The organism is Spirillospora sp. CA-128828, from assembly GCF_050945415.1.
In the GTDB taxonomy this organism is placed as follows: domain Bacteria; phylum Actinomycetota; class Actinomycetes; order Streptosporangiales; family Streptosporangiaceae; genus Spirillospora.
In genome coordinates this window covers 6,555,319-6,782,670 of the sequence record NZ_CP191986.1, presented here as the reverse complement: position 1 = coordinate 6,782,670, position 227,352 = coordinate 6,555,319, and the positions used below count along the sequence as shown (strand labels likewise).

Sequence of the window (227,352 nt, the reverse complement as noted above, 5' to 3'; positions counted from 1 at the left end):
CACCGGCAGGCGCGCGATGTGCCGGGCCGCCTTGCCGCAGACGACCGATCCGTAGCTGTGGCAGAGCAGGGCGAACCTGGCATGCCCGTTCACGCGGTGCACGCCGGTGAGGAGGCGCCCGAGGCCGTGTGCGCCGTCCTCCGCGCGCCCGCTCGTCACGGCCGCGACGCTCGGCATCGAGGGCGTGTCGTAGCCGAGCCAGGCGATCACGGCGATCCGCGCTCGGGGCACGTCGGCGGAGGCCTGCCGGTAGAGCGCACGGCTGCCCCCGCCGACGAACTTGGGCGAGTCGTAGTTGGCCAGCGTGTTGTCCGCGCCGGGCACGACGACCGCGATCCGGTCGGCGTGCTCCAGGTCGCCCAAGACCTCGACGGCCCGTCCGTTGCCTCGCGGGTCGAACGACAGGAACCGCCGGCCGGGCGCCAGGAAAGCGGACAGCGCCCGCGTCCGCGCCTCGTCGCGTACGCGCTCCGCCGTGACCAGGGCGCGCGTGATGTCCTGGCCGGTGGCCTGGTAGCGGGCGTCGAGGGTGGACGCCGACAGCGCGGGCGCCGTGGCCGGCGGCGCGTACACCTCGGCGTGTCCGGCCGCGGCGGTCGTGGAGCCGGTCGCGGCCAGGACCGCGGCGGCGACGGTCGTGCGAACGCTGGGCATCCGGTGCGTCCTTCCTGGTCAGTGGTTTTTGCGCACTGATCAGGAAGGTAGAAATCGGACGCCGTAGCGGAGATCAACCGGCGGTGTGGTCTTGCGCCGTGCGACCCCGGTGCGACGGATGCGACCGAGGTATCAGTCGCCGGGGCGCACCAGCCCCACTTCGTACGCGTAGACGATCGCCTGCGGGCGGTCGCGCAGCCCGAGCTTCATCAGGATCCGCCCGAAATGCGTCTTCACGGTCTGCTCGGCGACGACGAGCCGCCCGGCGATCTCGCCGTTGGACAGCCCGCGCGCCACCAGCGCGAGGACCTCGGTCTCCCGCTCGGTCAGCTCGTCCAGCCGCTTGCGGGACGGCGCCCGCGGCCCGCCGAGCCGGGAGAACTCCGCGATGAGCCGCCGGGTGATGGACGGGGACAGCAGCGCGTCGCCCGCCGCCACGACCCGCACCGCCTCGGCGAGCTCGGTCGCGGAGGCGTCCTTCAGCAGGAACCCGCTGGCCCCGGCCCGCAGCGCCGCGTAGACGTAGTCGTCCAGGTCGAACGTCGTCAGCATGAGGATCTTCGGGGCGCCGTCCATGGCGCCGTCGAGCAGCCGGCGGGTCGCCTCCAGGCCGTCCATCACCGGCATCCGGACGTCCATCAGCACCACGTCGGGACGCAGCTCGGCGACGCGGCGCACGCCCTCCTCGCCGTTGACGGCCTCGCCGACGACCTCGATGTCGGGCTGGGCGTTGAGCAGCACGCCGAATCCGGTGCGCACCATGCCCTGGTCGTCGACGATCACGACCCGGATGGTCACGTCGCGTCCCGCGTCTTCACCGGCAGGCTGGCGGTCACGGCGAATCCTCCCTGGGGGGTCGGGCGGGCGGTCAGCTCGCCGCCCAGCGCGGCGGCCCGCTCCCGCATCCCGACCAGCCCGTGGCCGCCGCCGGGGAGCGGCATGCCGCCGGCCTGGCCGTCGCGGGCCGGGCCGTTGACTACGCCGAGCCACACTATGCCGTCCTCGTGGGACACCTCGACCTCCACCCGCGAACCGGGTGCGTGCCGCATGGCGTTGCTCAGCGCCTCCTGCAGGATCCGGTACGCGGTGAGCCCCACGCCCGGCGGAAGGCCGGCGAGGTCGCCGCGCAGCCGGGTCTCGACGCGCAGGCCGGCGCCCCGCGCGTTGCCGACGAGTTCGTCCAGCCGCTCAAGGCTCGGCTGCGGCGCGGTCTCGGCGCCGTCCTCCGCGCGGAGCACACCGAGGATCCGGCGCAGCTCCGTCAGCGCGTCGAGGGCGGTCGCGCGGATCTCCGCCAGGTCCCGGCGCGTCTCGTCCGGGACGTCCTCGGCCTTGTACGGCGCCGCCTCCGCCTGGATCGCGATCATGGACATGTGGTGCGCGACGACGTCGTGCAGCTCCCGCGCGATCCGCTGCCGCTCGGTCAGCACCGCCTCGGCGTCCTGGTGCCGCCTCTCCTGCTCGGCCAGCTCGCGCCGCGACGTCTGCCGGACGCGGACGGCGTAGCCGACGGCCAGCGGCAGCAGGAGCAGCACCGACGCGCCGGGCCCGGTCTCCGGGTCCTTGAGCCACACCCCGGCGAAGGAGATGATCCCGACGCCCAGGGTGATGTCGCGCGAGCAGCGCACCGCGACCGTGTACACGCACACGATCGCCGCGAACGTGCCCGCCGGGACGTACGGGACGGTCAGCCACCCGTCGACGTCGATCAGCGCCATCGACACGAAGCTCAGCCGCCACGCGCCGAGCGGATGCCGGTCCCGCAGCGCGAGCGGCGCCGTCACCGCGACCGCGATGAACAGCTTCGTCCCGTCGGACACGTCGATGCCGCGCCGCGCGGTCTCGGTCGTCAGCAGCGACACCGTCCCAGCGACCAGCCCGGCCGTGAGCGCCAGCCCGAACAGGTTCGTCACGACCCCGTACGGCAGCCGCCCGACGCCGATGTACCGCGTCCACCGCAGCAGCAGCGGCCACGGCCGGTTCAGCGGGGCCGGGTCCGCCTTGCCGGTCACGGCGGCGGCCAGCAGCACGTCGCGCAGGACGCTCCGCAGTGTCAGATTCTCCCCGGCCATGAGCCCCAGGCTAGAGAGGCCCGGTCTCACTCGGATGACACCGCGGTGGGACGCGCCGGGTCATACCTGGGTACCGTGCGAGGCGTGGAGCCCGTCGAAGCGCTGCGCCGGATCGCGTTCCTCCTGGAGCGCGCCCATGAGCCGACCTACCGCGTCCGGGCGTTCCGCACGGCCGCCGACCTCGCCGGGCAGACGCCCTCCGGCGAGCTGGCCGACCGTGCCCGCGACGGGACATTGACCGCGCTGCCCGGCATCGGCAAGGTCACCGCCCTGGTGATCGAGGAGGCCCTGCGCGGCGAGACCCCCGTCTACCTGCGGCGGCTGGAGGCCACCGAGGGCGAGCCGCTGGACGAGACCACGGCCGCGCTCCGCTCCGCGCTGAAGGGCGACCTGCACACCCACAGCGACTGGTCGGACGGAGGGTCCCCGATCCTGGAGATGGCCGAGACCGCCCGGTCCCTCGGCCACGAGTACCTCGCGCTCACCGACCACTCGCCGCGCCTGAAGGTCGCCAACGGCCTGTCGGCCGACCGCCTGCGCCGCCAGCTCGATGTCGTCGCCGAACTCAACGCGGACCTCGCGCCCTTCCGCATACTCACCGGCATCGAGGTGGACATCCTGGAGGACGGCGCCCTCGACCAGGACGCCGATCTGCTCGACCGCCTCGACGTCGTCGTCGCCAGCGTCCACTCCAAGCTCCGCATGGACCGCGTCGCGATGACGAAGCGCATGGTCGCCGCGATCGCGAACCCGCGGGTGAACGTCCTCGGGCACTGCACCGGGCGGATCGTCAAAGCCGGCGGCAAGCGCGGCGGCCTGCGCCCGGAGTCGGAGTTCGACGCCGCCCTCGTCTTCGACGCCTGCGCCGCCTACGACGTCGCCGTCGAGATCAACTCCCGTCCGGAACGCCTCGACCCGCCCAAACGCCTGCTGCGTCTCGCGGTCGAGGCGGGCTGCCGGTTCTCCGTCGACTCCGACGCCCACGCGCCGGGGCAGCTCGACTGGCAGCCCTTCGGCTGCGAGCGAGCCGCCCGGTGCGCGGTGCCCGCGTCCCAGATCGTCAACACCCTTCCGGCCGGCGATCTGGTCGCGTGGACGCGGGCCAAGCTCTGACGGTCAGCCGCCCAGGGCGTGGACCATGCGCATGATGGTCTCGATCTGCTTGCCGCCCTTCATGTCGTAGGCGGTGTCGCCGCCGTAGCCCCACCAGTTCCAGCAGCCCTGCGGGTTGCCGCCCGTCCAGCTCGACGCGGTGGCCTGCGGGTACAGGACGATCATGTTGTTGGTGTCGGCGTACTCGTTGAGATACGCCTTCGTCGCGAACGTCGTCCCGACGACGCTCCGCCCCTGCTGGCAGCCGTGGAGCGCCACCATCAGCCGGCATGACGCCGACTCGCATGCCGGTGGGACGTACACGAAGCCTGTCGCATCCATGCTGATGGACGACGCGCTCCCGCCCGGCGCATAGGCGTTCTGGTCGAACTGCGTGAGCGTGCCGCCGGGAGCGGACGCGGGACCCGCCACCGAGCCGAGCAGGTGCCCCAGCATCGCGCTTTCGGGATCGTCACCGCACTTGTTGACGTACGGGGTGTAGGTGGCGGAGCACGGATTCGGCCCGATCGGGCTCACCCAGGCGTGCCCGGCCGGCGAGGTCTTCGTGTAGGAGACGGCGGCCCCGAAATTCCCGTAGAACCCGGCGAGGTCGTCGTTCACCGATTGCTTCACCGTGGAGTCGTTCGTCCCGTGGTAGATCCATACCGGATGCCCGGACAGATTGGCCACGGGGTCGATGCTTCCCTGTGACGCCCGGTCGCGGGCGGTCCGCTCCAATTCTGCGGGATTGTCGTCGTAGAGGTCGTTCATGCACGCGAGCTGCGCCGTCGTCACGTTGCCTCTCGCGCAGTGATAAGGCCCGGCGCTGAAGATGCCGGCGCCTTTGAACGTCCCGGAGTACGCGACATGGAGCTGGTCGGCCATGTACCCGCCGGAGGAGACGCCGCTGACGAACGAGGCGCTGATCGTGTGGCGGGGAAGCGCCGCGGGGGCGGACGCGGACGCGGGAGAGGCGGTGACGGTCGCCAAGGCGAGTGCGGCGGCCGCGAGGAAGGGGGTGCGTTTCATGGCGGGGCACCTCGTTCAAGAGTCGAGTGAGCAGGTGTTGACGATGTCGCCGGATGCGGGGCGGGAGAGCGTGGCGCTCGCCGGTGGGGGCGTGCCGCCCTGCGTCCAGGACTCCAGGGCCGTGAAAGCCGACCGCATGCAGGGCAGGAGCGGTCGCAGCCGATCCGGGTAGGAGTCGTACAGGCCGTCGACATGGTTGGCGGCTTCCACGCGGTAATAGCGGTAGGAAGCCTTTCCGCCGACGCGGACGAGTTTCGCGTAGAAGTCGGAGTCGGTTTTGATCGGCAGGAGCGAGTCGTAGGTTCCCTGAAGAGTGATCAGGGGTTTGCGGATTCGGCCGGTGAGGGCCACACGGGCGACGGCGCGGTGGACCTTCTTCGGGCGTGCGGCGTAGTTGTAGGCGGCCTCCTCTCCCGTGTAGGCGGGGTCGAACTCTTCGCGGTAGATGCGCTGGGTGAGTCCCCAATAGATCTGGTCGTGGAATGGCCAGAGGAATTCCGATCCGGGGGCCAGATCCGCCTTCAAAAGCGCCTTGTGGGCGGACGGGTCGCCGGTGGCCGCGTACGACGGGTAGGCGCGGAGGATGGGCGGCAGGTAGGTGAAGAGATTCGGGCCGCCGGCGCGCCAGAGCGTGCCTTCCGCGTCGATACCGCCGTCGTACAGTTCCGGGTGGTTCTCCAATTGCCAGCGGACGAGGTAGCCGCCGTTGGAGATGCCCGCGGCGTAGGTGCGGCGCGGGGAGCGGCCGTACCGTTCCGCGACGACCTTCCTGGCGGCTCGCGTGAGCTGGGTCAGCCGGTCGTTCCATTCGACGACGGCGTCGCCGGGGCGGCGGCCGTCCTTGTAGAACTCGGTGCCCGTGTTGCCCTTGTCCGTCGCGGCATAGGCGTAGCCCTTGGCGAGCGCCCAGTCGGAGATGGTGAAGTCGTTGGCGTACTGGCGCCGGGTGCCGGGAGAGCCCGCGACGACGAGGCCGCCGTTCCAGCGCTCGGGCAGGCGGACGACGAACTGGGCGTCGTGGTTCCAGCCGTTGTTGGCGTTGGTCGTGGAGGTGTCCGGGAAGTAGCCGTCCAGCTGGATGCCCGGAACACCGGCCGGGTTGCGCGTCCCGGCGGCGTGCAGGCCGGCCCAGTCTGCGGGGACGGTATGGCCCGAGCCGGTCGTTCCCGCCGTGGTGAGGTCGTCCAGGCAGGCGGCCACCTGCTTCTCCGCTCCCGGCACGGTGAGCCCCGACCCGCAACCGGGGCCGTCGTGCGCGTGTGCCGGCGAGGCCAGGGCGGCGGTGAGAGCGCCGGCGGTCAGGGCGGTGCGGACGATCGGCATTCCGGCTCCTCGGGGGACGGACGTCAGGTGCCGTCATGGTGAGCGCCGCTTGTGACCACGACCACGTGGCCCGGCCACATATCGGCCGGGGCCGCCATGTGCCCATGGTCGTGACCTGCACGTGATGTGGCTCACACCCGTATCGGAGTGTCCGAATGTGGGGCCCGCTCACATGGTCCGGCCTGCGGGTCCCACCTAGCGTTCCCGGTCACGGCGGCCCGGCGTGGTTCAGGCCGTCCATGACGAGCGTGAGGAGGGCGCATGGGCGACCCCGTTCCGGAGGCCCCGGTTCTGGCGGCGCGCGGCCTGGTCAGGGAGTTCCGCGGCTTCCGCGCCGTGGACGGCGTGGACCTCGACGTGGCCGAGGGGTCCGTCCACGCGCTGGTCGGCCCGAACGGCGCCGGCAAGACCACGCTGTTCAACCTGCTCACCGGGTTCCTGAAGCCGACCGCGGGCAGCGTCCGGCTCGGCGGGCACGAGCTGGCCGGACGGCGGCCCGAGCGGATCGCGAAGCTGGGGCTCGCCAGGTCGTTCCAGATCACGAGCCTGTTCGCCGAGCTCACGCCGCGGCAGCACGTGGAACTCGCGCTCGCCGGGCGCACCGGGCTCGGCTGGCGGTTCTGGCGGTCGGACAAGGCGCTCGGACGCTACTCCGCGCGCGCCGCGGAACTGCTCGGCCAGGTCGGCCTGGACGAGCACGCGGAGGTCCCGGCGGGCTCGCTGGCCTACGGGCGCAAACGCGCGCTGGAACTGGCGCTGGCCTTGGCGCTCGACCCCAAGGTGCTGCTCCTGGACGAGCCGACCGCCGGCATGGGCGTCGAGGACGTCGGCCGGACCGTCGAGCTCATCAAGAAGGTGCGCGCCGGGCGGACGGTCGTGCTGGTCGAGCACAACATGAGCGTCGTCTCCAGCCTGGCCGACCGCGTCACCGTGCTGCAGCACGGCCAGGTCCTGGTCGAGGGGCCCTACGCCGAGATCCGCCACGACCCCCGCGTCGTCACCGCCTACCTCGGAGACTCCAATGCTGCGCATTGACGGACTGTCCGCCTGGTACGGCGAGGCCCAGGCCCTGCGCGAGGTGTCGCTGCACGTCGACGAGGGCGAGATCGTCACCCTCGTCGGGCGCAACGGCGCCGGCAAGACAACGCTCCTGCGCAGCCTGATGGGCCTCCACCAGGGCGTGTCGGGGACGGTGCGTTTCCTGGACGAGGACATCTCCGCACTGAGCTCCCACAAGCGCGCGCGGCGCGGCCTCGGCTACGTCCCGGACGATCGCGGCATCTTCGCCACGCTCTCGGTGGAGGAGAACCTGACACTGCCTCCTGTCATGGGGCCGGACCCGTGGTCACTGGAGCGGGTGTACACGACGTTCCCGCGCCTCAAGGAGCGGCGCCGGTTCCCCGGGACGAAGCTGTCGGGCGGCGAGCAGCAGATGCTCGCGCTCGCCCGGGTGCTGCGGACCGGCGCCCGGCTGCTGCTGTGCGACGAGCCCACCGAGGGCCTGTCGCCGCTGATCGTCCAGCAGATCGGCGAGATCCTCCGCGAGGTCAAGGCGGCCGGGGTGACCGTCCTGCTGATCGAGCAGAACGTGCACTTCGCCGCGACCGTCGCCGACCGCCACCACCTGCTCGCCGAGGGCCGGATCGTCGAGTCCATGGACAACGACGAGGTCCGCGCCCGCGAGAGCGAACTCCTGCAGTACCTCGGAATCTAGGGAGCAACCCCATGAGAGTTTTGGGACGTTCGGCCGCGCTCGCGACCGCCGGAGCGCTGCTGGCCGGCTGCGCGGGCGGACCCGGCGGGGGCGGGGGCAAGATCAGCGATGACAAGATCGTCCTGGCGGTGCTGACCGACCAGTCCGGCGTGTACGCGGACCTGTCGGGCAAGAACGCGGTCGAGGCGGTGAAGATGGCCGTCGCCGACTTCAAGGCCAAGTACGGCGACAAGGCCGTGACCGACAAGATCGAGGTCGTCTCCGCCGACCACCAGAACAAGCCCGAGGTCGCCAACTCCAAGGCTCAGGAGCTCTACGACCGGCAGAAGGCCGACCTGATCGTGGACGTGCCGACCTCGTCCGCCGCGCTCGCCGTCGCCACCGTCGCCAAGAACAAGAAGAAGGTCTTCATCGACGTCGGCGCTGCGACCACCGAGCTGGAAGGCAAGCAGTGCAACAAGTACACCTTCCACTACGGCTACAACAGCTACATGCTGGCGCACGGCACCGGCACCGGGGTGACCAAGGACGGCGCCAAGAACTGGTACATCGTCTACCCGGACTACGCGTTCGGCCAGGACATGCAGAAGACGTTCACCACGGCCGTCAAGGGCGCCGGCGGCAACGTCGTGAAGAGCGATCCGACGCCGTTCCCCAACGACAACTTCTCCACGTTCTTGCTGAAGGCGCCCGGCCTGAACCCCAAGCCGCAGGTGCTCGGCGCCATGCAGGCGGGCGGTGACCTCGTCAACCTGGTGAAGCAGTACAACGAGTACAAGCTGCGCGACAAGGGTGTGGGCCTCGCCGTGGGCCTGATGTTCCTGACCGACATCCACTCGCTCGGCTCGGACGCCCTCGCCGGGACGCACTTCACCGACTTCTGGTACTGGAACGCCAACCAGGGCAACCGCGCCTGGGCCGACAAGTTCAAGGCCAAGACGGGCGCCCGCCCGACGGCCGTGCACGCGGCCGACTACTCGGCGGCGCTGCAGTACCTGGAGGCCGTGCAGCGCGGGGGCACCGACAAGTCCGACGGCGTGGTGAAGCAGCTCGAAGGCCACAAGGTCAACGACGTCTTCACCTCCACCGGAACGATCCGCCCCGAGGACCACCTGCTCACCCACGACGCCTACGCCGCCCAGGTGAAGCCCGCGAGCGAGGTCAAGGAGCCGTGGGACTACGAGAAGATCCTCAAGACGATCCCGGCGGCGGAGGCGTTCCAGCAGCCCGACCCGGCCTGCAAGCTCTAGGCGGGCGGCGACGTGCTGCAACAGGCGTTCAACGGGCTGGTGGGCGGGGCGTTCTACGCCCTGCTCGCCCTCGGCCTGGCCGTCATCTTCGGAATGCTGGGCGTGGTCAACTTCGCGCACGGCGCGTTCTACATGCTCGGCGCGTTCGGCTCGTACATCCTGCTCGACTCGTTCGGCGTGAACTTCTGGCTGGCGCTGCCGATCGTCCCCGTCGTGCTGGGCGTCGTGGGCGTGGTCCTGGAGCGGCTCTTCATCCGCCGTCTCGCGCCCCTGGATCCGCTCTACAACTTCCTGTTCACCTTCGGCCTGGCGCTGATCCTGCAAGACCTGGTGAAGCGGCAGTACGGCGTGCAGTCGCAGCCGTATCCGCGTCCGTCGGCGCTGGGCGGATCGATCGACCTCGGCCTGTTCACCTACCCGGCCTACCAGGTGTTCGTGCTGGGGGTGTCGGTGCTGGTGTGCGGGGTCGTGTGGGTGGTGCTCACCCGGACCCGCGTCGGCATGATCGTCCGGGCGGCGACGGAGCGTCCCGAACTGTCCCGCGCGCTCGGCATCGACGTCGCCCGCTGGGTGACGCCCGTCTTCGGGTTCGGCATCGCCCTCGCCGCGTTCGCCGGCGTCCTCGCCGCGCCGATGCGGGCGGTCAACCCGCTGATGGGCTCCGACCTGATCATCACGGTGTTCGCCGTGGTGGTGATCGGCGGGCTCGGGTCGGTGTTCGGCTCGGTCGCCGCCGGATTCGCGGTCGGGCTCGTCTCGGCCCTCGGCAACTACTACGTCCCGTCGCTCTCGCAGACGCTGGTGTTCATCCTCATGGCCGTCGTGCTGCTGTGGCGCCCCGCCGGCCTGTTCGGACGCGAGGAGGCCCTGTGATCCTCTCCAGGCTGGCCGGACGGCCGTTCCTGCTGACCGCCGGGATCGTGGTCGCGCTCGTCCTGCCGTGGTTCATCTATCCGCCGGTCGCGCTCGACATCGTCTGCTGGGCGCTGTTCGCCGCCGCCGTCGACCTGCTGCTCGGCTTCACCGGGCTCCTCTCGTTCGGGCACGCCGCCTTCTGGGGAGGCTCCGGGTACGCGACCGGGCTGATCGCGCTGCACTCCGGCCTGCCCTTCCCAGTGGCCGTGCTGGGCGGAGCGGCGTTCGCGGCCGCCCTCGCCGTCCCGATCGGTTTCCTGTCGGTCAGACTGCGCGGCATCTACTTCGCCATGGTCACCCTGGCCTTCGCGCAGATGGTCTACTTCGTGGCCAACCAGTGGAGGGACGCGACCGGGGGAGAGAACGGCCTGCAAAGCATCCCCAGAGAATTCTTCGGGGTCGACCTGTCAGACCCGTTCTACTTCTACTACGCGGCACTCCCGTTCGTGTTAATGGGACTGGCCATTGCATGGCGCATCGTCCGTTCCCCCTTCGGACGCGTCCTGATGTCCATCCGCGACAATCCGAACAGGGCGCGGGCACTCGGCTACAGCATCGACCGCTACAAGCTGGTGGCCTTCGTCTTGTCGGCTGCCCTGTCGGGCCTGGCCGGCGGACTGTTCACCATCGGCCACGGCTTCGCTTCCCTTCAGGGCGTCTATTGGACGACCTCGGGGCAAGCCGTGATGATGGTCGTCCTCGGCGGCATCGGCACGCTGTGGGGCGGGGCCATCGGCGCCGCGCTGGTCGTGGAGCTGAACGACTACCTGGCCACGGCCGGCTTCGAGGAGACCGGGATCATCACCGGCGCGATCTTCATCCTGGTCGTGCTGCTGTTCCGCCGCGGCGTCTGGGGTACCGCCCGCGACCTCGTCGCCGCCCGGACGGCCCGCCGGCGTCCCGCTCCCGAGACCAGCGAAAGCAAGGTCGGCGCCTCCGTCTGACATCGAACCGCGCACGCGGCGTGCCGCCCATGCGGGCGGCGCGCCGTGTTCAGCGTGAAAGGCGGTGCAGGCGGAGGGCGAGCTGGAGTTCCAGGCCGCGCTCGGGGGTCTGCCAGTCGTCGCCCAGGAGGCGGGCGATGCGGTCCAGGCGCTGGCTGACGGTGTTCACGTGGATGTGCAGGCGCTCCGCCGTCCGCGACAGGCTGCCGCCGGTGCCGAAGTAGGCCTCAAGGGTCTGGACGAGGGACGTGCCACGACGCTCGTCGTAATCGAGGACCGGCCCGAGCGCGCTTGCCAGGAAGCCCGTAACGTCGCGGTCGTCCCCGATGAGCAGGCCGACGAAGCCGAGCTCGGACGCGCCCGCGCCGTCGCCGAGGCGCCCGAGGGCCAGCAGCGCGTCGGCGCAGCGCTGCGCCTCGCGGTGCGCCGACGCGACCCCGCCCGGACCGCGCACCGGCCCGGCCGCGCCGACCGTGGCCGGACCGCCGAGGGAGGCGCCGAGCTCCTTGGCGACCCGGCGCGCGGTGTCGCCCGGCCGGTCGCCCGGCAGCAGCAGGACGATCTCATCCGCGCGCGAGGCGGCCAGCCCGTGTTCCACGGCCGCGAAGGACGACGCCCAGAACGCGGCTCGCTGCCGGTGCTCCCGGGAGTCGTACTTGGCGCACAGCACGACGTGCGGGGCGTCCAGATCGACGTTCACGCGCCGTGCCCGGGCCGTGAGCGCCTCCGCGCCCGCCCGCCGGCCGGAGAGCAGGTCGTCCAGCAGTTCGCCGCGGACCCGTCCCTCCGCCTCGGTGACGCTGCGCTGGAACAGCAGCAGCAGCGCGGTGACGAGCGCGGCGCGCTCCAGGATCCGCTGGTCGGCGTCGTCCACCTCGTCGGCGGTGCGCAGCACCAGCGTGCCGAGCATCTCGTCACCGGTGGACACCGAGGCGATCCACAGATCGCCGCGCCGGACCGTCCGGCCCTGCGCGCGCGCAGAGTGCGCCGATGCCGACACGCCGACCAGCTCGGTATCGCTGAGCGGCGCCGACGCCACGCCGGTCGTCGCGAGGTGGCGGCCGTCCGCGTCCAGCACGTGCAGGGTGCCGCCCAGCAACTCGGTCACCACCGCGCCGACGTCCTCGACGCCACCGCCCCTGACCACAACGGCGGTCATCCGGTCGTGCGCGCGCGCCGCCCGCTCTACGGCCGCGCTACGCGCCTTGACCTCTTCGTTGGCGCCGCTCAGTTCTTCCAGAGCGGTGCGGGTCTCCTCCAGAAGGCGGGCGTTGTCGATGGCGATCGCGGCATGTGCGGCCAGGGAACCGAGCAGCGCCACCTCTTCCTGGTCGAACGGACGCTCGCTCCGGTTCGCGGCCGTCAGGACGCCGATGACGCGGCTGCCCAGCCGCATCGGCACGCCGAGGATGGCGACCAGGCCCTCCTCGGAGACCGCGTCGTCGATGAAACCGCGGTGCTGGAACTGGGCGTCCCCGAGGTAGTGGGCGCTGTTGTAGGGCATCGCGGTCTGCGCGACCAGTCCGACGAGCCCGGTGCCCATCGGCAGCCGCAGCCGCCGGAACGCCGCCGACACCGACCCGTCCGTCACCCGCATGTAGGTGTCGCCGCGCTCGTCGTCGTTCAGCGTCAGATAGGCGATGTCGGCGTTCAGCAGCCGCCGGGCGCGGCGGGTGATCGCCTCCAGCACCGCGTCGAGGTCGCGCAGCCCGGCGAGGTCGCCCGCGGTGTCGAACAGCGCCGCCAGCTCCGTCTCCCGGCGGGCGTGCCGCCGCATGATCGTCCGGACCCGGAGCGCCGCCAGCTTGGCCGCCTCCAGCTCCTCCAGGACGGCCGGCGAGGCGCCCTCGGCCCGCGCCTGGACGAGGGGACCCTCGAACTCGACGGGGGAGGCCTCGCGGGCCAGCAGTTCGAGGAAGACGCCGCAGGTCATACGGCCCATTCTCAGTGCGCCGTCCAGCCGCCGTCGAGAGCCAGGGACGCGCCGGTCACCATCGACGCCTGCGTCGAGCACAGGTAGGCGACGAGTTCCGCCACCTCGTCCGGCTCGATCAGCCGTTTCACGGCCACGTGTTCCAGCATGACGCGTTCGACGACCTCGTCCGGGGGCATGCCGTGCGTGCGCGCCTGGTCGGCTATCTGGCTCTCCACCAGCGGCGTCCGGACGTAGGCGGGATTGACGCAGTTGGACGTCACGCCGTGCGCGGCCCCCTCCAACGCGATCACCTTGGACAGCCCCTCAAGGCCGTGCTTGGCCGTCACGTAGGCCGACTTGTAGGGCGACGCCCGCAACCCGTGGACGGACGAGATGTTGACGATGCGTCCCCATCCCCGCTCGTACATGCCGGGCAGCGCGTCCCGGACGAGCCGGAACGGCGCCTCCAGCATCAGCCGCAGGATCCGCGCGAACGTCTCGGGCGGGAAGTCATGGATGGGCGCCACATGCTGGATGCCCGCGTTGTTGACGAGAATGTCGACCCCGGACGCCAGCCCGCCGAGCGACTCGACGTCGGCCAGATCGGCGAGCAGCGGGACACCGCCGATCTCGGCCGCGGTCCGCTGCGCGGCGTCCCCGTCTATGTCGGCCACCACCACCTCGGCGCCCGCCGCCGCCAGCCGCCGGGCGCAGGCGCGGCCGATGCCGCCCGCACCGCCGGTGACCAGGGCGCGCCGGCCCGCCAGATCCAGCGTCCCCGAAGTCCCCGCGGCGGGCCGCGGTGTCACGCTCGTCATGCGCAGAACCTACGAAGCGGGACCCCGCCCTCCCATGTGCCCCGCACACACAATCCACCCGCGGACGGTATGGGCCCTCGGCATCCGCGTCGTTCCCCATCCCGCGTCCCGCCCGCGAACCCGCCGGGCTAGCGTTGGCCCCCACAGTCCGCCCACGCCGCAAGGGATATCGATGACCGAGATCACGCATCGCCTCGTCCGGTCGGACAGCGGACTGCGCATGCACGTCGCCGAGGCGGGCGAGGGGCCGCTCGTCCTGCTCCTGCACGGCTTCCCCGAATGCTGGTACTCCTGGCGCCACCAGCTCACCGCGCTCGCCGACGCCGGTTTCCACGCCGTCGCCCCCGACCAGCGCGGCTACGCCCGGACGGGCGGCCCCGCCGAAACCGATCAGTACACGATCCTGCACCTGGCCGGGGACGCGGTCGGGCTCATCGACGCGCTCGGCGCCGAACGCGCCGTCGTTGCAGGCCACGACTGGGGCGCGCCCGTCGCGTGGGCCGTCGCGCAGATGCGCCCGGACAAGGTCCGCGGGGTGATCGGGATGTCGGTCCCGCACCGTCCGCGCAGCAGCAGGCCGCCGGTCGAGGCCATGCGCGGCCTGTTCGGCGACGGCTTCTACATGGTGCGCTTCCAGCAGCCGGACCTCCCCGAGGCCGAACTCGACCGTGACCGGGCGGCCACCTTCCGCCGCATGCTGTACGCCACGTCGGGCGACGGCCCCGCCCCCGCGCTGATCGCCCCGCCGGACGGCGGCTTCCTCGACGTCCTGCCGGAGCCGGAGAAGCTGCCCGGCTGGCTCACCGAGGACGACATCGCGACCTACGTGGAGGAGTACGCGGAGAGCGGCTTCACCGGCCCGGTCAACTGGTACCGCAACCTCGACCGCAACTGGGAGCTGACCGCCGCCTGGCACCGCGCCCCGATCGGCCCGCCCGCCCTGTTCATCGCCGGCGACCGCGACCTCGTCGCCGTCGGCGCCCGCGACGCGATCGACTCCATGACCGACTTCGTGCCCAACCTCCGCGACACCGTCTGGCTGTCCGGATGCGGCCACTGGACGCAGCAGGAACGTCCCGCCGAGGTCACCGGCGCCATGCTCGCCTTCCTCCGCGATCTTTAGTCGTTCAAGCAGCGTCACACCCGCAGAGAAGACTGCGGGACGGCTGAATGGACACGGGAGCGCCCATATGGAAGCGCTGCGCGACGGTGACCCCCGCCGTGTCGGCCCCTACCGGTTGGAGGGGCGGCTCGGTGCCGGGGGTATGGGCGAGGTCTTCCTCGGCGTCTCGTCCGGCGGTCGCCGGGTCGCGGTGAAGGTCGTCCGTGCCGAGCATCTGGGGCGCCCGGAGTTCCGGGTGCGGTTCGCACGTGAGGTGGAGGCGGCGCGGAAGGTGGGCGGTTTCTACACCGCGCAGGTTGTGGACGCCGATCCGGACGCGGACGAGCCGTGGATGGCGACCGCCTTCGTCCCCGGCCCGTCGCTGCGCGAGGCCGCACCGTTGGACGCCGCCGGGGTGCGGGCGCTGGGAGCCGCGCTGGCGGAGGGGCTGGCGGCGATCCACGCGAGCGGGCTGGTGCACCGGGACCTCAAGCCCGGCAACGTGATCATGTCGCAGGACGGCCCGCGCATCATCGACTTCGGCATCGCCCGCGCCGTCGGCGCGGGATCACTGACCGCGGACGGTGCGGTCCTCGGCACATACGCCTACATGGCGCCCGAGCAGGTGCTGGGCGACACGTCCGGGCCGCCCGCCGACGTGTTCGCGCTGGGCTGCGTGCTGGTCTTCGCCGCGCGGGGGCGCAGCCCGTTCGACGCCGCGACGATCCCGGCCATCGTGCACCGCGTCCTCAACGAGGAGCCCGACCTGGACGGGGTGGCGGAGCCGCTGCGTCCGCTCGTGACGGCCTGCCTGGCCAAGGACCCGGCCGACCGCCCGGACACCGACCGGATCCTCGCTCACCTCGCCGACCCGGACACCGCGCCGCTCGCCGCGTCCTCCGCACGCCGGGACGACGACCCCACGGTGGAGCGCCGCACGATGCTGGTCACCCGGGTGACGGACGCTGTCCGGCCCGCCGGGATTCCGCGCCGGAGGATGCTCGCCGGAGCGGCGGCGGCAACGGCGGCCGCCTTGGGGGTGCCGGCATTCCTGCTCACTCGGGGCGGCGAACGGCCTCAGACGGCGCCGTCCGGCGACGCGATGCTGCCGCCCACCACGACTCTCACCAAGGACGGGCAACCGGTGGAGGCGGTGGCGTTCAGCCCGGACGGCCGGTTCCTCGTCTGCGGCGGGACGCAGGCGGAGACCGTGTACCTGTGGGACCACGCCGCCGGGAACGTCATCCACGAGTTGAGCGCACCCGCCGGTGTGGCGGCCTTGGCGTTCAGCCCGGACGGCAAGCTGCTGGCCACCGGCCACACGAACGCCATGGTCCTCCTGTGGGACGTCGAGTCGGCGGACACCCGGCCGCCCCGCCGGCTGCGGACGCTCCGCGGCAAGGGGGCCGGTGTCGGTGCCCTCGCGTTCAGTCCGGACGGCCGGACCCTCGCCGGGCCGGACCGGCTCTGGACCACCGCCACCGGGGGCGTCCTTGGCGACCTTTCCGGCGCCGACGGGGTGCGGGCCGTGGTGTTCAGCCGGGACGGCCGCCGCGTCATGGCCGGGTTGGAAGGCGACCCGGGTTCGGTGCGGGTGTGGGACGTCCGCACCCGCAACCCGATCATCCACGTCGCCGACCGGGGGCAGACGAGTTCACTGGCCCTCACCCCGGACGGCCGAACATGGGTTTCAGCAGGTGGCGGTGCCACGATCCGGCTGTGGGACGCCATTCGCGTCCGCATCACCGGTGTCCTCGACTCCGGCCAAGCCGCAGACGTCACCGAAGTGGCCGTCAGCGCGGACGGCAAGGTGCTGGCCGGCGCCGGCACCGATCTCACCGTCCGGTTGTGGGACCTGGCGGCGCACCGAGTGACCGCCACCTTGGCCGGGACCGGCGAACGGATCAGGGGGCTCGCGCTCGCCCCGGACGGACGGACGGTGGCGGGCGGCAGCGAACGCCGCGGACAGGCCGCCGTGAACCTGTGGAGGCTGCGCTGATGCATCCGCTGCGCGACGGTGATCCCCGCCGTGTGGGTCCGTACCGGCTGGAGGGGCGCCTCGGTGCCGGGGGTATGGGCGAGGTGTTCCTTGGTGTCTCGTCCGGTGGTCGGCGGGTCGCGGTGAAGGTCATTCGTGCCGAGCATCTGGGTCGTCCGGAGTTCCGGGTGCGGTTCGCGCGTGAGATCGAGGCGGCCCGTAAGGTGGGCGGCTTCTATACCGCGCAGGTGGTGGACGCCGATCCGGAGGCGGACGAGCCGTGGATGGCGACCGCCTACGTCGCCGGCCCGTCCCTGCGTGAGGCCGCGCCACTGGACGTCCCCGGCATTCGCGCGCTCGGTGCGGCGCTGGCCGAGGGGCTGGCGGCGATCCACGCGAGCGGGCTGGTGCACCGGGACCTCAAGCCGGGCAACGTGATCATGTCGGAGGACGGGCCGCGCATCATCGACTTCGGCATCGCCCGCGCCGCCGACGCCACCGCGCTGACGTCCACCGGCGCGGTCGTCGGCACGTACGCGTTCATGTCGCCCGAGCAGGTCCGCGCCGACACGGCGGGCCCGGCGTCGGACGTGTTCTCCCTCGGCTGCGTCCTGGCGTTCGCCGCGACCGGACGCGCGCCGTTCGACGCGGACAACGTGCCGGGAATCGTCCACCGGATCGTCAGCGCTCCACCCGACCTGACCGGCGTGCCCGCGGAACTGCGCCCGGCGATCGAGGCGTGCCTGGCCAAGGAACCGGAGCGGAGGCCGTCTCCCGCCGAGGCGGCCCGGCTGCTGGCGGCGCCGCCCACCCGGACGGGACGCCGCACCGTCCTGATCGGCGGCGCCGCAGCGGGCGCCGTCGCCGTCCTGGGCGTGCCGGCCCTTCTGTGGTGGTGGTCACGTGACGCCGAGGGCAGCACGCCGCTGAAGAAGCCCCAGCCGGTCGTCCTCGCCGGTGGACCGGTCGCGACGTTCCAGCTCGCGTTCACCCCGGACTCCGCGACGCTGGTCTGCGCGGGTACCGGGCAGATCTGGCGGTGGACCGTCGCCACCGGCCGGGGAACCGCGCACGAGCTGGGCGACGACGGCGCCGACCAGCTCACGGCGCTCAGCGGGGACGGCCGGCTGCTGGCGACCCTTCGCGGGCAGGGCCCGGTCCGGCTCTGGGACGCGGCCACCGGTGCCCGGCTCCGGACGATCATGCCTGAGGTCAGGGCGTACACCAAGGCGCTCAGCCCGGACGGACGGACCCTCGCCGCCGTCGGAGCCGGCATCGAGCTCTGGGACACCGCGACCGGCCGCCGCACCGGCGCGTTCGCCCCGAGGAACGGTGCGCCCCTGCGGCTGGTCTTCGACGCGGCCGGTGAGCGGATCGCCGTCGTCGGCAGCCGCGGCGACATCCAGATCCACGACCTGCGGGCGCGCCGGGACATCGCGAACGCCGTGCCCAGGCGCGTCAACGTGCTGTTCACGTTCGCCCCGGACGGGCGGACCGCCGCGTCCGACGTTCCGGACGAGCCGGGTTGGACGGTAAGGATCCTGGACCTGCAAGCCGGGAAGCTGCGGGAGCTGAAAGGACACGAGGGCCGCGTGCAGGGCCTGGCGTTCAGCCCCGACAGCCGTGTCCTGGCCAGCGCGGCCAATGACGGGACGATCCGGCTGTGGAACACGCGCACCGGCGACCACTTCGCGAAGCTGGACTGGGAGAGGTCGGACGGGACGACCCTGGCGTTCAGCCCGGACGGCCGTCTGCTGGCCGCCGGTGCGGGCAGCGGCAACGGAACGGTGCGCCTCTGGCGCTTCCCATAGCGACCCCGGAAAATGTCGGAGCCGGCGCGTACGGTCGCCGCGTGAACCGGACCGACCGCTTGTACGCCTTGGTGGAGGAACTGCGCGCCTGCGCGCCGCGTCGGCTCACCGCGCGGGAGCTGGCAGCGAGGTACGAGGTGAGCGTCCGCACGATCGAGCGCGACATCGGCGCGCTCCAGCAGGCCGGGGTGCCGATCTTCGCGGACGTCGGCAGAGGCGGCGGCTACACCCTCGACAAGAGCCGGACACTGCCGCCGCTGAACTTCACCCCCGCCGAGGCCGTCGCCGTCGCGATCACGCTGTCCCGGGCGGGCGGCTCGCCGTACTCCCGGTCGGCCCGCACGGCTCTGCAGAAGATCGTCACAGCGATGTCGGCGGCCGACAGCGCCTCGGCCCGCGAACTGGCCGACCGCATCCGCTTCCTCACCCCCGCCGGAAACGACGACCCGTCGTCCGTGCCCGCCGTGCTGGAGGAGGCCGTCACGACCCGCCGGGTGGTCCGCCTCACCTACGTCGACCGGACGGGCGTCGAAACCGAACGCGATGTCGAGCCCGTCACCTTCACCGGGTCCGGTAAGGGCTGGTACCTGACCGCCTGGTGCCGGATGCGGGGCGGCCGCCGCATTTTCCGCACCGACCGCGTCCGCCGCGCCGCCCTGCTGGAGGAGACCGCCCCCGACCGGGCCGCCGAGGCCTTGCACGACGACATCCCGAGCGGCTACGTCGTCCGCCCCCTGGAATTCGTCTAGGAACTCCGACACAAGGCTGTCGCGCCCTCCGCCCAGCATCGGTTCCACGGCGGCGTACACCGCCACGACACCGACACGGAGGACACGCATCATGAGCACCCCGTACAACACCGTCGCCTGGTTCCAGGTCGGCAGCGACGCGCCGGACGAGGCCCGCCGCTTCTACGGCGACATGTTCGGCTGGCGCTTCGCGGACGACACCGCCGACGAGGGCTATGAGCTGATCACCTACCCGGGCGCCGAGGCCCCGAGCGGCGGCCTGACCGCCCAGGGCGGCCCGCACGCCGTGTTCTTCATCCTGGTCGAGGACGTGGACGCCGTCTGCGCCGAGGCCGAGCGGCACGGCGGCAAGATCGCCGTCCCTCCGGTGACCGCCACGAGCGGCCTCCGCTTCGCCCACCTGGAAGACCCCTCAGGCAACCGCTTCGGCATCTTCAAAGAGCCCGCCGCCTGACCGTGCGGCAGGCCCGCATGACGGGAGACGTGCGGGCCTGCCGGTCACGGTCAGCCGGTGTAGTTCGGCGCCTTGGGGATGGGCTTGGCGATCGGCGGCACGCCGGGCTTCGCCGGGCTGCCGCCGGGGCGGCGGGTGGGGTTCGGCTCGCCAGGGCGGCGGGTCGGGTCCAGGTGCCCGGGGCGGCGGGTCGGGTCCTGGGCGCCGGGTGAGGCGGTCGGCTTGGGCGGGGTGGTGGTGGCCTCCGCGGTGGCCAGGCCGGTGCCGGCCAGGCCGACGCCCAGCGCGACGGCCGCGATGAGAGGCTTCAGGCGCATCGATGTTCCTTCCGTTGCTGTTTCATTTCTTGACGACGACAGGTGTGCCGATCGCCAGGTTCTTGGCCATCCAGGTGATGTCGTCGTTGCCGACCCGCACGCAGCCGTGGCTGGCCTTGCCGCCCAGCGCCGACGTCTTGTTCGTGCCGTGTACGGCGAGCTGGCCCCGGCCACCTGCGAAGGACTTCAGCGTCGGCGAGAAACCGCTCAGCCCGAAGGCGTAAGCGCCGTAGGCGCCATTGGGGTTCGGCGGTTCGACCAGCTCGGTGAAGTAGAAACGGCCGGCCGGGGTCGGGGTGCCGCCCTCGCCGGTGGCGACCTTGCCGGTGCGCAGCACCTTGCCGCCGTCGAAGACGGTGAACGTGAACGCCTTCGGGTCGATCTCGATGCGGTGGGGCGTCGACGACAGCGTGACGTCGGACGCCTTGACCCAGCCGGTGCTGCCGTTGGGCCGGACCGGCAGCAGCACCTTGAGCCAGTCGCCGTCCTTGGCGTCGACGAGGAAGACCCGGGTGGCGCCCATCTCGTTCGGGCTGGACAGCGTCTTCCAAACGGCGCCGTCGCCCTTCTCCTTGTGGACGGCGATCTGGCGGCCGCGCACGGTCGCTATCTCGGCACCGGCCTGCTGCCCTGCCCCCTGTTGCTCGGCGGCGGCCGCCGGGTGGGCCGCCTGGGGCGGACCGTCCCCTGATCCGCCGTCGCTCGACGAGCCGCAGCCGGCCAGTCCGGCGATCAGGCCGGCGGCGAGCAGGGCGCCGGTGTGAATCTTGACTTGGCGCATGCCGCGAGATGCTGGCCGAGGACTGTGAAGAACCTGTGAGGCCGATGTGATGATCTCGTGGTGCCGGTCACGGGTCGCCTACGCTCGGGGGCCATGTGCGCGAATGTCCTTGTCGCGGAGGATGACGCCAAACAGGCGGAGCTGCTGCGCCGCTATCTCCAGCGCGAGGGGCACTCCGTGGTCGTCGTCCACGACGGGCGGGCCGCGATCGACGAGGCTCGCGCGCGCCGCCCCGACCTCGTGCTGCTCGACGTGATGATGCCGGGCGTCGACGGCCTCGACGTGTGCCGGGGGCTGCGCGCCGAGTCCGACGTGCCGGTGCTGATGCTGACCGCCCGCTCGACCGAGGACGACCTCCTGCTCGGCCTCGACCTCGGCGCCGACGACTACGTCACCAAGCCGTACAGCCCACGCGAGCTGATGGCCCGGGTGCGCACGCTGCTGCGGCGGGCCGGAAACGGCGAGCGGGTGTACCGGGTCGGCGGCATCACGGTGGACCCCGAGCGGCACACGGTGCTCGTGGACGGGCGCGAGGTCGAGTGCACGCCCGCGGAGTTCCGCATCCTGGAGGCGCTGGCCACGCGGCCGGAGCGGGTCCTCACCCGGGCGCAGCTCCTGGAGCATCTGCACGGCTTCGACCGTTTCATCACCGAGCGCACGGTCGACGTGCACGTGAAGAACCTGCGCAAGAAGATCGAGCCGCAGCCGCGGCGGCCGGTCCGGCTGTGCACGGTGTACGGCGTCGGGTACAAGCTGGTCGGCGACCGTGCGCCATAGCCTGCTCGTGCGGCTGGTCGCCAGTTCGGTGCTGATCGCGGTGTGCTCGATCGTGGCGACCGCGTGGCTTGCGGCGCGCAGCACGTCCGGTGAGATCCGGAACCAGCAGGGCCGGACGCTCGCCCGTGACGCCCGCATCAACGACGCGCTGCTCGGCTACGCGGCGAGCCACCCGCGTTGGGACGGCGTCGAGGAGACCGTGCGCGGGCTGGCCCGGCAGAGCGGCCAGCGGGTCGCGCTGGCGACCGAGGGCGGCACCCGGATCGCGGACTCGGCGGCCGGCCGGCCGCCGCTGCCCGCGCGCCCCTCGGCCGTCGTCGACCCGCTCGCCGTCGACGTCTCGCTGCTGCCCGGCGCGGCCACCGACCGGATCGACGCGCGTGCGGCCGGGCCGTTCCGGCTGCCGGAGTCCGAGCGGCTACGGCTGCGCGAGGAGGTCGACGCGCAGGCGGCGTGCCTGCGCCGTGAGGGGCAGCGCGCCACGGTCGTCGTCGGGCCCGGCGGCCGCCCGTACCTCCGCCGCGAGGGCGGTCCGAGCAACCCGGCACCGCCCACGAACCGCCCTCGCCCGCCCGGCGGGGCGCCGTCCGGACTCGGCCCTTCCGCACCGCGATCGTCCGGTGGCGAAGCGGTGCGGCTCACCGGCGGCGCCGGGACGCGGCCGGTCGCGGTCGCGACGACGCCGGCACCCGGCTCGCCGACCGATCCGGGGGAGACTGCGCGGCGGCCGGGGACCAGGCCCGGCACGCCGACCGGCGCACCCGGCGAGAGGCCGGCGGACCGGCCCGCCGCGACGCCGATCCCCACGGTGGCGCCGGACCCCGCGGTGCCGCCCGCGCCGTGCTCGCCGGACGCTCCAGGGCCGACCACCACCGAGAAGCGCGCCCTGAACCAGCTTGCCGCCCTGGTCAGGCAGTGCCGCGGAAGCAAGGTCGACGTGTGGCTGGACGAGACCGGCACGCCGGCCGCCCCGGCGTCGGCCGCCGAGTGCCTGGCCACCGCGCGCCGCACCCAGTTGAAGTCGTACGTCGCGCCGGCCGCGCTGCTCTACATCGGTTCGCCGGAGGACCGTACGCCGGTCATCGACCCGTACGGCATCGCGGGGGTCACCGCGGTGATCCTCGTCCTGGCGGTCGGGGTCAGCGTGCTCGTCGCCACCCGGCTGGTGCGGCCGGTGCGGGCGGTGACCGCGGCGGCCCGGCTGATGCGGGCCGGCGACGGCTCGGCGCGGATCATGGTGCGCGCCAAGGGCGAGGTCGGCGAGCTGGGCGCCGCGTTCAACGAGATGTCCGAGCACCTGGACCGCATGGAGCGGCAGCGCAAGGCGATGGTCAGCGACGTGTCGCACGAGCTGCGCACGCCGCTGAGCAACATCCGCGGATGGCTGGAGGCCGCCCAGGACGGCGTGGCCGAGCTGGATCCGGCGCTGACCGCTTCGCTGGTCGAGGAGGCCACGTTGCTGCAGCACATCGTCGACGACCTGCAGCAACTCGCGCTCGCCGACGTCGGCAGGCTGCGGCTGCACCCGGAGCCGGTCGACGTGGCCGACCTGGTCGAGCAGCTCGCGACCGTCTACCGCGCCGCGGCCGAGGCCGCCGAGCTGGTGCTGACCGTCGAGGTGACCGGTCGCCCGCACCTGGACGCCGACCCGGTGCGGCTGCGGCAGGCGGTCGGCAACCTGCTCGCCAACGCGGTCCGCTACACGCCGGCCGGCGGGCGGGTGACGCTGCGCGCGCACGCCGACGGCGATGACGTGCTGATCGAGGTGGCCGACACCGGGCCGGGCATCGCGCCCGAGCACCTGCCGTACGTCTTCGACCGGTTCTGGCGGGCCGAGAAGTCGCGCAGCCGGCAGACCGGCGGCAGCGGCCTGGGCCTGGCCATCGTGCGGCACCTCGCCGAGGCGCACGGCGGATCCGCGGCGGTGCGCGGCGAGCCGGGCCGGGGCGCGACGTTCGTCCTGCGGCTGCCCCGCTCGCCGGACCACGGCTAGAGATCCAGTGCCCGTATCGCGGGCGTATCGAAAAACGCATACGCCACCGCAACAGGCTCCCATCTTCCATGGAGGCGCGGACCACGGCGGTCCGTGCCGAGGGCGGGGCGCCCCGGCTTCGGAGGGTGATCACGACAAGGGAGATGGCCGTGGCCGATGACAGAGCATGGGACCGGCGTTCGCTGCTGCGGGGTGCGGCCGTGGTGGCCGGTGCCGCTGCGGCGGCACCGCTGCTGGGCGGGACGGGTACGGCGCAGGCCGACGGCGGTGACGCGGACGCGTTGTTCAAGGCCGGGAAGTTCGAGCAGGCCGGCCGCGCGTATGAGGAGATTCTGAAAAAGGACCCCACGAATCTGCACGCGGCGCGCCAGCGCGGCTATGTCGGGCTACTGGGCAACAAGTTCCCCGACGCGGAGAAGTTCCTCACGATGGCCCTCAAGCTGGCGCCCGACGACAAGGAGACCAACCAGCTGCTGGGTGACTGCTACATGCGGCAGGACAAGTTCGCCCTCTCCGTACCACGCTGGCGAGCGGGCGGCGAGGAAGGTTACGCCAAATGGTTCGCGGCAGTCCGCGGTACGCCGTATGAGATCCACGGCGACATCGGCCGGGTGGAATGGAAGCAGCTGGACCCGGAACCGCTGGTAGAAGCCTCGGTCAACGGCGGCGCACCCAAGCTCTTCACGTTCTACACCGGCGCCCCGAATCTGAGCCTGTCCGCATCGGCGGCCAAACAAGCCGGGCTGAACCCCGTGTACAAGGAAAAGACCGACTTCGAAGGCATCTCCATTTGGGTGTACTACGGGGTGCTGGACTCCTTCAAGCTGGGCGGCCTCGAACTGCGCAACGTCCCCGTGGGCTGGTCGTCGACGGAGTCGGGCGGAGATGTCGGCACCGACGATAACGGCCTGATCGGCACGTGGGTCTTCTACCACCTGCTGACCACCTTCGACTACGCGGGCCAGTCGCTGATCCTGCGCCGCCCGACCCCCGCGGCGGCCAGGAAGGTACGCGCCGACGCCGCTCAGAGGGGCACCAGGCCCCTGCCGGTGTGGCTGTCCCGTGACCACGACGTCAGCAGCATCGGCAGCATCGCCGGCTCCGGCCCACGGGTGATGGGCGTGAACTTCGGCGGACGCAGCGGCGAGGCCGCCGCGGGCATGCCCGGGGAGGTGGCCAAGCAGCTGGGGGTCCGCACCGACTACGACCGCCCGATCGAGACCTTTGCCCACAGCCACCCGGCCACCACCTACCCCTGCTATCCGAAGGAGATCCGCCTCGGCGCCGCCGTCGCCAAGGAGGTCTACTGCGAAACGAAGCCAGGCGGGCAGGTCAACGTGCCCTGGCCCTACGGGCCAGGGATCGACATGACGGGCCACTTCGCCCACTGCTTCTTCAAGCCCTACAACATCACCCTCGACTTCACCCACATGAACCTCTACATCGCCCGGGGCAAGGCCACGTGATCATCGCGGGCAGTGAGCCGGGACGGTCGATGACGGAGGTGGACACGGCGGAGACCGAGCAGGGTGGCGCCGCCGCTCCCCGGGATGCCGGCGACGGGACCTGGCGCGTGCGGATCCGTCGGGTGCTCCGTGTCTGCTCGCGGCCGGGTCCCTGGAAGCGCGGCCTGGTCCTGGCAGTGGTGGCGGTGCTGCTGGGCCTGGTCATGCTGCTGCATGCGCAGATCCCGAACCGGGTCGGGAACCTCGGCAGCCTGGTGGAGACGTTCCTGCCGTGGTTCGGCCTGGTGATCCCGGTGCTGCTGGCCGGGGCACTGTGGCGCCGCTCGGCTTCCGCGGTGGTCGCGCTGGTGCTGCCGGTCGTGGTGTGGCTGAGCCTCTTCGGCGGGCTGCTCGGCGACAAGTCCGGCCCGGGCGGCGACCTCACCGTGGCCAGTCACAACGTCGGCGCCGACAACCCCGACCCGGTCGGCACCGCCCGTGATCTGGCCGCGTCCGGCGCGGACGTGCTGGCACTGGAGGAGCTGGCCCAGCAGGCCCGAGGCACGTACGAGAAGGAACTCGCCAAGGCATACCCGCACCACACGGTGCAGGGCACGGTCGGGCTGTGGAGCAAGCTGCCGCTGTCCGACACCCGGCCGGTCGACATCAAGATGGACTACGGGCCACTGGCGGATTCCAAGCCGGTCGACATCGAGATGGACGACGCCCGGGCGCTGCGCACCACGGTGGCCACGGACCAGGGGCCGTTGGTGGTGTACGTGGCCCACCTGGCGTCCGTACGGGTGAATCCCAGGGCGGGCTTTGGGGTGGCCCAGCGGGACAGAGGCGCGCAGGCGCTCGGCCAGGCCATCGCCGCCGAGCAGAACGAGCGGGTGGTGCTGCTCGGCGACCTCAACGGCACCATGGACGACCGCGCGTTCGCCGAGATCACCTCGCAGATGCGTTCGGCCCAGGTCGCGGCCGGGGACGGCTTCGGCTTCACCTGGCCGGCGAATTTCCCGGTGGCCCGCATCGACCAGATCCTGGTCCGCGGCGTGAAGCCGGAGAGTTCGCGGGTGCTGCCCGCCACCGGCAGCGACCACCTGCCAGTAGCGGCCGGAATCACCTGGTGAACTCCGCGCCGGACTGTGTCAGCGCTTCAGGTGGGTGAGGAGGGTGGCAAAGTCTTGGCGAGTGATGGTGAGCTGTGGGGCGGCGGGGTTCTTGCTGTCGCGGATGCCGACGTGGTCGTTCAGTTCGGCGATCTCGACGCACTCGCCTTCGTTGGCGCCGCTGTGGGTGCTTTTGCGCCAGTGGGCCTGGGACGGGTCGGGGATCTTCATGATTGTGACGCTACCTCGTTGATGAGTTCCAGCGAAGCAGTCCTGCTGAGTGCTGCCGCGAGCAATTGCTTGAAGGTGTCCTCGTGCGTCGCGACCTTGTCCTCGTCCTCCACGAAGATGCTCTCATTGAACTGGTCGCCCACGGACACCGTGAGCCGTCCGGGTGGGCGCAGGGAGAGCAGATGGTATGGGGTGATGAGCCCGAGGTACTCGCTTGCCGTCCGGGGAAGGACGTGGAGTTCCACGTGATCGAGCCGTGCGGCTTCGGCCAGTCGCCGAACCTGCGTGCGCAGGATTGCGGGATCACCGCCGACCTGGTTGTAGAGGACAGCTTCCGCGATGATCGGTATGTAGCGGGGTGGGTCAGGGCGATTCAGCACTTGCTGCCGCGACATCCGGAAATCGACCAGAGTTCTGACATCGTGGGGATGTTTGGCGCTGCCGACTCCGATGATCTCCCGGGCGTAGGCGGGGTTCTGGAGTAACCCTGGGACGATGCCGGATTGGAAGGTGCGGATCTCGGCGGCGTCCTCTTCCAGGCTTGCAAGGTCGAGGGCGGCGGCGGAGATTCGGTATTCGTACGTCCGTACCCAGGTGCCGGGGTTGTGGGTGGCGAGGTGGAGGAGGGACTCGCGGAGGGGGCCGTCGTCGATGCCGTAGAAGTCGAGGAGGTCGCCGAGTTCTTCGGGGGCGACGAACTGGAGGCCGTTCTCGACCATGCTCAGCCAGCCCTGGGAGCGGCCGAAACGGCGGGCCACGGTGGCGACGGTCAGGTGGTGATGGTCGCGGGCTTTGCGGAGCGCCGAGCCGATCCGGCGCTGGCGAACGGTGGGGGCGTTCCCGGAAGGCATCTCTCCAGCGTGTCACCGAGTGTGGTCGCGCGTACACGGAATCGCGGCGCATTGAACGTTCAGCCGGGAAACGTTCAGGGCGGGCGACACGAGGACATCGGGCGGCGAATGTGGCGGGCGACTCCGAATCGAAAGGAGGCGCCCGATGGGAGCGCCCGAGACGAGAAGGACCCGGCCGATCAAGAAGGGGACGACGGTCCGTCGTGGTGTGTCGTGGGTGGCGTCGTGATGAGCGGCGGGCTGGTCGTGGTCGGCACCATAACGCTTCCGGGCGTCCGGAGGTCCGTCGGGTACGCGCGGCGGTTCCTGCGGGACCTGCTGCCGCCCGGCCATCCTGTGCTGGACGATCTGGTGACGGTCGGAAGCGAGACCGTCTGCAACGCCATCACCCACACGGCCTCGGGTGACGGCGGCCGGGTGACGGTCAGCCTGCTGGCCGGAGGGGACGTCTACCGCCTGGAGGTCGCCGACGACGGTGCGGGCGGCGGGCGTCCGCGCCTCAAGGCGGAGACCGGTGCAGAGAGCGGACGCGGGCTGCGGGTCGTGGAAGCTCTCTCGGAGAGCTGGGGGTTCCGGGCGGACGGGGACCGCACCGTCGTGTGGTCGGAACTCCGATTCGAGAACTCGGCCGGAAACCCCGACAGGGGGCTGTCGCAAAGCTCCAGGACGCTGATGTCCGCAGCGTTCGAAGGAGGAAATCGATGAGTGTTCCCGCGTTCAACACCGTCACGTGGTTCCAGGTCGGCACGGACGCGCCGGAGGAGGCCCGCCGCTTCTACGGCGACATGTTCGGCTGGAAGTTCGCCGAGGACCCGGACACCGACGGCTACGACCTCGTCAGCTACCCGGGCGCCGACATGCCGAGCGGCGGCATCTCGCACCAGCCCGACGCGTCCGGCAACCACGCGATGTTCCTGGTCATGGTCGAGGACGTCGACGCCACCTGCGCGCAGACGGAGAAGAGCGGCGGCAAGATCGCGTTGCCCGCCGTGACCACGGGCAACGGTCTCAAGTTCGCCTACGTCGAGGACCCGGCGGGCAACCGCTTCGGCGTCTTCACACCCCCCGCGCCCTGACACGGGCGCGCAAAGGGCCCCGAGGCGAACCTCGGGGCCCTTTCCCGTCCCGGGAAGCGGCGATTGCGGCCTACACCTCCGCGATCACCGTCTCCGGCACGAACTACGCGTCGCCGCCGGTGTTGCTCTCCGGGCTGCCGACGCCGCCGGCGAAGACGTCGCTGACCTGCGCGTCCAGGCGGTAGCGGGCGATCGCCTGCGGCAGCGTCTCCGGCTTGACCTCGCCGTGCCGGGCGAGCCGGGTGAGCACCGCGAGGACGACGGACGCGGCGTCCACGTGGAAGAACCGGCGGGCGGCGGCCCGGGTGTCGGAGAAACCGAACCCGTCGGTGCCGAGCGAGGTGAAGTCCCCGTGCACCCAGGGGGCGATCTGGTCGGGTACGGCGCGCATGTAGTCCGATACCGCCACGATCGGCCCGGCGACGCTGTCGAGCGTCCGGGAGACGTAGGGGACGCGCTGCTCGGCGTCGGGGTTCAGCAGGTTCCACTCGTCGCAGTCGCGGGCCTCGCGGGCCAGCTCGTTCCACGACGTCGCCGACCAGACGTCCGCGGCGACGCCCCAGTCCTCGGCGAGGAGCCGCTGCGCCTCCAGCGCCCACCGGCCGCCGACGCCGGACGCGAGGATCTGCGCCCGGGGGGTCTCGCCGTTCCCGGACGCGACGTCCGGGGCGGCCTTGTACCTGTACAGGCCCTTGAGGAGGCCGTCGACGTCGACGCCGTCCGGCTCGGCGGGCTGCTGGTACGGCTCGTTGTAGACGGTGAGGTAGTAGAAGACGTCCTCGCCGTCGGGGTGCTCCTCGGACGTCCCGTACATGCGGCGCAGCGCGTCCTTGACGATGTGCGCCAGCTCGAACGCCCACGTCGGGTCGTAGTGGACGCAGGCCGGGTTGGACGCGGCGAGCAGCGGGGAGTGGCCGTCGGCGTGCTGCAGGCCCTCACCGGTGAGGGTGGTGCGTCCGGCGGTGGCGCCGAGCAGGAACCCGCGGCCCATCTGGTCGCCGAGCGCCCACATCTGGTCGCCGGTCCGCTGGAACCCGAACATCGAGTAGAAGATGTACACCGGGATCATGTGCTCGCCGTGCGTGGCGTACGAGGTGGCCGCGGCGATGGTGGACGCCATCGAGCCGGCCTCGCTGATGCCCTCGTGCAGCATCTGGCCGCTCTCGGACTCCTTGTACGACAGCAGCAGCTTGCGGTCCACCGCGTCGTAGGTCTGCCCGTGCGGGGAGTAGATCTTGGACGTGGGGAACAGCGAGTCCATGCCGAACGTGCGGTACTCGTCCGGCGCGATCGGCACGAACCGGGCGCCGATGTTCTCGTCCTTGATCAGGTCCTTGAGCAGCCGGACGAACGCCATGGTCGTGGCGACGTTCTGCTTGCCGGAGCCCTTCTTCAGCTCGCTGTAGACGGGCTCGCCGGGCAGCTTGAGCGGCTTGGCCCGCACCACGCGCTTCGGCAGGAACCCGCCGAGTGCGGCCCGCCGCTCGCGCATGTACTGGATCTCGTCGGAGTCCTCGCCCGGGTGGTAGTAGGGCGGGAGCGGCGCCTCCAGCGCCGAGTCGGGGATGTCCAGGTAGAGCCGGTCCCGGAACTCCTTGAGCTCGGCCTTGGTGAGCTTCTTCATCTGGTGGGTGGCGTTGCGGGCCTCGAAGTCGGAGCCGAGCGTCCAGCCCTTGATGGTGTGCGCGAGGATCACCGTCGGCTGCCCGACGTGCTCGCGGGCCGACTTGAACGCCGCGTACACCTTGCGGTAGTCGTGCCCGCCGCGGGACAGCTTGCGCAGGTCGTCGTCCGACAGATGCTGGACGATCTTGCGCAGCCGCGGGTCGGCGCCGAAGAACTTCTCCCGGATGTACTCGCCGGACTCGACGGTGAACGTCTGGAACTGGCCGTCCGGGGTGGTGTTCATCTGGTTGACCAGCACGCCGTCGACGTCCTGGGCGAGCAGCGGGTCCCAGTCGCGGCCCCAGATGACCTTGATGACGTTCCAGCCGGCGCCGCGGAAGAACGACTCCAGCTCCTGGATGATCTTGCCGTTGCCGCGGACCGGGCCGTCCAGCTGCTGCAGGTTGCAGTTGACGACGAAGGTGAGGTTGTCGAGCTCCTCGCGGGCGGCGAGGCCGATCGCGCCGAGCGACTCCGGCTCGCCCATCTCGCCGTCGCCGAGGAACGCCCACACGTGCGACCGGGACGTGTCCTTGATCTTGCGGTTGTACAGGTAGCGGTTGAACCGCGCCTGGTACACCGAGTCGATCGCGGTCAGGCCCATGGACACCGTGGGGAACTCCCAGAAGTCCGGCATGATCCGCGGGTGCGGGTAGGACGACAGGCCGCCGCCGGGGTGCGAGTGCTCCTGCCGGAACCCGTCGAGCTTGTCCTCGGGCAGCCGGCCCTCAAGGAACGCGCGGGCGTAGATGCCGGGGGCGGCGTGCCCCTGGATGAAGACCTGGTCGCCCGACTCGCCGTGGTCCTTGCCGCGGAAGAAGTGGTTGAAGCCCACCTCGTACAGCGAGGCCGCGGAGGCGTAGGTCGCGATGTGGCCGCCGACGCCGAGCTCCGGGCGGTTCGCCCGCGACACCATGATCGCGGCGTTCCACCGGATGTAGGCGCGGATGCGCCGTTCCACATGCTCGTCGCCGGGGAACCAGGGCTCGGACTCCGGCGGGATGGTGTTGATGAAGTCGGTGCTGCGCAGGCCGGGCACCCCGACCTGGAGTTCCCTGGCCCTTTCCAGGAGCCGCAGCATCACGTAGCGCGCCCTGCCGCGGCCTTCTGTCTTGATGACCGTGTCCAGCGACTCCAGCCACTCCCGGGTCTCGTCCGGGTTGATGTCGGGCAGCTGGCTCGGCAGGCCGTCGCTGATGATCGAAAAGCGTTGACGTCCGGAAGCCACGGGGTCCCCTCTGTCCTAGCCGTCTTTGCTGGTCAGACCTGGGCCGCCCGCGCGGGAGGCCGCCGGTCCCGGCAGACTGTTCGTCGCCTCGGTTCGTGATCCATCGTCGCCGTTTATGGCGGCTAACGCATCTCTACCAACCAGTAACCATTCTCCCCGGTCAAGCGGGGTACCGACCCTGGGAGAGCCGTTTTTCCGGCGAGCTTGGGGAGTAGTCATGTACGGAAAGATCGGAGACCGGCTGCACGTGCACGGCAACGTGGTGGGGCAGCCCGACCGGACGGGGAAGATCATCGAGGTACGGGGCGAGTCCGGCGGCCCGCCGTACCTGGTCAGGTTCGACGACGGCCACGAGACCCTGGTCTACCCGGGGCCGGACGCCGTCATCGAGCCCCGCGCGCACGTCTCGCACTAACCCGCGGCCGCGCGTGCCCGGCCGGGAGATCCGTCCGGACGGGGATGCGTCCTGCGCCGCGGACGGGGTACACACGGGATCATGGAGAGCACCGTGGTCCGGGTGGCCACCGGTACGGGCGAGGCCGTGCACGACATCACGGCCGAATGCGAGCGGTTCGCCGCGTCGGCGGGCGGCGACGGGCTGCTGCACGTCTTCGTCCCGCACGCCACCGCCGGCGTGGCGATCATCGAGCTCGGGTCCGGCAGCGATGACGACCTGCTCGCCGCGCTGGGGGACCTGCTCCCGGCGGACGACCGCTGGCGGCACGCGCACGGCTCCCGGGGGCACGGGCGGTCGCACGTGATGCCCGCGCTCGTACCGCCGTACGCGACGCTGCCGGTGGTGGGCGGGCGGCTCGCGCTCGGGACGTGGCAGTCGGTGGCCCTGGTAGACCTGAACATGGACAATCCCGATCGTCAAATCCGGTTGTCCTTCATAAAAGGATGAGCGGAGCGAACCCGGGGCACGTCACCCTGCGTGGAGGTCCTGTGACGGCGATCTCCGTAATCGGGCCAATGAGGCCACCAAAAGCCGGGAAGACACTTGCGCAAGGGGCCCTCACTTGTGTGGACTGTCCCGCAAACACCGCACAGGTGCGGACGGGTCACCCCGCTCCGGGGGGCCAAAGGACATGAGCACGGCACCGTGCGGACTGACGACAATGGGAGGACTTTCGTGAGCGCGACCGCGGGTCAGGCGCAGTCTGAGCGCAGCCTGGCCGAACGGCTCGGCCTTAAGGCGGGCCAGGTGGTGCAGGAGATCGGCTACGACGACGACGTCGACGAGGAGCTTCGGCGCTCCGTCGAGGAACTCACGGGGAACGAGCTGGTCGACGAGGACTACGAGGACGTGGTCGACATCGTGCTGCTGTGGTGGCGCGAGGATGACGGCGACCTGTTCGAGGGTCTGACCGACGCGATGATCCCGCTCACCGGCGGCGGCAACATCTGGCTGCTGACGCCGAAGGCGGGCCGTGACGGGCACGTGGAGCCCAGTGACATCGGCGAGGCCGCGCAGACCGCCGGGCTGTCGCAGACCAGCAGTGTCAGCGCCGCCAAGGAGTGGTCCGGCACGCGGCTGGTCGCGCCGAAGGGCCACAAGTAGGGCCGGGGCTGGAGAGACGTTGGAGGTCAACGTAGGCGACGCCGCGCCGGACTTCGAGCTGAAGGACCAGCACGGCGCCCCGGTGAGGCTGTCGGATTTCCGCGGCGAGAAGAACGTCGTCCTCGTGTTCTACCCGCTGGCGTTCAGCGGCGTGTGCACGGGCGAGCTGTGCACGATCCGGGACGAGTTGCCCACCCTGGGCGACGCGGACGACGTGCAGGTGCTCGCGGTCTCGGTCGACTCGATGTTCGCGCTGCGGGCCTGGTCCGATCAGGAGAAATATCGGTTCCCGCTGCTGGCCGACTTCTGGCCGCACGGCGGGACGGCACAGCGCTACGGCGTGTTCGACGAGGCCAAGGGGCTGGCATTGCGCGGCACCTTCATCATCGACACCGAGGGCGTGGTCCGCTGGAAGGTCGTGAACGCGATCCCGGACGCACGTGACATCGACGAGTACCGCAAGGCGCTCGCCGGGCTCTGAGCGAGACGGACCGGTTCCGGCCCGCCGCCACACCGGTGGCCGGAACCGGCCCCCGCACCCTTGGAGGTGTGATGCCCTGCTTCCGTTGCGGGGCGCGGCAGACCGACCCCGTGCGCGGCGCCAGCCCGTGGAAGCGCGGGGTCCAGGCGGACCACCAGGTCCTGGTCTGCCCCGGCTGCCAGGCCGCCGACGACTGGGCGGACGATCTGGACCGCTGCGCGATGTGCGGCTCGGCCGCCCTCGTGTGCCGGCTCGGCGAGGTGGAGTGCCGCGACTGCGGGCACACCCGCGACGCCGTCCGGGACGACCCGGGCGCCGCCGGCCTGGTGCGTTCGGGCGTGCAGGCCCCTGCCGACGGGGGCCTGTCCGCGGAGGTCGAGGCGGCCCTTTCGCGCGTCCTGAGACGGGGCCCGGCGGGCTGAGCCGCGCCGCCGCCGGGCTGCGATCGGCGCGACCTGGTGCGGAGCGGGCATTCCGGGCTTGACGCGGCATTTTGCCTGCTGCAACGCTTCGCGGATGCCGATCGTGCTGATGCGCCTGGTGCACAGGGTCACCGGGCGGACGTGGCGTGTCCCCGCGCTCGTGCTGCTGGCCGCGTTCCTGTTGGGCTGGCTGCTCATCGCGGTGTTCGAGGAGCCCGGCGCCGACATCAAGAAGCCGCACGAGTACCTCTGGTACTTCCTGGTCAGCGGCACCACCGTCGGATACGGCGATCTGTACCCGACCACGGTCGGCGGCCGGATCGGCGGCGCGATCGTCATCGTGTCCGGTCTCACCGCGGGGCTCGTGCTGTTCGCCGAGCTGACGCTCTGGATGGCGAAGGGCAGGACAATGAAGGCCAACGGGCAGGCGCGGCTGCACAGGCGGCGCCACATCGTGATGGTCGGATACGAGCGGGACGCCCTGCGGGCCATCATCGGCCAGCTGCGCGCGGACCCGGCGTACGCGAAGACGCCGGTCGTCACGATCTTCTGGCCGGGCGAGCTGACGGGGGAGAACCCCGATCCCGGCCTGTACGACGTGGTCGCGTTCGACGAGACCGCGTACGAGCGGGCGTGCCTGGAGCAGGCGCGCACGGTGGTGGTCGTCGGGCGCTCCGACGACGAGACCGTCCGGGTGATGCTCGGCGTGTCCGCCTACCTGCGGCGCAGCGGCGGGGCCGGTATCCATCTGCTGGCGGGGGTGCGCGACGGCGGCCGGCGCGCGGAGATCACCGAGGCGCTGAACCTGATCAGCACCGACATCGAGCCGGTCGACATCGACGACCCGGCCGTGGTCGCCGTGGCGATCCGCAACCCGGGCGTCGCCTCGATCTACCACAACCTCGCCAGCACGCTCGACAGCGACGGCACCCTCTACCGCGTGGACGTCCCCGAGGACGCCGGCGAATGGTCCCGCATCGACGTCGCGATCTTCCTGCTCCGGCGGGGCAGCACGCTTCTCGCGGTGGGCGAGTCGCACGGGCCCAACGCGCGCTTCCGGCTCACGTCCGCGCCCGAGGAGAAGATCAAGGGCGGCCAGTCGCTCGCGGTGGTGGCGCCCGACCGTCCGGAGATCCCCTGGCACGAGCTCTGAGAAGAGCCCCGGGAGGACGCCCCGCGCGCCCGCGATGGGCGTCCTCCCGGGGGGACCGCGTCGCGCGCGGCCCGGGGCACAGGTCCGAAGCCCCGGGGCCTCCCCGCGCGCACGCGGAGCTCATGCGTGTCTCTTGTGGGGGGCGCCCCCCCACACCCCCCGGTTCGCTTCGCTCATGCGGCTTGACGGTGGTCCGCGTCGAGCAGGTGGTAGAGCAGGAGCAGCTGGGTGATGGCCAGGGGGTCGCTGGTGCCGGTGTCGCCGAGGCGGCCGAGCGCCCCGGGGTCGGGGAGGGCGGTGCCGGCCCGCGGGCACAGGCGTTCCCAGATGGCCTTCTTGACGACCTGCGACTCGTCGGGCGAGACGTATCCGTGCACGTGCAGGGCGTCGACGGGACGCCCGTCGGTGTCGCGGTGCAGGCGCAGATGCATGGCGGTCTCGGCGTCGCCCGGGCCGCCGTCCAAGACGTCCGCCAGCTCGGGGTGATCGATGGTGGGGCGCAGCAGCAGCTCGGCGGACAGCGGGGTGCCGGGCGGGTCGAGGCGTCCGGCGACCGGCGCGAACCGGACGACGATGTCGGCGTGCTTGCGCTGCGGGCGGATGTAGGCGGCGCTCTCCGGCTCGCGCCGGGCCAGCTCCGCCATGACCTGCTCGGGGCTGTAACCCCGCTTGTCGCAGTCGCGGCGGACCTTCCAGGAGTGCCGCAGCGGCTCGGGCGGATCGAGGTAGACCGTGATGTCGAAGCAGGCCCGGGCGAGCCGGGTGTGCAGCGGGAGCAGCCCCTCGACGATCACGAAGTCGCGGGGTTCGACCAGCTCCGGCCGGACGAGCTCGCCGGTCGCGTGGTCGTAGACCGGCTTGAGGATCGGCTCGCCCATCGACAGCAGCTGCAGGTGCTGCTCCATGATGTCGATGTGGTTGCAGTCGGGGTGCAGCGCCGTGAACGGCTTCCCCGCCCGTTCGGCGCGGTCGTAGCGGTGGTAGTCGTCCACGCAGACCGCGGTCATCCGGCCGGCCCCCAGGCACCGCACAAGCCCCCTGGTCAAGGTGGTCTTGCCCGCCGCGCTGTCCCCCGCGATGGCGAGCATGACGGGGCGGCGGCCGGTCCCGCGCGCCCGGAGCATGTGCACGATCCGATGGGGCACCTGGATCCTCCGTCCTGCGGAATTCAGTTTTCGCTTGGCAGCGTAGGCCGGTCCGCCGTGCGATTCGTCCCCCATTCAGGGGAGAGCGGGGTTGACATCCTCCCCCTCGTGAACGTGAACGAGGGGGATTCCAACAGCGACCAACTGCCCCGTGAGGGGCAGGTCGTGTTGAGGTTCACGGTTCGCAGGCCCGCCCAACGGCGGGCCTCCCCGTGCAGCGACCGCATGCCCTGCGGCCGTATCACGAATGTTGCAGGCCGCGTTCACGTCGGCGTTGATCCCGAACCCGCAGGCCACGCACGAGAAGACCGCTTGGCTCTTGCGGCTCTCCCCAGCGACATGCCCGCAGGCGCTACAGGTTCGCGACGTGTACCGCGGATCGATCTTCACAACGCGCCCGGGCGCCTTGTCCTCGAGCCGCCGCACCAAACCGCCCCACCCGGCGGCCAGGATGCCCCGGTTCAACCCGGCCTTCTGCCGCACGTTGCGGCCCGGCGCCTCCGCCGTGCCGCACGCCGACCGTGTCATGCCCCGGATGCTGAGATCCTCGACGCCGATCACGTCGAACCGGCGGGCCAGGCCGGTGGAGGTCTTCTCCACCCACTCCTTACGCCGGTCGGTCTCCCGGGCTTTCAACCGGGCGATGGCGGCCTTGACCCGGGCCCGCCGCTTCGAGCCGCGCTGGGCGCGGGCGAGTCTGCGCAGCAACCGTCCCAGCCGGGCCCGCTCCGTCTCCCGCAGCCCGGGCGCGTGCAGCAGGTCACCGGTCGACAACGCCGCGGCCACGGCCACACCGCGGTCCACTCCCACCACCTCACCGCTGCCTGGTGCGGGGATGGGGGCGGGGATCGCGGCGAACGCGACATGCCAGCGCCCCGCCCGGTCCCGGGTGACGCGGTAGGACTTGGCTGCGTCGGGGACGGGCCGGGACCAGCGGAACCGCACCCACCCCACCTTGGGCACCTTCACCTGACCCACCCGGCGGGACACGCGCCGGACGTCACAGGGCTTGACCGCCACGATCCGGAACCCCTCGTGCCGTCCGGCCTTGCGCCAGGTCGGGCGGCGGTGGGTGCCGGCGAAGAAGTGGGCCATGGCTTGGTGGAAGTCCTTGAGCGCCTGCTGCTGCACCGTCACCGACCCCGCCCGCAGCCACCCGTACTCCGACCTGGCCTGCGTCAGCTGGCGGCACTGCTCGACGAATCCCGGCGCCGAACCGCGCCCCGGCCGCCACCACGCACGCTGCTCGACGCACAGGTTCCACACGAAACGTGCGTGCCCGCAATGCTCCAGCAGCGCTTGTTCCTGAGCGGGCGTCGGCTGCAGACGGTAGCGGGACATGCCCGGAAAGCTACCGGCCGCCGCCGACAAAACCCGCGGTCCACCGTGCAGACCATCATGCGGCACCGTGCCCCGTTCCCCCCCGCGCGGTGAAGGACGGGGCCTCCACGCTGAAGGCAACAGGTGAAGTTCGGGAGCCTGCCGGCGCCGCGGGCTACTGGTGAGTAGCTTCTGGTTGTTATCGTGCCGGAATGGGCGCCCCCGTACGCGTCGTCCTGGTGGACGACCACGAGATGATCCTCGCCGGGCTGACCGCGATGCTGGCCGGGTTCGCCGGCCGGGTGCGCGTCGTCGGGCAGGCGGGGACGGGGGACGAGGCGACCCGGCTGGTCACCGCGCTGCGCCCGGACGTCGTCCTGCTGGACGTGCGGCTCGGCCCGGAGAGCGGCCTCGACCTGTGCCGGCTGATCACCGGCCGGGTGCCGGAGGCGCGGGTGGTGTTCCTGTCGGTGTACGACGACGAGCAGTACGTCTTCGAGGCGCTGCGGGCGGGTGCGGGCGGCTACCTGCTCAAGCGGGTGGACGGCCCGGAGCTCGTCCGGCGGCTGGAGGAGGTGGCCCAGGGCGAGACCGTCGTCGACCCGACGCTCGCCGGCCGGATGGCGGTCACCGCGGCCCGGCTCACCCGCGGCGAGTTCTGGCCGGGCGCGAACCGGGGGCTCACCCAGCGCGAGAGCGAGGTGCTGTCGCTGCTCGTCGGCGGCCTGTCGAACAAGGCGATCGCGGCGCGGCTCGTGCTGAGCGAGGAGACGGTCAAGAGCCACCTGCGCGCCCTCTACCGCAAGCTGGAGGTGACCGACCGGTCGGCGGCGATCGCGGTCGCGCTGCGCGAGGGCCTGTTCCGGTGACGGCCCCGCTGGAACTGCTCGCCGGGCGCGGGAGCGACCTGCTCGTCCGCGTCGCGGGGGTCGCCTGCTCCGACCGTGAGCTGCCGCGGATGGCCGAGAAGCTCGCCGAACTGGTCGTCCGGTCCGCGCGGGCGCTGACGTTCTGCGACGTGTACGTCCTGGACGACGAGGAACGCGTCCTCGAATGGCGGGGCGCGCCCGTCCCGCTGGGGGACGGCGACGTCGGCTGGGTCGCCGCGCACGGCCGGGCCCGCCCGCACCCGGACGGACGGGGCGCCGCGGTCCCCGTGCACGGCGAGGGGGCCGTGATCGCGGTCGTGGACGTCCGGTCCGCCGGCCCCTGCCCGCCCGGCGACCTGGCGCTCGTCACCGCGCTCGCCGGGCTCTTCGCGCCGGTGCTGTCCTCGTGCCGCCGGCTGCGCGCGGCACGCGAGCGCGAGCACGCCGCCGAACGGTTCGCCGAGCGGGCCGTCGAGGCGCAGGAGGCCGAGTGGTCGCGGCTCAGCCGGGAGATCCACGACGGCATCGCGCAGCGGCTCGCCAGCCTCGGCTTCCACCTGTCGGCGGCCGAGCGGGCGCTGCCCGAGCACCATCCCGAGGGCCTGGCGCAGATCATGATGGCGCGCCGGCTGTGCGAGCTGGCCGCCGCCGAGACCCGCGCGGCGATCGGCGGGCTGCGCCCGCCCGTCCTGGACGATCTCGGCCTGCCGGCCGCGCTCGCCACCCTCGCCCGGGAGGCCGGGGACGGCCCCGGGCCCGCCGGCACGATCGACGTGACGGTGACCGTCGAGGGCGAGCTGGAGGACGAGCTGCCCGACCATGTGCAGACCGCGCTGTACCGGATCGCGCAGGAGGCGGTCGGCAACAGCCTGCGTCACGCGTCCGCGAACCGCGTCGACCTGCTGCTGGAGCATTCCCGCGACCGCGTCCGGCTGAGGGTCGCCGACGACGGGATCGGCTTCTCGATGCGGGACGTGCTCGCGCGGGGCGGCCGGGGCCGCCGTCCCGACTCCTACGGGCTGCGCGGCATGCGGGAGCGCGCCGAGCTGCTCGGCGGACGGGTCGCGGTGACGAGCCGGCCCGGCGGCGGGACCTCCGTCGAGGCCGTCATCCCCATCCCCGGCCGCCGCCGGATCACTCCGCGTCCAGCACCCGGAAGGTGATCCCGGCCTTGACGAGACGCTCGATCAGCGCGTCGCCCATCGCCACCGCCGTCGTGACCTGCCCGGACGTCGCGGGAAGATCGTCGTGGGCGAGGCACAGCGCCGACTCGGCGAGCATCTTCGCCGTCTCGGTGTAGCCGGGATCGCCGCCCGCGACCTCGGTGACGACGCGCGCGCCGCCGCCCTCGCCGGCGAACTTCACGCTGAACCAGCTGCGGGCGCGCCGCTCCTCGGACGGCCCCTCGCCCGGGGCACCGAGGCGCAGCAGCAGGTTGCGGGTGGGCGGGAGCGTGGAGAGCGCGAGCAGGGCCCCGGACCCCGCCGCCAGCCCGGCGGCGGTGGCGAGGCGCTTGACGGCGAGGTAGTGGCCGTAGGTGAAGTCGGGCCCGTAGCGGTCGAGGGCCGCGGCCGACCGGGCGACGATCCGCGGGTCGATGGTGGGGAGCGGCAGCGTCCAGCCGTCCCCGATGCGGGCCTTCGGCGAGGGGCGGCGCGAGAGGCGCACCCTACGGCCGGCGGGAGGCTCCTCCACCCGGCGGCGCTCCCGTTCGGCGCGCACCATGCCGGTGGTGTCCCCGAAGATGCCGACCGCGGAGTGCAGGGTGCCGCCCGACGCCTCCGCCCGCACCCGCAGGAACCCTTCGACGTGCAGCGGGACGCCCTCCGGCAGCTGCTTGACGGTGAAGTAGGCGCCGAGGTCGTGCGGGATCGAGTCGAACCCGCAGGCGTGCACGATCCGGGCGCCGCTGCGCACCGCCTCCTGGTGGTACTTCACGTACATGCGGTCCACGAACGTGGGCTCGCCGGTGAGGTCGACGTAGTCGGTGCCGCTGCGCGCGCACGCCGCCACCAACGGCTCGCCGTACTTGACGTAGGGGCCGACCGTGGTGATGACGACCCGCGCCGATTCCGCCATGTCCTCGATCGATACGGCGTCGGTCGTGTCGGCGTGCAGCAGCGGCAGGTCGGCGCACGCCGGGTTCAGCTTCGCCAGCCTGTCGCGGACGGCGGTCAGCTTCGCCCGGTTGCGTCCCGCCAGCGCCCATCGGGTGCCCGGGCCGGCGTGCTCGGCGAGGTATTCGGCGGTGAGGGCGCCGGTGAAGCCGGTGGCGCCGAACAGGACGATGTCGTACGGACGGTCGGCGGTCATGATGGCCCCTTTCACGGTTCCGAACCCGATTCTGTCGCGTCGCCGAGCCTCTGACTGCTTGGGACCGGCGATGTGAGCGACCGCACTCCTCTAAGGTTGCTCCGATGATGCGGATGGTGCTGACGTGACCGGGCTCGCCTTGGCGATGGACGTCGTGGCCGCGGGCTTCCTCGTGAGCTTCGTGGTCCTGCTGACGCGCAGGAGCACCGTGCCGGGGGACGAGGGCGGGCGATCCGTCGCGCTGGTCCTGATCGCCGTCAGCCTGGCGCTGCTGTCGGTGTCGCTGTGGAGCCTGCCCTGACGGGGCTCCAGCCGGGCGCGTCCAGCAGGTGCCGGACGAACAGCAGCGTCGTCGCGGTCGGCGCGGCCCCCGCGACCGCGTGCCACGGCCGGTCGAGCGGCATGCCCGGCGCGTCGACGACGACGAGGCGGCCGGCGTCCAGGTCCGTGCCGACGGCGTCCCGCGACACCAGCGCCACCCCGAGCCCGGCCGCCGCGCCCGCGATCACCGCGCCGTTGGAGCCGAGGACGAGCCGGGGCGGCGCCGCCTCCCGCTCGGCCAGATAGGCGTCCGCGGTCGCCCGCGTCCCCGACCCCGGCTCCCGCATCACCCAGGGCGTGCGCGCGAGGGCGAAACCGTCCGCCAGGCCGGGCGCGCCGACGACGACCAGCTCGTTCGGCCGCCTCGCCAGCACGGTCGCCGCGACCCCGGCGGGCGGCCGGCCGGCCAGCACGAGATCGGCCTCGTGCGCCGCCAGGCTGCTCCACACCTGGCGGCGCGGCCCCACCTCCAGCGTCAGCTCGACATCCGGCCAGCGCGCCCGGAACGAGGCCAGCAGCCCGGGGAGGATCTGGTCGGCGGCCGTCGTCACCGCCGCCAGCCGCAGCGGCCCCCGCCCCGGGTCGGCCGCGCCGCGCGCCGCCGCCCGGCCCTCCTCCAGCAGGCCGAGCACCTGCCGCGCGTACCCGGCGTAGACGGTGCCGGCGGCGGTCAGGACGATCCCGCGCCCCGCCTTCTGGACGAGCGGGACCCCGAGATCGCGGGTCAGCGCCGCCACCGCCGCGGACACCGCCGACTCGGTCACGTACAGCCGCCGCGCCGCCGCCCGCACGGACCCGGTGTCGGCGAGCGCGACGAACGTCCGCAGCCGCGCCTCCGTCACGTCCGGCCTCCTCATTCAAGTGAATGCTCAATGGTCACGGTAGAACACTTGATGGACATCGCAAGTGTCCGGAGGTGAAGCTCGACGCGGCAGGGTTCCAGGCTTCGGCTGAAGGAGAGCGGCGATGAGCTCGGGCAGATGGTCGGCGGGCGTGATCCCCTACGCGGAGATGGGCTATTGGCGTCCGGACTACGAGCCGAAGGACAGCGACATCCTCGCCGCCTTCCGGATCACACCCCAGGAGGGCGTGCCGCCGGAGGAGGCGGGCGCGGCCGTGGCGGGCGAGTCGTCCACCGCGACCTGGACGGTCGTATGGACGGACCGGCTCACGTCCTACGAGAACTACCAGGGCAAGTGCTACAAGGTGGAGCCCGTCCCGGGCCAGGAGAACCAGTTCATCGCCTACATCGCCTATGACCTCGACCTGTTCGAGGAGGGGTCGATCGCGAACCTGACGTCGTCCATCATCGGGAACGTCTTCGGGTTCAAGGCGCTCAAGGCGCTGCGCCTGGAGGACATGCGGATCCCGGTCCACTACGTGAAGACCTTCCAGGGCCCGGCGCACGGCATCGTCATGGAACGCGAGCACCTCGGCAAGTTCGGGCGTCCCCTGCTGGGCGCGACGGTCAAGCCCAAGCTCGGCCTGTCGGCACGCAACTACGGACGCGTCGTCTACGAGGCCCTCCGCGGCGGCCTGGACTTCACCAAGGACGACGAGAACATCAACTCCCAGCCGTTCATGCGATGGCGCGACCGTTTCCTCTACTGCATGGAGGGCGTCAACCGTGCGCAGGCCGCGACGGGCGAGGTCAAGGGCCACTACCTCAACGTCACCGCCGCGACGATGGAGGACATGTACGAGCGCGCCGAGTTCGCCAAGGACCTCGGCAGCGTCATCGTGATGATCGACCTCACCGTCGGCTACACGGCGATCCAGTCGATGGCCAAGTGGGCGCGCAGGAACGGCGTCCTCCTGCACCTGCACCGCGCCGGGCACTCCACCTACACGCGGCAGAAGACGCACGGCGTGAACTTCCGCGTCATCGCCAAGTGGATGCGGCTCGCGGGCGTCGACCACATCCACGCGGGGACGGTCGTCGGCAAGCTGGAGGGCGCCCCGAACAGCGTCCGCGGCTACTACGACACCCTCCGCCTGGACAAGATCGCCGCCGACCCGGTGAAGGGCATCTACTTCGACCAGGAATGGGCGTCGATGCCGGGGACGATGCCCGTCGCCTCCGGCGGCATCCATGCCGGGCAGATGCACCAGCTCCTGCACTACCTGGGCGAGGACTCGATCCTGCAGTTCGGCGGCGGGACGATCGGCCACCCGATGGGCATCGCCGCCGGCGCCACCGCCAACCGCGTCGCCCTCGAAGCGATGATCAAGGCGCGGAACGAGGGCCGCGACTACCTCGCCGAAGGCCCCGACATCCTGCGCGCCGCCGCCAAGCACAGCCGCGAACTGGACATCGCCCTGTCCACCTGGGGCGACATCACCTTCACCTATGAGTCCACCGACACACCTGATGTCGTCGAAACACCTGTGAGCGTCTGATGCGGATCACCCAAGGCACTTTCTCGTACCTGCCCGATCTCACCGACGAGGACATCACCGCGCAGATCGCCTACGCACTCGGCCGGGGCTGGCCGTGCTCGGTCGAGTTCACCGACGACCCGCACCCGCGCAACTCCTACTGGGAGATGTGGGGACTGCCGATGTTCGACCTCGCCGACCCGGCCGGCGTCCTGTACGAGATCAACGAGTGCCGCAAGGCGTACCCGGACCACTACATCCGGCTGAACGCCTACGACGCGAGTTACGGGCGGCAGACGACGGCGCTGCAGTTCATCGTCCAGCGTCCGGCCGAGGAGCCCGGCTTCCGGCTCGACCGCACGGAGACGTCCGACCGGCGCGTCCGCTACACCGTCCACCCCTACGCCCTGGACCGCCCCGAGGGCGACCGCTACGGGGCGGGACGTTGAGCGACCGCCCCGGCTTCGGGATGCGCCAGAACGGCTCCCCGGTGGACCCGCCCCAAGCTCCCGCCACCGGGGAGCCGCTCCCTCCCGGCGCCCGTGTCGACCTCGCCAAGGAACGCGCCGACTCGCTCGTCGACTCCGTCCTGGACGCTCTCGACGCCGAACTCGTCGGCCTGGCCCCGGTCAAGACCCGCATCCGCGAGATCGCCGCGCTGCTGCTCGTCGACCGTGTCCGGGCCCGGTTCGGCATCGATTCGGGGCGCCCCAACCTGCACATGTGCTTCACCGGCAGCCCGGGGACGGGCAAGACGTCCGTCGCCGTCCGGCTCGCCGAGCTTCTGCACCGCCTCGGCTACATCCGGCGCGGCCACCTGGTCTCCGTCACCCGGGACGACCTCGTCGGCCAGTACGTCGGCCACACCGCCCCCAAGACCAAGGAGGTCCTGAAACGGGCGATGGGCGGCGTGCTGTTCATCGACGAGGCGTACTACCTGTACCGGGCCGAGAACGAACGCGACTACGGGCAGGAGGCCATAGAGATCCTCCTCCAGGTCATGGAGAACCAGCGAGACGACCTCGTCGTCGTCCTCGCCGGCTATAAGGACCGCATGGACGCCTTCTTCGCGTCCAACCCCGGCATGAGCTCCCGCATCGCGCACCACATCGACTTCCCCGACTACGAGCCGGACGAGCTGGAGGCCATCGGCCACCTGATGATGGACCGCGAAGGCTACGGCCTCGCCCCGGAGACCGAACCGGTCTTCCGCGACTACCTCTCCCGGCGCCGCTCCCAGCCCCGTTTCGCCAATGCCCGATCCGTCCGCAACGCCATAGAACGCGCCCGCCTCCGGCACGCCAGCCGCCTCCTCGCCGCGGGCGGCGAAGTGGACCGCGAGGCCCTCACCACCCTTCACCCGGACGACTTCCTCGCCAGCAGGGTCTTCATGTGACCGGCGTCACGTCCGGACCGGGGATGCGCCTCCGCATGTCCTAATGTTGTGCGCAAGACATGTAGAGGTGGGGGAGAAGTTGCTTAACCCAGAGGATCTGTACGAGCTTGACGCCGACCTGCCGGAGATGACGGGTCCGGTGATGCTGCACAGCCTCGACGGCTTCGTGGACGCCGGGTCCACCGGGCAGCTCGTGCGGGAGCACCTCCTGGAGGCGTTTGAGCACCGTGTCATCGCCCGCTTCGACGTCGACTCGCTGATCGACTACCGGGCGCGCCGGCCGCCGATGACCTTCGACCGCGACCACTGGGCCTCCTACGAGGCGCCCGAACTGGTCGTCCGGCTGCTGCGCGACGACGTCGGCAGCCCGTTCCTGATGCTCTCCGGCCCCGAGCCCGACCGGCTGTGGGAGGGCTTCACCGCGTCCGTCGTGCACCTGGTGAAGCGGCTCGGCGTCGGCCTGGTCGTCGGTTTCCACGGCATCCCGATGGGCGTCCCGCACACCCGCCCCGTCGGCACCACCTCGCACGCCACCCGGCCCGAACTGGTCGCCCGCAACTCCTGGTTCGACAAGGTGCAGGTGCCGGGCAGCGCCGCCGGGCTGCTGGAACTGCGGCTCGGAGAGGCGGGCCACGACGCCGTCGGGTTCGCCGTGCACGTCCCGCACTACCTCGCCCAGTCCGCCTACCCGGCCGCCGCCGTCGCCGCGCTGGAGGCCGTCGTCTCCGCCACCGGCCTGGTGCTGCCCGTCGACCGGCTCCGCGAGGCGGCCGCCGCCACCGACGCCGACATCGCCGAGCAGGTCGACGGCAACGACGAGGTCGAGAAGGTCGTGCGGGCCCTGGAGCAGCAGTACGACGCGTTCGCGGGGGCCGCCGAGCGCGACAACCTGCTCGCCGAGTCGCAGGACATGCCCACCGCCGAGGAACTCGGCGCCCAGTTCGAGCGGTTCCTCGCCGAGCGGGAAGGGCCCGACGCGCCCGGGTAGACATATCCCGTCCGCCGCTGGGTAGGCGAGCCCCGAGAGGGGAGGTTTCGCATGGCCCAGAAGGTGAACGAGGTGATGACGCCGGTGCCCGTGGCGGTGTCCCCGGACACGAACCTCGTCGAGGTCGGGGACCTGATGCGGCAGCACGGCATCGGGGACGTCCTGGTCGTCCACGAGGGACGGCTCCGCGGCCTGGTCACCGACCGCGACATCGTCGTCCGCGCCGTCGCCGCCCACCGGGACATGTCCGGCACCACCGTCGCCGACATCTGCAGCACCAACATGATCACGGTCGCGCCCGGGGAGGACGCCGAGGAGGCCGTGCGGCTGATGCGCCGGCACGCCGTCCGCCGGGTCCCCGTCGTGGACGGAGACCGCCCGATCGGCATGGTGTCCATCGGCGACCTCGCCGTCCAGCGCGACGAGCACTCGGCCCTCGCCGACATAAGCGCGGAGCCGCCCAACACATGATCACGCTGAAGCTGCCGGACGCCGAACTGGCCGGCGACCTGGCCATACCGGACGGCTCCACGGGCGTCGTCCTCTTCGCGCACGGCAGCGGCAGCTCCCGGCACAGCCCGCGCAACCGCGCCGTCGCCGACGGTCTGAACGCCGCAGGCGTCGGCACGCTCCTCATCGACCTCCTCACCGAGCACGAGGACGAGATCGACCGCGTCACGGCCACCCTCCGCTTCGACATCGAGCTGCTCACCCTCCGGCTCATCGGCGCGATCGACAGGCTGACCGAGGGGCTCGAATCCGCCCCGCACACCGCCGGCCTCCCCATCGGCCTGTTCGGCGCGAGCACCGGCGCCGCCGCGGCCCTCGCCGCCGCGGCGGCCCGCCCGCGGATCGCCGCGGTCGTCTCCCGCGGCGGACGCCCCGACCTGGCGGGACCGTCCCTCGCCCGCGTCCGGGCGCCCGTCCTGCTGATCGTCGGCGGCCGGGACACCGAGGTGCTGCAGCTGAACGAGCGGGCCCACGAGCGGCTCGGCACGTCCGAGGTGCACGTCGTCTCCGGCGCGACCCACCTGTTCGAGGAGCCGGGCGCGCTCGAAGAGGTCACCATGCAGGCCGCCGACTGGTTCAACAGGCACCTGTGATGACGCCGCGCGCCGTCCGGGAACTGAAGGCTCTGGGCATCGCCATCACCGGCCCCGGCTGGTTCCGGAACAAGGGCATCCGCCTCATCGGCGCGGGCCGCCGCCTGGAACTCGGCCTCACCCGAACCCGTACCGACCTCGACGAGATCCTCGCCGGCCAGGCCGTCTCCGCCGGCGCGACCCTGCTGGAGAACACCAAGGTCACAGGTCCGCTGCTGGCCAACGGGCGGATGGCAGGCGTGCGCACGGCCAATGGAAATCACGAAGCGCTCCAACGGCGAAGGCATCGCCTAAGTGATCACCACCGCGTCCCGCTCCCCGAATACGTCCTCCGCACTTACCCGGCGGCCGTCCGGCACGCCAACGGCGGCCCCTTCACCCTGGGCCGCGCCTTCACCCGCCCCATCGACGACCCGCGCGTCATGCGCCTGGCCACCCGCCAGGGCCTCTCCCACCCGTCCCTGACGCGGTTCGCCCTCAAGATCCTCGGCGGACTGCCCACCACGTCCACCGACCGCCTGGCCACGGCCCTGACGAGAATGACCCCCGCCTCCTGACCGTTTCGCGAACCCCCTTCAGAACCAGGTACGCTTTCCCGGCAACGAACACCCGGGCGCGTAGCTCAGGGGTAGAGCACTCGCCTTACAAGCGAGGAGTCGGCGGTTCGAAACCGTCCGCGCCCACCAGGGAAAACCCCCTGTTCCCGATCAAGGGAACAGGGGGTTCGCGCCATCAGGTCGCTTGCCCCGGAGCTCTAGGTCACCACTTGCTGGACCAGTAGATGGCCTCCATGGCCACGCGGACGGGCGGCGCGCCGTTCCGGACGTGCTTCCAATTGGCGTCGTTGAGGCTGTAGTTCAGCCGGTAGTGGCCGGAGACCCTGGTGCGCAGGTCGCTGTGCCGGAGGCCGGCGGACGGGGCGTAGCGCACCCGGTGCTGGGCTCCGATGAGCGCGGGCGCGGCGCTGGAGGAGTTGACCGCCTCGTCCCTGTCGGTGGCGAGCAGCGTCCAGTCGGTGCCGCCGTCGGCCTGGGGCACCTGCGGGCCGAGCCAGCTCAGGAACGAGCTCGTCCCGCTCATCTCCCGGCACTGCCTGCCGGACGTGCAGAACGTCGGCAGGACGGCGCCCTTGTGAGGCGTGCCGAGCGTGACCACGTCCTGGATCAGCAGCTTGGGCGGCCAGCCCGGCTCGCGGCGCGCGTAGCCGGCGATCGCGGCGCGCGCGACCAGGCCGCCCATGGAGTGCGCGACGATGTCGACGGTCTGGCCCTTGGACGAGTAGTTCTTGTAGATGTTCTGGGCCAGCTTCCTGCCGAGGTCCTTGATGGAGGTGTCATTCGACCCCTTGGCGATTCGCACACAGTTCTTCGGATTGTCGGTCGAGTAGTAGCCGACCCGGTGGAATCTGCCCGTCCAGCCCCAGCCGCGCATCGCGCTCACCGCGCTGCTCCACTTGCTGGCGCATCCGGTGTCGGTGACCTTCTGCCGGTACCCCTTGATGAGGTAAACGGGCGTGTTCGCCGAGTCCCCGCCGACGCGGGTGGCACCGGCTGCGATCTGCGCGGTGGTCAGGCCGGTCGTCATCACGAGGCCTACGGCGGCGAAGGCGGCCTTTCTCCAAACGGTGATCACCATGATCCACTCCCCTTCGGTGACTTGTAGTGAAGTTACTGGGGTGAATCATGGGGCGAACCCCCTGTTCCCGGGTTGGGAACAGGGGGTTCGTGCCGTGGCGTGCCGTCAGTGGTGGCAGAGGCCGTCGGGCTTGGAGGTCGCGCAGTTGTTGCCGCGGAAGCGGTTGGTCCTGCTGCCGCTGTTGTCGACCAGGTCGAACGGCGCGTTGCCGCGGACGAGGTTGAACTTGATCAGGTTGAAGCGGGCGGGGTGTCCCTTCGGGCTCGGGAAGAGGACGATGCCGCCGGAGTAGGGCAGGTTGCCGCGGTTGCGGGTCACGACGTTCTTCTCGATGGTGTTGTGGTCGCCGCCGAAGACCAGGATGCCCGTACCGCCGAGCGGCGGGACCTCCTCGTGCTGCGCGCAGGACCGGTTGTTCCTTGAGACCTTGTTCTTCCAGACCGTGGTGTTGCCCTGGCCGCCCTTCTGGTCGTCGTCGACCAGGATGACGCCGGTGCAGTTGCCGACGAGCTCGTTGCCCCAGGCCTTGATGTGGCGGGCGTGCCGGACCAGCAGGCCGATGGCGTTGCCGGAGGCGTGGTTGTTCGCGACGACGGTGCCGCGCGCGTTCTCGATGTCCCCGACGTACAGGCCGGCATCGATCCGGTTGTCGATGGCCCAGTTGTGCACGAACCGGCCGCGGGTGGAGTGGAACTCGGTGATGCCGTACTCGCCGTTCCTCTTCGCGAGGACGCGCTCGACCGTCAGCCGGTCGGTGTAGATGCCGAAGATCCCGGTTTCCTTGAACCTCTCGACCGTCAGGTCCTTGATCGTCACGCCGCGGACCAGGTGCCTGGGCGACCCGACCACGCAGATCCCCATGCCCGGCACCCCGGCCTTCTTGCAGTTGTCCTTGCGGCCCGGGCTGAGGACGGTCCGGTTGCCCGCGCCACGGATCGTGAGGCGCTTGCGGACGAGGACGCCCCCGTCGTAGTGACCCGCCTTGAGCTTGATGACGTCGCCCGGTCTCGCATGGTCGACGGCCCGCTGGATCGAGTGACCCGGCCGTACGACATGGACCCGGTGGTGTTTCCCGCCGGCGGGCGCCGCCTGGCTGGACGGTGCGAAGGATGCCAGCCCTGCCAGCACGGTGACCGTGCTCAGCGAGGCCACAAAAGTCCGCCTCATCCTGTTCCCCCGTTTCTGGTCTGCTGAATGAGAATCCGTGGTCGGCGCGCCGTCGCGCCGTGACGTGATTCCCCCGATCATCTTGGATCGGCAAGGCCCTTCCGTCGATGCCAGAGAAGTAAACATTCGGGGGGCTTTGAACAACCGAAATTTTTAACCCTGACTTTGGTGGGTTCCGAGTTTCTCCGGGAGTCGGGGAATTGATGTCCTTTTGGCGGCGAAAAAGGGTGAGTGGTGGCTTTTGTCGGACGGGGGTGGCCGGGAAGGTTGCCGGCCCAGGCCGAGCAGGGCGTTCAACTGGCGGCGAGGCCGGGGAGCGCACCGGCGTCGCCGGTGCCGGTGGCAGTGCAGGAGGCGTCGCGAAGCGTTCTCGTCGGCGTGCCGTTCAGGGGCATTTGTCGGCCTTCCGAGGTGGAGGCCGTGGGCACCACCGTTCCGGTGAAGGTCGATTCCTCTCGACTATTGCGTCCCATTTCGGGAGGGTTTGTGCCTTACCTCCGCCCTATGGAGGGACACGCCGTGGCGTACGAGATGTATGATCCTTTTTGCTTGTCGCTGGTCAAAGGTGAGCGAATGGCTAATTCGCGCCAATTACCGTGATCGTGACAACCAATGACGGCCTCGCGCGTCGTGCCCGCCCGTCCAGGCCGGCCGCCGGGGGCCTTGTGAGCTAGGTCTCAGCAGGTCAGGGCGCGTGTTACATGGCGTTCACATATGGGCAACAGATGCGAAATGACCGGTTGGCACGTTCTGTAGGGCCGACCCACAAGGCCCGGTGGACACGAAGGGACCGACGTTGAGCTACAAGGCCGAGTACATCTGGATCGACGGCACCGAGCCGACCGCGCGGCTGCGGTCGAAGACGAGGATCCTCGCCGACGGCGCCGACCTGCCGGACTGGGGCTTCGACGGGTCCAGCACGAACCAGGCGCCCGGCGACCGTTCGGACTGCGTGCTGAAGCCGGTCTTCTCCTGTCCGGACCCGATCCGCGGCGGTGACAACAAGCTGGTGCTCTGCGAGGTGTACCTCGTGGACGGCACGCCGCACGAGACCAACACCCGGGCCACGCTGCGTCCGATCGCCGAGAAGTACGAGGCGCAGGACTCCTGGTACGGGATCGAGCAGGAGTACACGTTCTTCAAGGACGGCCGGCCGCTCGGCTTCCCCGAGCGCGGCTACCCGGCCCCGCAGGGCTTCTACTACTGCGGCGTGGGCGCCGACGAGGTGTTCGGCCGCGAGATCGTCGAGCGCCACCTGGACGCCTGCCTGGAGGCCGGCCTGAAGATCTCCGGCATCAACGCCGAGGTCATGCCGGGGCAGTGGGAGTTCCAGATCGGCCCGGCCGGGCCGCTCGAGGTCGGCGACCACATGTGGGTCGCCCGCTGGCTGCTGTACCGCATCGCCGAGGACCACGACGTGTCCGCGACCCTCGACCCGAAGCCGGTCGAGGGCGACTGGAACGGCGCCGGCGCGCACACCAACTTCTCCACCAAGGCCATGCGCGAGGGTTACGACGCGATCATCACGGCCTGCGAGGCGCTCGCCGAGAAGGCACAGGAGCACGTGGCCGGGTACGGCGCCGACATCGAGCGGCGGCTGACCGGCATGCACGAGACCGCGCCCTGGAGCGAGTTCAGCTACGGCGTGTCGAACCGGGGCGCCTCGGTGCGCATCCCGTGGCAGGTCGAGGTCGAGAAGAAGGGCTACATCGAGGACCGCCGTCCCAACGCCAACGTCGACCCGTACGTGGTGGCCCGCCTGATCACGGGCACCTGCTGCGCGGCGCTGGAGAAGGCCGGCCAGGTCTGACGAGCGACGGGAGATCCCCGGGGAGCGCCGCTCTCCCCGGGGATCTCCGCGTTCCGGCCGTCCCAGCCATACCGGTGAACGCGGCCAAACATCTGCAAAATGGTGAGCTTGGGCGAGTTCCTCCTATCGGTGCCGGGTAGCACCTCTACGTTCGCACCGGGGGAGGGAACATGCCCGATTCACCCTTCGGGCGGTACTCCGGAGGCCTGCCCGGCAGGCACGCCGGCCGCCCTGCGCCACGGCCCTGGGAACGTTCGTTCCGGTGTCCCTCCACGGCGCGGCAGCGCCCGATGGAGGCGCCGCCCAGGAGATACGAGGAATTCGTCGCGCTGCACCAGGAGATCTCCGCCGAGGGCGCCGGCCCGCCGCTGCGCCCGCTGTGGTGGACGGGGGTCTCCACGGCGCTGCTCGGCGGCGTCCTGACGTTCGCCGCGGTGATCGGGCTGCGGACGATGTTCGGCGTCGAGGCGCCAGTGTTCGCAGGCGGACATGCCGCCGCGACGCCCGCCGCGACCAGCTACGCGTTGTGCGTGGCGGCGGGGACGATCCAGGCGACCGCGCTGATGCACCTGCTCCTGTCCTCGGCCGCGCGGCCGGTGCGGGCGTTCGCGTGGATCGGCGGGGTCGCGGTCGCGCTGCTGACGATCCTGCCGCTGACGCTGCGCGGCCCGTTCGACGCGGCGCTCGCGACGGCCGGCATCAACCTGGCGGGCGGGACGGCCGTGGTCGTGCTGCTGTCCGCCGTGGTGGCGGCGTCCGGGCAGCCCCCGTGGGACGGCCCGTTCAGACGCACCCGATGATGATCGCCGCGGCGGTACTCAGGGCACCACGGTCACCGGCCACCGTCCCGTCCGGACCAGCCGGACGGCGACGGACCCGATGAACCGGTGCCCGGCCTGCGCCGACGCGCCGACGACCACGGCGTCCGCGCGGGACTCGTCGGCGACGCGGGCGAGGACGGTGTACGGATCGCCCTGCTCGGTGACGAACTCGTAGGCGACCCGATCGCGTCCGGCGGCGGCCGCGAGCTCCCGGCGGATCTCCGCGGCGATCTCGTCGGCGGTCTCCCGCATGACGGCGGCGCCGCCCGGGGTGAGAGTGGTCAGCGACGCGACCGGCGCCACGTGCACCACGACGAGCCGGGCGCCGCCGCGGCGGGCGAGGCCCCACGCGTACGCGCCGGCGCGCAGCGCCGTCTCGGACCCGTCCACGCCCACCACGATCACCTTCGGCCCGTCCATGCCGTACTCGAAAGGTCCCATGTGATCACCTCGCGATCACTGTAATCACCGGTTCAGGGGCGGGCGAACCGGGCCAGCAGCTCGTCGAGGCCGAGGGCGCCGGTGCTCAGCGCCGCGTACATCTCGTCGATCTCGGTGTAGCCGAGGTCGCGGGCGACGGCGAGGGAGTCGCCGTGCGCCTCCGCCGCGAGCAGGTCGACGTCCCGTCCCGCCAGGGCCCGGACGAGGCGGCGCCGCCCGGCGTCGGCGGCCTCTTCGGCGCGCCGCAGCGCGAGGCTCTGCTGGATGCGGACGCGGGCCGGCACCGACACCGCGATGCCGAGCCAGTCCTCGGACGGCGCGCCCGCCGGATCGGTGAGGATCTCGACGACGTTGCCGCTGCGGATCTGCACCGACATCGGCGCGAGCCGCCCGTTGACGACGGCCCCGATGCAGCGGTCGCCGGTGCCGGGGCCGAGCGCGTAGGCGAAGTCGAGCGCGGTCGCGCCCGCGGGCAGCGGCACGATGTCGCCGCGCGTGGTGAACGCGGCGACGTTGCCGGCGGCGAGGTCGGCGCGCAGCCGGTCCAGGAACTCGGCGGACGGCGCGTCGGACTGCCAGGCCAGCAGCCGGCTCAGCCACACCAGGTCGCGGCGGCCCGCGACCGCGGTGGCGGTGTCGCCGCCCGCGTCCCGGATGTGCGCGACGATCCCGTACTCGGCGACCGGATGCATCGCCTCGGAACGGATGATCACCTCGAACGGGTCGCCGTCCGGGCTGATCACCCGGGTGTGCAGCGACCGGTACATGTTGTCCTTCGGCGTCGCGATGAAGTCGCGGACCTGCCCGGCGACCGGATGCAGCGCGGCGTGGACGGCGCCGAGCGCGATGTAGCAGTCGCTTTCGGCGCCGTCCACGAGGAGCAGGAGCCGCGCCGTCTCGCAGGGCCGCAGCCCGGCGAGGTCGCCGCCGGACGACTGGTGCACCGCGTACAGGTGGGACGGCCTGATCTGGGTGCGGGCCCGCACGCCGTGCTCGGCCAGCGACGCGCGGAGCAGTTCGGTGGCGGGCCCGAACGTCCGTCCGGCCCCGGCGAGCGCCGCCCGGACGGCGGACCGGGTCGCCTCGTGCGCCTCCGGGTGGCGCGCGGCGAAGGCGAGGTCGTCCATCTCCCGCTTGAGGACGTGGATGCCGAGCCGGTCCGCGAACGGGACCAGCAGCTCGTGCGACGCCTCGGCGTAGCGGGCCCGCTTGTGCTCCGGCTGGTAGCGCAGCGTCCGCAGGTTGTGCAGCCGGTCCGCCAGCTTGATCACCAGCACCCGCAGGTCGGCGGCCGCGGACAGCACGATCTTGCGGAGCGTCTCGGCCTCGGCGCGGTCGCCCCAGCGCCTGCCGTCCAGCTTGGTCACGCCGTCCACCAGCACCGCGATCTCGTCCCCGAAGTCGGCGCGGACCTCCCCGAGCGTGTACGGGGTGTCCTCGACCGTGTCGTGCAGGAGCGCGGCGACGAGCGTCGTCGTGTCCAGGCCCATCCCGGCGAGGATCAGCGCCACGGCCAGCGGGTGGGTGATGTAAGGGGCGCCGGACTTGCGGAGCTGCCCGCGGTGCAGCCGTTCGGCGACCGCGTACCCGCGCAGCAGCTCGGCCTCGGCGGACCCGGGGCGGGCGGCGTCCGGGTGGGCGGCGCGGTGCGCGGCCAGCAGGGGCGCGAGGGCGGCCCGCACGGGGTCCGGGCCGCCGCCGGCCGCCTCCCGGCGCCGCGCCGGGAGGCGGAACCGTCCCGTCGCCGGATTGAGCGTCGCCATCACGCACCCGCCTGGCCGCCTGCCCGCGGCACCGCCGCCACGGACTGTGACCGCCATTATGCGCGCTGTCCGCCCAGGGGGCGACCCCTCGCATGTCAATGCGAATTAACGAAGGCTTCACAGGCGGATGATTTCTGCCGGGCCTTGACCAGGGTATTAATGCGTTGAGTGGATGCGGGCCGTGTTAGGTCATGGCGCCTCCAAGGTGTTCTTCTCATGCGGATGGATAATGGCGAAATGATCCTCTCCCCGCGGGGCCTGCGAGCCGCCACGTCGAATGTCCTCCAGCTCGCGCTGCACGGTCATGTCGCCGACCTGCGCCCGATGCCGGCGGAGACGATCGGGGAGGGCCGCGGGCGGCCGGTGTACCGCTACCGGCCCCCGGAGGGGGTGGTGCCGGCCGGGCCGCCGGTGCTGTTCGTCCCGCCGCCGGCCGCCCCGGCGCGCTGCTACGACCTGCGCCGCGGATGCAGCCTGGCCGAGCACGTCGTCCGGGCCGGGCGGCTCAGCTACCTCCTCGATCATGGGCCGATCCGGTCCGCGGACCGCGACCTCGGCGTCCGCGAGCAGGTCCGGGACGTGCTGCCGGGGGCGATCCGGGCGGTCAGCCGGGACGCGGGCGGGCAGCCGGTCCAGCTCGTGGGCTGGTGCCTCGGCGGGATCTTCGCGCTGCTCGCCGCCGCCGCCGATCCGGGGCTGCCGATCGCGTCCGTCGCCGCGATCGCCGTCCCGGTGGACGCCCGCGCGGTGCGCCTCGCCGTGCCGCCGGCGGCGGTGCCGAACCCGGCCCGGCGGGTCGCCGGCGTGGCCGGCGCCGTGCTGCGTTCCTACCGAATGCTGACCAACCTCGACAATGCCGATTTTCTGCAGCAGATCGAGGCCGTCGATCATTTCATGCACACGATGGCGGCCTATCCCGGACAGACCGCGCGGCAGATTTACCGGGCCCTTTTGCGGGACGACGCCCTGATGCGCGGCGGTATCGTGATCGGCGGCCGCCGGGTCGATCTCCGCGCGGTGCGTGTGCCGGTTCTGGCCATCGCGGGACGCGGCGACGCGCTCGCCCCGGTCCGGGCCGTCCGGCCGCTCGTCGGGCTGCTCGGCGGCGCGCCGCAGGTGCGCTTCGAGATCGTGTCCGGCGGCCACCTCGGCGTGCTGACCGGACGCTCGGCCAGGACGACCACGTGGCGGCACCTGGACCGGTGGCTCGACGAGGGCACCGTCAGGCACGGCATCCGCGCGCAGCGCGGCGCCGCCACCGTCTGACCGGGAGCGAGTCCTCCCGCACGTCAAGGGACGTTCCAATCTCCTTTGCCGTGCCGCCATCAACGCGTCCCCGGGTGTGTCGCCGCCGTGATCGGCCCGTCGCCGACCGTAGTGTGACGCACCGTTGTTACGAGCCGCACCGGCCGCGGGGCCGGGCCGCGGGACGTCGGGGGGCAGTGCATGACGGCGGACAGGGGCGAGTACGGCGGGGGGCCGGGGGACCGGCCCCGGACCGAGATCATCGGGGTCACCCCGTTCGGCCGCCCCGCACCTCATCTCGCCGTCGCCGTCGCGCGCGCGGGCGGCACCGGCGTCCTCGACCTCGGCACGGACCGGGAGACCGGGCTCGCCGCCCTCGCCGACGCCGGCCGCTGGTGGACGGGCCCGTTCGGCGTCCGCGTCCCGGCCTGCTGCCGGGTGCGGCCCGCCGAGATCCCCGCCGCCGTCCGCACCGTCCTGGTCGACGCCCCGGCGCTGTGCTCCGACGGCACGCTGGACGTCGCCGGGTTCGCCCGCGGGCGCCGGCTCCTGATCGAGGTCGTCGGCCCGGACGAGGCCGCCGCCGTGATCCCGGTGGCGCGGGGCCTCACCCGCGAGGTGGGGCTCGTCGCGCGGGGTGCCGAGGCCGGCGGGCGGGTCGGCGACCTGACAGCGTTCGTCCTGCTGCAGCGGCTCCTGGCCGACGTGGACGTCCCGGTGTACGCGGCGGGCGGGATCGGGCCGCACACGGCCGCGGCGGCGGTCGCGGGGGGCGCGGCCGGGGTCGTCCTCGACGTGCAGCTCGCGCTCGTCCGCGAGATGGACCTCCCGGACGACGTCGCCGCCGCGCTGGCGGCGATGGACGGCACCGAGACCACGATCGTCAACGGCCACCGCGTCTACACGCGCCCCGGCCTGCCGGAGATCGACCTCGCCGGGCTCGACCCGGCGCGGGTCGCCGCGCGGCTCGGCGCCACCGGGCTGCGGTCGCGGCTGCTCCCGGTGGGCCAGGATGGGCCGCTCGCCGCCGCGCTCGCCGGACGCCACAAGACCGCCGGGGGAGTCGTGCAGGCCGTCCGGGAGCAGATCGATCTGCACCTGCGCGCCGCCGTCCGGGCCGAGCCGCTCGCGCCGCGCCCGGAACCCGCCGCCGTGCAGGGGCCGATGACCCAGGTCAGCGACGGGTCCGCGTTCGCCGGCGCGGTCGCGCAGGACGGCGGGCTGCCGTTCCTCGCGCTCGCCCTGATGGACGCCGGCCGGGTGCGGACGCTGCTGCGCGAGACCGCGGACCGGCTCGGCGGGCGGCCCTGGGGCGTCGGCATCCTCGGGTTCGCGCCGGCGGAGCTCCGCGAAGCCCAGCTCGCCGCCGTCCTCGAGGCCGGCCCGCCGTACGCGATCATCGCCGGGGGCCGCCCGGCGCAGGCGGCACCGCTGGAGGCCGCCGGGATCGGCACATACCTGCACGTCCCGTCCCCGGAGCTGCTCGACCGGTTCCTGGACGAGGGCGCCCGCAAGTTCGTCTTCGAGGGCGGCGAATGCGGCGGCCACGTCGGGCCGCACGCGAGCTTCCCGCTCTGGGACGCGCAGGTCGAGCGGCTGACGGCGTTCGACGGCGACGCGAGCGAGCTGTCGGTGATGTTCGCGGGCGGCGTCCACGACGAGCGGTCCGCCGCGATGGTGGCCGCGCTCGCGGGGCCGCTCGCCGAGCGCGGCGCCGACGTCCGCGTGCTGATGGGCACGGCGTACCTGTTCACGTCTGAGGCGGTCGCGACGGGGGCGATCCTGCCGGGCTTCCAGGACGTCGCCCTCGGCTGCGCCGGGACCGCGCTGCTGGAGACGTCCCCCGGCCACGCCACGCGCTGCGCGCGGACCCCGTACGTCCGGACGTTCGAGGAGACCCGCCGCGAGCTGGAACAGGTCGGGACACAGCGGCAGGAGGTGTGGCGCCGGCTGGAGAAGCTGAACCTCGGCCGCCTGCGCGTCGCCAGCAAGGGCCTGCGCCGCAGCTCGCCGGTGGACGCCGCCGGCCAGCGCGCCGAAGGCCTGTACATGATCGGGCAGGTCGCCGCGCTGCGCTCGGCCACCACCACGGTCGCCGCCCTTCACGAGCAGGTCACCTCCGGTGCGACCGCGTTCCTGGCCGGCCGCGCCGCCGAGCTGGGCGTCGCCGGGCCGGCGCCGGCTCCGCGCGCGCCCCGCCCGGCCGACATCGCGATCATCGGCATGAGCTGCGTCTTCCCCGGCGCCGGCGACACCGACCGGTACTGGGCGAACATCGTCGGCGGCGTGGACTCGGTCACCGAGGTCACCCGCTGGGACCCGGAGATTTACTACTCCCCCTCCGCGGCGGGGAAGACGCCCTCGAAATGGGGAGGTTTCCTCCCGGACGTCCCGTTCGACGCGCTCGCCTACGGCATTCCGCCCAACGCGCTCGGCAGCATCGACCCGATCCAGCTCCTCTCGCTGGAGGTCGCGTCCCGCGCGCTGGCGGACGCGGGTTACGCCGACCGACCGTTCGACCGGTCCCGGACGTCGGTGGTCTTCGGCGCGGAGGGCGGCAACGACCTCGGCACCGCCTACGGGATGCGCGCGACGCTCCCGTCCTACTTCGGTGAGGTGCCGCCGGGGCTGGACGAGCAGCTGCCGCGCCCGACCGAGGACTCCTTCCCCGGCGTCCTCACCAACGTGATCGCCGGGCGGATCGCCAACCGGCTCGACCTCGGCGGCGCGAACCACACGGTGGACGCCGCCTGCGCGGCGTCGCTGGCGGCTCTCGACGCCGCCTGCAAGGACCTCGCAGCCGGCACCAGCGACATGGTGCTGTGCGGCGGCGCCGACCTCCACAACGGCATCCAGGACTACCTGCTGTTCTCGTCGGTGAGCGCGCTGTCGCCGTCCGGCCGCTGCGCCGCGTTCGACGCGTCGGCCGACGGCATCGCGCTCGGCGAAGGCGTCGCCTGCGTCGTCCTCAAGCGCCTCGCGGACGCCGAACGCGACGGCGACCGCATCTACGCCGTCGTCAAGTCCGTCGCCGGGGCCAGCGACGGCCGCTCCCTCGGCCTCACCGCCCCCCGCCCCGAAGGGCAGCGCCGCGCCCTGGAACGCGCCTATGAGCGCGCGGGCATCACCCCCGCGGCCGTGGGGCTGGTCGAGGCGCACGGCACCGGCACCGAGGTCGGCGACAGGACGGAACTGGCGACGCTGTCCTCGGTGTTCTCCTCGGCAACACCGGGCGGCGTCACGCTCGGGTCCGTGAAGTCGCAGATCGGCCACACCAAATGCGCGGCCGGACTCGCCGGGCTGATCAAGACCGCGTACGCGCTGCACACCGGCGTGCTGCCGGGGACGCTGCACCTCGTCCGTCCCAACTCGGAGTGGACGCCCGACGGCCCGTTCGTGTTCGGCGACGGCACCCGGCCCTGGGCCGTCCCGCCGGGCGAACGGTACGCGGGGCTGAGCGGCTTCGGGTTCGGGGGCGCGAACTTCCACGCCGTCCTGTCCGGATATGACGGCGCGCCCGAGCCGGTGTCCGGGCTCGCCGAATGGCCCGCCGAGCTGTTCCTGATCAAGGGAGCCGACCGGGCCGCCGCACGCGCCCGGATCGACCGGCTGTCCGGCCTGCTCCCGCGCGGACCCCGGTTGCGCGACCTGGCCCGCGCCGCCGCCGCGACCGAAGGACCGGTGCAGGTGGCGCTGGTGGCCTCGGGCCTGGACGACCTCCGGGAGAAGCTCGCGCTCGCGGCCGAGTTCCGTCCGGCGCGGGGTGTCTTCGTCGCGTCCGGCGAGCCGGGGCAGGTCGCGTTCCTCTTCCCGGGGCAGGGCAGCCAGCGGCCCGGCATGCTCGCCGACCTCTTCGTCGCGTTCCCCCGCCTCCAGCGCCTGCTGCGGCTGGCCGGCGGGCGGTACGCGCCCGCGATGTTCCCGCCCGCGGCCTTCACCCGGTCGGAGTCCCGCCGGCACCGGGCCGAGATCACCGACACCCGGATCGCCCAGCCCGCCCTCGGCATCGCCGGGCTCGCCGTCCACCGCCTGCTCACCGCGGTCGGCGTCCACCCGGACCTCGCCGCGGGGCACAGCTACGGCGAGCTCGTCGCGCTGTGCGCCGCCGGCGTCTTCGACGACGCCGGCATGGTCGAGCTGAGCGCCGTCCGCGCCGCCGCGATTCTGTCCGCCGCCGGGGAGGACCCGGGCGCGATGGCCGCGGTGGGGGCGACGCCGCGGGAGGTCCGCAAGGCGCTGGCCGGGGTCTCGGAGATCGTCGTCGCCAACCACAACGCGCCCCGCCAGGTCGTGATCTCCGGATCGTCCGCGGGACTGGAGCGCGCGCTTGCCGTCCTGTCCGCCGCGGGGCTTCCCGCCGAGCGGATCCCGGTCGCGTGCGCGTTCCACAGCCCGCTCGTCGCCGCCGCGTCCGCCGATCTGCGCGCCGATCTCCTCGGCCGCGACCTGCGCTCACCGGCCTTCCCGGTCTGGTCGAACACGACCGCCGCCCCGTACGAGAGCGACCCGGCCGAGCTCGCCGCCACGCTCGCCGGGCAGCTCGCCGCGCCCGTCCGCTTCGCCGAGCAGATCGAGGCGATGTACGGCGCGGGCGCCCGCACGTTCGTCGAGGCGGGGCCGGGACGCGTCCTCACGGGTCTCGTCGGCAGGATCCTCGGCGATCGTCCGCACACCGCCGTGAGCTGCGACGCCCCCGGGGAGAACGGCGTCACGGGGCTCCTGCACGCGCTCGCCGAGCTGGCCGCCGCCGGCGTCCCGGTCGACCCGCTGCCGCTGTTCTCCGGCCGCGGCGCCCGCCCGCTCGCGGGGGACCCCGCGCCCGCGCCCGGATGGCTCGTCAACGGTCATCTCGTCCGGACCGCCGACGGCGGCTACCCGGCGGGCGCGCTCCGCCCCGCCGAACGCATCGAGGGCCCCGGTCACCCGGGCTCCGCGGCCGCCGTCCTGGAGTACCTGCGCACGAGCCGGGAGATGATCGCGGCGCAGCGCGAGGTGGTCCTCCGGCATCTGGCCGCGCACACGGCGGGCCCTCGTCGCGTCCCGGCGCCCCGTCCGGTCCTTCCGGGCGAGACGCTGCCGGACGACGAGCCGTCCGCCGCGGAGTCACCGGACGCCGAGGCTCCGCGCGACGCCCGCGCCACCGTCCGCGCCGTGATCAGCGCGCGCACCGGCTACCCGGAGGACATGCTGGAGGACGGCCTGAACCTGGAGGCGGACCTCTCCATCGACTCCATCAAGCGCGCGGTCATCGTCGGTGAGCTGGCCGACCGCGCCGGCGTGGCCGCCCCCGACCACCTCACCGGAGTCACGACCATCGGCGAGATCGCCGCCTGGCTCAGCGGCAGTCTGGACACCCCGGCCGAACCGCCCGCCGTCCCGCGCCCCGCGCGCCCCGCCGCGGCCCACGTGACGACCGCGGCGCTCTCCGGAGGCCCACCGCAGCGAGCGGAGACACCCGCTCACGACGCCGCACCCGTCGAGGAGCACCCGCCGCCCGCCGAGGAACACGCTGTGCCTGTCGAGCGGGGCGTGGCGCCGGTCGAGGAGCACTTGCCTCGCGGGGGTGGGGTGGTGCGGCAGGTCGTGCGGGTCGTGGATCTGGAGGCGCTGCCGGTGCCGCCGGAGTCGGGAACGGCGTTCGCCGGGCGGCGGTTCCTCGTCGTGGACGACGGCTGCGGTGTCGCGCTGGAGCTGGCCGACCTGCTGGAGCGGCACGGTGCGCAGGCGCGGACGCCGCTGGACGTCGACGGGCCCTGCGACGGGCTCGTCCATCTGGGGGCGCTGCGGCCGGGTGCGGCGAGCGTGCTGCCGCAGGCGTTCGAGGGCATCCGCGACGCGCTGGCCGGGGGACTCCGGTGGCTCGTCCTCGCGAGCGGGGCCGGCGGGACGTTCGGGCGGCGGTTCGACGGCGGCGGCATCGGGGACCCCGGGCCGGGAGCGGGTCTGCGCGGGCTGGCCCAGACCGTCGCGCTGGAGTATCCCGAGGTGCTCGTCCGGGCGCTGGACGTGGACACCAAGGACACCCCGCGCGCGATCGCCCACCGGATCATGGCCGAGCTGCTGACCGCGGACGCGCCGGTCGTGGTGGGGCACGAGGGGGGCCTGCGGCACGGGCTCGACGTGGTGCCGGCCGCAACGCCGCCGGAGAGGGCGCTGGACCTCGGGCCGGACGGCGTCGTCCTGCTGACCGGGGGCGCGCGTGGGATCACCGCGCGGGTCGCCCTGGAGCTGGCCCGGACGAGCGGCTGCCACATCGAGGTCATGGGACGCACCCCGGAACCGGCCGGCGAGCCCGAGTTCCCGGACGTCCCCGACGAGGCCGGGCTGCGCAGGACGCTCGTGGCGAGCGGCGAAAGCCGGCCCGCCGAGATCGAGGCGACGGTCCGGAGGATCCTGACCGAGCGGGAGATACGCCGGAACCTGGTGGCGCTGGAAGAGCACGCGGCGTCCGTCCGGTACCACGCGGGAGACGTCCGGGAACCGCACGTGGTCCGGGACGTCGTCGACGGGATCCATCTCCGTCACCGGCGCCTGGACGGGGTGGTCCACGGCGCCGGGCTCGTCGAGGACCGGCTCATCCGGGACACGACGCCCGAGTCGTTCGCGCGGGTATACCGGACGAAGGCCGACGGCGCCGCCGCGCTCGTCCAGGCGGTCCGGCCGGGCCTCGGGTTCTTCGTCGTCTTCGGCAGCGTCGCCGGTGTGCACGGCAATCGCGGGCAGGCCGGGTACGCGGCCGCCAACGACGCCTGCGACACGCTCGCGCACGTGTGGCGGACCCGGCTGCGCGGGCGCGTGCTCGTCGCCGACTGGGGTCCGTGGGCGGGCGGCGGGATGGTGTCGCCGGAACTGGCCCGCGCGTACGAGGATCGCGGCGTCGGCCTGATCGACCCGGACGCGGGAGCGGCGGCCCTGCTCAGGGAGATCACACACGGGGACGAGACGCAGGTCGTGCTGACCGGGACCGTCCGGTGAGCGACGCGCGCGAGCCGATCGCGATCGTCGGCGCCGGAGCCGTGTTCCCGGGTGCGGGGTCGGCGGCCGAACTGTGGCGCAACGTCCTCGACGGATTCGACGCGATCACCGACGTGCCGGCCGGCCGGTGGGACCCGGCGCTCTACTACGACCGCGGGGCGTATGGGCGGGAGCCGGAGAGCGACCGGTTCTACTGCCGGCGCGGCGGGTTCGTCGACGAGCTGGCCACCGTCGACCCGGCCCGGTTCGGGATCATGCCCTCGGCGGTGCGGGGGATGGAACCAGACCAGCTCATCGCGCTGCGGGTCGCCGCGGACGCGATCGCGGACGCGGGCGGCGAGGAGCGGCTGCCCGACCGGTCCAGGATCGGCGTGGTCATCGGCCGCGGCGGCTATATCACCCCGGGCGTGGCGCGGTTCGACCAGCGGGTGCGGACGTCCCACCAGGTCACCGGGGTCCTCGCCGAGCTGGTGCCGGAACTCGGGACGCGGCGGCTGGAGGAGATCCGCCGGGCGTTCTGCGAGCGGCTGGGCCCGGACGGCCCGGACGCCTCGATCGGGCTCGTGCCGAGCTTCGCCGCGTCCCGCGTCGCCAACCGGTTCGACCTGCGCGGCCCCGCCTACACGCTGGACGCGGCGTGCGCGTCGTCGCTGCTCGCGGTCGAGCACGCCGTGCGGGCGCTGCGCGGCGGGCAGGCCGACGCGATGCTGGCCGGGGCCGTCCACCACACCCACCACGTCACCGTCTGGAGTGTCTTCAGCCAGCTGCGCGCGCTCAGCCCGAGCGAGACGATCCGGCCGTTCGACCGGGCCGCGGACGGGACGCTCCTCGCGGAGGGCACCGGCATCGTCCTGCTCAAGCGGCTGTCGGACGCGCGGCGGGCGGGCGACCGGATCCACGCGGTGATCCTGGGCACCGGGTCGTCGAGCGACGGCCGCGCGGCGAGCATCATGAGCCCGCTGGTGGACGGCCAGGTCCTCGCGGTCGAGCGGGCCTGGCGCGACGCGGGACTCGACCCGGCGGCGCCCGGCGCGGTCGGGCTGGTCGAGGCACACGGCACCGCGACCCCGGCGGGCGACGAGGCGGAGCTCGCGACGCTCCGCCGCGTGTTCGGGACCGGCGGCGCGCCGATCGGCCTCGGCACGGTCAAGTCGATGATCGGGCACGCGATGCCCGCCGCCGGGATCGCCGGCCTGATCAAGGCCGCGTTCGCGCTGCGCGACGGTGTGCTGCCGCCGACGCTGCACGCGGACGACCCGCATCCGGCGCTGGAGGACGGCCGGCTGCGGCTCGTCCGGGCGGCGGCCGAGTGGGTGCGCGGCGACGGACCGCGCCGGGCGGCGGTCAACGCGTTCGGCTTCGGCGGCGCCAACGCCCACGTGATCCTGGAGGAGCCGCCCGCCGCCCGGAGGGGCCGGCGGCGCAGGCTCGACACGCCGCCCTCGGACGAGGGCGTCCTGAGGCTGGCCGCGCGGACGGCCGGGGAACTCGCCGACGCGCTGGCCCTCCCCGACGAGGAGCTTCTCGCCCGGGTCGGCGAAGACGCCCCCGACCTGCCGTGCCGTCTCGCCATCGTCGGCCCCACACCGCGCAGGCTCGATCTGGCGCGCGCAGTCGTCCAGCGCGGGACCGCCTGGCGGGGCCGGAGCGACGTGTGGTTCTCGCCCCGGCCGCTGCTCGCGGAGGGCGGCCGGCTCGCGTTCCTGTTCCCCGGGTTCGAGCCCGCCTTCGATCCGCGCGTGGACGACGTCGCCGAGCACTTCGGGATGCCGAGACCCGAGCTGACCGGACGGACGGACATGATCGGCCACGCCGCCGACGTCCTGCGCGTCGGGCGCCTGCTGGCCGCGGCGCTCGCCGAGCTCGGCGTCGAGCCCGATGTCGCCGCGGGCCACAGCCTCGGCGAATGGACGGCGATGATCGTCGCCGGGATGTACGAGGCGGACGCGGCCGAGGCGTTCCTCGACGCCCTCGACGGAGAGGCGCTGGACGTTCCCGACGTCGTGTACGGGGCGCTCGGCTGCGGCGCGGAGCAGGCGCGGGAGGCCATCGGTGGACGTCCCGGTGTCTTCGTCAGCCACGACAACTGCCCGCACCAGTCGGTGATCTGCGGTCCGGCCGATGAGGTCCGCGAGGTACTCGGAGGGCTGGCGTCCGAAGGGGTCCTCGGGCAGGAGCTTCCGTTCCGGACGGGCTTCCACACGCCGCTCGCCGAAGCCTACGAGAAGCAGGTGCAGCACTCGTTCGAGGCGCTGGCGATCCGCGAGCCCCGGGTCCCGCTGTGGTCGGCGGCGACGGTCGCCCCGTTCCCGCGCTCCGCGTCCGAGGTGCGCGAGCTCGTCGTCCGTCACCTACTCGAACCCGTCCGGTTCAGCGAGCTGATCGAGGAGCTGTACGGCACGGCGCACGTCCGGGCCTTCGTGCAGGTGGGGCCGGGCAGCCTCACCGGCTTCGTCGCCGACCGCCTCGGCGACCGCGAGCACCTCGCCATGGCCGTGAACGTGCCGAAGCGGGACGGGATGGCCCAGCTCCGCCGCGTCGTCGCGGCGCTGTGGGCCGAGGGCTACGGCGCGTCCACGCCGGCCCCGCCGCCGGCGGCGGGGATGCGGCTGGACCTGGGGACGCCGCTGGTCAGGCTGGACGGCGCGGTGCCGCCCATCCGGCTGACCCCCGGGGTGCCGGCGCTGCCGGACGACGATCCCGTCGTGGCCGAGCTGGAGGCGCTGCTCAACGACGCGTCGAGCGGGGCGCAGTCCGTCCTGGAGGCGCTCGGCGGCGGGGCCGCGTCCGCGCACGCGCCGGAGGCGGACGCGTCGCCCGTGGCCGCCGAACTGAACGTCTCCCGTTCCTTCTCGATCGACGCGATGCCCAGCCTGCGGGATCACTGCGTGGTCCCGCAGGCCCCCGACTGGCCGGACATGTCGGACAGATTTCCGATCGTCCCGCTGGCGACGCTGCTGGAGGTCATGGCCGACACCGCCCGCGAACTGTTGCCCGACATGGTGGTGGTCGGGTTCGAGAACGTCCGGGCGGTCCGGTGGATCGTCGTGGACCCGGCGACCACCGCCGACATCCGCGCCTCCCTCGTCGAGGAAGGCGACCGGCCGCGCAAGGTGAAGGTCGTCGTCCACGGGCACGCCGACGGGACCGTCCTGCTTGCCGAGCGTCACCCGTTGCCGCCCGTACCGGACCGGACGCCGCTGACCATCGAAGGTCCGCCGATCGTCACCGCCGAACGGCTCTACGAGGAACGCTGGATGTTCCACGGCCCGCTCTTCCGCGGCATCACCGAAATCACGGCGCTCGCGGAGGACGGTGTGCGCGCCGTCCTGACCTCCTTGCCCACCCCGGGCGCGCTCATAGACGCCGCAGGTCAGCTCTGCGGCCACTGGATCCAGGTGTACGGAGACACCAACCAGACGGTGTTCCCCGTGGGGATCGAACGGGTCGCCCTCTACGGACCGTTGCCGCCCGCCGGGGAGCAACTGGAGACGACCATCTGGAACCAGTCGCTCACCGACACGACCATGCGCTGCTCGGCGGAGATGCTTCTGGAGAACGGGACGGTGTGGGCGCGCATCGACGGATGGACCACGCACCGCTTCTACACCGACGAAGCCCTATGGCGGATGAAGTTCACCCCGGAGGTGTCGGGAACGGGGGAGCCGCAACCCGGCGGATGGTGCCTGGCACGCAAACGGTGGGACGGCACCGCTTCCCGCGACCTCCTGATGCGCCAGTACCTCTGCGCAAGCGAACGCGCCGAATACGAGGCGCTTCCGCCGCTCGATCAAGGTCCGTGGCTGCTCGGGCGGATCGCGGCCAAGGACGCCGTCCGGAACCACCTCTGGCGCAACGGACACGGCCCCCTGTTCCCCGCCGAACTGACCGTCCGGGACGGTCCGGTCGTGACGGGACCCTTCGACGAGCCCCTCACCGTCTCCATCGCCTCCAACAGCGAACTGGGCGTGGCCCTGGTGCGGGCCGGTCACGAACCGGCCGGCATAGGGCTCGCCCTGGACGAGAAGGACGCAAGGGTCCGCGCGGCCGAACAGGCGGTGCTGCAGTCGATGGACGCGGGATCGGAACGTCCCGAACTGGTCGTGACCGTCGCCGACGCCGAACGGCTCCTCATCGCGGCCGACGGGACGGTCACCACGGTGGAGACACGCGAACTCGAAGGACACGTCGTCGCCTGGACGGCCGCGTCAGGTGGAACGGACATGGAGGAGAGCCGAGTATGACCGACGTCCTGTCCGAGGTCGTCCGGATGCTGACCGATGTCGTGGGGGACGACTTCCTCCTCGACGTGGAGGTCGGCCCCGACACCAGCTTCGGCGACGACCTCGCCCTGGAGAGCATCGAATTCGTCGCCCTGGTCGACCGGCTCCGCGCCCACTACGGCGACCGCGCCGACTTCCCCGCGTTCATCGCCGGTCTGGACCTCGACCAGCTCATCAACCTGACCGTCGGCGACGTGGTGGACCACATCACGGCGGCGGAGCGGGCGCATGCCTGAGGTGACCGCGCGCGGCCTCCGCTTCCACGTCCAGGAATGCGAAGGGGACGGCCCCGCCGTGGCGTTCGTCCACGGCCTCGCGATCGACAACCTGTCGAGCTTCTACTACACGCTCGCTTCCCCGGTCGCCGAGGCCGGGGCCCACTGCGTCCTGTACGACCAGCGCGGGCACGGCCGGACCGAGCGCCCGCCGACCGGATACACCGTCCAGGACTCGGTGGCGGACCTCTTCGCCGTCCTCGACGCCCTGGGCCACCACCGCGTCCATCTGGTCGCGAACAGCTTCGGCGGGGTCATCGCACTGAACGCCGCCCTCCTGCGTCCGGACCGTGTCGCCGGACTCGTCCTCATCGAGGCGCACGGCCCGGGCGACGGGCCGCTTTGGCATGAAGACCTTCTGAACACGCTGGCGAAGTCGGCGCTCTCGCTGGAGTACGAGCGGACCGCCGACCGGCTCCTGGCCTCCGGCCGGCGCCGTCTCGGGCGTCTCACCGCGACCGCGGGCGCCCTCCTCAACGGCACGACGCTCGTGGACGACCTCGCCGCGGCCGAGCCCGTCCGTCCCGCCGGCCTGGCCGCGCTGACCTGCCCCGTCCTCGCGATCTACGGGCAGCATTCGGACGTGGCGGACGCGGGCCGGCTGCTGCTCCACCACGTCCCGGACTGCACGCTGCACACGATGACCGGCCACGCCCACACGGTGCTCCGGGAGGGGACGGCCGAGATCCTGGAGGTCCTGTTGCCCTGGCTCGCCCACCACGCCGGCGTGCGAACGGCCGCCCGATGAGCCGCCGCGTCCAGGTCCCGTCCCTGCTCGGCGACGCCGGGATCCGGCGGACGGGCACACCGGAGCGCCGCTTCCTGTTCGCCGTCCCGCCGCTCACCGGGCACGTCAACCCGGTCGCGGCGGTCGCCGCCGAGCTCGCCCGCCGCGGCCACAAGATCGCCTGGACGGGGCATCCCGCCTTCCTCCAGCCGCTGCTGCGCCCCGGCTCCCGCGTCTTCAGCGCCGGCGGCGACGCCTTCGGCACGCACCTGCTCACCGTCCGCGGCGAGCACCTGCGGCTGCGCGGCGGCGCCGCGCTCCGCTTCCTGTGGGAGGAGTTCATCGTCCCGCTGGGCCACGCGATGATGCCGGGCGTCGAGACCGCGATCGACCGGTTCCGCCCGGACGTGGTGGTCTCCGACCAGCTCGTCCTCGCCGCCCCGGTGGCCGCCCGGCGCCGGGAGATCCCCTGGGCGACCTCCGCGACGACGTCCGCCGAGTTCACCCGGCCGCTCGCCGGCATGCCGAAGGTCGAGGAGTGGGTGCGCGAGCGGATCGGCGACTTCCAGCTCGACCACGGCATCGACGACCTGCTCGACCTGCGCTTCTCCGACCACCTCGTGCTGATCTTCTCCACCGGCGCGCTGGTCGGCGACATCTCGTTCTTCCCCGACCACTTCGCCTTCGTCGGGCCCGCGCTGGGCCGTCCCACGCCGAGGGCGTTCCCGTGGGAGCGGCTGGACGGGCGTCCCGCCGTCCTGGTCTCGCTCGGCACGATCAACGGCCCGTCCGGCGAGCGGTTCTTCCGGGTCGCCGCGGAGGCCGTCCGCGGCCTGGACATCCAGGCGATCTTCGTGGCGCCGCCCGGCCTGCTGGAGGACCCGCCGCCGAACGTCCTCGTCCGCGAGCACGTCCCGCAGCTCAAGCTCCTGGAACGGCTGTCGGCGGTGGTCTGCCACGGCGGCCACAACACGGTCTGCGAGACGCTCTCGCACGGCCTGCCGCTGGTGGTCGCCCCGATCCGGAACGACCAGCCGGTCATCGCCCGCCAGGTGGAGGCCGCCGGGGCCGGTGTCGCCGTCCGGTTCACCCGTGTTCGGCCGGGCGACCTCCGGAGCGCGCTCACGACCGTCCTCGCGGACGGGCCGCACCGCCGCGCCGCCGGGCGCATCCGGGACTCCTTCGCCGCGGCGGGCGGCGCCGCCGAGGCCGCCGACCGCCTGGAGAAGCTGGCGTGACCGACCTGGCCGCGGCGCCCGAGGTCCGGTTGACGGCCTACATCTTCGAGCAGGTCCACGGCGCGCCGCCGGAGACGACCCGCCACGTCCGCGGGGCCCTGCCGCTGCTCGACGGCCTGGACGTCCCCCTGCCCTGGGGCGTGGTCGTGGCCGCGAGCCGCTCCGCCGACGGAGCGACATCGCTCTACTCGATGAACCATCACACGGAGGGCGCCGTCGCACCTTCCCGGGCGGGCGCCTGGGCCCGCGAGTGCGACGAGATTCTGCGTGCCCGGGCCGCCCCGGGAACCCGCCTCGTCGTGAACCGTGAGCTGCCGGCGGTGACGGGCCTGCTCACCGGCACCGAGACCAGGCACGCCACGGCCTTGGCGCTGCGCGACCTGCACGGCGGGCCCCCCGCCGACGCGCCGCCGAACCCGCGCTGCGACCTGGCCGGGTCGGGTCTGCGTCTCCTGGTGATCGACGTCGGTGCCCGGCATCCCGCCGCCGTCCCGCCCGCGGACCCGGGTGCGGCGGGACGAGCCGCCGCCGCCCTGCGTGCGGGCCGCCTGTCCGCCCTCGGCCCGCTGCTGACCGACGCCCACGGTCCCGGAAACCCGGTCCACGACGACACCCTGGAGGCCGCGCTGGACGCCGGTGCGCTCGGCGGCCGGACGATCGGCGCCTGCGTGGTGGCGCTGGCCCCGCTGGAGACCGTCCTCGACGTCCGGAGACGGGTCACGTCATGCCTTGCGCCCGTCCTGCCCCGGCCACCCCGCTACCTGACGATCTGAGGCGTTCTGGCCGACGTTGGACATCTCAGAACCGAATGTAATTCGGTATGGTGGCGCCATGGCGGACATCTTCGACGATCTGGCCGCGGAGTACCGCCGGCTGGACGCGGTCCTGGAATCCCTATCGCCCGAGCAGTGGTCGCGGCCGTCCGACGCCGAAGGCTGGACCGTCTCCGACGTCGTCCTGCATCTCGTGCAGACCGAGGAAGTGATCACGGACCCGTCCATCGGGGAGGGGACGGCCTTCCTGGCGTCCGCGGAGACCGTCGACGGCATGGCCGCGGACATGGTCGCCGCCGAGCGCGGAATCTCGCCGGCCGACCTCCTGGCGCGCTGGCGGAAGGCGGCCTTCGCGACGCCGGACGCGCTGCGCGCGCACCCGCCCGGCACGCGCCTCTCCTGGGTGAGGACGTCGCTGTCTCCGCGCACGCTGGCCACGACGAGGCTCGCCGAGCACTGGGCCCATTCGCTGGACATCACCGTTCCGCTGGACATCGACTACCCCGACACGGCCCGGATCCGCCACATCGCCTGGCTGGCCCACCGCACCTTGCCCTACGCCTTCTCCGTCGAAGGGCTCCCGGACGCTCCCGTCTTCTGTGACCTCACCGCCCCGGACGGAACGCGCTGGACGTTCGGCGACCCCTCCGCCCCGTCCCGCGTCACCGGCCCGGCGTCGGACTTCTGCCGCGTCGGCGCCCGCCGCCTGGCTCCCGGCCGGTCCGGCCTGACCGCCGAAGGCCCGCACGCCGCCGACGCGCTGCGCGTCCTCCGCAACTACGCCGCCTGAGCGCCCCGCCAGGGGGTGTGCGGACGGCAGGACGGCCACGAAGGGCTCGGTCAGCACTGTCTCGAAGGCGAGCCCCGGCTCGTCCGCCGCCGGCTCGTGCAGCAGGCCGGCAGACGGCGGATCTGCTGGCTCAGCGGCGGCTGCGCGATGCCCAGGCGGCCGGCGGCGTGGCCGAGGTGGAGCTCCTCGGCGAGGACGACGAACGCGTGCAGCTGCGCGAGGGGGAGTTCGGGACGCTCCATACCTCTAGAGATATCGGGTGATGCCGGAGGCAGTATTAGACGTATCGCCCCCGGTCATCTAGCTTTCGGGACATGACGGAGCGACGTGCGATCCTCAGCGGCTCGACGTTCGAGGAGCAGATCGGCTATGCCCGCGCCGTGGTGGACGGCGACTGGGTGCACGTGTCGGGGACGACCGGGTTCGACTACGCCACCATGACGATCTCCGACGACGTGGTGGAGCAGGCGGAGCAGTGCCTGCGCAACGTCGAGGCCGCGCTCTCGGAGGCGAAATGCGGCTTCGCCGATGTCGTGCGCGTCCGGTACCTGCTGCCCGACCGGGCGGACTTCGAGCCCTGCTGGCCGGTGCTGCGCCGCCGCTTCGGCGAGGTGCGGCCGGCGGCGACGATGATGGTGTGCGGCCTCGCCGACCCCCGGATGAAGATCGAGATCGAGGTCTACGCGCGCAGGTCCTGACCGATGACGAGCCCTGCCCGCCGGTGGCCGGATCCGTCAGGAGGTGAGGGTCGTGTGGAGGTGGCGGGCGCTTTTCATGGTGGCTTTGAACGATGCCTCGGCTATGGCCTTGGTCATGAAATGGCACGTCCATGTGACCAGGAAGGTGGCCAGGATCAGGACGGGAGCCCACGTCCAGGTCAGGTGGACGAGTACCCGTTCCAGGGCGGCGTGCGGGTCGACGACGGGTTCCCAGCTGTTCAGGCGGGCCCAGCGTCCGAGGAAGATGCCGATGGCGCAGAGGGCGTGCGCGGCGAGCGCGACCCGGCCCTGCCAGGCGCCCAGGCCGACGCGGGCCAGGTGGCGGAGCGCGGCCGACAGCGCGAGGTAGTAGGCCAGGAAGCCCGACCCGATGAGGACGGCGTAGACCGGGAGGATGGCGGTGACGACCGGGCCGCCGCGGTCGGCCATGAGGATGTCGCCGCGCAGGTGCACCAGGTCCGTGACGACGTAGGGCGCGTTCGGCAGGAAAAGGACGAAAAGGGTCAGACCTGCCCACCAGAACGGCGACCGGGATACGTGCCGCCCGCGGAAGAGCAGGCAGGCGAGGAGCACCGGAATCCATGCCAGGAAGGTGTTCCAGCCCATCCACCAGGCGTCCCGGCGGAGAACGTCGACCAGATTCGGTGCCACCTGCTCCATGAGCCCCATGCCTCCATAGTGCATGGCTATTCGGAGGAGTGGGAGGAGATGAAAGCGTCGGCCAGGGCTTCGAAATGGCGCAGGCCGGAGGTCGCCTCGCGGAAGCGGTCGGGCCAGTCAGGGTCCGTGCGGAGCGCGCCGACGGCGGTTTCGAGCGTCCCGTTGGAGCCCCACAGGGCGAGGTTGCGGGTGTCGAGGTCGCGTTGGTCGCGGTCCCACCAGGCGTTGACGGTCCGGTATTGGTCGGCGACGGCGGCGCCGGGAATGGCGCGCTTGTAGCGCGCCTCCCACTCCTCGCTCAGCGGGTGGCGCCCGCCGTCGGGAGCCGTCCGGTGGGCTTCTCCAAGCTGTTCCAGGACGATGCACCACCGGTACGGGGCCGCGAAGTAGTCCGTCTCGGCGTCCGTGCACGCATCGCCTTGCAGGATCGCCGCCAGGTGGACGGACAGTTCGCCCGGAGCGGCCCGGGACGCGACGGCGGCGTCGACGGCATGGGAGACGGCGCAGTCGCGGAGCCGCGCGGGCAGCCCGTCCAGGACGGCGGGGTCCATTCGCGGAGTGCCCCAGCCCGTCAGGTGCGCGGCCGCGGCGAGTTCGGCCCACACCACCAGTTCGGGACGGTCGGACACGGCGCGCTGCGCGGCCCGCATGTCCCGCAGCGTGCAGGGGGAGTCGCGGCATTCCGCCCCGCACGTGCCGCTGCGCGGGGTCACGAGCACGCGGGGCGAGGTCACCGGCGCGGCCTTCTCCAGGTGCGAGCCGTCCGGCATGCGGACCAGATGCGGGTAGTCCATGCCGTCGGTGAACACCGCGCCCTCGCCCGGCGTGAGCGTGACGAGGAACTGCGACTGGGCCTCGGTGATGTTCATGGTGGCGCCGACCGCGTCCCGGTCGTCCTTCGCCGGCAGCCGGTGGACGATCTTGACGGCGGTGTTCTTGATGACGTCCGGGACGAGCTTGGACGGGATCTGCTCCGCCACGATCAGCCCCTCGCCGTAGGCGCGGATCTCCGCGAGGAGGCTCGCGAACGTCTCCACGGCGTGGGACGCGGGCCCGGCCTGCTCGCTGCGGCGCAGCAGCCGGTGCGCCTCCTCGAACACGCTCAGGTGGCGCAGGCCGGGCGGGACGCCCTGGCGCTGCCGGAGACGCAGGTGCTCGACCAGGCGGACCAGGACGGTGCCCATGAGGAACGCCTTGTCGCGGTCGTCCCCGACGTCCTCGATCTCCAGGACGACGTTGCGGGCGAGCAGCGCGTCGAAGTCGATCGGATGGCCGCCCTCGAAGAACCGCCCGGTGGTGCCGAGCCGGAGGCTGGACAGCCGCACCCGGATGAAACCGCGGACGTTGTCGGTGATCTCCTGCCCGTAGCCGATGTCGTCGACCACCTGCTCGGCCGTGGCCTGCAGGTCGGCGAGGGTCGGGTAGCGCGGCGACGTCCCCGGAACGGTCGGCTCGCCGAGCGCGAGGTCCCAGCCGAGCCGCTCGTAGCAGCGGGTCAGCGCCGCCGCGAGCACCTGCGGGAACGGCTCGTCCGCCTCGAACGCGGCGAGGAACAGGGCGCGGACGAGGTCGGCGTGCGTCTGCAGCGGGAACGGCCGGCCGTCCGGTCCGGCGGAGGGTTCGAGGGGGTTGATCCCGGCCGCGATCGCCTCCGCGTCCCCGGGCCGGATCGTGACGACCTCCGCGTCCGGGAGCCGCGCCGCCATCAGCCGGTACTCCGCCTTGGCCGGCTCCACGACCAGCCACGGCAGCCCCGCCTCGGACGCGGACGTGAGCAGCGACCGGACCGTCTGCGACTTCCCGGCGCCCGTCGCGCCGCACACGAACGTGTGCCGGTTCAGGCTGGACAGCGGCAGCGAGAGCGGTCCGACGTCGCGGCGGTTGCGGTCCAGCACCCGTCCGAGCCGGACGCCGGTGTCCTCCGACTCGGGCGTGACGTCGAACTCCGGCCGCATCACGAACCGGACGCCGGCGACCTCCCGGACGGGCGGGCGGGCCAGCGCCGCCACCAGCTGGGTGCTCGCCTCGAACGGCCCCGCCGCCCCCGGGACCAGCGCGTACGGCAACCGGCCGAGGTCCGCGGAGGCGCTCACGAGCGCCGCGACCCGGGCGGCGGCCCGCGGCGTCGCGGCCCCCGCCATGAGATGCACCCGCCAGAGGCCGGACGTCGCGGACCGGCGCAGCTCGCGGTGCCGCTTCTCCATCCGGACGGCCGTCACCGAGTCCTCCGGGGACAGCTCCGCCATCGACTGGGCGCGCTGCTGCCGCTCCGCCAGGTCGTCGGCGATGCGCCGGGCCTCCGAGGGGTCGACGGGCTCGGCGACCAGCATCCACGCGAACGGCTGCATCCACACCGAGAGCACGCCGTCCTCCAGGGACGGGCGCGCGGGCTCCTCCGGCGGCAGGTCGTCCACGAGGAGGCCGTCGGCGATCCCGCCGATGCTCACCCAGTGCGCCATCGAGTCCTCGGTGATCCCCTGGGGCAGCAGTGTTCCGCGTCCGCCGGCGGGGAGGCTCAGCGTCGCGGTGTCCCCGACACGGTCGGCGAGGAGGCCGTCCCCGCCGACGAACACCTCGGTGGGCCCGAACGCCTGCGCGCGCCGCCAGCCGACCAGCACCGGGTCCCTGCCCGCGTGGTAGGCCGAGACCAGCGCCGCGAGCCGCTGGTCGCGCCACTCGTCCCGGCCGTCCGTCTCCTCCGGACGGGGGACCTCCAGCAGCCGGCACACCGGCAGGCCCCGCACCAGGTCCCACATGATCAACCGTCCCGCCGGGCCGGGTTCCGGAACAACACGCCCTGCTCCACGTCAGCTCGCCTCCTCGTCGGTCTCCGCGGGGTCGATCACGGTCCAGTCGTCGTCGCGCGGGACGGGGCCGTCATGCTCGGACGCGGTGAGGGTCACCCCGCGGCCGACCGCGTCCGCCCAGCGTCCGGCCCAGTCGCGCAGTGCCGGGGCTTCGGTGATGTCGCCGTCGATCCGGAAGTCGTAGCCGTCGGGCTCTTCGGCGATGCCGAGCCGGTACAGGCTGTCGAAGAACGGTGTGAGCGGCTTGGCCCCGTCCTCCGAGAAACCGGCCGCCCGGTACCTCGCGACGGCCTTGTCCGCACGTTGGGCACGCTCCTCCTCGGACGCCTTCCGGTGGCGTTCGGCCACTCTGGTGCGCAGGTCGTCCTCGTTCTGCGGGAACCATCGCCGCGCGCCGTCCGAGTGGAACCGGGCGCCCGGACCCCGGAGCCGGACGACCGCGTCGGTGATGCCGTCCGCGGCCAATGCCTCACGCAACTGGTCGACGCACTCGTGCCATTGCAGGGACTGCATCCCCAGCGGCACACGCCGGTTCTTCATGTCCCATGCCTCGTCCGGGGAGACGTTCGCGAACGCGTACTCGCGATCGGTGAACACGTATCCCGACCGGTCCGTCATCTCCGGGAACATCGCGCGATCCGCTGCCGCGTCCGATGGACCGGCCCGCTCGGCGGGACGCGACGGATCAGGTGCGCCGGGCCGCCCGCCTTCGGGCGGAGGCGATGCGACCGGTGGCGCCTCCACGGGCGCCGCGCCGGACCGGGGCGGATCGTCCCGCCGATCCGCCGCGGGTTCGCGGGTGCCGGCGGCCGGCCGGGCCTCGGGCGGGCCGCCGGTGTCCGCGGGCCGCCCGGCGTCGTCGTCGATGGCCGCGTCGTCGATGGCCGTGTCGTCGATGGCCGTGTCGTCGACGGCCATGGCGTCGACGACCTCGCCGGCGGGCTCGTCGACCGGCGGCTCGGCGTCTTGAACCGGGGGATCCGGCGGGGATTCTCCTGCGGAGGTCTCCGGCAGGTCGTCGTCCGGCCGGCCGGGAGCGCTCGCCGGGCGGTCGGGGATCTGCGCGGCGGCGCGGCTGGCGACACGTGACGGGGCGCCCTCGTCGCCCGGACGGTCCGGCGGGAGCGGCGGCGCTTCCACCGCAGGTGACGGGCGGTCGGTCTGCTCCGTGGTTCCGTCCCTGTCCAGCGCCATGGACAGTCAGGCTATTGAGCAAGGCGGCCATTGGGAAGGCCGATTCCCGGCCGGGGGCCTGACAAGTTCCCTGTCAATCTGCTTGGGTTGTTTGCGGCATCGCCGCGCATGACCCCGCCAAGCGTGACGATCGAGTCGGCACCCGGACAGAACGGGAGTAAAGCATCGTGAGGGGCAGACCGATCGATCCCGGGGGATTGCTCTCACGCCGCGAGCGGCTGTTCAGCCCCGATCCTCGCCTCGGCTGGGTGTTCCGGGACCGATGGTGGTTTCTGCGGCCCTTCCCCGAGGCGCCGCCGCGACAGCAGGTCCTGCCGGAGTACCTGGCGCGCCGTGTCACCGAGACCGAGCAGCAGGCACAGCGCAGGATGACCCGGACGCTCCCCGTGAGCGCGGGCATCGCGGTGTGCCTCATGCTCTTCGCCGCCTGCTCGGCCAGCGGCTCCGCGAAGGCGAGCTCGCCCCTCTCGGTCGGTTCGCTGATGCTGGCCGTCATCGTCATCACACCGAGCGCGGTGCTGGCGTGGTGGGCGGTCCGCCAGCGGCAGAGCGCACGCCAGGCGTACGCGACGGCGCAGAAGCAGATCATCGGCGGGTACCAGGACCAGGCGCGGCAATGGCATGCGCGTAGGCAGGCCCACGACGACGCAGAGCGTACGCGGCTCAACGACCTGCCCGAGTGGGGAGCTGCGACGCGGCCCGGGCGCCGCCTAGACGTGTTTGGCGGGACCCTGTGGGCATGGGAGGCGCTGCTCACCACCTACGGGGCGTCCACCCTCGCCGTCCAGCCTCTGCTGGTGCTCGACCTGTCCCGCGAGGTCGTCTGCCGTGAGCTGGTCGAGCTGTCCCAGGCGGCGTGGATGGGGGTGGACGCGCAGCTCCTGCCGAGCCGGCAGGCATCGTCCGGCCTGCTGGCCGACATGCCGCCGCAGGACCTCGTGGACGCGATCGTCGAGTCCATGCACGGCGGCACGCCGGACGCCGCGCGGGCCGACCGCAGCATGGACGACCGGATCCTGACCAAGGTGTGCGGTGCCCTCGGCGAGAACATCACCCTCGGCCGGATCGCGGCGGCGCTCCGCGCCCTGATGGGCGAGCCCGACGACGGGGATCTCCTGACCCGCGACGAGCGGCGGCACATCGCGGCCGAGCTGTTCACCGTGGAGTACCGCCGGCAGGCGCACGCGAACCTGTCGCGGATCGAGTCGTACGTCCACCCGCTGGAGAACCTCGGCACCGAGCCCTCCAAGGTGGGGGTCGGCTATCTGACCTGCATCGCGCTGGACAGCCAGGCCCGCAACGTCCGGTCCGAGCTGCTCACCGACCTGATCGTCCAGTGGGTCACGCACCGCATCACCGCGTCGCAGGACTCCACGCCCGCCCTGGTCGTCGCCGGCGCGGACGAGCTGGCCCGGCGCCATCTGGAACGGCTGTCGGACGCCTGCGAGCGGCGCGGCGTCCCGCTGACCCTGCTGTTCCGGCGGCTGCGGGAGACGTCCGCGGAGATGATCGGCGGCGGCGCGGTCGCGTTCATGCGGCTCGGCAGCAACGAGGACGCCACACGCGCCGCCGACTTCATCGGACGGGACCACCGGTTCGTCCTGTCGCAGATCACGAAGAACATCGGCGGGAACGAGTCCCACACGACCACCGACACCGAGGGCGGCGGCGACTCCGAGACCTACAGCACCAGCCGCACGACGGGGACGTCCCGCAGTTGGGGGACGAGCCGCTCTTCCGGCAGCACCTATTCGGGCGGCGAGCTGTTCGGGCTGTTCCCCGACCGGTCGACCAACTACCAGCGCGGCAGCAACCGGGGCGGTTCGACCAGCCAGAGCGACACCGAAGGCACGTCCGTCACCACGTCACGGAACTGGTCGGCCGCCTACTCCTACGCCGAAGGGACCAACTGGAGCGACGCCGACACCACGCAGCGCGTGTACGAGTACACGGTCGAACCCGTCACCCTCCAGCACCTGCCCGACCACGCGCTCCTGCTGGTCCAGTCGGCGCCCGGCGGAGGCCGCACCATCACCCCCGTGGAATGCGACCCGGCCATCATCACGCTGGAGCGCGTCACCACCGGTCCCCTCCCGGACCCGCCCGCCCCGCAGCCGGCCATCCCCGGACCCGGCCCGGCCCTGACCTCGCCCGGTCCGGAGCCGCGGCAATGGCCCACGCCGCCCGCTCCGCAATGGGCCGCCCCTCCCGTGGCACCGCCCCCGCGGGCGCCCCTCACGGCTCAGCCGGGCCCGCCGCCCGGCCAGCAGACCGGGCCGAGGCCACCCGAGGAGCAGCGGCCGCGCCCACCCGAGAACCCCCCGCAGGGGCCGCCGCCGCTCTTCGGCGGGAGGAGCTGACCGGCTCAGCCCAGCCGCCGGCGCAGGGCTTGCGCCCGCCGGACGAGGGGGAGCGGCAGCCCGTGCGGCTGATGCTCGATGCGATGCTCCACGGCCGCGACCAGTTCCGCGCCCAGCCCCATCCGTACCGCCGCGGCGTCCGCCCGGGCCTCACCGTGCGCACTCAGCAGCCGTGCCGTCGCGGCGGCCGCGTAGGCGACGGCCGCGGGCACCACCACCACGACCGTGACCGCCGTCGCGAGGACGGCCAGGAGGATCACCGGCAGGAAGCCGATCGGCCGGTGCCATGCGACGGCCCGCTTCCACATCGGGACGATCGGAGACCAGGGCCTGCGCAGCGTCCACAGCAACGCGCGGCTCGGCAGCGTCAGCTGGGCGTGGACGAACGCCGGCACCGCCCGCCACCCCAGCAGATGTCCCAGCTCATGGGCGAGGACGGCCTCCAGGTGCTCGGGCGGCAGTGAGCGCGCCGAACGGGACGTGACCGCGATCGTCCGCCCGAACGGCCTGCAGGCGTTCAGCTCGTCCGACTCGACGACCACGAGCCGGTAGGCACCGGCGCCCGCGCGGTGCTGCACGTCCCGCCACGACTGCCCCAGCCGGACGCGTTCGGTGGTGTCCGGCTCCCGGTAGCCGTAGGCGCGTCGCGCGGTCAGGGGCGCCGACAGCAGGACCGCCCACACCGCGACCGCGGCGACCGCGCCCCAGACGGGCCAGACGAGGTGCGCCCCGAAGGCGGCGGCCGCGACCAGGACGCCTTCCGATGCCACGACCAGACCGACCGCCAGGCCGACCCGCCCGGACGCCTCCTGCGACCGTCCCGGCGCCAGATACCGCCCCGGCGCGCCCGGAGGTGCAGGCGCCGGCCCGACCTCGGCGCCCGGAACCGGGACCGGCGCCATGGCGGCCGCCGGAACCGCCGGCACGTCGGCCACCGGTACCGGCACCGGCGGTGGGACGTGCACCGGTCTGCCGCGGTGGGAAGGGGACTGAGCGGCGGCCGGCCGCGGCGGGCGGCGCGGCGGCCGGGGCTTGCGGGCACCGGCCGGCGGAGGCGGTGTCGACTCCATCCGAGCCTGCTCCAGCGGCGGCTGGGCCGCCGGCGAACGAGGCGGGGGCGCGGCCGGGCCGGGCCGGGGCGCAGCGGGCGGCGGGGGCACGGCAGGTGGTGGGGGTGCGGGCGGGACGCGCCCGAGACGGGGCGCAGGTGCCGCGGGGTAGGCCGTCGGATCCGCGGGCGGTGCCGTCGGCGGCCGGGGTGGCGGAACGGGACCGGGCCGAGCGGTGGGCGGTGCCGGCTCGGCCGGTGGGGGCTCGGCCGGTGGTGGCTGGGGGCGTTGAGGTGGTTCAGGAGGCGGGGTGGCGCTCAGGGAGGCTCGGCGCCGGGCTCGGGAGGAGAAGGGGCGTGACTGTTCTGTCCATGTTTGCCCGTCCCAGTAGCGTTCGCGGCCCATCCACTCTGGATCTGGGTACCACCCAGGTGGTGTGCTCACCGGAAACCCGCCTCCCGTCAGGAACAGGTCAAGGCTTGCGCACGCCACGACACAGCGTCAACACGGCGGTCACAGCTTGGGGGTGAAGGGGCGGCGATGAGTGGGATCGTCCGGCTCGGCGAGGCCGCGCAGAGCCGTCTCGACGAGCTCGATCGCCTGACGGAGGGCGACGAGGCGGGCGCCCTCGCGCCGGTAGGCCTCCAGGACGGACTCGATGCCGTGCGGCGGGACGGCGTCCCCCAGATCGACGCGGGCCGTGCGGAAGCCCTCGCGGGCCGCCTCCACGGCCGCGTCGACGTGGTGGCGCGCCATCCGGGCGAGGGCGATGGGGTAGCGGCGCAGGACGCCGTACCGCCGGTACTCGGGCGGGACGAGCTCGAGCAGCCAGGCGAGGGCGGTGTCCTCGAAACGGTCGGTGCCCGGCGGGTGCACCTGCGAGGGCCAGCCGGGCGGAACGTAGGTGCTCACGAGCGCAGGATAACCCGACTTCGAACCTATGTTCGATACAAATCGGGCACGATCACTCGGTCCGCGGCGTCCGGCGGATCTGGATCTTGCCCGAGTCCAGATCGTCGCGGACCTCGCCGGAGCCCGTCTGCTCGTGGTCGTCCTGGCGCAGCACCTTCTGCCGCTGCTGCTCCTCCTGCTTGACCTTCTTCGAGCCCTCGAAGGCGGACGCGAGATCCTCGAACATGCCGCCGCCGAAACCGGCGCCGGTCTCGCCTTCGCCGCGGATGGCCCCCATCAGGGACGACTTGCCCGTCCCCTCACGGGGCCACTCGACGGCCTCCGGCTCGGCCGCCTCCGGGCGCGTGCCCATGGGACGGCCCTTGACGCGCTTGCGGCGGCGAAAGGGTGACTTCACACACTCTCCAACGCGATGAGTCTCCAGAATGATCCCAGCGGACATTCAGGTTATGAACGACCACCGGGTGGGAGAACCGGTGAAATCTCCCTGGCGGAGCCCGAACACCGACTGTGGCCGCACCGCGACGGTCGCGTTCACCTCGGGGTCCAGGAAATCGACACGATAGCGCGTGGCGTACTTGGAGTTGACCAGGTCGATGAACCGCTGCAGATCCCGGGGCTCGGTGATCACCTCGGCGCGGCCCTCGATGACGACCGGGTTCTCCGCCTCCTCGGTGGTCACCACGACCTGCGGGTTCAGCCGCAGGTTCACCATCTTCCGGGACGGGGCCGAGCTGCTGAACAGCAGCGCCTCGCCCGACCAGGCGCCCCATACCGGCATGGCGTGCGGGCGTCCGTCCGGACGCACCGTGCACACCCAGAAGTTGCGGGCGGCCCGCAGCCGCTCCACGGCCCAGGACCACGGCAGCAGGCCGCTTCCCTCGTCCGGCCCCTGGATGCCGTAGCCGGGCATGTACGGACGCTCCGCCACGGGCTCGACGGGCTTGATGGGCTCCGGTTCCGCGGCGGCGCCGGAAGCCGACATGGCGTTCCTCCCTCGGTCGTGCACTGTCCCGTCCCATATCGTTACAGACCCTGGCGCCCCGTGGTGACGCTCGGTGGCTCGTTGGGAGCGGCTCGGCGCGGTAGCCTGCGGGACGTGCGCCTATCCCATGTGATCACGGCTCTGGAGGAGCTCTATCCACCCGCGTGGGCCGAGTCCTGGGACGCCGTCGGCCTCGTCTGCGGCGATCCCGACCAGGAGGTCGGGAGGGTGCTGTTCGCCGTCGACCCGGTGGCCGCCGTGATCGACGAGGCGCTGGAATGGGGGGCCGGGCTCATCGTCACGCACCATCCGCTGCTGTTGCGCGGGGTGCACTCGGTCGCCGCCACCACGCCCAAGGGACGGCTCGTCCACCGGATGATCACGAACGGGATCGCGCTGCACACAGCGCACACCAACGCCGACCGTGCCGATCCGGGCGTGTCGGACGCGCTGGCGCGGGCCGTCGGCCTCACCGGAGAGCTGCGTCCGATGGTCCCCGCCGACGACGATCCGCGCCGCGGCCTCGGCCGGATCGGCGAGCTGGACGAGCCGGTCCCGCTGCGGGAGTTCACCCGGCGGGCCGCCGCCGGGCTGCCGTCCACCGCCTGGGGCGTGCGGGCGGCGGGCGATCCGGACCGGGTCGTCCGCACCGTCGCCGTCTGCGGCGGCGCGGGCGACTCCCTCCTCGGCACCGCGCAGGCGGCCGGCGTCGACGTCTACCTCACCGCCGACCTGCGGCACCACCCTGCCTCGGAGTTCGCCGAGCAGGGCGGGCCCGCCCTGGTGGACGCCGCGCACTGGGCGACCGAGTGGCCCTGGCTCGCCGACGCCGAACGGCGGCTCACGGCGGCCTCCCCGGAAACCGGCAAGCTGGAGACACGGGTGTCCACGCTCGTCACCGACGCGTGGCGCCTTCACGAAGAAGGAGCACAGTGAAAGCCGCACCGCAAGCCCAGCTTCGCCTGATCGACCTGCAGGACCTCGACAGCTCGCTGGACCGGCTGGCGCACCGCCGCCGGACGCTGCCCGAGCTCGCGGAGATCGAGCGGCTGGAGGGCCGCCTGACCGAACTGCGCGACGCGATCGTGGCGGCCGAGACCGAGGTCGGCGACCTGCAGCGCGAGCAGAAGAAGGCCGAGCAGGACGTCGACCAGGTCCGCACCCGCGCCGAGCGCGACCAGAAGCGGCTCGACTCGGGGCAGGTGACCTCGGCGAAGGACCTCGGCAGCCTGCAGGCGGAGATCGAGTCGCTGCACCGCCGCCAGTCCGACCTGGAGGAGGTCGTGCTGGAGATCATGGAGCGCGCCGAGGGCGCCGAGGGCAGGGTCACCGCGCTCCGCGCCGACCTGTCCGCCGCGCAGGAGGAGCTGACCGGGCTCACCGGCCGCCGCGACGCCGTCAGCCGGGAGATCGACGACGAGTCCGGGACGACCAGCGCCGCGCGCACCGCCGTCGCCAAGGACGTCCCGGACGACCTGCTCGCCCTCTACGAGAAGCTCCGCGGCCAGTTCGGCGGCGTCGGCGCGGCCAAGCTGTTCCGCGGCGCCTGCCAGGGCTGCCACCTGGCGCTCAACACCGTGGACCTGAACCGCATCCGGACCGCCGCCGAGGACGAGGTGATCCGCTGCGAGGAATGCCGCCGCATCCTCGTCCGGACCCCCGAGTCGGGCCTGTGAGTGCGGCCGCCGGGGGACGCGGGAGCTCTCGCAGGCTGGTCGTCGAGGCGGACGGCGGCTCCCGCGGCAACCCCGGCCCCGCCGGGTACGGGGCGCTCGTCCGGGACGCGCTGACCGGCGAGGTCCTCGCGGAGGTCGCCGAGTCGATCGGCCACGCCACCAACAACGTGGCCGAGTACCGGGGCCTGATCGCCGGGCTGGCCGCGGCCGCGGGGATCGACACGTCCGCCCGCGTCGAGGTCCGGATGGACTCCAAGCTCGTCGTGGAGCAGATGTCCGGCCGCTGGAAGATCAAGCACCCGGACATGGTGCCGCTGGCGCTGGAGGCCCGTGAGCTCGCCGCCGGCCTGGGCTCGGTCTCCTACGGCTGGATCCCCCGCAACCGCAACGCGCACGCCGACCGGCTCGCCAACGAGGCGATGGACGCCGCCGCCCGCGGCGAGCACTGGACCCGCAAGGTGGAGGAGACGCCGGGGGAGCCCGAGCCGCCGCCGCGGCCCGTCTCTTCCACGCCGATGACCACGCTCCTTCTGCGGCACGGTGAGACGCCACTGTCCATTGAGAAGCGCTTCGCCGGGATCGGCGACACCCGGCTCACCGCGAACGGCGCCGCCCAGGCCCGCGCCGCCGCCCTCGCCCTCAAGGACCGCGGGCTCGACGCGATCGTCACCTCGCCGCTGGCCCGCTGCCGCGACACGGCGGCCGAGGTCGCAGCCGTCACCGGCCTGGACGTCCGTGCGGAGGACGGCTTCCGGGAGACCGACTTCGGCGATTGGGAGGGGCTCACGTTCGCCGAGGCCGGCAAGGGATGGCCCGCCGAACTGAAGGCGTGGCTGGCCGACCCGGACGTCGCGCCACCCGGCGGGGAGAGCTTCACCCAGGTGTCCCGCCGCGTCCGCACGGCCCTGGACAAGCTTAAGGTCCGGTACCGCGAGCAGACCGTGCTGGTCGTCTCGCACGTCACGCCCATCAAGCTTCTCGTGAAGGACGCCCTCGGCGCGCCCATGTCGGCCCTGTACCGGATGCATCTGGACGTGGCGGCGCTGTCGTCCATCGACTGGTACGCCGACGGGCCGGCGACCCTGCGCACCTACAACGACACGCACCACCTCCCGTCCTGAACGGGACCCGGTACAAGGGCGCCGACGGGTGCGTGTGCAGCACACGGAGCCGCTAACCTTGAAGCACGGCGGACGAGCCGGCCGGACGGCCGCGTCGGGGAGCGATCCCCGTCGAGGAAAGTCCGGGCTCCACAGGGCAGGGTGGTCGGTAACGCCGACCCGGGGTGACCCGCGGGACAGTGCCACAGAAAGCAGACCGCCACCGGTCCGCCGGTGGTAAGGGTGAAACGGTGAGGTAAGAGCTCACCAGCGCCCACGGTGACGTGGGCGGCTCGGTAAACCCCACCCGGAGCAAGGTCAAGAAGGGGCCCCGCGAGAGGCCCCGCGCAGGTGTCCGAGGGCTGCTCGCCCGAGCCTGCGGGTAGACCGCTGGAGGCCGCCGGCAACGGCGGCCCGAGATGGATGGCCGTCACCCGCCGCCCGCGAGGGCCGGCGGGCACAGAACCCGGCTTACAGGCCGGCTCGTCCGCCCCCCGGCATCTGGCCGGCACCGTGCTCGTCCTGAGGCGTGCGACTCCCGGAAATCGGGTCATACGACACAGAGAGCTTGAAACGCGGCCATTACCGTCCTGGTAAGAGCTGATCGCCCTGATCGGTGACGGCGGCGGGGCAGCGGTGCTGGGCCCCGGGGAAAGGAGCGGTGATGATCATCATCGTGTTCGCGGCCATGGTGGTCGCCGGGATGCTGGGCGGCCTGGCGTACCTGTGGGACTTCTCGCGCGCCAGCCGGCGCGACGCCCTGTTCCTTCCGGCCACCGACCGGCGCACGCGGCAGGCGCGCCGGGTGACGGGGGTGTACGTGCGGGACTACGCGCACCACGAGGACGAACTCGTCGGCCGCTGGTGAGGAACCCGCCGGGCGCGGGCCGTCCCGCCGGGGGACGGCCCGCGGCTCAGGTGAGGGTCCGGGTGTCCGGGGCCTTGGCGGGGACGGGGACGAAGGCGCCGGCGGTGTGGTCGAGGATCTCGACGGTGGCGGACTGGATGTCCAGGTAGAGGCCGACAAGCTCGATCTCGCCGGCCTCGACCCGCTCCCGGAGCCACGGGTAGGTCAGCAGGTTGTCGAGCTGCTGCATTACGTTGATCTTGCAGAGGCGGGCCAGGGGCGGCTCGTCGCCGGCCGGGTTCTCCGCGAGGAAGCGGGCGAGGCTGTGGTTCCCGTGCTTCAGCCACCGGGACAGCCCGTGCAGGTGCTCGACCTCGGTGCCGCCCGCCAGCAGCGCGGCCATCGCGCCGCAGTTGGAGTGGCCGCAGACCGTGATCGTCCGGATGTCGAGGACGTTGGTGGCGTACTCGACGGTGGCGGAGACGGAGTCGTCGGGCGTCCGCGTCCCGTACCGGGGGACGAGGGCGCCGACGTTGCGGTTGATGAACAGGTCGCCGGGCCCGCTCGCGGTGATGATGTTGGGGACGACGCGCGAGTCCACGCAGGTGATGAACAGGTGCTCGGGCTTCTGCTCCATCGCGAGCTCGGCCATGATCGGACGGACGAGCCGGGCCGTGCGGCCGTGGTACTCCCGGACGCCGTTCAGCAGCACGTCCGCCGGGGACATCTCGGGCGCGTCGAGTTCGGCCTCCGAGCGCCGCCTCCGGTTCGCCCAGGGGGCCCACCAGCGGCTGGGGGGCGTTTTACGTGGTTGGGACATATCGCCTGTCACGGCTCTTTCATACCAAGCCTCGTGAACCTCGTCGATGTCGACCCTCCCTCCCTGGCGTTCGTGCGCCAGCCGCCACTGGTGGATCGCGTCGAACGCGGCATGGTCCATGAAGTCGACGTTGAGGTCCAGGTCGACGCTGGAGCCGGCCGGGACGGCCTGGAGCACGCGCGTCACCTTCGGGACGCCGAGGAAGGTCAGGGTGCCCTCGACCACCACGTGCGTGCGGGCCGGGCCGGGGCCGTCGTCCGGTTCCCGGGCGAGCTGCTCGGAGCGGACGGAGAGCCGGGTCAGCCGGCGCAGCGCCAGCACCGCCATGATCCCGATGCCGAGCAGCACGCCCTCGCCGAGGCCGAGGAGGACCACGCCGGCGAAGGTGGCGTAGTAGGCGGGCCACTCACGGTGGTGCCGGAGATCGCGCACGCGGGCGGTGTCCATCAGCTTCATGCCGAGCACGACCAGCAGCGCCGCGAGGGCCGACAGCGGCACCTGCTCGATCACCGGGCCGCAGGACAGCGCGAGCACCAGCACCCACACGCCGTGCAGCACGGTGGACGTCCGGGAGCGGGCGCCCGCCTCGACGTTGGCCGTGCTGCGGACGATCACGCCCGCGACCGGCAGCCCGCCGAGGAGCCCGGACACCACGTTGCCGGCGCCCTGGCCCAGCAGCTCCCGGTCGAGGTCGGCGCGCCGGACGCCGGCCGGCCGTGCCCGGTCGATCGCCACGCTGCACAGGAGCGACTCGATGGCCGCCACGAGCGCGACGGAGACCACCGCGCCCGCGATGCCCGGCAGCGAACCGTGCGGCGGGACGGGCGGGCTCCAGCCGCCGAGGAGGGTGTCGGGGAGGTCCACCCGCCGGGCGTTCCAGCCGAGCGACCAGACGGCCACGGTGGCGAGCGCGATGGCGGGCAGCGGGCCGGGGACGAGGAGCAGCCACCCGCCGCGGGGCAGCCGGGACCAGACCAGCAGAACGAGGAGGGTCAGACCGCCCACGAGGGCCGGATGCGTGTGCGGGTGCAGGAGCTGGCCGGGCAGCTCCCGCAGGTTGGCGACGGCGGACCCCTGCGGGCTGCCGCCCAGCATCACGTGGACCTGCGCCAGCACGAGGACGCCGCCGACCCCGGCGAGCATCCCGTGCACCACCGCGGGCGAGACGGCGAAGGCGGCACGGGCGACCCGGGTGGCGCCCAGCAGGAGCTGCAGCAGCCCGCCGAGCAGGGTGATCATGCAGGTGGCGCGCCAGCCGTAGGTCTGCACGAGTTCGGCCACGACCACGGTCAGCCCGGCGGCCGGCCCGCTGACCTGAAGCGGCGAGCCGCCGATCAGGCCCGCGACGACGCCGCCCGCGACGGCGGCGACCAGCCCGGCGGCGACCGGTGCGCCGGACGCCACCGCGATGCCCAGCGACAGCGGGATCGCGACCAGGAACACGACGAACGACGCGAGCAGGTCCCGCCGAAGAACGGATACGTTGAGTGGCTTTGAAGTCACTCAACGTATATAACCAGGATTCGCTCGCCTTCAGCCGGGACGCCACGCGGCCGCGGAAGCCGACCCCGCACCGGGTGGCGCGGACGCGCTCCCCAATGAGACGAGGGCCGCCGGACGGATCCGGCGGCCCTCGTCGTGGTGCGGCTGTCTAGCGGCGGTAGTTCTCCCAGTCGTCGGTGGGCTGGTGCGAGCCGTACTGGGGGTTGTCGTTCGGCGGCCCGCCCTGCTGGTAGCCGCCCGGCTGCTGCTGCGTGCCGCCGAGGTAGCCGGAGCCGTAGGCCTGGGTGGCGTTCGGGTCGCCGTAGCCGCCGGGCGCACCCTGGTCGGGGGGCGCGGACAGCGGGTCGCCGCCGTTGTAGCTGCTGCCGCTGAAGTCGCCGTAGGCCCCGGCGCCGCCCGGGCCCGTTCCCGGACCGGTGCCCGGACCCTGGCCGCCCTCCGCGCCGCCGAACCCGCCGAAGGGCTCGCGGCCGCCGCCGAGCGGGTCGTCGTAGCGCGGCGACTCGCCGTACGCCGGGGACGTCGGGTAGCCGTCGCCCGGCTGGCCCTGCCCGTACCCGGAGGACGCCCCGATCCCGGAGTCGTAGCCCGGGCCGGACCCGATGCCCGAGTCGTACCCGCCGACCTGCCCGCCGGACGGCGACGGCCACGGACCGGTGTTCCCGGTGCCCTGCGAACCCGGCGCGCCGGGCGCGTTCGTCCCGTAGGAGCCGGTGCCGAGGGGGTCGCCCAGCGGGTCGTTGAGGGAGCCGCCGTAGGAGCCGCCCGTGTCGGACGCGGGCGGCGGCGCCGACCGCTGCCGGTCGGACTGGATGCGCTGGAGAAGCTCGTCCACGGTCGGGAGCTTGTGGCCGTCGGTGTCCGACCCCCCGCCGGGGCCGGCGTGCGCGGCCGGCGCCATGGGAGCCGGGGGAGCCGGTGGGGTCACAGGGGGAGCGGGCGGTGCGGACGGCTCGTCGGGGCGGCCGATCGGCAGCCCGAGCGGGTCGGACACCCGCGGGTCGCCGCCGCCGAGCGGCCCGCCGGGGCCGGACGAGCCGAGCGGGATGTCGAAGTCCGGGCGGGCGGGCGGCGGGCCTGCGGCGGCCGGACGGCCGCCCAGCGGATCCGAGCCGTAGTCGCCGTAGGACGGCTCCTGGGAGCCGTACTGCGGCTGCTGGTCGGGCACCCCGTACTGGTCCTGCCCGCCGTACTGGTCCTGCCCGCCGTAGGACGGGTCGCCGGAGCCGTAGTCGGCCGCGCCGTACGCGGGCTGCGGCTCCTGCCCGCCGTACGCCGGCTGGTCGGGCACGCCCGGGCCGCCGTAGGGAGACTGCGGGCCGCCCGGTATGCCGGAACCGCCCGGGCCGAGGTCGGTCGGGATCGGGTCGAGCGAGGTCGCGCTCGGGTCGTTGCCGGGGAACGGGTCGTTCGCGGGGTAGGCGTCGTTGCCGGCGAACGGGTCGTTGCCCGGGAACGGGGAGCCGCCCTGGAATCCGGCGGGACCGGGGGGCATCTGCTGCGGGCCCGTCCCGCCGCCGAGACCGTTGAGGACGGTGCCGTCGGCGCTCAGCGACACGGGCTGGGTGAGGCCCGGCGGCTCGACCGCCGGCTGCTCGGGCGGGGGAGGTTGCGCGTTCAGCGGGTCGGCGGCGGGGTCCGGCTCCGGGCGCCCGCCGTCATGGTCGTGCTGCCAGGGGAACTTGGGCTTGTCGAAGGTGATCGTCGCCCAGTAGTCGTCGTCCTCCATCTCGTCGGACGCCTGGCCGGGGGGCGGAGGCGGCGGTGCCTGGGGAGCCGGCGGCGCCTGCGGGGGCGGGGCGGTGGGAGCGGCGAGCGGGCCGCCGGCGACGCGGCGGTCGACGGCGGGCTCGGGCGCGCGATCGTAGCCGCCCTCGTCGTACCCGTCGTTGTATCCCGGGCCGTACTCGTCCGGGCCGCCGCCCATCGGCTCCTGCGGTGGGGCTGCACGGCGGCCGCGCGGCTGCTTCGGCTCGTCGTCCATCCAGTCGTCGTCGCGTCCCGCCCTGCTGGCCCGCAGGCCCAGGGCCACGAGGACGACCACCAGGACCACGACCACAATGAGGCCGAAGACCACGATGTAAGAAGTCATGCCACCACCCAATGCCTTGGCCCGGCGAGAGTCGCCAGCGCGGACCGCGGGTCCGTCCCGATTGTCGCCAGCGACCGGATTGTCACGGGCCTCCGCCGCCTCGGCTCAGCTCGATTCTCTCCGACCGCTATGACCGTTGTCACACCCTTCGCGCACATTTACCCTCACACGGCGAGTGCCGATCGGCAAACCTCGCCGACCCGCACACCCCTGTCAGCTCCGGCCCCCGGAGGCGTTCGCCCTGACCCTGTGCTCACAGGCCCCACGGTCAACGCGCCCGCTCGCCGCCGAAGTTCCCGGTGATCCGTCCGCGTCCCACCGTGTGCTCGGCGATGGCGGGGAGCGAGTCCTTCAGTTCTGCGCCGTTCTGGAACGGTGCCGGATCGTCCAGCGCGTAGATGGTGAACCGGTACCGGTGCTTCTTTCCCTTGGGCGGGCACGGGGGCGCGTAGCCCGCCTTCTTCCTGCCTGTGGTCAACCCTTCGACGGTCCTGTCCAGCCGGGCACCTTCGACGATCTCGTTCACCGTCCCGTCGATGCCCGCGATCACCCAATGGACGCGGGCGCCGCCGGAGGCGTCCGGGTCGTCCACGACGATCGCGAACGATCTGGTCCCGGCCGGCGTGCCCGACCAACGGAGGGGCGGGGTCTTTCCCTGTCCGCCAGGGTACGTCGAACAGCCGTACCGCGGGGGCAAGTCGCCGCCATCCCGGAAGACCGGGCTGGTCACCGTGAACCACTCCGACAGTTCGGCGCTCTTGTTCTGCGGTGCGCCGATCAGGCCGCAGCCGCTCAGGGCCCCGGCGAGCGCGAGGGCCCCCGCCGCGGCCGCGATCGGACGCCGGTCTCTGCTCATCATCGATACGCTCCCGGGCGAGATCGTACGCCGCGCGCCGCCGGATCGCCGTCATCTCGGCCCCGCATCTCGGCCGCGTGCGTCCCGCCGCCGGCGCCCCCTTCCTCGTCCGCCCCAACCTTAGGGCTTTCCCGGGGGTGGAACGGGCCGTTCGCCCGGCCTCGGGCCCGGCCGGCCCGGCCGGGGGCACTGTGACGTTCGTCATGCGTGCTTTGTCGCGTTCCAGTCAAAAATTGGCGAAGGAGTGGCGGGTTTCACACCCGATCTAGCGCTCTGGTTTGCCAGAAGCGGAAGTTTCGTTGTTCTTTCGTGGTTATCGATTGGTGTCGAGGGCGTTGGATGAGCTAGCTTGTGAATGTCTTCACAAGCCGACCGTGACATTGGAGGGCCGCAATGGCCAGGACCGCCGAGGGGACCCCTGGCGCTCCCCACATCCTCATCGTGGGTGGCGGCTATGTGGGCATGTACACCGCCCTGCGCCTGCAGAAGAAGCTGAAGCGCGAGCTCAGGCGGGGCGAGGTGAAGGTCACCGTCGTTGACCCCAACTCGTACATGACGTACCAGCCGTTCCTTCCCGAGGCCGCCGCCGGGAACATCTCCCCGCGGCACGTCGTCGTCCCGCTGCGCCGGGTGCTGCCGAAGTGCACCGTCCGCAAGGCGCGGGTCACCGAGCTGAACCACGACGAGCGATGGGCCATCGTCCAGCCGCTGGCCGGGCCGCCGGAGCGGATCTCCTACGACTACCTGGTCATGGCGGCCGGCGCGGTGCCGCGGCTGCTGCCGATCCCCGGGCTCGCCGAGCACGGCATCAGCCTGAAGACGGTCGGCGAGGCCATCCACCTGCGCAACCACGTGCTGGAGCAACTGGAGATCGCCGAGTCGACCGACGATGTGGAGCTGCGCCGCAAGGCGCTGACCTTCGTGTTCGTCGGCGGCGGGTTCGCCGGCGTCGAGGCGGTCGCCGAGCTTGAGGACATGACCCGCGACGCGACGAAGTACATGCGCAAGGTCACCCCGCAGGACCTGCGGTTCGTGCTGGTCGAGGCCACCGACCGGATCCTGCCGGAGGTCGGCCCGGACATGGGCAAGTGGACCGCCGAGCAGCTGCGCGGCCGCGGCATCGCGGTGAAGATGGGCACCTACCTGGAGTCGGCGGTGGACGGGCAGATCGAGCTGTCGGACGGCAGCCGCTTCCCGGCCGGGACGCTGGTGTGGAACGCGGGCGTGAAGCCGTCCCCGGTCGTCCGGCACGGCGACCTCCCGGTGGACGAGCGGGGCCGCGTGAAGGGCACCGAGTACCTCACCATCGAGGGCCTGGTCCGCGCCTTCACCGCGGGTGACAACGCCGCGATCCCGGACCTCACCCAGGACGGCATGTTCTGCCCGCCGAACGCCCAGCACGCGGTCCGCCAGGCCAAGGTGCTCGGCGACAACATCGTCCGGTCGCTGCGCGGCAAGACCCTCAAGCCCTACGTGCACGGCAACCTCGGCACCGTCGCCGGGCTCGGCCTCCACAAGGGCGTGGCGAACCCCCTGGGCATCAAGCTCAAGGGCTGGCCCGCGTGGTTCTTCCACCGCAGCTACCACGGTGCGATGGTCCCGACCTTCAACCGGAAGATCCGCGTCATCGCGGACTGGACGCTCGCGCTGTTCCTCAAGCGCGAGACCATCTCGCTCGCCACCATCGAGCAGCCGCGCGCCGACTTCGAGCTGGCGGCGCTCGACGACGCGAGGGCGAAGGCCAAGGCCACCGAGTCCGCGGCCTGATCCACGGCACCACGACGCCCCGGCGGTCCCCGCGACCGCCGGGGCGTCGCCCGTTCTGGGGGAGAATCGGGGTGTGCGGATCGGGATACTGGGGTCCCTGGAGGTGCGGGCGGACGACGGCGCGCCCGTCGCGGTCGGGGGCGCGCGCTGCGGGTCCTGCTGACGCTGCTCGCGCTCGACCCGGGCACGGTGATCCCGGCCGAGCGGATCATCGACGCGCTCTGGGAGGACGAGGTGCCGCGCGGCGCGCCGAACGCGCTGCAGTCGCTCGTGTCGAGGCTTCGCACCGCGATCGGACGGGACGTGATCGAGTCGCGGCCCGGCGCGTACCGGCTCGCCCTGCCTCCCGAGGCGGTCGACGTCCATGACTTCGAGGCGCGGGTGCGCGCCGCGCGCCGCGCCGCCTCCCCGGAGGCGCGGTCGGCCGGGTTCGGTGAGGCGCTCGCCCTCTGGCGCGGCCCGGCGCTCGCCGACGCGGCCGGGCTGCGCTTCGCGGAGGCGCCCGCCGCGCGCCTGGACTCACTCCGCCGCACCGCGCTGGAGGAACGGCTCGACGCCGAACTGGCGCTCGGCCGCCACGCTGAGCTGATCCCCGAACTGCGGGCCCTCGCCGCCGGCGATCCGCTGCACGAACCGGTGATCGCCCTGCTGATGCGCGCCCTCTACGCGGCGGGGCGTCAGGCGGAGGCCCTCGCCCTGTACGAGGACGCCAGGCGGGCCCTGGAGGAGGGGCTCGGCGTCGACCCGTCACCCGAACTGGAGGCCGTCTACCTGTCGGTGCTCCGGCAGGACGCGTCGCTCCGGCCGGAGGCGGCGCCACCCGAGCCCCCGTCGAAGGGCAACCTGCCCGCCCGGCTGACCAGCTTCATCGGTCGCGACGCCGACCTCCGTCAGGTGGACGAGATGCTGTCGCGGGCCAGGCTCGTCACGCTGACCGGGCCCGGCGGCTCGGGCAAGAGCCGGCTGTCTCTGGAGTCGGCCCGGCGGCCGGCCGGCCGGATGCCGGGCGGCGCCTGGCTCGTCGAGCTGGCCCCGGTCACCGACCCGGCAGACGTCCCGGCCGCGGTCCTCACCGCGCTCGGGCTCCGCGAGATGGGCCTGATCACCGCCGGGCCCGCGCCGGACGCGGCCGGCCGGCTCGTCTCGGCGCTGTCGGAAAGGCGGCTGCTGCTCCTGCTGGACAACTGCGAGCACCTGCTGGACGCCGCGGCCCGGCTCGCCGAGGCGGTGCTGGAGCGCTGCCCCGGCGTCCGGATCCTCGCGACCAGCCGGGAACCGCTCGGCATCACCGGGGAGACGCTCTGGCCGGTGGAGCCGCTGGAGCGGCCGGCGCCGTCCGCGGGCCCGGAGGAGGCGCTGGCCTGCCCGGCCGTCCGGCTGTTCGCCGACCGCGCCGCCGCCGTCTCGCCGGGATTCGAGGTCACCGGGGCCAATGCCGCGTCGATCGTCCGGATCTGCCGGGCGCTGGACGGGATGCCGCTGGCGATCGAGCTGGCCGCCGCCCGGCTCCGCGCGATGACACCGGAGCAGGTCGCCGTCCGGCTCGGTCTCCTGCGGGGGGACGCCCCGAAACACCCCCCGGAAGGGCAGGCCGAACCGGCTCCCTCCGCTCCGCCGGAGCTCCGCTCCGGGAACCGCTTCGCGCTGCTCAGCTCAGGCAGCCGCACCGCCATGCCCCGCCACAGGACGCTCCGGGCCGTCGTCGAGTGGAGCTGGGACCTCCTGGACGAGCCCGAACGCGCGCTCTGGCGCCGTATCGCCGTCTTCCCCGGCGGCGCGACCGCGGAGGCCGCCGAGTCGGTGTGCGCCGGCCCTGGCCTGGACCCCGCCGGGATCCTGGACGTTCTCGCCGCGCTCGTCGACAAGTCGCTGCTGACCATCACCGGCACGGGCGGCGAGCCCCGCTACCGGATGCTGGAGACGATCCGCGCCTACGGTCTCGAACGGCTCGCCGAGTCCGGCGAGGAGGACGCGGTCAGGCGGGCGCACGCCGAGCACTTCGTCCGGCTGGCGGAGGACGCCGAACCGCACCTGACCCGCGCCGGCCAGCTTCCCTGGCTGCGGCGGCTGACCGCGGAGCAGGACAACACGTCCGCCGCGCTGCGCTGGACGATCTCCGCGGGGGACGCGCCGCTCGCGATGCGGCTCTGCGCGGCGCTGGGCTGGTACTGGTTCCTGCACGGCCGGATCGGCGACGGCGCCGACGCGCTGGAGGAGATCCTCGCCCTGCCCGGCGTCCCCGACGATCAGGTCACCGCCCGGGCCCTCGCACTCGGCGCCCTGGCCTCGCTGGACGGCCGCCGCGGTGACCGCGTCCCGGCCTGGCTCGCCCGCGCCCAGGACATCTGCGCCGGGCTCGACCGCGCGTCCCTGCACCCGATGCTGCGGCTGATGCTCGAAACCACGCAGATGTACGAGGTCGGCTGGGACAGCCCGTCCATTCTGGGCAGCGACGCCCTCCTGGTGGACCCCGACCCGTGGGTGCGGGGGATCGGATACTTCGTCCACGGCCAGATCGCGCACAACTTCGGCCGGCTCGATGAGATCGAGGCCGACTTCGCGCGGGCGCTCGCCGCCTTCCGCGAGTCCGGAGACCGCTGGGGCCTGTCGTTCACTCTCACCTCGCAGGCCGAGGTGCTCGGCCGCCACGGCGACCACTCCGGCTCCGCGGCCCTCTACGAGGAGGCGCTCCGGCTGGACTCGGAACTCGGCGGCGGCACCGCCGGGCTCCTGCACGTCCGCATGAAGCTGGCGAACGAACTCGACCTGATGGGCGAGCGGGACCGGGCCGAGGCGATGCTCCACGCCGCCCTGCGCGACCCCGACGGTCTCCGCGGGCAGGAGGAGACGGTCGCGCTCCACTATCAGCTCGGCGAGCTTGCCCGCCGCTCCGGCGACACGGCCGGGGCCCTGCGCCGCCTGTCGCACGCGGACGAGCTCACCGAGAACCTTTCAGATCCGCCGCACTTCCGCGCCATGGTCCTCTGCGCCCGCGCCCAGCTGGACATGGCGATCGGCGCGATGGGCGAGGCCACCGCGCGCCTGGACGAAGCGCTGCGCTGCGCCGTCCGGACACGCGACTACCCGATCGTCTCGCAGGTCCTGGCCGGCCACGCCGAACGTGCCCGCGTCCTCGGCGACCCCGTCCGTGCCGCCGAACTCCTCGGCACGGCCGACGCCCTGCGCGGCACCCGCGACCTCTCCCTGGCCGACTCCCTCGCCATCGAGGCGGCAACCCGTGCCGACCTGGGCGAAGAACCCTTCACCACCGCCTACACCCGCGGCCAGACCCGAACCTTCGAGGACATCCTCAAAGACTTCGCTCCGCTCGTAGAGGACCTCAAGCCCGGCACCGGCTCGTGACGAGGGTTCCAGGGGGTCGCCCCCTGGGAGATCACGCCCGCTGTTTGAAGGCGCGGAGGGAGAGGGGGGCGAACACCAGGGAGATGCCGACGCCCCAGGCCAGCGCGACCGCGGCGTGTTCGAGGACGGGGCCGCCGACCAGCAGGCCGCGCATCGCCTCCACCAGCTGGGTGACCGGGCTGTTGTCCATGACGAAGGCCAGCCAGCCGGGGATGCCCTTGGTGGTCGGGATGAACGCCGTGCTGAGGAAGCTCAGCGGGAAGATCACCACGAATCCGAAGATCTGCACCTTCTCCGGCTCGCTGACCTTCATCGCGATGAAGACCGACGTCCAGGAGAACAGGATCGCGAAGGTCAGCAGGAGGATGAACGCGGTCAGCAGCGCCAGCAGGTTCGTCTCGATCCGGAAGCCGATGGCGAACCCGACCAGCAGCAGGATCATCATCGACCACGCCTGCTTGACGGTGTCGGCGATGATCCGCCCGGCGAGCGGGGCGCTGCGCGCGATCGGCAGGCTGCGGAACCGGTCGAACACGCCCTTGGTGATGTCGGTGTTCAGCCCGAAACCGGTGCTCATTCCGGCGAACAGCGCGTTCTGCGCGATGATGCCGGGGATGACGACCGGCAGGTACTTCTCGACGCTGCCGGTCATCGCCGGGCCGAACACGTAGGCGAACAGCAGCACGAACATGATGGGCTGGATGGACAGGTCCAGCAGTTCCATCGGGTTGTGCTTGATCTGCACCAGATTGCGCCAGGCCAGCGTGATCGTGTTGCGCACGGCCGTGGCCGGGGCGATCCGCTTGGACAGGCCCTCCGGTGCGAACGTCGCGGTGGTCATGCGGACGCCTCTTCCTTGTCGGCCGCCTGGGCGAGTTCGTCCGCCTCGGCGTCGATGTCGTCGGTGTGGTGGCCGGTGAGGGCGAAGAACACCTCGTCCAGGCTGGACTTGCGCAGCGACAGCTCGCCGACGGCGACCCCCGCGTCGTCGAGGCGGCGGACCACGGCGGGCATCAGCTGCGGATCGGTGATGGGCGCGCTGACCAGGTCATCGCGGACCTCCGGGACGGCCTCGGCGAGCTCGCCGACGATCTTCGCGACGGTCTGCACGTCCGTGGCGTTGACCGGCCTGACCTCCAGCACCTGCCCACCGACCTGCGCCTTCAGCACGTCGGACGTGCCGTGCGCGATGGCCTGGCCGCGGTCGATGACGATGATGTCGTCGGCCAGTTGGTCGGCCTCCTCCAGGTACTGCGTGGTGAGCAGGACGGTGACGCCGTCGTCGGTCAGGCCGCGGACGATGTCCCAGAGGCCGTTGCGGCTGCGCGGGTCGAGGCCCGTGGTCGGCTCGTCCAGGAACAGGATCTGCGGACGTCCGACGAGGCTCGCCGCCAGGTCGAGACGGCGCCGCATGCCGCCCGAGTACGTCTTGGCCGCGCGCTCGGCGGCCTCGGTGAGCTGGAACCGTTCGAGCAGTTCGGCGGCCCGCGCCTTGGAGGCGCCCCGGGAGATCCCGAGCAGCCGTCCGATGAGGACGAGGTTCTCGGTGCCGGTGAGCATCTCGTCGACCCCGGCGTACTGGCCGGTCAGGCCGATGAGCTGGCGCACCTTGTGCGCGTCCTTCACCACGTCGAACCCGCCGACCTGGGCGGTGCCGCCGGTCGGCTCGATCAGCGTGGCGAGGATCCGGGTCATGGTCGTCTTGCCCGCGCCGTTGGGCCCGAGGACGCCGAGGACCGTTCCGGGGTCGGCGGTGAGGGAGACCCCGGCCAGCGCCTGGGTCTCACCGAAGCGCTTCTCCAGGCCGTCGGCCTGGATCGCGTAGGTCATGTGATCTCCTAGGTACTCGGTGCCGGACGTCCGTGTCCCTCTGACCGAGGAACCAGCCAAAATATGCGGTGTCCGGGCGATGCGCATCCAGTTTTTCCGCCGCCCTCGGCACTGCACCGCCGGGGACGAGAGACGCGTTCCCACCGTTGCAGCCGCCACTGACAAAACGCCGGCGGTCCAGCGATCGTGCCGCCGGTTCCGGCCGGTCCCGGCCCACGGTGGCGGCGGAGGAGGGCGCGCGGCGTTCTAAACTCGCGGTGTGACGTCGGTGCGGCGCAGTCGCCAGCTGGACGGCGGGGGGCCGCGCCCGCCGCGTTTGCGGCCGCCCGCACACCGGGTCTCGCCCCGCGCCATCGCGCATTGGGTGATCGAATACCTGCTGGTGTGGGGGCTCGCGTTCGGTCTCTCCCTCGGCGTGGCCGCCTGGGTCGGCGACTCCGGCTGGGACGCGCTGCCCGGCTGGCTGACCGGCCGGGTCGGCTGGCTGCCCTACGTCGTGGGCATCGCGGGACTGCTGATGGTGACCGTCGCGCCCGTGTGGCGTTACCGCGTCCACCGCTGGGAGGTCAGCGCCGACGTCGTCTACACCCGGACGGGCTGGTTCAGCCGCGAGTGGCTGCTGGTGCCCGTGGGGCGCATCCAGACCGTCGACAGCAAGCAGGGCTGGATCGAGCGGATGCTGGGTCTCGCCACCATCGAGGTCAACACGGCCTCCCACACCGGCTCCTCGGAGGTGTCCGGCCTTCCCGTGGACGTCGCGACCCGCCTCGCCGAAGACCTCGCGCACCGTGCGCACGACCTCCGCGACGACGCCACGTGAACCTCCGGCTGCATCCCCTCACGTTCGTCGTCGGCGCCGTCCGGGAACTCGTCGCCCTGCTCGCCGCCGGCGCCACGGGCCTTCTCGTCGGCGGGATGTCCACGGCGTTCTACTTCACGCTCGTGGGGCTCACCTTCGGGCTGCTCTTCCACGTCGCCAATTGGGTGACGTTCACCTACATCCTCCATGACGACCGCATAGAACTGCGGCGCGCGCTCATAGGACGGTCGGTCAAGAGCATCCCGCGCGACCGGATCCGGGGTGTGGACATCAGTTCCTCCCTTCCGCACAGGCTGCTCGGGCTGGCGATCGTCCACATCGACGCCGGCGCGGACGGAGGGGAAGGCGAACTCAACGCGGTCTCCCGCCACGAGGCCGAGCGGCTCCGCCGCGTCCTGCTCACCCGGGACGCGCCAGCTCCGCCCCAGCGCGTCCTCGGGCGCATGCGGCGGCGCTGGTACGTGTACGCCCCGCTCAGCGGCGCCTACCTGCTGACGCCCTTCGCGCTGGCGGGCAGCCTCCTCGGGACCGTCTACAACCTCGGCGACGACCTCGGCCTCATCACGCGGGAACGGGTGGAGAACCTCGGCCACGACGTCGTGGGCCTGCCCACCGCGCTGGTCCTCGCGCTGGTCATCCTGACGCTGGTCGCCATGCCGGTCATGTCGGTGATCGCCTTCACCCTCTTCAACTGGGACTTCACCGTCCACGAGCGGGACGGCTCCGTCGTCGCCGAGCGCGGGCTCGTCACCCGCCGCAGCGTCTCCCTCGAACGCCGCCGGCTGCGCGGCGTCGAACTCACCGACAACCCCTTCGAGCGGATGGCGGGCGTCACCCGTCTCGGCGCGCTCATCACCGGCCTCGGGGACGCGGCTCATCGCGGCCGGCTCCTGCCCGCCTCACCCCGCGCGGTCGCCGAGGCCCTCGCCGCGCGCGTCGCGGGCAACGTGCCGGGGCCGCTGACCGCGCACCCGCGGGCCGCGCGGAGCCGCCGCGTCGCACGCGCGGTGGCGCCCCCGGCCGGCATCGCGATCCTGGCGATCATCGCGGGCCAGCCCTTGGTCGCCTACGTGTTCGCGGCCTTCGCCGTCCTGGCGGTCCCGCTCGGGCTGGATCGCTACCGCCAGCTGGGCCATGCCACCGACGGGGAGCGCCTCAGCGTCCGCTCGGGCTCGCTGCGGCGCCGGCAGGTCGTCGTCGAGCACAGCGCCATCGTCGGCTGGCGGATCCGCCGGACCCTCTTCCAGCGGAGGCTCGGCCTGGCCACCCTCTTCGCCGCCGTCGGCGCGGGCGACGGCGGCTACTCGGCGGCGGACATGTCCGAGGAGGACGCGGTGGCCCTCGCCACCGCCATCACCCCCGACTGGCTGACGCCGTTCCTGGACGGGCCGCCCGCCCCGGAGTCCGCGGCTATTCGGGACGCCGGGCGCCGAACATGATCTCGTCCCAGGACGGGACGGAAGCGCGCTTGCCCTTCGCCTTGCGCCGCCGCGCCGGCCGCTGCGGAGCCGCCGGTTCCCCGCTCGCCGCCGCGGGCGAGCCTGTGGCCGGCTTGTCCTGAGCGGCGGGCATGGCCGGACGGCTCGCCGGCTTCTTCTTGGCCGGCGGGCGCGGCGCCTGCCGCTGGGCCGCCGGCCTGCCCTCGCCCGGTTCCCGCGGGCCGGCCGGCGCACCGGCACCGGAGTCCGCGGCGGCCTCCGTCCCCTCGTCGGGGCGCGAGCCGTCGGCTTCGGCCTCCGGCCGGGTGGCGGCCGTTGCCGGGAGCTCCGTGTCGGACCCGTCCGGCTCGCTCTCCTCGCCGGCGATCTCATCCGCATCGACCGCCTGCGGCGCCTCAGCATCCTGCGCCGTCTCGACCGGTTCGCCGGTACCGTCCGCCGGGGCGGCCTCGCGCACGCTCTCGCGGACCTCGCCGGTTTCCTGCTCCGAAGACGCCCCAAGTGCCTCTGCGGCCTCGTCGGAATCGGTCATCTCCCCGAGCTGGGCGGCACCGCTGACTTCTGTCACTTCGCCGGCCTGGGAAAGGTCGCTTTCCCGCGCCGCATCGCGGGCCTCCGCCGTGTCACGTGCCTGGAAGGTTTCGCGTGCGTCGGAGGCCTCGCGCTCTTGCCCATCGTCGCGTGCCTGTGAAGCGTCGCGCGGCTGCGCCGCTTCGCGTGTCCGGGACTCGTCCAGCTCCTGCGATGCCTGGGATGCGTCCGCGGCCCCGTGCGGCTCCGCGTCGCGTGGTTCGGACGTGTCGCGCGGCTCCACGGCGTCGCGGGACTGTGCGTCTTCGCGCAGCTGGGACGTATCGCGTGGCCGGGATCCCTCGTGGGACTGTGCCGTCTCGTGCCCTTTGGCCACCTCGCGCTGCTGTGCGTTCTCCTGCGTCCGGGACGTGTCGCGTGCCGGTGACGCGCTGCGCGGCTGTGCGGCTTCGCGGAGCTGAGCGGTCTCGCGCGGCTCGGAGGTGCCGCCGGGCCGGGCGGCTTCGGAGGCGTGGGGCTCACTGGGGCGGGGGACACCCGCCGGGGCGGTCGCGCGTCCCTCGGTGCCCGCACCGGGCGCGCCCGTCTCCCGGGGAAGGTCGGTCGCGCGGGGCTGGGCGGCCTCGCGCAGCGAGGCGGCCTCGGACGCCTCGCGGAAGCCGGGGCGGGGGTCGGCCATGCGGCCGCGGTCGATGAGGTACTCGCGGGGCTCCGCGGCGCGGAGCGGCCCGGGCGCGCCGGGCTGCTCGGGCTCGGCGGGGAGGCCGCGGGCGGGCACGTCGCGGTCGCTGGAGACGACCTTCATGGCGGGACGGCGCGGAACGAGCGGGGTCACGGTGTCGGAGAGGGCGTCGTCGTCCCATTCGACGGCGGTGAGCCGGGCGGCGATCTCGTCCAGCGGGGAGACGTGCCGGCGGCGCGGGTCGAAGGTCCACTCGGCGGCGTGCGGCCGGCCGCCCTCGAAGAAGGACAGCCGGACGCGCCAGGTGTTGTCCTCGCACTTCCAGGAGTCCCACTCGACCTCTTCCAGGTCGACGCCGCCGCGGCCGAGGCGTTCCTCGACGGTCTCGCCGAGCGGCGGGCCCGGGGTGGAATCGCCGGGACGGCGGACGGCGACGCGCTGCGCCTGCTGGGCCATGTATTCGCGTTCCTGCAGGACCGGGCCCTCGAACCAGCGGACCCGTTCGACCGGGATGCCCGCCGACTCGGCGATCTCCTCCGCGGTCTCCCCGGACCGGATGCGGGCCTGGATCTCCTTGGGGCGCAAGGGACTCTCCACTTCGATCTCGAACTGGCCGAGGCGGGAGAAGTGCCCACGGACCGCGGCGCGGAGCCGGTCGTCGACGGGCAGGGTGAACCGGGTGCCTCGGCCCGCGGTGGCCAGGACGAGGTACGTACCGTCCTCGCTGACCGCGACGAGGCGCAGCTCCTGCATGCGTGTCCTTCCTGCCCTGTCCATATGGCACGGAGGACGCCGGACCGCACCGACCGTGCTCTCAACGGTCGGCCGTCCGATGCCCACCGAGGGCGCATGCGTGCCCTTCCCCCGGGTTCCCGAGTCTCTCTTTCGGACACACCTGCTGCCAGCACCGTACCCGGCATGTCCGAACATCGCCGCTCTCGAAGCCCCCTTCACGAGGTCGAAGGGGGCACCTGCCCAAGCTTGCCGGTGTCGCGACCGGCGAGGGGTCGCCCTGCCCGATTCTTGTGCATCCTTTTCCACACCGTGCCTCGGGGGGTGGAACGGGGCCGCCGTGCTTGACGATGCGGGCCCTACTCGCCGAAGACCTGCCTCGTGTACGGGTTGGCGAAGCGCCGGTCCGGGTCGAGCCGGTCGCGCAGGGCGAGGAAGTCGCCGAACCTCGGGTACGCCTTCTCCAGATACTCGGCGTCGCGGGTGTGCAGCTTGCCCCAGTGGGGGCGGCCGCCGAGCGTGATCAGGAGTTCCTCGACGCCGCGGAAGTAGTCCGCGTGCGGGTCGCGGTGATACACGTGCACGGCGATGAACGCGCTCTGGCGCCCGTGCGCCATGGACAGCCACGCGTCCTCGCTTGGGAGCAGCCGGACCTCGATGGGGAAGCTGATCTGCCAGCCCCTCTTGGTGAACAGGGCGCGGAGCTCACGCAACGCGGGGACGAGTTCCTCGCGCGGGATCGCGTACTCCTGCTCCTTGAAGCGGACCGTTCGCGGGCTGGTGAAGACCTTGTACGAGGTGTCGCTGTAGGTGCGGGCACCGAGCGCCTTGGCGGAGATGCCGTTCACGAAGGGCGTCGTGGCCGGGGCCAGGTGGGTGACCTTGTTGACGGCTTCGAAGACCGTGTTGGACAGGAACCTGTCGTCCAGCCAGTGCCTGAACGTGGACAGCGGCTGCGTAGGACCCTCGACGCGGTTGTTGCGCTTGGTCAGGCAGCCCTCGGTGTGCGGGAACCAGTAGAACTCGAAGTGCTCGTTGGCGGCGTCGAACTCGTCGACGCGCGCGAGCACCTCGTCCCACTTCATCGGCTCCTCCTGCGCGCGCAGGAGGAACGCCGGGACGGTCTGCCACGTGATGGCGGTGACTATGCCGAGCGCGCCGAGTCCCGCGCGGGCCGCGTCGAACAGGTCGGGACGTTCTTCCCGCGAGCACGTGACGATCGTGCCGTCCGCCAGGACGAGTTCCAGGGCGGCCACCTGGGAGACGAGCCCGGCGGCGTCGCGTCCGGTGCCGTGAGTGGCGGTCTGCAGGGCGCCCGCGACCGTCTGCTCCTGGATGTCACCCATGTTGGCCAGCGCGAGACCGTGCTCGTCCAGGACGCGGTTGAGCGCCTGTAGCGGGAGCCCCGCCTCGACGGTGACGAGCCCGCTCGCGGTGTCCACGGAGCGGACCGCGTTGAGCGCGGTGGGACGGAGCAGGACGCCCTCGGCGACGGCGGCGCCGGTGAAGGAGTGTCCTGTGCCGGTCATGCGGACCGTGAGGCCGTCGCCGGCGGCCGACCGGACGGCCGCGGCCACCTCTCCGGCGGTGCGCGGTGTCGCGACGCGGCGTGGTGTGGCCTGCTGGTTTCCCGCCCAGTTCTGCCACTTCTGGTTCGTCACGGGGGACATGCGGTGACTCTACTCAGGATTCGATCGTGAGGAAAGTTCACGTTTTTTGATGGCCGGGCACGGGGCACAGATCCGGCGATACCGTACGATCCGGTAACCACGGCAGGGTAACCGTCCGTAGCGATACTCGTTGGGAAATGGTGTGGCTCCTCCTTCAGCACCGCGCACCGGGACGCGGCCGGGCAGGCGGCGGGGCGGCCGGGCGCTGCCGTTCCTCGCCGGCGGCATCGCCGTGCTCGCCGTCGCCAGCACCTCCGGCGGCGTCTACGCGGCGCTGACGACGCAGAAGGCGGAGCCGGCGGCGTCGGACACCCCGCAGGAGGCGCCGCCCAGCGTGCCGGGCGATCCGGTCAACGTGGCCACCGGCGGCCAGGTCGCACCGCTGCGCCGCGTCGTGCCGCCGGACGTGCTCGCGGTCGGCACCGGCTCGATCCCCGCCGCCAAGATCAAGCGGATAGCCCGGCTCGGCCGGGTCAAGGACGTGATGGCGGTCGCCGGGGGCGCCGTCCAGCTCCAGGGCCGCCAGGTGAACGCGTTCGCCGTGGACCCGTCGGCGTTCCGTTCGTGGACGCCGCCCGGGACGGCGAAGAACACCGGCCTCTGGGAGGCGCTGGCGGGAGACCGGTTCGTGGTGTCGCCGGCCGCCGCGGAGCAGCTCCAGCTCACCCGCGGTTACCAGTACCCGGTGGTGGGGCGGACGATGCCGAAGCTGACGATGGGCGGCTCCGGAACCCTCGGCCTGCCCGGCATCGACATGCTCGTCAGCGGGAAGTCCGGTGGCGAGATGGGCCTCGTGCCCAACGTGGCGCTCCTCGTCAACGCCCCCGGGGTGAGCCCGGCCAAGGTCGTGAAGGCCGTCGGCAAGGTCCTCGGCTCCGGCACGAGCGTGCTGAACCTGCACGACGGCAAGTACCGGACGCCCGCCGACGGCGGCCGTCCGGGCAGTTATCTGGACCTGTACAAGCAGGCGGCCACCAGCTGCCCGGGCCTGTCCTGGACGGTGCTCGCCGCCATCGGCCAGGTCGAGAGCGACCACGGGCGCAACGCCGGCCTCTCCAGCGCGGGCGCCCTCGGCCCGATGCAGTTCCTGCCGTCGACGTGGAAGTCGTTCGGAGTGGACGGCGACAGGGACGGCAAGGCCGACATCATGAACCCCTACGACGCCATCCCGGGGGCGGCCAAATACCTGTGCTCGAACGGCGCGGGAAGGGGCGGCAAACAGCTCTACACCGCAATATGGCGCTACAACCACGCAGACTGGTACGTCCAGAAGGTCCTCAACCTGGCCCGGGCCTACCAGGCCCGTTACGACTAGACCCTTGACCGGGCAGCGGGCGGGGGCTGGTTGGATGGGGGCATGACGTCCTACGACGCGTTGCTTCTGCTGTCCTTCGGGGGGCCGGAGGGGCCCGAGGACGTGATCCCGTTCCTGGAGAACGTCACCCGTGGCCGGAACATCCCCAGGGAACGCCTGGAGAAGGTCGGGGAGCACTACCACCTCTTCGGCGGGGTCAGTCCGATCAACCGGCTGTGCCGGGACCTCAAGTCCGCGATCGAATCCGACTTCGCGTCCCACGGCGTGGACCTGCCCGTGTACTGGGGCAACCGGAACTGGACCCCGTACCTCGCCGACACCGTCCGGCAGATGAAGGAGGACGGGATCCGGCGCGCGGCCGCGTTCGTCACGTCGGCCTACAGCGGCTACTCCACGAACGACCAGTACCTCAACGACATCGCGCGTGCGCGTGAAGAGGTCCCGGGCGCTCCCGAGATCGACAAGCTGCCCGTCTACTGTGACCGGCCCGGCTTCGTCGACCCGTTCGTGGACGCGGCGAAGGACGCGCTGAGCCGCCTCCCGGACGGCGCGCGGCTGGTCTTCACCGCGCACAGCGTGCCGCTGTCCCAGCCCAACCGCGACCTGTACGTCGCAGAGCTGGAGAAGGCCGCTGAGACGGTCGCGCGGAAGGCCTCCGGCGAGGCGTGGGATCTCGTCTACCAGAGCCGGAGCGGACCTCCGAGCCAACCGTGGCTGGAGCCGCAGATCACCGACCACCTGGAGAAACTGCACGGCGAAGGCGTACGCGCCGTCGCGGTCGTGCCGATCGGCTTCGTCTCCGACCACATGGAGGTCAAGTACGACCTCGACGTCGAGGCCGCGGGACGGGCGGCCGAACTCGGGCTCGCGTTCGCGCGGGCCGCCACGCCCGGAACCGACCCGCGCTTCGCCGCGCTGCCCCGCCACCTTCTGGAAGAGAGTTCATGAGTCTGGCCGAGGAACTGCTGGAACTGGCCGCGGCGACCGTCCGCGAGGCCGGCCGGATGCTGATCGACGAGCGCCCGGCGGACGGCCCGGACGTCGTCCAGACCAAGTCGTCCCCGACCGATGTCGTCACCCAGATGGACCGGGCCGCCGAGCAGCTGATCATCGAGCGGATCCGGGCGGTCCGCCCCGACGACGGCTTCCTCGGCGAGGAGGGCGGCACCCGGGCCGGGGGCAGCGGCGTCCGCTGGGTGGTCGACCCGATCGACGGGACCGTGAACTACCTCTACGACCTGCCCGACTGGGCGGTCAGCATCGCCGCCGAGGTGGACGGCGAGGTCGTCGCCGGCGCCATCGGGATACCGCGCCGCGGCGAGTCGTACACGGCGGTGCGCGGCGGCGGCGCCTTCCAGCACACCGCGTCCGGCAAGCGCCGGCTACGCGTGAACGAGCACGTGCCGCTCGGCAGGGCGCTCGTGTCCACCGGGTTCGGCTACGCGGCGGGACGGCGGGCCCGGCAGGCGGAGGTCCTCACCGGGGTGCTGCCGAACATCCGCGACATCAGGCGGGGCGGCTCCTGCTGCGTGGACCTGTGCTCCCTCGCGGCCGGACGGGCGGACGCCTACTACGAGCGCGGCGTCCAGGCGTGGGACATCGCCGCCGGAGGGCTGATCGTCCAGGAGGCGGGCGGGCGCATCGAGGGCCTGCACGGGACGGCCCCGGGCCCGGAGCTGACCATCGCCGCCGGACCGGGCACCTTCGAGGCCCTGCACGACCTCCTGGCACCCCTGGACCCGGCCAGAGACTGAAATGAGACGGGGAGCCCGGGACGGGAGTGGTCCCGGGCTCCCCGTTTCGGGTCGCGCCACGCGGTAAGGCGGGTCAGTCGCAGCGGGGTGCTTCGACGCCGATGTCGTTGTTCGCTGCGATCCGGCGCAGATCGTTGATCTCCTCCTGGCGAATGTCCGCCAGGTAGCTGTCGCCGTCTGCGTGGGCGCTCCGCAGCGACGCGTACGCGTCGTCGAGCCGCTGCTGGATCATGCGTGACAACTCGCCCATAGGCCTCCTCCCGGATCCTGCCCAGGCCTACCCAGACCTAGGCTGGAGATAAACCTGTCCACCGATGCAATTTTCGCGGATTCTTGCGTCCGTGAGGTACCGGTCAGGCGTACAACGAGCGGAACAGCTGCTTACGGGCGTCTTACGGCTCCCATGGCATATGTGAAGCGGGCATGTCGGAAGCCCGGGGCGGCGTGCCCCGGCGAGGAGGGGGACCCTGTGCGTGTTCTAGTCGTCGAGGACGAGCGTGTGCTCGCCGACGCGATCGCCACCGGCCTGCGCAGGGAGACGCTGGCCGTGGACGTGGCCTACGACGGCGCGGGCGCGCTGGAGCGGGCCGGCGTCAACGAGTACGACGTGATCGTGCTCGACCGGGATCTGCCCAAGGTCCACGGCGACGACGTCTGCAAGCAGCTCGTCGCCCAGCGCTACCCGGCGCGGATCATCATGCTGACGGCGGCGGGCGAGCTGGACGACCGGGTCGAGGGCCTGTCCATCGGCGCCGACGACTACCTGGCCAAGCCGTTCGCGTTCGCCGAGCTGATCGCCCGGGTGCGGGCCCTCGGCCGGCGCGCCGCCGCGCCGCTGCCGCCCGTCCTGGAGCGCGCCGGGATCACCCTCGACCCGGCCCGCCGCGAGGTCGCCCGGGACGGCCGCCCGGTCGAGCTGACCCGCAAGGAGTTCGCGGTGCTGGAGGTGCTGCTCAGCGCGGACGGAGCCGTCGTCAGCTCCGAGCACCTCCTGGAGAAGGCATGGGACGAGCACATCGACCCGTTCACCAACGTCGTCCGGGTCACGATGATGACGCTGCGCAAGAAGCTCGGCGACCCCCCGGTGATCGAGACCGTGCCCGGAGTGGGATACCGCCTGTGACCGAGGAATCCGTACCCCAGAACCGCCCGGACGGGCCGGACGCGAACGCGGCCGCGCCGGGACCGGGAACTGGCGACGCCGGCGCCACGGGCGAGAACGGCGTCCAGGCGACCCAGCCGACGGCCCTCCCCGGCGACGGCGCGAGCAACGGCGCGAGCAACGGCGACACGGGCGGGGCCCGGCGGAGCGGCCGGTGGCGGCGCCCCGGCCCGCAGCAGGTCCCGCAGCCGTACCCGGCCGCGACGGGCATGTGGCGCGGGACGATGCCCGGCCGGATGAGCGTCCGGCTGCGCCTCACCCTCCTGTACGGGCTGCTGTTCTTCATGGCCGGCGCACTCCTGCTGTTCGTGATGTCGGTGCTGGTGGCCAACATCCTCGGCAACGTCAAGGTGATCGGCTTCGGCATCTCCGACTCGGAGGCGGCCGAGCTGCAGCGCCAGTTCGTCGAGCAGACGATGAAGCAGCTGGTCGGGCGGTCGCTGCTCGCGCTCGGCGGGGTGGGGGTCATCACCCTGGTGCTCGGCTGGTTCGTCGCCGACCGCGCGCTCGGCCCGCTGCAGCGGGTCACCACCACCGCGCGCCGGCTGTCGGAGAGCACGCTGCACGAGCGGATCGCGCTGGAGGGCCCGGACGACGAGATCAAGGAGCTGGCCGACACCTTCGACGCGATGCTGGAGCGGCTCGGGCAGGCGTTCGACTCGCAGCGCCGGTTCGTCGCGAACGCCTCGCACGAGCTGCGCACCCCGCTCGCGATCAACCGGACGCTGCTGGAGGTGGCGCTCGGCGACCCCGAGGTGTCGGACGACCTGCGCGCCGTCGGCCGGACGCTGCTGGCGACCAACGCCCGGCACGAGCGGCTCATCGAGGGGCTCCTGCTGCTGGCCCGCAGCGAGCGGGAACTGACCACCCGCACGCCGGTCGACGTGGCCGAGGTGGCGGCGGCGGTGCTGGAGCAGTCCGCCCGCCGCGACCACGACAACGACGTGGTCGTCCACCCGGAGCTGACTCCGGGGGCGGCGCTCGGCGACCCGGTCCTGCTGGAGCACCTGGTCTCCAACCTCGTCGAGAACTCGATCAAGCACAACGCCGAGGACGGCGGCGAACTGTGGATCCGCACCGGCATGCTGGAGGGCTACGCCACCGTCCAGGTCGAGAACACCGGCCCCGTCGTGCCCGCCTACGAGGTGGAGCGGCTGTTCGAGCCGTTCCGGCGGCTGAACGCCGACCGGGTCGAGTCGTCCAAGGGCGCGGGCCTCGGCCTGTCGATCGTCCGCTCGGTGGTGCTCGCGCACCGCGGCGCCGTGTACGCGGCGCCGCGCCCGGGCGGCGGCCTGATCGTCACGGTCCGGCTCCCGCCGGGCTGACCGGCCGCGACCGCCGCCCCTACCTGAGTGCGGCGGTCGCCACGGTCGGGTCGCCGTCGTAGTCCATCCCCAGCCCGGTGTACCTGCCGGGCCGGGCGGCGGCGACACGGCCGTCGTTCAGGAGCGGGATGACGGCCAGGTCGCCCAGCGCCAGCTTCTCGGCCTGCTGGAACGCGACGGTGCGGCCGTCGGACGACGTGTTCTTGAGGGCGCTGGAGATCAGCCCGTCGAAACTGGCGTTCTTCCACTTGCCCAGGTTGTAGAAGGAGTCCGTGCTGCTCGTCGAGTCCCCGCCCAAGAGCGGCCACAGCATCGTGTAGGCGCCCGGGTAGTCGGGGCCGTAGGGGAGGAAGGCAAGCCCGGATGCGTCGCCGGAGGTGACCTCGTCGCGGTACTTCGTGAAGTCGGCGATCGGATACGCCTTCATCTCGACCTGCAGACCGAGCACCGACTTCAGCTGTGCGCCGACGACCTCGGCGAGGCGCTGGTCGACGGGCGACTGCCGGTAGTAGATCCGGATCGTCGTGCCGGACTTGAGCCGGGCCTGCGTGGCGAGCGTTTTCGCCTTGTCCGGATCCGTCTTGTCGCAGGACGGACACGGCCCGGGCTTGCCGAACCCGGGGATCGACACCGGGACGATCCCGTGCGCCGGCTTGGAGAAGCCGCCGAGCCTCGCGCTGAGCTGGGCACGGTCGATGGCGTAGGAGACGGCCTCCCGCGCCTCCCGCGACTTCATCGGGCCCCTGGCCGTGATCGGGACGATCATCCTGGTGAACGGCACGGGACCGGAGACGAGACCGGTCCTCGAAGTCGAGGCCAGCTGCTCGGTGCCCACCGTGTACCAGTCCACCTCGCCGGCCGTGTAGGCGGCGCGCCCCTTGGCGTCGTCGCTGCTGAGCATGACGGTGACGCCGTCCAGCCTGGCCTTGCCGAACGCCCAGGAGTCGTTGCGGGCGAGCGAGACCGACGCGTCCCTGCGGTAGTCCTTCAGCGTGAAGGGCCCGTTGCCGATGGGACGGGCGTTGAACGTCGCGTTGTCCGCCCTGCCCGCCTCCTGCGGTACGGGCATGAACACCGGCTCCGACAGCCGCGCCCCGAAGTCGCAGTTGGGTTCGGTCAGGCCGACCTCGAAGGCGGTGCCCGACACGACCTTGACCCCGGCCAGATTCCCCGTCCCGCCGTCGGCCACCGAGGAGTACCCCTCGATGTCGTTCATCAGGTAGGACCCGGGGCCGTCCTTCGCCGCCGCGCTGCGCCCCCAGCCGCGGGCGAACGCCTGCGCGTCGACGGGCTCACCGTTGCTGAAGGCCGTCCCGCCCTTGATCGTGATGGTCCAGCGCCGGCATTCCGCGTCCGGCTTGATCCCCGTGGCGAGGCGGTTGCGCGCGGCGCCGCCGGGGCCGACCTCGGTGAGGCCGGTGAACAGCTGCTTGGTGAGGAACCGCTCGGTGCCGCCGTAGGCGTGCGACGGGTCGATCTCGCCGTCCGTGGTGGTCGGTGCGGACATCGCCATCGGCAGCGTCCCGCCGATCCGCCCGCGCGTGGCGGTCGTGTCCCCTTCGCCGTCCCCGCGGAACTGGACCCAGGCCAGAGCGGCGGCGAGCGTCAGCACGGCCAGCCCGGCGCCGCCCACGCTCGCGAGCACCCCGATGCCGCGCCCACCGCCCTTGCCTCCGGTCCCGCCCGGGTGGGTGAGGCCGCCGCCCGGACCGGACGGCCAGGTGGATCCGCCGTTTCCGTTGTGCGGCGGGACGGGAGGAGACCACGCCGCCCCGGGCGGCATCCCGGGAGCGTTTCCGCCCGGAGGCGGAGGCCCTGGGACCGGAACACCGGGCACGGGCCCGCCGGGCACGGGACCGCCGGGCATCGGCGGCGGCGTGTTCGGCCCGGGCGGAAACGGCGAGGGCGCCCCCAGGGCGCGCAGCCGCGCGGACTCCATGGCCGCCGTCTGGGCGCCCTGCGTCAGCATCACGGCGGCCTCGCCGTCCTCCGGGGCGCCCGGTTGCGGCAGGCTCCCCGCCAGCTCCAGCAGGTACGCGAGGACCTGCTGGGACGCGGGACGCAGCGCCGGGTCCTTGCTGAGGCAGTTCGCCACGATCCCGCGCAGCGGCTCGGGAAGGGCGCCGAGATCCGGCGCCATGTTGAGGATGCGGTGCATGACCGCGGGGATCGAGTCCTGCCCGAACGCCGGGCGCGCGGTGGCCGCGTACACCATCGTCGCGCCCCAGGAGAACACGTCCGCCGCCGGCCCGACCCGCGACCCGGAGATCTGCTCGGGCGCCATGTAGGCGGGCGTGCCGACGGCCGTGCTCGACATCGTCCCGGTCGCGTCCAGCGCCCGGGCGATGCCGAAGTCGATCACCCGCGGGCCGTCCGGCGCGAGCAGCACGTTGGCGGGCTTGAAGTCGCGGTGCACGACCCCCGCCTGGTGGATCGCGGCGAGCGCCGTCATCGTGCCGATCGCCAGCCGGTCCAGGTCGGCGCCCCGCCGCGGGCCCTCCGCGGACAGCACCTGCGACAGCGGAGGGCCGTCGATGTACTCGCTGACGATGTACGGGCGGTCGCCCTCGACGTCGGAGTCCAGGACGCGGGCCGTGCAGAACGCCGACACGCGCTTGGCGACGTCGACCTCGGCCGCGAACCGGGACCTGGCCTTCGGGTCGCCGCTGAAGCGCGCGTGCAGCAGCTTCACGGCGACCCGGTGGCCCGGCTCGTCCTCCCCGAGGTAGACGGCACCCTGACCGCCCTCCCCGAGGAGGCCGGTCAGCCGGTAAGCGCCCAGCCGGGACGGGTCGCCCTCACGGAGAGGGGCGACGTCCGTCATGACTTGGACACGGTCCCGTACGCCGTCGGGGTCGGGTCGGACTGGACGGTGCGCCACTCCCACCGCATCGAGACGCCGGACGAGGGGATGAACGTCACGTAGCCGGCCGCGCACTCCTTCGGGTCCATGCCCGCGAAGGGGGTCTCCCGGTACTCGACCTTCGAGCTGCTCTCGTCACCGGAGATCAGCGAGAGCCGCGTGTAGCACGTCGACTGGGATCCGGACGGGTAGGTGTAGGTCGCGACGCCGCTCGAGTACAGCAGGGAGAACTTGGCGTTGAACGAGTTGTGGCCGGCGTCGGCGCCCGGCTGGTTCCCGGTGCCCGTGAAGTTCCCGAGCAGCCCGCCGGTCGTCGACGTTGTCGGCGTATCGCTCGGCGTGTAGGTGTTCGGCGGGGTGTAGGGAGGCGTCGGCGGGTCGTCGTCGCTGTTGGCGCCGATGATGGCGAGCACGACGACCACCAGGATCACGATCAGTGCCAGCGCGCCGCAGCCGATCGCGATGATCGGCCCGGCGGAGCTGGACCGCTTCGGCGGCCCGTAGCCCGGCCCCGGCGGGACCGGCTGCTGCATCGGCGCCCGCGGCTGCATCTGCGGCGGGGGCGGCATCGCCGCGCCCTGGTACATCGGCATCGGCGGCGGCGTGATCGGCTGCGGCGGCGGCGTGGCCGGGCCCATCCCGCCCTGGTGCAGCGGCATGGGCGGCGGGGTGACCGGCTGCTGCTGCGGCTGGGGCCGCGGCGCCGGCGGCACCGGGGGCGGCGGCGGAAGCTGCGAGGCGATCCGGGTGCCCTGGTTGAGCAGTTCCTCCTGGCCGCCGCCCTGGCCGGCCGGCGCGGCGCCGACGTGGCCGAGGAGGTTCAGCAGCAGCTGCGGGGCCGGCGGGCGCAGGCCCGCGTCCTTGGACAGGCAGCGTCCGACCAGGTCGCGCAGCGGCCCCGCGGGCAGCGCGGACAGGTCGGGCTCCTCGTTGAGGATCCGGTTGATGATGACCGGCAGCGTGTCGGCTTCGAACGGCGACTGCCCGGTGGCGGCGAACACCATGGTCGCGCCCCAGGCGAAGATGTCCACGGCCGGCGTCAGCGGCGCGCCGGTGAGCTGCTCGGGCGCCAGATAGCCGGGCGTGCCCACCACCATGCCGGTGGCGGTGACGGCGCTCTCCTGCGAGTTGACCGTCCGGGCGATGCCGAAGTCGACGACGCGCGGGCCGTCCGAGGCCAGCATGACGTTGTTCGGCTTGAAGTCGCGGTGCACGATGCCGGCCTCGTGGATGGCCGCGAGCGCGGTCACCGTGCCGATCGCGAGCCGTTCCAGCTCGGCGGCGCCGCGCGGCCCGTCGTGCGCGACCACGTCGTGCAGCGAAGGCCCGTCGATGAACTCGCTGACGACGTAGGGCTGGTCGCCCTGGACGTCGGCCTCCAGCACCCGGGCCGTGCAGAAGGGCTCGACCTTCTGCGCCGCCGCCACCTCGCGGGTGAACCGGGCACGCGCGGCCGGATCGTTGGCCATCTGCGCGTGCAGCAGCTTGACCGCGACGTACTCTCCTCCGGGCGCTTTGCCCAGGAAGACGGCGCCCTGACCGCCGGCCCCCAGCCGTCCGATGACCTCGTACTGTCCGAGTGCCCTAGGATCGCCCGGCTCCAGCGGAGCGGCATCCGGCATCTGACCCTCCAGTGACCCGCAGTGATGTCTGCGACATTGTGCGCGGGACCCGCCCCGGGGGCCTCGTGCCGGCGATCGCCGGCCTGCCCCCGCAGGGGACCCGCCCCCCAACCTCAGGCGGGCACGATATCGCGTTAGTTCAGACGTTTCACCGAAGCGTCTGGTTCGGTGTCCCGGTAGCCGGATCAGGCCGTCCCGCCGCGCCGGGCCGGTCGGCGCGCGGAACGCCCCCGGGACCGATATGATCCCCGCCGCCGCTGGATCCCCGGCAGGCGTCCCGGCCCCCGGACCAGGGCCGTGACATCCGCCGGGTATGTGACGGAAGACACAATACGAGGAAAGATCCGGGTGATGGGTGTCACTCGTGGGAACGGTCGCGCCTCGTGTGTCGCAGGTCACCAACCGTGACAGAATTTCCCGCCCGGATCGGGCACAAGAACGGTCCCCCGAGCGTTAGATCCGCGCGACGGGGCGCATAAAGCACTGAGGGGGATGGAGATAGAAGATGGCGACCGACTACGACAGCCCACGCAAGACAGACGACGACCTGAGCGAGGACAGCCTCCAGGAGCTCCAGGCCCGGCGCGCCGACAAGGCCGCCAGCATCATCGACGAGGACCTGGACGCCGGTGAGGTCGCCGAGCTGCCCGGCGCCGACCTGTCGAACGAGGAGCTCACCTTCCGGGTGGTTCCGCGGCAGGCCGACGAGTTCACCTGCACGCGCTGCTTCCTGGTGCACCACCGCAGCCAGCTGGCCACCGAGAAGAACGGCCAGCCGGTCTGCCGCGAGTGCGCCGCCTGACCGGGAGTGGCCGCGGGGTGACGGGAGATCTGGAGAAACGTGATGACGAGGTGGAGTCGGCGCGTGGCGACGGCTCCACAGAGCTCGGTGAGCTGATCGGCCGGCTCACCGCCGACGAGGACATGGACCGCGAGACCCGCGGCCGCCTGCTCGGGCGACTGGCCAGACTGCTCGGCCAGAGCGCCCGCAGAGTGGGCGCCGCGGGTGTCGGGCGCGGCAGGTGGCTCGCCGACCTGCTCGTGGAGGCCGCCCCGCACATACCGATCCGCGACCTGGAGACCCTGCAGGCGCACCATCACGGGCTGATGGGCGAGGAGCTCGCCGACCGGATCGTCAAGGTGGCCGGCAACGGCACCACCGCCGTCGGCGCGGCCGGCGGCGCGCTCGCCGCGGTGGAGTTCGCGGCGCCGCCGCTCCTGCTCTCGGCGCCCGCCCAGCTCGCCGCCGAGACGCTCGTCGTCGCGGCCATCGAGGTCAAGATGATCGCCGAGCTGCACGAGGCGTACGGCGTGCGCGTCCAGGGCAACGGCACCGCCCGCGGTGCCGCGTTCGTGACGTCCTGGGCCCGGCAGCGCGGCGTCAACCCCCTGGAGACCGGCTCCCTCACCAGCGCTCTCGGGACGGCCGCCAAGTCCGCCCTGCGCAAGCGCATGCTCCGCACCTTCGGCCGCACCCTCGGCACCATGGGCCCCTTCCTCACCGGCGCCGCCGCGGGCGCGGCGCTCAACCGCTCCGCGACCCGGGTCCTGGCGACGAAGGTCCGCAACGACCTGCGTGAGGCCGCCGGCATCTCGCCGCGGCTTCCCGGCGACGACACCCGCGGCCTCACGTCCTAGCCGAAGCCGGAACCGGGGTCAGACGTCGGCCTTGAGGTGGGACGGCAGCTCTCCGGTGCCCTTGGCCCACTGGCGGGCGGCGGCGCGGGTGGCGAGCAGGCGCGCGATCTCCATGCCGACGCCCATCACCACGGCCCACCCGAGCGCCTCCGTCAGCGCGACGTCCGGGGACTCGGGATTCGTCGGCGGCTCCTTGCCGGTGCTCTTCTTCCAGGCCAGCGTGATCACTTTCTTCGCGACGAAGCCGCCCGCGAATGCCGCCGCGCCGGCCATCACCCGCCAGCCGATGTCGCCCTTGTCCGCCATATTCGTCCTCCACTCGTCCTGTCGTCTCCGACGCTACCGGAACGGCCCGCCCCCGGCGGCGGAGGCGATCGCCGCGTCACCGTCCTCCAGCCCCCACCCGCAACCCCACCCGCCGCCGTTAATCGGCATGCGTGCTGGGTGGATGTCAATACGATTGGTTCATGACCGAGCAGCCGCGTATCCCGAACGTCCCTCCGAAGCCCTCCCTGGACGGCCTGGAGGACAAATGGGTACGCGTCTGGGAGGACAAGGGCGTCTACCGCTTCGACCGGACGCGGCCGCGCGCCGAGGTCTACTCGATCGACACCCCGCCGCCCACCGTGAGCGGGTCCCTCCACGTCGGCCACGTCTTCTCCTACACCCACACCGACACCGTCGCGCGGTTCCACCGCATGCGCGGTCGGGCGGTCTTCTACCCGATGGGCTGGGACGATAACGGGCTGCCCACCGAGCGCCGGGTGCAGAACCATTTCGGAGTCCGCTGCGACCCGTCCCTTCCGTACGACCCGGACTATGAGCCGCCCGCCGAGCCGGACCCGAAACGGCAGCTCCCGGTGTCCCGGCGCAACTTCATCGAACTGTGCGAACGGCTCACGGAGGTCGATGAGAAGGCGTTCGAGGAAATGTGGCGCCAGGTCGGCCTGTCGGTCGACTGGAACCACCTCTACACGACCATCGGGGACGTCTCCAGGGCGGCGTCCCAGCGCGCTTTCCTGCGGAACCTGGCCCGGGGCGAGGCGTACGTCTCCGAGGCGCCGACCCTGTGGGACGTCACGTTCCGCACCGCCGTCGCGCAGGCCGAACTGGAGGACCGCGATCATTCCGGCGCGTTCTACCGGATCCGTTTCCACGGCGACGAGCGTCCCGTCTACATCGAGACGACGCGGCCCGAACTGCTGCCGGCGTGCGTCGCGCTCGTCGCGCATCCCGACGACGAGCGGTACCGGGAGCTGGTCGGGACGACCGTCCGCACGCCGCTCTTCGGCGTGGACGTCCCGGTCGTCGCGCACCGGCTGGCCGAGCCCGACAAGGGCTCCGGCATCGCGATGATCTGCACGTTCGGCGACATCACGGACGTCACGTGGTGGCGGGAGCTGAACCTGCCCACCCGCGCGATCATCGACTGGGACGGCCGGCTCGCCGCCGACCCGCCGCAGGGCGTCCCCGCGCAGCCCTACGGCGAGCTGGCCGGCAAGACGGTCTTCTCCGCCAAGGAGCGCGTGGTCGAGTTGCTGCGCGAGTCCGGCGACCTGGACGGCGAGCCCCGCAAGATCAGCCGGCCGGTGAAGTTCTACGAGAAGGGCAACAAGCCCCTGGAGATCGTCACGACCCGGCAGTGGTACATCCGCAACGGCGGCCGTGACGAGGGCGTCCGCGCGGAGCTCCTCGCCCGCGGGCGCGAACTGGCGTGGCACCCCGGCTACATGCGGGCCCGCTACGAGAACTGGGTCGAAGGTCTGAACGGCGACTGGCTGATCTCGCGGCAGCGGTTCTTCGGCGTGCCGATCCCGGTCTGGTACCGGTTGGACGACTCCGGGGAGCCGGTGTACGGCGAGCCGATCGTCCCGTCCGAGGACGCGCTGCCGGTCGACCCTTCGTCCGACGTCCCGCCGGGCTTCACCGAGGACCAGCGCGGCAGGCCGGGCGGCTTCGCCGGGGACCCCGACGTGATGGACACCTGGGCGACGTCGTCGCTGACCCCGCAGATCGCGGGCGGCTGGGAGCACGACACCGACCTGTTCGGCCGGGTCTTCCCCTACGACCTGCGTCCCCAGGCGCACGACATCATCCGGACGTGGCTGTTCTCCACGGTCGTCCGCTCGCATCTCGAGCACGGCTCCCTGCCGTGGAAGGGCACCGCGCTCTCCGGATGGATCCTCGACCCGGACCGCAAGAAGATGTCGAAGTCGAAGGGGAACGTCGTCACGCCGATCGACCTGCTGCGCGAGTACGGCTCCGACGCGGTCCGCTACTGGTCGGCGAGCGGGCGTCCCGGCACCGACACGGCGTTCGACACAGGCCAGATCAAGGTCGGCCGCCGCCTCGCGATCAAGATCCTCAACGCCTCGAAGTTCGTGCTCGGCCTGGGTGAGGTGGCCGCTGACGCCGCGGTCTCGGAGCCGCTGGACCGGGCGATGCTGGCGGCACTGTCCGGTGTCGTCGACGAGGCGACGGAGGCCTTCGAGGGTTACGACTACGCGCGCGCTCTGGAACGCACAGAGCGGTTCTTCTGGGAGTTCTGCGACGACTACCTGGAACTGGTCAAGGCGCGCGCTTACGGAGACGGCCCGGAGGCGCAGTCCGCGCGGGCGGCGCTGCGCACGGCGCTGTCGGTCCTGCTGCGGCTGTTCGCGCCCGTCCTGCCGTTCGTGACCGAGGAGGTCTGGTCGTGGTGGCGGCGCGGGTCGGTGCACGCGGCGGCCTGGCCGTCCACCGCCGAGCTGCCGCGGGGCGGCGACCCGGCCGTCCTCACGGCGACGGGCGAGGCGCTCCGGCAGGTCCGCAAGGCCAAGTCGGAGGCGAAGGCGTCGATGCGCGCCGACGTGTCCCGCGCGGTCGTCCGCGGCGCCGAGGTCATGCGGATCGCGCGGCCGGACCTGGCCGCGGCCGGGCGGATCGCCGAGCTCACCCTGGAGGACGCGCCCGCCGACCTGACGGTCGACGTCGTCCTCGCCCCCGCGACGTAGATCACGCCCGGCGGGCCCGGATCGCTCTTGACCCGGGCCTCGCCCGTTCAGCATATTGGATCGCAAGTCCAATTGTAGGGGCGGACATGAGCGAGATCGACGAGCGGCACCCCGTCATCACCCCCCGGCGGGTGAAGTTCGACTGGGCGGACACGCCGCTGCACTGGATCCCGGACGAGCCGGTCGCCACGCACTTCATCAACGTGCTGCACCTCCTGCTGCCCGCCGGCGAACGGTGGTTCGTGCACGTCTACAAGCAGGCGCTCCCTCTCGTCGAGGACGACGAGCGCCTGTACCAGGAGGTCAAGGGCTTCATGGGCCAGGAGGCCGTGCACGCCTACTCCCACCAGGGCGTTCTCGACCGGCAGATGCGCGCGCAGGGCCTCGACCCGCGCCCGCTCACCGACCGGATCGAGTGGCTCTTCAAGCGGATTCTCGGCGACCGGCCCCCGCTGCCGCTGATCTCCCGCAGGCACTGGCTGCTCGTCAGGATCGGCACCATCGCCGGGATCGAGCACTACACGGCGGTGCTCGGCCAGTGGATCCTGGACGCCCACACGCTGGACGACGCCGGCGCCGACCCGACGATGATGGACCTGCTCCGCTGGCACGGCGCCGAGGAGGTCGAGCACCGCTCCGTCGCGTTCGACGTGTACGAGCACGTGTCAGGGCTGTACTGGAGGCGGTTCATCGCGTTCTTCGTCGGCGTCCTCGCGCTGCCGCTGACGGTGTACGTCGGGGCGGCGTTCCTGTGCCGGGCCGACCCGACGCTGCACGGCGTCCGCCCGCGCGTCCGCGACTACCGGCGGGCCGTGCGGCGCGGGCTGTTCCCGGGCAACCGCTTCATGCTGGCCGCCGCCCGCGCGTACCTGCGGCGCGACTACCACCCGTCCCGCGAGTGCTCGACCCAGCGCGCCCTCGACTACCTGGCCGTGTCGCCGGCCGCACGGGCCGCCGGACACCGGGCGTCCTGAGCCGCTCAGAGCGCGCAGGGCAGGTGCTTGATGCCGTTGATGAAGTTCGAATAGAGCATCTGCGGCTCGCCGCTCGCCCGGATGTCCGGGACGCGGGTGAACAGCTCCCGGAACATCACCGTGATCTCCTGCCGGGCCAGGTTCGCGCCGAGGCAGAAGTGCGGGCCCGGCCCGCCGAACCCGACGTGCGGGTTGGGGGAGCGGGTGATGTCGAAGACGTCCGGGTCCTCGAACACCTCCGCGTCGCGGTTGGCGGAGTTGTAGAACAGCAGGACCTTGTCGCCCGCCTTGTACTCCTGGCCGTTCATCTCGTGGTCGCGGGTCACCGTCCGGCGGAACTGGATGACCGGCGTCGCCATCCGGACGATCTCCTCCACCGCGCCCGGGATGCGCGCGTCGAAGTCCTCCATCAGCAGCGCCCGCTGCTCCGGGTTGTCGGTGAACAGCTTCAGCCCGTGCGTCATGGCGTTGCGGGTCGTCTCGTTGCCGGCGACGACGAGCAGGATGAAGAACGAGCCGATCTCCTGGTCGGTCAGCGACTCCCCGTCCACGTTGGCGGAGACGAGCCTCGAAACGAGGTCGTCGCCGGGATGACGGCGCCGCCTGCGGGCCAGCTTCATCGCCAGATGGTTCAGTTCGTACCCGGCCGTCATCGCCTTGAGCAGGCCGTACAGGACACCGATCCGGGTGATGCCGTCGCGGTTGAAGTCCTTGCCGCCGGTGTACTCGGGGTCGCCGAGCCCCAGGATGATGTTCGTCCGGTCGTACACCATCGGGCGGACCCGCTCGGGGATGCCCATCATGTCGCAGATGACCTGGACGGGGAGCCGGGCCGCGACGTCGGTGACGAAGTCGGCCGCGCCCCTGCGCTGCAGGTCGTCGACGATCCGCGTGGCGGTCGTCTGCAGGTCGGCGTCCAGCTTGGCGAGGACGCGCGGGGTGAACGCCCGCGACACGATCCGGCGGATCTTGGCGTGCCGCGGGTCGTCCATGTTGATCATCGAGCCGAAGTAGCGGGCCATGTACCGGGGCAGGTCGGCGATGCTGTTGGAGCAGGGCTCGCTGCTGAAGACCTCCGGCGTCCGGCTGGCCTCCACGACGTCCGCGTGCCGGGCGAGCGCGTAGTAGCCGGGCCCCGTCCTGATGAACGGCAGCTTCAGCTCCGGGAAGAACGCCGGGGTCTCGCGCTCCCGGAGCCGTGCGAACGCCTCCAGCCGCCGGGTCTGGGGGAGGGACCAGAAGGCGAGGTCCGACAGGTCGTCTTCGGCGGTCGCCCGTACCGTCGTCACCGCACACCGTCCTCACGATTCTGAACGCCGTTCGGTTTCTATCGAACCGACCCTTCCGGACATTCGTCAAGGGCGATCAGGCCCCCGCCACGATCCTCCGGTGCAGCACGGCCCGCTCCACGGCCGTCCACGCCCCCGACGCCAGCAGGTACAACCCTCCGCCTAGATCTTGACCACAGCCACCCGCCCACCGCACAAAGCCCGAATGTCCTGCGGGTCGGAGGTGAGCACCATGACCGGTGGTGAAGCCGCCAGCGCGGTCGCGGACAGCATCGCGTCGACCGCGTACTTGTGGCCGTGTAGACGAGCTTCCTTGAGCAGGGTGGCCGCCTGTTGGGCGACCGATTCGGTCACAGGCTCAACGGTCACTCGAGAAAGGGTCCACTGAAGAGCAGCCCACTTGATCCCAGGGTGGGCCACCTCGACCAGAGTGGCCGCACTCGTGATGACGCGCTTGTCTCTGAGGCGCGCAGCGGCCAGCCACTCGGCCATGTTGGGATCACGGAGAGCGGCTTTAGCAAGCCCCTCACAGTCGAGTACCAAAGTCCCGTTCGGGAGGACGGGTGAACGAGTCACGCCACTTGCCCAGGGTGAGTGGATTCGACTTCATCGAAGATGGCCAGCTTGGCCTCGACCCCGGCCGGGTCGACCGGTCCGTTCTCTGCTTCGCATGCTGCGATCAACTCGCCGAGCTTGTCGCGTTCGATCTGGCGTGCGACCGCGGCCGTGACGTATGAGGACAAACCCGAGGGGCCGCTCCTGGCCTTCGCCTCCTCGGCGATATCGCGCGGCATGGTCACCGAGTATTTCTGGGTGGGCTCGCTCATGCGATAAATGCTACCTCGCATGCTACCGATCGTCCTCTTGCCGGACGGATCTACTGCCTCCGGGTCGCGCTGCGGAGGAATGCCGCGCGCAGCCCCGCACGGCCGCCGGCGCCAGCAGCTTCGCGACGGTCAGCGAGCCGACCGCCATCAGCAGCGATTGTCACGATGCGGGCCCCACTCATTCGGCCACGGCGAAGCACCGCAACAGCGCGGCGACCACCAGCGACCAGATGACGGGCCCTCCTTCACGACGAACTCTCCCACAACCGACGCCGAGGGCGTCCGACCGGTTCCGCGTGCACGTCACAAGAGCAGGAGGGCGAGGGCGAGAAGGGACGCTGCCGCCGTGGTGGTCTTCATGTGGGGAATGCGGAGGGCCACTGCGGCGTCTCGGTGGTCGTCTCGGGCCAGGTAGGTGAGGGCGGCGCTCAGGGCGCGGCCGAGACCGAAGGCGGTGCCGGCAAGGAGGGTGACCGGCAGGTCCTCGTGGACGAGGAGCAGGGCCAGGGCCAGGACGTAGGGGGCGGTGGCGGAGACGTAGGTCCGGACGCCGGTGCCCAGTTCGAACCCGAACTGCAGGGTGCCCCGGCGCAGGTGGGTTTGCAGGACCTCCTGGGGGATCTGGCGGGCGTTCTGGGGGAGGGGCAGGCGGATCAGGCCGAACTCGCGAGCGGCGCCCAGGGCGGCGACGGCCAGGATCGCGGCCGTGCGTGCGGGCGAGGGCAGCGGGGCGGAGAGGCCCGAGAGCAGCCAGACGACCGTCGCGCTGAGCGTGCCCCCGAGCAGGAGCCCGAGGGTGAAGACGGCCAGGACCTCGCCCTGCCGTATCGGAGCCCGCCAACCTGGCGAGAACAGCACGGATTCGCTGTTGCGCGTTCAAACGCTGCCCGACAGCGAGAAACCGGCGAGCGCGCCGATCGACGACCAGCACAGGACGGTGGCGTCCAGGGCGGCCGACGCGACCGCGAGAAGTGCGAGGGCGGCCACGGGGATGAGCGGATCGGTCGCGCCCCGCCGCAAGCGCCCGGCGGTCAGTTCTTGCACGCCATCGCTTTACGGCAGATGGTCTTGTACCAGTTGCCCGCCTTGGACTTCTTCCACCCGTCGTGGCAGCGCCAGGTGACGCCCTTCTTGCAACTGCCGCAACTCTTGGCGTAGGCCCAGATCCAGCCGTCGTATCCGCCGCCGTAGCACTGGTTGGGACGCAGCTTGTAGCGCCCCGGGTCCGACACGCCGGACTTGTGGAATCCCTTGTACTTTCCGCTCGTCCGGCAGCACACGCTGCACACCAGGCTCGGCCCGCAGCCGGGAGAGCAGTTGTGGTTAGCCGCGTACGACGGGCAGCGCGGATAGATGTCGTAGTAGCCGACGAGCTGGAATCCGGACGCGAGCGCCTCCCGCGCGGGCGGGAAGACGCCGAGGGCCTTCAGCCCCGCGGTGGCGCCGGCCGCGGCGAGGCCGGTGAGGACGCTGCGCCGCACCGGGCGGAACCTCGGCTCGTCCGCGGGGGCGGGACGCCGCCGGGCGCGCTCTGCGCCGGCCGGGCGGGGCCCGCGCAGCGGAGGGACGTCTTCGAGCTCGGTCATCGGGCCCTGCCCTTCTGGGGGGCGCCCCCCAGACCCCCGGGCCGGAGGCCCGACGATCCTCGCTTCGCTGCGGTCATCGGGCCGCCTCCAGGGTGAGTTCGCGGAGGGCTTCGGGGGAGCCGACGGGTTCGGTGGCCCGCACCCGCCCGTCGGCGCCGACGAGCACGGCGAACGGGGTGGCGGGGACGCGATAGTCGGCGAACAGGCCGTCCTGCTCGCCGCCCAGCACGGTCATGCCGGGACGGGACGCGTCGCCGGGCGGCGGGCCCGCGAAGATCGCGTGCAGCGGCCCGTCCAGCGAACCGGCGGCGGCCAGCACGTCGGCGCAGACGCCGCAGTCGCGGTCCAGGAAGAGCAGCAGGCCCGGCCCGAGCCGGTCGAACGCGGGCGCCCGGGCGCCCGGCGCGAGGCCGAGGCCGGCGGGCGGGGACGCTCCACGGCCGAGCGCGTGGACCTGCCGGACGAGGCCGGCGACGACCAGAGCGAGCAGCAGGATCGCCGCCCACGACAGCAGCAGCGCGCTGTTCTGGAAGCTCATCCGGCCGTCCTCCTCTTATGGGTCATGCTTTCCCGTGCCAGGGCGTGCGGGAGCGTCCAGAGGATCGCCGCGAACCCCAGCCCCGCCACCACGGCGGTGAACAACTCGTATGCGCTCGAACCAGTAGGAAGGCCGTGGAGGGCGCCGACCACGGCGAGCCCGGAGAAGGCGGCGGCCCGCCCCGCGACCCAGCCGGTCATCGGAGTGCCCGCGCCCGCGCAGCCGCAGGGGGCACCGCGCCGAGTGCGGGACACATACGCGCCGTAGAGCGCGTACAGCGCGAGCAGCACGGCGGCCGCACCGCTGGTCACGCGCATGGGGCCGTCCAGCCAGAGCAGCAGCGCCGCCGCGCCGGCGAGGCCCGCCACCGCCTCCGAGGCGATCACGGCCGCCGCCACCGCGCCGGCGAAGGGGGCCGGGAACACGCGCTGCGCCCGCAGCGCCCCGGCCACCGCCGACGGCCGCCTGACCTGCCCGAACAGCGACGTCAGCAGCACGAGCGGGACCGCGACCGCCGCGATCCCGGCGAGCAGCCCGATCAATGGATCGCCTCCACCGTCAGCCCGCCGAGCCGCCGCGGGACGTCCCGTGCCCGATCTTCTTCGGGCAGGACGGTGACCAGCAGCGACTTCAGCGCGAGCAGGAAGTACGGGCCCTGGCCCTCCACCGTGTCCTGGAACAGCTCGCCGCCCGCGACCGAGGCGCCGCGCCACGGCGGCAGCCGCTTGCGCGTGCCCGTCGTCAGCGGAGTGATCTCCAGGAGGCCGAGCCCGGGGATCTCCTTGACCAGCTCGGCGGGTTCGGGACGCCGCGCGCGGCCACGCGGGACGGCGGTGATCCCGTCGCCGTGCTCGGTCAGCCGCACCTTGTCGAAGAACGCCACCGCGTCCGCCGGGCGCCCGTGGTAGAGGTGCGTGAACACCGCGTGGCGGCGTCCCTCCCACACGGCTCCGAGCACCGGGTCGCTCAGCCCGGTCTCGGCGTCCCGCGTCGCCGTCCGGCCGACCCGCAGCCGCCCGCCCTGGATGCGGAACTCCTGCTCGAAGGGGCCGAGACCGATGTCGTCGGCCCAGCCCAGCGCGTCCTCGCGGGTGCCGCTGGAGATCTCGTGCAGCCGTCCGCCGTCGGCGATCCGCGCCACCGAGGTGCACGGACGGCCGAGATCGTGGGCGCCGGCGAGCCGGACCCGGACGCCGTCCAGTGACCGGTGCGTGACCTCGCGCTCGGGTGTGGCCATGTCGTCCCCTTCCTGCGGGACGCAACTCCCACAGAAGCACCGCGGGTAACAGAAGCGACGCTACGCGTAATCCGTCGGTTCAGGAGCAAACCTTCCGGAAGTGGTCACCCCCGGGAACGGGTAGGGTCAACTGCCGGACTCGCGCGGCGGCGGCGGCGTTTCGGCGGCCGCCGGACACTGTGACCTGGGTAGGGTCGTGTGGTTTTCCGGCAGGTACGCGCGTGAGGTGGAGCCCGTGAGCAAGGTCGATGTGCTGATCCAGCGGCTGGATCCGGAGCTGCCCCTGCCGCGGTACGCCCATGCGGGCGACGCGGGCGCCGATCTGGTCACGGCCGTGGACGTCGAGCTGCCGCCGGGGGAGCGCGCCGTCGTTCCCACCGGGGTGGCGATCGCGCTGCCTGACGGCTACGCGGCTTTCATTCACCCGAGGTCCGGATTGGGCGCTAGGTTGGGAGTGACCATAGTCAATGCACCCGGTACGGTCGATGCCGGCTATCGGGGTGAGATCAAGGTGACCCTGCTGAACACCGACCCCCGCGCCACGGTGACGCTGCGGCGCGGAGACCGCATTGCGCAGATGGTCGTGCAGCGGGTGGAGCAGGCGGTGTTCCACGAGGTCACCGGCCTTCCCGGATCGGCCCGCGGGACGAACGGCCTCGGTTCCACCGGCGGATTCGGTCCGGCGCCTGGTTTCGGGAACAATGAGCACAGTCGAGAAGGAGTGTGAGTCGTGGCTTTTGGACGTCGCCGGCAGGCCGAGGAGCCCGCGAAGGGCGCCGAGGTGACCGAGGAGCCGGCGGAGACCGCCGAGGAGGCTCCCGCCGAGGCGGAGTCGGCCACGGGCGGCCCGTGGGATTCCGCGGACTCTTTCCCCGAGATGCAGCGGCTTGATTTCGGGTGCATCCGGGTGCCGGTCGCCCCGGGGCTGGGCTTCCAGGTGAACCTGGAGCCGACCCAGGTGGACGACGACGGCAACCCGCTGGACGCGCGACCCGTCGCCGTGCTGGTGCAGTACGAGGAGAGCGCCATGCAGCTCCAGGCGTTCGCCGCGCCGAAGCGCAGCGGCATCTGGGACGACGTGCGCCGTGAGACCGCCAAGGACATCCAGGAGGAGGCGCAGGGCCAGACGCAGGAGGGCGAGGGCCCGTTCGGCCCCGAACTTCTGGCGATGGTCCCCGCGGCGCTGACCGAGGAGGTCCTCGCGGAGATGCCGCCGGAGGTCCGCGAGCAGATCCCGGAGGAGTTCGTCGAGCAGGGCTGGGCACCGCAGATCATCCGGTTCCTCGGTGTGGACGGCCCCCGCTGGTTCCTGCAGGCCGTGGTGCAGGGCGCCGCGATCGAGGACGAGGAGCAGTGGCAGGTCCTGGAGGACGTGCTGCGCGGCGTGGTCGTGCACCGCGGCGACGCGCCGATGCCGCCGCGCGACCTGCTGGAACTGCAGATCCCCAAGGAGTTCAGCGAGGCCGGCGAGGAGGAGGAAGAGGAGGCCGTGCAGACCTTCGCCCCCTTCGAACGCGGCCCCGAGATCACCGAGGTCCGCTGACCCGTCGACTGAGCGCCAGCGAAGGAGCGGGTCAGCGGGTCTTTCCGGGGGGCTGGGGGGTCGTCCCCCCAGATGGACGCTGACCCCGGACCGTCACCCGCCCGCCCGCGCGCCCTTTTCGGACGTGCGGGCGGGCGGGTTTTCGCTGTCTGCGGGCGCACGAACCCTTGCCTCGGACGCCCCGCGGGTGGTCAATCGGGGCATGTCGAAGAAGACGCGCAAACGCCGGGCCCGCAAGCGGAGCAAGCACAACAAGGGCAAGCGGCCCAACGCCCGCCGCTAGCCGCCGATCATCTCGAACGTCATCGCGTGCTCGACGCCGGCGGCGCGCCCGCCCGTCTCGGCCATCCCGGTGAGGAACGCCGCCGCGTCGAACCCTTCGCCCAGGTTCGAGAAGTACACGCGGTGCGCGAGCAGCGAGTCGATGCCCGCCTGCAGGTGACCGCCGACGTCCACGTGGTGGGTGGCCTGCGGTGATCCGCCGAACAGCGCGAACCGGACGCCCTGCCACGGCTCGAGGTCGAGGTCGCGGAACACCCACCGGTTCGCGGCGTCCCGGATCGCGTCCGCGACCGCGAGGCCGAGCACCCGGTGGTCGGCCATGTTGAACCCGCCGCCGGGGAAGGTCTCCCGGAAGTTCACCGACAGCACCACCTCGGGCCGGTGCCACCGGATCGCGGCGGCGAGGGCGCTCCGCAGCGGCAGGCCGTACTCCAGCATGCCGTCCGGCATGTCGAGGAACTCGACGGTATCGACGCCGACGATCCGTGCCGCCTCGATCTGTTCCGCGCTGCGGATCCGGCGCACCTCGTCCGGGTCCATCGAGTCGATCCCGGCCTCGCCGCGGGTGGCGAGCACCTCCGTCACCGTCTTGCCCTGGCTCGTCCACTTGGCGACCGCCGTCGACGTCCCGTACTCCAGGTCGTCGGGGTGCGCCACGATCGCGAGCGCCCGGTCCCAGTCCTCGGGCACCGCCGGCATGTTCGGATTCGCGTCCATGCCGCCATCCTCGCCGATCGGCACGGCCGCCGCGGCCCTATCATCGCGGCATGATCGACGAGCCGCCGGTTCCCGCGCGGATCGTCCGGCTGACGGCGAGGATCGCCGACGATCCCCGGGTGCTGCGGGACGAGCCGGGCGGTGAGCCGCTCTACCAGGCCGTGCACGGACTCGACGTCCTCGACCTGGAGGAGCCGGAGACACTCGCCCGCGAACTGGCGGAACGCGACGATTCCGCGCTCCGGGCCGAGGCGGTGCGGATCACCCGGGCGGCCCTCCACGCGGGGGTCCTGGCACCGGCCCGTGCGCGGGCGCTTCTCAGCGGGCCGCTCGCCGACGTCCCCGGCGCTCTGCGCGAACTCGCCGAGCCGTGGGCCGCCCTCGATCCGCTGCCGCACGACCGGGTCCGCCGGCTGCTCGGATCCGGGGCGGCGGACGCGGCGGTCGAGGTCGCCGCCCGGCACGGTCACCGGGACCTGCTGCTCGGCGTCGCGGCCGATCCGGACCGGCCTCCGCGGCTGCGGCGGCGCGCCCTGGAACTGCTCGGCGACGTGGCGGCCCGCGAGGACGTCGGCGATGTCGTGGCCGTCGCCGCCTCGGACCCGCTGCTGCTCGGGCGGCCCGCCTTCGGCTGCCTCGGCGGCCTGCACCGGCGCGGCCACTTTCCGGACGAGCGGCACGTTCCGGACATCGTGCGCCTGGCGCTGGCCGACCACGGCGTTCCCGCCGAGGACGTGGCCGTGCTCCTCTACACCCGGCGGCACGAGACGCTCCGGGAACTGATGGCGGCGGACTCCGGCACCGCCCGGCGGCTCGAACTACTGGTCGCGCTCGACGCGCAGGGCGGTTCCGGGCTGGACGCGGGTGCCGCGGTCTGCGATGCGGCGCGGGCCGCCGCCGATCCGGTCCCGTATCTGAGGGCGATCCGCGAACTCCGCCACGAGGCGGGCGAGGAGACCGTCATCGGCCTTGTGGAGCGCGCGCCCCGGGCCGCCCTGGACGCGCTCGAAGCCGTCGGCGGGGACCGTGCGGTGGCCGTCCTGCGGGAGGGGCTCGGGCTGGACGGCGGGGAGATCGCCCCGCGCCTGCGCCCGTTCGCGCACCGGGCCCTGGAACTGCTCTGGCACCTCGGCGGCGACCCCGCGGTGCGGCACTCCATCCTGGACCGGCTCGACCCGCGTGATCTGCCCCGGCGGATCGCCGCCGACCTCGGCGGCCCGGATCCGCGGGAACTCGCCCTGCTCCGCGCGCACCTGGACCCGGACGAGCCGGCCGAGTCGCTGTGCAGGCTGGCCCGCAACGGCGACGCCGCCGCGCTGCCCGCCGTCGCCGACCTGCTGCTCCGGGTGGTGTCCGACCTTGCCGGCGCCCCGGATGAGGGCGCGCGGCCGTCCGTTCCCGAGGAGGTGGAGACGGCCCTCCGGGGACTCGGCGGCCGGCTCTTCCGCCGCGGCGCGATCCGGCCGCGCTGCCTGCTGGACGCGGCCGGCGCGGCCGAGGCCGGGCCCGTCCTCGTCGCGGACATGGCCCTGGACCTCCTGGAACGTCCGGGGCTCGGGGCGCGCGAATCGGCGATCCTGCTGGACCTGGTCCGCCGGAATCCGCACCGCCGGGCCAGGGCGCGCGTTCACCCGCTCCTGCGGCACCGGGACCGGCATGTCCGCGGCGGTGCGATCGCGGTGATCGCCGGGGACGCCGGCGACGCGCGGGCGCTGTCGGCGAGCCTGATCCCGCTGACCGCGGCGGGCGACGCGCAGACCGTCCGGCAGGCGCTGCTCGCCCTCGCGGAGGCCGGGGCGGACGGGGCGGCGCCCGCGATCGCAGGCCGTCTCGACCACCCGAACATGAACGTCAAGAAGACGGCGGCGGGCGCGCTCGCCCGGGCCGGCGGGCCGGCCGCGGTCCCGAGGCTGCTGTTCTGGCTCGGCCATCACGACAACCCGGGGTTCCGGGAGGAGTTGACGGCGGCGTTGCGGGCGATCCTCGGCGGCGCGTTCGCCGCCACCGTCCTCGCGGCGGCGGAGCGCGCCACGGAGGACCGTTCCCGGTCCCTGCTGCTGGAGAGCCTCACCGGCCTGCTCGACGGACGGGCGGCCGCCGCCCTGGCCCGCGACGGCATCGTGGTCGAGCCCGCGGAGCGTGCGGCGGACGCGCTGCTCCTCGCCGGTGGCTGGAACGCCGAAACAGCGCGCCGCGTCCTGGCCGATCATGACGAACGGGGACGCCCCGGATCGGCGGTCGGCCTGGGACCGCGGTCCCTCCTGCCCCACTGGCTCGACCTGGCCGGTTCGGACAACCGGGCGTTGCGGCTGGTCGTCGATCTCTGCCCGCCGACCTGGGCGGACGTCGAACTGGAGATCTTCGCGCGGTCGGCGGAGACGCTGGCCGGCGGGCTCGCGGTCGTCGGACGACACCGGCGGAACCGCCTGCTGGCACTGCTGGGGGAGGCCGTCCCGCGACTGGAGCCGGCGGGCCGATCACGGGTCGCCGCGCGGGTACGCGGGCTGGATCTGGGCGCGGCGCGGCTCGTCGTCCTGCGGCTGTGCGGGGCCGTCCCAGAACGGGACGACCTCGATCAGGCGCTCGCCGCGGCCGGCCGGGGCCCGGCACCGGCGGACGAGGAGCGGGCCGTCCTGCGCGAGGCGTTCGGCCGGCCACCGGTGGAGGACCCGGCGCCCCTCCGGGAGTCCCTCCTGCGGGTCGTCCATGATCCCGAAGCTCTGCGCGCGTGGTGCGCCCGCACGGACGTGACCTCGCGGGCGCGGCTCGACGCGATGATCGACGCCTTCCCGGAGGTGCCGTCCCCCGTACGCGGGGCCCTGCTCGACCGGATGCTCGAAACGCAGCCGCTCGGTGCCCCGCCGTGGACCCTCGCCGAAGCCTCCCGGCCCGCGCCGCAAGCCCGGATCCCGCGGCCGGACGATCTCGACCAGCCGCGCTCCAAGGCACAACGGCGCCGCCTTCTGGCGATGCTGGACGGAGAGCCGGCGGACCGCCGCGAGAAGGCCGCGCGCATTCTGCTCGGCTGGCCGGAGCCGGCGACCCGGGCCGCGGTCCTGCGCGCCTACCTGCAGGGCCGCGTCGAGGCCGGGCCGGGCGACGCCCCGGCGCTCGCCGGGGCGCTGGCGGACCAGGCCGGCACCGACCCGCCCTGGGCGGATGAACCGGGCGAGCGCTTCGCCCGCCTGGCCGCCCACATCGAGCCGGACGGGCTGGATCGGCTCGTCCCCGCCCTCGTCTCCTGCTGGGAGCACGGGAGCGTCGTGGCGCGGGAGGCCGCCGCCCGGGCGCTGCGCCGGGCGCCCGCCGACCTGGTGGGCGAGGCCGTCGCGGACCGGCTCGCCGGCGGCGCGTGGGGATTCCTCGACCTGCTCGCGGGACGGCCGTTGCTGCGCACGTCCGCTCTGGAGGCAATGGTCCGGACCCTCCACGACGAGGGACGCGCCGACCTGGCGGAAAGGCTCCATCTGGTCGACGGCCCGCTCCGGGACCCCCGCACGGCCGCACGCGCCGACGAGGCCGCCCTGCGGTCGCTCCGCGAACGCGACCCCGCCGCCGCCCGGGAGCCGTCGCGGGACGAGTTGTTCGAGCGGGCCCGCACCGGGGGCCCGAAGGAGATCCGGCGGGCGCTCACCAGGCTGGCCGAACGGCACGAGGAGGGGGCGTCCGGCCGCGACCCGGAACTGGAGGCGCTCATCGACGCGCTCGTCGGGCATCGTGAGACGGGGATCAGGCTCCTCGCCCACCGCGTCTCGCGGCGGGTCCTGGACCGGACCGCCTACCTGGAGCAGACCACGCGGCTCCTGTCCGACCGGGAGCCCGGCGTCGTGCGCTCGGCGATCAGGACGGTGAGCCACGCGCGCTGGGAGCCCGCGATCCCGCGGCTCGTCGAGCTGCTCGGCCACCCGCGCGCGCCCGTCCGGGAGGCCGCCGTGGACGGGCTGGTCCTCTTCGGCGGCGCGGCGGTCTCCGCGTTGCGGCACGCCGAGGGACGGGCCCGCCCGGACCGGCGCCCCCGCTACGCTTCCGTGCTCCAGCGGATCGGCCCGCCCGCCCAGAGGTAGCCCCGCTCAGAGGTAGCGGAGCCAGATGTACGGGGTGCACAGCGCGACCGTGACCAGGGTGACGACGATGCCGTAGCGGGTGAAGCGCCAGAAGCTGATCGGCGTGCCGTTGCGGGCGGCGATGCCGAGGACGACGACGTTGGCGCTCGCGCCGATGGCGGTGGCGTTGCCGCCGAGGTCGGCTCCGAGGGCGAGGGCCCACCACAGGACGTGCCCGTCGCCGCCCGGGTGCCGCTGGACGAGGTCGGACACGATCGGGCTCATCGTCGCGACGTAGGGGATGTTGTCCACGATCGCCGACAGCCCCGCCGACGCCCACAGCAGCAGCATCGCGGCGGTCCCGAGCCGGCCGCCGGTGGCGTCGGCGGCGGCCTCGGAGATCGTGTCGATGACGCCGGTCCGCACGAGCCCGCCGACCATCACGAACAGGCCGGCGAAGAACACCAGCGTGGGCCATTCGACCTCGCTGAGCGCCTCCTCGGTGGTGACCCTGGTGGCGGCCACGAGCAGCCCGGCGCCGAGCAGCGCGACCACGGACGGCTCGTAGTGCAGGACGGGGTGCAGCACGAACACCGCGATCACGATGCCGAGGACGGCGAGGCCCTGGGCGAGGAGCCGCGGGTCGGTGATGGCCTCCCGTTCCTCCAGGGACATCACCTCGGCGGCGAGATCGGGGTCGTAGGTGAAGGCGGAGCGGAACAGCCACCGGCACAGCCCGCAGAACACGATCACGAGCAGCACGATGAGCGGCGCCAGGTGGACCAGGAAGTCGTTGAACGACAGGCCGCCGCGGCTGGCGATGATGATGTTCGGCGGGTCGCCGACCAGCGTCGCGGTGCCGCCGATGTTGGACGCCATGACCTCGGCGATCAGATACGGCTCGGGTCTCAGGTCGAGCCGCTCGCAGACGAGGAACGTGACGGGCGCGATGAGCAGGACGGTGGTGACGTTGTCCAGCAGCGCGGACGCCGCCGCCGTGAGGACGATCAGCATGACCATCAGCCGGTAGGGGCGCCCCCGCGCGCGCTTGGCGGCCCAGATGGCCACGTACTCGAACACGCCGGTGCGCCGGAGCACCGAGACGATCACCATCATGCCGAGCAGCAGGAAGACGACGTTCCAGTCGATCCCGGACTCGGAGGAGAAGAAGGCGCCCTCGGCGTCGGTGATGTGCAGGAGGAGCATCAGGCCCGCGCCGCCGAGCGCCACCGCCGTCCGGTGCACCTTCTCCGACGCGATCATCACGTACGCGCAGACGAAGACGATGACCGCGGCGGTGGCCTGCACGGAACCTCCTGGCCGGCATGCGTGTGACGGGACCTGCCGACCAGACTTCCCGGCGCACCGGCAGCGACTCTAGCCGTCTCCCGGCGTCCCGGCGAAGGCGGGGGCCTGCCGATGGTGGGGTTTTGCCTACCCCGATCGGTGTGCTGGACCCATCCTCGGCGGCCGTCGCCGTCCGTAATTTCGTTCCCGAGGCGCCCCGCGAGGGGGCGCCGGGCGGAGGTGAGGACGATGTTCGGACGCAAGGAGCCGCGCACGGCGCCCCAGGCGCCGGGTGAGGCGCTCCGGCTTGAGAACGTGCGCAGGGTGTACGGCGCCGAGGGCAACCAGGTGGTCGCGCTGGACGGTGTGTCGCTGTCGCTGCCGACCGGGTCGTTCACCGCGGTGATGGGCCCGTCGGGGTCGGGCAAGAGCACGCTGCTGCAGTGCGCGGCGGGCCTGGACCGTCCCACCGGCGGCCGGGTCTTCGTGGACGGCGCGGAACTGGCGGGCGGCGGGGAGGCCGCGCTGACGAAATTCCGGCGGCAGCGGATCGGCTTCGTCTTCCAGCAGTTCAACCTGCTGCCGACGCTGACCGTCATGCAGAACGTGGTGCTGCCCCTGAAACTGGCGGGCCGCAGGGTCGACCGGGCACGGGCGCGGGAGGTCCTGGGACGCGTGGGGCTGGGGGAGCGGCTCGACCACCTGCCTTCCGAGCTCTCCGGCGGGCAGCAGCAGCGGGTGGCGATCGCGCGGGCGCTGGTCACCGGGCCGCGGGTGGTGTTCGCGGACGAGCCGACCGGCGCGCTCGACACCCGCAGCGCCCGGGACGTGCTGGGCCTGCTCCGGGAGTCGGTGCGGATGTCCGGGCAGACGGTGGTGATGGTCACGCACGACCCGGTCGCCGCGTCCTACGCGAACGCGGTCCTCTACCTGGCGGACGGGCGGATCGTCGGCCACCAGGCGGCGCCGACCGCCGAGGCCGTCGCGGAGCGGATGACGCACCTGGCCGACGAGGTCGAGCGTCAGCGGACGATGGCGGGGGCGTGACATGTTCGGTCTGGCGATCCGTTCCCTGCGCCGGCGCGCGAGCGCGTTCACGGCGAGCTTCCTCGCGATGTTCCTCGGCTCGGCGATCATCATGGCGTTCGCCTCGATGCTCGACACGGCGGCGGCGAGCGGTGCGACCGGCGCCGCCGAGGAGACGCTCACCACGATGGCGACCGTGGTCGGCGGCTGGGGACTGCTGCTGGTGGTCTTCGCGGTCACCTCCATGCTCACCCTGTCGGTCCGCCAGCGGGCGGCGGAGACGGCGCTGCTGAAGAGCGTCGGCGCGACCCCCGGCCAGCTCGCCCGGATGATCGTCGGGGAGGCGGCGGGCCTGGCCGGCGCGGCGGCGCTGCTCGGGATCGTCCCGGCGATGCTGATCGGGCGGGGCCTGCTGGGGCTGCTGCACGACACCGGCCAGGTGCCCGCGGAGATCGGCTACCACTTCGGTCCGGTCGCGCTGTCGATGGGGACCGGCGTCACGCTGGTGTCGGCGGTCGCGGCCGCCCTGATCAGCGCGCGCCGCGCCACCCGCGTCCGGGTGGCGGAGTCGATGACGGCCGCCGCCACCGACCGTGGTCGGCTCGGCCGGAAGCGGATCGTCTTCGCGGTCCTGTTCCTGTCCCTCGCGGTGGCCGAGGCGATCACCACCGTCACCGTGATGGACGGCAAGGGCAGCGACGCGATGGCGACGTCCGGGCAGGCCGACATCTTCGCCGGGATCGCCCTGTCCCTGCTGGCCCCGGCCATCGTGCGCCGGGTGACCCGCCTGCTGGCCCGGCCGCTGCGGGCGCTCGGCGGAACGGCCGGGGACCTCGCGATCAGCACCATGCGGCACCGGACCGGCGCCCTGGCCTCGGCGGTCACCCCGATCATCCTGTTCGTCGGCATCGCCGTCGGGACGGTGTTCCTCCAGGCCGCCGAGAACGCGGCGACGGACGCCGCCGGGCTGACCAAGACGGCGGACCAGAAGAGCATCGAGACGCTCAACTTCGTCGTCACCGGCATGGTGGTGCTGTTCACCGCGATCATGCTGGTCAACACGCTGATCGCGGCGACCGCGCACCGGCGCCGCGAGTTCGGCCAGACCCGGCTCGCCGGCGCGACCCCGCGCCAGGTGCTCGGCGCGGTCGCGGTGGAGTCGGCGGTGCTGACGGTCACCGGCGTGATCTGCGGGACGGTGGCCGCGGTCTTCACGGTCGTGCCGTTCGGCCTCGCCCGCCGGGACTCGCTCGTCCCGGACGGGAACCTGCCGACCTACCTCGCGGTCGTCGCGCTCGCCGCCGTGCTGACCGGCGTGACGGCGCACGGCGCGACCCGCCGCGCGATCCGGGTCCCGGCCGTCGAGGCCGCGCTCCGTTGACCGGCCGGTTGCGTTCCGGGTGGGTGCTCATCCAAACTGGGTGAGCACCCACTCATTTTCGGAGGCGGACATGGCCGGTACGACCGAGATCGCGCACGGCGGGTTTCCCGGCGCCGTCCGCGACCTGCGCACGTTCTGGACGGCCGGACGCCGCGTCGAGCGCGCCGCCTACGCGGTCGGGGCCGCGCTCATGCTGTCGGGCCTGCTGCACCTGGTCGTGTTCGCCGTTGACGGCGGCCCGTGGACCGGACCCGTCTCCTGGCGCAAGCCCGTCACCTTCGGGCTCTCGTTCGGGCTGACGCTCGTCACGATCGCGTGGGTGAGCACCTTCGTCCGGCTCGGCGACCGCGCGCGGAACGCCGTCCTCGGCGTGTTCGCCGCCGACTGCGTCGCCGAGGTCTCCCTCATCACCGTCCAGGCATGGCGGAAGGTGCCGTCCCACTTCAACGAGGAGACGGCCTTCGACACGACCGTCACCCGGATGCTCGCGGCGGGCGGCGGCATCCTCGTCGTCACACTGGTCACGCTCGCCGTCGCGTCGTTCCGCCGGGCCCCCGAGACCGCGCCCAGCATGCGGCTGGCGGTGCGCGCCGGATTCGTGGCGCTGATGTTCGCGCTGGCCTCGGGCGCCGCGATGATCGCCCGCGGCGTGGCGAAGGTGGAGTCCGGCGACCAGCAGGCCGCCTACCACGTGGTCGCGGCCCTGAAGCCCGCGCACTTCGTGACCATGCACGCGATCCTCGTCCTGCCGCTGCTGGCCTGGCTGCTCGCCTTCACCGGCCTCGCGGAGGCCCGCCGCGTCCGCGCCGTCGCGCTCGCCTCCGCCGCCTACGGGGTGGTGGCCGCGGTGGTCATCATCGTCTCCGCCATCCGGTTCGCGACCGCCTGAACCGTCCGTTCGGCCGAGGCGGGCCGCCCGGACGCGGGGCATACTGGCGCGTCCGGGGGTGCTGCCGATGGACGAGCGCGACAAACGCCGGATCCTCATGCCGGGGGTCTTCGACGAGGCGGAGCGCGCGGAGCCGCCGGGCGACCCCGAGCCCGGGCTCGTCCCCGTCCGCGACCCCGGCGACGTCGGCGACCCGGGGACCGCCGACCGGCCGGGGTCCGAGCGCGACGAGATCGGCGGCGCCGCGCAGGCCGCCCCGCCGGGCGTGGCGCACTCCAGCGCGGTCATGGCGGTCGGGACGGTCTTCGCCCGGCTGACCGGCTTCCTGCGCACCGTGGTGATCGGCGCGGCGCTCGGCACCGCGCTGCTCGGCGACGCCTACCAGGCCGCCGAGATGATCCCCTACACGGTGTACGAGCTGCTGCTCGGCGGGATGCTGGCGAGCGTCTTCGTCCCGTTCCTGGTCAAACGCCGGATGCGGGACGCCGACGGGGGAGCGGCGACCGAGAACCGGCTGCTCGGCGTGGCGCTCGTCGCCCTCGCCGTGCTGACCGTGGTCGCCGTGCTGGCGGCCGACCTGCTGATCTCGCTCTACGCGGGCGGGTACACGGGACGGCAGCGTGAGGTCACGGTGCTGCTCACGCGCCTGCTGCTCGTGCAGATCTTCTTCATCGGCGTCAGCGGCCTCGCCAGCACGCTGCTGAACGTCAGGCACCGGTTCGGCGCGCCGATGTGGGCGCCGGTCGTCAACAACCTGATCACGATGGGCGCCGGGCTGCTGTTCCTGTGGATCGCCGGGCGCGGGCAGACCGCGAAGACCGTGACCGACGGGCAGCTGACCCTCCTCGGGCTCGGCTCGGCGTTCGGCACGGTCGCGCAGAGCGGCGTCCTCGCCTGGACGCTGAGGTCGGCGGGGTTCCGCTGGCGCCCGCGCCTCGACCTGCGCGGCTCCGGCTTCCGCGAGGCCGCCCGGACGGCGACATGGATGCTGCTCTACATCGTCATCGCACAGGCCGGTGTCCTGGTGACCGCCAACGTCGCGACCCGGGCCGGCGACCGGGCCCACGCCGCCGGGAGCGGGCTCGCCACCTACAAGTTCGCCCTCGTCGTCTTCCAGCTCCCGTACGCGATCATCGCCGTCTCGGTCATCACGGCGCTGCTGCCGAGGATGAGCGCCCATGTCGCGGACGGGCGCCGCGACCTCGTCCGCGACGACTTCTCCCGCGGCCTCCGGCTGGCCTGCGCGCTGCTCGTCCCGCTCTGGCTCGGGATGCTGGTGTTCGCGATCCCCGGCTCCGTCACGTTCTTCGCCTACGGCAGCCTCCCCCCGGACGGGGCGCGCCGCATCGGCGTCGTCCTCATGGTGTTCGCCGTGATGGTGCTGCCGTTCACCCTCCACCAGCTGCTGATGCGCGTCCTCTACGCCCTCGGCGACACCCGCACGCCCGGCCTGATCGCCGTCCCCGCCGGGATCGCGCAGGCGGTCACCGCGTTCGCGCTGCTCTGGTTCGTCCCGGCGCGGCAGGTCGTGCTCGGCCTGCCGGTCGCGTACGGGCTGTTCTACGCGGTCGGCGCCGCCGGTGCCGCGCTCGTCCTGCGCAGGCGGCTCGGCGGGATGGACGGCCGCCGCATCCTCCGCGCGCTCATCCGCCTGCACGTGGCCGCCCTGCCCGCCCTCGCCTTCGCGGCGGCGGCCGTCTGGGCGTTCGGCCACCTGCCCGGCGACCGTGTCCCGAGCCTGCTGGCGCTCCTCGTCGGCGGGCTCGGCGGGGGCACGCTCTACCTGCTCACGGCCCGCCTGATGAACGTCCCGGAGATCGGCTACTTCACCGCGATGGCCTCCGATCGCCTGCGCCGTTCCTGACCTCGCTCACGGGGCCGTTCGTTCCAGGCCGGGCGGCGGGCCGGCCAGGGCCTCGCCGTCGAGCGCCTCGCGGAGCGCGGTGGCAGTCGCCTCCGCGCCCGTCCCGTGCACGGCGACGTGGACGGCCGTCCCGAGCGCCGGGTGCTGGACGATGTGGAGGGCGGTCTCCTCGTTCATCGTCGTGTAGATGGCCTCCGTCCAGCCCGAGCCGTCGGTGTCCCTGCCGATGACGGCGATGTTCCAGTCCTCCGTGTAGGCCCAGATGGCGGGTTTCTCGGCGTCGTCGGTGGCGAGCCGCAGCCAGGCGACCGGGCGCGGTACGGCCCGGTCCGGGATCCCCGGCCGGACCGTGACCCAGTCCTCCTCGCCCTCCACCGGCCGCTCGGGCGCGAGGACGCCCGTCGGCTTCTGCCGGGGCGCCTCCCGCATCACCACGGGCGGATGGACCAGTTCCCCGGCGACCTCCCGCGCGTACTCGGCGGCCTCCCGGACGTCATCGTCACCGTGGTCGAGCGCGCGCTGGAGGAGATCCATCGTCTCCGGGTCGGGCGTGGCGCCGCCCACGGCCATCATCATCGCGACGAGCGTCCAGGGGGCCTCGGTGAGCGACGTCTCCAGCTGGGCGCGCAGCATCTGCTCGGTCCAGACCCGGAACCGCTCGCCCACGACCGAGCGGATCGCGACGGCCCGCTCGGCCGACTCGGCCCGGACGAGCATCGCCTTCGCCCCGACCTCGTCGGCCATCACCTCGATCAGCAGGTTCCGGCCGGACGCGTCGGCGTACACGTCCGCGAGCGTCTCGCCGCCGAAACCGCCGTTGCCGTAGTACTCGAAGGTCAGGCCCGTCGCGGCGGCGAGCGCGCCCAAGAGCGTCTCGTCGGCCTCGTCCTCGTAGCGCACCACCAGCGCGCACCGGTAGGGGCCGCCGTCCACAGGAGTGATCATCCGCGCCACGGTAGCGGCGGCCATGATCACCTGTCAGGCGAGCGCCCGCAGCCGTTCCATGAGGCGCAGGCGCTCGGCGGGCTCGATGTCGCTCATCCACAGGACATGCCGGACGTCCAGCTCGTCCAGGGCCGCCAGGTCGCCGGCCACCTGCTCGGGCGATCCGGTCAGCGGCGCCCGCTCGTCCAGCGGCTTGTCGGTGACGTCGCCGTTGACCTGCACGACCACCGGAAGGGCGGCCGGGTCGTGCCCGGCCTCCTCGGCGGTGCGGCGGAACCGGGCGATGGTGTCGCGCAGCATGTCCCAGTCGAAGATCACCAGGCTCAGGCCGGTGCCGAGCCGCGCCGCCCGCTCGACCGCGGCCGGGGCCACGCAGCCGACCAGGACCGCCGGCCCGCCCTGACGCACCGGCTTCGGCCCGATCTCGCTCTCCGGGATCCGGTAGAACCTGCCCTCGTAGCGGACCGGGTCGGGGCCCCACACCGCCTGCATGGCCTGGATGTGCTCGCCGAACCCGGCGCCGCGCCGGCTCAGCGGCACGCCGGCCGCCTCGAACTCCTGCGACATCCAGCCCTGGCCGAGCCCCGCCAGGAGCCGTCCGCCGCTCAGCCGGTCGAGCGTCGCGATCCGGCGGGCGAGGACGACCGGGTTCTGGAACAGGGCGTCCAGCACGCTCGTCCCCAGCCGGATCCGGCTCGTCCGGGCGGCGACGTAGGTGAGCGTCTCCAGCGGGTCGTAGACCGTACCGAACGCCTCCGGCGGGTCCATCACGGGCCCGCCCGCGCCGCCCATCGCGATCGGGACGGTCGGCCGCAGCAGCCGGTCGAACGTCCAGACCGAGCCGAGCCCGATCCGCTCCGCGCCCTCCGCGACCTGCGCGATGGTCTCCGGCGAGGCGTTCCGGCCGGACGTGGGGAGGCCGATCCCGAGTTCCACACGGCTCATGTCCTTCTCCTTCGTGTAGGGGAGCCTGTGGTGGAGACCCGCCGGCCGGGCGGAACTCATCGGCCCGTGAAACGCCGGACTCGCCGTCCTGGCCGGACGGCGAGCCGGGCGCCGCGGGTCAGTGCGCGCGGGCGTGGCGGGGGAGAAGGAAGGCGACGAGGAACGCGGCGGCGGTGAGGCCGACGGTCAGGGCGGTCACCTGCTTCGCGGCGTCCAGCGCGGCCGCCGCGGCGAAGTGCCCGGCCACCGGGGTGCCGATCGCGCCGAAGAAGACCGTGCCGAGGATCGCGATGCCGAGGGACGCGCCGAGCTGCTGGACCGACTCCAGCGCGGCCGAGCCGGACCCGACCTCGTGGTCGGCGATGCCCGCGACGATGATGTCGAAAAGCGGGACGAAGATCATGCCCATTCCGGCGCCGAACAGCAGCAGCGGCGCGGCCAGGTGCCAGCCGCCGACGCCCGTCCCGGCCGCCTCGAACACCGCGTAGAGCGCGACCAGCCCGGCGGCCATCAGCGCCAGGCCGAGGTGCAGGATCTTCCGGCCCAGGGTGGTCATCGTCATGCCGCTGAAGGCCGACCCCGCGAACGCGCCGATCGCCCAGGACGACATCGCCAGGCTCGCGGCGAGCGGCGTGTACCCGAGGCCGAGCTGCAGGAACAGGCCGGTGGCGAGGGGAGAAGCCGGTGATCGTGCCGAAGAAGACGAGGACGAACACGACGCCGGAGCCGTACGAGCGGTTCGCGAACACGCTCAGCCGGACCAGCGGCGTCCGGCCGTCGCGGGTGCGGCGGAACTGGTGCAGCGCGAACAGGGCCAGGACGGGCACCGAGCCGGCGAGCAGCGCCAGGGCCCACGCGGGCCAGCCGAGCTCGCGGCCCTGGACGAGCGGGTAGACCAGCATGCTCATGCCGAGGCCGCCGAGCAGCATCCCGGTGACGTCCAGTCCGCCGGAGCGGTCCGCGGTGACCGGTGCGGGCAGCACCCGGGCTCCCATGACCAGCGCGTACGCGCCGACCGGCAGGTTCACCAGGAAGATCGCGCGCCAGCCGGTGCCGAACACGTCCGCGTCGATCAGCAGGCCCGCGACCACCGGGCCGAGGATCGTGGCCAGCCCGATCACCGGCCCGAACAGCGCGAACGCCTTGCCGGTGTCCGCGCCGAACAGGTCCCGGATCAGCCCGAAGCCCTGCGGGATCATCACGGCGGCGAACAGCCCCTGCGCCACCCGGGCGGTGATCAGGCTCTCCGGCGACCAGGCGAGCGCGCAGGCCACCGACATGGCGGTGAACCCGGCCGCGCCCGCTAGCAGGACGGGCCGCCGGCCGAACATGTCGCCGAGCCGCCCGCCGGTCAGCAGCGCGACGGCGAGGGCGAGCGTGTAGCCGGCCGCCGTCCACTGCAGCGCGGAGAAGGACCCGCCGAGGTCCGCGCGGATCGCGGGGGCGGCCACGTTCACCACGGTGGAGTCGAGCAGGTTCAGCAGCGTGGCGGCCAGGATCGCCGACAGGCCGAGCCAGCGGCGGGGGTGCTGCGCGGCCGTGTTGCCCGGGCGCGTCTCCGGGGCGGCCTCGGCCGGAGTCGACGGCGTTTCGAAGGTGGCGGTCACGGCTCTTCCTTTCGTTCGGAGCGGAATGTTCTGTTCCGAGAATAGCAGAACGGAACGCTTCATTCCACAGTTGGACCCGCCTCGATTTTCATCGGCGGGGCAAGGGGTCCGGTTCGTCCGGGGATGCCATACGCTTCGAGGTATGGACGAGGTTTCGGCCAGTACGCCACCTGGGGCGGGCCCCGCCGAGCGCCGGCGCGGCAAGGGCGGGCTGCGGCGCTTCCTGCGGCGCATGGCGTCCAGCACGGCCGAGCTCGAGGCCGAGGAGCTGCAGAAGACCACCGATGACGAGGGCGCGACGCCGATCACCGACTGCGCCGCGCGCAAGCGGCACTGCGTGGCGGGTACGCTACGTACCGTGACCCTTCGTCCCCGGGGCGGCGCCCCCGCGCTGGAGGCCGAGCTCTACGACGGCACCGACGTGATCAACCTGGTCTGGCTCGGCCGCCGCAAGATCGCCGGCATCGACCCCGGGCGCCGGCTGCGCGCCGAGGGACTGGTGAGCGAGCAGGACGGACGCAAGGTCATGTTCAATCCGCGATACGAGCTGCGCGGCGGTTCATGAGGCCGCGGCGACCCGCCGGGAGAGCGACGTGAGCGAAGTGAAAGCGGGCGCCGAGCCGGAGAGCACGGCGCACGACACGGTGGAGGCGGCCGTCCGCGCCCAGCTCAACAAGGCGCTCGGCGGCGTCCGCGGCATGGCCGAGGCCGCCGTGCCCACGATCGCCTTCACCGGCGCCTACGTCGCCGTGAAGGACGTCAAGATCGCCGTCGCCGCCGGGGTCGGCGCGGCGGTGCTGCTGCTGATCGTCCGGCTCGCGCAGCGCTCCAGCCCCCAGTTCGTCCTGAACAGCCTCATCGGCATCGCGATCGCCGCGTTCTTCGCGCTGCGCTCGGGCAAGGCCGAGAACGCCTTCCTGCCCGGCATCATGCTCAACGCCGGCTACGCCGCCGCGATGATCTTCTCGATCGTGGTCCGCTGGCCGGTCGTCGGCTTCATCATCGGCTCGGTCACCGGCGACCCGACCGCGTGGCGCGCCGACCCCGGGATCGTGCGGCTCTGCTCCCGGCTCACCTGGCTGCTGGTGCTGCCCTGCGTCGTGCGCGTCGCCGTGCAGTACCCGATCTACCTCGCGGACGGCGACCAGAGCGGGCTGCTCGGCCCCGCCAAGATCGTGATGGGCTGGCCGCTGCAGGTCGCGGCGCTGGCCGCGATGGTCTGGCTGCTCGCCCGCGGCCGCACCCCCATCAAACGCGAAGAACCCGCCTGACCGGACGGCCGGGCGGGTTCGCGGCGCCGGCGGTCAGTTGCCGCCGAGGAGCTCGGCGAGCTCGTCCTCCACGTCCTGGCTGGCGACGAACATCAGCTCGTCGCCCGCCTCCAGCGTGTCGTCGGACGAGGGGACCAGCACCCGGCCCTCGCGCAGGATCGCCACCAGCGCGGTGTCGCGCGGCCAGTCCACCGATCCGACCCGCTCGCCGCCGAGCGGCGCGTCCTCCGGCAGCGTCAGCTCCACCAGGTTCGCCTCGCCCTGCCGGAACGTCATCAGCCGGACGAGGTCGCCGACGCTGACGGCCTCCTCCACGAGCGCCGACAGCAGCCGCGGCGTGGACACGGCCACGTCCACGCCCCACGACTCGTTGAACAGCCATTCGTTGTTCGGATGGTTGATCCGCGCCACCACCCGCGGCACCCCGTACTCGGTCTTGGCCAGCAGCGACACCACCAGGTTGACCTTGTCGTCCCCGGACGAGGCGACGACCACCTGGCAGCGCTCCAGCGCCGCGTCGTCCAGGGCGGAGATCTCGCACGCGTCGGCCAGCAGCCACTCCGCGCGCGGCACCATCTCGACCTTGATGGCCTTGGGGTCCTTGTCGATCAGGAGCACCTCATGCCCGTTCTCCAGCAGCTCCTGGGCGATGGAGCGGCCCACCGCGCCCGCCCCGGCGATCGCGACCCGCATCAGGCGTCCTCCCCGTTCCGCGCCGCGACCGCGGCGTTGACGCGCTCCAGATCGTCGGCGCCCGCCATGATGTGCACGATGTCGCCGTCCTGGATCACCGTGTCCCGCTCGGGGACGAGCGCCTCGCCCATCCGGGACAGGAACGCCACCCGCGTCCTCGCGTGCTCCTCCAGCGCCTCGACCTTCTCGCCCACCCACAGGTGGCCGGAGTCCAGCTCGGCGAGGACGACCGCTCCGGTGGGGTCGCGCCACAGCGGTTCGGCGCCCTCGGGAAGCAGCCGGCGCATGATCTGGTCGGCCGTCCACCGGACGGTCGCGACCGTGGGGATGCCGAGCCGCTGGTAGACCTCCGCCCGGCGCGGGTCGTAGATCCGGGCCACCACGTTGTCGACGCCGAACGTCTCCCGCGCCACCCGGGCGGAGATGATGTTGGAGTTGTCGCCGCTGCTGACGGCCACGAACGCCGACGCGCGCTCGATGCCCGCCTCGGCGATCACATCGCGGTCGAACCCGAACCCGGTGATGCGGCGGCCCTTGAACCCGCTGCGCAGCCGGCGGAACGCCTCCGGGCTCTGGTCGATGATGGCGACCGAATGGCCCTTGTCCTCCAGGATGTGGGCGAGCGTCGACCCGACCCGCCCGCATCCCATGATCACGATATGCACGGCCGTTCCTTCTTCCGTCCAGGGGGAGGCTCCCCCTGTACCCCCGCGCCGTGCACGGCGTTCGCCGCCGACACCGTGCCGCACCCGAGGACCGTTTCCTGTGAATGATCCCTGCCGGGCTGCAAACCTACACATCCCCCCAGGCGAGTACTACCCAACCAGGTGGTCGTGAGGGGTGGCGAGAGGGGAGCATGCCGCCGCCGGCAGGGCGGCGGGCGGTCGTCAGGGGCGTCGTCCGCAGCGGCTAGAGTCTCGTTGCGTGTCAAAGGTTCCGGACCTCGCGAAGCGGCTGCTCCTCGGCCGCGCGCTGAGCAGTTCCCAGCAGCACGAGCAGTTGCTGAAGAAACGCATCGCGCTCCCGGTCTTCGCGAGTGACGCGCTGTCGTCGGTCGCCTACGCCCCGCAGGAGATCCTCCTCGCGCTCGGCGCGGGCGGCCTGGTGATGTACCACTACACACCCTGGGTCGCCGCGGCCGTGGTGGTGATCCTGCTCACCGTGGTCGCCTCGTACCGGCAGAACGTCCGGGCCTACCAGAGCGGCGGCGGCGACTTCGAGGTCGCCACCACCAACCTCGGAAGCAACTGGGGCGTCGTCGTCGCGAGCGCGCTGCTCGTCGACTACGTCCTCACCGTCGCGGTGTCGGTCTCGTCCGGCGTGGAGAACCTCGGCGCGCTGCTGAAGTTCCTGCAACCGCACGAGGTCGCCGTCGCGATCATCATCGTCGTGCTGCTCACGATCGGTAACCTGCGCGGTCTCAAGGAGGCCGGGATCGCCTTCGCGATCCCCACCTACCTGTTCATGTTCGCGGTCATCAGCATGCTGGCGTGGGGCCTGGTCCGGCTGGTCGCGGGCACCGACCTGCAGGCCGAGACGGCGAACTACGAGATCCGCGGCGACGAGATGGGGGTCGGCGGCTTCGCGCTCGTGTTCCTGCTGCTGCGGGCGTTCTCCTCCGGCTGTGCCGCGCTGACAGGAGTCGAGGCGATCAGCAACGGGGTGCCCGCGTTCCGCAAGCCCAAGGGCGAGAACGCCGCCCGCACCCTGCTGATGCTCGGCCTGGTCGCCATGACGATGTTCGGCGGCGTGACCGCGTTCGCCCACATCACCGACGCCAAGTTCGCCGAGCCCGACCAGGGCACCCGGCTGATCGACCCGGCCACCGGAAAGACCGTGACCGACGCCGACCCGGTGATCGCGCAGGTGGCGCACACCGTGTTCAGCAACTTCGGCCTCGGCTTCGCGCTGGTCACCGCGATGACCGCGCTGATCCTGTTCCTCGCCGCCAACACCGCCTTCAACGGATTCCCGGTGCTCGGCTCGGTGCTCGCGCAGAACCGCTACCTCCCGCGCCAGTTGCACACCCGCGGCGACCGCCTCGCCTTCAGCAACGGCATCATCATCCTCGCCACCATGGCGGGGCTGCTGATCTACGCCTACGACGCGTCCGTCAGCCGGCTGATCCCGCTCTACACCGTCGGCGTCTTCGTGTCGTTCACCGTCAGCCAGGTCGGCATGGTCCGGCACTGGAACCGGCTGCTGGCCACCGAGACCGACCCGGCGCAGCGGCGCCGGATGATGACCTCGCGGGGGATCAACGCGTTCGGCGCCACCCTCACCGGCATCGTCCTCGTCGTCGTCCTGATCACGAAGTTCGCGCTCGGCGCCTACATCGTCTGCATCGCGATGCCGGTGCTGTTCCTGCTGATGAAGGCGATCAGGCGGCACTACGACCGGATCGCCGCGGAGCTGGTGCCCTCCGGCGAGGACGTCGCGCTGCCCGCCCGCAACCACGGCATCGTGCTGGTCTCCAAGATCCACAAACCGACGCTGCGGGCCCTCGCCTACGCCCGCGCCACCCGCCCGTCCACGCTGGAGGCGGTGACCGTGGCGGTGGACGCCGAGGAGTCCCAGCGGCTCCAGGACGAGTGGGACGCCCTCGACATCCCGGTCCCGCTGAAGATCCTCGACTCCCCGTACCGGGAGATCACCCGCCCGGTCCTGTCCTACGTCAAGAGCGTCCGCCGCAAGAGCCCGCGCGACGTCGTGACCGTGTTCATCCCCGAGTACGTCGTCGGCCACTGGTGGGAGCAGCTGCTGCACAACCAGAGCGCCCTGCGGCTGAAGGGCCGGCTGCTGTTCCAGCCGGGCGTCATGGTGACGAGCGTCGCGTGGCAGCTGCATTCCTCCGACCGGCTCAAGGGACGGGTCGAGCCGCCCGGCCCGGGCGCGTCCCGGCGCCCGCCGCGGGCCGGGACACGCCCCGGTGCCGGTAGTGTTTCGGACCGTGACTGAACTCGAACCCGACGTCCTCGACCTGGAGGTCGGCAACGTCGCCAACGGCGGTTTCTGCGTCGCCCGGCACGAGGGCCGCGTGGTCTTCGTCCGGCACGCCCTGCCCGGCGAACGGGTGAGGGCCCGCGTCACCGACCGCACCAAGAACTTCCTCCGCGCCGACGCCGTGGAGATCATCGAGGCGTCCCCGGACCGCGTCGAGCCGCCCTGCCCGTTCGCGGGTCCCGGCCGCTGCGGCGGCTGCGACTGGCAGCACGCCTCCCTGCCCGCGCAGCGGGCGCTCAAGGCCGCCGTGGTCGAGGAGCAGCTCCAGCGGCTCGCCGGGATCACCCGCACGGTGACCGTCGAGGAGGTCCCGTACCCGGTGGACGCCGAGGTGGTCCCGCCGCCCGGGCTCGGCTGGCGCACCCGCGTCCAGTTCGCCGTCTCGTCCGGCGCCGTCGGCCTGCGCAGGCACCGCTCCCACGACATCGAGCCCATCGACGAATGCCTGATCGCCCACCCGGGCGTCGAGCTGATGGGCATCGAGCGCAAGCGCTGGCCGGGCGCGACCGGCGTGGAGGGCATCGTCTCCGCCACCACCGGTGACCGCCTGGTCGTGCTGCGCGGGCGCGACCGCCGCAAGATCCGGGTGCCCCGGCTGGACGTGCCGGTCCGGCTCGTCCGGGGCAAGCCGGAGCCGGGCGCCGGGCTCCCGTACGTCCGCGAGGAGGTCTCCGGGCGGCTGTTCCAGATCAGCGGCAGCGGCTTCTGGCAGGTGCACCCGGGCGCGGCGCAGCTGCTCGCCGACGCCGTGCTCGACGCCCTCGAACCGAAGCCGGGCGACATCGCCCTCGACCTGTACTGCGGCGTCGGGCTTTTCGCCGGCGTCCTCGCCGACCGGATCGGGCCGGAGGGCCTGGTCGTCGGCATCGAGTCCGACGGGCAGGCGGTCCGGGACGCCCGGCACAACCTGCGCGGCCTGCCGAACGTCTCCATCGAGCGCGGTCCCGTGGAGGAGGTCGTCGCCGATCTGGAGTTCGGGCGCGCGACCAGTTCGTCCCGCACGCAGAACAAGCGCGGCACCGGCCATCAGGGCGGCTCCCGCGTCCGGCGCGCCGACCTCGTCGTCCTCGACCCGCCCCGCACCGGCGCGGGCCGCGAGGTCGTCGAGCACATCACCCGGCTGGCCGGCCGCAAGATCGCCTACGTGTCGTGCGATCCCGCGACCCTGGCCCGCGACCTGGCCTACTTCGGCGAGCGCGGCTGGACGCTGGAGACCCTCCGCGCCTTCGACGCGTTCCCCATGACCCAGCACGTGGAGTGCCTCGCGACCCTGGTGCGCGGCTGACCCCACCTGGGAAAACCGGTTGCGCCGGGGGCATAGCGTGGTCGTGTGACCGAGATCAGGGACATCCCCGAGGCCGAGATCGGGCGCATGTTCGACCTGGCCGGAACGGTCTTCCACACCCGCATCGAGGAGGGCGACCACGAGCGGGACGGCTGGCTGCTCCGCCGTGCCGAGCGCGTCGGCGCCTACGACGGCGGCACCCTGGTCGGCCAGCTCGCCTCCCTGCCGATGCGGCTCGCGGTCCCGGGTGCGCTGCTCGACTGCTCCGCGGTCACGTTCGTCGGCGTCCTGCCGACTCACCGCCGCCAAGGGATCCTGACGGCCATGATGGACCGGATGGACGCCGACGCCATCGCGGCGGGCCGTCCGGTGGCCGCCCTGTGGGCGTCCGAAGGCGTCATCTACGGCCGCTACGGTTTCGGGCTGGCCACGCGCGCGATCGTCATGGAAGTGGACACGTCCCGTCCGCTGGAGCTCCGCACGCCCCTGGACGACCGGCCGCTGCGGCTGGTCGACGCCGCGTCCGCGCCCGAGCTGCTCGACCCGATCCACCGCCGCGCGCTGTCGGCGCGCCCGGGCGGCCTGGTCCGCGACACCGAATGGTGGACCCGCGGGATCCTGAGCGAGACGGACCGGGAGGCGCCCGGCTACAGCGCGCCGCGCGTCGTCGTCCACCCCGCCGGCTACGCCGTCTACCGGGCGCACGAGAGGACGATCAGGGTCGCGGACCTCGTCGCCGACACCCCGCCGGCCGAGGCCGCACTCTGGCGGTTCCTGGCCTCCATCGACCTGTCGTCCCGCATCGTGGCGCAGAACCGCGCGGTTGACGACCTGCTCCCGCACATGGCCGCCGACCCGGACCGGGTCGCCGTCACGAAGGACACCGGCGTGCTCTGGCTCCGGCTGATCGACGTGCCGGCCGCCCTCCGCGCCCGTTCCTGGGCCACCGGCGACACCTTCGTCCTGCAGGTCGGCGATGCGCGCATCGCGGGCAACGACGGCCGCTGGCGCCTCACCACCGGCGCCACCGCGTCCTGTGACCCGACGACCGAGCAGCCCGACCTGAGCCTGACCGCCGCGGACCTCGCCGCCGTCTACCTCGGTGGCCAGAGCCCGGTGACGCTGGCCCGGATCGGCGCCGTCACCGAGCACACGCCCGGCGCCGCCGCCCGGCTGGCCGCGGCTCTGGCCGTCCCGCTGGCCCCCTACATCAACGACGAGTTCTAGCGCCTACCGCCAGAAGAAGACCTTGGCGCTGGCCTTGGTGAGGGTGGCGGCGGCGGCTCCGTGCTGGAGCAGCTGGAAGCGCACCCGCTTGCCCGACTCGACGGTGTCGGCGGCGAGGCCGTAGACGAGGTTGGTCGTGTCGCCGGAGGAGGGGAAGTCCTGGACGGGGCCGACCTGATATTTGCTCGTGTCCTCGATGTCCACCTCGACCACGCGGGCCTGGATGAGCGTTCCGGCGGGGACGCCGCTGACGGTCGCGCCGACCGACAGGCTGTACCGGGCGGATCCGGTCAGCAGGCTCGGGCCGCCCGGGTCGTTGTGCTGGTGATCCTTGTCGGAGTACTCCTCGTTCCAGGTGACGTTCGTCCATTTCCCGGGGGCGAGCTGCTGCTTCCCGTCGCCGGTGCCGACGGACACGTAGTCGGGCATGTCGTCTCCCTCGGGCGAGGCGCCGACGCGCCACTGCCCGTAGTCGCTTTTGACGCCGCGGTCGTAGTCGACGCCGACGCCGTTGATGGTGTGGTCGTTGGAGTACTGCTGGAGCTGCGCCCGGGCGTCCCAGCTGCCGCCCGACCAGGCGTAGGTCTGCCAGCCGTAAGTGATCTTCTTGGCGTCGAAGGCCCGCTTGACCGGCCCGTAGCCGGCGTAGAGCCCGACGCGGTCGCGGCCGATGACGCTCGCCGCGCCGTCCAGGTAGGCGTTGATCTCGTCCTGCTGGCCGGCGGAGGCGTCCCAGTCGGCGGCGAAGTAGATGGGCCGGTCGTCCGGCATGCCGCACGCCTCGGCCTGCGCGGCCGCCGCCCTGGCGTCCGCCACGCCGGCGGACCGTCCGGCCAGCGGGCGCTGCGCGCCCGACTCCCAGACGACCACCAGCCAGATGCCCGCGTCGGACAGGTCGTCGGCTTCGGCGCGGGTGAGGTTCTTGCCGGTGGTGTCGTGCGACAGGTAGCGGCACGCGAACTTCGCCCCGGCGCGTTTCAGCGCGGAGGCACCGGGGCGTCCCCACGCGTAGTCGACACCGAAGACAGCCATGTCCACTCCATGGGTTGGGAGCCAGGTTCCCGCCGATTTAACAGGCTTTGTCGTTAGCGACGCAGCCTATTTCACAGGATCGCCGTCCGTAATCGCCGCGCGGGTCAAGGATTACCGTCCGTAGCGACACGCCGACGTAACGTTAGGTGGTCGGCCCGGCACTCGCTACAACGGACGTTGTTCGCAGGAAACGCAGGCCACGGGGGTTGATAGTGATCCGCACATGGAAGGGGCGCGGCCTGGTGCCGCTGACCGCAGCAGCACTGCTGGGGGCCGTGCCGATTGCGGCCGGGGCGTACGCCGCAGGTCCCGGCCCCGCCGCGCCCGACGGCCACCACGACGCTGCGTCCAAGCCGCCGCCCCGGCCCAGGACGCACGCCAAGCCCAAGCCCAGGAAGCTCAGCAAGAAGGCCGCGGCCGTGACGCTGCAAACCCGCAGCCCGGGGAGGAAAGTGATCCCGGGACGGACGTACGAGTGGACGTTCAGGATGACGGCCAAGGGGCCGAAGTGGTCGGGCAAGGCGATGTTCAGGACGACGCTGCCCGCGTCGCTGGCGTTCGCCTCCGGTGTGAAGGGCTGCGCGTCCAAGGGACGGACGGTCGAGTGCGACCTCGGCACGGTCCGGAGGGGCCGGACGGTCACCGGCGCGATCAGGGCGAAGGTGGTCAGGCGCGCGCGGCCCGGGCAGAAGATCCGCGTGCGGGGGGCGGTGACGTGGGGCGGGGCGCTCATCACCTGGGGGTTCCCGGCCGTGCGGGTCGCCAGGGCCGCCGACCTCGTCCTGTCCAAGGCGGCGCCGTCGACGGCGCGGGCCGGGACGAAGATCCTCTACGTGATGAAGGTCCGCAACCTCGGCCCGTCCGACGCCGAGAACGTGACCGTCGAGTCGAAGGGGCCGATCAAGATCATCGGGCGCGATGCCACGTGCATCCCGCGAGGACGCGGCTACGTGTGCTCGGTCGGTCCGCTCCGGAAGGGCGAGTCGCGGACGCTGCACCTGAGGGCGGTGCCGCGCGGGGACGTCCGGGCGGGGACGGTGGTGGAGACGTGGTGGATGGCGGTCTCCGGGACCCTCGACCCGAACGAGGGGAACAACGGCGCGACGGTCCGCACGAAGATCACCAAGCGTGCCGGGGGCGCGGGTCCGCGGCCGCGGGCGACCCAGCGGAGCCGGCCCGTGGCGTGACCGCCGCCGGTTCCGTACGAGGATGGGGGCATGCGACTTCGGATCTTCACTGAGCCCCAGCAGGGGGCGAGCTACGAGACACAGCTGGCCGTGGCCAAGGCGACCGAGGACCTCGGCTTCGACGCGTTCTTCCGCTCGGACCACTTCGTCAAGATGGGCGAGGTGACGGGCGAGCCGGGCCCGACCGACTCCTGGATCACCCTTGGCGCGCTGGCCAGGGAGACCAGCCGGATCAGGCTCGGCACGCTGGTGACGGCCGCGACGTTCCGGCAGCCGGGACCGCTCGCGATCTCCGTCGCGCAGGTCGACCAGATGAGCGGGGGACGCGTCGACCTCGGCCTCGGGACGGGCTGGTTCGAGGAGGAGCACACCGCCTACGGCATCCCGTTCCCGAGCCTCGGCGAGCGTTTCGCCCGGCTGGAGGAGCAGCTCGAGATCCTCACCGGGCTGTGGGGGACGCCGTCCGGCGGGACCTACGCGTTCAGCGGCGAGCACTACACCCTGAACGAGTCGCCCGCGCTGCCCAAGCCCGCCCAGGCGGGCGGCCCGCCGATCATCATCGGCGGGGTCGGCGCGAAGCGGACGCCGCGTCTCGCCGCCCGCTACGCCGACGAGTACAACGTCCCGTTCCACCAGGTCGAGGACACGGGCGCCGCGTTCGACCGGGTCCGCGCCGCGTGCTCGGAGGCCGGCCGGACGAAGCCGCTCGTCTGCTCCGCCGCCCAGGTCGTCTGCTGCGGCCGGGACGAGGCCGAGCTGCGGCGCCGCGCCGACGCCATCGGGCGGCAGGTCCCGGAGCTGCGCGAGAACGGCCTGGCCGGCACGCCGGGCGAGCTTGTCGACAAGATCGGCCGGTTCGCCGAGCTGGGTGCGGAGCGGATCTACCTGCAGGTTCTCGACATGCATGATCTGGAGCACCTGGAGCTGCTGGCCGCGGAGGTGCTGAGCAAGGTGTGACACGGCGGAAGGCCCGCGGCGGGGGAGCACCTCGCCGCGGGCCTTCCGCGTCCCGTCAGGCGGCTTCCGCCGCCTCCTCCTCGGGGCGCGCGTGCATCGGCAGCAGGAACGTCACCAGGAAGGTCAGGCCGAGCAGCCCCACCTCGACCCATAGCGTGATCTTCATGGCGTCGCCGAACCCGACCTTGGCCGAGTGCTCGCCGGCCTGTGCGACCGCCTTCTGGACGGCGGGCGCCGACTGGGGCGCGGCGGCGACGGCGGCCTTGACGTCGTCCTGGAGCCGGCGGCAGGACGCGGGCACGGCGGCGGCGTCCTTGGCGGTGGCGCGGTCGTGGCCGCAGTCGCGCAGGCCGTCGACGATGCGGTCTTGCCGCACCGCCGTGACGGACGCGGCGGCGAGGTCCCGGCGCAGCCCGGCGGCGCCGTCGTCGGCCGCGCCGGCGACATGCCCGCCCAGCAGGCCGAAGAAGATCGTCCCGAGGACCGCCGCGCCGAGCGCGCTGCCGAGCTGCTGGACGGCGGTGAGCGTGCCGCCCGCCGAGCCGGTCTCCTCCGGCTCGACGCCCGCCAGCACGGTGTCGAAGAACGGCCCCATCAGCAGGCCCATGCCGAGGCCGGTCACCGTCAGGGCGGGGACGAGCTGCCAGGGCGTGACGTCGATCCCCGTGTACTGGAGCGTGGCGTAGAGCCCGGCGATGCCGGCGGCCATGATGAGGGCGCCCGCGTGGATCACCGTGCGGCCGAAGCGCTGCACGGCCTGCATCACGCCGAACCCGATGATGATGCCGACCGACCAGGGGATCTGCGCGAGTCCCGCCTTCAGCGGGGAGTAGCCGAGCCCCAGCTGGAAGAACAGCGACAGCACCAGTCCGAGGCCCGCGACGCCGGAGAAGAACACCAGGCCGACGACGAGGCCGCCGGTGAAGCCGCGCTTGCGGAACAGGCTCGGGACGATCAGCGGGTCGCCGCCGGTGCGCTGCTTGCGGGCCTCGTACCAGGTGAAGACGCCCCAGACGACGAGGGACGCGGCCATCATGGCGAACGTCCAGGCGGGCCAGTCGTGCTCGCGGCCCTGGACGAGCGGGTAGATCAGCAGGCCGGCGCCGAGGGAGGCCAGGGCCGCGCCGACCAGGTCGAGCCTGGACGCGTGCTGGGCGCGTCCGGCGGGCAGGTACTTCATCCCGGCCACCAGGGCGGCGGCCCCGAGCGGCAGGTTGATCAGGAAGATCATCCGCCATCCGGTGCCGAAGAGGTCGGCGTCGATCAGCCAGCCGGCCAGCACCGGGCCGCCGACCGACGACAGACCCATCACCGGCCCGAACATGGCGAACGCGGCGCCCATCTCCTTCGCCGAGAACATCTGCTTGATCATCCCGATGCCCTGCGGGAGCATCAGCGCGCCGAACAGCCCCTGCATGCCGCGGGCGCCGATGAGCATCCCCGGGGAGACGGCGACGCCGCACAGCAGCGAGCCGAGCGTGAAGCCGGCGGCGCCGATGAGGAACATCCGCTTGCGTCCGTAGAGGTCGCCGAGGCGTCCGCCGGTGATGAGGCCGACGGCCATGGCGAGGGTGTAGCCGGCGGCGAGCCACTGGATGGTGGCGGCCGAGCCGCCGAGCTCGGCGCGGATCGTGGGGGCCGCGATGTTGGTGATCAGCGCGTCCAGCATGTCCATGATCTCGCCGGCGAGGATCACGAACAGGGCGACCCAGCGCCAGCGGTAGCCGGCCTCCGCGGTGCCCCGCGCGGGGGACGTCAGTGTGTCGGTCATGGTCATCTCCGAAGGGGGGAACGCTGTTCGTTCGCAACGAACACTGTTCTACGACCGAACGTTGTTCGTGTCAAGTACGATGTTCGCGTTACGACCAAATTTCTCTCTCTGGTAGAGAAGATATATCGCGATTCGCGATAGTCAAGATGTATCGCGAGATTGGGAGGTCGCGCCATGGCCACCGCACGCCCGGACGGCCCGCCGCCGGAGAAGACGCCGGCACCGGAGATGCCGACACCGCCCGGACGCAAGCCGCGCAAGTCCGCCCCGCCGAAGCGGCCGCTCACCCAGGAGCTCGTCGTTGACACGGGGATCCGCGTCCTGGACGCCGAGGGGCTGGAGGCGGTCACCATGCGCCGTGTCGCGCAGGAGCTCGGGACCGGCCCGGCGTCGCTCTATGCCCACGTCTCGGGCAAAGAGGAGCTGCGTGAGCTGATGCTCGACCGGATCGCCGCCGAGGTCAGGATTCCCGTCCCCGACCCTGAGCGCTGGCAGGAGCAGCTGAAGGAACTGGCGCGTGAGGTACGCCGCGTCTACACCTCGCACCGCGACATCGCCATGGTGTCCATGGGACACATCCCGACGGGTCCCCACCTGCTGGACGTCGCCGAGGCACAGCTCGCACTCATGCGGGCCGGCGGCGTGCCGAAGCCGGTCGCGGGCATCGCCGTCGACACCCTCGGCATGTTCCTCGACGCCGGCGCGATTGAGGACACGGTCTACTTCACGAAGGTGTCCCCCGGCGAGGACCTCTGGGCGTACTTCCAGGAGTACGTCAAGCAGATCCGGGACTACTTCGCCGCCTTGCCGCCCGACCGCTACCCCAACCTCGTCGGGATGGTGGACGAACTCACCGCCGAGGGCGGCGACGGACGGTTCGAGTTCGGGCTCGACCTCCTTGTCCGGGGCATCGCCTCTTACGTGGAAGAACCGCCCTCGTCCTGACGGGTGGCCTAGACGAAAACGTCCTGGAAGGCGACGTGCCTGGGGGAGCCCTTGGCGGTGTCCCAGACGGCGAAGACGACGTGCTCGAAGCGGTCGGCGAATTCCCCGCCCGGAAGCAGGGCCTCCGCGAACGCCTCGGCGACCTCGACCGGATCGTTGCGGAACACGCCGCAGCCCCAGGCACCGAGAACGAGCCGACGGTGTCCGTTGGCCAGCGACACGGCGAGGACCTTGCGGGCGCGCCGGCGCAGGACGGCGGGGATCTGCTCGGCTTTGGCGTCGTCCCGGATCGCACCCCGGTTGGGAGCGGGGGACGTCAGGAACGCGATGTCGTACGGCTCCTCTAGCAGCCGTCCCGCGTCGTCCCGGAAGACCGGTACGTCGGGCGAGTAGATCATGTGGTCGCTGTAGAGGAGATCTCCCTGCGCGCGGTGGAAGTCGTAGAACTCCCTGGCCGAACGCAGCGACTCGTACAGGCCGGACGAGCGGGCCAGCCCCTCCTCCTGAGCGTGTGCTCCGTTCAGGAACCCGCCCCCGGGGTTCTTCGCGGAGGCGAAGTTGAGGGCGAACGGAACCGTGCCCGGGGCGCACAGCCGGTGTGCCGCGGCGAGCGTGGTCTCGCCGGTGACCTCGATGCGCGTCCCGGCGCCGTGGTCCGCCGCGGGCGGGTTCTTGAGGAGCGTGTCCAGCTCGCCTGGCCGGTAGAGGACAGTGCGCCGGACGGCGCCGGCGAGGCGGTCGGCGATCGAGACGGTGCGGCCGGACGGGGCCGTGTAGTCGCCGCGTTCGAGGATGGCCACGGTCTCCTGCGCGGTCATCCGGCGGGGATGTCTGCTCATGTCGCCTCGGATTCTGCTGGTCCGGGAATCCCGGTCGCAAACCCTTTTAAGATCATTTCTGGCATGCTGGCGCAACATGCAGCCGACAAGATCGCATACCGGACGGTCCGGACGGTCCGGCCGGAGCAAACGCGGCGACCTCGACGCGGAGTTCGAGCGGGCCCGGCAGGCACGGAAGCGCGGGGCGGTCGCCGGAGCCGTGACCCTCGTCCTCGTGGTCGTGTTAGGCGGGGCGGTCGCCTGGTTCCTCGCGCCGGGATCCCGGCCGTCGCGCGGCACGTCTGCCACGACCGGCAGGGGCGGTGGGGATGAGGGGGGCAGTCAAGGGAACGGCGCCAGAGTCGAGGCCGAGCCGTCCGACCCCCCTCTCCTCAAGCCCAAGCGGGCCCCGTACATCCCCGCTAAGGGAACCGGGAAATTCTCCCGTCCCACCTCAAGCGGCAAGGTCCACGGGCAAGGCAAGCTCATGCGCTACATGGTCGAGGTAGAGGGCGGCCTACGGCAGGACCCCGTCGCCTTTGCGCAGAGCGTGGACGAGATCCTGGCGGACCCCAGGGGGTGGACGGCCGGCGGCAAGTGGTCGTTCAAGCGCGTCACCTCGGGCTCGTACGACTTCGTCGTGAAGCTCGCCGCGCCGGGCACCGTCGACAAGATCTGCGGCGCCTACGGGATGACGACCGAGGGCAAGGTGAACTGCAGCGCGGGCAAGCAGGTCGTGGTCAATCTGAAGCGCTGGCTGCTGCTCACCACCTACTACCGGGGTCAGGCGGAGCACTACCACGCGCTGACCATCAACCACGAGGTCGGTCACCGGCTCGGGTTCGGGCACATGACGTGCTCTGGACGCGGCCGCCTCGCGCCCGTCATGCAGCAGCAGATCTTCGGGCTGAAGGGCTGCCGGATCAACGGCTGGCCGTACGACCGGAGCGGCCGGTTCGTGAAGGGCCCGTCCGTGCCCTGATCGCGGATTCCGGAAAACCAATGGGGGACGTCAGGTACGTTCGGCCACACTTGGGACGTGCTTCTGACGATTACCACGACGATGAGCCAGGCGACCGACCTGGGGTTCCTCCTGCACAAGCATCCCGGCCGGGTGCAGAGCTTCGAGCAGTCCTTCGGCACGGCGCACGTTTTCTACCCGGACGCGGATGAAGGGCACTGCACGGCGGCACTGCTGCTGGACGTCGACCCGGTCAAGCTCGTGCGCACGCGTGGCAGAGGCACGCCGGACTTCTCGCTCGGCCAGTACGTGAACGACCGCCCGTATGCGGCGTCCTCCCTTCTGGCCTCGGCCATGGCGAACGTCTTCCGCACCGCCATGCGCGGTCGGTGCGATCTGCGTCCTGACCTGGCGGAGACGCCGATCCCGCTGGAAATCGTTCTTCCGGCACTTCCGTGCAGGGGCGGGCCTGGGCAGGCCGAGCGGTTCTTCGGGCCACTCGGCTGGGACGTGTCGGCCGTGCCGGTCCCGCTCGATCCGGAGTTCGCCGAGTGGGGTGACTCCCGGTACGTGACGCTCACGCTGACCGGGACGCTGCGGCTGGCCGACGCGCTCAACCAGCTGTACGTGCTCCTGCCCGTCCTGGACGACGCCAAGCACTACTGGATGGCGCCGGACGAGGTCGACAAGCTCATCCGGGCAGGCGAGGGCTGGCTGGCCGCGCATCCCGACCGCGGAGCCATCACGCGCCGCTACCTGGCCAACCGGCGTGCTCTCGTCCGTACCGCGCTGGGGCGCCTCGCCGACGCGGAGGACGCGCCGGAAGAGGAACTCGACCCTGTTGAGGTCGAGGAGGAGGCGTCCGCCACCGAGGACGAGCAGGAGCAGGCGCCCTCGGAGGAGCAGCCCGTTTCGCTCGCGGAACGCCGTGTCCAGTCGGTTGTGCAAGCGCTGCACGACGAGAACGCCCGCCGTGTCATCGACCTTGGCTGCGGCTCCGGGAAGCTGCTCGCGCGACTGGTCAAGGACGACTTCTTCAGCGAGATCTCTGGAACGGACGTCTCGTACCGGGCGCTGGGTCATGCCTGGCGCCGACTCCGCTGGGACAAGCAGCCGAGCCGGGAGAACCACCGCGTCCAGGACGTCTTCCAGGGCGCCCTGACCTACGCGGACGAACGGTTCCGCGGCTATGAGGCGGCCGTGCTGATGGAGGTCATCGAGCACATCGACCCGCCCCGCCTGGGGGCGGTCGAGCGGGTCGTGTTCGGGCACGCCTCGCCCCGCGTGGTGGTCGTGACGACGCCGAACGCCGAGCACAACGTCCGCTACGAAGGGCTGGCGCCGGGGTCGATGCGCCACCCCGACCACCGTTTCGAATGGACGCGGGACGAGTTCCGCGCCTGGGCGGACCGGGTCGCCGCCGCGCACGGCTACCGCGTCCGCCACGTGCCCGTAGGCGACGACGACCCCGAGGTCGGCGCGCCCACCCAGATGGGGGTGTTCACCCGATGACCGAGATCCGGATCCCGGAGATGGGCCTGGTCGTGCTGGTCGGCGTGTCCGGGTCGGGCAAGTCGCACTTCGCGCGCAAGCACTTCAAGCCGACCCAGGTGGTGTCGTCGGACTTCTGCCGCGGGGTCGTGTCGGACGACGAGAACGACCAGGCGGCCACCGGCGACGCGTTCGACCTCCTGCACTACATCGTGGCCAAGCGGCTGCGGCGCGGCCTGCTGACCGTGGTGGACGCGACCAACGTGCAGAAGAAGGCGCGCGAGTCGCTGCTCCGGGTCGCCAAAGAGCACGACGTCCTGTCGGTCGCCGTCGTCCTGGACGTCCCTGAGAGCCTCGCAGCCGAGCGGAACGCGGCCCGGCCGGAGCGGGACCTGGCCCCGCACGTCATCCCGCGCCAGCGGCGCGAGCTGAGGCGCGGCATGCGGTCGCTCGGGAGCGAGTTCCGACGCGTCCACGTCCTGAACGGCCCCGACGAGATCGACGCCGCGACGGTGACGTACGAGAAGGCGTGGACCGACAAGCGAGAGCTGACCGGTCCGTTCGACGTCATCGGCGACGTGCACGGCTGCCGCACCGAGCTGGAGGAACTTCTCACCAGCCTGGGCTACGAGATCGACAGGGACGCGCAGGGGCGTGCCGTTGGAGCGAACCACCCGGGTGGACGCAGCGCCCTCTTCGTCGGCGACCTGGTCGACCGCGGGCCCGACACCCCCGGCGTGCTGCGTCTGGTCATGGGAATGGTCGCCGCAGGCGACGCGCTGTGCGTCTCGGGCAACCATGAGGCGAAACTCGTCCGTGCTCTGCGCGGACGCAAGGTGCGCGTCGCGCACGGCCTCGCCGAGTCGATGGAACAGCTCGCCGCCGAGGACGAGGACTTCCGCGGCGACGCGGTGCGTTTCATGGACGGCCTTATCAGCCACTACGTCCTGGACCGCGGCCGCCTCGTCGTGGCACACGCCGGCCTTAAGGAGGACTACCACGGCCGCGCATCCGGACGGGTCCGCTCGTTCGCGCTCTACGGTGACACCACGGGGGAGACCGACGAGTACGGCCTGCCCGTGCGTTACCCGTGGGCCCGTGACTACCGGGGCAAGGCCATGGTCGTCTACGGGCACACCCCGGTCCCCAGGGCGGAGTGGGTCAACAACACCATCTGCCTGGACACCGGTGCCGTGTTCGGCGGGAAGCTGACCGCGCTGCGTTACCCGGAACGTGAGATCGTGTCGGTTCCGGCCCACCAGGTCTGGTACGAGCCGACGCGTCCGCTGGAGACGCCGCAGGGAGCGAGTGCGGGCGGTCACCGGGAGGACGACCTCCTCAACATCGAGGACGTCCTCGGCAACCAGGGTGTCGAGACCCGCCTGATGGGCCGCGTCTCCGTCCGCGAGGAGAACGCGCTGGCCGCGCTGGAGGTGATGAGCCGGTTCGCCGTGGACCCGCGCTGGCTCGTCTATCTGCCGCCCACCATGGCCCCTGCCGAGACGTCGTCGCTGCCGGGATACCTGGAGCATCCCGCCGAGGCCCTCGCCGCCTACCGGGACAAGGGCGTCGTCCGCGCGGTGTGCGAGGAGAAGCACATGGGCTCGCGCGCCGTGGCGGTCGTCTGCCGTGACGCCTCCGTCGCCGAGGAGCGCTTCGGCGTCACCGACGGGACGACCGGTGCCGTCTACACGCGCACCGGACGCTCCTTCTTCCGCGACCCGTCCCGCACGGCCGAGGTCCTGGACCGGCTCCGCACCGCGATCGGCGCCGCCGGGCTCTGGGACGAGCTGGAGACCGGATGGCTCGTCATCGACGGCGAACTGATGCCGTGGTCGGCGAAGGCCATGGACCTCATCCGCACGCAGTACGCCGCGACCGGTGCGGCCGCGCGCGCCGTCCTCCCGATGGCGGCCGGCGTTCTCGGGCGCGCGGAGGCACGCGGCCTCGACCTCGGCGGGCTGCGCGAGCGCGTCGACCGGCGCGCCGCCAACGCGTCCCTGTTCCGCGACGCCTACGCGCGCTACTGCTGGACGGTGGACGGGCTGGCCGGGCTGCGGTTCGCCCCGTTCCAGATCCTCGCCGGGGAAGGCCGCTCCTGGGCGGACGCACGCGACCACGAGTGGCACATGGCCGCCGCCGAGCGGCTCGCGGAGAACGACACGAGCGGGCTCGTCCAGCGGACGGGGTCGGTGACCGTCGACCTGGGATCGCCCGAGTCGGGGGCCGCCGCCATCGAGTGGTGGGAGAAGCTCACCGCGGCCGGCGGCGAGGGCATGGTCGTCAAGCCGCTGGGGCCGCTCCCGGAGGAGCGGAAGGTCCAGCCCGGCATCAAGTGCCGCGGGCCGGAGTATCTGCGGATCATCTACGGCCCCGACTACCGCGAGCCGGACCACCTCGACCGGCTTCGCCGCAGGTCGCTCGGCCGCAAGAGGTCCCTGGCCATGCGGGAGCACGCGCTCGGCATCGAGGCCCTCGGCCGGCTCGCCGGCGGGGAACCGCTGTGGCGCGTCCACCAGGCGGTGTTCGCCGTCCTGGCGCTGGAGTCCGAACCCGTGGACCCGCGCCTCTGACCCCTGCCCGTACGCCGCGGCCCGCCTCCCCTCGGGGGGCGGGCCGCGGCGCTCTGGTCAGGTCGAGAAGAGCATGTGGAACACGCTGCCGTGATGAGGGCGGTGGTGTCCGTGGTGATGGTGGTGGACCGCTCCTCCGGGGGCTCCCCATCCCGGCGCCGCGGCGGGCGGAGGGGCCGCCCGGTACTGCGACTCCATCTGGGCCAGGGCCTCAAGCTCCCCGTAGTCGAGGAAGACGCCCCGGCAGCTGTCACATTGCTCGATGTGGACGCCGCTGCGGGTGTAGGTCCGCATCACGCCACGACACTTTGGGCAGTGCATCGCCTTGTCATCCTTCCGGTATGGATCCCCAGGTAGAGGCTAAATGTAGGACAGGTTCCGCGCCACGTCATGCCGCGCCCCCCGCCGTGGATATTCTCGCGCAGGCGTCGATCATCGCCTGCTCCGCCCCGTCGAGTGGTCGATCTTCCCTTTCCGCGGATATGACGCACGTGGCGGCGATCTGGATCGCCAGACTTCGGGCGGGAATGTCCAGCGTGGTCCAGGGGCTGCCTTGCGCGGGGACGGCCGGACCGCCGGCCTCCCTGTACGCGTCCAGGAAACGCTCCCACTCGTCCGGGGAGAGAACCCCGGCGGAGTAGAGCGCGGCAGGGCGGGCGAGGTCCCAGGCAGGGTCGCCCTTGCCGAGGTCCTCGATGTCGATGAGCCGCCATTGCCCGCCCGGCGCGCGGACCATCTGGCCCAGGTGCCAGTCGCCATGGATGAGTGATTCGGACTTTCCCTGCGGCTCCTGTTCGTCGCCGCGTACCCAGGCGGGCAGGGTGCTGAACGCGTCTCGCACCACGTCCTGGGCGGGACCGTCCGTGAGCCCTGAAACCAGACGCGCAACCCGCGTCGGGCGCCCCCACGGCGGCGCGTCGGCCGGAACAGCCGTGGCGTGAAGGGCGGCCAGAACCCGGGCGCCTTCCTCCCAGGGGAGTTCCTGGGAAGGATCCACGGGCTCACCGAAGGTCGAGAGCGTGACCGTACGGCCGTCCACGGTGAGCGGCGGACCCAGCGGCCCGATCACGACATCCGGCAGCGTGCCCGCCAGCCGGATCCGGTCGAGGAACAGAGGTCCGTGGTCCCGATCGGCCTGATGGGCCTTCACGACCACGTCACCGATCCGCACCACGAGCACACCGTGCCGGTCGTAAAGGGTCTCCGGGTCTGCGGCTCCGTGGGCCTTCGCTTGGCCGATCTCAACGAGCCGGGTGAAGAGCCCGGACTGGACGGTCTCCGTGTGCACCCGACCAGTCAACCACTCTGCGCGGACCTCATCCTCTGTGCAGGCGAGGCGACGAACTCCTCCCGCATGCGTTGCCGGCTGACCTTCCCCAGCAAGTTCCGCGGCAGATCCGTCCGGGGAAGGAACTCGGCCGGCACCTTGTAGTGCGACAGGTAGCGCTCACAGTGCCGCCGCAGTTCGTCCGCCGAGAACGGGTACGCGGGGTGCTCGACCACGTGGGCGATGATGCGCTCGCCGCGCCGGACGTCCGGCACACCGACCACGGCGCAGTCGTAGACGGCGGGATGGCGGCGCAGCACCTTCTCCACCTCGGACGGGAACACGGTGAAGCCGTTCACCTTGATCATGTCCCGCTGGCGTTCCAGGATGGTGATGAAACCGTTCTCGTCCATCACCGCTATGTCACCCGTGCGGAGCCAGCCCTTCGACAGGCTCTGCGCGGTGGCGAGAGGGGCGTTCCAGTAGCCGGCGAAAACCTGCGGTCCCCGCACGACGAGTTCGCCCGTCTCGCCCGGGGAGAGGACCCTCGTCGGCTCCTCCGGGTCGACGATGACGGCGTCGGTCATGGGCAGGGGCAGCCCGACCGTGAGGTTCCGGGCGCCGCCTCCCAGCGGGTTCCCCGTGACGGCCGGAGACGCCTCCGTGAGCCCGTAACAGTTGATCAGGCCCCGCGCCCCGACCTGGTCGAGCCGGTCGATCGTGGCCTGCGTCAGCCCCATCGCCCCGGAGATGTGGATGCGGAGCGAGCGCAGGTCGTCCGGCCGGAGACGCGGGCTGTCGAGGACCTGCTCGTACAGGGTCGGCACGCCGGGGAAGATGGTCGGGCGGTACTTGCGGATGGCACGGATCACGCGATCGCCGTCGTAACGCGGGAGCAGCACCACCGCCCCGCCCGTCATCACGGGTGCGACCAGGCAGCTCATCAGCCCGAACGAGTGGAACAGCGGCAGGACCGCCAGCGTGACGTCCTCACCGGGACGGGTGTTCAGGTCCCACGCGTGCTGCTGGCAGGCGTTCGCGACGAGGTTCCGGTGGGTCAGCATCGCGCCCTTGGGACGTCCTTCCGTCCCGCCCGTGTACTGGATGGCGGCCAGGTGCCGCGCCGGGTCCAGCGGGAGCTGCCGTACCTTCCGGCGAGGCGCCCTCTGCAGCTCCTTGAAACGGACGACGCCGGGATCGTCCGGCACGTCGGCGGTGATGGCCGCGCGCCGCCGCTGCGTCTGCACGAGCGGCAGCCGCAGGGCGACGCGCCTGGAGGCCGGCAAGAAGTCGACCAGCGACGTCACCACGATGTGGTCGAGCCGGAGCCGGGAACGCACCGCCTTCACCGTCGCGTAGGAACGATCCAGGACCACCGCGACACGCGCGCCGCAGTCCGCGAGCTGCCGGAGCATCTCCTCCTCGGTGTACAGCGGGTTGTGCTGGACCGCGATCGCGCCCCTGCGCAGGACGCCGTAGAACGCGATGACCTGCTGCGGGCAGTTCGGCAGGATCAGCGCCACGCGGTCGCCCGGCTGCACCCCGAGCCGGTGCAGCCCGTCGGCGAACCGGTCCACGGCCTCGCGCAGGTCGCGGTAGCCGATCCGGCGGCCGAAGAAGATCAGCGCGGGCCGGCGCGGGTACCGCTCCGCGGCGTCGTCGAGCAGCCGCGTGACGGGGATGTCCGGGATGTCGATCTCGCTGGGGACCCCGGGCTCATACCGCCGCCGCCAGGGCGAGGAACGTAGTGACGAGTGCCACATAGCGCCCGATTCAATCATCTTCGGGGTGTCCGTGCCGCTTGGAGACCGGCGAAGTCGGGTGGAACGTTTCCCGGCCGCGGCCCCTCCCTACCTCACGAAGGACCATCCGAACGGGGAGGAACCATGCCGCGGCCCATGCCCATGGTCGAGGGAGTCGAGCACCGATACACGGAGGTACGCGGCGTCCGTTTCCACGTCGCCGAGGCGGGCGAGGGGCCGCCGCTGCTGTTCCTGCACGGCTTCCCCCAGAACTGGTACGCCTGGCGGCATCTGATCCCCCTCCTGGCCGGCCGGTACCGCTTGGTGATGCCCGACCTGCGCGGAGCCGGATGGTCCGGCGCGCCCCACCGCGGCTACGCCACCCGTGACCGCGCGGCCGACGTCCTCGCCCTCATGGACGCGCTCGGCCTCGAACGGGTCGGCCTGGTCGCGCACGAATGGGGCGCCTGGACCGGCTTCCGGCTGTGCCTCGACGCGCCCGCCCGCTTCAGCGGGCTGCTGGCGATCAACATGATCCACCCGTGGCCGCGCCAGCGCGCGGTCCTCCGCAACGCCTGGCGCATGTGGCACACCGCGCTGTGGGAGTACCCCCTGCTCGGCGGCGCCGTCCTGCGGCACTGGCCGGGCTTCACCCGCTACCATCTGCGCCGCGGCGTCACCGATCCCTCCGCCTGGAGCCCACAGGACCTCGACGAGTTCGTGGAGGCCGTCCGATCCCGCCGCCACGCCCACGCCGGCCGCACCCTGCACTGGCAGTACGTCCTGCGCGACATCCCGGCCCTGGCGGGGGGCCGGTTCAAGCGCAGGCACCTCAGCGTCCCCACTACGATCCTGTTCGGCCTCGACGACTTCATGGTGGCCCCCGAGATGCTGGCCGGCGGTGCCGACCACGCCGACGCCCTGGAGTGCCGGACCGTCCCAGGAGGTCACTACCTGCCCAACGACCGTCCCGACCTCGTCGCCGAAACGATCCACTCCACCTTTCCGGTGAGGGACGCGTTCGCCTCTACGTTCAGGGAACCGGCCGGATGACGATGACGCGACGGGGGAGCGTGGTGATGGCCGAACCCGAGCGGGTCGCGGCGCTGGTGCGCGGTGCGCAGAAGGGCGACAGCCTGGCCATGCAGGAACTGCTCGACCTGCTGACCCCCTACGTCGGCAGGCTCTGCGGTCCGATCGCCCTGCAGGACGGCCCGGACGCCGCGCAGGAGACCCTCATAGCCGTCTTCCGCGGCATCTCCCGGCTGCGCGATCCCGCCGCCCTGTTCGGCTGGGTGAGGGCCATCGCGGTCCGCGAGTCCGTGCGGGTCGCCCGCCGTCAGGGCGGCCCCGCCCCGCCGCTCGACCTGGAGGCGGTGCCGCAGCGCGGCGACCCCCAACTGGCCGCGGACGTCCGCGACGTCCTCGACCGGCTGTCGCCCGAGCATCGCGCCGTGCTGGTGCTGCGCGATGTCGAGGGTCTCGACGAACGGACCGTCGGCCACCTGCTCGACATCTCCACCGGAACGGTGAAGTCGCGCCTGCACCGGGCGCGGCGGGGCTTCCGAAAGGCGTGGGAACGATGAACCAGCCCGACTGGCCGGTGGCCGGCCTCGACCCCGTCAGGCGGCTGCGCGTCATGGCGGCGTCCATTCCCGGTGCCTCGTACGCAGAGCAGACACTCGCCAACACGCTCGCGGAGGTCTGGGCGGTGGCGAGTGACCTGGAGGCCGAGTTCCCCATGCTCCTCACCGATGTCCGCACGATGCGGATCACCCGGTCTGACGGCGAGAACCTGGAAGCCGTCGCCGTCGGCCGCCTGGGGCAACGCGCCCGCTTCGACATCGTCATGCGCCCCGGCTGGTGCTGGATGCAGAGCAGATTCCTCCACGGCGGCATCGCCGCGTCCCCCACCCCCGAAGGCACCCGCGTCGCCTTCACCGGTGCCCTGCGACTTCCCGGCATGCGCCTGGTCGACCCCGTGATCCGCAGAACGGCCCTCAGCCGGCGAGTCCTGACCCGCCTGCAATCCCGCCTCCCACCCCCAGCCTCATGACGAGACGACCCGGCCCTGCGCCTGTGGCCGCGCTTAGACGGGCACTGACAGGGCCACGATCCGGGGCAGCGCCGTTGGTAGGTTCCGGGTGTGAGCGACAACGAACTGGGCGCCTTCCTGCGCGCCCGCCGCGAGGCCGTCACGCCGTCGCAGGCAGGACTGCCTGAGGGCGCTCGGCGAAGGACGCCGGGGCTGCGCCGTTCGGAACTCGCCACGCTGGCCGGCGTCAGCGTCGAGTACCTGGCGCGGCTTGAGCAGGGACGCGACCGTCACCCTTCGGCGGCCGTCCTGGGGGCGCTCGCCGACGCGCTGCATATGTCCCCCGACGAGCGCCTCCACCTGCGCATTCTTTCGAAGGGCGGTGACGGGGGCCTGTGCCAAGCAGCGCCGAACGACGTCGTGCGGCCCACCGTCCGAGCGTTGCTCGAACGTATGGAGCCCGCTCCGGCGATCCTCGTCAACAGGCTCGGCGACATCCTCGCCTGGACGGACGGTTACGAACTGCTGGCAGGCCCGGTCGGGCTTCTGGACGGCGACCCGCCCAACGTCGTCCGCTTCGCATTCACCGATGTGCGGGCCAAGACCGTCTATCCCGACTGGGACCACGTCGCGGACGAGCGCGTCGCAGCTCTCCGTAGTGCGTTCGTAGGCGGCGACCCGTACTACAAGATCCTCGTGGACGAGCTGACCGTCACCGCCGGTGCTCCGTTCAGCGAACGCGTCGGCGCCCTGCCGAGCCTGCCGAGGAAGTCGGGCGTCGAACGGTTCGTCCACCCGGACGTGGGCGAGCTCCGGCTGGCCTACGAGACCCTCGAACTTCCGGTGGGTGATGACCAGCGGCTGGTCGCGTACCTGCCCGCCGACGACGCCACGTCCGATGCGCTCGCCCGTCTGCGCCGGGGCAGACTGCGCGCGGTGCGCTAGCGGGTCCAGCCGTCGGAGGCGGTGACGGTGCGGGCGTCCGGGGCGGGCGGCTCGACGGCGCGTCCCTCGTAGGCGGTCGACAGGACGATGTGCGAGTTCATCTCCCCGTGTTCGCCGAGCCGTTCCAGCAGCCCTTCGAGGTGCGGCATCGAGGCCACCCGGACCTTCAGCATCGAGCACCAGCTGCCGCTGAGCTTGTGCACCTCGGTGACCTCGGGCAGGTCCTCGGCCGCGGTGGTCTTCAGCAGGCACCGGCCGAGGGCGCAGCGCATCTGGACGAACGCCGTCAGCGGTTGCCCGACCCGCGCCGGGTCGATCCGTGCCTGGTAGCCCGTGATCACCCCCGACTCCTCAAGGCGCCGCACCCGTTCGGCCACCGCCGGGGACGACAGGTTGACGAGGCCCGCCAGCCTGTTGAACGACAGGCGCCCGTCCCGCTGCAGTTCGGCGATGATGCGCCAGTCCGTCTGATCCAGCTCCCGGTCCATCTTGAAGGTCCTTTCCGCGAAATACCTTCCAAATTAGAGGTGGAACCGGTCGAACGCCAGGGATCTCCCATTCCCGGGCCGAATCAGCGTTTCTAGCGTTAAAGCATGGAAAACCGATCCCGTCCCATGGCCGCCCTGTGCTCGGGCACCGCACTGATGAACGCGTCCATGGCGGTGGCGAGCGCGACCGGCACCCTCGTCGCCGCGGACCGGCTCGGCGCCGGCTGGGGAGGCGTCCCGAGCACGGCCGGCATCGTCGGGACGGGCGCCGGCGCGGTCGCCCTGACCCGGCTGGTGCGGCGGACGAGCCGGCGCCGCACCTTCGTCCTCGGGTACGCCGGTGCGGCGGCGGGCGCGTGCCTGGCGGCCGCCGCGGTCGCGAACGGCGACGTCATCGGCCTGTGCCTCGGGATGCTGCTGCTCGGCCTCGGCAACGCGGGAGCCCAGCTGTCGCGGTACGCGGCGGCCGATCTCCACCCGCCCGGGCGGCGCGGCCACGCGATCGGGCTCGTCGTGGGGTGCGCGGCCGCCGGCGCGGTCGGCGGGCCGCTACTGCTCGACCCGGCCGGCGCGGCCGCCGCCGGGATCGGCCTCCCGGCGTTCACCGGACCGTTCCTCCTGGCCGTTGTCACCTGCGCGGCCGCCGCGCTCGCCGCGACCGGCGGACCGAGGGGCGGGACGGGAACCGGCAGCCCGCCGCCGCTGCGCAGGCTGGTGAGCACGCCGGTCGCGCGCTCCGCGCTGGCAGTGATGGTGACCGCGCAGGTCGTGATGGTCGCCGTCATGACGGCCGCGCCGCTGGAGATGCACATGCACGGCGACGGCCTCGCGGCGGTCGGCATGGTGCTGTCGGCGCACACCCTCGGCATGTTCGCCCTGTCACCCGTGACCGGCCGCCTGGTCGACCGTCTCGGCGCCCGCCCGGTGATCCTCGGCGGACTCCTCACCCTGGCCCTGTCCACGGCGCTCGCGGCCGTCGCGACCGGCTCGCCGGGACGTCCCGCGGCGCTCTTCCTGCTCGGCTACGGGTGGAACCTCTGCTTCGTCGGCGGCAGCGGCCTGCTCGCCCGCGACCTTCCGGAGGCGGAGCGCCCGCACGCCGAGGGCGCCGTCGACGCCGCCGTCTGGACGATCGCGGCCGCCGCGAGCCTGCTGTCGACCGTCGTGCTGTCGGCGGGCGGCTACGCCGTGCTGGCCTGGACGTCGTGTGTCGTGGCGCTCGCGGTCACGCTCACCCAGTCCCGGCGCCGCGAGCCGGTGCGGGGGACGAGCGAAAAGGCCGTCGAACCGGGGATCGGACGCACCTGACCGGCGGGTCAGATACGGCCCGTGCCGCGGCAGACATTGCACTGCTCGCGCGTGGCGGTGCTGGTGCCGGTGCCTCTACAGCCAGGGCACGCCCGCGTCGCCGGCTTGTTGTGCTTGCCCACGTCCACCACCCCCAGGTCGCCTCATCTTAGGGGCTCGGCCGATCGAACGCCGTGCCCGCTTATCAGTTCGCCGACCGGACCCCGGAGGTTCACCCGGACCGCCGCTGAACCCGCACCGTAACGGGCACCGTGCAGGGAGGTAGGGCAGCTGCGATCGGAGGGCGGCGCATGATCGACACGGTGGGAGCGGCGGACGCCATGGTGCGGCACGTCGCGGACGGCGCGGCGGGACGGCTCCGGCTCGCCGCCGAGTTCTACGTCGGCGACCGGGCCCGCTACGGCCGTGCCGAGCTGAGCTTCCTGCGCTGGGAGATCGCCCGGGGCGTGCTGAACCCGCCCGGCGGCGATCCGCCGGGCAGCCCGTGGTGGCGCGCCGTCAACGACCGGCTGTTGCGCGACAAGGCGGAAGCCGCCCTGCTGGACGACGGCCACCGCGGCGAGCCGTCGTCCAACGGCGTGCGCCTGTGGGGCGAGTTCCTCCGCGGACCGTCCCCGGCGGCGTGGTACCGCGCCCACAACGCGAGCGTCGTCGCCGGGTACCTGGACGGCGAGCCGCTCGCCCTCGCCGAACTGCCCGCCGAACGCTTCATGATGAACGTCGCGCTCGTCCGCGTCCTGTACGCGCACGCGCTGGTGGCGCGGCCCCGGCTGGCGCTCGGCGCGTTCGCGCCGCTCGGCGGTCTCCTCGGCGACCCGCGCGGCGGTTCGGTCGGATTCTTCCTCGACCTGCGCCGCGCGTTCCCCGAGCGGTATCCGCTGGGGGACCTGCTGGCCGGGGACCTCGTCGCGGCGGAGGGACTGCTGCCGCGCGTCCTCGACTACGGAGTGATCGTGCCGCGGCTCGTCCCGCTGTACGAGTTCGCCGCCGAGTCGCTCGGCCTCCCCGGCGTGGAAGCGCTGATCAGCGACGGCGCCCCCTGCTACGCGTGGCCGGCCCGCCGCGCGGACTGGCACGGCCCGAGCGCGCTGAGGCTCACGACCCGGCTCACCGCGTACGCCGTACGGATGAGGGCCTGACCCGGGGCGCCGCCCGGCGCTTGTACGCTGTCCTCACGAGCGCCGACTCCCGTTGTGGCGCCCCGAGTGAGGAGATCGCGCAGGTTGGTGCCACTGCCGCTGACCACGGCGATCCGGCCCTACGAGTGGGGTTCGCGAACCGCGCTGGCCGAACTGCTCGGAGTCGAGCCGACCGGGCGTCCGCAGGCCGAACTGTGGGCGGGCGCGCATCCCGCCGCCTCTTCCGCCGTGGACGGGACGCCCCTGCACGCGCTCATCGAACGCGACCCGTCCGGGATGCTGGGCGCGCGGTCGATCGACCGTTTCGGTCCGACGCTGCCGTATCTGCTCAAGGTACTGGCGGTAGAGAAGCCGCTCTCCCTCCAGGTGCACCCGACCACGGCGCAGGCCCGGGCCGGGTTCGCCCGTGAAGAGGCGCACGGCATCCCGGTCGACCATTACACGCGCACCTACAAAGACCCCTTCCACAAGCCGGAAATGGTGTGCGCCCTCACCGACTTCCACGGCCTCTGCGGTTTCCGTGACCCGGCGGAGACCGCCGATCTACTCGAAGACCTGTCGGTCGCCGAACTGCGCCCGTGGATACGGACACTCCGCACCGAGCCGCCCGCCGAAGCGCTCCGGACCGTCCTCACCCAGATGCTGGACGAGGCGTCCGAGCCCGTCCAGAAGGCGGTCGAACCGGCCCTGACCGGCGTCTACGCCGACATCGCCCGCGCTTACCCCGGCGACCGCGGAATCCTCGCCGCGCTTCTGCTCAACCATGTCGAACTCAGCCCCGGCCAGGCCCTCTTCCTGGACGCCGGAGTGCCCCACTCATACCTGGGCGGCCTGGCGATCGAGGTCATGGCGAACTCCGACAACGTCCTGCGCTGCGGCCTCACCGGAAAGCACATCGACGTCCCGGAACTGATGCGCGTGGTCGAATTCGCTCCGACCGCCCCCCACCGCATCGAACCGACGGCCGGCCACGACTACCGCACACCCGCCGAGGAATTCATCCTCACCCGCCACGACCTCACAGGCGGCCCCGAGAACCTGCCCACCGGACTTCCGCAGACACTTCTCTGCCTGGAAGGCGAAGCCCACCTGACGGCAGACCGGACCTTGACCCTCACCCGAGGCGAAGCCGCCTTCATCCCCGCCGCAGCCCCCGCAACCCACCTAACCGGCCCAGGCACGCTCTACCGCGTGCTCCCGGCGATTGGGCCATAACCGCCCTAGCCTTGGACATCGGCGGTGCCAAGCCCGCGATCAATGCCCGGCGCCCCCGGGCAAGCCCGAATCCGTCCGGCTTCCGCAAGCCCACGGTTCGGCAGTAATCGTCGATGCCGAGTGGTCGCTCAATGGTATTCGAGAAACAAGAACCGGCCCCCGCGCGTGCGCGAGGGCCGGTCGATTAGTCAAATCTCAATCGTCAATCAGTCACACTTCGGGCACACCCAAGTGGTGTTGCCTTGCTTGTCCGTCTTGCCGATCAAGCGTCCACCGCAATTGCTGCATGTCATTTCAGTCTCTCCTTTATGGGCAACATTTCAATGCATCGACGGCATTGACCATCGATAATGCGATTCAAGCAGTCGACGGCTTCATATCTGCTTCATATCTGCTTCATCGCCGGCCAAAGCGGTGTGCGATCGGACAAGGGGAGATCACTCAACGCGCAAGATGGTTACCGCGGGCCTGTGGAGATCACGTCCCGTCCTGGGGGCAAATGCGAAGAGCATGGCCGAGACCAGCTTCAGACCCTCACCGTCAGACGAAGGCACGAGGGCGCATGGGGTCGTGACAGACCATCCTGGGGACCATGCGCAGCCCACGTGCAACGTGGGTGTCGGCGGCAAGCAGAAGCCCCGGCCACGGCCCGTTGCCGGGGTTCCCTGGTTCACGCTGGGGCAGGTTGTTCCACGTTGGTGATGAACTGCTTCATCCGCCACCACGGCGAGTGCCGTTGTGATCCGGATGAGGTGGTCAGTCACGGGCCGACCTCTTGCGCCACTCGATCCCGCACGGGCGGTCCTCGCCGTGCCCGACGAGCCGTTCGGTGAGCCGGCCTCGGGAGCCAACGTAGGTCGGGTTAAGCCGACCATGATCGACGGTGCCGGATGGTTCCTCTGGCTTCCCTCCCTTGTTTTCGCAGGTGAGCGGCTCCTTAGACGACTTCCCGGGACTCGGCCGGACGAGGGGCGGATAAGTCCTCCTCATTCCTTCCTTAACGCGGGCATAAGGGGGGAGCCGGGAGGGGTGGGGGGTGCGAGGTTTCTTGTGTGGCACTGCGAGTGGGCAAAGACACCGGTTCGTTCCTCCCCGGTTCGCCGGGGGAGCGGATGCGCCCCGCGGTGGTCGCCCGGGCCTTCCAGGCGCTGCCGTCCGCGCACCGCGAGATCCTCACCGAGACGGTCTTCAGGGACCGGTCGGTCAATGAGGCCGCCGCCTCCCTGGGGGTGCCGGTGGACGTGGTGAAAGTCCGCGTCTACCAGGCGCTCCGGGCGCTCAGCGCGGCCGTGGAGGAGCCGCGGCCGATCGTCTGACGGTCACGCCGGGGAACCGGCGAGGTCGCGGACGATCGCGGCGAACGCCTGGACGAGCGCGCCGCCGCCATGCCAGGCGAGGGCGACGCGCAAGGGCTCCACGTCCGTCAGCGGGACCCAGGCGAGGCCGGGGCGCGTGTAGTAGAGCGCCATGCTGGACGGCGCGAAGCAGATGGCCGTGCCCTCGGCGACCTGTTCGAGCATTTCCTCGACGTTGTCGTTGGTGGGGCCCCAGCGCGGCTCGGAGCCGTCCGGCCGCGGGTTGACCGCCCACCAGTTCACCCAGGCGCGGGGTGCGCGCTCGGTCCACATGAGCGGCTCGTCCTTGACGTCCATGATGGAGACGCCCGCGGCCGCGGCGAGCGGGTGGTCGGTGGGGAGGCCCACCACGCGGGGTTCGGTGTGGACGATCTCGGAGTGCAGGCCGGTGAGGTCGGCGGGGAGCCACACGAACGCTACGTCCACCTGGCCGGCGCGGAGCGCGGCGGCCTCGCCGCCCCAGTCGTAGCGCTTGGGTTCGACGCGGACGCCGGGGTGGGTGCGGGCGAACTCGGCGCGGGCGCGGGTGGTCAGCTCTCCGGCGCCGCTGGCCTCGAACCCGACGCGCAGGACGCCGGTCTGGCCGCGGCGGTGCCGTTCGGCGACGGCGGCGACCCGGTCGGCCTGCCGGACCGTCCGGCGGGCTTCGGCGATCACGTCCCGGCCGGCCGGGGTGGGGGCCACACCGCCGGCGTGCCGGTCGAACAGCCGGACGCCGAGTTCGGCTTCGAGGTTCTTGAGCGCGTAGGAGAGCGCGGGCTGGCTCACGTAGAGGGTCGCCGCGGCCCGGCCGAGGTTGCCCTCGTCGGCGATGGCGATCAGGTAGCGCAGCTGGCGCAACTCCATGCGAGGATCATAAAGGCTCTTTATCGAGCGCGTTGATTTCTGTCTTGGACGAGGCGCCCGGTGTGCTGCGATAACTGCGGCATGACGAACACCACTGAGAACGGACGGGTCTGGCTGATCACCGGGGCGAACTCGGGCTTCGGACGGGCGATCGCGGAGGCGGCGCTGGCGGCCGGTGACACGGTCGTCGCCGCGGCCCGCCGTCCCGGGGAGCTGGACGACCTGGTGGCGCGGCACGAGGGCCGGGTGCACGCGGTCGCGCTGGACGTCACCGACCAGTCGAAGATCGCGGACGTGGTCGCGGACGCGGTGCTGTGGCACGGCCGCGTCGACGTGCTGGTCAACAACGCCGGCCGCGGCGTCGTCGGGGCCGTGGAGGAGACCACCGACCGGGAGCTCCGGGAGTTGATGGACCTGCACTTCTTCGGTCCGGCCGCGCTGACCCGCGCGGTGCTGCCGCACATGCGGCGGCAGGGGAGCGGCGCGATCGTGCAGATGTCGAGCATGGGCGGCCGGTTCTCCTTCCCCGGCGTGGGCGCCTACTCGGCGACCAAGTTCGCGCTGGAGGGCATGTCGGAGGCGCTGGCCCAGGAGGTCGCGCCGTTCGGCATCAAGGTGCTGGTGGTCGAGCCGGGCGCGTTCCGGACGTCTTTCGCCGGCGGCGGCCTGTACCAGACCGCCGCGATGCCGGAGTACGCCGACAGCGTCGGCCCGGTCCGCGCCGGCCTGCCGAGCAGCGACGGCAAGCAGCCGGGTGATCCGGCCAAGGCCGCGGCGGCGATCCTGAAGGCGCTGGACGCGGACGACACCCCGCTCCGGCTGCCGCTGGGCAACGACGCCGCCGACGCGGTGGCCGCCTCCCTGACAGGGGCGCAGAAGGAGTTCGAAAGCTGGGAATCCACGTCCCGCGGAACCGATTTCGAGGAGTGAGCCGATAAATGGGTTGCCGGGGCGGGAACCGCCCCGGCACCATGGACGTCGTAGGCAGCGAGACCGGAAGGAGAGGGAAGATGCGTCGCCATCGAATGCACAGCAGCAGCCTTTCCGGTCTCGGGAGCCGCCGACGGACGTGACCTGCACGTCCTGACGCCGACCGCCCGCGGACCACGGGCGGTCTTTTTGTTTTCCGGAGGGTTGGCCGAGCGGAAAGGCAGCGGCTTGCTAAGCCGTCGTCAGGGTCACCCCTGCGCGAGTTCGAATCTCGCACCCTCCGCGCCGAGTGAGGATGCTGGTGTGTCCGGCGGATTCATATCCCGTCACAGGCAGGTTCGATTCCTGCACTCGGTACGGCAAGTGAACAAGTCTTCGTGGCGCAGTGGAGAGCGCGCCGGGTTGCGGACCCGGAGGTCGCAGGTTCGATTCCTGCCGGAGACGCGGCCTTCGTGGTGTAGTGGTCTGCACGCCAGGTTGTGGTCCTGGAGGTGTCGGTTCGATCCCGACCGATGGCCCTTTGCGCCGTTCGTCCGGCGGTGACCGTCAGATATTGCCCAGTCGCTGGTGTCCGGTTGCGTTGTGTTTGATCGACGCTGGAGAGACCTTCCGGCATGGACGGCTCCTGGGTGCGGGCGATGCGGTCACGCCTTCTGGCCTTCGGCATGCTGACCGCGCTCGCACTCGTCGCCCACGGCGGTCCCGTCCGGGCGGAGTCGGGCCCGGCCCCCTATCTCGATCCGCGGTTGTCGGTCGAGGACCGGGTCGAGGACCTGCTCGACCGGATGAGCCTGGACGACAAGCTGGGCCAGATGACGCAGCCGGAGCGCAGGTACGTCACCCCCGAGGAGGTCACCCGGTACGGGATCGGGTCGGTGCTGTCCAGCGGCGGGTCGGCGCCCACCCCGAACACCCCGGCGAACTGGGCGAACATGTACGACGAGCTCCAGCGGGCCGCGCTCGCCGGCACCCGGCCCATCCCGATCCTGTACGGGGTGGACGCGGTGCACGGCCACAACAACGTGGTCGGCGCGACGATCTTCCCGCACAACATCGGGCTCGGCGCGGCCCGCGACCCGGCCCTGGTCCGCAGGATCGGCGCCGCGACCGCCGAGGAGATGGCCGGGACGGGCGTGGACTGGGACTTCGCGCCCTGCCTGTGCGTCGCCCGCGACGACCGCTGGGGCCGGACGTACGAGTCGTTCGGCGAGGTGCCGGAGCTGCCCACGATCATGACGACGCTCATCGACGGGCTGCAGGGGCACGAGCTGGGCGACCCCACGTCCGTCCTGGCCACGGCGAAGCACTACGTCGGGGACGGCGGCACGGAGGGCGGCGACGATCGCGGCGACACCCGGATCCCGGAGAAGGCCCTGCGTGAGATCCACCTGCCGCCGTTCCAGGAGGCGGTGAAGCGCGGCGTCGGCTCGGTGATGGTCTCCTACAGCTCGTGGAACGGGCTGAAGATGCACCAGAACAGGTACCTCATCACCGACGTCCTCAAGAACGAGTTCGGCTTCAAGGGTTTCGTGGTCTCGGACTACAACGGCATCGACGGGATCGACGGGAAGCACGGGTTCACCAAGGACGAGGTCGCCGCCGCGGTCAACGCCGGGATCGACATGGCCATGGTCCCCGCCGAATGGCGCAGGTTCATCGACTACCTGCGGGACGCGGTGAAGGACGGCGACGTCCCGATGTCCCGCATCGACGACGCGAACCGCCGCATCCTGACCAGGAAGTTCCAGCTCGGCCTGTTCGAGCGTCCGATGGCCGACCGGTCCTACCTGACGACGGTCGGCAGCGCCGCGCACCGCAGGCTCGCCAGGCGCGCGGTCGCCGAGTCGCAGGTGCTGCTGAAGAACAAGGGCGACGTCCTCCCGCTGGACGACGGCGACAAGGTCTTCGTCGCTGGCCGCAGCGCGAACGACATCGGCATGCAGTCCGGCGGCTGGACGATCACGTGGCAGGGCGCTCCGGGGCCGACCACTCCGGGCACGACGATCCTGGACGGCATCCGCAAGGCCGCGAACCGGTCCGCCACCGTGACCTACAGCAAGGACGGCGTCGGCATCGACAAGTCCTACGACGCGGCGATCGCGGTCGTGGGGGAGAAGCCGTACGCCGAATACCACGGCGACATCACCGGCGGCATGGGTCTCGACGACGCCGACCTGAAGACGATCCACCGGCTGCGCGCCGCCGGCGTCCCGGTGGTCGTGGTGCTGGTGTCGGGACGTCCGCTGGACATCGCCCGCGAACTGCCCCGGTGGGACGCGCTGGTCGCCTCCTGGCTGCCCGGCACCCAGGGGGAGGGCGTCGCCGACGTTCTCTACGGCGACACCGCTCCCTCCGGACGGCTCCCGGTGACGTGGATGCGCGACGCCTCCCAGCAGCCCATCAACAAGGACGACGGCAAGAAGCCCCTGTTCCCCTTCGGCTACGGCCTCACATACGACTGAGCGATTCCTTGAGGACGTCGTCCAGCGGGGACGCGCCCACTCCGAACGTCGTCTCGATCGCCGCGGAGTCGACCGTGAACGGCCGGTGCGACATGTGCTGCGTCTCCCACATCTCGTCCCAGAACGGGTCGCCGAGCCCGAGCAGGGTGAGCTCACGGTCGGTCATCGTGTCCAGGTGCGGCTCGGGGACGCCGGCCAGCGCGGCGAGGCGTCCGGCGACCTCGCGCACCGACGCGGTGATCGTCGGCGCGTGCCAGGGCCGGCCCCATCCGCGCTCGTCGCGGGCGACGGCGACGAGCGCACGGGCGGTGTCGCCGATCGCCGAGTACGCGTGCGGGACGTCGAGGGCCGCCGGGACGAGCGCCGGACGCCCCGCGAGCACCTTCGGCTGGACCAGGAGCGTGAAGATGGAGTAGGCCCCGGCGCCGAGGAACTGGCCGGCGCGCACCTCGGTGGCCCGCACCCGTCCGGCGTCGTGCGCCTCCTTGGCCCGGAGCCACATCTCGGCGCGCACCCGCCCCTTGGACCCGGTCGCCTCAAGCGGGTGCTCCTCGGTGACCGGGCCGTCCACGGGCCCGTACCCGTAGAGGTTGCCCAGCATGACGTACCCCGCGCCGGACCGCTCGGCGGCCGTCAGGATCGAGCCGAACAGCGGGGGCAGCAGTTCCGGCCAGGTGTTGTACGCGGGCGCCGCCGCGTTGAACAGGGTCGTGGCGCCCTCGGCGAGCCGGCTGAGCGCATCGGTGTCGGTGGCGTCGATCTCGGTCCGCTCGACGAGCGGGTGCGAGGGCCCGGCCCCGCTCCGGGACACCATCCGGACGCGGTCGCCCGCGTCGGCGAGGAGAAGTGCGGTCGCGGTGGCGGTGGCTCCCCTGCCGACGACGACATGAAACGGCATGATTCACTCCGGGTGAGATAGTGGCCGGACATCCCGGCCGTCACCCGATCCACTCTGCGGTCCGCCGCGCCCGGACGGCAGGGGCCCGATCGCCAACCGTCCGGAGGTTCTGGCCAGATGCACACGGTCGCGGTCGTCGTCGTCCCGCCGGTGATGACCTTCGACGTCACGATCCCGCAGATGGTGCTGGGCGCCGCCGAGACGGACGGCGGACCCGCCTACGAGCTGCGGCTCTGCGCCGCCGAGCCGGGGCGTCCGCTGGAGACCGTCGGCGGCCTGGACGTCGTCGCCCCGCACGGGCTGGACGCCGTGGAGAGTGCGGACAGCGTCATCGTCGTCGGCAGCGGGGGCCGCACCGGCATCGAGCGGCCCGTCCTGGACGCCTTGCGCGCCGCGTCGGGCGTGGGGAAGCGGGTCGCGGCCGTCTGCACGGGCGCCTTCGTGCTCGGCGAGGCGGGTCTGCTGGACGGCCGCCGGGCCACGACGCACTGGGGCCTCACCGGCGACCTGGCCCGCCGCTTCCCCGCCGCCAAGGTCGTCCCCGACGTCCTGTACGTCACGGACGGAACGGTGCTGACCTCCGCCGGAGCCGCCGCCGGGATCGAGCTGTGCCTGCACCTGATCCGCGACGACCACGGCGCCGCGGTGGCGGCCCGGGCGGCGCGCCTGACGGTCGCGGCGCCGCCGCGTCCCGCCGACCAGGTCCAGCGCGTCGAAGATCCGCTGCCCGCCGAACCGGACGCGTCGCTCGCGAAGACCCGCGCCTGGGCCGTGCGGCGCCTGGGCGAGCCGCTCACCCTCGCCGACCTGGCCCGGCACGCACGCGTCAGCACCCGCACGCTGACGCGCCGGTTCCACGCGGAGACGGGGCACAGCCCGCTGCAGTGGCTGCTGCACCAGCGGATCGACCGGGCCCGCGAACTGCTGGAGGGCACCGCACTCCCGATGGACCAGGTCGCCCGCCGCAGCGGCCTCGGCAGCGCCGACTCCCTGCGTCTGCACTTCGTCCGCAGGCTCGGCATGACCCCGAGCGCCTACCGCTCGGCTAGTCGGCCAAGGCCGCCAGTGCCTTCTGGAGGTCCTCCGCCGCTTGGTCGACCGGCTTCTTCCCGGTGACGGCCGCGGTGACGTGCTCCTGGATGGCGGTGCTGACCTCGTTGTACCGGACGACGACCGGGCGCGGCTTCGCCTTGTCCATGCCCTGCTTCAGCGCGGGCAGGTACGGGTACAACTTGATCATTTCGGGGTCGGTGTAGAGGGCCGCCAGGGAGAGCGGGAACGACTGGGCGCGGCCGTACTCGTGCTGGACCTGCGGGCCGACGATGTGGGCGATGAAGTCGCGGGCGGTCGCCTGGTGCTTGGAGAACGCGGACACGGCGAGGTTGTTGCCGCCGAGCGTGCCCGAGCCGAGCCCGTCCTCGCCGGGGATCGGGGCGACGCCGAACTTGCCGGCGACCTTCGAGCCGTCCTTCTCGGACGCGAGCGCGTACACGTACGCCCAGTTCCGGTGGAAGACGAGGTGGCCCTCCTGGAAGGCGCGCCGGCCCTCCTCTTCCTTGTACGTGATGGCCTTCTCGGGGATCGTGCCGTTCTTGAAGCCGTCCACGAGGAACCGGAGCCCGGCCTTGGCCTGCGGTGTGTTCACCTGCGGCTTGCCCGAGGCGTCGAAGACCTCGCCGCCCGCGGACTGGACGGCCTCCGAGTAGTTGACCGTGAGGCCCTCGTACTTGCCGTACTGGCCCGCGTAGCAGTCGACGCCCTTCCCCTCCGGTGTCTTCTGGACCTTGGCGCAGGCGTCGCGCAACTCGTCCCACGTCGTCGGCGGGTTCTTGATGCCGGCCTTGGCGAGGAGGTCCTCGCGGTAGTAGAGGACGCCGGTGCCTGTCAGCCACGGCGCCGCGTACAGCCTGCCCCGGTACTTGCCGGTCTCCAGCGCCGCCGGGACGAAGGAGGAGGTGTTCACCAGGCCGTCCGGCAGCGGCAGGACCCAGCGGCGCGCGGCGAACTCCGCCGTCCACACCGCGTCCAGCCGGACGACGTCGTAGGCGTCCGACTTGATCTGCATGTTCTGGACGAGCTGCTGCCGCGCCTGGTCGCCGTCCTCGGGCAGCTCGACGAGCCGGACCTTCTCCTTAGGATGACCCTCGCTCCACTTGGCGACGAGCTTCTGGACGGTCTGGGTGAGGTCCTTGCCGGTGGCGACGGTGATGGGACCCCGTCCGTCGTTGCCCGACGGCGCCGCCGGATCGGACGAGCCGCAGCCGCTCAGCGCGAGGGTCAGGGACAGCGCCGCCGCGGCGCCGCCCCGCAGGGGCCTGATCGTCATGGGCGCACCGTGCCTTTCGCGGGGGGTGAATCCGGGGCGAGGTCGATGACCGCGCCGTCCAGCCTGGCCCGTTCGGCGGCCCAGACGACGCGGTGTGAGGCGAGGCTTTCCCGGGGTCCGGAGCTGAGCGGGGCCGGGTCGCCGCCGGCCAGCGCCGCGACGAACGCGTCGGCCAGCGCGTCGTCGGCGCGGTCGTGCCGGCCGTCGGGGGACGCGTCGCCCGGCTCGACGGTCTCCACCTCGCCGGTGACGAAGTCGCGGACCGAGATGCGCGCGCCGTCCCCCTCCAGGCAGCCGGACGTCCCGAAGACGCGCGTCTGGCGCTGGGCGGCGGGGGAGAACGCCGTCATGGTGAACACCCCGGTCGCACCGGACGGGAACTCCATGTTCACCACCTGGTGGTCGACCACGTCGTTGTCGCAGGCGTAGACGCAGCGCCCGTACGGTCCTTCCCGCAGCGCCCGCAGCACACCCTCCTCGGTGCGGTCGTCGGTGACCGCGCCGAGCGGCCACGTCTCCCGGTCGGGGTCGCCCAGGCACGACAGGTACAGCCGGGTCGCCGAGTAGGGGCAGCGTGACTCCACCGCGCAGTCGAGGCAGCGGGCCGCGGCGCCGGACGGGCGGTTCTCCGCACGGAAATGCGACAGCCGCCCGAACGAGGACACGCGCGCCGGGATCTCGCCCATCACGTGGACGAGCCAGTCGATGTCGTGGCACGACTTCGTCATCAGCATGGGCCCGGACTCGTCCACGCGCCGCCAGTTGCCGCGCACGTAGGAGTGGGCGTGGTGCCACCAGCCGACTGGTTCGAGATGCTGGACGCTGATCGGGGTGCCGATCCGGCGGTCCGCGATCAGCGTCCGGAGGGCGCGGGTGTATCCGGTGTAGCGCAGGACGTGGCAGACGGCGAGCATCACCCCGGCGCGCTCGACGGCGTCCACGATCCGCAGCGCGTCGGCCTCGGAGGTGGCCATCGGCTTCTCCAGCAGGATGTGGCAGCCGAGCTCGGCGAACCGGACCGCGGGCTCGGCGTGCGCGGCGTCCTGCGTCGCGATGATCACACCGTCGGCGACGCGGCCCGCCGCGGCCAGCTCGCGCCAGCCGGGGAACGTCCGCTCCGGCGGGAGACCGTGCTCGGCCGCGAACCGGGCGCGCCGCACCGGGTCGGGCTCGGCGACCGCGGCGATCCGGCCGGCCCCCGTCTCCCGGATCCGCGCGGCGTAGCCGCGGCCGCGCAGTCCGGCTCCGGCCACGGCGATCGCGGGTCCCGTCTCCTGCATCGAGCAAACCCTCCTGAGCTGGGTATCCTTGGCGCCGCCGGGCGGATACCACCGTTATGCAAGGTTCTTTCATAAGTAGATTGGCAATAATGTCGTCCGTCCGCCGATCGCTGTCAAGGGGTGCCGTGCCGCAACACTCTCTCCACGGGGGCGACCCGTCGGTGCTCCGCCGGCTCAACTCCGCCGCGACGCTGCGGGCGCTGCGCGACGGCGGTGAGGCCACGCTGTCGGAGCTGGCCCGCCGCGTCGGGCTGTCCCGGCCCACCACCGAAGGTGTGCTCGGCGAGCTGATCGACCGCGGCCTGGCCGCCGAGAACGCGCCTCGTCCGGGCGGCGGGCTCGGCCGTCCCGCCCGCCGGTACCGGTTCCGCGCCGAGGCCGGTCACGCCCTCGGCATCGACATCGACGCGCACCGGGTGCGGCTCCTCGTCGCCGACCTCACCGGCGAGGTCGTCGGCGGCCACCGCGCCGCCCTGGACGCCCAGGACCCGCCCGGCGAGCGGATCGCGGGGGTGCGCGCCGCGGTCAAGGCGTGCCTCGCCGACCTGCGCGTCGACCGGCAGTCACTCTGGGCGGTCGCCGCCGGCACGCCCGGCGTCGTCGCCCCGGACGGGACGGTCACGTCCTGCACGGTCGTGCCCGGCTGGGAGGGCGTCCACCTGGCGCGCGAGCTGGGACGCTCGTTCCCCTGCCCCGTCGCGGTCGAGAACGACGCGAACCTCGCGGCGATGGCCGAGCGGTGGCGGGGCGCCGCCCGCGCAGCCGACGACGTCGTCTGCGTCTACGCGGCCCTGCACACCGGCATGGGGGCGCTCATCGGCGGGCGCCTGCACCGGGGCCGCTGGGGAGCCGCCGGAGAGATCGGCATGCTGGACGAACTCGGCCTGCGCGACACGACCGCCGCCCTGGTGTCGGGCGCCGGTTCCGGCCCCGCCTCCGAGGAGGCCGAGAAGGTCCTCGACGCGGCAGTGGAGGGCGTCCCCGAGGCGAAGGCCGTGGTGGAGCGGCTCGCCGCGCGGATGGCGCGCGGCGTCGCGGCGATGGCGCTCGCCCTCGACCCCGAGACGATCGTGGTCGGCGGGCCGCTGGTCGGGGCCGGTGACGCGCTCGTCGCCGAGCTCCGCCGGCAGGTCCGGCCGCTGTGCCTGAGCCCGGTCCGGATCGAGGCGTCCGAGCTGGGGGACGAGTCGGTGGGGCTCGGCGCCGTCCGCCTCGCCCTCGACCGGATCGACGAGGACCTTTTCCGCCTCGACCGCCCGTCCGATCGGGACGGCGGGTCCGAAACAGGCGAGGAACGCCAAGCGCGGCCGTCTCCGCTGGCATGAAGCGCCACTCCTGACTCCATGCGTTGACCATCGTGTGATGCGCACCTAGCGTCCCAGGTGTACTTGATCTAGACGGGTGTACTTGATCCAGCTCGGGCGTCAGGGGGCCTGCCCGCGAGGAGGCGCCGCGCCGATGACCGCGTTCCCCCGATTCCCCGCCCGCGGCAACGATGATCGATACGTGTACCGCGTCCTGATCTTGTGCCTCGCGGCGTTCGCGCTGGTCGCGTCGGCGCTGCAGGGCCTCGCCGCCGCTCGGCCCGGGGCCGCGCCGCCGTCGGACGTCTACACCTATCTGGACGATCCCGAGATGGTGGGGGAGGGGCAGGAGACCCCGCACTCCGTCCTGCGCCCCTATGAGAACGCCCGCCAGGCGATGACTGGGAAGCCCTCACGATGGACAAAGTCGCTGGACGGCGACTGGAGTTTCGCGCTCGCGGACCGTCCCGCCGACGTGCCGCAGGGCTTCTACGAGCAGGGCTACGACACGTCCGGCTGGCGCCATGTGAAGGTGCCGCACACGTGGCAGCGCGACCGGCTCGACCATCCGATGTTCCGCAACATCCCCACCGAGGTATGGCCGGACGCCCCGCCCAAGACGCCGCGTGACGTCAACCCGACCGGCGCCTACGTGAAGACGCTCGACGTGCCGGGCTCCTGGGACGGCCGCCGTACGTTCCTGCGTTTCGAAGGCGTCGTCAGCGCGTACTTCGTGTGGGTGAACGGGAAGTACGCCGGCTACGACCAGGGCGGTTACACCCCGGCCGAGTTCGACATCACCGGCCTCGTGCACAAGGGCGCCAACAAGGTCGCCGTCCAGGTGCACCGCTGGAGTTCCGGCTCCTACATGGAGGACTACGACCAGTGGCGGTACAGCGGCATCTTCCGCTCCGTCTGGGCCTACTCCACTCCGAAGACGTATCTGCATGACGCGACCATCACCACTGACCTGGACGACGCCTACCGCAACGCCACTCTGAACGTGGGTCTGGTCGTGGGCCGCAAGGACGGGCCGCAAGGCGAGCACACCGTTCGCGCCACGCTCGTGGATCCCCAGGGGCGGACGGTGCAGCGCTTCTCCGGAAAGACGTCCGTCATGGGTGACAGCACGTCTGTGCGGTTGACGGCGCCTGTGACGAACCCTGCGAAGTGGTCGGATGAGACACCGAACGTCTACACACTGGTCCTCGAACTGGCCGACGCGCAGGGACACGTCGTCCACACCACCGCCGAGACGCTCGGCTTCCGCGAGATCGAGGTGAAGGACAGGCAGGTCCTCGTCAACGGGAAACGCATCCTCATCAAGGGCGTGAACCGTCCCGAGACCGACCCCGACACCGGACGGCACCAGACCCGCGCCCGCATGGAGTCGGACGTGGCGCTGATGAAGTCGCTCAACCTGAACGCCCTCCGGACCGCGCACTACCCGTCCGACCCCTACCTGTACGAACTGGCCGACCGGAGCGGGCTGTGGATCGACGACGAGGTCGACATCGAGACCCACAACTGGGAGGACTGTAACCGGACCGGTGACCGTGACTGCCTCGCCGACCGTCCCGAATGGCAGAAGGCGTTCCTCGACCGGTTCCAGGCGATGATGGCTCGCGACAAGAACCACCCGAGCGTCCTCATGTGGGACACCGGGAACGAGGCGGGTCTCGGCGCTGCGCACTACAAGATGGCCGACTACGCCGACGCAGCAGATCCCACCCGGCCGCTGTACCACCAGTCGAACAGCCCGGACGGCGACGCTCCGTTCGCGGACGTGTGGGGCCCGCGCTATCCGACCCCGGCGCGGCTCGAGGCGCAGGCGGCCGCCACCCAGAAGCCGATCATCATGGGAGAGTACGCCCACGCGATGGGCAACAGCCTCGGCAACTTCCGCGAGTTCTGGGAGGTGATCCGGCGGCATCCGCAGACGCAGGGCGGGTTCATCTGGGACTGGGCCGAGGCCAACCTGCGGCAGCCCGTCGTCACGACGCCGGACGGCTCCGGCAACGGCGTCCTCGCCTGGTTGCAGGGCCTGCCGAAGACCGTGGACGGCCATCGCGGGAAGGCCCTGTACTTCTCCGGCCTGGACGACTTCGTCGAGGTCTACCGCGACCGCCGCTTCGACCTGACCGGGACGTCCGTCACGCTGGACTCGTGGGTGAAGCCCGTCCGCCCGTGGACGGGCGACTTCACGATCGTGGGGAAGGGCGACCACTCGTACGCGCTGAAGATGTCGAACGAGAACACGCTGGAGTTCTTCGTCCACAGCGGCACATGGCGGACCGTCCGGGCACCCGTTCCGGCGAACTGGTACGACACGTGGCATCGGGTCACCGGCACCTACGACGGGACGGCCATCCGGCTGTACGTCGACGGCCGTGAGGCCGCGTCAGTGCCGTTCACCGGGAAGATCGACCGGTCGTCCGGGGACGTCAACGTCGCCCGCAACTCCGAGACCATGCAGGACGGCTACCGGGGCCGCATGGCGCACGGCACCATCGACGACGTCCGCATCTACGGCCGCGCGCTGACCTCGGACGAGCTCGGCGCGGGCGCCGACCCGAAGAAGGACGCCGTCCTCGCGCTCGACTTCGACCGCTTCGACACCAAGGGCACGTTCCTGTCGAACGGCGAGAGCCTGTCGGGCGATGACGGCCTCGTCGGTTCCGACCGGTACGTCCAGCCGGAGACGGCCCAGCTGTCGTGGGTGCAGTCGCCTCTGCGGGTGACCCGGGCCGGGGACGGGACGGTGTCCGTCGCCAGCGAGCGGGTCTTCGCCACCAGCGCCGTCCAGATGCGCTGGCGGTACACCGAAGGCGCCCGGACGCTTTCCTCGGGCGTCTCGCCGGTGAAACTGCCGCCCGGTGGTTCAAGCGAAGTCCGAATTCCTTCACCACCCGCCAATCCGTCCAATGTCGCACGATGGCTGACCGTCGAAGCCGCGGAAAACGGCCGCGTGGTGGGCTTCGGTCAATTCCCCGCCGGTGGGACGGAAGTCCCTGGAATCAAGAAGAAGGGCACCGGCGAGGTCAGGAGCGAGGATAACGGGAAGGAAATCATCGTCACCGGCAAGGGATTCCGGTACGTCTTCGACAAGTCCAAGGGCACGATGACGTCCATGCGCGCCGGCGGGCGGGAACTGCTCCGCACCGGCCCGGAACTCGACGTGTGGCGTCCCCCGATCAGCAACGAGACCTACACCTGGGGACGTGCCGAGGGCGAGGACTGGCGCGGGCTCGGCCTGGACCGCCTCGCCACCACACCGACCGGCGTCACCGTCACCGGCGGCGACCGTGTGACCGTCGAGATCGATTCGAAGACCGCTGCGCCAGACCATCCCGATGCCTGGTTCGACCAGACCGCCACCTACGTCGTCGACGGTGCCGGCCGGATCGAACTGACCCACCAGGTCGTCCCGCAAGGCCAGGTCAGAAGCCTTCCCTACCTGCCCCGCGTCGGATACACGCTCAAGGTGCCCGACCGGTACAAGCAGTTCGCCTGGTACGGGCGCGGCCCGGTCGGCAACTACAACGACCGCAAGGACGGCACGCCCATGGGCGTCTGGTCGTCCACGGTCGACCAGCAGTACGTCTCGTACTACCGGCCCCAGGATCACGGCAACCACGACGACGTCCGCTGGACGATGCTGACCGACGGCCAATCCGGTCTGCTGGCCGCAGGCATGGACGGAACCATAGAGGCGAGCGTCACCCCGTACGACGACCTGGACCGCGCCCTGTATCCGTTCGCCCGCGTCCGCAACCCGGGCTGGAACACCCTCCACATCGACCATTCGGTCACCGGAGTGGGGGACACGCCCAATCCCGTCCGGCCCGAATACCAAACCCGCCCGGATCGCACCTATACCTACAAAACGCTTTTGTGTCCTCTTACACCGGCAGAGGTCAATACGCTGCGTTTCTCGAAATGACCCTCCGTCCTGTCGGTGGGAGGTTGTAGGGTCCCGGACGTACGGGTGAGCGGGGACCGAACGAGAGAGTCAGGAGCGACATGAGCGCAGAACCACTGGAACCGCCACTATCGTCCATGGGCCGTGTCCGCCGGGTACCGCGGACGATCAAGGGCATCCGCGAGTGGCTGCCCGAGGAGAAGCGGGAGCAGTTCCTCAGCGAGGTCATGGGGGCGGAGTTCGGTGCCGAACTCACGAACCTGCTGGCCGGATGGCACGCGGAGGCCATGTTCAGCCAGGTGCCGGACCGGGCGGAGCGGCGTGCCAGGGCGATCGCCGAGATGGAGGCGGGCAAGAAGGTCTCGATCGACGAACTCCGAGCCCGATGGGGGCTCGAAGACGACGACGCAGAGTGACCACGGCCAAGAGCGGCTGGACGGTCTTCTGCTCCGAGACTGCGGGTGAAATTCTCCATACCTCCCTTCCGAAACCGATCGAAGTCCGCCTTGTCGGCTACCTCTGTGAGCTTGCTTGGCAGGGTGGCGCAGCAATCGACCTGGGCCTGCCGCCACCGGGAAAGCCGCTCGACGACGTCGGAGTTGCTTACACCGTCTCGCTTGACGATGTCGACGTGTCCATCGACTACCTGGTGCTCCGCGACATCAAGGAATTCCAGATCACCGACATCACCTGGGCAGGGTAAGTAGGTGGCCCAGGGCTAGGGTTTCAGTGGGGTGCTGAAGGTCCAGCCCTTGGCCAGCAAAGCGTCGGTCGCCGTTACGGCGGTGGCCAGGCGGTGTTCGTGGGGGCCCTTCACGGTTATGTGCGGCAGGCCCCGCTTTTCAAGCTCCTCCTCGAAGCGGCCCGACATCCACGATCGGATCGACTCGCCGTCGCGCCAGCCGTCCTGCTCGAACGGGACGCCCTCCGGATCGGTCAGGATCCAGAGGTGATGCGGGGTCCGTTCATGGACGGACTCCACCTCCGGCGCCGGAACGCCGAGGTAGCGCTCGTGCCAGATGGCCGTGGCGAACGCGTCGGTGTCGCAGACCAGCAGCGGTGACCCCGACCGGGCCGCCGCATCCTCCAAAGCCGCGTGGTGTTCCGCGATCTGCGTGAACTCGGCCGATTCCCACACCAGGTCGTCCAGCCACAGCGACGGGTCGCCCGCCCGCCGGCGCGCGGCGGCCAGCTTCTCCTCGGTGAACGTCCGGCCGTACTCGGGCACCCACCGGGTCGCAGCCCAGACGCCGCCCCGCCCGGCGTAGTGCGCGGCGAGCGCACGGGCCAGCGTCGTCGTGCCGGTCGACTCGGCGCCCACGATCACGACCCGGCGCGCCAGATAGGCCTGGACGGGCGGCGATAGGAACTCCCAGTTCCCCACGGGATCGTCCCGCACGGCGGTGCCGCTGACCGGAAAAAGGTCGCGCGGCGGGTCGACCGGGACATGGACGGCGGAGAAGCGCTCCGCCAGCTCCGGGCCGTACGCCTCCGAGCTGAACACCGCGTCCACCGGAGGCACATGCACGCCGAGACCCGACCGCATCGCGAGACCCGCCCGGAACGCCATGACATGCGCCGACCAGATCTCGTCGGAGTCATAGTCGATCTCCACGTCGTCCACCACCGGGAAGATCTCCACATGCGGCTGCCGATGGATCTCGCGCAGCCAGCCCGCCCGCAGCGCGAGCGGGATGCTCTCGACGGTCGACGCCGCGACGACCACGCTCACTCGGGCGCAGGCCGCGGCGGCCGTGTCGATCAGGTGCTGATGGCCGACATGCGGCGGATAGAACTTGCCGATGACGAGGCCGTGCGCGTACGTCATGCGGGCGCCGCAGCCGGGCTCACCGCCTGCGCGCGCAGGTCGCGGCGCCAGGCCAGCAGGCCGAACACGCACAGGGTCAGGAAGATGACGTACAGGGCGCTCGTGAGCTTGAGGTCCTTGTAGAAGTAGAGCGGGATGTACACGAGGTCGGCCGTGATCCACAGCCACCACGACTCCAGCAGTTTCCGCGACTGGCCGTAGGTCGCCATGAGGGAGATGGCGGTGGTCAGGGCGTCCCAGAACGGCACGGTCGAGTCCGTCCAGGTGGAGAGCGCCCACGTCAGGAGCGCGGTGCCGGCGGCACCGGCCGCGATGAGCACCGCCCACTCCTCGCGCCGGGTGCTCCTCACCGGCAGCTGGTCGCGGCCTTCTCCGCCGTACAGCCACACCCACCACCCGTACACCTGCAGCGCGACGTACACGACCTGGAGGCCGGCGTCGGCGTAGAGGCCGCCGTCCAGGAACACCAGGCCGAGCAGGATCACGTTGGCGATGCCGATCGGCCAGTTGAGGATGTTCTGCCGGACGACGAGCCACACGTTGACCGCGCCCGTCGCGAAACCGAGCAGCTCCGCCCACGTGGTGGGCACCGACCCGAGATGGAAGGCGGGATCGAGCAGCGGACCCAGGGGAACGTTCACCGACATGCCGCAATGATCACATATCGTCAGAGAGACGACAAGTGGTCAGAGGGCGCTGAGCAGGACGAGCGGCGTCGTGGTCGGCTGCGCGGAGCCGCCCGCGGGCTCGACGGTGACCCCCAGCTTGTCGGACGGGCGCCACGTCCCGGCGACGACCGGACGGCTCCGGTCCGCGGGGAGCAGGCCCGCCGAGCGGGGGCCGGCCGCGTCGATCAGCCACAGCTGGTACGCGTGCGAGGACGGCAGCGTCCGCAGCCCCGCCGACGCCACGACGACCCGGCCGCGCGACGCGGACGCGACGATCGTCACCGTCCCGCCGCCGGCGGCGCGGCCCGTCGCCGAGCGCGCGTCCGGCGCCGACAGGACGGACGCCACGTCCTGGTAGGCGGCCTCCGACCGTTCCACCCGCTGCCGTTCGTTGATCGCCACCCCGACGGACGCGGCCGTCACCAGGCACGCCGCGGCGGCGAACCCGGCGGCCACGCCGCGGCGCCACCGTCTCGGCCGCATCGGCCGCACCGTGGCCGCCCGGCGCGGGGAGACCGGCGGCAGCTGCCGGACGTTCCGGATGTCCGCCAGGACCTGGGCGCGCAGCCGCGCCGGCGGGGCCTCGGCGACCGCCGTGCCCAGCCGGGCCGTCGTCGCCCGGAACTCGCGCAGCTCGGTCGCGCAGGTCTCGCACCCGGCCAGATGCGATTCGAACAGCCGCCGCTCGTCGGCGTCGTCGATCGCGTCCAGCGCGTACGCGCCCGCGAGGGCGTGCAGATCGTCCGTCGTCATCGTTCGACCCCCAGGCAGTCGCGCAGGCGGATGATGCCGTCGCGCATCCGGGTCCGCACCGTGTTCGGCGGCGCCCCCACCAGTTCGGCGACCTCCCGGTAGGAGTGCCCTCCGTAGTAGGCGAGCGTCACCGACTCGCGCTGCAGGTGCGTCAGCGTCCGCAGGCAGCGCCGCACCCGTTCGTGTTCCAGCCGGGCCTCCACCCGCTCGCCCACCGGGTCGTGCGCGGCGCCCGTCCCCTGGTGGGCGGCGGGGTGGACGGCCCGCGCCTCGCGTTCGCCCGCGCTCTGCTCGCGCCGCACCCGGTCCACGGCCCGGCGGTGCGCGATCGTCATGATCCACGCCATCGCGCCGCCGCGGTCCGGGTCGTACCGGGTCGCGGTCCGCCACACCTCGATCATCACTTCCTGCGTCACCTCCTCCGCCATCGCCGGATCGCGGACGACCCGTCGTATCAGCCCGTGCACGGGCGCCGCCACCACGTCGTACAGCATCTCGAACGCGCGCTCGTCGCCACGCGCCGTCCGGCCGAGCAGCGCCTCGGCGTCATGCCCGGACACCGTGCCGTTCTCCGGCGGTCTCGTTTCCGCTGGCATGCCGCGCTCCCCTCGGTAGGCCGTCCTTCCGGCACTACGCATCCGGGGCCGCCTCGGATCGGACGTCACACGACGAGGCTGCGCAGCGTGAGCCCGAGCCCGAGCACGACGACCGTGGCGGACGTCCCTATCGGCATCATTCCGCCTGGAAGCCGCAGCCGCTTGGCCGGAATGCGCCGCGCGAGGGCGCGCCCGGAACCGAGGACGAGAAGACCGACCGACACCAGCGCGGCGGCCAGGCCGAGCCCGTACGCCAGGACGAGGACGACCCCGAACCACGCCCGCCCGATCGCCGCCCCGCCGACCAGCACGACCACCGCGGACGGGCTCGGCACCATGCCCCCCGCCAACCCCATCAGCACGACCCCGCCCCGCCGCGAAGCCCCGTGCCCATGTCCGTGTCCATGTCCATGTCCATGCCCGTGGCCGTGCCCATGCCCGTGGCCGTGCCCATGCCCGTGGCCGTGCCCGTGGGTGTGGTGGCGGTTGTGGAGGGCGCGGCGCAGCAGCAGGGCTCCCGCCGCCGTGACGAGGACGCCACCCGCCGCGCCGAGCCAGGGGAACAGCGTGTCCGGTGCGAGCAGCGAACCGGTCGTCACGAGCAGGCCGAGGGCGAGCACACCGACCGTGTGGGTGAGCGTGACCGTCAGCCCCAGTGTGAGGACGTCCCGTGTCCGCCGCCGCCCGTTCCCGATCGCGTGCGCCGCCATGATCGTCTTGCCGTGGCCGGGGGCGAGCGCGTGCAGGGCGCCGAGCAGCAGCGCGATGAGGAACGCGAGCGCGGCGAAACCCGGGGTGAGGTCGTGCCGGGCGACGAGGGAGGTGAACCGCTGCGTGAGCCCGTCCGTGCCGCGCGGCAGCAGCCGCTCGGGCCCGGTGCCGGACGCGGGCGCGGCCAGCGGCGGTCCGCCCTCCCGCACGTCCAGGGTCGCCGACCGCTGGTCGAGCGGCGAGGCGAGCATGTCCTCCGGGTAGGCGGTGAGGCGCCGGCTGCGCGACGACTCCGGCACATCGGACGCGGCGAGCGTCATCCGGTCGCCCCGCGCGGTGATCTCCCGCCAGCCGATCCGGCCGGCCGTCCCGGCGTCCCGGAAGGAGATCGCGCCCGGCCCGGCGGGCGCGGTGACCCGGCATTCGAGCCGCAGCGTCGGCAGCCCGGCCTGCCCGGGCGGCGCGGTGGCGGCCGCGGACGCGACGGACGCGGTCACGGCGCGTCCGCCCACCGTGATGCGGAAGGACGACGCCGCCCTCCGGCACGACCCGTCCGCCCAGGCGGCCAGCTCGGCGGCGGACCGACGTCCGTCATCGTCGGTGTCGACCTCCGGCATCGCCTGCGCGGCGGGGATCTCGGCGAGGTCCTCGACGTGGTCGATCCGCAGTTCGTGCGGGGCCACGACCAGCCCGTCATAGCGGTTCACGGTGAAGTTGCCGAGGGGATGCGCGGCGAGCATCCCGGCGGCGAGGGCGAGCGCGATCACGGCGCACCTCCCAGATCGTCCAGGGCCGCCTTGGCGCGAGGCGCCCACAGCGGCGCGAAACCCGGGTTGCGGCGCAGCGACTCGGCCAGGTCACGGCGGGCCTCGGCGCGTTTCCCGAGCGCCTTCTCGATGGTGCCGAGGTGGAAGCGGAACTGCGCGCGGCGGTATCCGGTCGCCGTCGCCTGGCGGGCGTAGCGCAGCGCCTCGTCGTCCCGCCCGTTGACGTGCAGCGCCCAGGCCAGCGCGTCCGCCGAGTGCACGCTGCACTGCCGGACGTCCGCACCCGGGCAGCGCCGCTCGTACTCGGCGCGCGCCGCCCGCAGCGCCTCCTTCGGATCGCCGTGGTCGCTCTCGAACAGCGCGGTCTCCAGGTCGGCGTCGACCCCGTTCGCCTTGGCGATCCGCGCCCACGCCGTGCCGACCGCGTACTGCCCCTTTGCCTCGTCCCGGCGGCCCTCCGACTCCAGCAGCTCCCCGTACTCGGTCAGGTACTGCGGCAACGGCAGCCGCCGGACGATCTCCGCCCGGTCCTTGAGCGCGGCGGCCGTGTCGCCCTGCGCGGCGCGGACGCGGGCCCGTCCGTCCAACGCGGGCATGGAGCCGGGGGAGAGGCGCAGCGCCTCGGCGTACTCGTGTCCCGCCCGGCCGAGGTCGCCGTCGTTCCAGGCCAGCTCGCCCAGCTGTGTCGCGATGTAGGCGAGGTCGCCGCGATCGGTGGCGGAATCACGGGCCAGCTCCAGGACCCGGCGTGCTTCGGTGACCTCCCCGCGCAGCTCCCGCACGTACGCCAGCCGCGTGAAGATCGGGATGCCCGGACGTGTCGTGTCGGCGCGCCGGGCGGCGGCCAGGGCGTCGTCGTAGCGTCCGAGCTCGACCAGCGCGTCCACCCGGACGGCCGCGGCCCGCTGCCCGTACGGGTTCGCCTTGAGCGCGCCGTCCGCGTACCGCAGCGCCCCGTGGAAGTCGTGCCGCGCCGCGGCCAGCGCGCCGAGCCCGGCCAGCGCGCCGTCGTTGCCGGGCGCCTCGCGCAGCGAACGGCGCAGCACCTCGTCGGCCTTCGGGTAGTAGGTCGGGTCGGCGGTCAGCCGGGCCTGCTCCACGTACGCGGCCCCGAGCGACGCCCAGCCCGCGGCGTCATGGGGCTGCTCGCGCAGCCGCTTCTGCAGGCCGGCGATGCCGGAGCCCGGAACCCCGGCCGGGCTCGCCGCGGCGGGCGCGCCGGACGAGCGGCCGAACAGGACCGCCGATCCGAGCGTGAGCGCCGCGACGAGCCCCGCCACCGAGGCCCCGGTGAGAAGGGGACGCATCAGCTCTCGTGCCGTCCCGTCGCGGGGCGCCTGCGCCGCCACCACAGCAGCCCGCCGGTCAGCACGAACGTCCCCGCGCCGGCCAGCGCCGCGGTGGGCAGCAGCGGGATCATCCCGCCGTCGTCGTCCGACCCGGACGTGCTCTCGGTCGCGCCGGCGTTGAGGAAGTTCACGGTCTCGCCGTCCTTCTTCTTCGACGCGCCGGACGCCTTCGCCCCGGACTTCTTGGACCCGGGCTTCTGCGCGCCGCGCACGTCCGACCCCGAATGGGGCTGCGCCACGTACGGGAAGGACTTCTCGAACCCGACGTCGTTGGCGTTGACCGCGTCGCCGAGGTCGTTCTTCTTGCCGAGCAGCTCGCCCTCGACGGCCTGCAGCGAGATGTCGATGACGTCGTCGGTGAGCCGCCGCCCGTTCGGGAAGCCCGCCTTGTCGCCGCCGAGCACGCCCAGCCGGTTCGGCTTCGCGACCGGCTTGATCGAGGTGTTCAGCCGCAGTAGCTCGGCCGGCCGCACCTTCGCCGGCTGGTTCAGGCCGGGCACGCCGGTGAGGAACGCCTGGACGAGGTCGTTGCGCGGTCCGGGCGGTGCCGGGATCTTGTAGATCTTCTCGATCAGCTTCGGCAGCTCGGGGTCGGTGACGAACCCGGCGAACTGGGCGTCCCCCCACGGCGTGGAGGCGTTGAACGTGTCCTTCTTGCCGCGCGGGATGACCACCTCGTTGACCAGCGGGCTCCCGAGCCGCGACACCTGCGTGTACCCGCCGGACGCGCCGAGCCGCGACACCGTCGAGTTGACCCCGATCACCGGGTCCTTGCCCTTGACGAGATGACTGGTCGGCACCTGCAGCGCGACCGTGTTGACGTTGTAGCCGCTCAGGGTGTCGTTGCCGACCTCCTTCAGGTTCGCCCCGTACAGCAGGTCGAACACCCGCAGGTCGAGGAAGAACGAGTCGTCGGCCTGCCCGGCGAACGACGTCACCCCGTTCCCCGCCGACTTGACGGCCTGGGAGCGCAGCTTCGCGTAGTCGGGCATGGACGCCTTGCCCACGTTGGACGGCGCGACCGGGGCGTTGTCGACGAGCTTGTGGATGCTGTGCAGCCGGCCGTCCACGCGCCGGACCAGCGTCAGGTCGTAGGTCTGCGTGAAGTTGAGGTCGGGGTCGTCCAGGCTCGTCACCGGACCGGTGTTGTAGAGGAACGTGTTCCCGTTCTTCAGCCGGTCGTGGAACTCGAACCGGAACGTCAGGTCGGGGAGCGAGTCGCCGTCGTTGTCGACGTTCATGTCGTAGCGGGCGTCCCGCGCGAACTTGTAGAAGTTGGGCCCGCCCGCGGGGTCCTCGAACGGGATGAAGTTCGCGATCAGCGTGGTGGTGTCCGGCTTGTCCGGACTGACGAACGCGTAGACGTCGGTGTTGTCGTACTGCGGCTGCCCCGAGATGAGCGGCGCCTCGCGGTGGCTGGACGCGGTGCCCTGCCTCGGCGCGAGCCCCGCGAGCCCGCCCGCGAGCAGCATGCCCCCGGCGGCGACCATTGCGACGACCCGTGCCCTGGACGTTCCCCCGGCTGGATGGAGTGTCGGCATCGTGGAACCCTCGCCGGTCTCCGGGTGCTCGCCGCGGCGGCGCCGTTCCGTGGCGCTGGGCTACGTTGCCGCGACGCCGGATCGACCGGTTTCTTCGCCATGCCCGCGGATACTTCGCACGCCGCGCCGGATCTGATTGGTCGGTCCCGCCGGCTGGCCGGATACGGCCACGATCGAACCCCGGCCTCACGGTCGACGTCGCCGGAGGCCGGGGGTGATGTTCCGAGCGTCAGGCCACGATGAGCAGCGGGTTCTGGAGCAGCTCGGCGAGGCGGGCCAGGAACTTCGCGCCCGTCGCGCCGTCGGTGGCGCGGTGGTCGACCGAGAGGGTCACCGCCATGCGCTTGCCGGGGACCACCTGGCCGTCGCGGACGACCGGCTCGTCCCGGACGGCTCCCACGGCGAGGATCGCCGCCTCCGGCGGGTTGATCACCGCGGAGAAGGAGTCGACGCCGAACATGCCGAGGTTGCTGACGCTGAACGTCCCGCCGCTCATCTCCTGCGCGGAGAGCTTGCCTTCGCGGGCCTTGCCGGCGAGCTCGCGGGTCTCCTGGCCGATCTGCGAGACGCTCTTGCGGTCGGCGTCCCGGATGACCGGGACGACCAGGCCGTCCGCGACCGCCACCGCGACGCCCACATGGACGCGCTTGTGGAAGAGCAGGTTCTCCTCGGTGTAGGAGACGTTCACCGCCGGGTGCTCGCGCAGCGCGGTCGCCACGGCCTTGACGACCAGGTCGTTCACGCTGACCTTCGCCGGGGCGAGCGCCTCGTTCAGCGTGGCGCGGAACGCCAGCAGCGCCTCGGCGTCCACCTCGCGGTTCAGGTAGAAGTGGGGCGCCTCGCGCTTGCTCTGGGTGAGCCGCTTGGCCGCCACCTTGCGGAACCGGTTCAGCGGGACGGCCTCGACGTCCGGGTCGTCGGTCGTTGCCTGGACGGGCTGAGCCTGGGCGGGCCGACCCTGGACGGGCGGGGCGGACGCCGCGGGAGCCGGGGCGGGGGCCTGGACGCCGGCGCGGACCGCGGCCTCGATGTCGGCGCGGACGATGCGTCCACCCGGCCCCGATCCGTTCAGCGTCGCCAGCTCGATGCCGTGGTCCCGGGCCAGCCGGCGCGCCAGCGGCGACGACGGCGGCCGGGACGCGGCCGGACGCTGCGGTGCCGGCGCCGGCACCGGCGCCGGCGCAGGGGCCGCGGCGGGCGCGGGAGCCTCGGCGGCCACCGGCGCGGGCTCCGGCTCCGGTTCGGCGGCCGGTGCCGGTTCGGCGGCGGGCTCGGCCGCGGGCGCGGCGGCGCCGCCGGCCGGGACGATCACGGCGATCGGGGCGCCGATCGCGGCGGACTCGCCCTCGGCCACGAAGATCTTCTCGAGCACGCCGGCCTCGTAGGCCTCGTACTCCATGACCGCCTTGTCGGTCTCGATGTCGACGATCACGTCGCCGACCGCGACCTCGTCTCCCGGCTGCTTCTGCCAGGAGCTGATGACGCCCTCCTCCATCGTGTCGGAGAGGCGGGGCATGAGGATCTCGGTCATCGGGCGGGCTCCAGGACGGGACGGCCGGTCGCGCGGAGCGTGGCGCGGACGGCGGTGAGCAGGGATTCGGCCGACGGCAGCGCGGCCGTCTCCAGGGACTTGGCGTAGGGGAGCGGCACCTCGGCCATCGCGACCCGGCGGACCGGGGCGTCCAGCCAGTCGAACGCGCCCTCCTGGATCGTCGCGGCGATCTCGGCGCCGATGCCGTAGGTGAGCCAGTCGTCCTCGGCCACCACGGCGGAGCCGGTCTTGCGGACCGAGTCCACGATCGTCCGCCGGTCCAGCGGACGCAGGCTGCGCAGGTCGACGACCTCGGCGGAGATCCCCTCGGCGGCGAGGGTCTCGGCGACCTCCGCGGCGACCCGCGCCATCCGGGAGTAGCCGATGATCGTGATGTCGGTGCCCGGCCGGGTGACGGCGGCGCGGCCGATCTCCGCGGGCTCGATGTCCTCGACCGCCGCGGGCAGCTCGCCCTTGCTGTTGTAGAGGGCGAGGTTCTCCAGGAACAGCACCGGGTCGTCGTCCCGGATCGCGGCCTTCAGCATCGCGGACGCCTCCGCGGGCGTGCTCGGCGCGACGACCTTCAGCCCCGGGATGAACGAGTAGAACAGCTCGACGTTCTGCGAGTGGGTGGCGCCGAGCTGCTGCCCGCCGCCGCCGGGCGTGCGGATCACCATCGGCACGCTGGCCTGCCCGCCGAACATGCCGTAGATCTTCGCGGCGTGGTTGACGATCTGGTCCAGCGCGAGCAGCGAGAAGTTGATCGTCATGATCTCCACGACCGGCCGGAGGCCGAGCATGGCGGCGCCGATCGCGGCGCCGACGAAGCCCTCCTCGGCGATCGGGGTGTCCCGGACGCGGCGCGGCCCGAACTCCTTCAGCAGGCCCTCGGTGATCTTGTAGGAGCCCTCGAAGAGGCCGATCTCCTCGCCCATGAGGAAGACGTTCTCGTCCCGGAGCATCTCGGCGCGGAGCGTGTCCCGGAGGGCCTGGCGGTAGGTCGCGGTTGCCATGGGGGTGCCTCTCAGGAACCGAATACGGGGTCGGCGGGGAGCCGGCGGAGCTCGCCCTGAACGGGGGTGGCATAGGTGTAGTCGAACAGCGTGGACACCTCGGGCGCGGGGCTCTCGTCGGCGAACGCGGCGGCCGCGTCGACCTCGGCCTTGATCTCGGCGTCCAGCCGGTCGCGGTCGTCGTGGGAGAGGATCCCGGCCTCCTCCAGGTCCAGCGCCATCCGGGCGAGGGGGTCGGCGGTCTTCAGCGCCTCCTTCTCCTCCTTGGACCGGTAGCGGGCCGGGTCGACCACCGAGTGGCCCTTCAGCCGGGGGCTCACGGTCTCCAGGAGGTAGGGCCTGCTCTCCGCGCGGGCGCGCTCGACGGCGACGCGCGCGGCGTCCCGCACCGCGACCACGTCGGTGCCGTCCACCCGGGCGCTCTCCATCCGGTAGGCGGCGCCGCGCCGGTACAGCTCGGGCTCGGCGGCGGAGTTCTCCACGGTCGTGCCCATGCCGAGGCCGTTGTTGATCACGACGAAGACGACCGGGAGGTTCCAGAGGCCCGCGATGTTCAGCGACTCGTGGAACGCGCCGATCGCGGTCGTCCCGTCGCCCATGTGGCACATGACGACCTCGTCGCCGCCCTTGTAGGACACGGCGAGCGCCGCGCCGGCGGCGAGGGGCACCTGGCCGCCGACGATCCCGTACCCGCCGAGCAGCCGGGCCTCGGCGTCGAACAGGTGCATCGACCCGCCCCAGCCCTTGGACACGCCCGTGGACCGGCCATACAGCTCGGCCATGACACGGTCCGCGCCGATGCCCTTGGCGATGGCGTAGCCGTGCTCGCGGTAGTTCGTGAACAGGTAGTCGGTGGGACGCAGCGCCGCCATCAGCCCGACGACGGTGGCCTCCTCGCCGAGGTTCAGGTGGCAGTAGCCGCCGATCTTGGCCTCGGTGTAGGCGCGGGCGGCCCGCTCCTCGAACCGCCGGATCAGCAGCATCTGCCGGTAGTAGCCGACGAGCGTCTCGGCGTCGGCCGCCGGGGCGGGCGTCGCCGGCGTCGCGGCGGTCTTCGGCCGGGGGGCCTTGGCGCCGCGCGTCCTCCGGGCGCGGGCCGGGGCGGCCCTGTTGGCCGACTGGACGGTCTCAGCCATCGGCGACCTTCCTCTGTCCGGGGCAGCGCCGTAGGATCGCCACGACACTCCCGATCATTTTTGATCTATGATCGATCATATTCGAGTCTACTCGCCGATCCGTCAAGAGTTACTTACCGACGCTCCGTCTAACATGTGATCCCGTGAACGCGCCGATCCCCGCCCAGCTGCTCCGCACCGGACTCGCCGACCAGATCCGCGAGTTCATCGTGGAGGGCATCAGTTCCGGCCGGTGGGAGCCGGGCGAGCGCATCGTCGAGCGCCGCATCGCCACCGAGCTCGGCGTGAGCCAGGGCCCGGTCCGCGAGGCGCTGCGCCAGTTGGAGGCGCAGCGGCTGATCGAGTCGCTGCCGAACCGCGGCGCCCGCGTCCGGGAGTTCACCGAGCGGGACCTCGCCGAGATCTTCCCCGTCCGCGCCGGGCTGGAGCGGACGGCCGTGGAGCTGGCCCTGCCCCGGCTCGCCGGCTGCCTGGACGAGCTGGAGGAGCACAACCGCCGGCTGGGCGAGGCCGCGCGGACCGGTGACCTGCACGAGCAGATGCGGCTCAGCATCGCCTTCCATCGCGAGATCGTCGAGACGGCCGGGAACCGGCTGCTCGTCTCGGTGTGGGAAGGGCTCGGCATCGAGCTGTGGACGACCCTGTCCCTCCGCCTGCACCACACGGAGATCTACTCCAAGTCGGCCGAGCACGCCGAGCTGATCGAGGCGTTCCGCCGCGCCGACCCGCAGGCCCCGCAACTGCTTCACGACCACGTCATGAACTACGCGCCCTCGCGGTAGGCCTTCGTGAGCTGTGACTCGGCGTCGTCGAGGTAGGAGCGCAGTTCCCGTTCGGCCCCCGCCAGGTCGCCGCGCGCCATCAGGTCGTAGATGCGCCGGTTGCGGGCGAGGTACGGCTCGTGGAATTCGCGCGGCGAGCCCATTTCGTGGAACACGAGCCGCATCTCGGCCAGCAGGTGCCGGGTCATCTCGTCCACTCGGGGGCTGCCCACCAGTGCGGCGAGGGCCTGGTGGAAGTGGATGTCGGCGGTCCCCACGTCCGGCCAGCGCCCGGCCGCGGCGGCTCGCTCGCCGTCCAGGACTGCGGCCTCGACCCGGCCGAGCGCCGCGCGGGTGGTGCCCGCGGCGCACCGCACCCCCTCGCACTCCAGGATCCGCCGGACCCGGTACAGGTCGGCGAGCCCGTCGGCGGTGACACGGCGCACGAACACGCCGCGGTTGAACTCGTGGACGAGGAGCCGCTCCTGCGCGAGCAGCCGGAACGCCTCGCGTACGGTGTTGCGCGAAACCTTCAGAGCCTCGCCCAGTTCCTCCTCGCGGACCCGCTCCCCGGGCGCGAGGCGCCCATCGGTGATCTTCTCGCGCAGCAGGTCGGCGATCCGCGCGGCGGTGCTGGTCCGGTCGAGATCGTGCCGGGCGGCCGCGATGTCGGTCAGCCACGAACCCTGCGCCGGCACGGGCATCAGCCACCTTCCCCGGGGTCGGCGCGGGACACCGCGCGCGCGTTGGTGTGCCCGTCAGCCTAGCCGCAGTGGCAGGAGAATGCATCAACAGGTCTCTTGATGGATTGTTGAACAATCTCTACCCTGGCGGAAAGCTCACCCCCTGGAAGGGGCCCGCCCATGACGGACCGGACCACCCTGGACAAGCACCCCACGACCGCCGCCCCCTCGCGCCGCAGCGCGCTCCTCGGCGCCATGTTCCTGATGGCCACCAGCGCCATCGGGCCCGGCTTCATCACCCAGACCACCGTTTTCACCGCCAAGCTCGGCGCCGCGTTCGCGTTCGCGATCCTCGTGTCCGTCCTGGTGGACATCGCGATCCAGCTGAACGTGTGGCGCGTCGTCGGCGTCTCCGGCATGCGCGCACAGGAACTCGGCAACCGGGTGCTGCCCGGCGCCGGCTACGGCCTCGCCGCGCTGGACGTCTTCGGCGGCCTGGTCTTCAACATCGGCAACATCGCCGGCACGGCCCTCGGGCTGAACGCGCTGCTCGGCCTGGACGTCAAGATCGGCGGCGCGCTCTCCGCGCTGGCCGCCATCGCGATCTTCCTGATCCGGCGGGCGGGCGTCGCCATGGACCGGATCGTGGTCGTGCTCGGCGCGCTGATGATCCTGCTGACCCTGTACGTCGCGTTCGTGTCCGAGCCGCCCGTCGGGGACGCGCTGAAGCAGAGCGTCGCCCCCGGGACGGTCGACTTCCTCGTCATCACCACCCTGATCGGCGGCACGGTCGGTGGCTACATCACCTACGCGGGCGCGCACCGCATGATCGAGTCCGGGCTGACCGGGAGCGAGAACGTCAAGGAGATCAACCGCAGCGCCGTCACCGGCATCCTCGTCACCGGCCTGATGCGGGTGCTGCTGTTCCTCGCCGTCCTCGGCGTCGTCGCCGGCGGCGTCACCCTCGCCAAGGACAACGCCCCGGCGTCCGCCTTCGAGCACGCGGCGGGCGAGGCCGGGCTCCGCCTCTTCGGGCTGATCATGTGGTCGGCGGCGATCACCTCGGTGATCGGCGCGTCCTACACCTCGGTGTCGTTCCTGGTGTCGTTCTCGTCGTTCGTCGAGCGGTACCGCAACCGCCTCGTCGTGGCGTTCATCCTCGTCTCCACCGCCATCTACCTCGCGATCGGGACGGCCCCGGCCAAGCTGCTCATCCTCGCGGGGGCGCTGAACGGGCTGATCCTGCCGTTCGGGCTCGCCGTGCTGCTGTGGGCGGCGGGCCGCCGCCGCGACCTGCTCGGCGGCTACCGGTACCCGCTCTGGCTCCTCGCCCTCGGCGCCGCCGCCTGGCTGCTCTCCCTCTACCTCGGCTGGAACAGCCTGTCCGAGCTCGACAACCTGTGGAAGTGAGGGGCGGGGTGCGGATCCTCCCGAGCGGCGACGCGGCGCTGCTGGTCGAGCTGCCCGGCCTGGCGGACATGCTCGGCCTGTACGCGGCCCTGTCGGCGTCCCCGCCGCCCGGCGTCGCCGACCTCGTCCCGGCGGCCCGCACCCTGACCCTGCTGCTCGATCCGTCCGCCGACCAGGCCGCGGTCGCCGCCGCGGTGCGCGCCGCCCGGCCCGGCACGGCGGACGGCGGCGCGGGCACCGCCGAGATCCCCGTCGTCTACGACGGCGAGGACCTCGGCGAGGTCGCCCGCCGCACCGGCCTCACTCCGGCCGAGGTCGTCGCCGCCCACACCGGGACCCCGTGGCGGGTCGCGTTCACCGGGTTCGCGCCCGGATTCGGCTACCTGGAGGGCGGCGACCCGCGGCTGGACGTCCCGCGCCGCGCGACGCCCCGCGTCCGCGTCCCGGCGGGCGCGGTCGGCCTCGCCGGACGCTTCAGCGGCGTCTACCCGGTCGAGTCCCCGGGCGGCTGGCAGCTCATAGGACGCACGGAGGCCGTGCTATGGGACCTCGACCGCGACCCGCCCGCTCTGCTCCGCCCGGGGGTCCGGGTCCGTTTCGTCCAGCGGGAACCATGAAGCGGGGACTGGACGTTCTCGGGACAGGGCCGCTGGCGACAGTCCAGGACCTGGGCCGCCCGGGTCACGCGGCGCTCGGCGTGGGGGTGTCGGGCGCCGCGGACCCGGGCTCGCTTCGCCTCGCCAACCGGCTGCTCGGCAACGCCGAGGGCGACGCCGCGATCGAGGTCACGTTCGGCGGCCTGCGGGTCCGCTGCCGGGGCGGCGTGTTCGCCGCGGTGACCGGCGCACCGGCCCCGCTGCTGGCGGGCGGCCGCCCCGAGGCGCCCTACTCGGTCTTCCACCTCCCGGACGGGGCCGAGTTCCGGATGGGCTCCCCGCCCACCGGGCTCCGCAGCTACCTGGCCGTCCGCGGGGGCATCGCCGTCCCGCCCGTCCTCGGGTCCCGGTCCACCGACACGCTCGCCGGGCTCGGCCCGGCCCCGCTCGGGCCCGGCGACCTGCTCCCAGTGGGCCCGCCGCCCGCCGGCGCCCCGCTCCTGGACGTCCTGCCCGTCCGCCCGCCGCCCGCCGGCGACATCGGACTGCGCGCGGTGCCCGGGCCCCGCGACGACTGGTTCGCCCCAGGCGCGCTGGACGTCCTCTTCACCGCCGCCTACACGGTGACCAGCGAGATCGACCGCGTCGGCATGCGGCTGGACGGACCCGGTTTGCCGCACGCCGGCCGCGGTGAACTACCCAGCGAGGGGACCGTCACCGGGGCGCTGCAGGTCCCGCCGTCCGGGCTGCCGGTGCTGTTCCTCGCCGACCACCCGCTGACGGGCGGCTACCCCGTCATCGCGGTGGTCGCCTCCGCCGACATCGGACGTGCCGCGCAGGCCCGTCCGGGACAGCGGCTCCGCTTCGTGCCGCATCCCGCGCCACCGCTCGGAAAGGAGAGACCATGACCGCACCCATCGACCCGGGCGCACTGTCGCCCGGCCAGGCCAGGGCGCTGTTCCGCGCCGGCCTCCGCGTGCCCACCTCGGGCTGGTGCGCGGGCTGGACGCAGGCGAACCTCATCGCCGTCCCCCGGGAGCAGGCGTTCGACCTGCTGCTGTTCGCGCAGCGCAACCCCAAGCCGTGCCCCGTCCTGGACGTCACCGAACCCGGCGAGGTGTCCGCCTCCCTGTTCGCCGGCGACCTGCGCACGGACCTGCCCGGCTACGTCGTCTACGAGCACGGCGAACCGGTGGCCGAGGTGTCCGACGTGACCGGGTACTGACGGGGCGACCTGGTGTCGTTCCTGATCGGGTGCAGCTTCACCTTCGAGGACGCGCTCCGCGAGGCCGGGGTCCCGGTCCGGCACATCGAGCAGAACCGCAACGTGCCGATGTACCGGACGAACCGGATGTGCCGCCGCGCCGGCGAGTTCGGCGGCCCGCTGGTCGTGTCGATGCGCCCGGTCCCGGCCGCGCAGGTGGCCGACGCGGTGCGGGTGACGGCGCGGTACCCGTCCGTCCACGGCGCCCCGGTGCACGTCGGCGACCCGCTCGAACTCGGCATCGACGATCTCGGCGCCCCCGACTTCGGCGACCCGGTCGAGGTCCGGGTGGACGAGATCCCCGTGTTCTGGGCGTGCGGCGTGACGCCGCAGGCCGCCGTGATGGCGTCCCGCCCGAAGCTCGCGATCGGGCACGCCCCCGGCCACATGGCGATCACCGACGTCCGCGACAACCGGTACCTCGTGCCCTGATCCGGCATAGGCTGCGTCCATGCCGGACATCGTCGCCCCGGGCGACCGCCTCGGGGAGCGCTACCGCCTGGAACGGCCCCTCGGCGCCGGCGGCATGGCGACCGTCTGGCGCGCGGTCGACCTCGTCCTCGACCGCGCCGTCGCGGTCAAGGTGCCGCTGGAGGGCCGGCCCGAGGAGTTCACGCGGCGGCTCCGCCGGGAGGCGCAGGCCGCCGCGGCGCTCACCCACCCGAACATCACCGGCGTCTTCGATTACGGCGAACACGAAACCGGCCTGGTGGGCCGGCGGGGCCGTATCCCCTACGTGGTCATGGAACTGCTGGACGGAGAGACCCTGTCGGCGCGGCTGGCCCGCGGCCCGCTGCCGTGGCGCGAGGCGGCGGGGATCTGCGCCCGTGTCGCGGACGCGCTGGCCGCCGCGCACGCCGCCGACGTCGTCCACCGCGACATCAAGCCCGCGAACGTCTTCCTCACCCCGGTCGGCGTGAAGGTCCTGGACTTCGGCATCGCGTTCACGGGCACGTCCGGCGGCGAGGTCCTGGGCACCCCCGCCTACGTGGCCCCCGAACTGCTGACCGGCACGGCCCCGACCTCGGCGGCCGACATCTACTCTCTGGGCGTCGTCCTCCACGAGTGCCTGACCGGCGCCCCGCCCACCCCCGCCTCGACCTTCCGGAAGGACACTCCGGACGAGGTCGCCGACCTCTGCCACCGGTGCATGGCCCCCGACCCGGGGGCCCGGCCGTCCGCCACCGACGTCGCCCGCCTGCTGGCCGGCGCCGCCGGCATCCAGTTGGCCAGTCTCCCGTCGGACGAGGCGGCCCCACCCGCCGACCACGGCCGCTGGCTTCCGGATCCGCCGGAGGATCCGACGGAGGTGCCGACGGTCGTCCTGGACGATCCGGCCCCACCCGCAGAACCCCGGGAGACCGCGGGTGAGCCGGTGTCCTCCGGCGGGCCGGCCGCTCCTGGCGGCTCACCTCCGTCCGGGAAGCCGGCACCGGCGTCCGCGCGGAAACCGCTGGTGATCGCCGGGGCCGCGGTGGGTGCGGCGGCGGTGGTGGCCGCGCTCCTCGCGGCGCTGGCGCCCGATTCCTCCGACCGCGCGGGGGCGGGGCCGTCCGCGCCGCCGTCCGCGACAAGGACGGCGGCGATCGCGTGCTCGGTCTCGTACCGGGTGGACGGGGCCTGGCCGCAGGGTTTCCAGGCGACCGTGCGGATCACCAACCTCGGGGGCGCCGCGATCGACGGCTGGAAGCTGGGCTTCGCGTTCCCGGACGGTCAGGCCATCACCCAGATCTGGAACGGCGCCCAGGAGCAGGACGGGGCGTCCGTCACGGTGACGGCGGCGGACTGGAACCGGTCGATCCCGCCGCGCGGGACCGCGGAGTTCGGGTTCCTCGGCCGGCAGGACGGCGACAACGGCACGCCCTCGCGGTTCACCCTGAACGGCGGGGAGTGCCGGGGCTGATCCCGATCATGGGAGCGCTCCCAGCCTGTTTTTGCAGGTCAGTGTGGCCGTGCCCGAATTGATGCGGGTCCGCCTATTGTGTCGCGGCTCACCCAGGGCTTAGCATCCCGGCAATCGAAGCGCTTCGACAGGCACTCGGTCCCACCCCCGGAGGAAGACCATGATCAAGGCAGGCAGGAGTGCGGCGGTGCTCGCCGCCCTTGCCGCGGCGGCGCTGTCGCTCACCGCGTGCGGCGGCGACGACGGCGGCTCCGGCGGCAAGGAGTTGAAGCTCTGGCACTACGAGGCCCCCGACAGCGCCATGGGCAAGGCCTGGAACGAGGCGATCAAGGAGTTCGAGGCCACCCACCCCGGCGTGAAGGTGAAGTTCGAGGAGAAGGGCTTCGAGCAGATCCAGAAGACCGCGCCGATGGTCCTGAACTCCAAGGACGCCCCCGACGTCATGGAGTACAACAAGGGCAACGCGACCGCCGGCCTGCTGTCCAAGCAGGGACTGCTCACCGATCTCACCCCCGAGGTCACCAAGCGCGGCTGGGACAAGCTGATCAGCCCGAACGTCCAGGTCACCGCCAAGTACGACGCCAAGGGCACGATGGGCGGCGACAAATGGTACGGCGTGCCGAACTATGCCGAGTACCTGCAGGTTTACTACAACAAGGACCTGTTCAAGAAGTACGACGTCGAGATCCCGACCACCTACGCCGAGCTCACCGCCGCGATGGACAAGTTCGTGGCGAAGGGCGTCACGCCGCTGACCAACGCGGGCGCCGAGTACATGGCGCACCAGTTCGTCTACCAGCTCGCCCTCGACAAGGCCGACCGCTCCTGGGTGGACGCCTTCCAGCGCTACACCGGCAAGACGAACTTCAACGACGCCGCCTGGACGGCCGGGGCGACGACCTTCGCCGACTGGGTGAAGAAGGGCTACGTCGCCAAGAACTCCGTCAGCCTCAAGGCGGAGGACGCCGGTGTCGCGTTCATGAGCGGCAAGTTCCCGATGATGTTCTCCGGATCCTGGTGGTTCGGCCGGGTCGCCGCTGAGGCGAAGTTCGACTGGGAGACCGCCGTCTGGCCGGGCGCCAAGATGACGCTCGGCTCGGGCGGGAACCTGTGGGTCGTCCCGAAGGGCTCGGAGAACAAGCAGCTCGCCTATGACTTCATCGACATCACGATGAAGAAGAAGGTGCAGAACATCCTCGGCAACGCGGGCGGCGTCCCGGTGGCGGCGGACCAGTCCGCGATCACCGACGCCAAGGCCAAGAAGCTCATCGCCGACTTCGACAAGCTGACGCAGACCGACGGGCTGGCCTACTACCCGGACTGGCCGGTCGCCGGCTTCTACGACGCCTGGGTGTCGCAGATCCAGAAGCTGATGAACGGCACCGCGCCGGGCGAGGTCCTGGGCAACATCCAGAAGACCTACGACGGCGGCCTGCCGAAGTGATGCAACAGGGCCGTGGCCGGTCGCGGGAGCAGCTGGCGTACCTGCCGTACCTGCTCCCCGGCCTGCTCCTCTTCATCGCCGTCATCGGCGTGCCGTTCCTGATGAACCTGGGGACGAGCTTCACCGAGTGGACGGGCGTCGGCACCCCGAAGTGGATCGGGCTCGGCAACTACCGGGAGCTGGTGGAGGACGGCGAGTTCTGGGCCTCGTTCCGGCACAACATCCTGATCATCGTCGGGATGGCGATCGTCCCGACGATGATCGGGCTGGTGCTGGCCTCGGCCCTGACCGACCTCGTGGACCGGCACTTCGGGCCGCGCACCGCGAGCGTCCTGCGCGCTTGCCTCTACCTCCCGCAGGTGCTGCCGGTCGTCATCGCGGGCGTGGTGTGGAGCTGGCTGCTGGCCCCCGAGAACGGCGCGGTCAACTCGCTGCTGGACGCGGTGGGCCTCGGCTCGCTCGCGCACGACTGGCTCGGCGACCCGGCCACGGCCCTGTGGAGCGTCGTCGGCGTCATGGTCTGGATGCAGATCGGATTCCCGCTGGTGATCTTCATGTCGGGGCTGCAGCGGGTCGACCCGTCGCTCTACGAGGCGGCGGAGATCGACGGCGCCACCTGGGCCCGCCGGTTCCGGCACATCACGATCCCGCAGATCCGGCCCGAGATCTTCGTGGTCCTGCTGTGGACGACGATCGCCGCGCTGAAGGCGTTCCCGCAGATCTTCGTGCTCACCAAGGGCGGCCCGGGCGGGGCGACGAACGTGCCGTCCTACTACTCCTGGGTCAACTTCTTCGAGAAGTCGGACGTGGGCTACGGCTCGGCGATCTCGACCGTGCTGACGCTGGTCATCATCGCGCTGACCGTCGTCTTCCTGCGCATGCAGGGCCGTGATCTGGAGGAGGCCCGATGACCGCAGCGAAGCGAGGATCTTCGGGCCTCCAGGCCCGGGGGTCTGGGGGTCGCCCCCCAGAAAGGCAGGGCCCGATGACGGCGACGCTTACCAAGAAGGCCGGGACGCCGCCGCGCGGCCGGCCGGGCACGGCGCGCCGCCCGCGCCGGCGCGGCCCGTCCGCCTACGCGGTGCTGGTGGCACTGGTCGCGCTGGCCGGCGTGATGCTGATCCCGTTCGTCGTGGTCGTCTTCAACGCGCTGAAGACGCCGCAGGAGTACTCCTCGAAGGGTCCGCTGTCGCCGCCGGACGGCTTCAACCTGGACGCCGTCCAGGAGTTCTGGGAGCGCGTCGGGTTCGGGCACGTCCTGCTGAACAGCGTGATCATCAGCGGGTCCGTCGCGATCCTCGCCGTGCTGCTGTCGGTGCTGAACGCGTACGCGCTCGGCATCGGGCGGATCAAGGGACGGATGTGGGTGCTCGTCCTGCTGCTGATGGCGAACACGCTGCCGCAGGAGGCGCTCGTCTACCCGCTGTACTACATGTCGAAGCAGGTCGGCCTGTACGACACCAGGATCAGCGTGATCATCGTGTTCACGGTCATCCAGAGCGCGTTCGGCACCTACCTGCTGTCGTCCGTGATGACGGCGTTCCCGCGCCCGCTGCTGGAGGCGGCGCGGATCGACGGCGCCGGGCGCTGGCAGGTGCTGTGGCGGGTGGTCGTCCCGGTCGTCCGGCCGACGCTGTCGGTGCTGCTCGTGTTCTTCTTCGTGTGGACCTGGAACGAGTTCCTGATCCCCATGGTCTTCCTCATCTCCAACGAGAACCAGACGGTCTCGGTCGCGCTCGGCGTGCTGCAGGGACAGCGCCTCATGGACGCCACCATGTCCAGCGCCGCGTCGCTGCTCGGCCTCCTCCCGACCGTCGTCTTCTTCCTCATCTTCCAGCGCACTCTCTCGCGCGGACTGACAGCGGGGGCCATTAAGTAATGAAGTTCAGCGATGGCTACTGGATGATGCGCGAGGGTGTGCGGGCGTTTCATCCGGTGGAGGTCCTCGACGTCGACGCCGGGCTGGGCTCTTTCAAGGTCTATGCGCCCGTTCAGCGGATCAGGCACCGGGGCGACCTGCTCAAAGGGCCGGTGGTGACGGTGACCTGCGAGTCGCCGATGCCGGACGTCATCGGCGTCACCCTCACCCATTTCGCGGGGGAGCGGCGGCGCGGCCCCGATTTCGATCTGGCCACCGATCCGACCGGCGAAGTGACCGTGGACGACGAAGCGGCGACGCTGACGTCCGGTGCGTTGTCGGTGCGGGTCGGGCGGGGTGAGGAATGGGGCGTCGATTTCCTCGCGGGCGGACGCCGGCTGACCGGAAGCGCGCCGAAGGCGCAGGCCGTCATCGACACCGACGACGGACGCCATTACGTGCGGGAACAACTCGATCTCGGGGTCGACCACTTCGTCTACGGGCTCGGTGAACGGTTCGGGCCACTGGTGAAGAACGGCCAGGCCGTGGACGTGTGGAACGCCGACGGCGGGACGGCGAGCGAGCAGGCGTACAAGAACGTGCCGTTCTTCCTGACGAACGCGGGCTACGGCGTGTTCGTCGACCATCCCGGGCGCGTGTCGTTCGAAGTGGCGTCGGAGGCCGTCGCCCGGACGCAGTTCAGCGTCGAGGGCCAGTCGATGCGGTACTTCGTGATCTACGGGCCCACTCCCAAGGAGATCCTGCGCAAGTACACGGCCCTCACCGGGCGGCCCGCCCGGCTGCCGGAATGGTCGTTCGGGCTTTGGCTGTCCACGTCGTTCACCACCTCGTACGACGAGGAGACGGTGACCTCGTTCATCGAGGGCATGGCATCTCGCGACCTGCCGCTCAGCGTCTTCCATTTCGACTGCTTCTGGATGCGCGAGTTCCAGTGGTGCGACTTCGAGTGGGACCCGCGTGTCTTCCCGGATCCCGGGGGGATGCTGCGACGGCTGCGGGAACGTGGGCTGCGCGTTTGCGTCTGGATCAATCCCTACATCGGGCAGCGCTCACCTCTGTTCGAGGAGGGACGCTCCCACGGCTATCTGCTGAAGCGCCCCAACGGGGACGTGTGGCAGTGGGACAAGTGGCAGCCCGGCCTGGCCGTGGTCGACTTCACCAACCCCGAGGCGCGGGAATGGTACGCCGGGAAGCTCGAAGCGCTGCTCGACATGGGCGTGGACTGCTTCAAGACCGACTTCGGCGAGCGCATCCCAACGGACGTCGTCTACCACGACGGCTCTGACCCGGAACGGGCCCACAATTACTACACATACCTCTACAACCAGACGGTTTTCGACCTGCTCCGCAAGAAGCGCGGCGAGGGCGAGGCGGTGGTCTTCGCCCGCTCCGCCACGACCGGGGGGCAGCGCTTTCCCGTGCACTGGGGCGGTGACTCCGAATCGACGTTCGAGGCCATGGGGGAGAGCCTTCGCGGTGGTCTTTCCCTGGGCATGTCGGGGTTCGGCTATTGGAGTCACGACATCGGCGGTTTCGAGGGGACGCCCGACCCGGCGCTGTTCAAGCGGTGGATCGCGTTCGGTCTGCTGTCCTCGCACAGCCGCCTGCACGGCAGCCATTCCTACCGGGTGCCGTGGCTTTTCGACGAGGAGTCGGTGGACGTCCTCCGGGAGTTCACGCATCTGAAGATGCGGCTCATGCCCTACCTCGCCGGAGCCGCCCGCCAGGCGTACGGCGAAGGGCTGCCGATCATGCGGGCGATGCTCGTCGAGTTCCCGGACGACCCCGCCTGCACGCACCTGGAACGCCAGTACATGCTCGGTGACGACCTCCTCGTCGCGCCCGTGTTCTCGTCCGATGGCGAGGTCTCGTACTACGTGCCGGAAGGTGTGTGGACGCATTACCTCACCGGCGAACGCATCCAAGGCGGACGCTGGGTTCGGGAGCGGCACGGGTTCGACAGCGTGCCGCTGCTCGTCCGTCCTGGGACGGTCCTTCCTGAGGGGGCCGTGGACGATCGTCCCGACTACGACCACGCCGACGGCGTCACGCTGCGCGTGTACGAGCCGTCCGACGGGACCACGGTCGTCACCCAGATAGGCGACCGCACGTTCACCACGACGAGAAACGGTAAAAGCCTGCGCGTGACAGGCGAGGGAGCCTGGAACGTTCTTCTCGTCAACGCACGGGTGACCGCGGTAGAGGGCGGCGAGCGCTCCGACCATCCGCACGGTGTTCTCGTCAAGTCGACCAGCGGCGAAGTGCTCATCACCCTGGAAGAGGAGAACTGATGGGGTTCCCGGAAGGGTTCCTGTGGGGAGCGGCCACCGCCGCCTACCAGATCGAGGGGGCCGCCCAGGAGGACGGCCGCGCAGCGTCCATCTGGGACACGTTCAGTCATACTCCCGGCAAGGTCCTCAACGGCGACACGGGTGACGTCGCCACGGACCACTACCACCGCCGGCAACAGGACGTGGCGACGATGTCCGAACTCGGCATCGGCGCCTACCGGTTCTCCATCTCCTGGTCGCGCGTCCTCCCGGAAGGAACCGCCAACCAGAAGGGCATGGACTTCTACTCCCGACTGGTCGACGAGCTCCTCGAACACGGCATCGCCCCCGTCGCGACCCTCTACCACTGGGACCTGCCGCAGGTCCTGGAGGACGCGGGCGGCTGGCCCGAGCGCGACACGGCCCGCCGGTTCGCCGACTACGCCGAGCGGATCGGACGCGTCCTCGGCGACCGCGTCCACACGTGGACGACGCTGAACGAGCCGTGGTGCTCGGCGTTCCTCGGCTACGGGTCCGGCGTCCACGCCCCGGGCCGCACCGACCCGGTGGCCGCGCTCCGGGCCGCCCACCACCTCAACCTCGCCCACGGTCTCGCCGTCCGGGCGTTGCGCGGCGTGGTCTCCCCATCCGCGCAGCATTCGGTCACGCTCAACCTGCACCATCTGCGCGGCGAGGCGGAGGCCGTCCGGCGGGTGGACGCCGTCTCCAACCGCGTGTTCCTCGACCCGATGCTCGGCAGCGGCTACCCCGCCGACCTGCTGGACGACACGGCGCACCTGACCGACTGGAGCTTCCTGCACGATGGCGACGCGGAGATCGCCGCCGCGCCGCTCGACATCCTCGGCGTCAACTACTACTCGCCCACCCTCGTCCGGGAGTGGGACGGAGTGTCCCCGCGGGCCCACGCGGACGGCCACCGCCCAGGCGCCGCGACCCCGTTCGTCGGCTGCGACGACGTCGAGTTCGCCGAACAGCCAGGCCCCCACACGGCGATGGGCTGGCCGATCGACGCGACCGGCATGGAGGAGCTTCTCCTGCGGCTGCACCGCGAGTACCCGCACACACCGCTGATGATCACCGAGAACGGTGCCGCCTTCGACGACGTCGTGGACGACGACGGCCGCGTCCGCGACGACCGGCGCGTCGCCTACCTGCGCGATCACATCGCCGCCGTCGAGAGGGCGTGCCAGGCCGGGGCCGACGTCCGCGGCTACTTCGCCTGGTCGCTGCTGGACAACTTCGAATGGGCCTACGGCTACTCCAAGCGCTTCGGCCTCGTCCACGTCGACTACACCACCGGCGAGCGCACCTGGAAGGACAGCGCCTCCTGGTACCGCGACACCATCGCCCGTGGGCCGTCATGAGCGGGGCACGCGCGGGAGCGGCGGTCGCGGCCCTTGCCTTGGCCGCGTTCGCCTTCGGCACGACCGAGAACCTGCCGATAGGTCTTCTCCCGCTCATCGCGGAGGACCTGGACGTCTCCCCGTCGGCGGTCGGCCTGCTCGTCACCGGCTACGGGATCGTGGTCGCGGTCGTCTCCGTCCCGCTCGTCCGGATCACGGTCCGGATGGGCCGCCGCCGGCTGCTGACCGGCGTGATGGCCGTGTTCGTCGTCATGACGTTCGCGGCCTCGGCCGCCCCCGGCTACGGCACCCTGTTCGGCGCGCGGCTCGTGACCGCGCTCGCGCAGGCGGTGTTCTGGCCGGTGGCCGTGGTCGCGGCGGCCGGCCTGCTGCCGCCGGAGTCGCGGGGCCGGGCCGCCGCCTACGTGTTCGCGGGCGGGTCGCTGGCCATCGTCCTCGGCGTTCCCGCCGGGGCGTGGATCGGACGGGTCGCCGGCTGGCGCACGTCCTTCGCCGTCCTCGGCGTCCTGTGCCTGATCTCCTTCGCGGCCATCGCCGCACTGCTGCCCGGCGGCAGGGCGGACGGCCCGAACCCGGTCGCGGCGACCGATCCGGACGCGCGGCGCTTCCGGCTGCTGGTCGTCACGATCATGCTGGTCGTCGGCGGGGTCTTCACCGCCTACACCTACATCGCCGAGTTCCTGACCCGCGTCAGCGGCTTCCCGGAATCGGCGCTCAGCCCGCTCCTGCTGGCGAACGGCGTCGCCGACATCGCCGGGGTGGTCATCGCCGGCGTCGTGGTGGACCGCGGCCCGCGCGCCCTGCTCGCCGGGTCCACCGCGGTGCTGGCGCTCGCGCTGCTCGGCCTGTTCGCGTTCGGCGCCGCGGCGATCCCCGCGGTCGTCATGCTCGTGCTGCTCGGCATCGGGCTGCCGGGCGCCGCGACCGCCATGCAGGCCAGGGTGCTGGAGTCGGCGCCGGGCGACACCGACATCGCCTCGGCGTGGACGTCCGCCGGTTTCAACGTCGGCATCGCCGGCGGTGCCCTGCTCGGCGGAGCGCTGCTGCCGTTGACCGGGGTGCGCGGCACGGCCCTCGCGGGCGCGGCGGTGGCCGGCTCGGCCCTCGCGGTCATCGGGCTGGAGCGGCCGTCCCGCGCCCGCGCCCCGACCGGGTCGGGCCGGGCTACGATCATTCGCACTCTCCACCCCTTCGAGGACGACGGGACGGTCCGTGGTCAAGATCACTGATGTGGCGCGGCACGCGGGAGTGTCGCCGAGCACGGTCTCCTACGTGCTGAGCGGCAAGCGCTCGATCTCCGAGGAGACCCGGCGGCGCGTCCGGGAGAGCATCCGCGAGCTCGGGTACCGGCCGCACGCGGGCGCCCGCGCCCTCGCCAGCAGCCGGTCCAACGTGCTCGCGCTGATGATCCCGCTGCGCTCCGGCATCGCGGTGCCCGTCGTCATGCAGTTCGCCGTCTCGGTCGTCACCGCCGCCCGCCGCCACGACCACGACGTCCTGCTGCTCACCCAGGAGGAGGGCGAGGACGGGCTGCGCCGCGTCGCCGACAGCGCCCTCGTCGACGCGCTGATCGTGATGGACGTCCAGATGAAGGACCCGCGGCTGCCGCTGCTGCGCTCCCTGGACCGGCCGAGCGTGCTCATCGGCTTCCCCGCCGACGCCGACGACCTGACCTGCATCGACCTCGACTTCCACGCCGCCGGCGCGGTCTGCGTCGAGCACCTCGCCGAGCTCGGGCACCGGGAGATCGCGCTGATCGGCTCCCCGCCCGAGGTGTACGCGCGGCAGACCGGCTACGCCCAGCGGGTCGCCGACGGGTTCGCCGCGGCGGTGCGCGAGCACGGCCTGACCGGGGACGTCCACCCGTGCGAGTCCACCGCGGACGCCGCCCGCGAGCTGGTCGCGCGGCTGCTCGCCGAGCGTCCCGGCCTCACCGGCGTCCTCGTCCACAACGAGCCGGTGGTCGGCCCGGTCGTGCGGGCGCTGCGCGCCGCGGGCCGCCGCGTCCCCGAGGACGTGTCCGTCGTCGCGCTGTGCCCGGACGAGATGGCCGAGCACGCCGAGCCGCCGCTGTCGTCCGTCGCGATCCCCGCCGAGGAGGTCGGCGGCCGCGCCGTGGAGCTGCTGATGTCCAAGCTCGACGGCGTGCCCGTCCCGGCCGCCACCCTGCTCCCGCCCACCCTGACCCGGCGCGCCAGCAGCGCGCCCGTTGCCCGCTGACAAGCCGACAAGGAGGAGCAGGGCCCCGCTCGGCCCTTATCGAAGCGCTTCGATAGTCATCTTTCGGGGGCTAGTCCAAGAGGAGAATCGATGTCCAGACCCCATCGAAACCCCCGTTCCCCCGGCCGGCGCAGCCGGTCGCTGACCCTCGTCCTGGCCGCCGCGCTGGCGGCCCCCCTCGCGTGGGCGGCGCCCGCCGCCGCCCGCGACACCTACCCGTTCCGCGACCCGCGCCTCTCGGTGGACGCGCGGGTGGACGACCTGCTCGGACGGCTCACGCTGGACGAGAAGGTCTCGCTGCTCCACCAGTACCAGCCGGCGATCCCGCGGCTCGGCATCGGCCGGTTCAAGACCGGCACCGAGGCGCTGCACGGTGTCGCGTGGTCCACCGACGTCCACAACAACGGCGCGGTCGTGACCGCCAAGGGCACGGTGTTCCCGCAGTCGGTCGGGCTCGGCGCGACCTGGGACCCGGCGCTGGTGAAGAAGATCGGCTCGGCCGTCGGCGACGAGGCCCGCGGCTACAACAGCGAGAACCCGGACGTCTGGGGCCTGCAGTTGTGGGCGCCCGTCGTCAACCTGCTCCGCGACCCCCGCTGGGGCCGCAACGAGGAGGGCTACTCCGAGGACCCGGTGCTCACCGGGCTGCTCGCCACCGCCTACGGCCGCGGCATCGAGGGCGACGACCCCGCTCACCTCAGGGCGGCGCCCGTCCTCAAGCACTACATGGCCAACAACAACGAGATCCGCCGCGACCAGACGTCCTCCAGCCTGCGGCCCCGGGTGAAGAAGGAGTTCGACGAGGTCCCGTTCAAGATCCCGCTGACGAACGACGCCGCGACCGGGATCATGACGTCCTACAACCTGGTCAACGGGCGTCCCGCGACGGTCACCCCCGACGCCGGCGGCCTGGTCCGCTCCTGGAGCGACCGGACGCTCTTCAACGTCACCGACGCGGGCGCCCCCAACGGCCTGGTCAACTCCCAGAAGTACTACCCGGACCTGCCCACCGCCGACGCGGCCGTCGTCAAGGCGGGCGTGGACAGTTTCACGACCGACGACACCAACTCGTCCATCACGGTCAACGCGGTCAAGGAGGCGTTGTCGCGCGGGCTGCTCGCCGAGTCCGATGTCGACCGCGCGGTCGGGCACATCCTGAGCATCCGGGTGCGGCTCGGCGAGTTCGACCCGGGCGGCGGCCCCTACGGCAAGATCACCAAGGACGTGGTGGACAGCCCCGCCCATCGTGCCCTCGCCCGCAAGGCCGCGGCCGAGCAGATGGTGCTGCTGAAGAACCAGGGCGGCGCGCTGCCGCTCTCGTCCGGGAAGGTCGCGGTCGTCGGACCGCTCTCGAACACTCTCTACACCGACTGGTACTCGGGCTCGCTGCCGTACAAGGTCACGCCGCTGGACGGCATCAGGAAGCGGGCCGGTTCGGTGGCGTCCAGCGAGGGCGTCGACCGGATCGCGCTCAAGGACGTCAAGACCGGCAAGTACATCGCGGGCGGGACGGGCTCCGGGGCGGTCCTGAAGACCGGCCCGACGTCGGCCACCGACGCAACGACCCAGTTCGACGTGTTCGACTGGGGCCAGGGAATCGTCACCCTGCGCAGCGCCGCCAACGGCAAGACCGTCGGCCGCTACAACTGGGGCGACACGTTCGCGAACGACCAGGACCAGCCGAACAACTGGTTCGTCCAGCAGATGTTCAAGCTGGAGAAGCAGGACAACGGCGACTACCTGCTTCGCTACGCCGGTTACGAGAAGGCCTATGACTGGGCCGACCCGGCGAAGACTTACGTGAAGACACAGGACGACGGGACGCTCGCCCTCACCACCAAGGATGGCGCGTCCACCTTCTCCAAGGACGTCATCAGCAGTGGCATCGACTCGGCGGTGAAGGCCGTGACCGGCGCCGGCGCCGCCGTCGTCGTGGTCGGCAGCATGCCTTTCATCAACGGCCGCGAGGACCACGACCGCACCACGATGGCGCTCGCCGAAGGGCAGTCGGAACTCATCAAGGCCGTCCGCAAGGCCAACCCGAACACGGTGGTCGTCGTGGAGAACAGCTACCCGACGACGCTGAACTGGGAGCAGGAGAACGTCCCGGCGATCCTGTGGACGACCCACGCCGGCGCCGAAACGGGCAACGCCCTGGCGTCCATCCTGTTCGGCGACGAAAGCCCCTCGGGCAAGCTTCCGCAAACCTGGTACCGCTCCGAGAGCGACCTGCCCGACATCCTTGAGTACGACATCATCAAGTCAAACAGGACGTACCAGTACTTCCAAGGAAAGCCGCTCTACCCGTTCGGCCACGGCCTTTCCTACACCACGTTCCGGTACGGCAAGCCGCGGCTCAGCAGCAATTCCGTGGGACGCAACGGAACGGTGACCGTCACGGTGCCGGTGACCAACACGGGCAAGAAGGTCGGGGACGAGGTCGTCCAGCTCTACACGCACCAGCAGAACTCCAAGGTGAAGCAGCCGGTGAAGAAGCTGCGCGCCTTCGACAAGGTCCACGTCGCCCCCGGTCGCACGGTGACGGCGAAGCTGACGTTGCGCGCGTCGGACCTCGCCATCTGGGACGTCACGCGCAACAAGTGGACGGTCGAGAAGGCGAAGCAGGACCTGCTGATCGGCTCCTCGTCCGCCGACATCCGGCAGCACACCACCCTCGATGTGCGTGGCGAGACGATCCCCGACCGCGACCTGTCGAAGACCACCCGCGCCGCCGACTTCGACGACCAGAACGGCATCCAGCTGGTCGACGAGACGAAGGTCAAGGGCGACGCGGTGGCCGGCGCCGCGAACTCCTGGCTGAAGTTCTCCGACGCCGACCTCGGCACCTCGGCCGGCAAGATCACCGCCCGGGTCGCGGGCACGTCCGCCACCACGATCCAGGTCCGTCTGGACGGCCCGAACGGTCCCGTGGCGGGGACTCTGAACGTCCCGGCCACCGGCGACGAGTACACCTACAAGGAGATCACAGCACAGCTCGGCAATGCCGCCGGAAACCATGATGTCTACCTGGTCTTCGGCGGCGCGACGCGCTTGAGCACCTTCTCCCTCACCCGATGAATTCCTCGGCCCGCCCCGGCCCGTCCGGGGCGGGCCGGCCGCTGCAAAGGACGCCTGCCATGCGTGCCAACAGCAAACCCGCCGCCATCGCCGCACTTCTCACCGCCGCCGCTCTCCTGTTCGCCCCTGCTCCCGCCCGTCCCGCACAGGCGGAGGCGCATCGGGTCGGCTACGACCGTTACTCGCTCACCGTGGACGGACAGCGCGTCCTGCTGTGGGCGGGCGAGTTCCATTACTTCCGGCTCCCGAGCCCGGCTCTCTGGCGGGACGTCCTGGAGAAGATCAGGGCCGCCGGATTCAACGGCGTGTCGCTGTACTTCGACTGGGCCTACCATTCACCGAACCCCGGAGAATACGACTTCAGCGGGGTACGGGACGTCGACCGTCTCCTCCGCATGACCGAAGACCTCGGCCTGTACGTCGTCGCGCGACCCGGCCCGTACATCAACGCCGAGACGACCGGCGGCGGTCTTCCCGCATGGCTGAAGACCGTTCCGGGCCGCGCCCGTTCCAGCGACCCGAACTACACCCGCGCCTACCGGGAATGGCTCGCCCACATCGACCCGATCATCGCCCGGCACCAGGTCACGCGCGGCGGATCGGTCATCGTCTACAACGCCGAGAACGAGTACGCCGCCAACACCGACCCCGCCTACATGGAGGACGTACAGCGCCAGGCCCGCGCCCACGGGATCGACGTCCCCATCACCCACAACCAGTGCTGTGACGCGTCCTGGACGCCCACGTGGGCGTCCGGCCAAGGCGCCGTACAGATTCCCGGGGTGGACGACTATCCGCAGGCGTTCGAATGCCGGGACCCCGACACGTGGGGAACCTGGGGTGAAGGCGTGACCGAACGCCTCAGCCCCGACGCTCCCGTCTACGCCGCCGAATACCAGGCCGGCGCCATCGACGCGAACCGCGCGGGCTACGAGAAGTGCCGCGAACTCACCGGCGCGAAGTACATGAAGGTCTACTACAAGTCGAACCTCGTCACCTCGGGCGCCACGATGTTCGGCTATTACATGGCCTTCGGCGGCACGAACTGGGGACGTCTCGCCCAGCCCAACGACGTCTACACGTCCTACGACTATGGCGCGCCCATCACCGAGAACCGGCAGCTCACCACCAAGTACGACGAGTTCAAGCGGCAAGGCCTCTTCGTCACCACCGTGGCGCCCCTGACGAAGACCGACCAGGTCGCGGCCCCGGCGTCCGACAACCCCGCCGTTCACACCGAAGCCCGTGCCAATCCCGACACCGGAACACAGTTCGTCCTCGTCCGGCACGCGGACCGGAAGACCGGCGACGACCAATCCGCGAACCTCACCTGGAACACACCGGACGGCACCTACAACCTCCCGGTAGGCCTGAAAGGCCGTGACGCGAAAATCCTGGTGGCCGGCTACGACATGGGCGGTCAGCGCCTGGCCGCGACGACCTCGGAACTTCTCACCCACACAACGGCCAACGACCGGGACGTCGCCGTCCTCTACGGCACCGAAGGCATCGCAGGGACAACCGTCCTCCGCTACAACTCGCGACCCGACGTCAAGGTCCTGAGCGGCTCGGTGAAGTCCACCTACTCCGACGGCAACCTGAAACTCGACTACGAACACCACGGCTTGGCGCGCGTCCAGATAACGGGCGGCGGCCGCAAGCCCCTCCTGCTCCTCATCGGCACGGACGAAGAGGCCGCCAAGTTCTGGCGTTCAGGCGACACTCTCGTCCGAGGCACCGACCTTGTCCGCTCCGCGGAAATGAGGAACGGCACCGCTGTGATACGCGCCGACCTGGCCAAGCCGGGCGACATCGAGGTCTTCACCTCCGCCCGGCGCCTGACCCTCAACGGCAAGGACACTTACGCCCGTACAACCCGCAGCGGCACGCTCCTGGCCCACGCCAAGGGACCGCGCCCCGTCGAACTCCCGGCCCTGGAGAACTGGCGCGGAAAGCAAGGCGCACCGGAAACGGCTCCGGACTTCGACGACTCCTCCTGGAAGATCGCCGACCACACCACCACGGTCAGCCCCATCAAGCCGAAGAATCCACCCGTCCTCTACGCCGACGACTACGGCTTCCACCACGGCCATGTCTGGTACCGCGGCCACTTCACCGCGACCGGCTCCGAGCGAAACGTCGACCTGAACGCCATCACCGGCAAGCACGGCATCTACCAGGTCTGGCTGAACGGCCGCTACCTGGGATCGGCGGCCGGTGGAGAGCAGAAGGACGCCGACGCCCCCATCAACGACAATCCGGGACCCGGCAGCTTCGAAATACCTGCCGGCCTCCTCCACGAGGGCCAGAAAGCGGTTCTCTCCGTCCTGGTCGAGAACATGGGCCACAACGACGACTGGACCGCCGACGACTACCGGCAGAAGCAACCGCGCGGCCTCGTCAACGCCGAATTCACGACGAACCCGGTGACCTGGCGAATCCAAGGCACCCGTACGAACGACCCGGTCCGGGGCCCGTTGAACACAGGCGGCCTCTATGGCGAGCGGGAAGGCTGGCACCTGCCGTCCGCGCCCACCCGGACCTGGCCGTCCATGTCCCCGGCCGACCCCGTAAAGCCAGGCGTCCACTGGTACACCACGAACGCCGACCTGGCCCTGCCGAAGGACCAGGACGTCCCGGTGACACTTCACTTCGACAACGGCAGCGGCCGCTACCGGGCCCTCATCTTCATCAACGGCTGGAACATGGGCGAATACGTGAACGGCGAAATCCAGCACGATTTCACCCTCCCCAACGGCATCTTGCAGGCCCGCGGCGGCAACACCATCACCCTCGCCGTGGTCGCAGAAGACCAGTCGAAACCAGGCGCCGTCTCCCTGAAGGCCGCCGCCAACGTACGAGGAGGCGTCCAAACCCGCTGAGTCAACGACCCCGGCCCTCCGGGGCCGGGGTCACCGGCCCGCGCTCACACCTCTCAGCGCCCGAAGCGCCTCGGACGTCGTGGACCCGGGCGCCGCCACGTAGAAGACGGTCCACTGGTCACGGGCCGGGTCGTGCAACGCCTCGCACTGGAGATCGAGCCACCCCGCCACCGGATGCCGGATCCGCTTACGCGCCGAACGCCGGACCTGGACATCCCCCTCGGCCCACAGCATCCGGAACTCGGGGCTCGTGGTCAGGAGCCGATCGACCAGCGAACGGACACCGGGATCGCGCGGGTAGCGGGCCGCCACCGCGCGCAGGTCGGCCACCGCCTCGCGGGCGAACCGCCCGGCGTCGCCGGGGTCGATGCGCTCACGCGACTGCGGCCGGGCGAAGAACCGCCAGACGACGTTGCGCTCGTCTTCCGGCACGGCGGAGAAGTCTCCGAGCAACGCGGTGGCCATCGGGTTCCACGCGAGGATGTCGTACTTGGCGTCGCAGACGAGCGCGGGCGTGTCGTCCAGCCGTTCCAGCAGATGCAGCAGGCTCGGCCGCACCTCGCGCACCGGCGTGGGCGGCGGTGCGGGCATCTCGCCCGCGAGGTGGTGCAGGTGGGACCGCTCGTCGTCGGTCAGCCGCAGCGCCCGCCCGAGCGCGGCGAGCATCTGCCTCGACGGCCGGGGCCCGCGGCCCTGTTCGAGCCGCACGTAGTAGTCCACCGACATGCCGGCGAGGTTCGCGACCTCCTGCCGCCGGAGGCCGGGCGTACGGCGGCGCCCCCGCTCCAGCCCGACGTCGGACGGCTGCACTCGCGCCCGCCAACGCCGCAGGAAGGCGGCCAGCTCCGCCCGGTCCCCGTGCTCCACCCCTCCAGTGTGGCCGCTCGTCCCCGCGGTCACCATGGGACTCCCGATACCAGCCTCGACGGTGCTCTCCCGGTTCCGCCGCCCGGCGGCCAGGGTGGCCCTCATGACAACGACCAGCAAGATCGTCCTCATCACCGGCGCCAACAAGGGCATCGGCCTCGCGACGGCCGGCGCGCTCGCGCGGGCGGGGCACACGGTGCTGCTCGGCGCCCGTGACCCGGACCGCGGGGCCGCAGCCGCCGCCGGTCTGTCGGAGCAGGGGCTGGACGCCCGGTTCGTCCGGCTGGACGTGACCGATGCCGCGACGATCACCGCCGCCGCCGGGTTGATCGACGCCGAGTACGGCCGCCTGGACGTGCTCGTCAACAACGCCGCGATCACCCGGGACAGGTCGCGGCCGCCGGGCGAACTGCCCGTCCCCGCTCTGCGCGAGGTCTACGAGACCAACGTGATCGGCGTCGTCGCCGTCACCAACGCCATGCTGCCGCTTCTCCGCAGGTCGCCGTCCGGGTACATCGGCAACGTCTCCAGCGGCCTCGGCACCTTCGCGTTCCTGAGCGGGCCGGACGAAGCGCTCGCCCAGTACGCCAACCTGCTCGGCTACAACTCCTCCAAGGCGGCCCTCAACGCGATCACGCTCATCTACGCCAACGCCCTGCGGGACTCCGGCATCAGGGTCAACGCGCTGTCGCCCGGCTTCTGCGCCACCGATCTCAACAACCACACGGGCGTCCTGAGCGCGGACGAGGGCGGAGCCCACATCGCCCGGCAGATCGCGCGGCCGGAAACCGGTGCCTTCCTCAACGAGAACGGCGGCGCCTACCCCTGGTGAGTCCAGGGCCCCGTATCCGCGATAGCACAGGACCGGGCCAATTTGTGTTCAAAGGGCATTGCACAAATGGGCAGACTTGATTTAAGTGTGAACCGATGGCCAGGTTGGGACGAGAATTGGCCTTGTTCGGGGGAGTTTGCGGCACCTAATGTCTGGATGCGGCGGGACGACCACCACAATTCGGGCGTCCTGCCGGCCAATGCCGCAGATCGCGGTGGGCGAATCCAGGGAGGAAGACATGCACATGTCGCGTGCCCGTTTCCGGTGGGCGGCCGTGCTGGCGGGAATGGCGGTCCTCGCGCCGGCGGTGCCGGCGTGGGCCGACGGACCGGCCGGCGACTATCTGCTCACGCTGGCGCCGCGGCACGGCCCCGCCAGTACGTGGCGCCTGTGGTGCGACCCGGACGGAGGGACGCTGGACGCGGCGTCCCAAGCCTGTGACCAGCTCGCGGCCGCCGACGGTGAGATAGCGCGCATCCCGGCGCGGCCGGGGCTGTGCACGCTGGAGTACGCGCCGGTGAGGGTCACCGCGGACGGCGCCTGGCACGGCCGGCCCCGGCATTTCGCGCGGACGTTCCCGAACCGGTGCGTCGCGGTGCGCGACACCGGCGGAATCCTTTTCGGCGAATAACCCACGGACCGCGGGCCGCCGGAATGGGGAGCGGGGTGCTGTCCGGCGGCCCGCATGAAAAGGAGGCGTCCATGCTCGCGACGACCGGGCCGGATGTGCTGGTCACCTACGAGCGTTCCGGCGGTTTCGCCGGAATTCACGAAAAGGTCACCGTGGATGTCACGGGAACGGCCCTCGTCAATGACGAGAAGGTCGTGCTCGACGACGCGCAGATGCGCGGCCTGCGGCGCGCGCTGGGCCGCGTCGTCACCACGGATTCCTCGCCCGACGGGTGCCAAGTGGCCGACCACTTCACCTACACGCTCACCTACCGGGGGCACGGCGCCACACGGTGCCGGCTGCCGTCCGACTGGCGGGCGGCCGTCGAGCGGCTGGAGGCGCTGACCAGGCGCTGAGCGCGAAGGCCGCCTGAGGGCGGCGGCTGCACACGCGCCGCCGCCCTCAGGCGCAGGCGCGGGTGTGCAGCTCGCGCATGGCGGCTTCGAGGGCGGCGACCGGGCCGTCCACCCGGAGGCCCGGGACGACCTCCTGGATCGGGATGGCGGTGACCGGCCCCGGCGGCACGCCCAGCTCGGTGCGCAGCGCCGTGAGCCACGCGGACGACATGACGTAGACGATGCGGCCGAGGCCGACCCAGCCGTGCGCGGCCGAGCACATCGGGCAGTGCTCGCCGGACGTGAACACGGTGGCGGCCTCCCGCTCGCCGGGGGTCATGTTGGCCGCCGCCCAGCGGGCGATCTCGAATTCGGGATGGCGGGTCTGGTCGCCGTCCGCGGTCCGGTTGCGGTCCTCGAACAGGACCTCGCCGGACGCCGACACGAGGACCGAGCCGAACGGCTCGTCGGCCGAATCGAGCGCCTCGGCGGCGAGCTCCACGCAACGGTTCAGGAAGACGAGCTCGTCGGCTGTCGGTTCGTAGGCCATTTCACAGCTCCTTGCCGCATGAAGTCGTAAATGATCTTAAACTGGGGGCATGAGCGACGAGATCGCACCGCCCGGCATCGATGTGGAAACCCCCAGTCCGGCGAGGATCTACGACGTCTTCCTCGGAGGCAAGGACAATTTCGCCGTCGACCGTGAGGCCGCGAAGGTCGCGACGGACGCGGGCCCCGACATCCCGAAGGCGGCGCGCGAGAACCGCGCCTATCTCGGACGGGCCGTCCGGTTCGCGATCGAGTCCGGCATCCGGCAGTTCGTCGACCTCGGCACCGGGCTGCCCACGCAGGGCAACGTGCACGAGGTCGCCCAGGCCCATGCGCCCGGCGCACGCGTGGTGTACGTCGACAACGACCCGATCGTCCTCGTGCACGCGCGGGCGCTGCTCGCGCCGTCCGAGACCACCGCCGTCATCCAGGCGGACATGCGGGAGCCCGAGAAGATCCTCGCCGACGGCAAGGTCCGCGATCTCATCGACTTCGACGAGCCGGTGGCCGTCCTGATGCTCGCGGTCCTGCACTTCGCCGAGGACGACCAGGTCCGGCACACGATCGGCACGTTCCGGGACGTGATGGCCCCCGGCAGCCTCCTGATCGTCTCGCACAGCACGACCGAGGGGCACCCGGACACGGGCCGGCAGGCCGTCGGCGCGTGGCGCAACGCGACCGCCCGGCTCCGCAGCCGGAACCGCGCGGAGGTCGCCGCCCTGCTCGACGGGTTCGAGCTGCTGGACCCCGGTGTCGTGTGGGTGCCGGAGTGGCGCCCCGAGGGCGCCGGTGAGGGGACCCGCTGGATGTACGCCGCCGTCGGACGGCGCTGACCCCCCACCGGCGCGGCCTCAGGCGGAGTCGCGCAGCACCAGGTGGGGACGCAGGATGACCACCGGGTCCGGCACCGTCTCGCCGCGGATCCGGGAGACCAGGAGCCGGGCCATCTCCAGGCCCATCTCTTCCGGTGACTGGTGCACGGTGCTGAGCGGCGGGTCGGCCAGCGGGGCGGCGGACGAGTCGTCGAAGCCGATCACCGCGACGTCGTCGGGGACGCGGCGGCCCCGCCGGTGCAGGACGCGCAGCGCCCCGAGCGCCATCGGGTCGTCGGCGGCGAACACCGCGTCCAGGGCCGGCTCGGCGGCCAGCAGCCGCTCGGCGGCGGTGATGCCGCTGGCCTCGCCGAAGTCGCCGAACTCGACGTACTCGGGCAGCCCCGCGGCGGCGAGCGCCTCCCGGTAGCCGGCCAGCCGGTCGATGCCCACCCCCATGTCCTGCGGGCCGGCGATGGTCGCGATGCGCCGCCGGCCGCCCGCGATGAGATGGCCGACGGCCTCGCGGGCGCCGCTGCGGTTGTCGACGTCGACGTAGCTGACCGGATGCAGGCCGGGCGGCCGGCCGCCGAGGACGGTCGGCACGCCGTTGGCCTCCAGCTTGGCGGGCAGCGGGTCCTCGGCGTGCAGCGAGGTGAGGAGCACCCCGTCCACGTGCTGGGTGGTGAGGTAGTCCTCCAGCCGCCCGTACTCGGCGGGGGAGCGGGCCAGGGCGAGCAGGAGCTGCAGCCCGGTGTCGCCGAGGCCGTTGCTGATCCCGCGGATGATCCCGGCGAAGTACGGCTCGCCGAACAGCCGCTGGTCCGACTCGGCGACGACCAGCGCCACCGTGTCGGTGCGGCGGGTGACGAGCGTGCGGGCCGCGCGGTTCGGCACGTACCCGAGCTCGTCGATCGCCTTCAGCACCGCCTCGCGCGCCTGCGGGCTGACCCGCGGCGAGCCGTTGACCACCCGGGACACCGTGCCGCGGCCCACCCCGGCCCGCGCCGCGACCTCCTCCAGGGTCGGGCGCGTGCTCCTGCCCGTCATCTGGCCCCCTTCGTCCGTACCGTCGCCCCGGGTCAGCCCCGCTCGGGCAGCCCGCCCCGCCGGATCACCCCGGCGTACCACCGTGCGCTGTCCTTGGGCACCCGGCGCTGCGTGGCGTAATCGACGTGGACCAGCCCGAAACGCTTGGAGTAGCCCCAAGCCCACTCGAAATTATCCAGCAACGACCAGGTGAAATAGCCTTGCAGTGGCACGCCGTCGGAGATGGCGTCGTGGCAGGCCCGCAGGTGCGCGTCGAGGTAGGCGATGCGCCCCGCGTCTTGGACCGTGCCATTTCCGTCCGGCGTCTCGTCGTAGCCCGCGCCGTTCTCGGTGATGTACAGCGGGACGGACGGGTACTCGCGGTGGAGCCGGGTGAGCACCTCGTGCAGTCCGCGCTCGTCGATCTCCCAGCCCATCCCGGTGACCGGGCGCCCGGCCGGGACGAACCGGACGTGGTCGCTCCCGACCCAGGGGGAGTGCGTCGAGAACGGCGACGACGCGGTCTGCGACGCCTCGCCGGGCGTGCCGGCGACGGTGTGCCGCGAGTAGTAGTTGATGCCCAGCTGGTCGATCGGCTGGTGGATCACGGCCAGGTCCGCGTCCGGGGGCCGGAACCCGTAGCGGGAGGTGTCGGCGAGGACGTCCTCCGGATAGCGGCCCAGCAGGAGCGGATCGAGGAACAGCCGGTTCTGCAGCCCGTCGATGCGGCGCGCCGCGTCCACGTCGGCGGGGGCGTCCGTCGCCGGCGACACCGCGTAGAGGTTGACCGCCGCCCCGAAACGGTTGTCCGGGTGGCGGGCGCGCATCGCCTCCACGGCGAGGCCGTGGGCGAGCAGGAGATGGTGCGTGGCCTGCAGCGACGCGGACGGGTCGAGGCGCCCGGGCGCGTGCTCCCCGGACGCGTAGCCGAGGAACGCCGCGCACCACGGCTCGTTCACGGTCGTCCAGTGCCTGACCCGGTCGCCGAGCGCGGCGTGCACGTGGGTCGCGTACTCGGCGAACCGGTGCGCGGTCTCCCGCTCGGGCCATCCGCCCTTGTCCTCCAGCGACTGCGGAAGGTCCCAGTGGTAGAGCGTCGGCCAGGGCTCGATGCCCGCCTCCAGCAGCGCGTCCACCAGCCGCCGGTAGAAGTCGAGGCCCTCCTCGTTGAAGGCCCCCGCGCCGGCCGGCTGCACCCGCGACCAGGACACCGAGAACCGGTACGCGGTCAGCCCGAGGTCGGCCATGAGCGCCACGTCCTCGGGGAACCGGTGGTAGTGGTCGACCGCGACGTCCCCGGTGTCGCCGCCGAGGACCTTGCCCGGAGTGCGGCAGAACGTGTCCCAGATGGAGGGCCCGCGGCCGCCCTCGGCGGCGGCGCCCTCGATCTGGTAGGACGCGGTGGCGGCCCCCCAGCGGAACCCGGTCGGGAACGGTGCGGCCGGAGCCGCGCTGGTGTCGTCCTGTAGGGAGGTCACGCCTTCACTGCACCTTCCATGATCCCGCCGATGATCTGGCGGCCGAAAATGATGAACACGACGAGGAGCGGCAGGATGGCCACGCTGGTCCCGGCGAACATGAGCGTGTAGTCCTTGAAGTACGCGTTCGCCAGGTTGTTGATGGACAGCTGCACCGTCGGGTTGTCGGGATTGAGCACCGCGAGCGGCCACATGAACTCGTTCCAGGTCTGCATGAACGTGAACAGGCCGAGGACGCCCGCGGCGGGACGCAGCGCGGGGAGCACGACGCGCCAGTAGATGCCGAACGTGGTGCAGCCGTCCACCCGGGCCGCCTCGATCAGCTCGTCCGGGACGGCCTGGTCGGCGTACTGCCGCATCATGAACACGCCGAAACCGGTGACGAGGAACGGGACGATGACGGCCTGCAGATGGTTCTGCCAGCCCAGCTTCACCATGATCATGTAGAGCGGGATGATGCCCATCTGCACCGGGATCATCATGGTCGCGATGATGGTGAGCAGCAGCCCGTTCTTGCCGCGGAACCGCAGCTTGGCGAACGCGAAGCCGGCGAGCGAGGCGAAGAACACGGTGGAGACCGTCACCGCGGCGGAGGCGATCGCGGAGTTCAGCAGGCCCTTGGCGAAGTAGGCCTCCGGGTTGTCGAACAGCCGGCCGACGTTGTCGGAGCCCTGCCCGCCCGGGAGCAGCGGCGGCGGGACGTCGGCGACCACGCTGTTGGTGCGGGTCGCCACGATGATCATCCAGTAGATCGGGAAGACCGACAGCGCCAGCGCGACGATCAGCGTGAGATAGGTCAGCGGGCTGGCGTTCCACAGGCCGCGATAGCGGCCGGAATGCGCGGCGTGCTTGGCGTCGGAGCGCCGGCCGGGGCCGGCGAGGAGCGTGGTCACTTGGTGCCTCCCGTGCGCCGCACGGCCAGGAAGTTGATCAGGGAGAACACGATGATCATCACGAACAGCGCCCAGGCGACGGTGGCGCCGTAGCCGTATCGGTCATGGCCGAACGCGTTGTCGTACATGTACATCGTGATCGTCTGGAACTGGTGCGCCGGGCCGCCGTCCATCTTGTTCGGCGTCCCGACGCTGAACAGCACGGGCTCGGTGAACAGCTGCAGCCCGCCGATCGTCGAGATGATCACCGTGAAGATGATCGTGGGCCGCAGCATCGGCACGGTGATCTGCCAGAACTGCCGGATCCGGGACGCGCCGTCGATCGCGGCGGCCTCGTAGAGGTCCTTCGGGATCGCCTGCATGGCGGCCAGGTAGATCAGCGCGTTGTAGCCGGTCCAGCGCCAGTCGACCATCATCGCGATGGCGGCCCAGGACCAGCCGCGGCTGCTCGACCACTGGATCGGGTCGATGCCGACCAGCCCGATCGCCCAGTTGATCATGCCCCAGTCCTTGTCGAACATCTGGGTGAACACGATCGCGACGGCGGCGGTCGAGGTGACCAGCGGGGCGACCATCCCGATCCGGAACAGCGTCGGCATCCGCATCCGCCGGTTCAGGGCGTTGGCGATCAGCAGCGCGAGCAGCAGCTGCGGGACGGTCGAGAAGGCGAAGATCCCGAGGGTGTTGACCGTGGCGTGCCAGAAGTCGGCGTCGGTCAGCAGGTAGTCGTAGTTGTCGAGCCCGACGAACTTGCGCGTCCCGGACGCGAGCTCCCAGTCGTGCAGGG

At 72.1% G+C, this 227,352-nt stretch carries 197 protein-coding genes, 5 tRNA genes, 1 other RNA gene and 3 pseudogenes (2 of these 206 cut by a window edge); 121 read left to right on the top strand and 85 right to left on the bottom strand.

Annotated elements, in window-relative coordinates; all coding sequences use genetic code 11:
- The 3 genes from ACQPXG_RS32700 to ACQPXG_RS32690 form a co-directional block, all read right to left on the bottom strand.
- Positions 1-654 carry the 5' portion of an alpha/beta hydrolase gene (locus ACQPXG_RS32700; protein WP_433462989.1) on the bottom strand. It extends 294 nt beyond the left edge of the window, so 654 of the gene's 948 nt are visible here — the first part of the coding sequence; its start codon is at positions 652-654; its stop codon lies beyond the left edge, outside the window.
- 132 nt (positions 655-786) lie between these two features.
- Positions 787-1,452, bottom strand: a complete 666-nt coding sequence (locus tag ACQPXG_RS32695; RefSeq protein ID WP_433462988.1) for a response regulator — start codon at positions 1,450-1,452, stop codon at positions 787-789.
- Positions 1,449-2,726, bottom strand: coding sequence for a histidine kinase (locus ACQPXG_RS32690; protein WP_433462987.1), 1,278 nt, complete (start codon positions 2,724-2,726; stop codon positions 1,449-1,451). The genes ACQPXG_RS32695 and ACQPXG_RS32690 overlap by 4 nt, the downstream gene beginning before the upstream one ends.
- Before the next feature lie 84 nt (positions 2,727-2,810).
- On the opposite strand from ACQPXG_RS32690, the gene ACQPXG_RS32685 reads away from it, so the two are divergent.
- Positions 2,811-3,839 carry a PHP domain-containing protein gene (locus tag ACQPXG_RS32685; protein ID WP_433462986.1) on the top strand — a complete coding sequence of 343 codons (1,029 nt, stop codon included), beginning with the start codon at positions 2,811-2,813 and terminating at the stop codon, positions 3,837-3,839.
- A 3-nt stretch (positions 3,840-3,842) separates the two neighbouring features.
- Here the strand turns inward: ACQPXG_RS32685 and ACQPXG_RS32680 are convergent, their stop codons facing one another.
- Both ACQPXG_RS32680 and ACQPXG_RS32675 read right to left on the bottom strand, forming a co-directional pair.
- A complete protein-coding gene (locus ACQPXG_RS32680) occupies positions 3,843-4,847 on the bottom strand; it encodes an extracellular catalytic domain type 2 short-chain-length polyhydroxyalkanoate depolymerase (protein WP_433462985.1) in 1,005 nt (334 codons plus the stop codon).
- Between the two features lie 15 nt (positions 4,848-4,862).
- A complete protein-coding gene (locus ACQPXG_RS32675; protein WP_433462984.1) occupies positions 4,863-6,170 on the bottom strand; it encodes a tannase/feruloyl esterase family alpha/beta hydrolase in 1,308 nt (435 codons plus the stop codon).
- Positions 6,171-6,431: 261 nt separating this feature from the next.
- Between ACQPXG_RS32675 and ACQPXG_RS32670 the strand changes: the two genes are divergently transcribed.
- Genes ACQPXG_RS32670 through ACQPXG_RS32650 form a run of 5 tightly spaced genes read left to right on the top strand, consistent with a single transcriptional unit; the run spans position 6,432 to position 10,993 of the window.
- Positions 6,432-7,205 carry an ABC transporter ATP-binding protein gene (locus ACQPXG_RS32670; RefSeq protein ID WP_433462983.1) on the top strand — a complete coding sequence of 258 codons (774 nt, stop codon included), beginning with the start codon at positions 6,432-6,434 and terminating at the stop codon, positions 7,203-7,205.
- Positions 7,192-7,884: an ABC transporter ATP-binding protein gene (locus tag ACQPXG_RS32665; protein WP_433462982.1), complete on the top strand. Its 693-nt coding sequence runs from the start codon at positions 7,192-7,194 to the stop codon at positions 7,882-7,884. Before ACQPXG_RS32670 ends, ACQPXG_RS32665 begins: the two co-directional genes overlap by 14 nt.
- An 11-nt stretch (positions 7,885-7,895) precedes the next feature.
- A complete protein-coding gene (locus ACQPXG_RS32660; RefSeq protein WP_433462981.1) occupies positions 7,896-9,134 on the top strand; it encodes an ABC transporter substrate-binding protein in 1,239 nt (412 codons plus the stop codon).
- Between the two features lie 12 nt (positions 9,135-9,146).
- Positions 9,147-10,007: a branched-chain amino acid ABC transporter permease gene (locus ACQPXG_RS32655; RefSeq protein WP_433462980.1), complete on the top strand. Its 861-nt coding sequence runs from the start codon at positions 9,147-9,149 to the stop codon at positions 10,005-10,007.
- Positions 10,004-10,993 carry a branched-chain amino acid ABC transporter permease gene (locus ACQPXG_RS32650; RefSeq protein ID WP_433462979.1) on the top strand — a complete coding sequence of 330 codons (990 nt, stop codon included), beginning with the start codon at positions 10,004-10,006 and terminating at the stop codon, positions 10,991-10,993. The genes ACQPXG_RS32655 and ACQPXG_RS32650 overlap by 4 nt, the downstream gene beginning before the upstream one ends.
- A gap of 49 nt (positions 10,994-11,042) precedes the next feature.
- Here ACQPXG_RS32650 and ACQPXG_RS32645 read toward each other — a convergent pair whose 3' ends face one another.
- Positions 11,043-12,926 carry a helix-turn-helix domain-containing protein gene (locus ACQPXG_RS32645; RefSeq protein ID WP_433462978.1) on the bottom strand — a complete coding sequence of 628 codons (1,884 nt, stop codon included), beginning with the start codon at positions 12,924-12,926 and terminating at the stop codon, positions 11,043-11,045.
- A gap of 11 nt (positions 12,927-12,937) precedes the next feature.
- Positions 12,938-13,726 (bottom strand): 3-hydroxybutyrate dehydrogenase, encoded by a 789-nt coding sequence (locus ACQPXG_RS32640; RefSeq protein ID WP_433462977.1) that lies wholly within the window; start codon positions 13,724-13,726, stop codon positions 12,938-12,940.
- Between the two features lie 172 nt (positions 13,727-13,898).
- Here ACQPXG_RS32640 and ACQPXG_RS32635 point away from each other — a divergent pair, with 172 nt between their 5' ends.
- The 5 genes from ACQPXG_RS32635 to ACQPXG_RS32615 all read left to right on the top strand — a co-directional run bounded on the left by ACQPXG_RS32635 (position 13,899) and on the right by ACQPXG_RS32615 (position 19,820).
- Positions 13,899-14,849: an alpha/beta fold hydrolase gene (locus ACQPXG_RS32635; protein WP_433462976.1), complete on the top strand. Its 951-nt coding sequence runs from the start codon at positions 13,899-13,901 to the stop codon at positions 14,847-14,849.
- A gap of 67 nt (positions 14,850-14,916) precedes the next feature.
- On the top strand, positions 14,917-16,827 hold the full coding sequence (locus ACQPXG_RS32630; RefSeq protein ID WP_433462975.1) for a WD40 repeat domain-containing serine/threonine protein kinase: 1,911 nt from the start codon (positions 14,917-14,919) through the stop codon (positions 16,825-16,827).
- Complete coding sequence (locus ACQPXG_RS32625; RefSeq protein ID WP_433462974.1) at positions 16,827-18,617, top strand: WD40 repeat domain-containing serine/threonine protein kinase; 1,791 nt, start codon at positions 16,827-16,829, stop codon at positions 18,615-18,617. Before ACQPXG_RS32630 ends, ACQPXG_RS32625 begins: the two co-directional genes overlap by 1 nt.
- 41 nt (positions 18,618-18,658) lie before the next feature.
- Positions 18,659-19,366, top strand: a complete 708-nt coding sequence (locus ACQPXG_RS32620) for a helix-turn-helix transcriptional regulator (protein WP_433462973.1) — start codon at positions 18,659-18,661, stop codon at positions 19,364-19,366.
- A 91-nt stretch (positions 19,367-19,457) separates the two neighbouring features.
- Positions 19,458-19,820, top strand: a complete 363-nt coding sequence (locus ACQPXG_RS32615) for a VOC family protein (RefSeq protein ID WP_433462972.1) — start codon at positions 19,458-19,460, stop codon at positions 19,818-19,820.
- Positions 19,821-19,870: 50 nt separating this feature from the next.
- Here the strand turns inward: ACQPXG_RS32615 and ACQPXG_RS32610 are convergent, their stop codons facing one another.
- Complete coding sequence (locus tag ACQPXG_RS32610) at positions 19,871-20,137, bottom strand: hypothetical protein (protein ID WP_433462971.1); 267 nt, start codon at positions 20,135-20,137, stop codon at positions 19,871-19,873.
- A 22-nt stretch (positions 20,138-20,159) separates the two neighbouring features.
- Positions 20,160-20,918: a L,D-transpeptidase gene (locus ACQPXG_RS32605; RefSeq protein WP_433462970.1), complete on the bottom strand. Its 759-nt coding sequence runs from the start codon at positions 20,916-20,918 to the stop codon at positions 20,160-20,162.
- A gap of 93 nt (positions 20,919-21,011) precedes the next feature.
- On the opposite strand from ACQPXG_RS32605, the gene ACQPXG_RS32600 reads away from it, so the two are divergent.
- The 4 genes from ACQPXG_RS32600 to ACQPXG_RS32585 all read left to right on the top strand — a co-directional run bounded on the left by ACQPXG_RS32600 (position 21,012) and on the right by ACQPXG_RS32585 (position 26,266).
- Complete coding sequence (locus ACQPXG_RS32600) at positions 21,012-21,695, top strand: response regulator transcription factor (protein WP_433462969.1); 684 nt, start codon at positions 21,012-21,014, stop codon at positions 21,693-21,695.
- Positions 21,685-23,688: an ATP-binding protein gene (locus tag ACQPXG_RS32595; RefSeq protein WP_433462968.1), complete on the top strand. Its 2,004-nt coding sequence runs from the start codon at positions 21,685-21,687 to the stop codon at positions 23,686-23,688. The genes ACQPXG_RS32600 and ACQPXG_RS32595 overlap by 11 nt, the downstream gene beginning before the upstream one ends.
- A gap of 149 nt (positions 23,689-23,837) precedes the next feature.
- Positions 23,838-25,154, top strand: a complete 1,317-nt coding sequence (locus ACQPXG_RS32590) for an aspartyl protease family protein (RefSeq protein ID WP_433462967.1) — start codon at positions 23,838-23,840, stop codon at positions 25,152-25,154.
- Positions 25,155-25,183: 29 nt separating this feature from the next.
- Entirely contained in the window at positions 25,184-26,266 is a 1,083-nt protein-coding gene (locus ACQPXG_RS32585) for an endonuclease/exonuclease/phosphatase family protein (RefSeq protein WP_433462966.1), read from the top strand.
- An 18-nt stretch (positions 26,267-26,284) separates the two neighbouring features.
- Here the strand turns inward: ACQPXG_RS32585 and ACQPXG_RS32580 are convergent, their stop codons facing one another.
- Together ACQPXG_RS32580 and ACQPXG_RS32575 are read right to left on the bottom strand one after the other, a co-directional pair.
- Positions 26,285-26,476 carry a DUF397 domain-containing protein gene (locus ACQPXG_RS32580; protein WP_433462965.1) on the bottom strand — a complete coding sequence of 64 codons (192 nt, stop codon included), beginning with the start codon at positions 26,474-26,476 and terminating at the stop codon, positions 26,285-26,287.
- Positions 26,473-27,327 (bottom strand): helix-turn-helix domain-containing protein, encoded by an 855-nt coding sequence (locus ACQPXG_RS32575; protein ID WP_433462964.1) that lies wholly within the window; start codon positions 27,325-27,327, stop codon positions 26,473-26,475. Before ACQPXG_RS32575 ends, ACQPXG_RS32580 begins: the two co-directional genes overlap by 4 nt.
- 228 nt (positions 27,328-27,555) lie before the next feature.
- Here ACQPXG_RS32575 and ACQPXG_RS32570 point away from each other — a divergent pair, with 228 nt between their 5' ends.
- Both ACQPXG_RS32570 and ACQPXG_RS32565 read left to right on the top strand, forming a co-directional pair.
- Complete coding sequence (locus ACQPXG_RS32570; RefSeq protein ID WP_433462963.1) at positions 27,556-28,032, top strand: ATP-binding protein; 477 nt, start codon at positions 27,556-27,558, stop codon at positions 28,030-28,032.
- Positions 28,029-28,403: a VOC family protein gene (locus ACQPXG_RS32565; protein ID WP_433462962.1), complete on the top strand. Its 375-nt coding sequence runs from the start codon at positions 28,029-28,031 to the stop codon at positions 28,401-28,403. Before ACQPXG_RS32570 ends, ACQPXG_RS32565 begins: the two co-directional genes overlap by 4 nt.
- 103 nt (positions 28,404-28,506) lie before the next feature.
- Here ACQPXG_RS32565 and aceE read toward each other — a convergent pair whose 3' ends face one another.
- A complete protein-coding gene (gene aceE / locus ACQPXG_RS32560; protein ID WP_433462961.1) occupies positions 28,507-31,296 on the bottom strand; it encodes a pyruvate dehydrogenase (acetyl-transferring), homodimeric type in 2,790 nt (929 codons plus the stop codon).
- 217 nt (positions 31,297-31,513) lie between these two features.
- On the opposite strand from aceE, the gene ACQPXG_RS32555 reads away from it, so the two are divergent.
- The 6 genes from ACQPXG_RS32555 (at position 31,514) to ACQPXG_RS32530 (ending at position 34,913) form a co-directional block, all read left to right on the top strand.
- Positions 31,514-31,711 (top strand): DUF1918 domain-containing protein, encoded by a 198-nt coding sequence (locus tag ACQPXG_RS32555; protein WP_433462960.1) that lies wholly within the window; start codon positions 31,514-31,516, stop codon positions 31,709-31,711.
- An 81-nt stretch (positions 31,712-31,792) separates the two neighbouring features.
- Entirely contained in the window at positions 31,793-32,200 is a 408-nt protein-coding gene (locus ACQPXG_RS32550; protein WP_433462959.1) for a YjbQ family protein, read from the top strand.
- A 228-nt stretch (positions 32,201-32,428) separates the two neighbouring features.
- Positions 32,429-32,857, top strand: a complete 429-nt coding sequence (locus ACQPXG_RS32545) for a DUF3052 domain-containing protein (protein WP_433462958.1) — start codon at positions 32,429-32,431, stop codon at positions 32,855-32,857.
- 19 nt (positions 32,858-32,876) lie between these two features.
- Positions 32,877-33,338: a peroxiredoxin gene (locus ACQPXG_RS32540; protein WP_433462957.1), complete on the top strand. Its 462-nt coding sequence runs from the start codon at positions 32,877-32,879 to the stop codon at positions 33,336-33,338.
- Positions 33,339-33,409: 71 nt separating this feature from the next.
- On the top strand, positions 33,410-33,760 hold the full coding sequence (locus ACQPXG_RS32535) for a hypothetical protein (RefSeq protein ID WP_433462956.1): 351 nt from the start codon (positions 33,410-33,412) through the stop codon (positions 33,758-33,760).
- Between the two features lie 94 nt (positions 33,761-33,854).
- Positions 33,855-34,913, top strand: a complete 1,059-nt coding sequence (locus ACQPXG_RS32530; RefSeq protein WP_433462955.1) for a potassium channel family protein — start codon at positions 33,855-33,857, stop codon at positions 34,911-34,913.
- Between the two features lie 173 nt (positions 34,914-35,086).
- Here ACQPXG_RS32530 and ACQPXG_RS32525 read toward each other — a convergent pair whose 3' ends face one another.
- Positions 35,087-36,058 carry a phosphoribulokinase gene (locus tag ACQPXG_RS32525; protein ID WP_433462954.1) on the bottom strand — a complete coding sequence of 324 codons (972 nt, stop codon included), beginning with the start codon at positions 36,056-36,058 and terminating at the stop codon, positions 35,087-35,089.
- 75 nt (positions 36,059-36,133) lie between these two features.
- Positions 36,134-37,399, bottom strand: coding sequence for an RNA-guided endonuclease InsQ/TnpB family protein (locus ACQPXG_RS32520; protein ID WP_433462953.1), 1,266 nt, complete (start codon positions 37,397-37,399; stop codon positions 36,134-36,136).
- A 191-nt stretch (positions 37,400-37,590) separates the two neighbouring features.
- On the opposite strand from ACQPXG_RS32520, the gene ACQPXG_RS32515 reads away from it, so the two are divergent.
- Both ACQPXG_RS32515 and ACQPXG_RS32510 read left to right on the top strand, forming a co-directional pair.
- Positions 37,591-38,247, top strand: coding sequence for a response regulator (locus ACQPXG_RS32515; protein ID WP_433462952.1), 657 nt, complete (start codon positions 37,591-37,593; stop codon positions 38,245-38,247).
- Positions 38,244-39,410, top strand: coding sequence for a GAF domain-containing sensor histidine kinase (locus tag ACQPXG_RS32510; protein ID WP_433462951.1), 1,167 nt, complete (start codon positions 38,244-38,246; stop codon positions 39,408-39,410). Before ACQPXG_RS32515 ends, ACQPXG_RS32510 begins: the two co-directional genes overlap by 4 nt.
- Here ACQPXG_RS32510 and ACQPXG_RS32505 read toward each other — a convergent pair.
- Positions 39,382-40,560 (bottom strand): saccharopine dehydrogenase family protein, encoded by a 1,179-nt coding sequence (locus ACQPXG_RS32505; protein WP_433462950.1) that lies wholly within the window; start codon positions 40,558-40,560, stop codon positions 39,382-39,384. The genes ACQPXG_RS32510 and ACQPXG_RS32505 overlap by 29 nt on opposite strands.
- 124 nt (positions 40,561-40,684) lie before the next feature.
- Between ACQPXG_RS32505 and ACQPXG_RS32500 the strand changes: the two genes are divergently transcribed.
- Complete coding sequence (locus tag ACQPXG_RS32500; RefSeq protein WP_433462949.1) at positions 40,685-40,861, top strand: hypothetical protein; 177 nt, start codon at positions 40,685-40,687, stop codon at positions 40,859-40,861.
- On the opposite strand, the gene ACQPXG_RS32495 is transcribed toward ACQPXG_RS32500, so the two are convergent.
- The gene (locus ACQPXG_RS32495) at positions 40,818-41,723 is read right to left on the bottom strand and encodes a LysR substrate-binding domain-containing protein (RefSeq protein ID WP_433462948.1); all 906 of its coding nucleotides are present in this window, start codon (positions 41,721-41,723) and stop codon (positions 40,818-40,820) included. The genes ACQPXG_RS32500 and ACQPXG_RS32495 overlap by 44 nt on opposite strands.
- A gap of 124 nt (positions 41,724-41,847) precedes the next feature.
- Here ACQPXG_RS32495 and ACQPXG_RS32490 point away from each other — a divergent pair, with 124 nt between their 5' ends.
- From ACQPXG_RS32490 to ACQPXG_RS32455, 8 genes are all read left to right on the top strand, one after another.
- Positions 41,848-43,281: a form I ribulose bisphosphate carboxylase large subunit gene (locus tag ACQPXG_RS32490; protein ID WP_433462947.1), complete on the top strand. Its 1,434-nt coding sequence runs from the start codon at positions 41,848-41,850 to the stop codon at positions 43,279-43,281.
- Complete coding sequence (locus ACQPXG_RS32485) at positions 43,281-43,709, top strand: ribulose bisphosphate carboxylase small subunit (RefSeq protein WP_433462946.1); 429 nt, start codon at positions 43,281-43,283, stop codon at positions 43,707-43,709. The genes ACQPXG_RS32490 and ACQPXG_RS32485 overlap by 1 nt, the downstream gene beginning before the upstream one ends.
- Positions 43,706-44,656, top strand: coding sequence for a CbbX protein (gene cbbX / locus ACQPXG_RS32480; RefSeq protein WP_433462945.1), 951 nt, complete (start codon positions 43,706-43,708; stop codon positions 44,654-44,656). Before ACQPXG_RS32485 ends, cbbX begins: the two co-directional genes overlap by 4 nt.
- Positions 44,657-44,735: 79 nt before the next feature.
- On the top strand, positions 44,736-45,644 hold the full coding sequence (locus tag ACQPXG_RS32475) for a PAC2 family protein (protein WP_433462944.1): 909 nt from the start codon (positions 44,736-44,738) through the stop codon (positions 45,642-45,644).
- Positions 45,645-45,695: 51 nt separating this feature from the next.
- Positions 45,696-46,115 (top strand): CBS domain-containing protein, encoded by a 420-nt coding sequence (locus tag ACQPXG_RS32470; protein ID WP_433462943.1) that lies wholly within the window; start codon positions 45,696-45,698, stop codon positions 46,113-46,115.
- A complete protein-coding gene (locus ACQPXG_RS32465; protein WP_433462942.1) occupies positions 46,112-46,747 on the top strand; it encodes a dienelactone hydrolase family protein in 636 nt (211 codons plus the stop codon). The genes ACQPXG_RS32470 and ACQPXG_RS32465 overlap by 4 nt, the downstream gene beginning before the upstream one ends.
- Positions 46,747-47,304 carry an NAD(P)/FAD-dependent oxidoreductase gene (locus ACQPXG_RS32460; RefSeq protein ID WP_433462941.1) on the top strand — a complete coding sequence of 186 codons (558 nt, stop codon included), beginning with the start codon at positions 46,747-46,749 and terminating at the stop codon, positions 47,302-47,304. The genes ACQPXG_RS32465 and ACQPXG_RS32460 overlap by 1 nt, the downstream gene beginning before the upstream one ends.
- Positions 47,305-47,358: 54 nt before the next feature.
- A tRNA-Val gene (locus ACQPXG_RS32455) sits at positions 47,359-47,433 on the top strand.
- Between the two features lie 73 nt (positions 47,434-47,506).
- Here the strand turns inward: ACQPXG_RS32455 and ACQPXG_RS32450 are convergent.
- Both ACQPXG_RS32450 and ACQPXG_RS32445 read right to left on the bottom strand, forming a co-directional pair.
- A complete protein-coding gene (locus ACQPXG_RS32450) occupies positions 47,507-48,382 on the bottom strand; it encodes an esterase/lipase family protein (RefSeq protein WP_433462940.1) in 876 nt (291 codons plus the stop codon).
- Positions 48,383-48,487: 105 nt separating this feature from the next.
- Positions 48,488-49,549, bottom strand: a complete 1,062-nt coding sequence (locus tag ACQPXG_RS32445; RefSeq protein WP_433462939.1) for a right-handed parallel beta-helix repeat-containing protein — start codon at positions 49,547-49,549, stop codon at positions 48,488-48,490.
- Positions 49,550-50,324: 775 nt separating this feature from the next.
- Between ACQPXG_RS32445 and glnII the strand changes: the two genes are divergently transcribed.
- Positions 50,325-51,359 (top strand): glutamine synthetase, encoded by a 1,035-nt coding sequence (glnII, locus tag ACQPXG_RS32440; protein ID WP_433462938.1) that lies wholly within the window; start codon positions 50,325-50,327, stop codon positions 51,357-51,359.
- A gap of 170 nt (positions 51,360-51,529) precedes the next feature.
- Positions 51,530-52,159 (top strand): hypothetical protein, encoded by a 630-nt coding sequence (locus ACQPXG_RS32435; protein WP_433462937.1) that lies wholly within the window; start codon positions 51,530-51,532, stop codon positions 52,157-52,159.
- Positions 52,160-52,177: 18 nt separating this feature from the next.
- Here the strand turns inward: ACQPXG_RS32435 and ACQPXG_RS32430 are convergent, their stop codons facing one another.
- Together ACQPXG_RS32430 and ACQPXG_RS32425 are read right to left on the bottom strand one after the other, a co-directional pair.
- A complete protein-coding gene (locus ACQPXG_RS32430; protein WP_433462936.1) occupies positions 52,178-52,621 on the bottom strand; it encodes a universal stress protein in 444 nt (147 codons plus the stop codon).
- Between the two features lie 32 nt (positions 52,622-52,653).
- Positions 52,654-54,384 (bottom strand): RelA/SpoT family protein, encoded by a 1,731-nt coding sequence (locus tag ACQPXG_RS32425; RefSeq protein ID WP_433462935.1) that lies wholly within the window; start codon positions 54,382-54,384, stop codon positions 52,654-52,656.
- A gap of 237 nt (positions 54,385-54,621) precedes the next feature.
- Between ACQPXG_RS32425 and ACQPXG_RS32420 the strand changes: the two genes are divergently transcribed.
- The 8 genes from ACQPXG_RS32420 to ACQPXG_RS32385 all read left to right on the top strand — a co-directional run bounded on the left by ACQPXG_RS32420 (position 54,622) and on the right by ACQPXG_RS32385 (position 70,690).
- Positions 54,622-55,650 carry an alpha/beta hydrolase gene (locus ACQPXG_RS32420; RefSeq protein ID WP_433462934.1) on the top strand — a complete coding sequence of 343 codons (1,029 nt, stop codon included), beginning with the start codon at positions 54,622-54,624 and terminating at the stop codon, positions 55,648-55,650.
- Between the two features lie 180 nt (positions 55,651-55,830).
- Complete coding sequence (locus ACQPXG_RS32415; protein ID WP_433462933.1) at positions 55,831-62,604, top strand: SDR family NAD(P)-dependent oxidoreductase; 6,774 nt, start codon at positions 55,831-55,833, stop codon at positions 62,602-62,604.
- On the top strand, positions 62,601-66,848 hold the full coding sequence (locus tag ACQPXG_RS32410; protein ID WP_433462932.1) for a beta-ketoacyl synthase N-terminal-like domain-containing protein: 4,248 nt from the start codon (positions 62,601-62,603) through the stop codon (positions 66,846-66,848). The genes ACQPXG_RS32415 and ACQPXG_RS32410 overlap by 4 nt, the downstream gene beginning before the upstream one ends.
- Positions 66,845-67,123, top strand: coding sequence for an acyl carrier protein (locus ACQPXG_RS32405; RefSeq protein ID WP_433462931.1), 279 nt, complete (start codon positions 66,845-66,847; stop codon positions 67,121-67,123). Before ACQPXG_RS32410 ends, ACQPXG_RS32405 begins: the two co-directional genes overlap by 4 nt.
- Entirely contained in the window at positions 67,116-67,910 is a 795-nt protein-coding gene (locus ACQPXG_RS32400; protein WP_433462930.1) for an alpha/beta fold hydrolase, read from the top strand. The genes ACQPXG_RS32405 and ACQPXG_RS32400 overlap by 8 nt, the downstream gene beginning before the upstream one ends.
- On the top strand, positions 67,907-69,127 hold the full coding sequence (locus tag ACQPXG_RS32395; protein ID WP_433462929.1) for a glycosyltransferase: 1,221 nt from the start codon (positions 67,907-67,909) through the stop codon (positions 69,125-69,127). Before ACQPXG_RS32400 ends, ACQPXG_RS32395 begins: the two co-directional genes overlap by 4 nt.
- Positions 69,124-69,900: a hypothetical protein gene (locus ACQPXG_RS32390; protein WP_433462928.1), complete on the top strand. Its 777-nt coding sequence runs from the start codon at positions 69,124-69,126 to the stop codon at positions 69,898-69,900. Before ACQPXG_RS32395 ends, ACQPXG_RS32390 begins: the two co-directional genes overlap by 4 nt.
- A 58-nt stretch (positions 69,901-69,958) precedes the next feature.
- Complete coding sequence (locus ACQPXG_RS32385; protein WP_433462927.1) at positions 69,959-70,690, top strand: maleylpyruvate isomerase family mycothiol-dependent enzyme; 732 nt, start codon at positions 69,959-69,961, stop codon at positions 70,688-70,690.
- Between the two features lie 50 nt (positions 70,691-70,740).
- On the opposite strand, the gene ACQPXG_RS32380 is transcribed toward ACQPXG_RS32385, so the two are convergent.
- Positions 70,741-70,932 carry a LysR family transcriptional regulator gene (locus ACQPXG_RS32380; RefSeq protein ID WP_433462926.1) on the bottom strand — a complete coding sequence of 64 codons (192 nt, stop codon included), beginning with the start codon at positions 70,930-70,932 and terminating at the stop codon, positions 70,741-70,743.
- A gap of 72 nt (positions 70,933-71,004) precedes the next feature.
- On the opposite strand from ACQPXG_RS32380, the gene ACQPXG_RS32375 reads away from it, so the two are divergent.
- A complete protein-coding gene (locus ACQPXG_RS32375; RefSeq protein WP_433462925.1) occupies positions 71,005-71,388 on the top strand; it encodes a RidA family protein in 384 nt (127 codons plus the stop codon).
- Positions 71,389-71,424: 36 nt separating this feature from the next.
- Here the strand turns inward: ACQPXG_RS32375 and ACQPXG_RS32370 are convergent, their stop codons facing one another.
- The 3 genes from ACQPXG_RS32370 to ACQPXG_RS32360 are packed head-to-tail and all read right to left on the bottom strand — an operon-like array spanning position 71,425 to position 76,070.
- Positions 71,425-72,069, bottom strand: a complete 645-nt coding sequence (locus ACQPXG_RS32370) for a DUF1361 domain-containing protein (RefSeq protein WP_433462924.1) — start codon at positions 72,067-72,069, stop codon at positions 71,425-71,427.
- Between the two features lie 26 nt (positions 72,070-72,095).
- On the bottom strand, positions 72,096-74,825 hold the full coding sequence (locus tag ACQPXG_RS32365) for an ATP-binding protein (protein ID WP_433462923.1): 2,730 nt from the start codon (positions 74,823-74,825) through the stop codon (positions 72,096-72,098).
- 51 nt (positions 74,826-74,876) lie between these two features.
- Entirely contained in the window at positions 74,877-76,070 is a 1,194-nt protein-coding gene (locus ACQPXG_RS32360; RefSeq protein ID WP_433462922.1) for a hypothetical protein, read from the bottom strand.
- 167 nt (positions 76,071-76,237) lie between these two features.
- Between ACQPXG_RS32360 and ACQPXG_RS32355 the strand changes: the two genes are divergently transcribed.
- The gene (locus ACQPXG_RS32355) at positions 76,238-78,430 is read left to right on the top strand and encodes a hypothetical protein (RefSeq protein WP_433462921.1); all 2,193 of its coding nucleotides are present in this window, start codon (positions 76,238-76,240) and stop codon (positions 78,428-78,430) included.
- A gap of 5 nt (positions 78,431-78,435) precedes the next feature.
- Here ACQPXG_RS32355 and ACQPXG_RS32350 read toward each other — a convergent pair whose 3' ends face one another.
- The 5 genes and pseudogenes from ACQPXG_RS32350 to ACQPXG_RS32330 all read right to left on the bottom strand — a co-directional run bounded on the left by ACQPXG_RS32350 (position 78,436) and on the right by ACQPXG_RS32330 (position 81,376).
- Complete coding sequence (locus tag ACQPXG_RS32350) at positions 78,436-79,356, bottom strand: M48 family metalloprotease (RefSeq protein ID WP_433470087.1); 921 nt, start codon at positions 79,354-79,356, stop codon at positions 78,436-78,438.
- A 483-nt stretch (positions 79,357-79,839) separates the two neighbouring features.
- Positions 79,840-79,923, bottom strand: a pseudogene (locus ACQPXG_RS32345) (DUF2510 domain-containing protein); the annotation flags it as partial.
- A 69-nt stretch (positions 79,924-79,992) separates the two neighbouring features.
- On the bottom strand, positions 79,993-80,391 hold the full coding sequence (locus ACQPXG_RS32340; RefSeq protein ID WP_433462920.1) for a hypothetical protein: 399 nt from the start codon (positions 80,389-80,391) through the stop codon (positions 79,993-79,995).
- A 52-nt stretch (positions 80,392-80,443) separates the two neighbouring features.
- Positions 80,444-80,788, bottom strand: a complete 345-nt coding sequence (locus ACQPXG_RS32335; protein ID WP_433462919.1) for a DUF6191 domain-containing protein — start codon at positions 80,786-80,788, stop codon at positions 80,444-80,446.
- A 45-nt stretch (positions 80,789-80,833) separates the two neighbouring features.
- Positions 80,834-81,376, bottom strand: a complete 543-nt coding sequence (locus ACQPXG_RS32330; RefSeq protein WP_433462918.1) for a pyridoxamine 5'-phosphate oxidase family protein — start codon at positions 81,374-81,376, stop codon at positions 80,834-80,836.
- Between the two features lie 114 nt (positions 81,377-81,490).
- On the opposite strand from ACQPXG_RS32330, the gene ACQPXG_RS32325 reads away from it, so the two are divergent.
- The 5 genes from ACQPXG_RS32325 to ACQPXG_RS32305 all read left to right on the top strand — a co-directional run bounded on the left by ACQPXG_RS32325 (position 81,491) and on the right by ACQPXG_RS32305 (position 85,020).
- The gene (locus tag ACQPXG_RS32325; protein WP_433462917.1) at positions 81,491-82,312 is read left to right on the top strand and encodes a Nif3-like dinuclear metal center hexameric protein; all 822 of its coding nucleotides are present in this window, start codon (positions 81,491-81,493) and stop codon (positions 82,310-82,312) included.
- Entirely contained in the window at positions 82,309-83,052 is a 744-nt protein-coding gene (locus tag ACQPXG_RS32320) for a zinc ribbon domain-containing protein (protein WP_433462916.1), read from the top strand. The genes ACQPXG_RS32325 and ACQPXG_RS32320 overlap by 4 nt, the downstream gene beginning before the upstream one ends.
- Positions 83,049-84,173 (top strand): bifunctional RNase H/acid phosphatase, encoded by a 1,125-nt coding sequence (locus ACQPXG_RS32315; RefSeq protein WP_433462915.1) that lies wholly within the window; start codon positions 83,049-83,051, stop codon positions 84,171-84,173. Before ACQPXG_RS32320 ends, ACQPXG_RS32315 begins: the two co-directional genes overlap by 4 nt.
- A 73-nt stretch (positions 84,174-84,246) precedes the next feature.
- Positions 84,247-84,642, top strand: an RNA gene (rnpB, locus tag ACQPXG_RS32310) — RNase P RNA component class A.
- A gap of 174 nt (positions 84,643-84,816) precedes the next feature.
- On the top strand, positions 84,817-85,020 hold the full coding sequence (locus ACQPXG_RS32305) for a hypothetical protein (RefSeq protein ID WP_433462914.1): 204 nt from the start codon (positions 84,817-84,819) through the stop codon (positions 85,018-85,020).
- Between the two features lie 46 nt (positions 85,021-85,066).
- On the opposite strand, the gene ACQPXG_RS32300 is transcribed toward ACQPXG_RS32305, so the two are convergent.
- The 3 genes from ACQPXG_RS32300 to ACQPXG_RS32290 all read right to left on the bottom strand — a co-directional run bounded on the left by ACQPXG_RS32300 (position 85,067) and on the right by ACQPXG_RS32290 (position 90,273).
- Positions 85,067-87,322 (bottom strand): SulP family inorganic anion transporter, encoded by a 2,256-nt coding sequence (locus tag ACQPXG_RS32300; RefSeq protein ID WP_433462913.1) that lies wholly within the window; start codon positions 87,320-87,322, stop codon positions 85,067-85,069.
- Between the two features lie 148 nt (positions 87,323-87,470).
- Positions 87,471-89,414, bottom strand: a complete 1,944-nt coding sequence (locus ACQPXG_RS32295) for a hypothetical protein (RefSeq protein ID WP_433462912.1) — start codon at positions 89,412-89,414, stop codon at positions 87,471-87,473.
- Between the two features lie 268 nt (positions 89,415-89,682).
- Positions 89,683-90,273 carry a YbhB/YbcL family Raf kinase inhibitor-like protein gene (locus ACQPXG_RS32290; RefSeq protein ID WP_433462911.1) on the bottom strand — a complete coding sequence of 197 codons (591 nt, stop codon included), beginning with the start codon at positions 90,271-90,273 and terminating at the stop codon, positions 89,683-89,685.
- Positions 90,274-90,663: 390 nt separating this feature from the next.
- Between ACQPXG_RS32290 and ACQPXG_RS32285 the strand changes: the two genes are divergently transcribed.
- Positions 90,664-92,037, top strand: a complete 1,374-nt coding sequence (locus ACQPXG_RS32285) for an NAD(P)/FAD-dependent oxidoreductase (protein WP_433462910.1) — start codon at positions 90,664-90,666, stop codon at positions 92,035-92,037.
- Positions 92,038-92,226: 189 nt separating this feature from the next.
- Positions 92,227-95,400, top strand: a complete 3,174-nt coding sequence (locus ACQPXG_RS32280) for a BTAD domain-containing putative transcriptional regulator (RefSeq protein ID WP_433462909.1) — start codon at positions 92,227-92,229, stop codon at positions 95,398-95,400.
- 31 nt (positions 95,401-95,431) lie between these two features.
- Here ACQPXG_RS32280 and ACQPXG_RS32275 read toward each other — a convergent pair whose 3' ends face one another.
- A complete protein-coding gene (locus ACQPXG_RS32275; RefSeq protein WP_433462908.1) occupies positions 95,432-96,241 on the bottom strand; it encodes an ABC transporter permease in 810 nt (269 codons plus the stop codon).
- On the bottom strand, positions 96,238-97,230 hold the full coding sequence (locus tag ACQPXG_RS32270) for an ATP-binding cassette domain-containing protein (protein ID WP_433462907.1): 993 nt from the start codon (positions 97,228-97,230) through the stop codon (positions 96,238-96,240). The genes ACQPXG_RS32275 and ACQPXG_RS32270 overlap by 4 nt, the downstream gene beginning before the upstream one ends.
- A gap of 259 nt (positions 97,231-97,489) precedes the next feature.
- Between ACQPXG_RS32270 and ACQPXG_RS32265 the strand changes: the two genes are divergently transcribed.
- Together ACQPXG_RS32265 and ACQPXG_RS32260 are read left to right on the top strand one after the other, a co-directional pair.
- Positions 97,490-98,050 carry a PH domain-containing protein gene (locus ACQPXG_RS32265; protein WP_433462906.1) on the top strand — a complete coding sequence of 187 codons (561 nt, stop codon included), beginning with the start codon at positions 97,490-97,492 and terminating at the stop codon, positions 98,048-98,050.
- The gene (locus ACQPXG_RS32260) at positions 98,047-99,489 is read left to right on the top strand and encodes a PH domain-containing protein (protein ID WP_433462905.1); all 1,443 of its coding nucleotides are present in this window, start codon (positions 98,047-98,049) and stop codon (positions 99,487-99,489) included. The genes ACQPXG_RS32265 and ACQPXG_RS32260 overlap by 4 nt, the downstream gene beginning before the upstream one ends.
- Here the strand turns inward: ACQPXG_RS32260 and sepH are convergent.
- Together sepH and ACQPXG_RS32250 are read right to left on the bottom strand one after the other, a co-directional pair.
- On the bottom strand, positions 99,461-101,455 hold the full coding sequence (gene sepH / locus ACQPXG_RS32255; RefSeq protein ID WP_433462904.1) for a septation protein SepH: 1,995 nt from the start codon (positions 101,453-101,455) through the stop codon (positions 99,461-99,463). The genes ACQPXG_RS32260 and sepH overlap by 29 nt on opposite strands.
- Positions 101,456-101,793: 338 nt before the next feature.
- Entirely contained in the window at positions 101,794-103,104 is a 1,311-nt protein-coding gene (locus ACQPXG_RS32250; RefSeq protein WP_433462903.1) for a D-arabinono-1,4-lactone oxidase, read from the bottom strand.
- Positions 103,105-103,246: 142 nt separating this feature from the next.
- Here ACQPXG_RS32250 and ACQPXG_RS32245 point away from each other — a divergent pair, with 142 nt between their 5' ends.
- Genes ACQPXG_RS32245 through ACQPXG_RS32235 form a run of 3 tightly spaced genes read left to right on the top strand, consistent with a single transcriptional unit; the run spans position 103,247 to position 106,173 of the window.
- Positions 103,247-104,419, top strand: coding sequence for a lytic transglycosylase domain-containing protein (locus ACQPXG_RS32245; protein WP_433462902.1), 1,173 nt, complete (start codon positions 103,247-103,249; stop codon positions 104,417-104,419).
- A 42-nt stretch (positions 104,420-104,461) separates the two neighbouring features.
- The gene (locus ACQPXG_RS32240) at positions 104,462-105,367 is read left to right on the top strand and encodes a ferrochelatase (protein ID WP_433462901.1); all 906 of its coding nucleotides are present in this window, start codon (positions 104,462-104,464) and stop codon (positions 105,365-105,367) included.
- Entirely contained in the window at positions 105,364-106,173 is an 810-nt protein-coding gene (locus tag ACQPXG_RS32235) for an inositol monophosphatase family protein (protein WP_433462900.1), read from the top strand. The genes ACQPXG_RS32240 and ACQPXG_RS32235 overlap by 4 nt, the downstream gene beginning before the upstream one ends.
- A 73-nt stretch (positions 106,174-106,246) precedes the next feature.
- Here the strand turns inward: ACQPXG_RS32235 and ACQPXG_RS32230 are convergent, their stop codons facing one another.
- Positions 106,247-106,423, bottom strand: coding sequence for a hypothetical protein (locus tag ACQPXG_RS32230; RefSeq protein ID WP_433462899.1), 177 nt, complete (start codon positions 106,421-106,423; stop codon positions 106,247-106,249).
- 219 nt (positions 106,424-106,642) lie between these two features.
- Here ACQPXG_RS32230 and ACQPXG_RS32225 point away from each other — a divergent pair, with 219 nt between their 5' ends.
- Both ACQPXG_RS32225 and ACQPXG_RS32220 read left to right on the top strand, forming a co-directional pair.
- Positions 106,643-107,296 carry a response regulator transcription factor gene (locus ACQPXG_RS32225; protein WP_024935038.1) on the top strand — a complete coding sequence of 218 codons (654 nt, stop codon included), beginning with the start codon at positions 106,643-106,645 and terminating at the stop codon, positions 107,294-107,296.
- Positions 107,293-108,660 carry a sensor histidine kinase gene (locus tag ACQPXG_RS32220; RefSeq protein ID WP_433462898.1) on the top strand — a complete coding sequence of 456 codons (1,368 nt, stop codon included), beginning with the start codon at positions 107,293-107,295 and terminating at the stop codon, positions 108,658-108,660. Before ACQPXG_RS32225 ends, ACQPXG_RS32220 begins: the two co-directional genes overlap by 4 nt.
- Before the next feature lie 19 nt (positions 108,661-108,679).
- On the opposite strand, the gene ACQPXG_RS32215 is transcribed toward ACQPXG_RS32220, so the two are convergent.
- Complete coding sequence (locus tag ACQPXG_RS32215) at positions 108,680-111,484, bottom strand: ABC transporter substrate-binding protein (protein ID WP_433462897.1); 2,805 nt, start codon at positions 111,482-111,484, stop codon at positions 108,680-108,682.
- On the bottom strand, positions 111,481-113,145 hold the full coding sequence (locus ACQPXG_RS32210) for a serine/threonine protein kinase (RefSeq protein ID WP_433462896.1): 1,665 nt from the start codon (positions 113,143-113,145) through the stop codon (positions 111,481-111,483). The genes ACQPXG_RS32215 and ACQPXG_RS32210 overlap by 4 nt, the downstream gene beginning before the upstream one ends.
- Positions 113,146-113,650: 505 nt before the next feature.
- On the opposite strand from ACQPXG_RS32210, the gene ACQPXG_RS32205 reads away from it, so the two are divergent.
- Positions 113,651-113,947 (top strand): DUF4193 domain-containing protein, encoded by a 297-nt coding sequence (locus ACQPXG_RS32205; protein WP_117404125.1) that lies wholly within the window; start codon positions 113,651-113,653, stop codon positions 113,945-113,947.
- Between the two features lie 17 nt (positions 113,948-113,964).
- Positions 113,965-114,783, top strand: coding sequence for a hypothetical protein (locus tag ACQPXG_RS32200; RefSeq protein WP_433462895.1), 819 nt, complete (start codon positions 113,965-113,967; stop codon positions 114,781-114,783).
- Positions 114,784-114,801: 18 nt separating this feature from the next.
- On the opposite strand, the gene ACQPXG_RS32195 is transcribed toward ACQPXG_RS32200, so the two are convergent.
- A complete protein-coding gene (locus ACQPXG_RS32195; RefSeq protein WP_433462894.1) occupies positions 114,802-115,089 on the bottom strand; it encodes a DUF4235 domain-containing protein in 288 nt (95 codons plus the stop codon).
- Between the two features lie 161 nt (positions 115,090-115,250).
- On the opposite strand from ACQPXG_RS32195, the gene valS reads away from it, so the two are divergent.
- Entirely contained in the window at positions 115,251-117,776 is a 2,526-nt protein-coding gene (gene valS / locus ACQPXG_RS32190; protein ID WP_433462893.1) for a valine--tRNA ligase, read from the top strand.
- Between the two features lie 86 nt (positions 117,777-117,862).
- Entirely contained in the window at positions 117,863-118,750 is an 888-nt protein-coding gene (locus ACQPXG_RS32185; RefSeq protein ID WP_433462892.1) for a metal-dependent hydrolase, read from the top strand.
- Between the two features lie 5 nt (positions 118,751-118,755).
- Here the strand turns inward: ACQPXG_RS32185 and ACQPXG_RS32180 are convergent, their stop codons facing one another.
- The 9 genes from ACQPXG_RS32180 to ACQPXG_RS32140 form a co-directional block, all read right to left on the bottom strand.
- Entirely contained in the window at positions 118,756-120,039 is a 1,284-nt protein-coding gene (locus ACQPXG_RS32180) for a cytochrome P450 (RefSeq protein WP_433462891.1), read from the bottom strand.
- Positions 120,040-120,201: 162 nt separating this feature from the next.
- Positions 120,202-120,615 carry a type II toxin-antitoxin system VapC family toxin gene (locus ACQPXG_RS32175; RefSeq protein WP_433462890.1) on the bottom strand — a complete coding sequence of 138 codons (414 nt, stop codon included), beginning with the start codon at positions 120,613-120,615 and terminating at the stop codon, positions 120,202-120,204.
- A complete protein-coding gene (locus ACQPXG_RS32170) occupies positions 120,612-120,866 on the bottom strand; it encodes a CopG family transcriptional regulator (protein ID WP_433462889.1) in 255 nt (84 codons plus the stop codon). The genes ACQPXG_RS32175 and ACQPXG_RS32170 overlap by 4 nt, the downstream gene beginning before the upstream one ends.
- A 303-nt stretch (positions 120,867-121,169) precedes the next feature.
- Complete coding sequence (locus ACQPXG_RS32165) at positions 121,170-121,724, bottom strand: hypothetical protein (protein WP_433462888.1); 555 nt, start codon at positions 121,722-121,724, stop codon at positions 121,170-121,172.
- A gap of 18 nt (positions 121,725-121,742) precedes the next feature.
- Positions 121,743-121,910 carry a hypothetical protein gene (locus ACQPXG_RS32160; RefSeq protein ID WP_433462887.1) on the bottom strand — a complete coding sequence of 56 codons (168 nt, stop codon included), beginning with the start codon at positions 121,908-121,910 and terminating at the stop codon, positions 121,743-121,745.
- Positions 121,898-122,452 (bottom strand): hypothetical protein, encoded by a 555-nt coding sequence (locus ACQPXG_RS32155; protein WP_433462886.1) that lies wholly within the window; start codon positions 122,450-122,452, stop codon positions 121,898-121,900. Before ACQPXG_RS32155 ends, ACQPXG_RS32160 begins: the two co-directional genes overlap by 13 nt.
- A gap of 73 nt (positions 122,453-122,525) precedes the next feature.
- Positions 122,526-122,990 carry a hypothetical protein gene (locus ACQPXG_RS32150; protein WP_433462885.1) on the bottom strand — a complete coding sequence of 155 codons (465 nt, stop codon included), beginning with the start codon at positions 122,988-122,990 and terminating at the stop codon, positions 122,526-122,528.
- Positions 122,987-123,532, bottom strand: coding sequence for a MauE/DoxX family redox-associated membrane protein (locus tag ACQPXG_RS32145; RefSeq protein WP_433462884.1), 546 nt, complete (start codon positions 123,530-123,532; stop codon positions 122,987-122,989). The genes ACQPXG_RS32150 and ACQPXG_RS32145 overlap by 4 nt, the downstream gene beginning before the upstream one ends.
- Positions 123,529-124,227: a hypothetical protein gene (locus ACQPXG_RS32140; RefSeq protein ID WP_433462883.1), complete on the bottom strand. Its 699-nt coding sequence runs from the start codon at positions 124,225-124,227 to the stop codon at positions 123,529-123,531. The genes ACQPXG_RS32145 and ACQPXG_RS32140 overlap by 4 nt, the downstream gene beginning before the upstream one ends.
- 235 nt (positions 124,228-124,462) lie before the next feature.
- Between ACQPXG_RS32140 and dut the strand changes: the two genes are divergently transcribed.
- Together dut and ACQPXG_RS32130 are read left to right on the top strand one after the other, a co-directional pair.
- Positions 124,463-124,954, top strand: coding sequence for a dUTP diphosphatase (dut, locus tag ACQPXG_RS32135; protein ID WP_433462882.1), 492 nt, complete (start codon positions 124,463-124,465; stop codon positions 124,952-124,954).
- A 3-nt stretch (positions 124,955-124,957) separates the two neighbouring features.
- Positions 124,958-125,770, top strand: a complete 813-nt coding sequence (locus ACQPXG_RS32130; protein WP_433462881.1) for a DUF3710 domain-containing protein — start codon at positions 124,958-124,960, stop codon at positions 125,768-125,770.
- A 279-nt stretch (positions 125,771-126,049) separates the two neighbouring features.
- On the opposite strand, the gene ACQPXG_RS32125 is transcribed toward ACQPXG_RS32130, so the two are convergent.
- Positions 126,050-126,769 (bottom strand): PIG-L deacetylase family protein, encoded by a 720-nt coding sequence (locus ACQPXG_RS32125; RefSeq protein ID WP_433462880.1) that lies wholly within the window; start codon positions 126,767-126,769, stop codon positions 126,050-126,052.
- Between the two features lie 50 nt (positions 126,770-126,819).
- Between ACQPXG_RS32125 and ACQPXG_RS32120 the strand changes: the two genes are divergently transcribed.
- Positions 126,820-130,833: a HEAT repeat domain-containing protein gene (locus ACQPXG_RS32120; protein WP_433462879.1), complete on the top strand. Its 4,014-nt coding sequence runs from the start codon at positions 126,820-126,822 to the stop codon at positions 130,831-130,833.
- Positions 130,834-130,839: 6 nt separating this feature from the next.
- On the opposite strand, the gene ACQPXG_RS32115 is transcribed toward ACQPXG_RS32120, so the two are convergent.
- Positions 130,840-132,120 (bottom strand): ArsB/NhaD family transporter, encoded by a 1,281-nt coding sequence (locus ACQPXG_RS32115; RefSeq protein WP_433462878.1) that lies wholly within the window; start codon positions 132,118-132,120, stop codon positions 130,840-130,842.
- A 228-nt stretch (positions 132,121-132,348) separates the two neighbouring features.
- Here ACQPXG_RS32115 and ACQPXG_RS32110 point away from each other — a divergent pair, with 228 nt between their 5' ends.
- The 4 genes from ACQPXG_RS32110 to murJ all read left to right on the top strand — a co-directional run bounded on the left by ACQPXG_RS32110 (position 132,349) and on the right by murJ (position 137,259).
- Positions 132,349-133,146, top strand: coding sequence for an ABC transporter ATP-binding protein (locus ACQPXG_RS32110; RefSeq protein ID WP_433462877.1), 798 nt, complete (start codon positions 132,349-132,351; stop codon positions 133,144-133,146).
- A gap of 1 nt (position 133,147) precedes the next feature.
- On the top strand, positions 133,148-134,506 hold the full coding sequence (locus ACQPXG_RS32105; RefSeq protein ID WP_433462876.1) for an FtsX-like permease family protein: 1,359 nt from the start codon (positions 133,148-133,150) through the stop codon (positions 134,504-134,506).
- Positions 134,507-134,576: 70 nt separating this feature from the next.
- Entirely contained in the window at positions 134,577-135,395 is an 819-nt protein-coding gene (locus tag ACQPXG_RS32100; protein WP_433462875.1) for a hypothetical protein, read from the top strand.
- Between the two features lie 67 nt (positions 135,396-135,462).
- The gene (murJ, locus tag ACQPXG_RS32095; protein WP_433462874.1) at positions 135,463-137,259 is read left to right on the top strand and encodes a murein biosynthesis integral membrane protein MurJ; all 1,797 of its coding nucleotides are present in this window, start codon (positions 135,463-135,465) and stop codon (positions 137,257-137,259) included.
- Positions 137,260-137,265: 6 nt separating this feature from the next.
- On the opposite strand, the gene ACQPXG_RS32090 is transcribed toward murJ, so the two are convergent.
- The 3 genes from ACQPXG_RS32090 to ACQPXG_RS32080 all read right to left on the bottom strand — a co-directional run bounded on the left by ACQPXG_RS32090 (position 137,266) and on the right by ACQPXG_RS32080 (position 139,759).
- Positions 137,266-138,204 (bottom strand): hypothetical protein, encoded by a 939-nt coding sequence (locus tag ACQPXG_RS32090; protein WP_433462873.1) that lies wholly within the window; start codon positions 138,202-138,204, stop codon positions 137,266-137,268.
- A 33-nt stretch (positions 138,205-138,237) separates the two neighbouring features.
- Positions 138,238-139,149 carry a TIGR03619 family F420-dependent LLM class oxidoreductase gene (locus ACQPXG_RS32085; RefSeq protein WP_433462872.1) on the bottom strand — a complete coding sequence of 304 codons (912 nt, stop codon included), beginning with the start codon at positions 139,147-139,149 and terminating at the stop codon, positions 138,238-138,240.
- 118 nt (positions 139,150-139,267) lie between these two features.
- Complete coding sequence (locus ACQPXG_RS32080; protein WP_433470183.1) at positions 139,268-139,759, bottom strand: hypothetical protein; 492 nt, start codon at positions 139,757-139,759, stop codon at positions 139,268-139,270.
- A 74-nt stretch (positions 139,760-139,833) separates the two neighbouring features.
- Here ACQPXG_RS32080 and ACQPXG_RS32075 point away from each other — a divergent pair, with 74 nt between their 5' ends.
- Positions 139,834-140,043: a hypothetical protein gene (locus ACQPXG_RS32075; protein WP_433470182.1), complete on the top strand. Its 210-nt coding sequence runs from the start codon at positions 139,834-139,836 to the stop codon at positions 140,041-140,043.
- On the opposite strand, the pseudogene ACQPXG_RS32070 reads toward ACQPXG_RS32075, so the two are convergent.
- Positions 140,022-140,819, bottom strand: a pseudogene (locus tag ACQPXG_RS32070) (MFS transporter); the annotation flags it as partial. The gene ACQPXG_RS32075 and the pseudogene ACQPXG_RS32070 sit on opposite strands and share 22 nt — an antisense overlap.
- Positions 140,820-140,898: 79 nt before the next feature.
- On the opposite strand from ACQPXG_RS32070, the gene ACQPXG_RS32065 reads away from it, so the two are divergent.
- On the top strand, positions 140,899-141,321 hold the full coding sequence (locus ACQPXG_RS32065; protein ID WP_433462871.1) for an OB-fold nucleic acid binding domain-containing protein: 423 nt from the start codon (positions 140,899-140,901) through the stop codon (positions 141,319-141,321).
- 28 nt (positions 141,322-141,349) lie between these two features.
- Positions 141,350-142,027, top strand: coding sequence for a DUF3159 domain-containing protein (locus tag ACQPXG_RS32060; RefSeq protein WP_433462870.1), 678 nt, complete (start codon positions 141,350-141,352; stop codon positions 142,025-142,027).
- Positions 142,028-142,060: 33 nt separating this feature from the next.
- On the opposite strand, the gene ACQPXG_RS32055 is transcribed toward ACQPXG_RS32060, so the two are convergent.
- Both ACQPXG_RS32055 and ACQPXG_RS32050 read right to left on the bottom strand, forming a co-directional pair.
- Positions 142,061-142,720: a potassium channel family protein gene (locus ACQPXG_RS32055; RefSeq protein WP_433462869.1), complete on the bottom strand. Its 660-nt coding sequence runs from the start codon at positions 142,718-142,720 to the stop codon at positions 142,061-142,063.
- Complete coding sequence (locus ACQPXG_RS32050) at positions 142,720-143,385, bottom strand: potassium channel family protein (RefSeq protein WP_433462868.1); 666 nt, start codon at positions 143,383-143,385, stop codon at positions 142,720-142,722. The genes ACQPXG_RS32055 and ACQPXG_RS32050 overlap by 1 nt, the downstream gene beginning before the upstream one ends.
- Before the next feature lie 259 nt (positions 143,386-143,644).
- Here ACQPXG_RS32050 and ACQPXG_RS32045 point away from each other — a divergent pair, with 259 nt between their 5' ends.
- The 3 genes from ACQPXG_RS32045 to ACQPXG_RS32035 are packed head-to-tail and all read left to right on the top strand — an operon-like array spanning position 143,645 to position 148,235.
- Complete coding sequence (locus ACQPXG_RS32045; protein ID WP_433462867.1) at positions 143,645-145,678, top strand: APC family permease; 2,034 nt, start codon at positions 143,645-143,647, stop codon at positions 145,676-145,678.
- A complete protein-coding gene (locus ACQPXG_RS32040) occupies positions 145,671-147,008 on the top strand; it encodes a class I SAM-dependent RNA methyltransferase (protein WP_433462866.1) in 1,338 nt (445 codons plus the stop codon). The genes ACQPXG_RS32045 and ACQPXG_RS32040 overlap by 8 nt, the downstream gene beginning before the upstream one ends.
- Positions 147,009-147,053: 45 nt before the next feature.
- On the top strand, positions 147,054-148,235 hold the full coding sequence (locus ACQPXG_RS32035; protein ID WP_433462865.1) for a GNAT family N-acetyltransferase: 1,182 nt from the start codon (positions 147,054-147,056) through the stop codon (positions 148,233-148,235).
- Between the two features lie 3 nt (positions 148,236-148,238).
- Here ACQPXG_RS32035 and ACQPXG_RS32030 read toward each other — a convergent pair whose 3' ends face one another.
- On the bottom strand, positions 148,239-149,267 hold the full coding sequence (locus ACQPXG_RS32030; protein ID WP_433462864.1) for a glycoside hydrolase domain-containing protein: 1,029 nt from the start codon (positions 149,265-149,267) through the stop codon (positions 148,239-148,241).
- 212 nt (positions 149,268-149,479) lie between these two features.
- On the opposite strand from ACQPXG_RS32030, the gene ACQPXG_RS32025 reads away from it, so the two are divergent.
- Complete coding sequence (locus ACQPXG_RS32025) at positions 149,480-150,454, top strand: DUF11 domain-containing protein (protein WP_433462863.1); 975 nt, start codon at positions 149,480-149,482, stop codon at positions 150,452-150,454.
- A 30-nt stretch (positions 150,455-150,484) separates the two neighbouring features.
- A complete protein-coding gene (locus tag ACQPXG_RS32020) occupies positions 150,485-151,411 on the top strand; it encodes an LLM class F420-dependent oxidoreductase (RefSeq protein WP_433462862.1) in 927 nt (308 codons plus the stop codon).
- Between the two features lie 55 nt (positions 151,412-151,466).
- On the opposite strand, the gene ACQPXG_RS32015 is transcribed toward ACQPXG_RS32020, so the two are convergent.
- Positions 151,467-153,182: an MFS transporter gene (locus tag ACQPXG_RS32015; RefSeq protein ID WP_433462861.1), complete on the bottom strand. Its 1,716-nt coding sequence runs from the start codon at positions 153,180-153,182 to the stop codon at positions 151,467-151,469.
- A gap of 174 nt (positions 153,183-153,356) precedes the next feature.
- Between ACQPXG_RS32015 and ACQPXG_RS32010 the strand changes: the two genes are divergently transcribed.
- Positions 153,357-154,127 (top strand): TetR/AcrR family transcriptional regulator C-terminal domain-containing protein, encoded by a 771-nt coding sequence (locus ACQPXG_RS32010; RefSeq protein ID WP_433462860.1) that lies wholly within the window; start codon positions 153,357-153,359, stop codon positions 154,125-154,127.
- An 8-nt stretch (positions 154,128-154,135) separates the two neighbouring features.
- Here the strand turns inward: ACQPXG_RS32010 and ACQPXG_RS32005 are convergent, their stop codons facing one another.
- Positions 154,136-154,966 (bottom strand): TIGR02452 family protein, encoded by an 831-nt coding sequence (locus ACQPXG_RS32005; protein ID WP_433462859.1) that lies wholly within the window; start codon positions 154,964-154,966, stop codon positions 154,136-154,138.
- 76 nt (positions 154,967-155,042) lie between these two features.
- Between ACQPXG_RS32005 and ACQPXG_RS32000 the strand changes: the two genes are divergently transcribed.
- Genes ACQPXG_RS32000 through ACQPXG_RS31990 form a run of 3 tightly spaced genes read left to right on the top strand, consistent with a single transcriptional unit; the run spans position 155,043 to position 159,970 of the window.
- The gene (locus ACQPXG_RS32000; protein ID WP_433462858.1) at positions 155,043-155,927 is read left to right on the top strand and encodes a DUF3152 domain-containing protein; all 885 of its coding nucleotides are present in this window, start codon (positions 155,043-155,045) and stop codon (positions 155,925-155,927) included.
- A 57-nt stretch (positions 155,928-155,984) separates the two neighbouring features.
- A complete protein-coding gene (locus ACQPXG_RS31995; protein WP_433462857.1) occupies positions 155,985-157,418 on the top strand; it encodes a 3' terminal RNA ribose 2'-O-methyltransferase Hen1 in 1,434 nt (477 codons plus the stop codon).
- The gene (locus ACQPXG_RS31990; RefSeq protein ID WP_433462856.1) at positions 157,415-159,970 is read left to right on the top strand and encodes a polynucleotide kinase-phosphatase; all 2,556 of its coding nucleotides are present in this window, start codon (positions 157,415-157,417) and stop codon (positions 159,968-159,970) included. The genes ACQPXG_RS31995 and ACQPXG_RS31990 overlap by 4 nt, the downstream gene beginning before the upstream one ends.
- A 57-nt stretch (positions 159,971-160,027) precedes the next feature.
- Here the strand turns inward: ACQPXG_RS31990 and ACQPXG_RS31985 are convergent, their stop codons facing one another.
- The 3 genes from ACQPXG_RS31985 to ACQPXG_RS31975 all read right to left on the bottom strand — a co-directional run bounded on the left by ACQPXG_RS31985 (position 160,028) and on the right by ACQPXG_RS31975 (position 163,000).
- The gene (locus tag ACQPXG_RS31985; protein ID WP_433462855.1) at positions 160,028-160,291 is read right to left on the bottom strand and encodes a zf-TFIIB domain-containing protein; all 264 of its coding nucleotides are present in this window, start codon (positions 160,289-160,291) and stop codon (positions 160,028-160,030) included.
- 67 nt (positions 160,292-160,358) lie between these two features.
- Entirely contained in the window at positions 160,359-161,144 is a 786-nt protein-coding gene (locus tag ACQPXG_RS31980; RefSeq protein WP_433462854.1) for a phosphotransferase family protein, read from the bottom strand.
- A 122-nt stretch (positions 161,145-161,266) separates the two neighbouring features.
- Complete coding sequence (locus ACQPXG_RS31975) at positions 161,267-163,000, bottom strand: AMP-binding protein (protein WP_433462853.1); 1,734 nt, start codon at positions 162,998-163,000, stop codon at positions 161,267-161,269.
- 123 nt (positions 163,001-163,123) lie between these two features.
- Here ACQPXG_RS31975 and ACQPXG_RS31970 point away from each other — a divergent pair, with 123 nt between their 5' ends.
- From ACQPXG_RS31970 to ACQPXG_RS31955, 4 genes are all read left to right on the top strand, one after another.
- On the top strand, positions 163,124-164,032 hold the full coding sequence (locus ACQPXG_RS31970) for an alpha/beta fold hydrolase (protein ID WP_433462852.1): 909 nt from the start codon (positions 163,124-163,126) through the stop codon (positions 164,030-164,032).
- Entirely contained in the window at positions 164,029-164,565 is a 537-nt protein-coding gene (locus tag ACQPXG_RS31965) for an RNA polymerase sigma factor (RefSeq protein ID WP_433462851.1), read from the top strand. Before ACQPXG_RS31970 ends, ACQPXG_RS31965 begins: the two co-directional genes overlap by 4 nt.
- Positions 164,562-165,035, top strand: coding sequence for a hypothetical protein (locus ACQPXG_RS31960; RefSeq protein ID WP_433462850.1), 474 nt, complete (start codon positions 164,562-164,564; stop codon positions 165,033-165,035). Before ACQPXG_RS31965 ends, ACQPXG_RS31960 begins: the two co-directional genes overlap by 4 nt.
- Before the next feature lie 90 nt (positions 165,036-165,125).
- Positions 165,126-165,959 (top strand): helix-turn-helix domain-containing protein, encoded by an 834-nt coding sequence (locus ACQPXG_RS31955; protein WP_433462849.1) that lies wholly within the window; start codon positions 165,126-165,128, stop codon positions 165,957-165,959.
- On the opposite strand, the gene ACQPXG_RS31950 is transcribed toward ACQPXG_RS31955, so the two are convergent.
- Positions 165,956-166,447 (bottom strand): Lrp/AsnC family transcriptional regulator, encoded by a 492-nt coding sequence (locus ACQPXG_RS31950; protein WP_433462848.1) that lies wholly within the window; start codon positions 166,445-166,447, stop codon positions 165,956-165,958. The genes ACQPXG_RS31955 and ACQPXG_RS31950 overlap by 4 nt on opposite strands.
- Before the next feature lie 105 nt (positions 166,448-166,552).
- Between ACQPXG_RS31950 and ACQPXG_RS31945 the strand changes: the two genes are divergently transcribed.
- The 4 genes from ACQPXG_RS31945 (at position 166,553) to ACQPXG_RS31930 (ending at position 171,425) form a co-directional block, all read left to right on the top strand.
- Complete coding sequence (locus ACQPXG_RS31945) at positions 166,553-167,755, top strand: MFS transporter (RefSeq protein WP_433462847.1); 1,203 nt, start codon at positions 166,553-166,555, stop codon at positions 167,753-167,755.
- Positions 167,756-168,045: 290 nt separating this feature from the next.
- Positions 168,046-168,894, top strand: a complete 849-nt coding sequence (locus ACQPXG_RS31940) for a hypothetical protein (RefSeq protein ID WP_433462846.1) — start codon at positions 168,046-168,048, stop codon at positions 168,892-168,894.
- 87 nt (positions 168,895-168,981) lie between these two features.
- On the top strand, positions 168,982-170,109 hold the full coding sequence (gene manA / locus ACQPXG_RS31935; RefSeq protein ID WP_433462845.1) for a mannose-6-phosphate isomerase, class I: 1,128 nt from the start codon (positions 168,982-168,984) through the stop codon (positions 170,107-170,109).
- 1,052 nt (positions 170,110-171,161) lie between these two features.
- The gene (locus tag ACQPXG_RS31930) at positions 171,162-171,425 is read left to right on the top strand and encodes a sigma factor-like helix-turn-helix DNA-binding protein (protein ID WP_433462844.1); all 264 of its coding nucleotides are present in this window, start codon (positions 171,162-171,164) and stop codon (positions 171,423-171,425) included.
- Between the two features lie 3 nt (positions 171,426-171,428).
- On the opposite strand, the gene ACQPXG_RS31925 is transcribed toward ACQPXG_RS31930, so the two are convergent.
- Positions 171,429-172,310: a LysR family transcriptional regulator gene (locus ACQPXG_RS31925; RefSeq protein WP_433462843.1), complete on the bottom strand. Its 882-nt coding sequence runs from the start codon at positions 172,308-172,310 to the stop codon at positions 171,429-171,431.
- An 81-nt stretch (positions 172,311-172,391) separates the two neighbouring features.
- On the opposite strand from ACQPXG_RS31925, the gene ACQPXG_RS31920 reads away from it, so the two are divergent.
- The 6 genes from ACQPXG_RS31920 to ACQPXG_RS31895 all read left to right on the top strand — a co-directional run bounded on the left by ACQPXG_RS31920 (position 172,392) and on the right by ACQPXG_RS31895 (position 175,702).
- Positions 172,392-173,240 (top strand): oxidoreductase, encoded by an 849-nt coding sequence (locus ACQPXG_RS31920; RefSeq protein ID WP_433462842.1) that lies wholly within the window; start codon positions 172,392-172,394, stop codon positions 173,238-173,240.
- 198 nt (positions 173,241-173,438) lie between these two features.
- Positions 173,439-173,523, top strand: a tRNA-Ser gene (locus ACQPXG_RS31915).
- Position 173,524: 1 nt separating this feature from the next.
- A tRNA-Met gene (locus ACQPXG_RS31910) sits at positions 173,525-173,597 on the top strand.
- 14 nt (positions 173,598-173,611) lie between these two features.
- A tRNA-Arg gene (locus tag ACQPXG_RS31905) sits at positions 173,612-173,684 on the top strand.
- A gap of 1 nt (position 173,685) precedes the next feature.
- A tRNA-His gene (locus tag ACQPXG_RS31900) sits at positions 173,686-173,759 on the top strand.
- 95 nt (positions 173,760-173,854) lie between these two features.
- Entirely contained in the window at positions 173,855-175,702 is a 1,848-nt protein-coding gene (locus ACQPXG_RS31895) for a glycoside hydrolase family 3 protein (protein WP_433462841.1), read from the top strand.
- Here the strand turns inward: ACQPXG_RS31895 and ACQPXG_RS31890 are convergent.
- The gene (locus tag ACQPXG_RS31890) at positions 175,689-176,600 is read right to left on the bottom strand and encodes an NAD-dependent epimerase (RefSeq protein ID WP_433462840.1); all 912 of its coding nucleotides are present in this window, start codon (positions 176,598-176,600) and stop codon (positions 175,689-175,691) included. The two genes, ACQPXG_RS31895 and ACQPXG_RS31890, sit on opposite strands and share 14 nt — an antisense overlap.
- A gap of 117 nt (positions 176,601-176,717) precedes the next feature.
- On the opposite strand from ACQPXG_RS31890, the gene ACQPXG_RS31885 reads away from it, so the two are divergent.
- Positions 176,718-177,716 (top strand): GlxA family transcriptional regulator, encoded by a 999-nt coding sequence (locus ACQPXG_RS31885; RefSeq protein WP_433462839.1) that lies wholly within the window; start codon positions 176,718-176,720, stop codon positions 177,714-177,716.
- On the opposite strand, the gene ACQPXG_RS31880 is transcribed toward ACQPXG_RS31885, so the two are convergent.
- Both ACQPXG_RS31880 and ACQPXG_RS31875 read right to left on the bottom strand, forming a co-directional pair.
- A complete protein-coding gene (locus tag ACQPXG_RS31880; protein WP_433462838.1) occupies positions 177,646-178,926 on the bottom strand; it encodes an ABC transporter substrate-binding protein in 1,281 nt (426 codons plus the stop codon). The genes ACQPXG_RS31885 and ACQPXG_RS31880 overlap by 71 nt on opposite strands.
- On the bottom strand, positions 178,923-180,206 hold the full coding sequence (locus ACQPXG_RS31875; protein ID WP_433462837.1) for a Gfo/Idh/MocA family protein: 1,284 nt from the start codon (positions 180,204-180,206) through the stop codon (positions 178,923-178,925). Before ACQPXG_RS31875 ends, ACQPXG_RS31880 begins: the two co-directional genes overlap by 4 nt.
- 125 nt (positions 180,207-180,331) lie before the next feature.
- Between ACQPXG_RS31875 and ACQPXG_RS31870 the strand changes: the two genes are divergently transcribed.
- The 4 genes from ACQPXG_RS31870 (at position 180,332) to ACQPXG_RS31855 (ending at position 186,135) form a co-directional block, all read left to right on the top strand.
- Positions 180,332-181,531 carry an ROK family protein gene (locus ACQPXG_RS31870; RefSeq protein WP_433462836.1) on the top strand — a complete coding sequence of 400 codons (1,200 nt, stop codon included), beginning with the start codon at positions 180,332-180,334 and terminating at the stop codon, positions 181,529-181,531.
- Positions 181,532-181,664: 133 nt separating this feature from the next.
- Positions 181,665-185,453, top strand: coding sequence for a glycoside hydrolase family 2 TIM barrel-domain containing protein (locus tag ACQPXG_RS31865; RefSeq protein ID WP_433462835.1), 3,789 nt, complete (start codon positions 181,665-181,667; stop codon positions 185,451-185,453).
- 80 nt (positions 185,454-185,533) lie between these two features.
- A complete protein-coding gene (locus ACQPXG_RS31860) occupies positions 185,534-185,848 on the top strand; it encodes a hypothetical protein (protein ID WP_433462834.1) in 315 nt (104 codons plus the stop codon).
- Positions 185,845-186,135, top strand: coding sequence for a hypothetical protein (locus tag ACQPXG_RS31855; protein ID WP_433462833.1), 291 nt, complete (start codon positions 185,845-185,847; stop codon positions 186,133-186,135). Before ACQPXG_RS31860 ends, ACQPXG_RS31855 begins: the two co-directional genes overlap by 4 nt.
- A gap of 15 nt (positions 186,136-186,150) precedes the next feature.
- Here the strand turns inward: ACQPXG_RS31855 and ACQPXG_RS31850 are convergent, their stop codons facing one another.
- The 10 genes from ACQPXG_RS31850 to pdhA all read right to left on the bottom strand — a co-directional run bounded on the left by ACQPXG_RS31850 (position 186,151) and on the right by pdhA (position 197,325).
- The gene (locus ACQPXG_RS31850) at positions 186,151-187,260 is read right to left on the bottom strand and encodes an AAA family ATPase (RefSeq protein ID WP_433462832.1); all 1,110 of its coding nucleotides are present in this window, start codon (positions 187,258-187,260) and stop codon (positions 186,151-186,153) included.
- On the bottom strand, positions 187,257-187,907 hold the full coding sequence (gene pnuC, locus ACQPXG_RS31845; protein ID WP_433462831.1) for a nicotinamide riboside transporter PnuC: 651 nt from the start codon (positions 187,905-187,907) through the stop codon (positions 187,257-187,259). Before pnuC ends, ACQPXG_RS31850 begins: the two co-directional genes overlap by 4 nt.
- A gap of 39 nt (positions 187,908-187,946) precedes the next feature.
- Positions 187,947-188,681, bottom strand: coding sequence for an anti-sigma factor (locus ACQPXG_RS31840; protein WP_433462830.1), 735 nt, complete (start codon positions 188,679-188,681; stop codon positions 187,947-187,949).
- Positions 188,678-189,277 (bottom strand): ECF RNA polymerase sigma factor SigK, encoded by a 600-nt coding sequence (sigK, locus tag ACQPXG_RS31835; protein ID WP_433462829.1) that lies wholly within the window; start codon positions 189,275-189,277, stop codon positions 188,678-188,680. The genes ACQPXG_RS31840 and sigK overlap by 4 nt, the downstream gene beginning before the upstream one ends.
- A gap of 65 nt (positions 189,278-189,342) precedes the next feature.
- Positions 189,343-190,755: a High-affinity nickel-transporter gene (locus tag ACQPXG_RS31830; RefSeq protein ID WP_433462828.1), complete on the bottom strand. Its 1,413-nt coding sequence runs from the start codon at positions 190,753-190,755 to the stop codon at positions 189,343-189,345.
- The gene (locus ACQPXG_RS31825) at positions 190,752-192,062 is read right to left on the bottom strand and encodes a tetratricopeptide repeat protein (protein WP_433462827.1); all 1,311 of its coding nucleotides are present in this window, start codon (positions 192,060-192,062) and stop codon (positions 190,752-190,754) included. Before ACQPXG_RS31825 ends, ACQPXG_RS31830 begins: the two co-directional genes overlap by 4 nt.
- The gene (locus tag ACQPXG_RS31820; protein WP_433462826.1) at positions 192,062-193,645 is read right to left on the bottom strand and encodes a DUF4331 domain-containing protein; all 1,584 of its coding nucleotides are present in this window, start codon (positions 193,643-193,645) and stop codon (positions 192,062-192,064) included. Before ACQPXG_RS31820 ends, ACQPXG_RS31825 begins: the two co-directional genes overlap by 1 nt.
- A gap of 229 nt (positions 193,646-193,874) precedes the next feature.
- The gene (locus ACQPXG_RS31815) at positions 193,875-195,176 is read right to left on the bottom strand and encodes a dihydrolipoamide acetyltransferase family protein (protein ID WP_433462825.1); all 1,302 of its coding nucleotides are present in this window, start codon (positions 195,174-195,176) and stop codon (positions 193,875-193,877) included.
- Positions 195,173-196,189: an alpha-ketoacid dehydrogenase subunit beta gene (locus tag ACQPXG_RS31810; RefSeq protein WP_433462824.1), complete on the bottom strand. Its 1,017-nt coding sequence runs from the start codon at positions 196,187-196,189 to the stop codon at positions 195,173-195,175. The genes ACQPXG_RS31815 and ACQPXG_RS31810 overlap by 4 nt, the downstream gene beginning before the upstream one ends.
- Positions 196,190-196,200: 11 nt before the next feature.
- Positions 196,201-197,325, bottom strand: a complete 1,125-nt coding sequence (gene pdhA, locus ACQPXG_RS31805; protein ID WP_433462823.1) for a pyruvate dehydrogenase (acetyl-transferring) E1 component subunit alpha — start codon at positions 197,323-197,325, stop codon at positions 196,201-196,203.
- Between the two features lie 143 nt (positions 197,326-197,468).
- Here pdhA and ACQPXG_RS31800 point away from each other — a divergent pair, with 143 nt between their 5' ends.
- Positions 197,469-198,107, top strand: a complete 639-nt coding sequence (locus tag ACQPXG_RS31800) for a GntR family transcriptional regulator (protein WP_433462822.1) — start codon at positions 197,469-197,471, stop codon at positions 198,105-198,107.
- Here ACQPXG_RS31800 and ACQPXG_RS31795 read toward each other — a convergent pair.
- Positions 198,089-198,790: a GntR family transcriptional regulator gene (locus ACQPXG_RS31795; RefSeq protein WP_433462821.1), complete on the bottom strand. Its 702-nt coding sequence runs from the start codon at positions 198,788-198,790 to the stop codon at positions 198,089-198,091. The genes ACQPXG_RS31800 and ACQPXG_RS31795 overlap by 19 nt on opposite strands.
- 159 nt (positions 198,791-198,949) lie before the next feature.
- Between ACQPXG_RS31795 and ACQPXG_RS31790 the strand changes: the two genes are divergently transcribed.
- The 14 genes and pseudogenes from ACQPXG_RS31790 to ACQPXG_RS31725 all read left to right on the top strand — a co-directional run bounded on the left by ACQPXG_RS31790 (position 198,950) and on the right by ACQPXG_RS31725 (position 219,100).
- Complete coding sequence (locus tag ACQPXG_RS31790; RefSeq protein ID WP_433462820.1) at positions 198,950-200,179, top strand: NRAMP family divalent metal transporter; 1,230 nt, start codon at positions 198,950-198,952, stop codon at positions 200,177-200,179.
- A gap of 8 nt (positions 200,180-200,187) precedes the next feature.
- A complete protein-coding gene (locus tag ACQPXG_RS31785) occupies positions 200,188-200,796 on the top strand; it encodes a 5-oxoprolinase subunit B family protein (RefSeq protein ID WP_433462819.1) in 609 nt (202 codons plus the stop codon).
- On the top strand, positions 200,793-201,683 hold the full coding sequence (locus ACQPXG_RS31780; protein ID WP_433462818.1) for a biotin-dependent carboxyltransferase family protein: 891 nt from the start codon (positions 200,793-200,795) through the stop codon (positions 201,681-201,683). The genes ACQPXG_RS31785 and ACQPXG_RS31780 overlap by 4 nt, the downstream gene beginning before the upstream one ends.
- Positions 201,680-202,471, top strand: a pseudogene (locus ACQPXG_RS31775) (putative hydro-lyase). The gene ACQPXG_RS31780 and the pseudogene ACQPXG_RS31775 overlap by 4 nt, the downstream one beginning before the upstream one ends.
- Positions 202,472-202,490: 19 nt before the next feature.
- Positions 202,491-203,942: a protein kinase domain-containing protein gene (locus ACQPXG_RS31770; RefSeq protein ID WP_433462817.1), complete on the top strand. Its 1,452-nt coding sequence runs from the start codon at positions 202,491-202,493 to the stop codon at positions 203,940-203,942.
- Between the two features lie 160 nt (positions 203,943-204,102).
- Positions 204,103-205,386 carry an ABC transporter substrate-binding protein gene (locus ACQPXG_RS31765; RefSeq protein ID WP_433462816.1) on the top strand — a complete coding sequence of 428 codons (1,284 nt, stop codon included), beginning with the start codon at positions 204,103-204,105 and terminating at the stop codon, positions 205,384-205,386.
- Positions 205,386-206,297: a carbohydrate ABC transporter permease gene (locus tag ACQPXG_RS31760; protein WP_433462815.1), complete on the top strand. Its 912-nt coding sequence runs from the start codon at positions 205,386-205,388 to the stop codon at positions 206,295-206,297. Before ACQPXG_RS31765 ends, ACQPXG_RS31760 begins: the two co-directional genes overlap by 1 nt.
- Before the next feature lie 74 nt (positions 206,298-206,371).
- A complete protein-coding gene (locus ACQPXG_RS31755) occupies positions 206,372-207,265 on the top strand; it encodes a carbohydrate ABC transporter permease (protein ID WP_433462814.1) in 894 nt (297 codons plus the stop codon).
- Positions 207,265-209,556: an alpha-xylosidase gene (gene yicI / locus ACQPXG_RS31750; RefSeq protein ID WP_433462813.1), complete on the top strand. Its 2,292-nt coding sequence runs from the start codon at positions 207,265-207,267 to the stop codon at positions 209,554-209,556. Before ACQPXG_RS31755 ends, yicI begins: the two co-directional genes overlap by 1 nt.
- Positions 209,556-210,920: a GH1 family beta-glucosidase gene (locus ACQPXG_RS31745; protein ID WP_433462812.1), complete on the top strand. Its 1,365-nt coding sequence runs from the start codon at positions 209,556-209,558 to the stop codon at positions 210,918-210,920. The genes yicI and ACQPXG_RS31745 overlap by 1 nt, the downstream gene beginning before the upstream one ends.
- Positions 210,917-212,149 carry an MFS transporter gene (locus ACQPXG_RS31740; RefSeq protein WP_433462811.1) on the top strand — a complete coding sequence of 411 codons (1,233 nt, stop codon included), beginning with the start codon at positions 210,917-210,919 and terminating at the stop codon, positions 212,147-212,149. Before ACQPXG_RS31745 ends, ACQPXG_RS31740 begins: the two co-directional genes overlap by 4 nt.
- Complete coding sequence (locus ACQPXG_RS31735) at positions 212,133-213,140, top strand: LacI family DNA-binding transcriptional regulator (RefSeq protein ID WP_433462810.1); 1,008 nt, start codon at positions 212,133-212,135, stop codon at positions 213,138-213,140. Before ACQPXG_RS31740 ends, ACQPXG_RS31735 begins: the two co-directional genes overlap by 17 nt.
- A 90-nt stretch (positions 213,141-213,230) precedes the next feature.
- Complete coding sequence (locus tag ACQPXG_RS31730) at positions 213,231-216,218, top strand: glycoside hydrolase family 3 C-terminal domain-containing protein (RefSeq protein WP_433462809.1); 2,988 nt, start codon at positions 213,231-213,233, stop codon at positions 216,216-216,218.
- A 59-nt stretch (positions 216,219-216,277) separates the two neighbouring features.
- A complete protein-coding gene (locus ACQPXG_RS31725) occupies positions 216,278-219,100 on the top strand; it encodes a beta-galactosidase (RefSeq protein WP_433462808.1) in 2,823 nt (940 codons plus the stop codon).
- A 30-nt stretch (positions 219,101-219,130) separates the two neighbouring features.
- Here ACQPXG_RS31725 and ACQPXG_RS31720 read toward each other — a convergent pair whose 3' ends face one another.
- Positions 219,131-220,072, bottom strand: a complete 942-nt coding sequence (locus tag ACQPXG_RS31720; RefSeq protein ID WP_433462807.1) for a helix-turn-helix transcriptional regulator — start codon at positions 220,070-220,072, stop codon at positions 219,131-219,133.
- On the opposite strand from ACQPXG_RS31720, the gene ACQPXG_RS31715 reads away from it, so the two are divergent.
- The 3 genes from ACQPXG_RS31715 to ACQPXG_RS31705 all read left to right on the top strand — a co-directional run bounded on the left by ACQPXG_RS31715 (position 220,071) and on the right by ACQPXG_RS31705 (position 221,825).
- Positions 220,071-220,799 carry an SDR family NAD(P)-dependent oxidoreductase gene (locus tag ACQPXG_RS31715; RefSeq protein ID WP_433462806.1) on the top strand — a complete coding sequence of 243 codons (729 nt, stop codon included), beginning with the start codon at positions 220,071-220,073 and terminating at the stop codon, positions 220,797-220,799. The genes ACQPXG_RS31720 and ACQPXG_RS31715 overlap by 2 nt on opposite strands.
- A 238-nt stretch (positions 220,800-221,037) precedes the next feature.
- On the top strand, positions 221,038-221,430 hold the full coding sequence (locus tag ACQPXG_RS31710; RefSeq protein ID WP_433462805.1) for an SSI family serine proteinase inhibitor: 393 nt from the start codon (positions 221,038-221,040) through the stop codon (positions 221,428-221,430).
- 71 nt (positions 221,431-221,501) lie between these two features.
- Positions 221,502-221,825: a hypothetical protein gene (locus ACQPXG_RS31705; protein ID WP_433462804.1), complete on the top strand. Its 324-nt coding sequence runs from the start codon at positions 221,502-221,504 to the stop codon at positions 221,823-221,825.
- Positions 221,826-221,871: 46 nt separating this feature from the next.
- Here the strand turns inward: ACQPXG_RS31705 and ACQPXG_RS31700 are convergent, their stop codons facing one another.
- Positions 221,872-222,354: a nucleoside deaminase gene (locus tag ACQPXG_RS31700; protein WP_433462803.1), complete on the bottom strand. Its 483-nt coding sequence runs from the start codon at positions 222,352-222,354 to the stop codon at positions 221,872-221,874.
- A 49-nt stretch (positions 222,355-222,403) separates the two neighbouring features.
- Between ACQPXG_RS31700 and ACQPXG_RS31695 the strand changes: the two genes are divergently transcribed.
- Positions 222,404-223,186, top strand: a complete 783-nt coding sequence (locus tag ACQPXG_RS31695) for an SAM-dependent methyltransferase (protein WP_433462802.1) — start codon at positions 222,404-222,406, stop codon at positions 223,184-223,186.
- Between the two features lie 18 nt (positions 223,187-223,204).
- On the opposite strand, the gene ACQPXG_RS31690 is transcribed toward ACQPXG_RS31695, so the two are convergent.
- The 4 genes in view from ACQPXG_RS31690 to ACQPXG_RS31675 are tightly spaced (at most 32 nt apart) and all read right to left on the bottom strand, a layout consistent with a single transcriptional unit that may run on beyond the window.
- Positions 223,205-224,215 (bottom strand): LacI family DNA-binding transcriptional regulator, encoded by a 1,011-nt coding sequence (locus ACQPXG_RS31690; protein ID WP_433462801.1) that lies wholly within the window; start codon positions 224,213-224,215, stop codon positions 223,205-223,207.
- Between the two features lie 32 nt (positions 224,216-224,247).
- Positions 224,248-225,672, bottom strand: a complete 1,425-nt coding sequence (locus ACQPXG_RS31685) for a GH1 family beta-glucosidase (RefSeq protein ID WP_433462800.1) — start codon at positions 225,670-225,672, stop codon at positions 224,248-224,250.
- Positions 225,669-226,565, bottom strand: a complete 897-nt coding sequence (locus tag ACQPXG_RS31680; protein WP_433462799.1) for a carbohydrate ABC transporter permease — start codon at positions 226,563-226,565, stop codon at positions 225,669-225,671. The genes ACQPXG_RS31685 and ACQPXG_RS31680 overlap by 4 nt, the downstream gene beginning before the upstream one ends.
- A protein-coding gene (locus ACQPXG_RS31675) for a carbohydrate ABC transporter permease (protein ID WP_433462798.1) crosses the window boundary here: on the bottom strand, positions 226,562-227,352 show its 3' portion. Its footprint extends 196 nt past the window's final position; 791 of the gene's 987 nt are visible here — the last part of the coding sequence; its start codon lies beyond the right edge, outside the window — the gene reads right to left on this strand; it ends in the stop codon at positions 226,562-226,564. The genes ACQPXG_RS31680 and ACQPXG_RS31675 overlap by 4 nt, the downstream gene beginning before the upstream one ends.

Coding starts and splice junctions, on each gene's coding strand:
- ACQPXG_RS32690 (WP_433462987.1), bottom strand. CDS start 2,726: ATGGCCGGGGAGAATCTGACACTGCGGAGCGTCCTGCGCGACGTGCTG.
- ACQPXG_RS32680 (WP_433462985.1), bottom strand. CDS start 4,847: ATGAAACGCACCCCCTTCCTCGCGGCCGCCGCACTCGCCTTGGCGACC.
- ACQPXG_RS32675 (WP_433462984.1), bottom strand. CDS start 6,170: ATGCCGATCGTCCGCACCGCCCTGACCGCCGGCGCTCTCACCGCCGCC.
- ACQPXG_RS32670 (WP_433462983.1), top strand. CDS start 6,432: ATGGGCGACCCCGTTCCGGAGGCCCCGGTTCTGGCGGCGCGCGGCCTG.
- ACQPXG_RS32665 (WP_433462982.1), top strand. CDS start 7,192: ATGCTGCGCATTGACGGACTGTCCGCCTGGTACGGCGAGGCCCAGGCC.
- ACQPXG_RS32660 (WP_433462981.1), top strand. CDS start 7,896: ATGAGAGTTTTGGGACGTTCGGCCGCGCTCGCGACCGCCGGAGCGCTG.
- ACQPXG_RS32645 (WP_433462978.1), bottom strand. CDS start 12,926: ATGACCTGCGGCGTCTTCCTCGAACTGCTGGCCCGCGAGGCCTCCCCC.
- ACQPXG_RS32640 (WP_433462977.1), bottom strand. CDS start 13,726: ATGACGAGCGTGACACCGCGGCCCGCCGCGGGGACTTCGGGGACGCTG.
- ACQPXG_RS32635 (WP_433462976.1), top strand. CDS start 13,899: ATGACCGAGATCACGCATCGCCTCGTCCGGTCGGACAGCGGACTGCGC.
- ACQPXG_RS32630 (WP_433462975.1), top strand. CDS start 14,917: ATGGAAGCGCTGCGCGACGGTGACCCCCGCCGTGTCGGCCCCTACCGG.
- ACQPXG_RS32625 (WP_433462974.1), top strand. CDS start 16,827: ATGCATCCGCTGCGCGACGGTGATCCCCGCCGTGTGGGTCCGTACCGG.
- ACQPXG_RS32615 (WP_433462972.1), top strand. CDS start 19,458: ATGAGCACCCCGTACAACACCGTCGCCTGGTTCCAGGTCGGCAGCGAC.
- ACQPXG_RS32610 (WP_433462971.1), bottom strand. CDS start 20,137: ATGCGCCTGAAGCCTCTCATCGCGGCCGTCGCGCTGGGCGTCGGCCTG.
- ACQPXG_RS32605 (WP_433462970.1), bottom strand. CDS start 20,918: ATGCGCCAAGTCAAGATTCACACCGGCGCCCTGCTCGCCGCCGGCCTG.
- ACQPXG_RS32600 (WP_433462969.1), top strand. CDS start 21,012: ATGTGCGCGAATGTCCTTGTCGCGGAGGATGACGCCAAACAGGCGGAG.
- ACQPXG_RS32585 (WP_433462966.1), top strand. CDS start 25,184: ATGACGGAGGTGGACACGGCGGAGACCGAGCAGGGTGGCGCCGCCGCT.
- ACQPXG_RS32580 (WP_433462965.1), bottom strand. CDS start 26,476: ATGAAGATCCCCGACCCGTCCCAGGCCCACTGGCGCAAAAGCACCCAC.
- ACQPXG_RS32575 (WP_433462964.1), bottom strand. CDS start 27,327: ATGCCTTCCGGGAACGCCCCCACCGTTCGCCAGCGCCGGATCGGCTCG.
- ACQPXG_RS32570 (WP_433462963.1), top strand. CDS start 27,556: ATGAGCGGCGGGCTGGTCGTGGTCGGCACCATAACGCTTCCGGGCGTC.
- ACQPXG_RS32565 (WP_433462962.1), top strand. CDS start 28,029: ATGAGTGTTCCCGCGTTCAACACCGTCACGTGGTTCCAGGTCGGCACG.
- ACQPXG_RS32555 (WP_433462960.1), top strand. CDS start 31,514: ATGTACGGAAAGATCGGAGACCGGCTGCACGTGCACGGCAACGTGGTG.
- ACQPXG_RS32550 (WP_433462959.1), top strand. CDS start 31,793: ATGGAGAGCACCGTGGTCCGGGTGGCCACCGGTACGGGCGAGGCCGTG.
- ACQPXG_RS32535 (WP_433462956.1), top strand. CDS start 33,410: ATGCCCTGCTTCCGTTGCGGGGCGCGGCAGACCGACCCCGTGCGCGGC.
- ACQPXG_RS32530 (WP_433462955.1), top strand. CDS start 33,855: ATGCCGATCGTGCTGATGCGCCTGGTGCACAGGGTCACCGGGCGGACG.
- ACQPXG_RS32520 (WP_433462953.1), bottom strand. CDS start 37,399: ATGTCCCGCTACCGTCTGCAGCCGACGCCCGCTCAGGAACAAGCGCTG.
- ACQPXG_RS32515 (WP_433462952.1), top strand. CDS start 37,591: ATGGGCGCCCCCGTACGCGTCGTCCTGGTGGACGACCACGAGATGATC.
- ACQPXG_RS32505 (WP_433462950.1), bottom strand. CDS start 40,560: ATGACCGCCGACCGTCCGTACGACATCGTCCTGTTCGGCGCCACCGGC.
- ACQPXG_RS32490 (WP_433462947.1), top strand. CDS start 41,848: ATGAGCTCGGGCAGATGGTCGGCGGGCGTGATCCCCTACGCGGAGATG.
- ACQPXG_RS32485 (WP_433462946.1), top strand. CDS start 43,281: ATGCGGATCACCCAAGGCACTTTCTCGTACCTGCCCGATCTCACCGAC.
- ACQPXG_RS32470 (WP_433462943.1), top strand. CDS start 45,696: ATGGCCCAGAAGGTGAACGAGGTGATGACGCCGGTGCCCGTGGCGGTG.
- ACQPXG_RS32465 (WP_433462942.1), top strand. CDS start 46,112: ATGATCACGCTGAAGCTGCCGGACGCCGAACTGGCCGGCGACCTGGCC.
- ACQPXG_RS32460 (WP_433462941.1), top strand. CDS start 46,747: ATGACGCCGCGCGCCGTCCGGGAACTGAAGGCTCTGGGCATCGCCATC.
- ACQPXG_RS32450 (WP_433462940.1), bottom strand. CDS start 48,382: ATGGTGATCACCGTTTGGAGAAAGGCCGCCTTCGCCGCCGTAGGCCTC.
- ACQPXG_RS32445 (WP_433462939.1), bottom strand. CDS start 49,549: ATGAGGCGGACTTTTGTGGCCTCGCTGAGCACGGTCACCGTGCTGGCA.
- ACQPXG_RS32435 (WP_433462937.1), top strand. CDS start 51,530: ATGCCCGATTCACCCTTCGGGCGGTACTCCGGAGGCCTGCCCGGCAGG.
- ACQPXG_RS32430 (WP_433462936.1), bottom strand. CDS start 52,621: ATGGGACCTTTCGAGTACGGCATGGACGGGCCGAAGGTGATCGTGGTG.
- ACQPXG_RS32425 (WP_433462935.1), bottom strand. CDS start 54,384: ATGGCGACGCTCAATCCGGCGACGGGACGGTTCCGCCTCCCGGCGCGG.
- ACQPXG_RS32420 (WP_433462934.1), top strand. CDS start 54,622: ATGATCCTCTCCCCGCGGGGCCTGCGAGCCGCCACGTCGAATGTCCTC.
- ACQPXG_RS32415 (WP_433462933.1), top strand. CDS start 55,831: ATGACGGCGGACAGGGGCGAGTACGGCGGGGGGCCGGGGGACCGGCCC.
- ACQPXG_RS32405 (WP_433462931.1), top strand. CDS start 66,845: ATGACCGACGTCCTGTCCGAGGTCGTCCGGATGCTGACCGATGTCGTG.
- ACQPXG_RS32400 (WP_433462930.1), top strand. CDS start 67,116: ATGCCTGAGGTGACCGCGCGCGGCCTCCGCTTCCACGTCCAGGAATGC.
- ACQPXG_RS32395 (WP_433462929.1), top strand. CDS start 67,907: ATGAGCCGCCGCGTCCAGGTCCCGTCCCTGCTCGGCGACGCCGGGATC.
- ACQPXG_RS32385 (WP_433462927.1), top strand. CDS start 69,959: ATGGCGGACATCTTCGACGATCTGGCCGCGGAGTACCGCCGGCTGGAC.
- ACQPXG_RS32380 (WP_433462926.1), bottom strand. CDS start 70,932: ATGGAGCGTCCCGAACTCCCCCTCGCGCAGCTGCACGCGTTCGTCGTC.
- ACQPXG_RS32375 (WP_433462925.1), top strand. CDS start 71,005: ATGACGGAGCGACGTGCGATCCTCAGCGGCTCGACGTTCGAGGAGCAG.
- ACQPXG_RS32370 (WP_433462924.1), bottom strand. CDS start 72,069: ATGGAGCAGGTGGCACCGAATCTGGTCGACGTTCTCCGCCGGGACGCC.
- ACQPXG_RS32365 (WP_433462923.1), bottom strand. CDS start 74,825: ATGTGGGACCTGGTGCGGGGCCTGCCGGTGTGCCGGCTGCTGGAGGTC.
- ACQPXG_RS32360 (WP_433462922.1), bottom strand. CDS start 76,070: ATGGCGCTGGACAGGGACGGAACCACGGAGCAGACCGACCGCCCGTCA.
- ACQPXG_RS32330 (WP_433462918.1), bottom strand. CDS start 81,376: ATGTCGGCTTCCGGCGCCGCCGCGGAACCGGAGCCCATCAAGCCCGTC.
- ACQPXG_RS32305 (WP_433462914.1), top strand. CDS start 84,817: ATGATCATCATCGTGTTCGCGGCCATGGTGGTCGCCGGGATGCTGGGC.
- ACQPXG_RS32295 (WP_433462912.1), bottom strand. CDS start 89,414: ATGACTTCTTACATCGTGGTCTTCGGCCTCATTGTGGTCGTGGTCCTG.
- ACQPXG_RS32290 (WP_433462911.1), bottom strand. CDS start 90,273: ATGATGAGCAGAGACCGGCGTCCGATCGCGGCCGCGGCGGGGGCCCTC.
- ACQPXG_RS32285 (WP_433462910.1), top strand. CDS start 90,664: ATGGCCAGGACCGCCGAGGGGACCCCTGGCGCTCCCCACATCCTCATC.
- ACQPXG_RS32275 (WP_433462908.1), bottom strand. CDS start 96,241: ATGACCACCGCGACGTTCGCACCGGAGGGCCTGTCCAAGCGGATCGCC.
- ACQPXG_RS32270 (WP_433462907.1), bottom strand. CDS start 97,230: ATGACCTACGCGATCCAGGCCGACGGCCTGGAGAAGCGCTTCGGTGAG.
- sepH (WP_433462904.1), bottom strand. CDS start 101,455: ATGCAGGAGCTGCGCCTCGTCGCGGTCAGCGAGGACGGTACGTACCTC.
- ACQPXG_RS32250 (WP_433462903.1), bottom strand. CDS start 103,104: ATGTCCCCCGTGACGAACCAGAAGTGGCAGAACTGGGCGGGAAACCAG.
- ACQPXG_RS32240 (WP_433462901.1), top strand. CDS start 104,462: ATGACGTCCTACGACGCGTTGCTTCTGCTGTCCTTCGGGGGGCCGGAG.
- ACQPXG_RS32235 (WP_433462900.1), top strand. CDS start 105,364: ATGAGTCTGGCCGAGGAACTGCTGGAACTGGCCGCGGCGACCGTCCGC.
- ACQPXG_RS32230 (WP_433462899.1), bottom strand. CDS start 106,423: ATGGGCGAGTTGTCACGCATGATCCAGCAGCGGCTCGACGACGCGTAC.
- ACQPXG_RS32215 (WP_433462897.1), bottom strand. CDS start 111,484: ATGACGGACGTCGCCCCTCTCCGTGAGGGCGACCCGTCCCGGCTGGGC.
- ACQPXG_RS32210 (WP_433462896.1), bottom strand. CDS start 113,145: ATGCCGGATGCCGCTCCGCTGGAGCCGGGCGATCCTAGGGCACTCGGA.
- ACQPXG_RS32205 (WP_117404125.1), top strand. CDS start 113,651: ATGGCGACCGACTACGACAGCCCACGCAAGACAGACGACGACCTGAGC.
- ACQPXG_RS32195 (WP_433462894.1), bottom strand. CDS start 115,089: ATGGCGGACAAGGGCGACATCGGCTGGCGGGTGATGGCCGGCGCGGCG.
- valS (WP_433462893.1), top strand. CDS start 115,251: ATGACCGAGCAGCCGCGTATCCCGAACGTCCCTCCGAAGCCCTCCCTG.
- ACQPXG_RS32185 (WP_433462892.1), top strand. CDS start 117,863: ATGAGCGAGATCGACGAGCGGCACCCCGTCATCACCCCCCGGCGGGTG.
- ACQPXG_RS32170 (WP_433462889.1), bottom strand. CDS start 120,866: ATGAGCGAGCCCACCCAGAAATACTCGGTGACCATGCCGCGCGATATC.
- ACQPXG_RS32155 (WP_433462886.1), bottom strand. CDS start 122,452: ATGACCGAGCTCGAAGACGTCCCTCCGCTGCGCGGGCCCCGCCCGGCC.
- ACQPXG_RS32150 (WP_433462885.1), bottom strand. CDS start 122,990: ATGAGCTTCCAGAACAGCGCGCTGCTGCTGTCGTGGGCGGCGATCCTG.
- ACQPXG_RS32140 (WP_433462883.1), bottom strand. CDS start 124,227: ATGGCCACACCCGAGCGCGAGGTCACGCACCGGTCACTGGACGGCGTC.
- ACQPXG_RS32125 (WP_433462880.1), bottom strand. CDS start 126,769: ATGGACGCGAATCCGAACATGCCGGCGGTGCCCGAGGACTGGGACCGG.
- ACQPXG_RS32120 (WP_433462879.1), top strand. CDS start 126,820: ATGATCGACGAGCCGCCGGTTCCCGCGCGGATCGTCCGGCTGACGGCG.
- ACQPXG_RS32110 (WP_433462877.1), top strand. CDS start 132,349: ATGTTCGGACGCAAGGAGCCGCGCACGGCGCCCCAGGCGCCGGGTGAG.
- ACQPXG_RS32105 (WP_433462876.1), top strand. CDS start 133,148: ATGTTCGGTCTGGCGATCCGTTCCCTGCGCCGGCGCGCGAGCGCGTTC.
- ACQPXG_RS32100 (WP_433462875.1), top strand. CDS start 134,577: ATGGCCGGTACGACCGAGATCGCGCACGGCGGGTTTCCCGGCGCCGTC.
- murJ (WP_433462874.1), top strand. CDS start 135,463: ATGGACGAGCGCGACAAACGCCGGATCCTCATGCCGGGGGTCTTCGAC.
- ACQPXG_RS32090 (WP_433462873.1), bottom strand. CDS start 138,204: ATGATCACTCCTGTGGACGGCGGCCCCTACCGGTGCGCGCTGGTGGTG.
- ACQPXG_RS32085 (WP_433462872.1), bottom strand. CDS start 139,149: ATGAGCCGTGTGGAACTCGGGATCGGCCTCCCCACGTCCGGCCGGAAC.
- ACQPXG_RS32080 (WP_433470183.1), bottom strand. CDS start 139,759: ATGTCGTCCTGGGCGATCGGCGCGTTCGCGGGGTCGGCCTTCAGCGGC.
- ACQPXG_RS32065 (WP_433462871.1), top strand. CDS start 140,899: ATGGACGAGGTTTCGGCCAGTACGCCACCTGGGGCGGGCCCCGCCGAG.
- ACQPXG_RS32055 (WP_433462869.1), bottom strand. CDS start 142,720: ATGCGGGTCGCGATCGCCGGGGCGGGCGCGGTGGGCCGCTCCATCGCC.
- ACQPXG_RS32030 (WP_433462864.1), bottom strand. CDS start 149,267: ATGGCTGTCTTCGGTGTCGACTACGCGTGGGGACGCCCCGGTGCCTCC.
- ACQPXG_RS32020 (WP_433462862.1), top strand. CDS start 150,485: ATGCGACTTCGGATCTTCACTGAGCCCCAGCAGGGGGCGAGCTACGAG.
- ACQPXG_RS32015 (WP_433462861.1), bottom strand. CDS start 153,182: ATGACCGACACACTGACGTCCCCCGCGCGGGGCACCGCGGAGGCCGGC.
- ACQPXG_RS32010 (WP_433462860.1), top strand. CDS start 153,357: ATGGCCACCGCACGCCCGGACGGCCCGCCGCCGGAGAAGACGCCGGCA.
- ACQPXG_RS32005 (WP_433462859.1), bottom strand. CDS start 154,966: ATGAGCAGACATCCCCGCCGGATGACCGCGCAGGAGACCGTGGCCATC.
- ACQPXG_RS32000 (WP_433462858.1), top strand. CDS start 155,043: ATGCAGCCGACAAGATCGCATACCGGACGGTCCGGACGGTCCGGCCGG.
- ACQPXG_RS31990 (WP_433462856.1), top strand. CDS start 157,415: ATGACCGAGATCCGGATCCCGGAGATGGGCCTGGTCGTGCTGGTCGGC.
- ACQPXG_RS31985 (WP_433462855.1), bottom strand. CDS start 160,291: ATGCACTGCCCAAAGTGTCGTGGCGTGATGCGGACCTACACCCGCAGC.
- ACQPXG_RS31975 (WP_433462853.1), bottom strand. CDS start 163,000: ATGTGGCACTCGTCACTACGTTCCTCGCCCTGGCGGCGGCGGTATGAG.
- ACQPXG_RS31970 (WP_433462852.1), top strand. CDS start 163,124: ATGCCGCGGCCCATGCCCATGGTCGAGGGAGTCGAGCACCGATACACG.
- ACQPXG_RS31965 (WP_433462851.1), top strand. CDS start 164,029: ATGACGATGACGCGACGGGGGAGCGTGGTGATGGCCGAACCCGAGCGG.
- ACQPXG_RS31960 (WP_433462850.1), top strand. CDS start 164,562: ATGAACCAGCCCGACTGGCCGGTGGCCGGCCTCGACCCCGTCAGGCGG.
- ACQPXG_RS31950 (WP_433462848.1), bottom strand. CDS start 166,447: ATGGACCGGGAGCTGGATCAGACGGACTGGCGCATCATCGCCGAACTG.
- ACQPXG_RS31945 (WP_433462847.1), top strand. CDS start 166,553: ATGGAAAACCGATCCCGTCCCATGGCCGCCCTGTGCTCGGGCACCGCA.
- ACQPXG_RS31940 (WP_433462846.1), top strand. CDS start 168,046: ATGATCGACACGGTGGGAGCGGCGGACGCCATGGTGCGGCACGTCGCG.
- ACQPXG_RS31925 (WP_433462843.1), bottom strand. CDS start 172,310: ATGGAGTTGCGCCAGCTGCGCTACCTGATCGCCATCGCCGACGAGGGC.
- ACQPXG_RS31920 (WP_433462842.1), top strand. CDS start 172,392: ATGACGAACACCACTGAGAACGGACGGGTCTGGCTGATCACCGGGGCG.
- ACQPXG_RS31895 (WP_433462841.1), top strand. CDS start 173,855: ATGGACGGCTCCTGGGTGCGGGCGATGCGGTCACGCCTTCTGGCCTTC.
- ACQPXG_RS31890 (WP_433462840.1), bottom strand. CDS start 176,600: ATGCCGTTTCATGTCGTCGTCGGCAGGGGAGCCACCGCCACCGCGACC.
- ACQPXG_RS31885 (WP_433462839.1), top strand. CDS start 176,718: ATGCACACGGTCGCGGTCGTCGTCGTCCCGCCGGTGATGACCTTCGAC.
- ACQPXG_RS31880 (WP_433462838.1), bottom strand. CDS start 178,926: ATGACGATCAGGCCCCTGCGGGGCGGCGCCGCGGCGGCGCTGTCCCTG.
- ACQPXG_RS31875 (WP_433462837.1), bottom strand. CDS start 180,206: ATGCAGGAGACGGGACCCGCGATCGCCGTGGCCGGAGCCGGACTGCGC.
- ACQPXG_RS31865 (WP_433462835.1), top strand. CDS start 181,665: ATGACCGCGTTCCCCCGATTCCCCGCCCGCGGCAACGATGATCGATAC.
- ACQPXG_RS31860 (WP_433462834.1), top strand. CDS start 185,534: ATGAGCGCAGAACCACTGGAACCGCCACTATCGTCCATGGGCCGTGTC.
- ACQPXG_RS31850 (WP_433462832.1), bottom strand. CDS start 187,260: ATGACGTACGCGCACGGCCTCGTCATCGGCAAGTTCTATCCGCCGCAT.
- pnuC (WP_433462831.1), bottom strand. CDS start 187,907: ATGTCGGTGAACGTTCCCCTGGGTCCGCTGCTCGATCCCGCCTTCCAT.
- ACQPXG_RS31840 (WP_433462830.1), bottom strand. CDS start 188,681: ATGACGACGGACGATCTGCACGCCCTCGCGGGCGCGTACGCGCTGGAC.
- sigK (WP_433462829.1), bottom strand. CDS start 189,277: ATGCCAGCGGAAACGAGACCGCCGGAGAACGGCACGGTGTCCGGGCAT.
- ACQPXG_RS31825 (WP_433462827.1), bottom strand. CDS start 192,062: ATGCGTCCCCTTCTCACCGGGGCCTCGGTGGCGGGGCTCGTCGCGGCG.
- ACQPXG_RS31820 (WP_433462826.1), bottom strand. CDS start 193,645: ATGCCGACACTCCATCCAGCCGGGGGAACGTCCAGGGCACGGGTCGTC.
- ACQPXG_RS31815 (WP_433462825.1), bottom strand. CDS start 195,176: ATGACCGAGATCCTCATGCCCCGCCTCTCCGACACGATGGAGGAGGGC.
- ACQPXG_RS31810 (WP_433462824.1), bottom strand. CDS start 196,189: ATGGCAACCGCGACCTACCGCCAGGCCCTCCGGGACACGCTCCGCGCC.
- pdhA (WP_433462823.1), bottom strand. CDS start 197,325: ATGGCTGAGACCGTCCAGTCGGCCAACAGGGCCGCCCCGGCCCGCGCC.
- ACQPXG_RS31795 (WP_433462821.1), bottom strand. CDS start 198,790: ATGCCCGTGCCGGCGCAGGGTTCGTGGCTGACCGACATCGCGGCCGCC.
- ACQPXG_RS31790 (WP_433462820.1), top strand. CDS start 198,950: ATGACGGACCGGACCACCCTGGACAAGCACCCCACGACCGCCGCCCCC.
- ACQPXG_RS31780 (WP_433462818.1), top strand. CDS start 200,793: ATGAAGCGGGGACTGGACGTTCTCGGGACAGGGCCGCTGGCGACAGTC.
- ACQPXG_RS31770 (WP_433462817.1), top strand. CDS start 202,491: ATGCCGGACATCGTCGCCCCGGGCGACCGCCTCGGGGAGCGCTACCGC.
- ACQPXG_RS31765 (WP_433462816.1), top strand. CDS start 204,103: ATGATCAAGGCAGGCAGGAGTGCGGCGGTGCTCGCCGCCCTTGCCGCG.
- ACQPXG_RS31760 (WP_433462815.1), top strand. CDS start 205,386: ATGCAACAGGGCCGTGGCCGGTCGCGGGAGCAGCTGGCGTACCTGCCG.
- ACQPXG_RS31755 (WP_433462814.1), top strand. CDS start 206,372: ATGACGGCGACGCTTACCAAGAAGGCCGGGACGCCGCCGCGCGGCCGG.
- yicI (WP_433462813.1), top strand. CDS start 207,265: ATGAAGTTCAGCGATGGCTACTGGATGATGCGCGAGGGTGTGCGGGCG.
- ACQPXG_RS31745 (WP_433462812.1), top strand. CDS start 209,556: ATGGGGTTCCCGGAAGGGTTCCTGTGGGGAGCGGCCACCGCCGCCTAC.
- ACQPXG_RS31740 (WP_433462811.1), top strand. CDS start 210,917: ATGAGCGGGGCACGCGCGGGAGCGGCGGTCGCGGCCCTTGCCTTGGCC.
- ACQPXG_RS31730 (WP_433462809.1), top strand. CDS start 213,231: ATGTCCAGACCCCATCGAAACCCCCGTTCCCCCGGCCGGCGCAGCCGG.
- ACQPXG_RS31725 (WP_433462808.1), top strand. CDS start 216,278: ATGCGTGCCAACAGCAAACCCGCCGCCATCGCCGCACTTCTCACCGCC.
- ACQPXG_RS31715 (WP_433462806.1), top strand. CDS start 220,071: ATGACAACGACCAGCAAGATCGTCCTCATCACCGGCGCCAACAAGGGC.
- ACQPXG_RS31720 (WP_433462807.1), bottom strand. CDS start 220,072: ATGAGGGCCACCCTGGCCGCCGGGCGGCGGAACCGGGAGAGCACCGTC.
- ACQPXG_RS31710 (WP_433462805.1), top strand. CDS start 221,038: ATGCACATGTCGCGTGCCCGTTTCCGGTGGGCGGCCGTGCTGGCGGGA.
- ACQPXG_RS31705 (WP_433462804.1), top strand. CDS start 221,502: ATGCTCGCGACGACCGGGCCGGATGTGCTGGTCACCTACGAGCGTTCC.
- ACQPXG_RS31700 (WP_433462803.1), bottom strand. CDS start 222,354: ATGGCCTACGAACCGACAGCCGACGAGCTCGTCTTCCTGAACCGTTGC.
- ACQPXG_RS31695 (WP_433462802.1), top strand. CDS start 222,404: ATGAGCGACGAGATCGCACCGCCCGGCATCGATGTGGAAACCCCCAGT.
- ACQPXG_RS31690 (WP_433462801.1), bottom strand. CDS start 224,215: ATGACGGGCAGGAGCACGCGCCCGACCCTGGAGGAGGTCGCGGCGCGG.